This is a genomic window from Pseudomonas salicis (assembly GCF_057128705.1).
In genome coordinates this window covers 632,230-862,915 of record NZ_JBSKHU010000004.1, presented here as the reverse complement: position 1 = coordinate 862,915, position 230,686 = coordinate 632,230, and the positions used below count along the sequence as shown (strand labels likewise).

Annotated in this window: 177 protein-coding genes, 7 tRNA genes and 4 pseudogenes; 86 read left to right on the top strand and 102 right to left on the bottom strand. The window is 60.3% G+C overall.

Annotated elements, in window-relative coordinates; all coding sequences use genetic code 11:
* The first annotated feature begins 149 nt into the window (after window positions 1–149).
* The 6 genes from ACWKWE_RS18520 (at window position 150) to ssuE (ending at window position 7,311) form a co-directional block, all read left to right on the top strand.
* The gene (locus tag ACWKWE_RS18520) at window positions 150–1,271 is read left to right on the top strand and encodes a glycosyltransferase family 4 protein (RefSeq protein ID WP_483851315.1); all 1,122 of its coding nucleotides are present in this window, start codon (window positions 150–152) and stop codon (window positions 1,269–1,271) included.
* 9 nt (window positions 1,272–1,280) lie between these two features.
* Window positions 1,281–2,321: an acyltransferase family protein gene (locus ACWKWE_RS18515; protein ID WP_483851314.1), complete on the top strand. Its 1,041-nt coding sequence runs from the start codon at window positions 1,281–1,283 to the stop codon at window positions 2,319–2,321.
* 97 nt (window positions 2,322–2,418) lie between these two features.
* Complete coding sequence (locus ACWKWE_RS18510; protein WP_166597973.1) at window positions 2,419–3,672, top strand: glycosyltransferase family 4 protein; 1,254 nt, start codon at window positions 2,419–2,421, stop codon at window positions 3,670–3,672.
* 13 nt (window positions 3,673–3,685) lie between these two features.
* On the top strand, window positions 3,686–5,098 hold the full coding sequence (locus ACWKWE_RS18505; RefSeq protein WP_166597972.1) for an undecaprenyl-phosphate glucose phosphotransferase: 1,413 nt from the start codon (window positions 3,686–3,688) through the stop codon (window positions 5,096–5,098).
* A 160-nt stretch (window positions 5,099–5,258) separates the two neighbouring features.
* The gene (locus tag ACWKWE_RS18500; protein WP_166597971.1) at window positions 5,259–6,341 is read left to right on the top strand and encodes a polysaccharide biosynthesis/export family protein; all 1,083 of its coding nucleotides are present in this window, start codon (window positions 5,259–5,261) and stop codon (window positions 6,339–6,341) included.
* A gap of 388 nt (window positions 6,342–6,729) precedes the next feature.
* Complete coding sequence (gene ssuE, locus ACWKWE_RS18495) at window positions 6,730–7,311, top strand: NADPH-dependent FMN reductase (protein ID WP_483851313.1); 582 nt, start codon at window positions 6,730–6,732, stop codon at window positions 7,309–7,311.
* A gap of 156 nt (window positions 7,312–7,467) precedes the next feature.
* Here ssuE and ACWKWE_RS18490 read toward each other — a convergent pair whose 3' ends face one another.
* The 4 genes from ACWKWE_RS18490 to ACWKWE_RS18475 all read right to left on the bottom strand — a co-directional run bounded on the left by ACWKWE_RS18490 (window position 7,468) and on the right by ACWKWE_RS18475 (window position 11,210).
* Entirely contained in the window at window positions 7,468–8,070 is a 603-nt protein-coding gene (locus ACWKWE_RS18490; protein ID WP_341959021.1) for a LysE family translocator, read from the bottom strand.
* Between the two features lie 140 nt (window positions 8,071–8,210).
* Window positions 8,211–8,486, bottom strand: a complete 276-nt coding sequence (locus tag ACWKWE_RS18485) for a hypothetical protein (protein WP_166597968.1) — start codon at window positions 8,484–8,486, stop codon at window positions 8,211–8,213.
* A 208-nt stretch (window positions 8,487–8,694) separates the two neighbouring features.
* On the bottom strand, window positions 8,695–10,065 hold the full coding sequence (locus ACWKWE_RS18480; protein ID WP_483851312.1) for a GntT/GntP/DsdX family permease: 1,371 nt from the start codon (window positions 10,063–10,065) through the stop codon (window positions 8,695–8,697).
* Between the two features lie 251 nt (window positions 10,066–10,316).
* Entirely contained in the window at window positions 10,317–11,210 is an 894-nt protein-coding gene (locus ACWKWE_RS18475; protein WP_166597966.1) for a LysR family transcriptional regulator, read from the bottom strand.
* Window positions 11,211–11,340: 130 nt separating this feature from the next.
* On the opposite strand from ACWKWE_RS18475, the gene ACWKWE_RS18470 reads away from it, so the two are divergent.
* From ACWKWE_RS18470 to ACWKWE_RS18460, 3 genes are all read left to right on the top strand, one after another.
* A complete protein-coding gene (locus ACWKWE_RS18470) occupies window positions 11,341–12,042 on the top strand; it encodes a CoA transferase subunit A (protein WP_483851311.1) in 702 nt (233 codons plus the stop codon).
* An 82-nt stretch (window positions 12,043–12,124) separates the two neighbouring features.
* Entirely contained in the window at window positions 12,125–12,781 is a 657-nt protein-coding gene (locus ACWKWE_RS18465) for a CoA transferase subunit B (RefSeq protein WP_166597964.1), read from the top strand.
* Between the two features lie 274 nt (window positions 12,782–13,055).
* Window positions 13,056–14,474, top strand: coding sequence for a short-chain fatty acid transporter (locus ACWKWE_RS18460; RefSeq protein ID WP_166597963.1), 1,419 nt, complete (start codon window positions 13,056–13,058; stop codon window positions 14,472–14,474).
* Window positions 14,475–14,480: 6 nt separating this feature from the next.
* Here the strand turns inward: ACWKWE_RS18460 and ACWKWE_RS18455 are convergent, their stop codons facing one another.
* Window positions 14,481–15,377: a LysR substrate-binding domain-containing protein gene (locus ACWKWE_RS18455; RefSeq protein ID WP_483851310.1), complete on the bottom strand. Its 897-nt coding sequence runs from the start codon at window positions 15,375–15,377 to the stop codon at window positions 14,481–14,483.
* 103 nt (window positions 15,378–15,480) lie between these two features.
* Here ACWKWE_RS18455 and ACWKWE_RS18450 point away from each other — a divergent pair, with 103 nt between their 5' ends.
* Window positions 15,481–16,389: a DMT family transporter gene (locus ACWKWE_RS18450; RefSeq protein WP_483851309.1), complete on the top strand. Its 909-nt coding sequence runs from the start codon at window positions 15,481–15,483 to the stop codon at window positions 16,387–16,389.
* 11 nt (window positions 16,390–16,400) lie between these two features.
* Here the strand turns inward: ACWKWE_RS18450 and ACWKWE_RS18445 are convergent, their stop codons facing one another.
* Window positions 16,401–17,105 carry a CTP synthase C-terminal region-related (seleno)protein gene (locus ACWKWE_RS18445; RefSeq protein WP_166597960.1) on the bottom strand — a complete coding sequence of 235 codons (705 nt, stop codon included), beginning with the start codon at window positions 17,103–17,105 and terminating at the stop codon, window positions 16,401–16,403.
* 104 nt (window positions 17,106–17,209) lie between these two features.
* Here ACWKWE_RS18445 and ACWKWE_RS18440 point away from each other — a divergent pair, with 104 nt between their 5' ends.
* Window positions 17,210–18,073, top strand: a complete 864-nt coding sequence (locus ACWKWE_RS18440) for a LysR family transcriptional regulator (protein WP_483851308.1) — start codon at window positions 17,210–17,212, stop codon at window positions 18,071–18,073.
* 15 nt (window positions 18,074–18,088) lie between these two features.
* Here ACWKWE_RS18440 and ACWKWE_RS18435 read toward each other — a convergent pair whose 3' ends face one another.
* Entirely contained in the window at window positions 18,089–19,153 is a 1,065-nt protein-coding gene (locus ACWKWE_RS18435) for a LacI family DNA-binding transcriptional regulator (protein WP_483851307.1), read from the bottom strand.
* A 184-nt stretch (window positions 19,154–19,337) separates the two neighbouring features.
* Between ACWKWE_RS18435 and hisD the strand changes: the two genes are divergently transcribed.
* The gene (gene hisD / locus ACWKWE_RS18430; RefSeq protein WP_166597957.1) at window positions 19,338–20,645 is read left to right on the top strand and encodes a histidinol dehydrogenase; all 1,308 of its coding nucleotides are present in this window, start codon (window positions 19,338–19,340) and stop codon (window positions 20,643–20,645) included.
* Window positions 20,646–20,792: 147 nt separating this feature from the next.
* On the top strand, window positions 20,793–22,184 hold the full coding sequence (locus ACWKWE_RS18425) for a GntP family permease (RefSeq protein WP_166597956.1): 1,392 nt from the start codon (window positions 20,793–20,795) through the stop codon (window positions 22,182–22,184).
* 139 nt (window positions 22,185–22,323) lie between these two features.
* Here ACWKWE_RS18425 and ACWKWE_RS18420 read toward each other — a convergent pair whose 3' ends face one another.
* From ACWKWE_RS18420 to ACWKWE_RS18400, 5 genes are all read right to left on the bottom strand, one after another.
* On the bottom strand, window positions 22,324–23,235 hold the full coding sequence (locus tag ACWKWE_RS18420) for a helix-turn-helix transcriptional regulator (RefSeq protein ID WP_483851306.1): 912 nt from the start codon (window positions 23,233–23,235) through the stop codon (window positions 22,324–22,326).
* 163 nt (window positions 23,236–23,398) lie between these two features.
* The gene (locus ACWKWE_RS18415) at window positions 23,399–24,088 is read right to left on the bottom strand and encodes a fumarylacetoacetate hydrolase family protein (RefSeq protein WP_483851305.1); all 690 of its coding nucleotides are present in this window, start codon (window positions 24,086–24,088) and stop codon (window positions 23,399–23,401) included.
* 111 nt (window positions 24,089–24,199) lie between these two features.
* Window positions 24,200–24,964 carry an SDR family oxidoreductase gene (locus ACWKWE_RS18410; protein WP_166597953.1) on the bottom strand — a complete coding sequence of 255 codons (765 nt, stop codon included), beginning with the start codon at window positions 24,962–24,964 and terminating at the stop codon, window positions 24,200–24,202.
* A gap of 51 nt (window positions 24,965–25,015) precedes the next feature.
* Entirely contained in the window at window positions 25,016–25,948 is a 933-nt protein-coding gene (locus tag ACWKWE_RS18405) for a 2-hydroxyacid dehydrogenase (protein WP_483851304.1), read from the bottom strand.
* A 58-nt stretch (window positions 25,949–26,006) separates the two neighbouring features.
* A complete protein-coding gene (locus ACWKWE_RS18400) occupies window positions 26,007–27,365 on the bottom strand; it encodes a sensor domain-containing protein (protein ID WP_483851303.1) in 1,359 nt (452 codons plus the stop codon).
* Window positions 27,366–27,657: 292 nt separating this feature from the next.
* Between ACWKWE_RS18400 and ACWKWE_RS18395 the strand changes: the two genes are divergently transcribed.
* Complete coding sequence (locus ACWKWE_RS18395; RefSeq protein ID WP_166597950.1) at window positions 27,658–28,800, top strand: glycerophosphodiester phosphodiesterase; 1,143 nt, start codon at window positions 27,658–27,660, stop codon at window positions 28,798–28,800.
* 170 nt (window positions 28,801–28,970) lie between these two features.
* Here ACWKWE_RS18395 and pyrF read toward each other — a convergent pair whose 3' ends face one another.
* A complete protein-coding gene (gene pyrF / locus ACWKWE_RS18390) occupies window positions 28,971–29,669 on the bottom strand; it encodes an orotidine-5'-phosphate decarboxylase (RefSeq protein ID WP_483851302.1) in 699 nt (232 codons plus the stop codon).
* 223 nt (window positions 29,670–29,892) lie between these two features.
* On the opposite strand from pyrF, the gene ACWKWE_RS18385 reads away from it, so the two are divergent.
* On the top strand, window positions 29,893–30,060 hold the full coding sequence (locus tag ACWKWE_RS18385) for a DUF2897 family protein (RefSeq protein WP_166597948.1): 168 nt from the start codon (window positions 29,893–29,895) through the stop codon (window positions 30,058–30,060).
* 50 nt (window positions 30,061–30,110) lie between these two features.
* Here the strand turns inward: ACWKWE_RS18385 and ACWKWE_RS18380 are convergent, their stop codons facing one another.
* Window positions 30,111–30,941, bottom strand: a complete 831-nt coding sequence (locus tag ACWKWE_RS18380; RefSeq protein WP_483851301.1) for a substrate-binding periplasmic protein — start codon at window positions 30,939–30,941, stop codon at window positions 30,111–30,113.
* 90 nt (window positions 30,942–31,031) lie between these two features.
* Window positions 31,032–31,636: pseudogene (locus tag ACWKWE_RS18375) on the bottom strand (TetR/AcrR family transcriptional regulator).
* Between the two features lie 293 nt (window positions 31,637–31,929).
* Between ACWKWE_RS18375 and ACWKWE_RS18370 the strand changes: the two are divergent.
* Together ACWKWE_RS18370 and ppnP are read left to right on the top strand one after the other, a co-directional pair.
* On the top strand, window positions 31,930–32,472 hold the full coding sequence (locus ACWKWE_RS18370; RefSeq protein ID WP_483851300.1) for a 3'-5' exonuclease: 543 nt from the start codon (window positions 31,930–31,932) through the stop codon (window positions 32,470–32,472).
* A gap of 89 nt (window positions 32,473–32,561) precedes the next feature.
* Window positions 32,562–32,849 (top strand): pyrimidine/purine nucleoside phosphorylase, encoded by a 288-nt coding sequence (gene ppnP, locus ACWKWE_RS18365; protein WP_483851299.1) that lies wholly within the window; start codon window positions 32,562–32,564, stop codon window positions 32,847–32,849.
* 111 nt (window positions 32,850–32,960) lie between these two features.
* Here ppnP and ACWKWE_RS18360 read toward each other — a convergent pair whose 3' ends face one another.
* Entirely contained in the window at window positions 32,961–34,757 is a 1,797-nt protein-coding gene (locus ACWKWE_RS18360) for an ABC transporter transmembrane domain-containing protein (RefSeq protein WP_483851298.1), read from the bottom strand.
* 312 nt (window positions 34,758–35,069) lie between these two features.
* Here ACWKWE_RS18360 and ACWKWE_RS18355 point away from each other — a divergent pair, with 312 nt between their 5' ends.
* Window positions 35,070–35,246: a PA1571 family protein gene (locus ACWKWE_RS18355; RefSeq protein ID WP_166597943.1), complete on the top strand. Its 177-nt coding sequence runs from the start codon at window positions 35,070–35,072 to the stop codon at window positions 35,244–35,246.
* A 99-nt stretch (window positions 35,247–35,345) separates the two neighbouring features.
* Here ACWKWE_RS18355 and pdxB read toward each other — a convergent pair whose 3' ends face one another.
* Window positions 35,346–36,494, bottom strand: a complete 1,149-nt coding sequence (gene pdxB, locus ACWKWE_RS18350) for a 4-phosphoerythronate dehydrogenase PdxB (protein ID WP_483851297.1) — start codon at window positions 36,492–36,494, stop codon at window positions 35,346–35,348.
* 78 nt (window positions 36,495–36,572) lie between these two features.
* A complete protein-coding gene (tusA, locus tag ACWKWE_RS18345) occupies window positions 36,573–36,827 on the bottom strand; it encodes a sulfurtransferase TusA (protein ID WP_166597941.1) in 255 nt (84 codons plus the stop codon).
* Between the two features lie 509 nt (window positions 36,828–37,336).
* On the opposite strand from tusA, the gene ACWKWE_RS18340 reads away from it, so the two are divergent.
* The 8 genes from ACWKWE_RS18340 to ACWKWE_RS18305 all read left to right on the top strand — a co-directional run bounded on the left by ACWKWE_RS18340 (window position 37,337) and on the right by ACWKWE_RS18305 (window position 46,275).
* A complete protein-coding gene (locus tag ACWKWE_RS18340; RefSeq protein ID WP_483851296.1) occupies window positions 37,337–40,285 on the top strand; it encodes a monovalent cation/H+ antiporter subunit A in 2,949 nt (982 codons plus the stop codon).
* A complete protein-coding gene (locus tag ACWKWE_RS18335; protein WP_108237088.1) occupies window positions 40,285–40,629 on the top strand; it encodes a Na+/H+ antiporter subunit C in 345 nt (114 codons plus the stop codon). The genes ACWKWE_RS18340 and ACWKWE_RS18335 overlap by 1 nt, the downstream gene beginning before the upstream one ends.
* On the top strand, window positions 40,626–42,305 hold the full coding sequence (locus ACWKWE_RS18330) for a monovalent cation/H+ antiporter subunit D (RefSeq protein ID WP_483851295.1): 1,680 nt from the start codon (window positions 40,626–40,628) through the stop codon (window positions 42,303–42,305). Before ACWKWE_RS18335 ends, ACWKWE_RS18330 begins: the two co-directional genes overlap by 4 nt.
* Window positions 42,302–42,790: a Na+/H+ antiporter subunit E gene (locus ACWKWE_RS18325; RefSeq protein ID WP_483851294.1), complete on the top strand. Its 489-nt coding sequence runs from the start codon at window positions 42,302–42,304 to the stop codon at window positions 42,788–42,790. Before ACWKWE_RS18330 ends, ACWKWE_RS18325 begins: the two co-directional genes overlap by 4 nt.
* Window positions 42,787–43,065, top strand: a complete 279-nt coding sequence (locus ACWKWE_RS18320; protein WP_166597937.1) for a K+/H+ antiporter subunit F — start codon at window positions 42,787–42,789, stop codon at window positions 43,063–43,065. The genes ACWKWE_RS18325 and ACWKWE_RS18320 overlap by 4 nt, the downstream gene beginning before the upstream one ends.
* Window positions 43,062–43,430, top strand: coding sequence for a Na+/H+ antiporter subunit G (locus tag ACWKWE_RS18315; RefSeq protein WP_483851293.1), 369 nt, complete (start codon window positions 43,062–43,064; stop codon window positions 43,428–43,430). The genes ACWKWE_RS18320 and ACWKWE_RS18315 overlap by 4 nt, the downstream gene beginning before the upstream one ends.
* Before the next feature lie 199 nt (window positions 43,431–43,629).
* Complete coding sequence (locus ACWKWE_RS18310; protein ID WP_483851292.1) at window positions 43,630–44,019, top strand: DUF2946 domain-containing protein; 390 nt, start codon at window positions 43,630–43,632, stop codon at window positions 44,017–44,019.
* A 120-nt stretch (window positions 44,020–44,139) separates the two neighbouring features.
* Window positions 44,140–46,275 (top strand): TonB-dependent receptor, encoded by a 2,136-nt coding sequence (locus ACWKWE_RS18305; protein WP_483851291.1) that lies wholly within the window; start codon window positions 44,140–44,142, stop codon window positions 46,273–46,275.
* A 26-nt stretch (window positions 46,276–46,301) separates the two neighbouring features.
* On the opposite strand, the gene ACWKWE_RS18300 is transcribed toward ACWKWE_RS18305, so the two are convergent.
* Window positions 46,302–46,769, bottom strand: a complete 468-nt coding sequence (locus ACWKWE_RS18300; protein WP_341959049.1) for a hypothetical protein — start codon at window positions 46,767–46,769, stop codon at window positions 46,302–46,304.
* Between the two features lie 338 nt (window positions 46,770–47,107).
* Here ACWKWE_RS18300 and ACWKWE_RS18295 point away from each other — a divergent pair, with 338 nt between their 5' ends.
* Complete coding sequence (locus tag ACWKWE_RS18295; protein WP_166597932.1) at window positions 47,108–47,344, top strand: DUF2789 domain-containing protein; 237 nt, start codon at window positions 47,108–47,110, stop codon at window positions 47,342–47,344.
* A 58-nt stretch (window positions 47,345–47,402) separates the two neighbouring features.
* Here ACWKWE_RS18295 and ACWKWE_RS18290 read toward each other — a convergent pair whose 3' ends face one another.
* The 13 genes from ACWKWE_RS18290 to ACWKWE_RS18230 all read right to left on the bottom strand — a co-directional run bounded on the left by ACWKWE_RS18290 (window position 47,403) and on the right by ACWKWE_RS18230 (window position 64,670).
* Window positions 47,403–48,869, bottom strand: a complete 1,467-nt coding sequence (locus tag ACWKWE_RS18290) for a T6SS phospholipase effector Tle1-like catalytic domain-containing protein (protein ID WP_483851290.1) — start codon at window positions 48,867–48,869, stop codon at window positions 47,403–47,405.
* Window positions 48,870–49,193: 324 nt separating this feature from the next.
* Window positions 49,194–50,813: a methyl-accepting chemotaxis protein gene (locus tag ACWKWE_RS18285; protein ID WP_483851344.1), complete on the bottom strand. Its 1,620-nt coding sequence runs from the start codon at window positions 50,811–50,813 to the stop codon at window positions 49,194–49,196.
* A gap of 209 nt (window positions 50,814–51,022) precedes the next feature.
* Window positions 51,023–51,427, bottom strand: coding sequence for a TraR/DksA family transcriptional regulator (locus tag ACWKWE_RS18280; RefSeq protein ID WP_166597929.1), 405 nt, complete (start codon window positions 51,425–51,427; stop codon window positions 51,023–51,025).
* 466 nt (window positions 51,428–51,893) lie between these two features.
* On the bottom strand, window positions 51,894–52,916 hold the full coding sequence (locus tag ACWKWE_RS18275) for an ABC transporter permease (RefSeq protein ID WP_483851343.1): 1,023 nt from the start codon (window positions 52,914–52,916) through the stop codon (window positions 51,894–51,896).
* A gap of 55 nt (window positions 52,917–52,971) precedes the next feature.
* The gene (locus ACWKWE_RS18270; RefSeq protein WP_483851289.1) at window positions 52,972–54,540 is read right to left on the bottom strand and encodes a sugar ABC transporter ATP-binding protein; all 1,569 of its coding nucleotides are present in this window, start codon (window positions 54,538–54,540) and stop codon (window positions 52,972–52,974) included.
* Window positions 54,541–54,620: 80 nt separating this feature from the next.
* Window positions 54,621–55,550, bottom strand: a complete 930-nt coding sequence (locus ACWKWE_RS18265) for a sugar ABC transporter substrate-binding protein (RefSeq protein ID WP_166597927.1) — start codon at window positions 55,548–55,550, stop codon at window positions 54,621–54,623.
* Between the two features lie 57 nt (window positions 55,551–55,607).
* Entirely contained in the window at window positions 55,608–55,841 is a 234-nt protein-coding gene (locus ACWKWE_RS18260) for a hypothetical protein (RefSeq protein ID WP_166597926.1), read from the bottom strand.
* A gap of 309 nt (window positions 55,842–56,150) precedes the next feature.
* Complete coding sequence (locus ACWKWE_RS18255; protein ID WP_166597925.1) at window positions 56,151–57,170, bottom strand: Gfo/Idh/MocA family protein; 1,020 nt, start codon at window positions 57,168–57,170, stop codon at window positions 56,151–56,153.
* A gap of 133 nt (window positions 57,171–57,303) precedes the next feature.
* A complete protein-coding gene (gene iolD / locus ACWKWE_RS18250; RefSeq protein WP_483851288.1) occupies window positions 57,304–59,235 on the bottom strand; it encodes a 3D-(3,5/4)-trihydroxycyclohexane-1,2-dione acylhydrolase (decyclizing) in 1,932 nt (643 codons plus the stop codon).
* A 167-nt stretch (window positions 59,236–59,402) separates the two neighbouring features.
* Entirely contained in the window at window positions 59,403–60,902 is a 1,500-nt protein-coding gene (locus tag ACWKWE_RS18245) for a CoA-acylating methylmalonate-semialdehyde dehydrogenase (protein ID WP_166597923.1), read from the bottom strand.
* A 27-nt stretch (window positions 60,903–60,929) separates the two neighbouring features.
* Window positions 60,930–61,739 (bottom strand): 5-deoxy-glucuronate isomerase, encoded by an 810-nt coding sequence (gene iolB, locus ACWKWE_RS18240; protein ID WP_341959058.1) that lies wholly within the window; start codon window positions 61,737–61,739, stop codon window positions 60,930–60,932.
* Window positions 61,740–61,741: 2 nt separating this feature from the next.
* Window positions 61,742–62,677 carry a myo-inosose-2 dehydratase gene (gene iolE / locus ACWKWE_RS18235; protein ID WP_483851287.1) on the bottom strand — a complete coding sequence of 312 codons (936 nt, stop codon included), beginning with the start codon at window positions 62,675–62,677 and terminating at the stop codon, window positions 61,742–61,744.
* Between the two features lie 55 nt (window positions 62,678–62,732).
* On the bottom strand, window positions 62,733–64,670 hold the full coding sequence (locus ACWKWE_RS18230) for a bifunctional 5-dehydro-2-deoxygluconokinase/5-dehydro-2-deoxyphosphogluconate aldolase (protein WP_483851286.1): 1,938 nt from the start codon (window positions 64,668–64,670) through the stop codon (window positions 62,733–62,735).
* A gap of 368 nt (window positions 64,671–65,038) precedes the next feature.
* Between ACWKWE_RS18230 and ACWKWE_RS18225 the strand changes: the two genes are divergently transcribed.
* From ACWKWE_RS18225 to ACWKWE_RS18215, 3 genes and pseudogenes are all read left to right on the top strand, one after another.
* Window positions 65,039–65,962, top strand: coding sequence for a MurR/RpiR family transcriptional regulator (locus ACWKWE_RS18225; protein ID WP_166597919.1), 924 nt, complete (start codon window positions 65,039–65,041; stop codon window positions 65,960–65,962).
* A gap of 337 nt (window positions 65,963–66,299) precedes the next feature.
* A pseudogene (locus ACWKWE_RS18220) lies at window positions 66,300–67,076 on the top strand (PAS domain-containing protein); the annotation flags it as partial.
* Between the two features lie 87 nt (window positions 67,077–67,163).
* A complete protein-coding gene (locus ACWKWE_RS18215; RefSeq protein WP_401142412.1) occupies window positions 67,164–67,613 on the top strand; it encodes a methyl-accepting chemotaxis protein in 450 nt (149 codons plus the stop codon).
* A 151-nt stretch (window positions 67,614–67,764) separates the two neighbouring features.
* Here the strand turns inward: ACWKWE_RS18215 and ACWKWE_RS18210 are convergent, their stop codons facing one another.
* The 11 genes from ACWKWE_RS18210 to ACWKWE_RS18160 form a co-directional block, all read right to left on the bottom strand.
* Entirely contained in the window at window positions 67,765–68,769 is a 1,005-nt protein-coding gene (locus ACWKWE_RS18210; RefSeq protein WP_483851285.1) for a lysylphosphatidylglycerol synthase domain-containing protein, read from the bottom strand.
* Complete coding sequence (clsB, locus tag ACWKWE_RS18205) at window positions 68,766–70,016, bottom strand: cardiolipin synthase ClsB (RefSeq protein WP_371928462.1); 1,251 nt, start codon at window positions 70,014–70,016, stop codon at window positions 68,766–68,768. Before clsB ends, ACWKWE_RS18210 begins: the two co-directional genes overlap by 4 nt.
* Window positions 70,013–70,714 carry an endonuclease/exonuclease/phosphatase family protein gene (locus tag ACWKWE_RS18200; protein ID WP_166593790.1) on the bottom strand — a complete coding sequence of 234 codons (702 nt, stop codon included), beginning with the start codon at window positions 70,712–70,714 and terminating at the stop codon, window positions 70,013–70,015. The genes clsB and ACWKWE_RS18200 overlap by 4 nt, the downstream gene beginning before the upstream one ends.
* Before the next feature lie 89 nt (window positions 70,715–70,803).
* Window positions 70,804–71,721: a DUF72 domain-containing protein gene (locus ACWKWE_RS18195; RefSeq protein ID WP_483851284.1), complete on the bottom strand. Its 918-nt coding sequence runs from the start codon at window positions 71,719–71,721 to the stop codon at window positions 70,804–70,806.
* 230 nt (window positions 71,722–71,951) lie between these two features.
* Window positions 71,952–72,587 carry a CGNR zinc finger domain-containing protein gene (locus tag ACWKWE_RS18190; protein ID WP_483851283.1) on the bottom strand — a complete coding sequence of 212 codons (636 nt, stop codon included), beginning with the start codon at window positions 72,585–72,587 and terminating at the stop codon, window positions 71,952–71,954.
* A gap of 126 nt (window positions 72,588–72,713) precedes the next feature.
* Window positions 72,714–73,340, bottom strand: a complete 627-nt coding sequence (gene cysC / locus ACWKWE_RS18185; protein WP_483851282.1) for an adenylyl-sulfate kinase — start codon at window positions 73,338–73,340, stop codon at window positions 72,714–72,716.
* Between the two features lie 20 nt (window positions 73,341–73,360).
* Window positions 73,361–74,155 (bottom strand): class I SAM-dependent methyltransferase, encoded by a 795-nt coding sequence (locus ACWKWE_RS18180; protein ID WP_483851281.1) that lies wholly within the window; start codon window positions 74,153–74,155, stop codon window positions 73,361–73,363.
* Entirely contained in the window at window positions 74,115–75,302 is a 1,188-nt protein-coding gene (locus ACWKWE_RS18175; RefSeq protein WP_483851280.1) for a hypothetical protein, read from the bottom strand. The genes ACWKWE_RS18180 and ACWKWE_RS18175 overlap by 41 nt, the downstream gene beginning before the upstream one ends.
* A gap of 35 nt (window positions 75,303–75,337) precedes the next feature.
* Complete coding sequence (locus tag ACWKWE_RS18170) at window positions 75,338–76,063, bottom strand: SDR family NAD(P)-dependent oxidoreductase (RefSeq protein ID WP_483851279.1); 726 nt, start codon at window positions 76,061–76,063, stop codon at window positions 75,338–75,340.
* On the bottom strand, window positions 76,060–76,797 hold the full coding sequence (locus tag ACWKWE_RS18165; protein ID WP_483851278.1) for a sulfotransferase-like domain-containing protein: 738 nt from the start codon (window positions 76,795–76,797) through the stop codon (window positions 76,060–76,062). The genes ACWKWE_RS18170 and ACWKWE_RS18165 overlap by 4 nt, the downstream gene beginning before the upstream one ends.
* Window positions 76,794–77,903 carry a transaldolase family protein gene (locus ACWKWE_RS18160; RefSeq protein WP_483851277.1) on the bottom strand — a complete coding sequence of 370 codons (1,110 nt, stop codon included), beginning with the start codon at window positions 77,901–77,903 and terminating at the stop codon, window positions 76,794–76,796. The genes ACWKWE_RS18165 and ACWKWE_RS18160 overlap by 4 nt, the downstream gene beginning before the upstream one ends.
* Window positions 77,904–78,636: 733 nt before the next feature.
* Between ACWKWE_RS18160 and ACWKWE_RS18155 the strand changes: the two genes are divergently transcribed.
* Entirely contained in the window at window positions 78,637–79,179 is a 543-nt protein-coding gene (locus ACWKWE_RS18155; protein WP_166593197.1) for a cytochrome b, read from the top strand.
* Window positions 79,180–79,422: 243 nt separating this feature from the next.
* Here ACWKWE_RS18155 and ACWKWE_RS18150 read toward each other — a convergent pair whose 3' ends face one another.
* Complete coding sequence (locus ACWKWE_RS18150; RefSeq protein ID WP_166593198.1) at window positions 79,423–80,607, bottom strand: HlyD family secretion protein; 1,185 nt, start codon at window positions 80,605–80,607, stop codon at window positions 79,423–79,425.
* A complete protein-coding gene (locus ACWKWE_RS18145; RefSeq protein WP_483851276.1) occupies window positions 80,604–82,274 on the bottom strand; it encodes an MFS transporter in 1,671 nt (556 codons plus the stop codon). The genes ACWKWE_RS18150 and ACWKWE_RS18145 overlap by 4 nt, the downstream gene beginning before the upstream one ends.
* A gap of 314 nt (window positions 82,275–82,588) precedes the next feature.
* Here ACWKWE_RS18145 and ACWKWE_RS18140 point away from each other — a divergent pair, with 314 nt between their 5' ends.
* The 4 genes from ACWKWE_RS18140 (at window position 82,589) to ACWKWE_RS18125 (ending at window position 87,766) form a co-directional block, all read left to right on the top strand.
* Window positions 82,589–82,945, top strand: a complete 357-nt coding sequence (locus ACWKWE_RS18140) for a DUF427 domain-containing protein (RefSeq protein WP_166593200.1) — start codon at window positions 82,589–82,591, stop codon at window positions 82,943–82,945.
* A gap of 56 nt (window positions 82,946–83,001) precedes the next feature.
* Complete coding sequence (gene egtB, locus ACWKWE_RS18135) at window positions 83,002–85,146, top strand: ergothioneine biosynthesis protein EgtB (protein ID WP_483851275.1); 2,145 nt, start codon at window positions 83,002–83,004, stop codon at window positions 85,144–85,146.
* A gap of 367 nt (window positions 85,147–85,513) precedes the next feature.
* On the top strand, window positions 85,514–86,611 hold the full coding sequence (locus ACWKWE_RS18130) for an enoyl-CoA hydratase/isomerase family protein (protein ID WP_166593202.1): 1,098 nt from the start codon (window positions 85,514–85,516) through the stop codon (window positions 86,609–86,611).
* A 3-nt stretch (window positions 86,612–86,614) separates the two neighbouring features.
* The gene (locus tag ACWKWE_RS18125; protein WP_483851274.1) at window positions 86,615–87,766 is read left to right on the top strand and encodes an acyl-CoA dehydrogenase family protein; all 1,152 of its coding nucleotides are present in this window, start codon (window positions 86,615–86,617) and stop codon (window positions 87,764–87,766) included.
* Between the two features lie 24 nt (window positions 87,767–87,790).
* Here ACWKWE_RS18125 and ACWKWE_RS18120 read toward each other — a convergent pair whose 3' ends face one another.
* The 3 genes from ACWKWE_RS18120 to ACWKWE_RS18110 all read right to left on the bottom strand — a co-directional run bounded on the left by ACWKWE_RS18120 (window position 87,791) and on the right by ACWKWE_RS18110 (window position 99,385).
* Entirely contained in the window at window positions 87,791–92,824 is a 5,034-nt protein-coding gene (locus ACWKWE_RS18120; protein WP_483851273.1) for a hypothetical protein, read from the bottom strand.
* A gap of 180 nt (window positions 92,825–93,004) precedes the next feature.
* Window positions 93,005–98,371 carry a dermonecrotic toxin domain-containing protein gene (locus tag ACWKWE_RS18115; RefSeq protein ID WP_483851272.1) on the bottom strand — a complete coding sequence of 1,789 codons (5,367 nt, stop codon included), beginning with the start codon at window positions 98,369–98,371 and terminating at the stop codon, window positions 93,005–93,007.
* Between the two features lie 159 nt (window positions 98,372–98,530).
* Window positions 98,531–99,385, bottom strand: coding sequence for a LysR family transcriptional regulator (locus ACWKWE_RS18110; RefSeq protein WP_166593206.1), 855 nt, complete (start codon window positions 99,383–99,385; stop codon window positions 98,531–98,533).
* A gap of 103 nt (window positions 99,386–99,488) precedes the next feature.
* Between ACWKWE_RS18110 and ACWKWE_RS18105 the strand changes: the two genes are divergently transcribed.
* Window positions 99,489–100,598, top strand: coding sequence for a 2-aminoethylphosphonate--pyruvate transaminase (locus ACWKWE_RS18105; protein WP_483851271.1), 1,110 nt, complete (start codon window positions 99,489–99,491; stop codon window positions 100,596–100,598).
* A gap of 54 nt (window positions 100,599–100,652) precedes the next feature.
* On the top strand, window positions 100,653–101,498 hold the full coding sequence (gene phnX / locus ACWKWE_RS18100; protein ID WP_483851270.1) for a phosphonoacetaldehyde hydrolase: 846 nt from the start codon (window positions 100,653–100,655) through the stop codon (window positions 101,496–101,498).
* A 38-nt stretch (window positions 101,499–101,536) separates the two neighbouring features.
* On the opposite strand, the gene ACWKWE_RS18095 is transcribed toward phnX, so the two are convergent.
* Window positions 101,537–102,100: an NADPH-dependent FMN reductase gene (locus ACWKWE_RS18095; RefSeq protein WP_166593209.1), complete on the bottom strand. Its 564-nt coding sequence runs from the start codon at window positions 102,098–102,100 to the stop codon at window positions 101,537–101,539.
* Window positions 102,101–102,140: 40 nt separating this feature from the next.
* Between ACWKWE_RS18095 and ACWKWE_RS18090 the strand changes: the two genes are divergently transcribed.
* The gene (locus ACWKWE_RS18090; RefSeq protein WP_483851269.1) at window positions 102,141–102,290 is read left to right on the top strand and encodes a hypothetical protein; all 150 of its coding nucleotides are present in this window, start codon (window positions 102,141–102,143) and stop codon (window positions 102,288–102,290) included.
* A gap of 126 nt (window positions 102,291–102,416) precedes the next feature.
* Window positions 102,417–102,626: a hypothetical protein gene (locus ACWKWE_RS18085; protein WP_166593210.1), complete on the top strand. Its 210-nt coding sequence runs from the start codon at window positions 102,417–102,419 to the stop codon at window positions 102,624–102,626.
* Between the two features lie 87 nt (window positions 102,627–102,713).
* Here ACWKWE_RS18085 and ACWKWE_RS18080 read toward each other — a convergent pair whose 3' ends face one another.
* The 4 genes from ACWKWE_RS18080 to ACWKWE_RS18065 all read right to left on the bottom strand — a co-directional run bounded on the left by ACWKWE_RS18080 (window position 102,714) and on the right by ACWKWE_RS18065 (window position 105,820).
* On the bottom strand, window positions 102,714–103,286 hold the full coding sequence (locus tag ACWKWE_RS18080; protein WP_483851268.1) for a GNAT family N-acetyltransferase: 573 nt from the start codon (window positions 103,284–103,286) through the stop codon (window positions 102,714–102,716).
* Between the two features lie 49 nt (window positions 103,287–103,335).
* Window positions 103,336–104,079, bottom strand: coding sequence for a DNA polymerase III subunit epsilon (gene dnaQ / locus ACWKWE_RS18075; protein ID WP_166593791.1), 744 nt, complete (start codon window positions 104,077–104,079; stop codon window positions 103,336–103,338).
* Between the two features lie 476 nt (window positions 104,080–104,555).
* On the bottom strand, window positions 104,556–105,014 hold the full coding sequence (gene rnhA, locus ACWKWE_RS18070) for a ribonuclease HI (RefSeq protein WP_341959097.1): 459 nt from the start codon (window positions 105,012–105,014) through the stop codon (window positions 104,556–104,558).
* A 47-nt stretch (window positions 105,015–105,061) separates the two neighbouring features.
* Window positions 105,062–105,820: a class I SAM-dependent methyltransferase gene (locus ACWKWE_RS18065; RefSeq protein ID WP_483851267.1), complete on the bottom strand. Its 759-nt coding sequence runs from the start codon at window positions 105,818–105,820 to the stop codon at window positions 105,062–105,064.
* 97 nt (window positions 105,821–105,917) lie between these two features.
* Between ACWKWE_RS18065 and gloB the strand changes: the two genes are divergently transcribed.
* The 8 genes from gloB (at window position 105,918) to fabI (ending at window position 116,925) form a co-directional block, all read left to right on the top strand.
* Complete coding sequence (gene gloB / locus ACWKWE_RS18060; RefSeq protein ID WP_483851266.1) at window positions 105,918–106,697, top strand: hydroxyacylglutathione hydrolase; 780 nt, start codon at window positions 105,918–105,920, stop codon at window positions 106,695–106,697.
* A gap of 99 nt (window positions 106,698–106,796) precedes the next feature.
* Window positions 106,797–108,437: a LysM peptidoglycan-binding domain-containing protein gene (locus tag ACWKWE_RS18055; RefSeq protein ID WP_483851265.1), complete on the top strand. Its 1,641-nt coding sequence runs from the start codon at window positions 106,797–106,799 to the stop codon at window positions 108,435–108,437.
* Window positions 108,438–108,685: 248 nt separating this feature from the next.
* Window positions 108,686–110,515, top strand: coding sequence for an extracellular solute-binding protein (locus tag ACWKWE_RS18050; protein ID WP_483851264.1), 1,830 nt, complete (start codon window positions 108,686–108,688; stop codon window positions 110,513–110,515).
* Complete coding sequence (locus ACWKWE_RS18045) at window positions 110,512–112,404, top strand: extracellular solute-binding protein (RefSeq protein ID WP_483851263.1); 1,893 nt, start codon at window positions 110,512–110,514, stop codon at window positions 112,402–112,404. The genes ACWKWE_RS18050 and ACWKWE_RS18045 overlap by 4 nt, the downstream gene beginning before the upstream one ends.
* Before the next feature lies 1 nt (window position 112,405).
* Complete coding sequence (locus ACWKWE_RS18040) at window positions 112,406–113,479, top strand: microcin C ABC transporter permease YejB (RefSeq protein ID WP_483851262.1); 1,074 nt, start codon at window positions 112,406–112,408, stop codon at window positions 113,477–113,479.
* A 1-nt stretch (window position 113,480) separates the two neighbouring features.
* Complete coding sequence (locus tag ACWKWE_RS18035; protein WP_166593219.1) at window positions 113,481–114,500, top strand: ABC transporter permease; 1,020 nt, start codon at window positions 113,481–113,483, stop codon at window positions 114,498–114,500.
* Between the two features lies 1 nt (window position 114,501).
* Window positions 114,502–116,112, top strand: coding sequence for an ABC transporter ATP-binding protein (locus ACWKWE_RS18030; protein WP_166593220.1), 1,611 nt, complete (start codon window positions 114,502–114,504; stop codon window positions 116,110–116,112).
* 18 nt (window positions 116,113–116,130) lie between these two features.
* On the top strand, window positions 116,131–116,925 hold the full coding sequence (gene fabI, locus ACWKWE_RS18025; protein ID WP_166593221.1) for an enoyl-ACP reductase FabI: 795 nt from the start codon (window positions 116,131–116,133) through the stop codon (window positions 116,923–116,925).
* 597 nt (window positions 116,926–117,522) lie between these two features.
* Here fabI and ACWKWE_RS18020 read toward each other — a convergent pair.
* The 9 genes from ACWKWE_RS18020 to ACWKWE_RS17980 all read right to left on the bottom strand — a co-directional run bounded on the left by ACWKWE_RS18020 (window position 117,523) and on the right by ACWKWE_RS17980 (window position 126,815).
* Window positions 117,523–119,397, bottom strand: coding sequence for a SurA N-terminal domain-containing protein (locus tag ACWKWE_RS18020; protein ID WP_483851261.1), 1,875 nt, complete (start codon window positions 119,395–119,397; stop codon window positions 117,523–117,525).
* Between the two features lie 259 nt (window positions 119,398–119,656).
* On the bottom strand, window positions 119,657–119,929 hold the full coding sequence (locus tag ACWKWE_RS18015) for an HU family DNA-binding protein (protein ID WP_003174819.1): 273 nt from the start codon (window positions 119,927–119,929) through the stop codon (window positions 119,657–119,659).
* A gap of 157 nt (window positions 119,930–120,086) precedes the next feature.
* Window positions 120,087–122,483: an endopeptidase La gene (lon, locus tag ACWKWE_RS18010; protein ID WP_483851260.1), complete on the bottom strand. Its 2,397-nt coding sequence runs from the start codon at window positions 122,481–122,483 to the stop codon at window positions 120,087–120,089.
* Window positions 122,484–122,666: 183 nt separating this feature from the next.
* Window positions 122,667–123,950 (bottom strand): ATP-dependent Clp protease ATP-binding subunit ClpX, encoded by a 1,284-nt coding sequence (gene clpX / locus ACWKWE_RS18005; protein WP_166593224.1) that lies wholly within the window; start codon window positions 123,948–123,950, stop codon window positions 122,667–122,669.
* Window positions 123,951–124,065: 115 nt separating this feature from the next.
* A complete protein-coding gene (gene clpP, locus ACWKWE_RS18000) occupies window positions 124,066–124,707 on the bottom strand; it encodes an ATP-dependent Clp endopeptidase proteolytic subunit ClpP (protein WP_133751554.1) in 642 nt (213 codons plus the stop codon).
* 91 nt (window positions 124,708–124,798) lie between these two features.
* The gene (tig, locus tag ACWKWE_RS17995; RefSeq protein ID WP_166593226.1) at window positions 124,799–126,109 is read right to left on the bottom strand and encodes a trigger factor; all 1,311 of its coding nucleotides are present in this window, start codon (window positions 126,107–126,109) and stop codon (window positions 124,799–124,801) included.
* Between the two features lie 371 nt (window positions 126,110–126,480).
* A tRNA-Leu gene (locus ACWKWE_RS17990) sits at window positions 126,481–126,565 on the bottom strand.
* Window positions 126,566–126,622: 57 nt separating this feature from the next.
* A tRNA-His gene (locus ACWKWE_RS17985) sits at window positions 126,623–126,698 on the bottom strand.
* A gap of 40 nt (window positions 126,699–126,738) precedes the next feature.
* Window positions 126,739–126,815 (bottom strand) — tRNA-Arg (locus ACWKWE_RS17980).
* Between the two features lie 309 nt (window positions 126,816–127,124).
* Here ACWKWE_RS17980 and folD point away from each other — a divergent pair.
* Window positions 127,125–127,979 carry a bifunctional methylenetetrahydrofolate dehydrogenase/methenyltetrahydrofolate cyclohydrolase FolD gene (folD, locus tag ACWKWE_RS17975; RefSeq protein ID WP_166593227.1) on the top strand — a complete coding sequence of 285 codons (855 nt, stop codon included), beginning with the start codon at window positions 127,125–127,127 and terminating at the stop codon, window positions 127,977–127,979.
* A 214-nt stretch (window positions 127,980–128,193) separates the two neighbouring features.
* Here the strand turns inward: folD and ACWKWE_RS17970 are convergent, their stop codons facing one another.
* The 6 genes from ACWKWE_RS17970 to ACWKWE_RS17945 all read right to left on the bottom strand — a co-directional run bounded on the left by ACWKWE_RS17970 (window position 128,194) and on the right by ACWKWE_RS17945 (window position 134,380).
* The gene (locus ACWKWE_RS17970) at window positions 128,194–129,999 is read right to left on the bottom strand and encodes an ABC transporter substrate-binding protein (RefSeq protein WP_166593228.1); all 1,806 of its coding nucleotides are present in this window, start codon (window positions 129,997–129,999) and stop codon (window positions 128,194–128,196) included.
* Window positions 130,000–130,200: 201 nt separating this feature from the next.
* Window positions 130,201–130,473 carry a DUF2160 domain-containing protein gene (locus tag ACWKWE_RS17965; RefSeq protein WP_166593229.1) on the bottom strand — a complete coding sequence of 91 codons (273 nt, stop codon included), beginning with the start codon at window positions 130,471–130,473 and terminating at the stop codon, window positions 130,201–130,203.
* A gap of 12 nt (window positions 130,474–130,485) precedes the next feature.
* Window positions 130,486–131,286 (bottom strand): carbohydrate ABC transporter permease, encoded by an 801-nt coding sequence (locus ACWKWE_RS17960; protein WP_296181211.1) that lies wholly within the window; start codon window positions 131,284–131,286, stop codon window positions 130,486–130,488.
* A 10-nt stretch (window positions 131,287–131,296) separates the two neighbouring features.
* Complete coding sequence (locus tag ACWKWE_RS17955) at window positions 131,297–132,163, bottom strand: carbohydrate ABC transporter permease (RefSeq protein WP_166593231.1); 867 nt, start codon at window positions 132,161–132,163, stop codon at window positions 131,297–131,299.
* The gene (locus ACWKWE_RS17950; RefSeq protein ID WP_483851259.1) at window positions 132,156–133,286 is read right to left on the bottom strand and encodes an ABC transporter ATP-binding protein; all 1,131 of its coding nucleotides are present in this window, start codon (window positions 133,284–133,286) and stop codon (window positions 132,156–132,158) included. Before ACWKWE_RS17950 ends, ACWKWE_RS17955 begins: the two co-directional genes overlap by 8 nt.
* Window positions 133,286–134,380: an ABC transporter ATP-binding protein gene (locus tag ACWKWE_RS17945; protein WP_166593233.1), complete on the bottom strand. Its 1,095-nt coding sequence runs from the start codon at window positions 134,378–134,380 to the stop codon at window positions 133,286–133,288. Before ACWKWE_RS17945 ends, ACWKWE_RS17950 begins: the two co-directional genes overlap by 1 nt.
* A 326-nt stretch (window positions 134,381–134,706) precedes the next feature.
* Between ACWKWE_RS17945 and ACWKWE_RS17940 the strand changes: the two are divergent.
* Both ACWKWE_RS17940 and ACWKWE_RS17935 read left to right on the top strand, forming a co-directional pair.
* A pseudogene (locus ACWKWE_RS17940) lies at window positions 134,707–136,347 on the top strand (sigma-54-dependent Fis family transcriptional regulator); the annotation flags it as partial.
* Window positions 136,348–136,428: 81 nt separating this feature from the next.
* Window positions 136,429–136,554: pseudogene (locus ACWKWE_RS17935) on the top strand (helix-turn-helix domain-containing protein); the annotation flags it as partial.
* Window positions 136,555–136,791: 237 nt separating this feature from the next.
* Here ACWKWE_RS17935 and cysS read toward each other — a convergent pair.
* Window positions 136,792–138,174 (bottom strand): cysteine--tRNA ligase, encoded by a 1,383-nt coding sequence (cysS, locus tag ACWKWE_RS17930; protein WP_166593235.1) that lies wholly within the window; start codon window positions 138,172–138,174, stop codon window positions 136,792–136,794.
* Between the two features lie 24 nt (window positions 138,175–138,198).
* Entirely contained in the window at window positions 138,199–139,896 is a 1,698-nt protein-coding gene (locus ACWKWE_RS17925; RefSeq protein WP_166593236.1) for a glutamine--tRNA ligase/YqeY domain fusion protein, read from the bottom strand.
* A gap of 280 nt (window positions 139,897–140,176) precedes the next feature.
* Here ACWKWE_RS17925 and ACWKWE_RS17920 point away from each other — a divergent pair, with 280 nt between their 5' ends.
* Window positions 140,177–140,680, top strand: a complete 504-nt coding sequence (locus ACWKWE_RS17920; RefSeq protein ID WP_166593237.1) for a peptidylprolyl isomerase — start codon at window positions 140,177–140,179, stop codon at window positions 140,678–140,680.
* On the top strand, window positions 140,677–141,450 hold the full coding sequence (gene lpxH, locus ACWKWE_RS17915) for a UDP-2,3-diacylglucosamine diphosphatase (RefSeq protein WP_483851258.1): 774 nt from the start codon (window positions 140,677–140,679) through the stop codon (window positions 141,448–141,450). The genes ACWKWE_RS17920 and lpxH overlap by 4 nt, the downstream gene beginning before the upstream one ends.
* Window positions 141,451–141,677: 227 nt before the next feature.
* On the opposite strand, the gene ACWKWE_RS17910 is transcribed toward lpxH, so the two are convergent.
* The 5 genes from ACWKWE_RS17910 to ACWKWE_RS17890 all read right to left on the bottom strand — a co-directional run bounded on the left by ACWKWE_RS17910 (window position 141,678) and on the right by ACWKWE_RS17890 (window position 147,298).
* A complete protein-coding gene (locus tag ACWKWE_RS17910) occupies window positions 141,678–143,210 on the bottom strand; it encodes a DHA2 family efflux MFS transporter permease subunit (RefSeq protein WP_166593239.1) in 1,533 nt (510 codons plus the stop codon).
* Between the two features lie 63 nt (window positions 143,211–143,273).
* Complete coding sequence (locus tag ACWKWE_RS17905) at window positions 143,274–144,404, bottom strand: TolC family protein (RefSeq protein ID WP_483851342.1); 1,131 nt, start codon at window positions 144,402–144,404, stop codon at window positions 143,274–143,276.
* Between the two features lie 169 nt (window positions 144,405–144,573).
* The gene (locus ACWKWE_RS17900; protein WP_341959289.1) at window positions 144,574–146,070 is read right to left on the bottom strand and encodes an efflux transporter outer membrane subunit; all 1,497 of its coding nucleotides are present in this window, start codon (window positions 146,068–146,070) and stop codon (window positions 144,574–144,576) included.
* Window positions 146,067–146,540, bottom strand: a complete 474-nt coding sequence (locus tag ACWKWE_RS17895) for a MarR family winged helix-turn-helix transcriptional regulator (RefSeq protein ID WP_166593242.1) — start codon at window positions 146,538–146,540, stop codon at window positions 146,067–146,069. Before ACWKWE_RS17895 ends, ACWKWE_RS17900 begins: the two co-directional genes overlap by 4 nt.
* A gap of 149 nt (window positions 146,541–146,689) precedes the next feature.
* Window positions 146,690–147,298 carry a MiaE family protein gene (locus tag ACWKWE_RS17890; RefSeq protein ID WP_483851341.1) on the bottom strand — a complete coding sequence of 203 codons (609 nt, stop codon included), beginning with the start codon at window positions 147,296–147,298 and terminating at the stop codon, window positions 146,690–146,692.
* Between the two features lie 194 nt (window positions 147,299–147,492).
* Between ACWKWE_RS17890 and ACWKWE_RS17885 the strand changes: the two genes are divergently transcribed.
* Entirely contained in the window at window positions 147,493–148,368 is an 876-nt protein-coding gene (locus ACWKWE_RS17885) for a universal stress protein (protein ID WP_483851257.1), read from the top strand.
* Between the two features lie 149 nt (window positions 148,369–148,517).
* On the opposite strand, the gene ACWKWE_RS17880 is transcribed toward ACWKWE_RS17885, so the two are convergent.
* On the bottom strand, window positions 148,518–148,985 hold the full coding sequence (locus ACWKWE_RS17880; protein ID WP_166593792.1) for a DUF1289 domain-containing protein: 468 nt from the start codon (window positions 148,983–148,985) through the stop codon (window positions 148,518–148,520).
* A gap of 438 nt (window positions 148,986–149,423) precedes the next feature.
* On the opposite strand from ACWKWE_RS17880, the gene acnB reads away from it, so the two are divergent.
* Window positions 149,424–152,024, top strand: coding sequence for a bifunctional aconitate hydratase 2/2-methylisocitrate dehydratase (gene acnB, locus ACWKWE_RS17875; RefSeq protein WP_166593245.1), 2,601 nt, complete (start codon window positions 149,424–149,426; stop codon window positions 152,022–152,024).
* Window positions 152,025–152,214: 190 nt separating this feature from the next.
* Here acnB and ACWKWE_RS17870 read toward each other — a convergent pair whose 3' ends face one another.
* Window positions 152,215–157,071, bottom strand: a complete 4,857-nt coding sequence (locus ACWKWE_RS17870) for an NAD-glutamate dehydrogenase (RefSeq protein ID WP_483851256.1) — start codon at window positions 157,069–157,071, stop codon at window positions 152,215–152,217.
* A 464-nt stretch (window positions 157,072–157,535) separates the two neighbouring features.
* On the opposite strand from ACWKWE_RS17870, the gene ACWKWE_RS17865 reads away from it, so the two are divergent.
* Complete coding sequence (locus ACWKWE_RS17865) at window positions 157,536–157,895, top strand: hypothetical protein (protein ID WP_166593247.1); 360 nt, start codon at window positions 157,536–157,538, stop codon at window positions 157,893–157,895.
* Here the strand turns inward: ACWKWE_RS17865 and ACWKWE_RS17860 are convergent.
* The 4 genes from ACWKWE_RS17860 to ACWKWE_RS17845 all read right to left on the bottom strand — a co-directional run bounded on the left by ACWKWE_RS17860 (window position 157,874) and on the right by ACWKWE_RS17845 (window position 174,607).
* Complete coding sequence (locus tag ACWKWE_RS17860) at window positions 157,874–162,421, bottom strand: Tc toxin subunit A-related protein (protein WP_483851255.1); 4,548 nt, start codon at window positions 162,419–162,421, stop codon at window positions 157,874–157,876. The two genes, ACWKWE_RS17865 and ACWKWE_RS17860, sit on opposite strands and share 22 nt — an antisense overlap.
* A gap of 39 nt (window positions 162,422–162,460) precedes the next feature.
* Window positions 162,461–166,666 (bottom strand): Tc toxin subunit A-related protein, encoded by a 4,206-nt coding sequence (locus ACWKWE_RS17855; RefSeq protein WP_483851254.1) that lies wholly within the window; start codon window positions 166,664–166,666, stop codon window positions 162,461–162,463.
* An 88-nt stretch (window positions 166,667–166,754) separates the two neighbouring features.
* Complete coding sequence (locus tag ACWKWE_RS17850; protein ID WP_483851253.1) at window positions 166,755–169,481, bottom strand: Ig-like domain-containing protein; 2,727 nt, start codon at window positions 169,479–169,481, stop codon at window positions 166,755–166,757.
* Window positions 169,482–169,585: 104 nt separating this feature from the next.
* Window positions 169,586–174,607, bottom strand: a complete 5,022-nt coding sequence (locus tag ACWKWE_RS17845; protein WP_483851252.1) for a Tc toxin subunit A — start codon at window positions 174,605–174,607, stop codon at window positions 169,586–169,588.
* A 333-nt stretch (window positions 174,608–174,940) separates the two neighbouring features.
* On the opposite strand from ACWKWE_RS17845, the gene ACWKWE_RS17840 reads away from it, so the two are divergent.
* The 9 genes from ACWKWE_RS17840 to ACWKWE_RS17800 all read left to right on the top strand — a co-directional run bounded on the left by ACWKWE_RS17840 (window position 174,941) and on the right by ACWKWE_RS17800 (window position 187,502).
* Complete coding sequence (locus ACWKWE_RS17840; protein WP_074757176.1) at window positions 174,941–175,900, top strand: AAA family ATPase; 960 nt, start codon at window positions 174,941–174,943, stop codon at window positions 175,898–175,900.
* Between the two features lie 4 nt (window positions 175,901–175,904).
* Window positions 175,905–176,849, top strand: a complete 945-nt coding sequence (locus ACWKWE_RS17835) for a DUF58 domain-containing protein (protein WP_166593251.1) — start codon at window positions 175,905–175,907, stop codon at window positions 176,847–176,849.
* Window positions 176,846–177,340, top strand: a complete 495-nt coding sequence (locus ACWKWE_RS17830) for a DUF4381 domain-containing protein (RefSeq protein ID WP_166593252.1) — start codon at window positions 176,846–176,848, stop codon at window positions 177,338–177,340. The genes ACWKWE_RS17835 and ACWKWE_RS17830 overlap by 4 nt, the downstream gene beginning before the upstream one ends.
* Window positions 177,333–178,400: a vWA domain-containing protein gene (locus ACWKWE_RS17825; RefSeq protein WP_483851251.1), complete on the top strand. Its 1,068-nt coding sequence runs from the start codon at window positions 177,333–177,335 to the stop codon at window positions 178,398–178,400. The genes ACWKWE_RS17830 and ACWKWE_RS17825 overlap by 8 nt, the downstream gene beginning before the upstream one ends.
* Before the next feature lie 8 nt (window positions 178,401–178,408).
* Window positions 178,409–180,127 carry a vWA domain-containing protein gene (locus tag ACWKWE_RS17820; protein WP_483851340.1) on the top strand — a complete coding sequence of 573 codons (1,719 nt, stop codon included), beginning with the start codon at window positions 178,409–178,411 and terminating at the stop codon, window positions 180,125–180,127.
* Complete coding sequence (locus tag ACWKWE_RS17815) at window positions 180,124–181,809, top strand: BatD family protein (protein WP_483851250.1); 1,686 nt, start codon at window positions 180,124–180,126, stop codon at window positions 181,807–181,809. The genes ACWKWE_RS17820 and ACWKWE_RS17815 overlap by 4 nt, the downstream gene beginning before the upstream one ends.
* 193 nt (window positions 181,810–182,002) lie before the next feature.
* Window positions 182,003–183,259 (top strand): exonuclease SbcCD subunit D C-terminal domain-containing protein, encoded by a 1,257-nt coding sequence (locus tag ACWKWE_RS17810; protein ID WP_483851249.1) that lies wholly within the window; start codon window positions 182,003–182,005, stop codon window positions 183,257–183,259.
* On the top strand, window positions 183,256–186,897 hold the full coding sequence (locus ACWKWE_RS17805; RefSeq protein ID WP_483851248.1) for an AAA family ATPase: 3,642 nt from the start codon (window positions 183,256–183,258) through the stop codon (window positions 186,895–186,897). The genes ACWKWE_RS17810 and ACWKWE_RS17805 overlap by 4 nt, the downstream gene beginning before the upstream one ends.
* Window positions 186,897–187,502, top strand: a complete 606-nt coding sequence (locus tag ACWKWE_RS17800; protein WP_483851247.1) for a glutathione S-transferase — start codon at window positions 186,897–186,899, stop codon at window positions 187,500–187,502. The genes ACWKWE_RS17805 and ACWKWE_RS17800 overlap by 1 nt, the downstream gene beginning before the upstream one ends.
* 50 nt (window positions 187,503–187,552) lie before the next feature.
* On the opposite strand, the gene ACWKWE_RS17795 is transcribed toward ACWKWE_RS17800, so the two are convergent.
* From ACWKWE_RS17795 to ACWKWE_RS17780, 4 genes are all read right to left on the bottom strand, one after another.
* A complete protein-coding gene (locus tag ACWKWE_RS17795) occupies window positions 187,553–187,927 on the bottom strand; it encodes a hypothetical protein (RefSeq protein WP_166593257.1) in 375 nt (124 codons plus the stop codon).
* Window positions 187,917–188,891, bottom strand: a complete 975-nt coding sequence (locus ACWKWE_RS17790; RefSeq protein WP_483851246.1) for a hypothetical protein — start codon at window positions 188,889–188,891, stop codon at window positions 187,917–187,919. Before ACWKWE_RS17790 ends, ACWKWE_RS17795 begins: the two co-directional genes overlap by 11 nt.
* A gap of 250 nt (window positions 188,892–189,141) precedes the next feature.
* Entirely contained in the window at window positions 189,142–189,372 is a 231-nt protein-coding gene (locus ACWKWE_RS17785; RefSeq protein ID WP_341959326.1) for a hypothetical protein, read from the bottom strand.
* Window positions 189,369–189,560, bottom strand: coding sequence for a hypothetical protein (locus ACWKWE_RS17780; protein ID WP_341959328.1), 192 nt, complete (start codon window positions 189,558–189,560; stop codon window positions 189,369–189,371). The genes ACWKWE_RS17785 and ACWKWE_RS17780 overlap by 4 nt, the downstream gene beginning before the upstream one ends.
* Before the next feature lie 342 nt (window positions 189,561–189,902).
* On the opposite strand from ACWKWE_RS17780, the gene ACWKWE_RS17775 reads away from it, so the two are divergent.
* The 4 genes from ACWKWE_RS17775 (at window position 189,903) to ACWKWE_RS17760 (ending at window position 195,125) form a co-directional block, all read left to right on the top strand.
* Window positions 189,903–191,156, top strand: a complete 1,254-nt coding sequence (locus ACWKWE_RS17775) for an IucA/IucC family protein (protein ID WP_483851245.1) — start codon at window positions 189,903–189,905, stop codon at window positions 191,154–191,156.
* A complete protein-coding gene (locus tag ACWKWE_RS17770) occupies window positions 191,123–191,650 on the top strand; it encodes an IucA/IucC family C-terminal-domain containing protein (protein ID WP_483851244.1) in 528 nt (175 codons plus the stop codon). The genes ACWKWE_RS17775 and ACWKWE_RS17770 overlap by 34 nt, the downstream gene beginning before the upstream one ends.
* 146 nt (window positions 191,651–191,796) lie before the next feature.
* The gene (locus ACWKWE_RS17765) at window positions 191,797–193,005 is read left to right on the top strand and encodes an MFS transporter (protein ID WP_483851243.1); all 1,209 of its coding nucleotides are present in this window, start codon (window positions 191,797–191,799) and stop codon (window positions 193,003–193,005) included.
* A 2-nt stretch (window positions 193,006–193,007) separates the two neighbouring features.
* Window positions 193,008–195,125 (top strand): TonB-dependent receptor, encoded by a 2,118-nt coding sequence (locus ACWKWE_RS17760; protein WP_483851242.1) that lies wholly within the window; start codon window positions 193,008–193,010, stop codon window positions 195,123–195,125.
* Window positions 195,126–195,408: 283 nt separating this feature from the next.
* Here ACWKWE_RS17760 and ACWKWE_RS17755 read toward each other — a convergent pair whose 3' ends face one another.
* Window positions 195,409–195,591 carry a hypothetical protein gene (locus ACWKWE_RS17755; RefSeq protein WP_166593263.1) on the bottom strand — a complete coding sequence of 61 codons (183 nt, stop codon included), beginning with the start codon at window positions 195,589–195,591 and terminating at the stop codon, window positions 195,409–195,411.
* A 189-nt stretch (window positions 195,592–195,780) separates the two neighbouring features.
* Window positions 195,781–196,947, bottom strand: coding sequence for a lactonase family protein (locus ACWKWE_RS17750; protein ID WP_483851241.1), 1,167 nt, complete (start codon window positions 196,945–196,947; stop codon window positions 195,781–195,783).
* On the opposite strand from ACWKWE_RS17750, the gene ACWKWE_RS17745 reads away from it, so the two are divergent.
* Entirely contained in the window at window positions 196,946–197,083 is a 138-nt protein-coding gene (locus tag ACWKWE_RS17745; RefSeq protein WP_483851240.1) for a hypothetical protein, read from the top strand. The two genes, ACWKWE_RS17750 and ACWKWE_RS17745, sit on opposite strands and share 2 nt — an antisense overlap.
* Window positions 197,084–197,231: 148 nt before the next feature.
* On the opposite strand, the gene ACWKWE_RS17740 is transcribed toward ACWKWE_RS17745, so the two are convergent.
* From ACWKWE_RS17740 to ACWKWE_RS17720, 5 genes are all read right to left on the bottom strand, one after another.
* Complete coding sequence (locus ACWKWE_RS17740; protein WP_166593266.1) at window positions 197,232–197,522, bottom strand: DUF5629 family protein; 291 nt, start codon at window positions 197,520–197,522, stop codon at window positions 197,232–197,234.
* 230 nt (window positions 197,523–197,752) lie between these two features.
* On the bottom strand, window positions 197,753–199,078 hold the full coding sequence (locus ACWKWE_RS17735; RefSeq protein ID WP_483851239.1) for an MFS transporter: 1,326 nt from the start codon (window positions 199,076–199,078) through the stop codon (window positions 197,753–197,755).
* A 175-nt stretch (window positions 199,079–199,253) separates the two neighbouring features.
* The gene (locus tag ACWKWE_RS17730; RefSeq protein WP_483851238.1) at window positions 199,254–200,834 is read right to left on the bottom strand and encodes an aldehyde dehydrogenase (NADP(+)); all 1,581 of its coding nucleotides are present in this window, start codon (window positions 200,832–200,834) and stop codon (window positions 199,254–199,256) included.
* 73 nt (window positions 200,835–200,907) lie between these two features.
* On the bottom strand, window positions 200,908–201,900 hold the full coding sequence (araD1, locus tag ACWKWE_RS17725) for an AraD1 family protein (protein ID WP_483851237.1): 993 nt from the start codon (window positions 201,898–201,900) through the stop codon (window positions 200,908–200,910).
* A 12-nt stretch (window positions 201,901–201,912) separates the two neighbouring features.
* Window positions 201,913–203,226, bottom strand: coding sequence for an MFS transporter (locus tag ACWKWE_RS17720; RefSeq protein ID WP_166593270.1), 1,314 nt, complete (start codon window positions 203,224–203,226; stop codon window positions 201,913–201,915).
* 220 nt (window positions 203,227–203,446) lie between these two features.
* Between ACWKWE_RS17720 and ACWKWE_RS17715 the strand changes: the two genes are divergently transcribed.
* The 6 genes from ACWKWE_RS17715 to ACWKWE_RS17690 all read left to right on the top strand — a co-directional run bounded on the left by ACWKWE_RS17715 (window position 203,447) and on the right by ACWKWE_RS17690 (window position 213,136).
* On the top strand, window positions 203,447–205,201 hold the full coding sequence (locus tag ACWKWE_RS17715) for an IlvD/Edd family dehydratase (protein ID WP_341959350.1): 1,755 nt from the start codon (window positions 203,447–203,449) through the stop codon (window positions 205,199–205,201).
* Window positions 205,202–205,434: 233 nt separating this feature from the next.
* A complete protein-coding gene (locus tag ACWKWE_RS17710) occupies window positions 205,435–206,157 on the top strand; it encodes a FadR/GntR family transcriptional regulator (protein WP_166593272.1) in 723 nt (240 codons plus the stop codon).
* A 588-nt stretch (window positions 206,158–206,745) separates the two neighbouring features.
* Entirely contained in the window at window positions 206,746–207,993 is a 1,248-nt protein-coding gene (locus ACWKWE_RS17705; RefSeq protein WP_483851236.1) for an HlyD family secretion protein, read from the top strand.
* Window positions 207,990–209,240, top strand: coding sequence for a hypothetical protein (locus tag ACWKWE_RS17700; protein ID WP_483851235.1), 1,251 nt, complete (start codon window positions 207,990–207,992; stop codon window positions 209,238–209,240). The genes ACWKWE_RS17705 and ACWKWE_RS17700 overlap by 4 nt, the downstream gene beginning before the upstream one ends.
* 1 nt (window position 209,241) lies before the next feature.
* On the top strand, window positions 209,242–211,407 hold the full coding sequence (locus ACWKWE_RS17695; protein WP_483851234.1) for a glycosyltransferase family 2 protein: 2,166 nt from the start codon (window positions 209,242–209,244) through the stop codon (window positions 211,405–211,407).
* Between the two features lie 283 nt (window positions 211,408–211,690).
* Window positions 211,691–213,136 (top strand): efflux transporter outer membrane subunit, encoded by a 1,446-nt coding sequence (locus ACWKWE_RS17690; RefSeq protein ID WP_166593274.1) that lies wholly within the window; start codon window positions 211,691–211,693, stop codon window positions 213,134–213,136.
* Between the two features lie 60 nt (window positions 213,137–213,196).
* Here ACWKWE_RS17690 and ACWKWE_RS17685 read toward each other — a convergent pair whose 3' ends face one another.
* Entirely contained in the window at window positions 213,197–213,889 is a 693-nt protein-coding gene (locus ACWKWE_RS17685) for a sensor histidine kinase (RefSeq protein ID WP_483851233.1), read from the bottom strand.
* Window positions 213,886–215,490 carry a response regulator gene (locus tag ACWKWE_RS17680; protein WP_166593276.1) on the bottom strand — a complete coding sequence of 535 codons (1,605 nt, stop codon included), beginning with the start codon at window positions 215,488–215,490 and terminating at the stop codon, window positions 213,886–213,888. The genes ACWKWE_RS17685 and ACWKWE_RS17680 overlap by 4 nt, the downstream gene beginning before the upstream one ends.
* A gap of 455 nt (window positions 215,491–215,945) precedes the next feature.
* Here ACWKWE_RS17680 and ACWKWE_RS17675 point away from each other — a divergent pair, with 455 nt between their 5' ends.
* The 3 genes from ACWKWE_RS17675 (at window position 215,946) to ACWKWE_RS17665 (ending at window position 220,693) form a co-directional block, all read left to right on the top strand.
* On the top strand, window positions 215,946–217,586 hold the full coding sequence (locus ACWKWE_RS17675) for a methyl-accepting chemotaxis protein (protein ID WP_166593277.1): 1,641 nt from the start codon (window positions 215,946–215,948) through the stop codon (window positions 217,584–217,586).
* 520 nt (window positions 217,587–218,106) lie between these two features.
* Window positions 218,107–219,744 (top strand): malate dehydrogenase (quinone), encoded by a 1,638-nt coding sequence (gene mqo / locus ACWKWE_RS17670; protein WP_341959366.1) that lies wholly within the window; start codon window positions 218,107–218,109, stop codon window positions 219,742–219,744.
* Between the two features lie 202 nt (window positions 219,745–219,946).
* Window positions 219,947–220,693, top strand: coding sequence for a YkgJ family cysteine cluster protein (locus tag ACWKWE_RS17665; protein WP_483851232.1), 747 nt, complete (start codon window positions 219,947–219,949; stop codon window positions 220,691–220,693).
* A gap of 71 nt (window positions 220,694–220,764) precedes the next feature.
* Here the strand turns inward: ACWKWE_RS17665 and ACWKWE_RS17660 are convergent, their stop codons facing one another.
* Window positions 220,765–221,559 (bottom strand): SDR family NAD(P)-dependent oxidoreductase, encoded by a 795-nt coding sequence (locus ACWKWE_RS17660; RefSeq protein WP_483851231.1) that lies wholly within the window; start codon window positions 221,557–221,559, stop codon window positions 220,765–220,767.
* A 227-nt stretch (window positions 221,560–221,786) separates the two neighbouring features.
* Here ACWKWE_RS17660 and ACWKWE_RS17655 point away from each other — a divergent pair, with 227 nt between their 5' ends.
* Entirely contained in the window at window positions 221,787–222,737 is a 951-nt protein-coding gene (locus ACWKWE_RS17655; protein WP_483851230.1) for a GlxA family transcriptional regulator, read from the top strand.
* A gap of 127 nt (window positions 222,738–222,864) precedes the next feature.
* Here ACWKWE_RS17655 and ACWKWE_RS17650 read toward each other — a convergent pair whose 3' ends face one another.
* A complete protein-coding gene (locus tag ACWKWE_RS17650; protein ID WP_483851229.1) occupies window positions 222,865–223,257 on the bottom strand; it encodes a tautomerase family protein in 393 nt (130 codons plus the stop codon).
* A gap of 200 nt (window positions 223,258–223,457) precedes the next feature.
* Here ACWKWE_RS17650 and ACWKWE_RS17645 point away from each other — a divergent pair, with 200 nt between their 5' ends.
* From ACWKWE_RS17645 to ACWKWE_RS17635, 3 genes are all read left to right on the top strand, one after another.
* Window positions 223,458–224,342: a fumarylacetoacetate hydrolase family protein gene (locus tag ACWKWE_RS17645; RefSeq protein ID WP_483851228.1), complete on the top strand. Its 885-nt coding sequence runs from the start codon at window positions 223,458–223,460 to the stop codon at window positions 224,340–224,342.
* Between the two features lie 145 nt (window positions 224,343–224,487).
* Window positions 224,488–225,117, top strand: a complete 630-nt coding sequence (locus tag ACWKWE_RS17640) for a TetR/AcrR family transcriptional regulator (protein ID WP_166593283.1) — start codon at window positions 224,488–224,490, stop codon at window positions 225,115–225,117.
* A 215-nt stretch (window positions 225,118–225,332) separates the two neighbouring features.
* Window positions 225,333–225,497 (top strand): DUF2256 domain-containing protein, encoded by a 165-nt coding sequence (locus ACWKWE_RS17635; protein WP_166593284.1) that lies wholly within the window; start codon window positions 225,333–225,335, stop codon window positions 225,495–225,497.
* Between the two features lie 275 nt (window positions 225,498–225,772).
* On the opposite strand, the gene ACWKWE_RS17630 is transcribed toward ACWKWE_RS17635, so the two are convergent.
* A tRNA-Arg gene (locus ACWKWE_RS17630) sits at window positions 225,773–225,849 on the bottom strand.
* Window positions 225,850–226,164: 315 nt separating this feature from the next.
* On the opposite strand from ACWKWE_RS17630, the gene ACWKWE_RS17625 reads away from it, so the two are divergent.
* From ACWKWE_RS17625 to ACWKWE_RS17615, 3 genes are all read left to right on the top strand, one after another.
* Window positions 226,165–226,392: a hypothetical protein gene (locus ACWKWE_RS17625; protein ID WP_256665030.1), complete on the top strand. Its 228-nt coding sequence runs from the start codon at window positions 226,165–226,167 to the stop codon at window positions 226,390–226,392.
* 54 nt (window positions 226,393–226,446) lie between these two features.
* Window positions 226,447–226,650, top strand: coding sequence for a PA3371 family protein (locus tag ACWKWE_RS17620; RefSeq protein WP_166593286.1), 204 nt, complete (start codon window positions 226,447–226,449; stop codon window positions 226,648–226,650).
* 397 nt (window positions 226,651–227,047) lie between these two features.
* Window positions 227,048–227,374, top strand: a complete 327-nt coding sequence (locus tag ACWKWE_RS17615) for an Arc family DNA-binding protein (protein WP_166593287.1) — start codon at window positions 227,048–227,050, stop codon at window positions 227,372–227,374.
* A 125-nt stretch (window positions 227,375–227,499) separates the two neighbouring features.
* Here ACWKWE_RS17615 and mgtE read toward each other — a convergent pair whose 3' ends face one another.
* Window positions 227,500–228,942 (bottom strand): magnesium transporter, encoded by a 1,443-nt coding sequence (gene mgtE, locus ACWKWE_RS17610; protein WP_166593288.1) that lies wholly within the window; start codon window positions 228,940–228,942, stop codon window positions 227,500–227,502.
* A gap of 321 nt (window positions 228,943–229,263) precedes the next feature.
* On the opposite strand from mgtE, the gene ACWKWE_RS17605 reads away from it, so the two are divergent.
* Window positions 229,264–229,767, top strand: a complete 504-nt coding sequence (locus ACWKWE_RS17605; protein ID WP_483851227.1) for a DUF4124 domain-containing protein — start codon at window positions 229,264–229,266, stop codon at window positions 229,765–229,767.
* Between the two features lie 48 nt (window positions 229,768–229,815).
* Here ACWKWE_RS17605 and ACWKWE_RS17600 read toward each other — a convergent pair.
* The 4 genes from ACWKWE_RS17600 to csrA form a co-directional block, all read right to left on the bottom strand.
* Window positions 229,816–229,892 (bottom strand) — tRNA-Arg (locus tag ACWKWE_RS17600).
* A 135-nt stretch (window positions 229,893–230,027) separates the two neighbouring features.
* Window positions 230,028–230,104, bottom strand: a tRNA-Arg gene (locus ACWKWE_RS17595).
* A gap of 107 nt (window positions 230,105–230,211) precedes the next feature.
* Window positions 230,212–230,302, bottom strand: a tRNA-Ser gene (locus tag ACWKWE_RS17590).
* 62 nt (window positions 230,303–230,364) lie between these two features.
* Complete coding sequence (csrA, locus tag ACWKWE_RS17585) at window positions 230,365–230,553, bottom strand: carbon storage regulator CsrA (protein WP_020290522.1); 189 nt, start codon at window positions 230,551–230,553, stop codon at window positions 230,365–230,367.
* Window positions 230,554–230,686: the final 133 nt, after the last annotated feature.

Genomic DNA, 230,686 nt, shown 5'->3' with positions numbered 1-230,686 from the left:
GAGACGGGTTGTACATCCGACAGAAATGTTTCGGATGTCCCGTCCTCTCGCGAATAAATTCGCTCCCACAGTCTGCAACCGCTCAGCCCGTCCATTCCGGATTGAGCTCAGGACTTACGACCCCTTCATCTTCTATCAGGTCGCCCACAATGATTGTGATCAATGCACGTTTTCTGACTCAGGAGTTGCGCGGCGTCCAACGCTTCGCGGAACAGACCTGTCTGGCCCTCAAACAGCTGCGTGACGACGTGGTTTTCGTCGCCCCTCACGGCATCAAAATGCACGACACGGCCCGCGCCCTCGACGTGCAGTGCATCGGCAGCCACAGCGGCCACGTCTGGGAACAGCTCGACCTGCCGCTGTACCTGCGCCGCAACGGCAACCCGCTGCTGATTTCCCTGTGCAGCACGGCGCCGCTGTTCTATGGCAACCAGATCGCGACTCACCACGACGTCACGTACGTGCGTCACCCTGAAAGCTACACCCGTGCCTTTCGCCTGCTGTACCGGACGATGACGCCGATCATGCTGTCGCGCATCAAGGCGCTGCTGACCGTCAGCAACTTTTCCAAGGGCGAGATTTCGCAGTTTTACAACTACCCGGAAAAGAAGATTTTCGTGGTGCCCAACGCGGTGAGCGAAGCGTTCCAGCCGGGGCCGCCGCTCAAGGATCACCCCGACTATCTGCTCGCTGTGTCCTCGCCCAGCGCGCACAAGAACTTCAGCCGGATGATTCAGGCGTTCCTGATGCTGCGCGACCACGACGACCTGCAACTGCACATCGTCGGTGGGGCGAGTGACGTGTTTGCCGATGACAACCTGCAACGCCTGGCCAGCCGCGACAAACGCATCCGTTTCCTCGGGCGGCTGAGCGACGACGAACTGATCGCGCAATACCAGGGCGCCACGGCGTTCGTGTTCCCTTCACTGTATGAAGGCTTCGGCATCCCGCCTTTGGAAGCGCAAGCCTGCGGCTGCCCGGTGCTGGCCGCCAACGCGGCATCGATTCCGGAAGTGTTGCAGGCGAGCGCCTTGTACTTCGACCCGATGGACGTCACGCACATGGCCTCGGCGATGGAACGCATTCTGGTGGACTTGCCGCTGCGCCAGTCGCTGCGACGACGCGGCCTGAACAACGTGGCGCGGTTTTCCTGGGACGAGTCGGCGCGGCGGGTGTCGCAGCGCATCGACACCCTGCTCAACCAGCCCAAGGACCGACGCACCAGCACCGGCAATGACGCCCTGCGTCGTGAATCGTCCAGCAAGCTCTGAGGCACGCCCATGAAACGTTTGGCCTATCTTGACGCGCTGCGCGGCATCGCGGCCCTGATGGTGGTGTTCACGCACCTCTATGCGCCGATCATCGGTCATGTCTGGGTCTTCGATTACCTGATCGACCCCGGCAAGCTGGGCGTGCTGTGGTTCTTCATGATCAGCGGCGTGGTCATCCCCTACAGCCTCAAGCCCGGTCCCGACGGCGCGCAGCGGTTTCTGATTTCACGCTTCATGCGGCTGTACCCGGCGTACTGGCTGTCGCTGCTGTTGTTCGTGGTGATGCTGAGACTGACCGACGCTCCGCTGCCCTCCCTCGCCCAGATCATCGCCAACGTGACGATGGTGCAAGCGGCCCTGGGCTTCGATGACGTGGTGGGGTTGTACTGGACGCTGTTCATCGAGTTGGTGTTCTACGCCTTGTGCCTGGCGCTGTTCATCGGTGGCAAGCTGTATGACCAGACCTTCCGCACCCGTTGTTCGTTGCTGTTCTTGCTGATGGCCCTGGCCATGGCCGTGGTTCGCGCGGTGAGCGAGCGCAAGTTGCCGGTCGCCCTGCCGTTGGCGTTGTCGCTGATGTTCTTCGGTTCGGTGTGGCGCCAGTGGCTGCTGGCCGAACACAGCAAAGAACTGACCCGCAACCTGAAAACGCTGTTGATTGCCTTCGCCGTGCTGCTGATGCCGACGCTGATCATGGCGTACAGCAAGGACATGGGCACCGGGGAAACATGGGGCCGTTACTGCTTCACCTACGCGCTGGCCATCAGCAGTTTTCTGTTGCTGACCCGCAGCGTGCGTCTGGACCACCCCGCGCTGGTGTGGTTGGGCGCGGTGAGTTACTCGCTGTACCTGCTTCACCCTTCAATGTTGATGCTGGCCGAGTTTCTTCTAAAGAGCAGCGGGGCTTCGGCGTTGACCCTTGCGGTCGTCGCCACCCTCCTGACCCTCGGGGCGTCTCATCTGTCTTTCCGCTACATCGAGACACCTTTTATCCAACTTGGAAAACGTCTCAATAATCGCAAGGCGAAGGCGCAAACCATCAGCGTCTGAAGCCGTGCATGCGCCAATGACAACCGCTCTGGGAAAACCTGCGCGAGCTTCGCTCGACGTAGCGGGTTTTCGTGAGCCGTTAATGCAGAGAATTCCAATGAAAATTGCAATCGTCCACGACTGGCTGGTGACGTACGCGGGTGCCGAAAGGGTTTTGGCCGCGCTCATCAATATCTGGCCCGAGGCGGATCTGTTTTCCGTCATCGATTTCCTCAGCGATCAGGACCGCGCCCATTTGGGCGGCAAGGTCGCCAAGACCACGTTCATTCAGCGTCTGCCCAAGGCGCGCACCAAATATCAGCGTTATTTGCCGCTGATGCCAATGGCGATCGAGCAACTGGACCTGTCCGGTTACGACCTGATCATCAGCAGCAGCCACGCAGTAGCTAAAGGCGTGCTGTGCGGCCCGGACCAATTGCACATCAGCTACGTGCACTCGCCCATCCGCTACGCCTGGGACTTGCAGCACCAGTACCTGAAAGAAGCCAACATGAACAGCGGCCTCAAAGGCAAGGTCGCACGGATGATCCTGCACTACATGCGGATGTGGGATCAGCGCACCTCCGCAGGGGTCGATGACTTCATCGCCAACTCGCACTTCATCGGCGCCCGAATCACCAAGTCCTACCGTCGCGAATCCACGGTGATCTACCCGCCTGTGGACACCAACGGTTTCACCCTGCAAGAGACCAAACAGGATTACTACTTCACGGCGTCGCGCATGGTGCCCTACAAGCGCATGCCGATGATCATCGAAGCCTTCGCTGCCATGCCGGACAAGCGTCTGGTGGTGGTCGGCGACGGCCCGGAGATGGAAAAAGCCAAAGCTGTGGCGGCCCACGCGCCTAACGTCACGCTGCTCGGTTATCAACCGTTCGCGGTGTTGCAGGAACACATGCGCAACGCCAAGGCCTTCGTATTCGCTGCCGAGGAAGACTTCGGCATCAGCCCGGTGGAGGCGCAGGCCTGCGGCACGCCGGTCATCGCCTTCGGCAAGGGCGGCGTGCTGGAAACCGTCTGCGGGCTGGATCATCCGCAGCCAACTGGGGTGTTTTATCCGGAGCAGAGCGCCGCATCGTTGATGGAGGCGGTCGAGACCTTCGAAGCGTCCGGCGGGCGCATCACTGCACAGGCCTGTCGCATCAACGCCGAGCGGTTCAGCGAAGCCCGCTTCGAGCAGGAAATGCGTCAGTTCGTCGAGATGCGCTTGAGCGCCTCGCGCCAGGCCCGCCAGCCCGCGCAATACCGGGCCACGCAGCCAGCGCCGAGCCTTGTTACACCCAGTTTGTCTGCCTCAAGCCTGGTCCCTGGCGACCTCGCCGCCCGCGTTGTTCCGATTAAATCTGTCTGAGCGAGCACCGAACATGAGCACACCTCTTCGCGGCATCTTGCATGCTCATCAATCGTCCTTGTCTGTCGCCCACCGCCTGCTGGATCTGGCGGTGATCGCCATCGGCGGCTATTGCGTCAACCTCATCGCAGGCTCGGAGATGGACGCCGAAGCCTGGATGCAAATCCTCCTGGCGGCCGTGGCGTTCCACTGGCTCGCTGAGTACCACCAGCTCTACGGCTCGTGGCGCGGCGAACGCATCCTGCGCGAACTGCTGAAAGTCGCCAATTACTGGGGGCTGGCGTTCATCCTGTTGTTGACCGTGGATTACCTGCTGCTGCACCCGGCGAACCTGGCGAATAACAGCCAGATGGCGTGGTTCGCCACCGTCATGATGGCGCTGTGCGGTTATAGGCTGGCGATTCGCAGCGTGCTGCACACCTTGCGCGCTCGCGGCTTCAACGCCCGTCGCGTCGCCATCGTCGGCACCGGCCATTGCGGCGAACGTCTGGCGATGTCCATCGAAAGCGCGCCGTGGATGGGCCTGGACCTGCTGGGTTTCTACGACGAGACCCCGGAGCAAATGGACCTCGCGCGGATCGGTCGGCGCATTCCGGTGCTGGGCGACCTGGATCAACTGATCGCCGATGCCCGCGACGGCAAGATCGACAAGGTCTACATCACCCTGACCCTTGGCGCCCAGGCGCGGCTTCAGGAATTGATCAAGGGCCTGAGCGACACCACCGCGTCGGTCTACGTGATCCCGGACGTGTTCATGTTCGAGCTGCTGCACGCCCGCACCGAAAGCATCAACGGCCTGCCGAGCATCAGCATTTTCGACTCGCCCATGGACGGCGCGTGGAGCGTGGTCAAGCGCATCGAGGACATTGTGCTGTCGAGCGTGATCCTCGGCATGATCGCCCTGCCGCTGATGCTGATCGCATTGGCCATCAAGTTCACCTCACCAGGTCCTGTGCTGTTTCGCCAACGTCGCTACGGGCTGGACGGCCGACCGATCATGGTCTGGAAATTCCGCAGCATGAGCGTTCAGGAGAACGGCGACGTGGTCACCCAGGCCACGCGCAACGACAGCCGGATCACGCCGCTGGGCGCCTTCCTGCGTCGCACTTCGCTGGACGAGCTGCCGCAATTCTTCAACGTGCTGCGCGGCGACATGTCCATCGTCGGCCCGCGCCCCCACGCGGTGGCGCACAACGAGCAATACCGCACGCAGGTCTCGGGCTACATGCTGCGGCACAAGGTCAAGCCGGGCATTACCGGCTGGGCGCAAATCAACGGCTGGCGTGGCGAGACCGACACGCTGGACAAGATGCAAAAACGCGTGGAATTCGACCTGCAGTACATCGAGCACTGGTCGGTCTGGCTGGACATGAAAATCATCCTGCTGACGCTCTTCAAAGGCTTCGTCAACAAGAACGCATTTTAAAAAATCTGCCAATAAAAACGACGTGGCCGTCGCTGACGAGCGCGGCAGGAGGTGCATGGGTGCATGAAATAACGTGATCCGCTGTTCGGTGTGAGTAAGGGATGCAATGAAATCACTGCGGTGCCAGTACGCACCTATTAGGATTAGAAGGAACATTCATATGAAAGTAACGTTAGCGGTAGTGCTGCTTTCCAGTCTGGTTTTGCAAGGCTGCGCATTCGCCCCCGGTCAATACATGTCACTGAGCGATGTCACTGAAAAGGACCCTGACGGTCCGGCGGTCACGCTCGTCCAGATCACTCCGACAACCCTGGCCCAGCAGCAGAAAACGGCTGCTTCCCAGGCCAAGCCATTGCCACCTGAGTTGATGACCTACAAAACCCCTGAATACGTGGTCGGGCCGGGCGATGCCCTGCTGGTCACCGTGTTCGAACACCCTGAACTGACCGCCCCCGGCTCTCAGGAACAACTGGACGCCAACAGCCGCGAAGTGTTGAACGACGGCACGGTGTTCTTCCCGTATGTCGGTCGTATTCAAGCGGCGGGCAAGACCGTTTCGCAGATTCGCGAACAACTGCGCATGGGCTTGTTGCCGCAATACACCGAGGTCAAGGTGGACGTGAAAGTGCTGCGTTACAACAGCCAGCGCATCCTCCTGTCCGGTGCGTTCAAAGCGCCGGGGCCACAACCGATCACCAACATCCCGTTGAGCCTGGTGCAAGCGATCAGCACCGCTGGCCTGGACCTGACCGACGCTAACCTCGCTGGCCTGACCTTGCGTCGCGACGGCAAGGACTACGTGATCGACGTCGATTCGCTGAACCGCAAGGACTCGCAGCTGAGCAAGATCTACCTCAAGGACGGCGACTACCTGCACCTGAACAGCAACTCGAAAAACAAGATCTACGTGTTGGGCGAGGTTCAGCGTCCACAGGTGATTTCGTTCAGCACCACCAGCGTGACCCTGCTTGAAGCCCTCGGCACGTCCGGCGGCCTGAGCCCGGACGCGGCGGACGGAGAGGCCGTTTACGTGATTCGGGCGCAGGACGCGACCCACTCGGCGACGGTGTATCACTTGAACGCGAAGAAACCGACCAGTTACGCGCTGGCCAAGGGTTTCGAGCTGGCGGCGCAAGACGTCGTGTTTGTCGGCCCGGCCAACATCACCCGTTGGAGCCGTTACGTGAGCCAGCTCTTGGGTTCGAACAACATCATCCAGACGGGTGCGATGTTCCGGAACTAAAGGAGCAGCTTCGAGCTTGAAGCTTCAAGTGGCAAGTTAGAAGCAAAAGCAAAAGCAAAAATCCTCGCAGTCGTTGGCTGCGGGGATTTTTTTTGGCTGGCGTTTTGTTCATCCAGCTAAAGGCAATGGCGCCGAGATACCCGCAACTGTTGCCCCAACAACACCTATTCAACACTTGCCTCCGCCTGCATCAGTTCGCATCATCAGGCGTTTACGCACAACTGTCGTGGAGCCCGCGCAATCATTGGGCAACACGTTCGTCGGCTACGCTGGCACGCATGCTGCTTTAAAACTGTCACAGGGTCTATCCGCCCACTCACTTTCGCGTTGCACGCGGCCTGTACGGTGCACGTTGCACCTCGGGTGACTGACCCCAAGGAATCTGAACATGTTGGTCGTTTCAATTTCAGGCAGCCCATCGACCCGGTCACGCTCGGGCGTGGTGCTGAAACACGCGGCACAGTGGCTGACCGATCACGGCGTCGGCGTGAAGCCTGTCCGCATCCAGGACTTCAATGCCGAAGACCTGCTTTACGCACGCTTCGACAGCCCCGAAGTCATCGCCTTTATCGACGCTGTGGCCAAGGCCGACGGCCTGCTGATCGGCACGCCGGTGTATAAGGCCTCGTTTTCCGGCGCGTTGAAAACCCTGCTCGATTTGCTGCCGGAGCGTTCGCTGCACGGCAAAGTCGTCCTGCCCATCGCCACCGGTGGCAGCATCGCGCACATGCTGGCCGTGGATTACGCGCTGAAGCCGGTGCTCTCTGCGCTCAAATGTCAGGAAGTGCTGCACGGCGTGTTCGCCATCGACACCCAGATCAGCTACGGCGACAACGCTCTCGGTGGGGACCTCGACGAACTGCTGACCCAGCGACTGCACGACGGGCTGGATCATTTCCTGCTGGGGCTGCAACACCGTACGAACGCGCGGCATAAAGAGGCGGGTGGGCATTTGAAGCTGGCGTTGTAAGCAGCTAAACGCATTTCCCTGTGGGAGCGAATTCATTCGCGATACGTCGGCACGCCCGATAAATCTCTGTCGGATGTACCACCCTTTCGCGAATGAATTCGCTCCCTCAGTTCAATCACCGTTTCATGTTCCGGACGTGGCGTCCGACAGACCGAATCAGTGCTCCAACAGCGGGTACAGCGACAACACCAACAACGCCGCCATCACCCCATTGAACACCCGCAACCACAGCGGATCTCGCAGCACGTTGCGCAACAGGCTGCCAAACCCCGCCCACATCCCCACCGCTGGCAGGTTGACGATGCCGAACACCAGCGCGATCACCGCAACGTTCGTGAAATAGCCATTCATGGGCGTGTACGTGCTGATCGCGCCGACCGCCATCACCCACGCCTTGGGATTGACCCACTGGAATGCTGCCGCGCCGAGGAAGCTCATCGGTTTGCCTTTGCCTGCATCGCTTTCGTTGGCGGGGCCTGAGGTCGCGATCTTGTACGCCAGGTACAACAGATACGCCGCGCCCGCGTAACGCAGCACGGTGTAGAGCACGGGATAAGCCTTGAACACCGCCCCCAGCCCGAAGCCGACCGCCAGCACCATCAACGCGAAACCGCAACTGATGCCGAGCATGTGGGGGATGGTGCGGTTGAAACCGAAGTTCACGCCCGAGGACAGCAGCATGGTGTTGTTGGGACCCGGTGTGATGGATGAAACAAGGGCGAACAGGATAAAGGCGAGCAGCAGGTCGGGAGTCAGCATGAGACGGGTCCAGTGTGTTGTTTTCTGCCTGCCACGCTAGCGAAAGCGAGGCGGGAAACACATGGACAGTAAGGCTGACTTTCGTCCGTACAGTTAGCTGGCAAAACTCAGGTCACAGCAACTGTATTGGCGTACAGCGTTCAGCCCTGGCGAGCCTTGGAAGCCGTGCTGACCTCGGCGTTGAACTCGCCGCGGTTGTCGAATTCGTGGGCTTGCTGCAATTGAGGCTGGGCCATCAACTGGGCTTTGCGGGCCTGGTAATCGTCGTAGGACAGGCCGCGACGGTTGAGGTCTTCAAGGGCCAACTGGTGGGTTTCTTCAGCGGTGTAAGGACGCAGTTCGGGATGATTGCCAGCGGCACAGCCAGAAACGACGGCGACGGAAAACAACAGGGCAAGGGCAAGAAGACGGTTCATCGGAGCCTCCATTCGGCTCGTTTCTGGAATGAAGCCAAGGCTACGCGCCGGGGCATTCCAGCTGAAATCAGTCGTCTTGATAGTCGCTATCGGGTTTTCAGAGCCTGAACGCTGAACACCGCGATGCTGATGAAACGCAGCATTCCCTGTGGGAGCTGTCGTAACCTCCAGCAGCTCCCACAGGGGTTGAGTGGAATTCAGGCAGGCATCACACCAACCAATGCCATAACAGCGATGTGCCGATCAGGCCCACGACCGAGACGATGGTCTGTAACACCGACCACACCCAGATCGTCTGCTTGAGCTGCAAGCCGAAATACTCGCGGACCATCCAGAAGCCCGCGTCGTTGACGTGGCAAAAGAACACCGAACCCGCGCCGATCACCAACGCCACCAACGACGCTTCGATCGGCGCCAGGCCCGCCATCATCGGCGCGAGAATACCTGCGGTCGTAGTGGTCGCCACGGTGGCAGAACCCGTCGCCTGACGCAGTGCCACGGCGATCAGCCAGGCCAGCAGCAGGTACGGCATGTGCGCGCCCTCGGCCACTTTACTGATGGTCTGGCTGACACCGGCGTCCAGCAGGGTCTGCTTCAAACCACCACCGGCGCCGATGGTCAGCAACAGCACGGCAATCGGCGCGAGGCTTTTACGCAACGTGCCGCCCACCTGTTCGCGGGAAATGCCGTTGGCCCAGCCGAGGCAAACCGTGGCCGCCAGCACGGCGATCCCCAAGGCCACCAGCGGTTCGCCGAGGAATTTCAGGGTCAGCGCGACGTTGCTTTCCGGCTCCATCGCCACTTTGGCCAGCGTGCTGCCGAGCATCAGAATCACCGGCAACAGAATGATCAGCAGGGAAATACCAAACCCCGGCTGACGGTTCACGTTGGATTTGGCAGAAAACAGCTCGCCCAGTTCGGCGGGCGCCTCAATGTGCAGGCGGTTGGACAGCCAGTTGCCGTACAGCGGACCGGCCAGAATCACCGCCGGAATCGCAATGCAGATGCCCAGCAACATGGTCAGGCCCAGATCGGCGTGCAACGCGCTGACCGCAATCAGCGGCCCCGGATGGGGAGGCATCAGTGCATGCAGCGTGGTCATGCCCGCCAACGCCGGAATCGCGATTTTCAGGAGCGGCAGGTTCGACTGACGCGCCATCACGAAGATGATCGGCACCATCATCACCAACCCCACCTCGAAGAACAGCGGCAGGCCGATGACCATCGCCACCAGCGCCATCACCCATGGCAGCGTCTTGCCCTTGCCCAACCCTAGCAGCGTCGAGGCGATGCGATCCGCCGCCCCCGATTCCGCCATCAGCGCGCCAAGCATGGCACCGAGCGCAATGATGATCCCCGCTTCCCCGAGAATCCCGCCCGCGCCTTTGCTGAACGCTTTTGCAACCGCCTCCGCTGGCAGCCCCGCACCTATCCCTGCGATGAAAGTACCCACCAGAATCGACAGAAACGGCGGGAGTTTGGTGGCGCTGATCAACACGATGATCGTGGCAATGGCGATCAGGCAGCAGATGATCAGGCGGGTGTCATGAAACACCCACGCAGCAGACGACAAGTCCAAGAGTGACCCCTTAATCGTTCGATTCTTATTCAAGGTTTTCTGAAACACTTTGTTTCAGATGGCCAAACGATACCGGATGCGGCAACTCGTCGCAGTGGTTTTTTCTTGGAAAGTGGCCGAAAAGCCCTGCCATTCATCCATTCATCTAAATGAATACGGTCTATGACTGTAGGAGTGAGCTTGCTCGCGATAGCGGAGGGTCAGGTCTCGAATCTGGGGCAGGCATATCGCTATCGCGAGCAAGCTCACTCCTACAGTAATGGGGTTTGGGCGCACTCAATCAACACATCCCTTAACGCCTGCGCCGCGGCTGACAGTTTGTGATCGGCGAGGGTCATCAACCCGATCCGCCGTTCGATGCGCGGCCCTTCGAGCGCAATGCAGCGGGCGCCCAACTCCTGCATTTGCTGAATGCACAACGAGGGCACGGCGCTGACCCCCAACCCGTTCGCCACCATGCGGCCGACCGTGGACAGCTGATGGCTTTCAAACGCCACCGAGAGCTTGCCGTGCTGGGTTTGCAGATCCTGCTCAAGCAACAACCGCACGGCGGAGGGCCGTTGCAGGGTGATGAAGTCGTGGCGCAGCAGCTCGTCCCACGTCACCTCCCCTTTCGCCGCCAAGGGCGAATCCATCGGCACCACCGCGACGAAACGGTCGGTGTAGAACGGCGTGAAGGTCAGGTTGTTGGCGGACTCGGGTTCGAAGCCGATGCCCAATTCAACGCGGCGGTGATCCACCATTTCCAACACTTGCTCGTTGATCACGTCGTGCACCGCGACGTTGACCCTGGGGTAGCGCCCGCGAAACACCTTGAGCGCGATCGGCAGCAAATTCCCCGCGAACGACGGCATCGCGGCAATCGACACTTTGCCCATCTGCAAGGTGAAGCGCTGGCGCAGCAGTTCTTCGGCGTTGTCCCAATCCGCCAACAGCTGCCGGGCCAGTGGCAGCAGCGTTTCGCCTTCAGGGGTCAGGCTGACATTGCGCGTGGTGCGGGTCAGCAATTGACCGCCCAAGTCCTCTTCCAGCGCCTTGATCGTCAGGCTCAGCGCCGGTTGCGACAAGTGCAGGCGCTCCCCTGCTTGCGCAAAACTCAAGGACTGCGCGACGGCCAGAAAAGCTCGGAGCTGTTTCACGTTCATATATTTGAATTACTTATCAATCTATGAAAAAAACAAAATTAACAAATCACTGAGACAGAGAGAAGATGCAAACAACGCTCTCTGGCAGCATGATTGTCAGACACAACTACAAATCAGGCGGGATATCACCATGGCTGGACTCGACAAACGGGTTGCAACTTACGAAGAGGCCCTCGCTGGCCTGACCGACAACATGACGGTACTGGCGGGCGGTTTTGGCCTGTGCGGTATCCCTGAAAACCTGATCGCCCACATCAAGCGCATGGGCGTGAAAGGCCTGACGGTGGTCTCGAACAACTGCGGCGTCGACGGCTTCGGCCTCGGCATCCTGCTGGAAGACCGGCAGATCCGCAAAATGGTCGCGTCCTACGTCGGTGAGAACAAACTGTTCGAGGAGCAGTTGCTCAACGGCGAGCTGGAAGTCGAACTCACCCCGCAAGGCACCCTCGCTGAAAAAATGCGCGCAGGCGGTGCTGGCATCCCCGCGTTCTACACCGCCACCGGTTACGGCACCCCGGTCGCCGAAGGCAAGGAAACCCGCCAGTTCAACGGCCGTAACGTGATTCTCGAAGAGGCCATCACCGGCGACTTTGCGATCGTCAAAGGCTGGAAAGCCGACCACTTCGGCAACGTCGTCTATCGTCACACCGCACAGAATTTCAACCCGATCGCCGCCACCGCCGGGAAAATCACCGTGGTCGAGGTCGAGGAAATCGTCGAGCCGGGCGTGCTGCTGCCGACCGAAATCCACACGCCTGGCATCTATGTAGACCGCGTGATCCTGGGCACCTTCGAGAAACGCATCGAACAGCGCACGATCAGGAAAGCCTGATCTCCCGCTTCGCACTCGAACGCTTATCCCTTTGGAAACGTCGGCTTTCACACGCCGGACAGAATAAAAGAGACCCACGATCATGGCACTCTCCCGCGAACAAATGGCACAGCGCGTTGCGCGCGAACTGCAAGACGGCTTTTACGTGAACCTGGGCATCGGTATCCCGACCCTGGTCGCCAACTACGTCCCTGACGGCATCGACGTGATGCTGCAATCGGAAAACGGCCTGCTGGGCATGGGCGCGTTCCCGACCGAAGAAACGATCGATGCCGACATGATCAACGCCGGTAAACAGACGGTGACCGCCCGCCTTGGCGCGTCGATTTTCAACTCCGCCGAATCCTTCGCCATGATCCGTGGCGGCCATGTCGACCTGACCGTGCTGGGCGCGTTCGAAGTCGACGTCGACGGCAACATCGCGTCGTGGATGATCCCCGGCAAGCTGGTAAAAGGCATGGGCGGCGCGATGGACCTGGTGGCCGGTGCCGACAACATCATCGTGACCATGACCCACGCGTCCAAGGACGGTGAGTCCAAACTCCTGTCCCGTTGCAGCCTGCCGCTGACGGGCGCGGGTTGCATCAAGAAAGTCCTGACCGATCTGGCCTATCTGGAGATCGAAAACGGCGCGTTCATCCTGCGCGAAACCGCCCCGGGCGTGACGGTCGAAGAGATCATCGCCAAGACCGCCGGCAAGCTGATAGTGCCGGATGACGTGAAGGAAATGACGTTCTGATGAGTTCAGGCTTCAGCCCGACTCGTCCCCTGTAGGAGTGAGCTTGCTCGCGATAGATTGTTCAGCCACCCACGCAGTGTCTGATCGGTCCAATCGCGAGCAAGCTCACTCCTACAGGAACGAGTCAGTAGTCGTCATATCGTTATGCCACTCTGCCCCTTCCGCAACGAAGGGGCTTTGCTGTATCTAGAGCTTCATCTTTTTCGTACCACTGCCAACCCTAAAAACAGCTATTTCAATAGCCCTTAATAACAACTCCAAGAGGTATCCCTACGTGGCCGCTGATATTGAAGAAAGCCGCTCCGCCCGATTTGCCCTGCGCTGCGCCAAGTGGGCCGAACGCTGGTTCCCCGACTCCTGGGTGTTCGCCGCCCTCGCCGTGGTCATCGTCACCTTGGCCACGCTGGTCATCGGCGCTAAACCTGCTGACACCGCCAAAGCGTTCGGCGACGGTTTCTGGAGCCTGATCCCCTTCACCATGCAAATGGCCTTCGTGGTCATCGGCGGTTACGTGGTCGCCAGCTCGCCACCGGCGGTGAAGCTGATCGACCGTCTGGCCCGTATCCCGAAAAACGGTCGTTCGGCCGTGGCCTGGGTCGCGCTGATATCCATGGTCGCGTCCCTGCTGAACTGGGGCCTGTCGCTGGTGTTCGGGGGTCTGCTGGTGCGTGCGCTGGCCCGTCGTACCGACCTGAAAATGGACTACCGCGCCGCCGGTGCCGCCGCGTACCTGGGTCTCGGCGCCGTGTGGGCGTTGGGCCTGTCGTCGTCCGCCGCGCAACTGCAAGCCAACCCGGCGAGCCTGCCGCCGTCGATTCTGGCGATTACCGGGATGATCCCGTTCACCCAGACCATCTTCCTCTGGCAGTCGGGCGTCATGTTGCTGGCCTTGGTGGTGATCTCGATCATCGTCGCCTACGCCACCGCGCCCGGCCCGAACAGTGCCCGCGAAGCCAAGGATTGCGGTGTCGACCCGGCGTTCAGCATGCCGCCACTGCCACCGCGCACCCGTCCGGGCGAGTGGCTGGAATACAGCCCGCTGCTGATCATTCTGATGGTCGTGCTGGCGTCCGGCTGGTTGTATAACGAATTCAGCACCAAACCCGCGATCACCGCGATTTCCGGCCTGAACACCTACAACTTCCTGTTCATCATGGTCGGTGCCCTGCTGCACTGGCGTCCGCGCAGTTTCCTGGACGCCGTGGCCCGCGCCGTGCCGACCACGACCGGCGTGCTGATTCAGTTCCCGCTATACGGTTCGATTGCCGCGCTGCTGACCACGGTCAAGGGCGGTGACGCTCAGACCGTCGCGCACCACATCTCGACGTTCTTCACCAGCATCGCCTCCCACGACACCTACGCGCTGCTGATGGGCGTGTACTCGGCCATCCTCGGTTTCTTCATTCCGTCCGGTGGCGGCAAGTGGATCATCGAAGCGCCGTACGTGATGCAAGTCGCCAACGACCTGAAATACCACCTGGGCTGGGCGGTGCAGATCTACAACGCCGCCGAAGCGTTGCCGAACCTGATCAACCCGTTCTACATGCTGCCGCTGCTGGGTGTACTGGGCCTCAAAGCCCGCGACCTGATCGGCTTCTCGTTCGTGCAATTGCTCGTTCACACGCCGCTGGTGCTGTTCCTGCTGTGGGCGCTGGGCACGACGCTGGCGTACATTCCGCCGTTGATGCCGTAAGACGCTTCACCCGTTCGATGGCTGATTGGCGAGTACGATCAGCCACGCCTTAAGCGCCTGCACCGTCGGGCGCAGGATCGAATGCTTGGGCTGCACCAGGTAATACCCCTTCGTCAGCGGCAAGCGCTGTGCGAAGGGTTCCACCAACACCCCGCTCGCCACCTCCTCCTGGGTCAGCCATTCGCTGGTGATGACCACCCCCTGATTCCGCCGCGCCGCTTCGATGGCCATCAATGACTGATCGAAATGTATGCCGGGAATGTCCCTGCCCTCCTCGTCGCCGATTCCCGCAAAGCGCTGTAACCAGTCCGACCAATGCGGGTGCAAGGTGTTGTGCAGCAGCGTCGCCCGTCGCAAATCTTCCGGCTGACGCAACCCGACCTGCTCGATGTATGCCGGGCTGCAATACACCCTCGCGTCGTCCTGATGCAGCAGCTCGATGTCCAGCTCCGGCGCATGCCCGTCGAAATGCCGGATCGCCAGATCGACCCGCTCGCTGCTGAAATCGGTGAGGCTGATCGACGAACTCAAGTGCAACGCCACGCCGGGATGGCTTTCAAGAAAGCCGGCCATGCGCCGGGCGAACCATTTGGCGGCCAGGCTCGGCGGCATGTTCAGCCAGACGTTGTTGTTGTGGCGATCACGCAAGGCGTGGCTGGCGTCGATGATCTGCGCCAACGCAGGCTGAATGCGCGCCCAGTACGCCTGGCCGTCCGGCGTGGGCTGCACGTGCCGGATCTGCCGGGTGAACAGCGACACGCCCAGCCACTGCTCAAGGTTGCGAATCTGCTGGCCAACCGCGCCGGGCGTGACGCTCAGCTCGTCGGCCGCAAGAGAAAAACTGTTCAATCGCATGGCTGCATCGAAACACAGCAACGCTTTCAGAGGTGGAGAAGGCTTCATGGCGTAGATTTTCTATTCCATTCCATAGAGATGATGATTTGTAACGGATCACGCCACCGCGCACAATCGCCACCTCATCGATCAAGCGGCAGACCGACTTCCCATGAAAAACATCGCCTACTTCGCCTTCGCCCTCTTGGGGCTGATCTGGGGCACCAACTTCATGTTCATGAAGTGGGCGTTGGAGTGGATTTCTCCCGCGCAGATCGTGCTGGTCCGCTCCTTCTTCGGTTTCCTGCCAATCCTCGTTTACGCCTTGGCCACCCGTGCCCTGAGCTGGAGCCACGTGCGCCATCTGCATCACTTTCTGGTGATGGCGCTGCTGGCGACAGCGGTCTACTACTACCTCTACGCGGAAGGCACGACCCTGTTGCTGTCGAGCGTCGCGGGCCTGCTCAGCGGGGTGATTCCGCTGTTCACCTTCGGCTGTGCCTTTCTGTTTCTGCGGGAAGAAAAACTCAACGGGCGCATGACCCTGGGCGTGCTGCTGGGGTTCGTCGGCGTGCTGTTGATCGCCCGGCCATGGGCCACCGGCGACGCGGCAATCTCGGTGAAAGGCGTGATGTACATGATGCTCGGCTCGTTGAGCATCGGTTGCTCGTTCGTCTACGCCAAACGTTTCCTGACCGGGCTGAACATTTCGGCGGTCGCGCTGTGCACCTATCAGATCGGCCTGGCGCTGCTGATCCTGCTGGCCGTCACCGACCGGACCGGCATGGAACACATCACCGACAGCCCCAAAGCCATGATCGGCGTGTCCCTCGGACTGGGCCTGTCTGGCACCGGCGTGGCGTATATCCTGTATTACTTCATCGTCGAACGGCTGGGCGCGGTGATCGCCGCCTCGGCCACGTACATCCCGCCCGTCATCGCGTTGTTGATCGGCATATTTGTCGCCGGCGAGCCGGTGCACGGGCTGGACGTCGTGGCCATCGCGGCGATTCTGGGCGGGGTGTTCGTGTTGCAGAGCGGCCGTCGACTGGCCGCTCAGCGTGTGCAGTCAGAAGCGTAAACGCTGCCCCCTCAGCTCAACGCGCACGCCCGCACGAAAGCCTTCACCAGCGGCGGCGTTTTGCCTTCCAGTGCCGCGCGCTCGGGCTGGAACAGGGTGGCGACGAAAAACGGATGCCCATCAAGTTCCATGGCGCGAATTTCCTCGTCGAGGTCATAGCCGCTGACCTTCAACGGCCCGGCGAAGATCTGCGCTTCCAGCTCCTTGCGCAGCCCGTAACGGCAGCGATAACGCTCTTGGGTCTGCTCGGCGGCATAGGCTGTGGCGATACGCGAGCCAGCCAGCAGACGAATCGGCGCAAAGGCCTCGACCAGCGAACAGCTCAACGGGGTGATGATGGCCTGATCAGAGTCCGGCGCGGTTTCCGCGTGTTCGGCGTTGGTCCAGCCCAGGTGATTGCGCGCATATTCCAGCAGAGCGTGCTGGAAACCGCCGCAGGTTCCGAGAAACGGCACCTGCTGTTCACGGGCAAAGCGGATCGCGGTCAGCGCGCCGTCCATGTCGCGATAAGGGCTGGCCGGGACGCACCAGACGCCATCGAATGCCTTCAAACCTCCGCCGTTTCCCACGTCCGGCGTGGGCACCCATTGGCCTTCGACGACAATGCCGGTCTCCCCCGCCACCCGGTCCAGTGCCACGGGAATCGCCTGATGCGCGGGCACGCTCACGTCGTAATCCCCCACCAATGCGATGCGAATGCTGTGCTTCTGTTTCATGCGTGCTCCCTGATATCGAAACGCTTTGCGGTCAGTCCGGCGCTGACTATAAGCTTGCCGTCGTGCAATCAATATTGGCGTCTCGACAAGTGATCAATGCAGCAATGCAATACCGAATCAACCACGGGGACCTGGTGCTGATCCTCGCCCTGGTGCGCGGCAAGACCCTGCCCAGAGCGGCCGAATTGCTGAAAGTGGACGTCTCGACCGTGTTCCGTTCCGTGCGCAGGCTGGAGGCCTCGGTGGGTACGTCGCTGTTCGAAAAAAGCCGCTCGGGGTATCGGCCCACCGACGCCGCGATGCACTTGGCGCAACAGGCCGAAAGTGCTGAGCAAGCGTTGGCACTGGCGCAAATCAGCCTTGAACAGGGCCAGCAGATTGTCAGCGGCACCGTGCGCCTGACCTGCACCGAGGCCGTGTTGCAAGACCTGCTGCTCCCGGCGCTTCGGCAGTTCATGCCCGATTACCCCGGCTTGAAGCTGGAGCTCAACACCTCCAGCGCCTTCGCCAACCTCAGCCGTCGAGACGCCGATATCGCCTTGCGCCTGACCAATGCGCCACCGGAACATCTGGTGGGCACGCGGCTGGGCACGGTGTCGTATCAGGTGTGCGCCAGCGAGGCGTATGTGCAACGGTGCGGCGAGGTCGAGTGGGAGAGGATGGACTGGGTTGCCCCCGATGACTTCCTGCCCGACCACCCCACCGTTGCGTGGAGGCGTCAGCAGTTTCCGGGGGTGAATGTGGCCTATCGATGCAGCTCGATGCTCGCCGTCGCGCAGTTGGTACGGGCGGGAATGGGCGTCGCCGCGTTGCCGGATTTCATGTTGCGCGAAGGGGAATGGCGACGGTTGGGCGAACCGTTGGAAGGCCACGACACCGGGCTCTGGCTGCTGACCCGGCCGGATTGCCGGGCACTGCGTTCGGTGTCCGCGCTGTTCAGCGAACTGACGCGGGCTTTGAGAACCTGATGGCGCGGGATGGCGTCAGGGCTCCCAGATCCGCTCGCCATTGATCTCCAGCATGCCCGTTGCGGGAATTCGCGCCGTGTCGCGTACGATCATTCGCCCCGGCAGAATCTCCTGAATCGCCGAGGTGTTCGGATCGGCCAGTTGCGCGCAGATGATGTTCACCGCGCGGCCGATCATTTCGGTCATGGGCTGTTCGAACGTGGTCAGACCGAAGATGGGCCACTGCCCTTGCGGCAAATCGTCGAACCCGACGATGGAGACGTCGCTGCCCGGTTTCACCCCGCGCTCATGGCACACGTTGATCGCGGCCAGCGCCATCAGGTCGTTGGCGCAGAAAATCGCATCGGGCGGCGCATCGAGGCTCAGCAACCGGCGGGTCGCGGCCATGGCGCCTTCGAAGGTGTATTCCCCCACTTCACGCAACGGCGGCGGCAGCCCTTGCGACGTCAGATAGCCGCTGAAACCCGCCTCACGGTCACGGTTAGTCGAAGAGCTTTCCTTGCCCGCGATGAACGCCAATCGCTCATGCCCGGCCGCCACCAGAAACTGCGCGATGGTGCGACTGCCGGTGAGGTTGTCGCTGGTCACGCTGGAGACAGAGGTGCTGCCATTGGTGCGGTTGAACAGCACCACGGGCAGTCCGATGGTGCGGCACTCCTCGGCAAAATGCGACGACAGGCTCGCGGACACCAGCACCAGACCGTCGACCTGATAGCGCAGGATTTCTTCCAGCACCGGGTCGGAATCTTCGTTGTTGGCCATGGAAAACAACAGAATGCGATAGCCCAAGCCTTCGAAAGCCGCTGAAAGGGATTCGAGCACCCGCGCATAAAACGGGTTGGCCATGCCCGGAATGGCCACGCCGATCAGGTTGGAGCGTCGGGTGATCAGCGAGCGCGCCACCAGATTGGGGCGATAGCCCAGCAGCGCTGCGGCCTCTTCGACCTTGCGCCGGGTGTCGGGCGACACACTGGCGCCTTTGGTGAACGTGCGCGACACCGCCGACTGGGAAACCCCCGCCTGCCTGGCCACGTCATGGGCCGTCACCGGACGCCGTCCCCGCTCCGTGTTGTCTGACATATCGTTTCGACCGCCGAAAAAAAAATGATGATACCTGCCAATCGCTTATGTCACATCCCGCGCTGAAATTCGCGCCCATTCGGCGTGAGGGGTTTGCAACCTGAAAAATCCTGGATTAAGATCAAGCCATTGCATACGTATGCAAATCTTCACACCCATAAGAACAAGCTCGAAGGAGAACACCGTGGCTAAGTGGCTTAAACAAGGCGCCGAAGCAGAAGTCATCAAATCCGCTGCCCGTGAAGTCCGCGATACCGTTGAAAATCTGCTGGCCGACATCGAAGCACGTGGCGACGCCGCCGTGCGTGAATTGGCAATCCGTTTCGACAAGATGGACCGCGAGGACTACCGCCTCACGGATGCTGAAATCCAGGCCTGTCTCGATCAGCTCAGCGACCGTGACCTCAAGGACATCGAATTCGCCCAGACCCAGGTGCGCAACTTCGCCCAGCACCAGCGCAATTCCATGGTCGACGTTGAAGTCGAAACCCTGCCGGGGGTCATCCTCGGCCACAAACACATTCCAGTGAACGCCGCAGGCTGCTACGTGCCCGGAGGCAAATACCCGCTGCTGGCATCGGCGCACATGTCGGTGATCACCGCGAAAGTCGCCGGTGTGCCGCGCATCATCACCTGCGCCCCGCCCTTCCACGGCAAACCCGCGCCTGCCATCGTCGCCGCGCAGCACATGGCCGGTGCCAACGAGATTTACTGCCTGGGCGGTATTCAGGCCATCGGCGCCATGGCGCTGGGCACCAAGTCTATCGCGCAAGTGGACATGCTGGTCGGTCCGGGCAACGCATTCGTTGCCGAAGCCAAGCGCCAGCTGTTCGGTCGCGTGGGCATCGACCTGTTCGCAGGCCCGACCGAAACCCTGGTAATCGCGGACGAAACCGTCGACGGCGAACTGTGCGCCACCGACTTGCTGGGCCAGGCCGAGCACGGTCCGGACTCCCCGGCCATCCTGCTGACCACCTCGGAAAAACTCGCCCGCGAGACCATGGCCGAAGTCGAGCGCCTGCTGAAAATTCTGCCGACCGCCGACATCGCCCGTCGCGCCTGGGAAAGCTTCGGCGAAGTGATCGTCGCCGAGGACGAAGCGGAAATGCTGGCCATCGCTAACGACCTGGCCTTCGAACACGTGCAAGTGATGACCAAGGACCCGGATTACTTCCTCAAGAACATGCGCAACTTCGGCGCACTGTTCCTCGGTCCGCGCACCAACGTGTCGTTCGGCGACAAGGTCATCGGCACCAACCACACCCTGCCCACCAAGAAAGCCGCGCGTTACACCGGTGGTCTGTGGGTCGGAAAGTTCATCAAAACCTGCACCTATCAGAAAGTCCTCACCGACGAGGCTTCAGCGATGGTCGGCGAATACTGCTCGCGCCTGTGTGCGCTGGAAGGCTTCGCCGGTCACGGGGAACAGGCCAACATCCGCGTGCGCCGTTATGGCCACAAGGACGTGCCCTACGCCGGTGCCGCCCAATAAGCGTCACGCTCCAGTTGGCTTTTTGCGGAAAAAGGCGAGCGCACGACCGCTCGCCTGAACAATAAAAACAATCACATCCACTGCGGACCACACCTCGCCTGTCCAGGCCGGGTGGCGGTTCGCTGTGCCGCTTTTAAGGATTGACTCATGAGTGTTGTCATCGCCGTTCTGGCGTTGTGCGTTCTGATGCTGGCTGCGTATCGGGGTTACAGCGTCATTATCTTCGCCCCACTGGCCGCCCTTGGCGCTGTGCTGCTGACCGATCCGACCGCCGTGGCGCCGGTGTTCAGTGACCTGTTCATGGACAAGATGGTCGGCTTTATCAAGCTGTACTTTCCGGTCTTTCTCCTCGGCGCGGTGTTCGGCAAGCTGATCGAACTGTCGGGTTTTTCCCGCGCTATTGTCCAGGCAGTCATCGGGTTGCTGGGGAGCAGCCAGGTGATTCTGGTGATCGTGCTGGTCTGCGCCTTGCTCACCTACGGCGGTGTGTCGCTGTTTGTGGTGGTCTTCGCGGTCTACCCGTTCGCGGCCGAGATGTTCCGCCAAGGCAATATCCCGAAGCGCCTGATGCCCGCGACCATCGCGCTGGGTGCGTTCACCTTCACCATGGACGCCATGCCCGGCACCCCGCAAATCCAGAACATCATTCCGACGACCTTCTTTGGCACCAACTCCTGGGCCGCACCGTGGCTGGGCGTGTTGGGTTCGCTGTTCGTGTTGGTCTGCGGCATCGTCTATCTGGAATACCAGCGTCGTAAGGCCGCCCGGGCCGGTGAAGGTTACGGGACTAACCTGCGCAATGAGCCGGAAACCCCGGAGCAGATCAAACTGCCCCACCCGCTGATCGCCCTGCTGCCGCTGATCCTCGTGGGCGTCATGAACCTGCTGTTCACGAAATGGATTCCGGGCTGGTACGGCGGTTCGTACGGCATTCACCTGCCGGGCCTCAAGGCGCCGATCCAGACCGACGTCGCCAAGCTGACCGCGATCTGGGCGGTGCAGGCGGCGTTGCTCGTGGGCATCATTACCGTGCTGGTGTTCTCCTTTCGCACTGTCGCCAGCAAACTGGCCGATGGCAGCAAGACGGCCGTGGGCGGCGCAATGCTGGCGACGTTGAACACGGCATCGGAATACGGCTTTGGCGCGGTGATCGCGGCGTTGCCGGGGTTTCTGGTGGTGGTCGACGGGCTGAAGGCAATCCCCAACCCGCTGTTGAATCAGGCGATCACTATCAACATTCTGGCGGGGATCACCGGCTCGTCCTCCGGCGGGATGAGCATTGCGCTGGCCGCCATGTCCGACACCTTCATTGCCGCCGCCAATGCCGCGCACATCCCGATGGAAGTGATGCACCGCGTCGCCTCGATGGCCGCCGGGGGCATGGACACCCTGCCGCACAACGGCGCGGTCATCACCCTGCTCGCGGTCACCGGCCTGACCCACCGCGAGGCCTACAAGGACATCTTCGGCATGACCATCTTCAAGGTGCTGGCGGCGTTCTTCGTGATTGGCGTGTATTACGCGACCGGGTTGGTGTGATCCAAGGGATCGCCCCGGTTCCAGCGGCGATCCCCGATCTCTGTGGGAGCGAATTCATTCGCGAAAAATGGCACAGCCGATAAAGGTGCATGGGCTGCACGGCCGCTTCGCGAATGAATTCGCTCCTACAGAATCCGCGCTACGCCGACAATCCATTGTGCTCCCGCCGGAACTGCCCAGGCGGCACCCCATGGGCCTTGCGAAACCGCCGCGAGAAATACGCCTCATCGGCAAACCCGCAAATCTCGGCAATGTGGCTCAGGGGTTTGTTGCTGTTCATCAAATGCGTACGGGCCAGACGCATGCGCCGCTCCAGCACCAGCTCGGAAAACGTGCTGCCGGTTTCCTTGCGCAGCAGGTGGGTCAGGTAGTTGGGCGAAAGAAACGCCGCAGCCGCTGCGTCGGTCAGGGTCATCGCCGGATCGGCAATGTGATCGCGAATGTAATCCATCACCCGCCCCATCGCATCACGCCGCCCTCTTCGCTCGGCCTTGTTCGCCGACAGCGCCATCAACTCGGCCTCGAACAGGTTGCAGACCTCGCCAATCAACTGCAGCAGATACCCCCGCAACACCGACCCCGATCCCATTTTCCTCGTCTGATCGGCTTCGCGCATCTGCATGAGCAACGTCGTCACCTCGGCGAACTGTGCGTCGTCGAGGATGAAATCCAGGTGCTCCTGAAACCGGAATGGCGCCAGTTCAGGTGCCTCGGTCAGCGGCACGTCTTCAAGGTCCATCGGGTCGCAGTGCAGACGTTGCAGCAGGAATTCCTGAGAGAAATTGATCAGCACGAAGTTGCCGTCTTCGGGATGCGGAATCACGTGCAGACGATGGGGCAGGATGAACGCCAGGGTGTTGCGCGGGAACGGCCGGATCGCGCCACCGATATGTTGCACGGTGTCGCCGCCGAGGTTGATCTGGATCTGAAAATATTCGTGCCGATGGGGCGAGGTCAGCGCCGGTCGAGCAGACTTGTCACGAATGTAAAAATCCATGCGGTCGCTGCGCTGTTGCATGCCGTAGGTCTGGATGCGGGGGGTGTTCGCCATCGAAATGAAGCCCGGAAAAAAGGCTCAAGCTACAAGTTTTGAGCGGCGAGCTGCAAGCTAAAAGCTGCGAGCGTGAAGCCAACGCGCACAGGCTTTTCTCTTGCAGCTTGCAGCTTGCAGCTTGCAGCTTGCAGCTTGCAGCTTGCCGCTCGACGCTCGCGGCTTATCCGATGGTGACGGTGAGTTCGGCCAAACCTTCGATGCCTGCGGTGACCACGTCACCCCGTTGCAGCGCGCCGACGCCCGCTGGCGTGCCGGTGTAGATCAAATCGCCCGCTTTGACGCCGACCGATTGCGACAGGTAGGCGATCACGTCTTTGACGGCCCAGATCTGGTCCGCCAGGTCGCCACGCTGGCGAGGTTCGCCGTTCACGTCCAGCCAGATGGAACCGTTGTCGGGATGACCGACCTTGCTCACCGGTAACAGCGCAGTGGCCGGGGCGGACGCGTCGAACGCCTTGGCCCATTCCCATGGACGGCCCATTTTCTTGGCCTGCGCCTGCAAGTCACGGCGAGTCAGGTCCAGGCCGACGCCATAGCCCCAAACGTGGCTCAGGGCGTCTTCAGCGTCGATGTTCACGCCATCCTTGCCAATCGCGACCACCAATTCGATTTCGTGGTGCAGGTCCTGGGTCAGCGGTGGGTACGGGATCGTGCCTTCGGCCGGGACCACGGCATCAGCAGGCTTGGCGAAGAAGAACGGTGGCTCGCGATCAGGGTCGTGGCCCATTTCACGGGCGTGCTCGGAATAATTCCGACCGACGCAGAACACGCGACGGATCGGGAAACGGGCAGAAGTCCCGGCCACGGCCAGCGACGGCGTGGCGACGGGTGCAATGACGAATTCGCTCATGGTCATGTCCTCGATTGAAAGTTAGCTCGACAGGGACACAGTGTGCGGATTCGGTGGCAGGCCGGGTTGGACAGATCCCCGGAGGTTTTGGACGGAGCAATGCAATCTAATTCACCCACGCCCCACAAACGGCATGCTGTTCGCCATCACCGTCATGTTCAGCACGTTCGCAGACAGCGGCAGCGCGGCCATGTAGCTCACGGCATCGGCCACGTGCTGCACGTTCATCGTCGGCTCCACCTGCAACTCACCGTTGGGCTGCAACACGCCTTTGGTCATGCGGTCGGTCATCTCCGTCAACGCGTTACCAATGTCGATCTGGCCGCAGGCGATGTTGTACTGCCGACCGTCCAGCGAGGTGCTTTTGGTCAGGCCCAGCACCGCATGCTTGCTGGAGGTGTACGGCGAGCTGAACAGCCGTGGCGTATGCGCTGAGATCGAGCCGTTGTTGATGATCCGCCCACCTTGCGGCACCTGACGACGCATCAGACCGAACGCGCCGCGCACGCACAAGAACATCCCGGTGACGTTGGTGTCGATCACGTTCTTCCATTGCTCCACCGACAACTCATCCATCGGCACCGCCGGTGCGCCGATGCCTGCGTTGTTGAACGACACATCCAGACGCCCGTACGTTTTTTCAATCGTGGCAAAAAGCGCCTCGACACTCGCCGCATCCCGCACATCGGTAGACACCGCCAGCGCCTGCTGACCCGCCGCTTTCGCCTGTTCGGCCAGCTCAGTCAGCGGTTCCAGGCGACGCCCGGCCAGCACCACGGCGTAGCCGTCTTTGAGCCATTGCAGCGCCACGGCACGGCCAATGCCGCTTCCTGCACCGGTGACCAGTGCGACTTTCAAAGCAGAAGATGAAGACATGAGGGGTTCCCTATTTGTTGTTGGAAGAATGAAATCGATGCGTTCGGGGATTCAACTGTGTACAGGCGTCAGCACCGGCTTGCCCGCATAAAACGCCAGCAGGTTGTCCGCGACCATCTGTACCGTGCCCCGCGAGGCTTCCGGCGACAAACCGCCGACGTGGGGCGTCAACACGACATTGTTCAAGCTTTTCAAGACATCCGGTACCTGCGGCTCGTCGTCGAACACGTCCAGACCTGCACCTGCCAGACGCCCGTGCTGCAACGCGTCGACCAGCGCTGCAGTGTCCACGACACTGGCCCGGGCAATATTGATGAGGAAACCTTCCGCCCCCAGCGCCTCGATAGCGGCGCGGTCGATCAGATGACGCGTGCCGCTGCCGCCCGGCGTCGCCACGATCAGAAAATCGGATTCAGCCGCCAGTGCCAGCGGCGTGGCGCAATAGGTGAAACCCACACCGGCCCGAGGCGAACGGCTGTGGTAACTCACCTGCATGTCGAAACCCAGCGCACGCTTGGCGATCGCCATGCCCACCGAACCCAGCCCCAGAATACCGAGGCGCTTGTTGGCGAACGAAGGCCGCGTGACCTTGCGCCACTCGCTGCGCCGCACCGACGCATCGGCCTGGGGAATGTCACGCACCAGCGACAACAGCAACGCCATCGTATGGTCTGCAACGGTCGGCGCATTCACTCCCGCCCCATTGGTCACCACGATGCCTCGCGCTTCTGCAGCAGGCAGGTCCACCTGCTCGTAACCGGCGCCGATCACACAGATGATCCCCAACTTCGGCAACGCCGCCATCTCGGCCGCCGTGAATCCCAATGGCCCACGGGTCAGCACTGCGTCGATCTCGCTGCCCCGCGTCGCCACCGCCTCCGCCCGCATGGCCAGGGTCGGCGCCAGGATCAGCCGAAACCCCTGCTCTTCCAAGATCGGTAAGTACTCGTTCACGCTCTCGACCAACACCAGCACCGTCTTCATCATCACTCCGTCGCGGAAAATTCGATGGGACAGACAGTAGCGCGAGTTAGAGCGGTTTTCACCCCTGAAATCGATTCCCCCCACCCTTCTTCGCGCAATACATCGCTTCATCCGCATGGCGGAAGAGTTGCGTCAGGTCGGTGGCGTTTTCCGGGTAGTTGGCGATGCCGATGCTGGGCAGGATTTGCCAGTCGTTGCCTTTGAGGACCATGGGCACGTTGAGGGTCCTGCAGATTTTTTCCGCGACTTTCGCGGAGTCGTCCGGATGGTTGACGCGGTCGAGCAGGATGACGAACTCGTCGCCGCCGATTCGCGCGACGGTGTCGGTTTCGCGCACGCACAGCTTGAGGCGATGGGCGACTTCCTGAAGCAGAAGGTCTCCCGCCGCGTGGCCCAGGGTGTCGTTGACCTGCTTGAACTTGTCGAGGTCGAGGTAGAGCAGCGCCAGTCGTCCAGCGCTGCGTTTTGCCCGTTCCAGGGATTGTTGCAGACGCTCTTGCAAGAGCATGCGGTTGGGCAATTGGGTCAGTTGGTCGTACTGGGCCATGCTTTTCAGGCGGTCATACAGCTGTTTGCGCTCGATGGCCGCCGCCACTTGGGTGCAGACGAACTGCAACAGTTCCTGATCCCGCTCGCCGTAATGCGGGCAGTCCGGATGGCTCTTGACCAACAGCGCACCGATGATGCCGTGCTGGGTTTCCAATGGGGTGGCGAGCCACGACAGGCCGTCGCCACCGAGCAGTTTCCGGAGATGCTCAGGCGTCGGAATGACCGGATCAGCATCGACGAGTACAGGCGCCAGCAGCAGCGGCCGCCCGGTGCCGACCACTTCGGAGGCCAGGGCGTCAGCCACCGGCTGCTGAAGCGTCGGATCAAGCTCGTCAACGTAGTAGGGAAAATTCACCAGGCCGCTGTATTTGTCCCGCAAGGCGACATAGAAATTGCGTGCGGGCAGCAGGTCTGCGATCACGCCGTGAATGTCCTTGAACAATGCGGGCAAGTCGCTGGCGACGTGAGCGGCTTCGGAAATGCTCAGCAGCGCCGAGCGCACGGAATCGGAACGTTTGCGCTCGGTGATGTCGCGGGCCACTGCGATGCGCAGGTTATCGACTTCGGACCAACGCGCTGACCACATGATGTGCACGATGCGCCCATCCTTGCGCACGTAGCGGTTCTCGAAACCGACGTTGGGCTGCCCTCCCATGATGTCCCGCGCTGCTGCCAACGTGCGTTCGCGATCATCGGGGTGCACCAGCTCAATCATTTTGCGGCCGATCAGTTCGTCGGGCCGGTAACCGAAGATACGCTCTGCCGCCGCACTCGCGAAAACGTAGCGACCTTCGACGTCCACCACACAGATGGCGTCCATCAGCATGTCGACAAAGCCCACCAGTGCCGCGTAAGTGTTTGTTTCCATACGAAAAGAGCCGCCCGCTCACTGAAACGTTCATGCACCCGACGATTTAGCGTCATGAAAGCGCATGAAACTGTGAGCCATATTGCCGAAACGTGCGGGTTTCAGCCATTCGCCAATCCGCCATAACGACAGTTTTTTTCCAGCAGCGACAGTCTGGTTGCCCGCAACTTATCGGCTGTTTATGGTCTGACCCCATGCGCCCGGACACGCAGCCGCTTAACAGGCAGGCTGGCACGCGCAGCGGTTTGCCGCCGCTTCATGAATGAATCATGCACATAAGGAATGTCATCACATGCTCAACAGGCTCTCCACCCACTTGCTTTCCAAGACCGTGCTGGCCACCGCAATGACCGCTGTGATGTGGTCGTCGGGCTCGGCCATGGCAGCCAACGAACCGGGCAAGGCGCTGGCCGCGAAAATCGGCGTGCCGTGGCCTGCGGTCATCGCCCACCGAGGCGCGTCGTTCAATGCACCGGAAGAGACGGTGCCCTCGTACACCCTGGCCCGCGAGCTGGGCGCGGATTATCTGGAGATGGACATTCAGCGCACCAAGGACGGCGTGCTGATTGCCTTGCACGACGACACGCTGGAGCGCACCACCAACGTTGCCGAGGTCTATCCGGACCGGGTGAAAGACCCGCTGAGCAGCTTCACCCTCGAAGAAATCAAGCGACTGGACGCGGGCTCCTGGTTCAACAAGGCCCATCCGGATCGCGCCCGCGCCAGCTATGTGGGGTTGAAGATTCTGACGCTGGATGAAGTGATCGACATCGCCGAAGGCGGCAAGAACAAACCGGGGCTGTACATCGAGACCAAGGTGCCGGCGCAATTTCCCGGCGTCGAAGAGGATTTGAAGAAAAAACTGGAGCAACGCGGCTGGCTGAGCCAACGCCCTGCGGCGGAGAAAGGCCATGTGAACGTGGCCCATACGCCGGGCCGTGTGGTCTTGCAGACGTTCGAGAAGCCGAGTCTGGAACTGCTGCAGAAAGCCATGCCTGACACGCCAAAAGTGCTGTTGTTGTGGACGGGCGACGGGTATATCCCGGCGGCGTCGGACAAGGCGTTCAAGGATTCCGGGGCCAAGGACAAGGCGGCGTTCTACGCAACGCAGCAGGTGAAATCCAAGGAAGAGTTCGCGGCGTGGATGGACTGGGCTAAGGCCCATGGCGCCATTGGCACAGGCCCTGCGGCGGCGCTGAAAAACGGCGGCGATCAGAGCTACATGGATTTGGTGCAGCCCTGGATGAACAAGATGGCCCATGACCGTGGGCTGATCATCCATCCCTACACCGTGGACGACGCGGTGGACTTCAAGGCCATCAGCGCTCGGGGAGTCGACGGGTTCTTTACCAACCGGGCTTCGGAACTGCTGAAGTTCTATGGTCGTCCGTCGAAAGAAAGCATGGAATCGATCCTGAAGCGGATCGGGTATTGAAACCCACCGTGATTCTAGCTGGCTGACGTCATAAATCGCGGCGTCGCTTACCCCCTGTAGGAGCGAATTCATTCGCAAGACGTTGGTACAGGCGATGGAGATGCATCGTCTGTACGGCCGAATCGCGAATAAATTCGCTCCTACAGAGCGCTTGCCGCAAAGGGAGAGGCTTACGCCAACTCCGCCACTACCGCAGCCAACGCTTTTGCCGGGTCGGCGGCCTGGCTGATCGGGCGGCCGATGACGAGGTAGTCGGAACCGGCGTCCAGGGCCTGGCGCGGGGTCAGGATGCGGCGTTGGTCATCCTGCGCGCTGCCAGCGGGACGAATACCCGGTGTCACCAATTGCAACGACGGGTGCGCCGTTTTCAGGGCCTGAGCTTCCAGCGCCGAGCACACCAGACCGTCCATCCCTGCCTTTTCGGCCAATGCCGCCAGACGAAGCACCTGTTCTTGCGGTTCGATGTCCAGGCCGATGCCTGCCAGGTCCTCACGTTCCATGCTGGTCAGCACGGTCACGCCGATCAGCAGCGGTTTCGGGCCGCTGCGCTGATCCAGCACATCACGGCAGGCCGCCATCATGCGCAGGCCGCCGGAGCAGTGCACGTTGACCATCCACACGCCCATTTCCGCCGCAGCCCTGACCGCCATCGCCGTGGTATTGGGGATGTCGTGAAACTTGAGGTCCAGAAACACTTCGAAGCCCTTGTCGTTCAGGGTCTCGACAATGCCCGACGCGCTGCTGGTAAAGAGCTCTTTGCCCACTTTGACCCGGCACAACGTGGGGTCCAGTTGGTCCGCCAGTTTCAACGCGGCTTCGCGGGTCGGGAAATCCAGGGCGACGATGATGGGGGTCTGGCAGACGGACATGAGCGGGTTCTCTGGCAAGTCGAAATCGGCGCGCATTGTAGCTGAACCCATCGCAGGGCGGGACCCGGTGATCGGTAAAAGACAAAGATGCCGCCAAGCCTAGGGCTAACCGTCACACCGTTTCGAAGCCGACTCGCATCCCCGCACGACCGGGCATCCCCTACAATGGAACCACTGGGCAGCGCCGTTGCTCAAAGCGATATCACAATAAGGAGAGAGCCTCATGCCCTGGTATGCCTGGTTGATTCTGGTAATTGCAATTGGCTCGATCGTCGGCGGTTTGGTGATGCTGAAGGACTCAGCGAAAAAACTGCCCCTGACCGATGAACAGCTCAAGCGCGTCCACGAGCGCAACGCCGAAATGGACGCCAAGGAAGCACGCGACCGCTAGACCGCGTCGGGCGGTGAACCCTCGCCGCCCCCGCCTGCCCTTCTGTTCTATCAATCCGTACCGTCACTCTCATCCAGCGCCACGGCGTGATGCGTGGCCTGTGGCGTCACGGCGATCCGGAACGGCTGGAATATCTTGAACATCTGCCCGTTCTCCCGAAGCTGTCTGAGCAACTCCCCAAACTTTTCCCCGGTGATCGGCGCATTCGGTCGCAGCAGCGCGTAGTGCCGGTATATCTGATCGACCCGGTCTGAAATCAGGAATTGATCAGCGTCTTCAGGATTACTGGCCATGAACGTGCTCAGGTACGAGCGGGTGACCAAGGCGATGTCGGCCCGATCCCGGAGCACCATCAACAGGTTGCTGTCATGGGAATAGGTCAGCGTGGCGTTGTATTGATCGGCCAGGAGCTTGGGGTCAGCGTTGAACCGCGCGAAAGCGTAGTGATAACCGCTGAACAACGCGAGGCGCTTGCCCGTCAGGTCATCGAAATAGTTCTGCCCGCGCCCTTGCATACGATGGGCGACGAAAATCTCGGCGTCTTCAAGCCCCATGTCGACATCCTCGTGGGGAATGTCCTTCCAGCCCCAGGCGGGGTTTTCGAAAATGGCCATGTCGAAGCGTTCCTGCTGAAAATCGCGGAAACGACGAGGAATCGAGGTCGGCACCATCTCGAAATGGTAGTCGCTCTGCATGGCGTTCAACGCACTGACCATCTGTGGCAGCAACCCGGTGTCTTCGCCCCGTTCAGGGCGAATCGTGTACGGCGGAAAATGCGCCGCACCAATGCGCACGATCTGCGCCGCGCCCGCTTGCCAGGCCCACAGGGTCGTCGTGGCCAACAGCAGCGTTTTCAAAGCCATCCGCACGGGCGTAGACATCAAGACAAAGCACCTCTGGCGAATCGGAGTACGCGTAAGCTATGCGTTCGCGAACAATTAGACAACGGTCAAACGACATCAAAGCTGGCTTTAGGCCAGATCTGGCTGTTTCAACAGTAAAAGCAACGCCTGCTCCGCCAATTGTTCCAGGGTCAGAGTGCCCTCGGCGCGATACCAGGTGGTGGTCCAGGACAGCGCGCCCGTCAGGAAACGTCGGGTGACGGCCACATCCCCTTGCACCAGACCACAGGCCTTGGCTTCCCCCAGCACGTGCAGCCACAACTGCTCGTAAGCGTTGCGCAAGACCCGGACCCTCGCCTGCCCGTCGGCCGACAGCGAGCGCCACTCATAGATCATGACGGCCAGCGCTTCGCCGGTGCCGCCCATGATCGACTGCAATTCGCAGCGGATCAGCGCCAATACGCGCTCACGCACATCCCGGGTTTGCGCCAATGCGACACGCATCACCTCGGTGTTGTAGACCATGGTCTGCTCCATCACCGCGCACAGGATTTCATCCTTGCTGCGAAAGTGATGAAAAATGCTCCCCGACTGAATCCCCACGGCCGCCGCCAGGTCCCGCACGGTGGTGCGCTCATACCCCTTGTGACGAAACAGGTGCGCGCCACTTGCAGCAGCTTGCCCCGTGGGCTGTCCGGATCGGTCATCAGTCCGCCCGCGATCAGCCCGTGCATCACCGTCGACGTGTCGCGTTCATCCACCGCCATGCCCTTTCACTCGATCGCGAAAAAATCGCCTACAAAACCTACTGGTCGCGCGGCAATTTATGCCGAGCGCTTCAACCAAGCAAGCGCTTGGCCAGCATTTGGCCTTTCTGTCCGACGAAAAAAATCCTGGCCCGGATTAAACAATCGTCCGTCAGATGAGTCCCACGCAGTGATCACCCGTGATCGTCACGTTGGACGCAACGGCTCTAATATGGCTACGCTGCATCACGGTGCCACGGATTAGGAAACTGGAGCGAGCAATGCCCCATTGGTTGGTGATAGATCTGGAGGCCACCACCGAAGAGGGCGGATGGCCAGTGGCAGAGATGGAAATCATTGAGATCGGCGCCTGCGTGGTCAATTCGGACGGCCGCGAAATCGACCATTTCGAACGCTTCGTGCGCCCGGCGCGCAGGCCGCAATTGACCCCGTTTTGCCGCGAACTGACCCATATCCAACAAAGCCAGGTGGACACGGCGTCGCCCATGACGACGATCTGGCCGCAATTTGAACGCTGGATGAGCCATCACCGCACACGGCTGGTGGGCTGGGTCAGTTGGGGTGATTACGACCGCGAGCAATTGACGCTGCAATGGCAAGAGCATCAATTGACCAGCGAGCTGAGCGGCCTGCCGCACATCAACCTCAAACAGCGGTTTGCGCAGGCCCGTCAACTGCAAAAACCCTGCGGCCTGAATACCGCGCTGCAACTGGCGGGCATGCATTTCAATGGCCAGCAACACCGGGCTCTGACCGACGCGCGCAACACGGCGAGGTTGATCCCGTTGGTCATTCCTTCCTGAACGATGACGCATTTATCAAAGCGGATGACGGCCTTTTGTACGTTCGGCATACTGTCCGCCCTTTTTCAGCCCTTTCGAGGAGATCAGCCATGTTCAAGGTCAACGAGTATTTCGACGGCACCGTCAAGTCCATCGCCTTCCAGCAAGCCGAGGGCGCAGCCACCATCGGCGTCATGGCGCCCGGTACGTACAACTTCGGAACGGCCGATCGCGAAATCATGCACGTGATCTCGGGCTCGTTAAAAGTGCGACTCCCGGGCGAAACCCAGTGGCAAACCTATGAGGCTGGCAAAGCATTCCACCTGCCAGCCAACATCAAATTCGACCTGGAGGTCGCGGTCGAAACCGCCTACCTGTGCGAATACCGCAAGGGCTGATCGAGAATCTGTAGGAGTGAGCTTGCTCGCGATAGCAAAGCGTCAGACGCAGAGAATGCGTCGGATGTACCGGCCTCTTCGCGAGCACGGTGACCGCCACCCCGGTCACGCCTACAATGAACCTGCGCTCAATCCATCTGCCTGCATCCCCGCATTGAACTGCAACGCCGCCAACCGCGCATACAGCGGGTTGCTGGCGATCAATTCCCGGTGCGTGCCCACGGCTACCAGCCTCCCCTGATCCATCACCGCAATTCGGTCAGCGTTCTGCACCGTGGCCAGACGGTGAGCGATGACCAAGGTGGTGCGACCTTTCATCAACGTGGGTAATGCTTGCTGGATCAGATGCTCGCTCTGGGCATCCAGCGCGCTGGTGGCCTCATCGAGCAACAGGATTGGCGCGTCGGCCAGCAACGCACGGGCAATGGCGAGACGTTGACGCTGCCCGCCCGACAACCCCATTCCGCCATCGCCCAGATGCGTCTGATACCCCTGCGGCAGCAGTTGAATGAATTCGTGGGCATGAGCGATTCGCGCCGCTGCTTCGACCTGTTCGTCGCTGGCCTCGGGATTGCCGTAACGAATGTTGTCCTCGACGCTGCCAAAAAACAGCGCAGGGGTCTGCGAAACCCAGGCAAAACAGCGACGCAGGTCCAACGGATCGAGACGCTCACCCGGCACACCCTCTATCAACACACGTCCCTGCTGCGGGTCATAAAAACGCAGCAACAGGTCGAACAGCGTCGATTTACCCGCCCCCGACGGCCCCACCAACGCCAGCGTCTCACCCGCTTCAATGGTCAGGCTCAAACCCTCGACCGCGTTACGCTCAGGCCGGGAGGGGTAGGCAAAGCTGACATTTTCCAAGGCCAAGTGACCGCTCACGCGCTCCGGCAAGGTCAGCAGATCGCTGCTCGGGGGTGTGATTTCGCTGCGGGCCTGCAACAGTTCAGTGATGCGCTCCGCTGCGCCGGCTGCCCGTTGCAACTCGCCGATCACTTCGCTGAGGGTGCCGAACGCGCTGCCGACGATCAGACTGTAGAACACGAACGCCGCCAGCTCGCCCCCGGTGATTCGCCCGGCGATGACGTCCATGCCGCCGACCCACAGCATCACCGCCACGGCACCGAGCACCAGCACGATGACCAGAGTGATCAGCCACGAGCGCTGAAGAATCCGCTTACGCGCCGTCTCGAAAGCGCCTTCCGCTGTCTGGGAAAAACGCTGTCGGTCCTGTTCCTGATGGTTGTAGGCCTGAACCGTCTTGATCTGTCCCAGCGCTTCCGACACGTAACTGCCAACGTCCGCCACCCGGTCCTGGCTTTCCCTCGACAGGCTGCGCACCCGTCGCCCGAAAATCAGGATCGGCGCGACCACCAGCGGCAACGCCACGACCACGATGCTGGTCAGCTTGGGATTGGTGAAAAACAGCAGGATCACGCCACCAATCACCATCAGGGCATTGCGCAGGAACATCGACAGCGACGAGCCGATCACCGATTGCAGCAACGTCGTGTCAGCAGTGAGGCGTGACTGGATTTCCGAGCTTCGGTTGTTCTCATAAAAGCCGGGGTGCAGACTGACCAGGTGATCGAACACTTGCTTGCGCAGATCGGCCACCACCCGCTCGCCAATCCACGACACCAGATAAAAGCGGGTAAACGTGCCGATGGCCAACGCCACCACCAGCACCATAAACAGCGCGATGCTTTCGTTGAGCAATTCCGGCGAGCGGGTCAGAAAACCCTTGTCGACCATCATTTTGATGCCCTGTCCCATGGACAACGTGATGGCGGCGGTGACGATCAGCGCCACCAAAGCGCCAAAGGCCTGCTTGCGATACGGCGCGATCATCCGCAGCGCCAGACGAAGGGCATGCCGCTGACGACCGGAAAACACAGAAGCCATGAAAGTCACCTGTAGGAAAATTCAGGGCAGAGCCTACACCTGCCCCTCTGTGTACGCTCGTCGTGTTTTGCTGAACTCAGTCGCTGTCTGCCAGTCAGGATAAGGGAGTCCACGCTGTTAAAGCGCCGCGTTATGACGCTAATCAGGGACGGTTAGAGTGGATCGGTCTAACGGTCGGCTGGCGATTGACGCCGTCATCTGTTGCACTGAAGGGACGCTTGGAGCGTGCGCGCTTGAAGCGTTCAGGGATGTCATGGCGCGGTCATCGAGCGTGGATAACCTGAAGCGCACCACCTGATGAGGAGACAGGCCATGAGCTTGCAAAACAGCAGCAATCAAGAACCCGTGGTACGGCCCCAGCCCGAATCTCAACTGGGCGGCGCTGTTCTGGACGAGTACGGGAATCAGGTCCTGATTACTGAAGAAATGGTTCAGGCCGCGTGTCAGGAATGCGAAAAGTATTGGGTCAAACCTGAAAAACAAGACTGATGAACAGACGCCTTTGAAACCCGGCCCTCCCGCCGGGTTTTTTCTGCGTGCGGCTTGGCAGATTGCCCAACCCGAGCGTCGTATCTGCAGTCACGCCTATCACTCGCCGGCCGACACCGCACCCAGCGCCTGAATGATCTGCTGCAAGGCTGCGGACTGGCCGCTCAGGCTCACCCGCAAGCCTTCGATTTCCCGGCGCGGCGGATAGTGTTTGCGCAGGGCGTCGAAGGCCAGTCGCTGGCTGGATGAATCGCCCACCAGGCTGCGACGGAAATCCGCATCGTCGCGGCGCGGGTCGTAGACGCCCCGGCACAGCATGTTCAGCGCCCAGGTGGGGTCAGTGTTGGCGTCTAGGGTGACCTGCGCCAGCCAGGGTTTGGGCAGCAAGTCTTGCAGCTCGATAGTCGCTGGCTGGCCCAGATACGCGCACAGTGCCTGGTAAATCTGCGCCGTGCCGCGTTGACGCCCGTCGAGGCTGTAACCGGCAATGTGCGGAGTGCCGATGACGCACAGGTCCGCCAGCGCCACATCGACGAGCGGCTCTTCTTCCCAGACGTCCAGCACGGCTTGCAGGTCTTCCCGCTCAAGCAGCACTTCACGCAACGTGGCGTTGTCCACGATCGGGCCGCGGGCGGCATTGATCAGCCAGGCGCCCGGCTTGAGGGACTCCAGACGAGTGCGGTCAAACAGGTGCCAGGTTGGCAGCTCGCCACTTTTATTCAGAGGCGTGTGCAGGCTGATGACGTCGCAACGGGCGATGATCTCGTCGAGGCTGACATAATCGCCGCCTTCGGCTGCCTGTCGGGGAGGGTCGCAGACCAGCACATTCCAGCCCAGCCCACGCAAAACTTTGATCAGCCGACCACCGACCTGCCCCGCGCCCACCACGCCATAGGTGCGCTGGGCAAGGTCAGCGCCTTCGATTTCAGCGAGGGTCAGCAGGCTGCCGAGCACGTAATCCACCACGCCCCGGGCGTTACACCCTGGCGCGCTGGACCACTGAATGCCCGCTTCGTTGAAGTAATCGAGGTCGAGGTGATCGGTGCCGATGGTGCAGGTGCCGACGAAACGAACCGGCGTGCCTTCCAGCAGCTCTCGGGTGACTTTGGTGACTGAGCGCACCAGCAGAATGTCGGCATCGGCCACCGCTGCGCGGTCGAGGGTGCGTCCGGGGTGGCGGCGGATCTCGCCAAAACCAGAGAAGAAGGCGTCAAGCAGTGGAATGTTTTCGTCGGCAACGATGCGCATGGTGGGCTCCCTGAAGTGGCGGCAGTGTAGGCGCTGGTGTCCGAGGGGGCCAGCGCTGCGCTCACTTCAAGGGTGGACTTACGCGGATTTCTTGCGGATCCAGTACAAGTAAACGCCGTCGGCGGCCTGCTTTTCGACGAGTTCGTGGTCGAGGAAGACACAGAATTTCGGGATGTCGCGCTGGGTCGACGGGTCGGTCGCGATGACCTTGAGCAAACCACCCGCCGGCAGGTCGCGCACCTTCTGGTGCAACATCATCACAGGCTCAGGGCAATTGAGGCCGGACGCGTCGAGGACCGCGTCAACGGCAAGGCTTTCGATGGAATCAGACATGGGGCGCTCCGGAAACTGGCGAGCATTGTCGCTTAAATGGGCAAAGGCGCCAATCGTCGCGGGTGTTTCCTCCGGTTTTGAGGGCCCTGCCGCCGGCAAGCCGGACTGGTACGGAGGTTAGTGTCGCTCACACGAAGGCCTGTACGCGGCAACACCCTGTGGGAGCGAATTCATTCGCGAAAGACCGTTCAGGCGTTAGAGATGCGTCGGATGTACCGGCTCTTCGCGAATGAATTCGCTCCCACAGTGAAGACCGTGCACGGCTTTAAGACTTGCGCGGACTCCCTGGCAGCACGGCTTGCCGGCGGTGCCGATCAAGGTCCGTCCGTCGGCAAGCCGGACTGCTACAGGGGCTCGGTGCATTACAGAGTGCCATCAACCTTCGCCACTATCTGCGGTCAACTACGCTGCTGCCTACAGTCTTTGTAGGATTCTGCGACATCTTGGCGGTTGGTGATGCACGATGCAGACCGTATGATCCTTGACATTTTTCCGCAGATTAGAAGCCTATGTCCCTGATAGTTCTACTGCTTCTGCCTTTCATCGGCAGCTGTCTGGCGGCGCTTTTGCCGCACAACGCTCGCAACAGTGAATCCATCCTGGCTGGCCTGATCGCCCTGATCGGCGCGGTGCAGGTCGCGTTGTGGTATCCGCAGATCGCTCACGGCGGTGTGATACGCGAAGAGTTTTTCTGGCTGCCAAGCCTCGGGCTCAACTTCGTCCTGCGTCTGGACGGATTCGCCTGGCTGTTCTCGATGCTGGTGCTGGGGATCGGCACCCTCGTCTCGCTTTACGCCCGCTATTACATGTCGCCGGACGACCCGGTGCCGCGCTTTTTCTCGTTTTTCCTCGCGTTCATGGGCGCCATGCTCGGGCTGGTGATGTCCGGCAACCTGATTCAGATCGTGTTTTTCTGGGAGCTGACCAGTGTTTTCTCGTTCCTGTTGATCGGCTATTGGCACCATCGCGCCGACGCCCGACGCGGCGCGTACATGGCGTTGATGGTCACCGGCGCGGGCGGGCTGGCGCTGCTGGTGGGGGTCATGCTGTTGGGCCACGTGGTCGGCAGTTACGACTTGGACCGGGTGCTCGCGTCGGGCGACGCCATCCGTGCTCACGCCCTCTACCCCGTTCTGCTGACCCTGATCCTCATCGGCGCCCTCAGCAAAAGCGCGCAATTCCCCTTCCATTTCTGGCTGCCACACGCCATGGCCGCGCCGACGCCCGTGTCGGCGTACCTGCACTCGGCGACGATGGTGAAAGCCGGGGTGTTCCTGCTGGCGCGGCTGTGGCCTGCGTTGTCCGGCAGTGAACAATGGTTCTGGATCGTCAGCGGCGCGGGGGCCTGCACGCTGGTGATCGGCGCGTATTCGGCGATCTTCCAGACCGACCTCAAGGGCCTGCTGGCCTATTCCACCATCAGCCACCTCGGCCTGATCACCCTGCTGCTGGGCCTCAACAGCCCGCTGGCGGCGGTGGCGGCGGTCTTTCACATTCTCAACCACGCGACCTTCAAGGCCTCGCTGTTCATGGCCGCCGGGATCATCGACCACGAAAGCGGCACACGTGACATTCGCAAACTCAGCGGCCTGATCAAACTCATGCCCTACACCGCGACCCTGGCCATGGTCGCCAGCGCCGCCATGGCCGGGGTGCCGCTGCTCAACGGCTTCCTCTCGAAAGAAATGTTCTTCGCCGAAACCGTGTTCATCACCTCCACCGCCTGGGTCGAAACCGCGCTGCCGGTGATCGCGACCATCGCCGGGACCTTCAGCGTCGCCTACTCCCTGCGCTTCACGGTGGACGTGTTCTTCGGCCCGAAAGCCACCGACCTGCCCCACACGCCCCACGAGCCGCCGCGCTGGATGCGGGTGCCGGTGGAATTGCTGGTGCTGGCCTGCCTGATCGTCGGCATTTTTCCCGCCTTGTCGGTCGGCCCCCTGCTGGCGGCCGCTGCGCAACCCGTGGTCGGCGGCACGTTGCCCGAATACAGCCTCGCCATCTGGCACGGCTGGAACGCCCCGATGATCATGAGCCTGATCGCCATGGCGGCGGGCATCATCCTGTATCTATTCCTGCGTCCGCACTTCAAACGTGACCGTTTCAAAAAGACCCCGTTGATCGGGCGCCTGAACGGCAAGCGCCTGTTCGAAGCGGTGCTGATCACCAAACTGCGCATCGCCCGAGCGCTGGAAGAGGTGCTCACCACCCGTCGCCTGCAAGCCCAGCTGTTCTTGATGGTGTTCGTGGCATTGGTGGCGGGCTTCGTGCCGATGTACGACAGCGGCCTGACCTGGGGCGACCGGCCTAAAATTCCGGGGTCCGGGGTGTTCGTCATGCTCTGGTTGATCGCCATCGCCTGCGCCCTCGGGGCTGCGTGGCAAGCCAAGTACCACCGGCTCGCGGCCGTGACCATGGTCGGTGTCTGCGGTTTGATGACGTGTGTGACCTTCGTCTGGTTCTCGGCACCCGACCTGGCCCTGACCCAATTGGCCGTGGAAGTGGTCACCACGGTACTGATCCTGCTCGGCCTGCGCTGGCTGCCGCGCCGTAACGAAAACGTCGCCCCGCCCACGCGCTCACGCAATCGCGCGCGGGTTCGTCGGGTGCGCGACTTTATCCTCGCCGTGGCGGTGGGCGGCGGCATGGCGTTGCTGTCCTACGCGATGCTGACCCGCCCCACGCCGAACGCGATCTCCGAGTTCTACTTGAGCCGGGCACTGAGCCAAGGCGGCGGCACCAACGCCGTCAACGTGATGCTGGTGGATTTCCGTGGCTTCGACACCTTTGGCGAAATCACCGTTCTCGCGGTGGTTGCATTGACGGTCTTTGCGCTGCTGCGCCGCTTCCGTCCGCCAAAAGAGAGCATCGCCCTGCCCGCGCAGCAACGCCTGTTGGCGCGCGACGTGGTCACGGATCTGGTCAACCCGCGTCATGCCAAGGACACCGCGCTCGGCTTCATGATGGTGCCCGCCGTGCTGGTGCGCCTGCTGTTGCCGGTGGCGTTCGTGGTCTCGATGTACTTGTTCATGCGCGGCCACAACCAGCCCGGTGGCGGGTTCGTCGCCGGGCTGGTGATGTCGGTGGCCTTCATTCTCCAGTACATGGTGGCGGGCACGCAGTGGGTCGAAGCGCACATGAGCCTGCGCCCGCTGCGCTGGATGGGCACAGGATTGATCTTCGCCCTGGCCACCGGGCTGGGGTCGATGGCCCTGGGTTACCCGTTCATGACCACCCACACCGCGCATCTGCACGTGCCGCTCCTCGGTGACCTGCATGTGGCGAGCGCGCTGTTCTTCGACATCGGCGTGTACGCCGTGGTCGTCGGTTCGACGCTGCTGATCCTCACAGCGCTGGCCCACCAATCGGTGCGCAGCCATCGCCCGACGTCGCTGCCGCAGCCCATTGAACCGGTGCCCGTAACCCCTGCGCCAGCCACCTCCCAAGGAGCCATGTGATGGAAGAAGTCATCGCGATTGCCATCGGCGTGCTCGCCGCGTCGGGCGTGTGGCTGATCCTGCGCCCACGGACCTTTCAGGTGGTCATGGGCCTGTGCCTGCTGTCCTACGGCGTCAACCTGTTCATCTTCAGCATGGGCAGCCTGTTCATCGGCAAGGAGCCGATCATCAAGGACGGCGTGCCTCAAGACTTGCTCAACTACACCGACCCGCTGCCTCAGGCGCTGGTGCTCACCGCCATCGTCATCAGCTTCGCCATGACCGCGCTGTTTCTGGTGGTGTTGCTTGCCTCTCGCGGCCTGACCGGCAACGACCACGTCGACGGTCGGGAGGGCAGCGAATGAGCGTGATGAACCAACTGATCATTGTGCCGATCCTGCTGCCGGTGCTGACCGCCGCGTTGATGTTGTGGATCGGCGAGAAGCGTCGCCCGATCAAGGCCGCGATCAATGTGCTGTCCACGGCGCTGGGGCTGGGCATCTCGATCACGCTGATGATGTGGGTGCAGAAGACCGGGACCACCGGTTCGATTGGCGTGTATTTGCCGGGCAACTGGGAGTCCCCCTTCGGCATCGTGCTGGTGGTCGATCACTTGTCGGCGCTGATGCTGGTGCTGACCGGCATCGTCGCCTTCTGTGCGCTGCTGTTCGCGTTGGCCCGTTGGGACCGCGCGGGAGCGAGTTTTCATGCGCTGTTTCAGATTCAACTGATGGGCCTCTATGGCGCGTTCCTCACGGCCGATCTGTTCAACCTGTTCGTGTTTTTCGAGGTGCTGCTGGCCGCGTCGTATGGCCTGATGCTCCACGGGTCGGGACGTGCGCGGGTGTCGGCGGGGCTGCATTACATCACCATCAACCTGCTGGCCTCGTCGCTGTTTCTGATCGGCGCGGCGCTGATTTACGGCGTGACCGGCACCCTGAATCTGGCCGACCTCGCGGTCAAAATCCCACAAGTCTCCGAGGCTGATCTGGGCCTGCTGCACGCCGGGGCCGCGATTCTGGCGGTCGCGTTTCTGGCCAAGGCCGGCATGTGGCCGCTGAACTTCTGGCTGGTCCCGGCCTATTCCGCCGCCAGTGCGCCGGTGGCGGCGCTGTTCGCGCTGATGACCAAGGTCGGCGCCTACACCTTGTTGCGTTTGTGGACGCTGCTGTTCTCGGGCCAGGCCGGTGCGTCGGCGTTCTTCGGCGGCGACTGGCTGATCTGGGGCGGCATGGCGACCCTGGCCGTGGCGGCGGTTTCCATCGTCGCGGCCCAGCGGCTGGAACGCATGGCCAGCCTGAGCATTCTGGTGTCAGCGGGGATTCTGCTGTCGGCCATCGGCTTCGGGCAGCCGAGCCTGACGGCGGGTGCGCTGTTTTATCTGGTCAGCTCGACCCTGGCGCTGAGCGCGCTGTTCCTGCTCGCCGAACTGGTGGAGCGTTCGCGTTCGGCCAATGAGATCCCGCTGGAAGACGACGCCGATCAGCTGCCCAAAGCCATGGAATCGCTGCACCCGCTGCCGGGCACCAACCTTGATGACGAACAGAAGGCCGTGGTCGGTCAGGTGATTCCCTGGACCATGGCGTTTCTGGGCCTGAGTTTCATCGCCTGCGCCTTGTTGATCATCGGCATGCCGCCGCTGTCGGGGTTCCTCGGCAAACTGACGCTGATCAGCGCCCTGCTCAACCCGCTGGGGCTGGATGTCGCAAAAGACGAAGCCATTCGCGGCGCCAGTTGGGCGTTGGTTTCGCTGCTGATTGTCTCGGGGCTGGCTTCGCTGTTCGCGTTCGTGCGCGTGGGCATGAAGCGGTTCTGGACCGCGCAGGACCGCCCTTCTCCCGCGCTGCGCCGCAATGAGTGCATGCCCATCGCGCTGCTGCTCGGCGCCTGCATCGTCCTGACGTTCAAGGCCCAGGCGCTGCTGCATTACACCCAGGACACCGCGCAGGCGCTGCATGATCCGCAGCAGTACGTGCTGTCGGTGATGGCCGCAAAACCGGTGCCCTCCCCGAGCACCGCCAGCGCGGAGGTGCAGCCATGAGCCGCGTGTTTCCTGCCCCGCTGTTGTCGCTTGCATTGTGGGCGCTGTGGTTGCTGCTCAACCTGTCGCTGAGCGCGGGCAATCTGTTGCTCGGCGCGTTGTTGGGGTTCTTTGCGCCGATCCTGTTCGCGCCGTTGCGCCCGCAGCCTGCGCGGATTCGACGACCGGGCGTGGCGCTGAAGCTGTTCTTTCTGGTGGGACGTGACGTGCTGGTGTCGAATCTGGTGGTCGCCTGGGGCGTATTGCGCGCTCGCCACAATCCGCCGCGTTCGGCGTTCGTCAAAGTGCCGCTCGACCTGCACGACGCCCACGGGCTGGCCGCGCTGTCGATGATCTGCACCGTGGTGCCGGGGACGGTCTGGTCAGAGTTGGCACTGGATCGCAGCGCGTTGCTGATGCACGTCTTTGACCTGGACGACGAGGCGCGTTTCATCGAGCACTTCAAGAGCACCTACGAACGCCCGCTGATGGAGATTTTTCAATGAGCCCGCTGCTGACCAATGCGATCTTGTTCAGCCTGTCGCTGTTCACGGTGGCGATGATCCTCACCCTCATCCGCCTGTTCAAAGGCCCTTCGGCGCAGGACCGGGTATTGGCGCTGGATTACCTTTACCTGCTGGCGATGCTGATGATGTTGGTGCTGGGGATTCGGTATGCCAGCGACACCTATTTCGAGGCCGCACTGCTGATTGCGCTGTTCGGTTTTGTCGGGTCGTTCGCGCTGGCAAAATTCCTCCTGCGCGGTGAGGTGATCGAATGAATTCGTTGCAGGTGTTGCCGTTTTGGGTCGAGGTGCTGACGGCGCTGTTGCTGGTTGCCAGCAGCGTGTTTGCATTGATCGGCGCCTTGGGGTTGTTGCGGATGAAAGACTTCTTCCAGCGCATGCACCCCCCAGCGCTGGCCTCGACGATCGGGGCGTGGTGCGTGGCGTTGGCGTCGATCGTCTATTTCTCGGCGTTGAAAGAAAGCCCTGTGCTACACGCCTGGCTGATCCCGATCCTGCTGGCGATCACCGTGCCCGTGACAACGCTGCTGTTGGCGCGCACCGGGCTGTTCCGCAAACGCATGGCCGGAGACGCCGACGTGCCTCCCGAAGTGTCCGAAGGGCAACACGAAGGGCGCTAACCGGTCCTTGTAGGAGCGAATTCATTCGCGAAAGAGGGTCCAGCCGATAGGGATGTGTGGGATGTACCGGCTCTTCGCGAATGAATTCGCTCCCACAGTAGAGACGCCGGAGGTTACCACGGCAGCGAAGTGGGCCTGCGCTCATCGCGCCAATTTGCCGCACCCCGTTCATCGCCTCACTTCTGTTAAATTTCTCGCCATGAAACTGGCCCGCTCTGACCGACACCTGATCGCATGGATGCTTTACTGCTGCGTCCTGTTCAACGTGTTCGCCTGCAGCATCGGTCATGGCCAGATGGTCGGCATGCAACTCAACGGTATCGGCGGTGAATTCTGCTCCACCGATGGCCGGGCGCTGAAAACCGTCGAGGCATTCAAACCGGGTGATCAAAAGCTCCCGACGCTGTCTGCGGCGTTCGGTTGCCCCTTATGTTCCACCGGAGGCATGGGCCCGGCGCTGAACTCCAGCCTGACCCTCAACCTCCTCCCCGAGCAACACAGCCCACCACCTGCGGTTGTCGCGTCCTGTGAAATCCCCTCCGCTTTCCATTGGCCCACCGCCAATCCCCGCGCGCCGCCCTTCGCCTGATCTGATTTCAGCCCCTTGATTTTCCCGTGTTTCGGATCGCCGTTTCCGTGCCGGTGCACGTCCGCCGCGAACACGCGCCGAAGACTCGGGATTCGCTCGCCCTCATTTCAGGTTTTAACCATGAAACGCATTCCCCTGCTCGCCGGTTTGATCGGCAGCCTGTCTCCACTCGCCTATGCGCAATCGGCCATTGATCTGGCCCCCGTCACGATCAACGACGACCACCTCACCGACCCCAACGGACTGAACCTCGAACAACAGGCCGCCAGCGCCACCCATCTGGGCCTGACGTTGCGCGACACTCCCGCCTCTATCGCCGTCGCCAACCGCTCGGACATCGAACGCCGAGGCGCGCAGAACTTTCAGGACGCTGCCAACGCCTTGCCCGGCGTCAACGCTAGCGCGCCGCCCGGCTTCGGGGGGTTCATTTCCTATCGTGGTTTCACCAGCAGCCAGGTGACGCAGATGTTCAACGGCATCAACGTCGCCACCGGCCTGGCGCGCCCGGTCAACAGCTGGATCTACGACCGCGTCGAACTGCTTGGCGGACCGTCCTCCGTGATGAACGGCGCGGGCTCGGTGGGCGGCTCGCTGAACTACGTCACCAAACTGGCCAATCGCGAGGAACAGGCCGCCGAGGGGCGCATCAGCTACGGCAGTTTCGACACCACGCAAACCGCCTTTGGCGTAAACCACGCGCTCAGCGATCCCACTTCGGACATTCAGCACTACGCCCGTCTGGACGTCAGCCACACCACCAGCAACGGCTACATCGACCGCCAGGAAAACGATGCCTGGAACGTGGCCTTTTCCCTGCTCAGCGACATCACGCCGAACCTGTCCCACACCCTGGCGCTGGAATATCAGGACGAACACGAAGACAGCCCCTATTGGGGCACGCCGGTGCTCAACCCCAAGGCGGGGGAATTGAAGATCGACAAACACGACCGCTTTCGCAATTACAACGTCGACGACGGGCTGTACGAACAGCGCACGAAGTGGATTCGCTCGATCATCGATTACCGCATTGATGACGCCACGACCTTGCGCAACACCCTCTATCACCTCGACAGCCAGCGCGATTACCGGAATCTGGAGACCTACCAGTACAACGCCGACAACAGCGCGATCAATCGCTCGACCGCCTACCTGGTGCGCCACGAAGGCACGCAAGGCGGCGATCAGTTCGAGCTGCGTCATGAAAGCAGCCTGCTGGGCATGGCCACGACCTGGGCGGGGGGCTTCGAGTACAAGGTCAACAGCACCACCAGCAACCCGTGGAATGTCCCGGCGAACAACACCGTAAATCCGGACGCGTTCGATCCCGGTCACTTTTACGACTTGCCCGGCACGCGACAGGGGTTCGTCAAGGACAAGACCAACGAGGTGACGACCCAAGCAGTCTTCGTAGAGAACCATTTGGCGCTGAATGAACAATGGTCATTGGTGACCGGCCTGCGCTACGACGACATCGACCTGGACGTGACCAACCATCGCATGGTGACCGCCAGCAACCCCCGCCACTTGCGACGAGACTGGCAACCGGTGACGGGCCGCGCGGGTCTGACCTGGCAGTTCGTGCCCAGCGCCAACGTGTACGTGCAATACAGCACCGCCGCCGAGCAGCCCGGCGGGACGCAGAATTTCGATGTGTCCACGGGCAAGCAGTGGGAAATCGGCAGCAAGTTCGACTACCTGCAAGGCCGGGGTTCGGCCACAGTCGCGGCCTACACGATCGAGCGCAAGGACTTCGCCGTGACCGACCCGCAGGACCCGACCAACACCATCCCGGTGGGCCAGCAATCCTCGCGGGGGGTCGAACTGGCCAGCGCGCTGCGGATCACGCCGGCGCTACTCCTCGAAGGCAACATTGCCTGGGTCGACGCGCAGTACGACGAGTTCAGCGAAAAGAACGCCGCCGGGGTGGTGGTCTCACGCAAGGGCAACACACCGACCAACGTGCCGGAACGGGTCGGCAATCTGTGGCTGACCTACGACTTCACCCCGCGCTGGCAAGGCGGCGTCGATGCGCGCTACGTGGCGTCGGTGTATGCCGACAATGCCAATACGCAGACGGTGCCGTCCTACACGCTTTATGGCAGCTTTCTGACCTTCAAGGTGGACTCACACACATCGGTCACCGGCCGCGTCCGCAACCTCACCGATGAGGTGTATGCGCGCTTCGCCCATGTGTCACCGGCGTATTACCTGGGAGAACCACGAACGTTCGAACTGGCGGTGCAGACCCGCTTCTGACGCGAAAACGGTTCAGGGTCAGCGAATCACTCGCTGGCCTTGAACACCAGTTCGCCCTTGCGCCACTTGGCCGCTTTAGCCGTGGCGGCTTTCAAGACTTTGCTCAGGCCCTGTTGGATCTGTTCATGGGCCGCGAACACCATGAACACCGTGTGGGATTCCTTGAACACAATGCCGTGACCTTCGGGCACTTCGACGAAGGCATACTCGCCCAGACCGTAGACGGTCATCTTGATTTCACGAAAACGGAGTTCGAATTTGCCACCCTCACGGCTCGGCAATACGGCAGCACGAAAGTGATCGCCCACCTTGAGCTCCAGACGCGGTTTGTCATCGACGACCAGCGCAGCCTCGGTGTCGATTTCGGACATGTAAATGCCCTCGGGAGACTGCTCGATGACATAAACGAAACGTGCCTGGAACAGCTTCACCAACTTCGCGCGCAAATCGCCAAGCACGAATAACGCATGGGTATCCAGATTACTTACTGCCAATGTACAAACTCCCAACCTGATATGAACTTGCCCGGCAATTGGCCAGGCAAGGGTAACGACAAGGAAAACGATGCGTCCCGGGTGCCGGACGCTGGCACGCGCCAGGATTCTACCGGCTGAGAGTCTATACGGGATATATGCCTTCCGTCCGTAATGTAGCCGTTTTTGTACATGAATGTGCGCGTGCGCCTGTGTCCAATCGCCGAGACATCACGCAGGGCGCGGGCTGAATCGTTCAGGCAGATACGTCGAACTCTTGCTCACCTCCCACACTCACATGCAACACAGGTGACGAACTGATCACGCTCATCACGACCGCAGCCTTCAAGGGAGACATCATGGAACTCACGACACCGACACTGGCGACACTGTTCGAACAATTGGGACTCGATGCCGATGAAGCCAGCATTGACGCTTTTATCAGCCAACACGCCCTGCCGGATGACGTGAAGCTGATCGACGCCGACTTCTGGACCCCGCAACAGGCGCGTTTTTTAAAAGAAGAACTGCGAGTGGATGCCGAGTGGGCGCCCGTCGTGGATGAGTTGAACGAACGGCTGCACCCGAAAAAATGACACTGCCGGACGGTACGAGGCGGCCGAATTCAGGCCGCCTTCGCCCCGGCTGGTCGTGTCACAACGGATAACCCCGCTGCGACACATTGAGAAAGCGCTGCCGCCCGTCCAGCTCCGGTGCATGCACGAAGAGCGTATCCACCAGCGCGCCTCGTCGACCCAGCGTCCCGTTCCAGTGCGCGGAACAATGGATATAGCGCCGATAGAGCATTTTCATTTCATCCGGGGACAATGCATCGCCCTGTCCCCGCGCATACGCCATCAATTTTTCTGCCACATTCCGTAACTCTGGCGGCAGGCTCAGGTCGGCAGTGTCCGGTATTGGCCGGAACGGCACACCCTCGTCACACGCCAACCCATGCATCACCCGCAGGTACACCCGCGAGAGATGGCCGAACACGCGACGTTGCAGCTTCACGCTGGCCACGACAGTCTTCATTCCATGCCCCCTCTGCCCCATCCGCTCGTGGCATTCGACGCAGATAGAAGAAGTCTCGTCAGTCGGGTCGATCCAGCGCTCGGCGTTCAACTGGTCCATTTCGGCGTGGGTCTGCAGCCACGCCTCGGTGGCGTCGAACGGCGTATTGGCGCTGACCAGACTGCGCCGGGGTCTGGTCAGTGAGACCGTTTCCATGCTTTGCGGTTGATAACCGCCGCCGATGTCCGAGTGGCTTCCGGGGAGCATGATCTCCTTCGGCCACCCCGGCATGACGCTGTTCAACGCGAAATTGCGCCGATGCTCATCAGCCGCAACCAGATGCAGCACCTGCTGCGCACAGCCTGGCGGCAGGAACAGATTCACCCGCGCATTGGATGCATCGCGCACGCTGCCCAGATCAGAGAGACCGCCCACCGCCGCCACGGTATCGAACAGCCCTATAATCTTCAGCCGCACACTGCCCGCTGCCCAGGAGAAATCCGAGGACAGCGGCAGCTTGCGGGGATCGAGAACGGGCCCGAGGGCGCCCCGGGACTGCTTGAGCACTTCATTGGCCAGATGACGGGCCGCCGCCGCGCCCCGGCTGAACCCGAAAAGGTCTAACTCCAGGCCCGCGATCACGCAGCCGGGGTTATGCAGGTCGAATGTCTTGAGAAAATCGCTGATCTTTTTGACCGCGACCAATGCCTTGGCGACAACGCCCGTGTAACCCCGCCCAAATCCCTGGCCGGACAATCGCGAATCCCTCCCGCCGGAGGTGGTGCCAATACCGCTGATATAAAAAACTTCATAAAGTCTCAACCCGGCCCCGTCATTGGTCGCCTTGGGTTGGTGCCGATATAAGTCAGCCAGCCTCGCAATGTTAGTGAAATCATTGCTGTAACTGCTGGAAGGGTCAGAGTGGCGTCCTCCGCACTCCTTGATGTGCTCACCCTTGTAGATTTCCGCCATGGCCTGACAGTCGGCCCCGATCTGGCTGTTGACGCGGTTGTTGCCCGTCCCGTCAAAGAAAACGCCGATGCGGACGATGACCCCGAGTTTACCCGCCGCGCTGCTCGAACCTGTACCCCAGTGTAGTGCTGTCATGTGTAATTACCTGTGAGGGTTTGTTAAAGTCCGAATAAACTTTTTACATATCCAGACATATAACTCACAGAATGATTGCACCTCCGAAAACGTCAATACAGCAAGTAGTTATTCAGAAACTTCCCACTTAAATATCAGACCATTAAAAAATTGCGCCCCTTCTTTCCCACAACGGAAGACGTAATCACTGACAAACAACAAACACACCTAAACATTTAATATCGGCACAAACAATATATAAATATTACTTCTTGGTTTTTCATTTGTGCCAAGGGACATCAGGCCGGAGCATTACCCGGGCCGATGATCGGGAAGCTTACGGTGTCACCCGTGGAGCGCGCCGCTACCGGGTTTATACCCAAGCCGCAACCCGCCCCAATGCCTTCCCTTGACGATGATCGGCACAGAGAGATCGTGCATCAGCTCGCCGGTGTCGCGGGTGTAGGTTTGCAAGAGCATGGGCTGTTGATGGCTGCCGCAGCGAATGCCAGTGCGATCGTCGAATTTACGCTTGGTGCGGTTGTGCACCGTGTCGGCGGCAGGATCGCCGGTGAGGGGTTGGCTGAACGCCAGATTGTGGGTCGGGACGTAACCCTGCTGGGTGCAGGCGATGGCGAACACCAGGCCTTCATGCCGGGTCAGCAACGGCTCCTGGATGGAAGGCAAGACCTGGTCGGTGTAGCGGTCAAACCGGGTCTGGAATTTGGGCGGCGATGTGTTGGCAATGGGCTGGTAATGACGATCAAACAGGTCATCCAGGCTGACACGGTGCTGGTCGATGTCCTGCTCGAAGCGACGGGCAATCTCACTCGCCCCTTCACGAGCGAGGTCGTAGATGCGCTGGTGATAGTCTTCCAGACCCACCTCCGCCAGCCGCTCGCTGATGGTCTCGGCCTGGCCCTCCATCTGCACGGCAGATTTAGCCAATTGACGGGTCTGGTCGTCGCTGATCGCCAGGTCGCTGCGCATTTGTTCAATGGCCACGAACAGGCTGCTCAATTGCCCTTGATTGTTCTCCGCGCCCGAGGCGATCTCGCTGACCTGCCCTTCCACCCCGGCGGCCAACTGCGCAATGCTCGCCAATTGACGGCCCGTGGTTTCCACCTGCCCGACGCCGCTGTCCAGGTCCCCCGCCAACTGGCGAATCTGCTCGACCACTTGCGCAGTGCGCTGCTGGATGTCGGCGACCATCTCCCCGACTTCGCCGGTGGCGGTGGCCGTTCGGCCCGCCAGCCCACGCACCTCGTCGGCCACGACAGCGAAACCGCGCCCGTGCTCACCGGCCCGAGCGGCTTCGATGGCAGCATTGAGCGCCAGCAGATTGGTCTGGCTGGCAATTGACTGAATGACCGACGTCACCCGTTGAATGTCTTCGCTGCGTTGACTCAGGGCTTCGATCAGTTGACGGCTGCTGTCGGCGCGCTCGCTGAGTTGATGCATCAAAGCGATGGAGGCATTAAGTACGATCAGCCCGGCGTCGCTGCTTTGCCGCACTTCACTGGCCGCGCCCAACGCTTGCTGGCTGAGGGACGACGTGGCGCGCTCAGTGGCGATCATCACGTCAGCGCTGCTGACGATCTGCTCGGCGGCATCGACCTGGGATTGCAGCTTGCTTGCCAGTTGCTTGACCGAAAACGCCACCGCCGCCGCTGACAGGGCGTTGTGACTGGTGCTGCGGGACAGGTCGCGGGTCAGGCGCTCCAGGGCATCGTCGGGCTGGCCAGCAGGCTCAACGATTGTTCGGGCAGGGATAAAGCGCGGCAACCAGAGGGTCAGCAAGCCGAGGGGCAGGCACACATAGACTGACAGTTCGCCCCACGCCATGGCAGCAAACAGCAGACATAACGCGAGACTTTGCAGGCAAAGCCCCAGCCAGCGGGGGTTTGCAGCGGGCAATACGCTCGCCGCCGATTGTGCGGGTAACGAACGCGACCCGGTGCCCATGCCATTAGCCGTCATATCCTTGACCCACCCTGCTTATCATTATTTTGAAAGCATTAAACGTCAGATGGCGGCCATGCGCCATGAGTCATTAGTGGTAGTCGGTCGGATTTTTGTCCGCTTCATCCGGAGCGATCAGAATCACAAATCGCAGGCGACAAAAAGCCCGACGGCCTCGCAAGGCAATCGGGCTTTGAACCACAGCGGGCGGATCAGGCCTGGCGCTGGTGGCGGTCGATCTGCTCGTGGCGTTCCTGAGCTTCGATGCAGTATTTGGTGGTCGGGCTGATCAGCAGGCGCTTCAGACCGATAGGCTCACCACTGTCATCGCACCAGCCGAACGTGTCTTCGGCGATACGGGTCAACGCCATTTCCAGCTGTGGAAGCATGCGCTGATCGCGGTCGATCACGTTGACCAGCCAGTGACGCTCTTCTTCGACGGAAGCGGCATCAGCGGGATCAGCCGGGGTGTCCAGGCTTTCGATAGCGATACGGCTCTGCTCGATGCGCTCGTGGATTTCCACTTTCATGGCTTGCAGCAGCTCGATGAAGAATGCGTGTTGCTCCGCGTTCATGTAGTCATCGGCCGGCATCGCCAGCAACTTTTCCTTGGTCATTGATTTCTCTATAAAAAAACGTGCATTAGGGCGAATCAAGGGAGCGCCTTGGCCCGATCGTAAAGGTCGCGAGTCACCAGCGCCGTCGTCTCCAAGCGCACCCGGCACTCAATTTACGAGGGGCGGCAGTCTAAGGCCGGGTTTCGTACTCGGCAACATAATTGAACAAGATTCGCTCAACAACCCCCTAAATCCCCGGTGGCGTTGAGCCAAACCGGTGTTTCAACCTGTGTCTGCCATGACAAGCTCATCGGATTCGGCACCGTTATCGCGAGCAAGCTCACTCCTACAGGCACGCGTAACCCTGTAGGAGTGAGCTTGCTCGCGATGGCGTCCGGCCTGCCAACACCGGCTTTCTGGACGCTGTCTGACAGGCCATCGGCCGTTCGGTTCAAACCGGCAGAAAAACGAAAAGGGCCCCTCTGCGGGCCCTTTTCACGTTCATCAAACGACTGGCATCACGACATCAGCGTTTGAGCTTGCGTTTGTTGCGGTACTGGTCGATGACCACCGCGACGACGATGATCAGGCCTTTGATGATGTCTTGCACATAGGCATCGACGCCGACGAAGGTGAAGCCGCTGGCCATCACCCCGAGAATCAGCGCGCCGATCACGGTGCCGGTGATCCGACCGACGCCGCCCGCCAGGCTGGTGCCGCCGATCACAGCGGCCGCAATCGCATCCAGTTCGTACGAAACGCCCATCCCTGCCTGCCCCGTCGCAGCCCTTGCCGAGGCCACTACACCGGCAAGCCCGGCCAAGAGGCCCGCGATGCTGTAGACAATCACCAAGTGACGCTTGACGTTGATCCCGGAGGTGCGCGCCGCCTGCATGTTGCCGCCGATGGCGTAGGTGTATTTGCCGTATTTGGTGTAGCGCAGGGCGATGTGGAAGATCACCGCCACCACCAGAAAGATGATCACGGGCATCGCGCCCTGACCGATGGCGGTGTAGGAATCGTTGAGCATGCTCACGGGCTGGCCGCCGGTGTAGAAACGCGCCAGGCCACGGGCCGACACCATCATGCCGAGGGTGGCGATGAACGGCGGAATCCCGGTGATGGCGATGATGCTGCCGTTGATCGCCCCGGCCAACAGCCCCACCCCCAATCCGGCCATGACCGGTATCCACACCGGCAGGTCGGTCAGTGAAGGAAATACAGCGCGGGTGTAATCGGAGGATTGCGCGAGACTGGCCGCGATCATCGCCGTCAACGCCAGCACCGAGCCGGACGACAGGTCGATGCCCGTGGTGATGATCACCTGTGTCACGCCAATGGCGATCATTCCGATGATCGACACTTGCAGGATCATCAGCACCAGCCGCTGGGAGTTCATCAGAAAGCTCTGATCCCGCACGACCCAGCCGAAGATTTCGAAGATCAGGCCGATGCCGATCAGCACCAGAAAGATGCTCAGCTCGGTAGGCATCCGACGTTTGTGCTTGGTCGGCGCCACGGCGGGTTTGTTTTCCAGGATCGCGTTCATCTTCATGTGTGCCTCTTATTCTTGTTACGACCCACGAGGGGCCAGTGACAGGCCTTTAGTGGATCGAATTGCCGGACGCCAGGTGCATGACCCGCTCCTGAGTTGCCTCGGCACGGTCCAGCGTGCCCATCATTTCACCTTCGTGCATGACCAGGACCCGATCACTCATGCCCAGCACTTCCGGCAATTCCGAGGAGATCATGATCACCGCCATGCCTTCGCTGGCCAGCAGGGAAATCAGCCGGTAAATCTCGGCCTTGGCGCCGACGTCGATGCCTCGGGTCGGTTCGTCGAGAATCAGCACCCGGGGATTGGTCATCAGCCAGCGCGCAATCAAGGCCTTTTGCTGATTGCCGCCAGACAGCGTGTCGATGCATTGCTCCAGAGACGGCGTCTTCACGCGTAATTTTTTGCACATGTCTTCGCACAGGGCGCGCAGCGCTTTCTGGTGCACGAAGCCGTTGCCGACGTAATGCGGCAGCACCGCCATCTCCATGTTTTCCAGCACTGACAGGCACGGAAACAGGCCGCTGAGTTTGCGATCTTCGGTCAACAGCGCGAAGCCTTTCTCGATGGCGAAGTGCGGGTCGGTGACTTTGATCGGCGCGCCGTCCAGCTGAATCTCGCCGCCGGTGCACGGGGTGATGCCAAAGATCGTTTCGGCGACGTTGGTACGCCCCGATCCCATCAAACCGGCGATGCCCAGCACTTCACCGGCGTGCAAATCGAAGGACACATCCTTGAACACCCCCTCCAGCGACAGGTTGCGAACGGAGAGCAGTAGCTTGCCCATCGGCGTGTCACGCTCGGGGAACAGCTGGGTCAGTTCGCGCCCTACCATCATCGAAATCAGGCTGTCGCCGTCCATGCTGTCGGCGCGCTGCAGGCCGATGTAGGCGCCGTCGCGGAACACGGCCACTTCGTCGGCGATGGCGAACACCTCGTTCATTTTGTGGGTGATGTAAATGATGCCCTTACCTTGCGCCCGCAGGTCGGCAATGATCGAAAACAGGTGGGCGACTTCCTTCTCGGTGATGGCAGAAGTCGGTTCGTCCATGATCAGCACGTCTGAGTCGTAGGACACGGCCTTGGCGATCTCGACCATCTGCCGCTCGGCGATGCTCAGATTGCCGACGTGCTCTTCCGGGTCGAGGTCGATGCGCAGGCGGTCCAGCAATTCTTGAGTGCAGCGGTGCATGGCGCGGTGATCGACCATGTGAAAACCGTTGAGCTGCTCGCGGCCGATCCAGATGTTCTCGGCAATGGTCATGTGCGGCATCAGGTTGAGTTCCTGATGGATCATCGCGATGCCCGACTGCAAGGCTGACAGCGGGGTTTCGAACACCACCGGTTTGCCCCGCAGGCGGATTTCGCCGGTGTCCGGCTGGTAGATCCCGGCGATGATTTTCATCAGGGTGGACTTGCCCGCACCGTTCTCGCCCATCAACGCCAGCACGCTGCCTGGGCGGACGCGCAGTTCCACGTCGTCCAGCGCCACCACGCCCGGAAAGCCTTTGCTGATGTGGGTGATTTCCAGCAGGTAGGGATGCTCGGCAGCGGTGGCCGCGCGGTCGGCGGTGGCGCTGGCCGGGGCAGCGGTCGAAGCAGTAGCGGATGCGAACATGGTCACAGGCTCCTCAGGCGACATCGGCGCAGAGGGGGAAGACCCGCCTCTGCGTCCTGTCCGTCGTCGTGGTGTGGACGTTATTTGAACGTGCTGACGTTTTCAGGCGTGATCAGCTTGAACGGGATCACGATGGCCTGTTGCGGCAGCGTTTCCTTCTTCGCCAGTTTCACAGCGGCGTCGATGGAGCCTTCGCCCTGCCCTTTGGCGTCCTGGAACACCGACACGGTCAGGTCGCCCTTCTTGACAGCAGCCAGGCCGTCCGGGGTGCCGTCGACACCGGCCACGAGCACGTCGCCTTGCTTCTTGCCCGCTTGCTTGAGGGCCATGGAGGCGCCGATGGCCATTTCGTCGTTGTTGGAAAGCACGGCACTGAAATCACGGCCTTGGGTCAGCCAGTTGTTGGTGATGTCCATGCCTTTCTGCCGACCCCAGGCGCCTTCCTGTTCTTCGGCAATTTTGATGTCCGGGTATTTTTTCAGGACCTCTTTGACGCCTTCGGTGCGGTCGCGGGTCGAGTTGTTCGACAGCTCGCCCAGCAAAATCACCACGGTGCCTTTGCCGCCCAGTTTGTCGGCGACGTATTGCATCTGCATACGGCCCGCTTCCTTGTCATCAGAGGTCACGGAGGCCACGCCTGCGGGCAGCTTCGGATCATCCGGACGGCGGTTGACGTAGACCAGCGGAATCCCGGCAGCGGTGGCGGCCTTGGTGATGCGCGCGGTGGCGGCGGTGTCCACCGGATTGACGATCAGTGCATCGACTTTTTTGCCGATCAGCTCCTGCACCTGGTCGAGCTGTTTGTTGACGTCGTTGCGGCCATCGACGAACTGCAGGTCGACGCCGCCCATGTCCTTGGCCTTTTTGCCCATGTCTTCGCGCATATAGGTCAGGTAGGTGTCATCGAACTGCGACATGGCCACGCCAATTTTCAGGTCGGCCGCCAGAGTGGCGCCACTGCTGAGCATCAGGGCCAGTGCCAGGGAGGTAAAACGGGCTTTGGTGTTCATGTACGGTCTTTCTCCAAATTCTTGTTGTTGTATGAATTGGCTAACGACTGCGGGTGTTCAGAGGGTGTTTTTTGGGCTGGCAAAATCCGGGCTTGGAAAATGGGCCACCGACGCACTCGCCGAACCACAGACCATCACGCCGCTGCTTTGAACGCAGAGGACGCGGGCGAGGATTTCAAGGGTTTTGTCGAACGTGATAGCGGGGGTCAGGCGGGACAGCGCCCGGGAATGGGCAAGCAGCGAACGTGATGCGGAACGGCAGACCTTGACGGCTGATTTGAGCATGTTCATCGACGGTACCTGTCTTCTTGGCTTTCTTGTTTTTGTTTCGTTCGATCAGACGGTGGAAACGGTCTGAACGTCGAGATTCGGCAACCTGGAAATGACTCTATTGGAAAATAATTTCTACTTCAACAGATTTTAGAATTTATTTCTATTTTCGTTTTCTACGTGCGCGACGGCTCCTCTGGGTGGGCTGGACAAGACTTCTGTGGGAGCGAATTCATTCGCGATAGGCATTTTCAACCGACGCATTTTTGTCGTCTGGAATATTTTTCGCGAATGAATTCGCTCCCACAGTCTTGAACCGAGGTATACCCATTAAAGGGTGATAACTCGCCCTTCCAGCGCGCTGATTCTGGCGGCATCCAGCACCTTGGCCGACGCCACCGCATCCCGCGCATCCACCGGGTTTCGTCCCTGGTTCATCACCGCATCCTGCAATTGTCGGTAGAACTCGGGCCAACTGCCCCGCTCCGACGGCACCCGCTCGCGGTGTTCGCCCTGTTCGAACCAGCCCCATCGACGATGTTCTTCAACGCCCCAGCGTTCGCCCTCGGATTTGGGCGACAACCCGGCCAGCGCCGCTGCTTCCTGGCCGTCGAGGCCTTCAACGGTATAGCAGCCCTGAGAGCCGTTGACCCGAAAGCGTGGGCCTTGAGCGTTTTGCAGGCAGTTGCCCCACAGGTGCGAGGTCACGCCGCTCTCATGAATCAGCGACACGAAAAAGCCGTGATCCACCTTCTGCTCGGGCGTGGCGAATTCCAGTTCGGCGTACACCCGCTTCACCGGGCCGAACAACAGCAGCGCCTGATCGACCAGATGGCTGCCTAAATCGCGCAGAATCCCGCCGCCACTTTCCTTGCCCACTGACGACGGCGAATAACGTTCGACGCGGGATTCGAACCGGGTGATCTCGCCGAGCACGCCCTGATCGATCAATTTGCGCACGGTGAGAAAGTCCGAATCCCAACGACGGTTCTGGTACACGCCCAGCAACACGCCACGGCGCTCGGCGGCGTCCACCAGTTCCTGGGCGTCTTTGGCACTGGGGGCGAAGGGTTTGTCGCTGACCACCGGAATGCCGAGTTCGATGGCTTCCAGAATCAGCGCCCGGCGGGAGGCCAGTGGGGTGGAGATCACCACGGCATCGACACCGGCGGCGACCAGGTCGGCCAGGCTGTCGAAGGCCGGGACCTTGGGGTAATCCTGGGTCAGCTCCTGGCGACGCTCGGGGGAACGCGTCACCACCCCCGCAAAGCTCGCGCCGGGCAGGCTGGCCAGAAGCGGCGCGTGAAAGAAACGCCCGCCTTTGCCGTAGCCGATGAGTCCGATTTTCATACGCAGTCCTCTGTCCGTATACGCTCTACTGTAGGAGTGAGCTTGCTCGCGATGGCCTGAGACCAGCCACCTCAGCGGTGCCTGAAAGAGCGCAATCGCGAGCAAGCTCACTCCTACAGGTCATGCGGCAGCTTCAGTATTTCCGGGCTTTGGCGAGCATCGCTTTCTGCCGTTCATACGCCTCGGCGGTGCCACCTGTGGTCGACACTTCCGCCACGCCCACGCGCCACCACGACAGGTAGCCGTGGATCATGGTTTTCGGCAGGACCTTGATGTCGATCAGCGTCGAAACGGTTTGCTGGCGCGCATCCGCCAGCGCCGCTTCCAGTTCTTCGATCGTCTTCACCTTGTACGTCTTGCAGCCATAGGCCGCCGCGCTCATGGCAAAATCCACCGGGACGAAATCGCCATCCAGCAAGCCGGTTTCAGGGTCGCGGTAGCGGAATTCGGTGCCGAAGCTGCCCATGCCGTTGCCCATTTGCAGGTTGTTGATGCAACCAAAGGCCATGTTGTCGAGCAGGACCACGTTGATCTTGCGCCGCTCCTGAATCGAGGTCGCCAGCTCCGAGTGCAGCATCATGTACGAGCCGTCGCCGACCAGCGCATACACCTCACGCTCAGGCGCCGCCATCTTCGCGCCCAAGGCAGCGTTCACTTCGTAGCCCATGCACGAATAGCCGTATTCCACGTGATAGCTGTCCACGCTGGTGCTGCGCCAGGCCCGCTGCAGATCACCCGGCAGACTGCCCGCCGCCGCGACAATGACCGCGTCTTGCGGCAACTGCTGATTGAGCACGCCGAGCACCCGGCTTTGGGTCAGGCACGAGCCAGTCATTTCGATGAAATCCCGCAGCACTTGCGGGTCCAGATGCCCGGCGACTTCCGGTTCGAAATCCGCGGTCTGGTAGTCGACGGCGTACAGCCGATCCACTTCGGTATCCAGCGCCGCGCGGGCCTGACGCGGTGCGTCGCCCCACTGGGAACGGTAGTCCCCCAACCCTGCGGTCAGTGCCTGCAACGCCAGTTGCGCGTCGGCCAGCACCTGCACGCCGTCGAGCTTCTGCACGTCGAAGGCGCCGACGTTGAGGTTGAGGAATTGCACGTTCGGGTTCTGGAACAGCGATTTGGAGCTGGTGGTGAAGTCGCTGTAGCGGGTGCCGACGCCGATGATCAGGTCTGCTTCGTTGGCCAGGGTGTTGGCCGCCAGCGAACCGGTCTCGCCGATGCCGCCCATGTTCAGCGGGTGCGCGGAGACGATGGCGCTCTTGCCCGCCTGGGTTTCGCTGAAGGGAATGTCGAAACGTTCGGCGAAGGCTTGCAATTCTGCCGCCGCGCCGGAATAACGCACGCCGCCACCACAGATCAGCAGCGGTTTGCGTTTGCCCTTGAGCAGCGTCACCGCGTCGTTGAGCATGGCCTGAGTCGGCGGGCGACGGTCGATGCGGTGCACGCGTTTTTGCAGGAAGGAATCGGGATAATCGTAGGCCTCGCCTTGCACGTCTTGCGGCAAGGCCAGGGTGACCGCGCCGGTTTCTGCGGGATCAGTGAGCACGCGCATGGCGTTGAGCGCGGCACTCATCAGCTGTTCGGGGCGGTTGATGCGGTCCCAGTATTTGCTCACGGCCTTGAAGGCGTCGTTGGTGCTGATGCTGAGGTCGTGGAATTGCTCGATCTGTTGCAGCACCGGGTCGGGTTGGCGGCTGGCGTACACGTCGCCCGGCAGCAGCAGCAATGGGATGCGGTTGGCCGACGCAGTGGCGGCGGCGGTGATCATGTTCGCGGCGCCCGGACCGACTGAGGAGGTGCAGGCGTAGACCTTGCGGCGAAGGTGTTGTTTGGCGAAGCCCATGGCGGCGTGGCACATGCCCTGTTCGTTGCGGCCCTGGTGCACGATCAAATCGCCGCTGTCCTGTTCCAGCGCCTGGCCCAGGCCCAGGACGTTGCCGTGGCCGAAAATGGTGAACACCCCGGCGACGAATTTGCTCTGCACGCCGTCGACTTCGACGTACTGGTTATCGAGAAACTTCACCAGGGCCTGGGCCATGGTCAAACGTGTCGTGGTCATGCTTGCACCTTGTTTTTATTGGAGGTGTCTCGGATCAAGGGGGGGTCTGTGGGAGCGAATTCATTCGCGATGCGACAGGTCAGCCGACGTAGGTGTCTCGGATGTACCGGCCTCTCGCGAATGAGTTCGCTCCCACAGTTGATCGCATTCCAGCAGGCGAAAAGCGCTTACTTCGCCGTCGGCATGCTGAATTCCGCCCCTTTGGCGATGCTGTCCGGCCAGCGTTGCATCACGCTTTTGTAGCGGCTGTAGAAACGCAGCCCTTCTTCGCCGTACGCGTGGTGATCGCCGAACAGCGAGCGTTTCCAGCCGCCGAACGAATGCCAGGCCATCGGCACCGGAATCGGCACGTTGATGCCGACCATGCCGACCTTGATGTTGCGCGCAAACGCACGGGCGATGCCGCCGTCGCTGGTGAAGCACGACACGCCGTTGCCGAATTCGTGGGCGTTGATCAGCTCGACCGCCGACGCGAAATCCGGCACGTGCACGATGCCCAGCACCGGGCCGAAAATCTCTTCCTTATAGATAGTCATCTCGGGGGTGACGTGATCGAACAGCGTGGCGCCGACGAAGAAGCCATTCTCGGCCCCCGGCACTTTGAAGCCGCGACCATCGACGATCAGTTTCGCGCCTTCTTTCACGCCCTGATCAATGAAGCCTTCGACCTTGGCCTTGTGCACTGCCGTCACCAACGGACCCATGTCGGAATCGCCGTTGATGCCGTTGCCGACTTTCAGCGAATCGATGCGCGGCAACAGTTTGTCGATGAGTTTCTGACCCACGTCGCCCACCACCACGGCCACGGAAATCGCCATGCAGCGCTCGCCGGCCGAGCCGTACGCGGCGCCGATCAAAGCGTCCGCGGCCTGGTCCAGATCGGCATCAGGCATGACGATCATGTGGTTCTTCGCCCCGCCCAATGCCTGAACGCGCTTGCCATGGGCAGTGCCTTGCTGATGGATGTATTCGGCAATCGGGGTCGAGCCGACGAAGGAAATCGCTTCGATGCCCTTGTGTTGCAGCAGCGCGTCGACCGCCACTTTGTCACCCTGCACGACGTTGAACACACCATCCGGCAGGCCGGCTTCTTTCAGCAGCCGGGCCATCAACAGCGATGCAGACGGGTCGCGCTCGGACGGTTTGAGGATGAAGCAATTGCCGGTAACCAGCGCCATGGGAATCATCCACAGCGGCACCATGACCGGAAAGTTGAACGGCGTGACGCCTGCGCACACGCCCAGCGGCTGGCGCAGGTTCCAGTTGTCGATGCCGCCGCCGATGTTGTCGCTGTAATCGCTTTTCAGCAGGGTCGGCGCGCCACAGGCGAATTCAACGATCTCGATGCCGCGCACGACCTCACCCTTGGCGTCGGAAAACACTTTGCCGTGTTCGCGGGTGATGATTGCCGCCAGCTCGTCGTGGTGCTGATCGAGTAATTCCTTGAACTTGAACATCACCCGCGCGCGGCGTAGCGACGACTGATCGGCCCATGCCGGGAAAGCGGCCTGAGCGGCAGCCACGGCCTGGTCGACGGTTTTCAGTTCCGCCAGCGCAACGCGCGCCTGCACGTCGCCGGTGGCCGGGTTGAACACGTCGCTGAAACGCTCGCTGGCGTCCTGCACCTGGCCATTGATGTAGTGGCCGATAATCGGGGCGTTGCTCATTGCCTGTTCCTCAAAAAATGGGGTGACTTACAAATCGATCAGCCACTGATGCTGCGGATCGTTGTGGAATTGCCAGGCGCGTTTCGGCCCGGCCATCACGTTCAAATAATAAGACTCATAACCATACGGCACACTCACCGGGTGGTAACCCTTGGGCACGGTCACCAGGTCGTTGTTCTCCACCGCCATGGCCTGATCGATGCTGCGGTCGTCGGTATAGACCCGCTGAAACACAAACCCCTGAGGCGGGTTGATCTGGTGGTAATAGGTCTCTTCGAGAAAACTCTCGTGGGGCAGATCGTCCTTGTCGTGCTTGTGCGGCGGGTAGCTGGACGAGTGACCGGACGGCGTGCGCACCTCCACCACCAGCAGCGAATGGGCCGGTTCGGTGTCCGGGAGGATGTCGCAGATGTACCGCGTGTTGGCCGCCTTGCCGCGCACGCTGCGTTTCATGCTGTCGGGCTTGATCAGCCGCGCTGGCAGGCCTTTCGACGCGTCGCCGGGCGCCGCACAGACCGCAATTTGCACTGCGCTCAGGGCGGTGACCTGCGCCTGACTGTAGGGCGGCAGATAGACGGCGAACGGCGATTTGTCTTCGAAGACCGACTGCCGGTCGCCCAGGTTTTCCCAGTGAAAGGCCCCCTGCGCTGGTGCTTCGCCGCAGACACTGACCCGACCGCTGAGCAGCACCAGGCACAGCTCCTTGTCGCTGGAGATGACCGGCAGGCGTTCGCCGACCGTCAGCCGATAGGCCGCGAAACCGACGTATTCGAGCACGCCCTCGCCCAACGCCACGACGTCGCGGCCTTCGGCTTTGCTTTTAACCAGAAGATTCATGTTCACAGGCTCCTGTGTGAAGGCTGATGTAAACCGACGTGGCTTTCCTGGGCTGCGGCCAGCAGATTGCGCAGCGTGTCATAGCCTTTCTTCGCGTACACATAACTCGGCGCCACGGCCGGGTCCTGCTCGGCTTCGACTACCAGCCAGCCTTCGTAGTGGGCGTCGATCAGTACGTCGAGCAGTGCGGCAAAATCGATGTCGCCATCCCCGGGCACGGTGAAGGTGCCATTGACGATGCAATCCGGGAAGCTCCACAGGTTGTTGCGCGCCAGTTGCACCACCGGTTTGCGCACGTCCTTGAAGTGCACATGACAGACCCGGTCGATGTGCTTGCGCAGCACCTGCAACGGCTCGCCCCCGCCCATGTAGCAATGCCCCGAATCGAACAGCAGGCCGACTTCGCTGCCGGTCAACGCCATCAACTTATCGATGTCGTCGGGGGATTCGACGTACGCGCCCATGTGGTGGTGATAGGCCAGACGCACACCCTGAGACAGGGTAAAACGCGCCAGCTCGGTGAGTTTGTCAGCGTATTCCTGCCAGGCGCTGTCGCTGTGAAAACGCGGACGTTCCACCAGACGAATGCGCGAACCCTGAATCGAGTCGGCGACTTCGCCGTACACCAGCACCTTGGCGCCGTTGTGTTTCAGCAGCTCGACGTGATCGGCAATGGCTTCGATCTCTTCGGCCACCGAACGGTTGGCCAGACGGCTGGAATACCAGCCCGAAACCAGCGCCAAGTCATAGGGTTTGAGCACGTCGGCGACGCCTTTGGCATCCTTGGGAAACTTGCCGTTGAGTTCGAAGCCTTCGTAGCCGATCTCCTTGCCTTCGCTGAGGGCCGTGGTCAGCGGGGTTTCGCCGCCCAGCGCGGGCAGGTCATCGTTGCTCCAGGAAATCGGGTTGATGCCAATTCGGATTGCGGAAGCGGGCATGGCTGCACCTTTATTGTTTTTGTCGCCTTGAAAAGTGTTCACAGCGTTGATCGACTCAGGCTCGCGCTTCGCGCCAGGATTCGATCAGGAAGCCGAAGGTGCTCTGCACGCGGCTGATCAGCCCGGCGTCGTCGATCTCCCCTTCCAGCCACGCGCGGCTCGGTTCGTGGAAAATCGTCCGGCCCACGGCAAAGCCCCGGCACGTTGTGCTTCGGCTGGCTTCGCGAAAGCCTGCCGCCAGGGTTTCTGCCGGGGCATTCAGGCCCAGCAGCACCACGCCACGGCAGTACGGGTCGCGCTCCTGAATCAGCGCATCGAGTTTTTCCCACGTCTCGGCGGACTGGGTTTCGATCTTCCACCACGCCGGGTAGATGCCGAGGTTGTACAGGCGCTTCAGCGAACGGTAGATCACCTCCGGGTGCGCGCCGGGCAAATCCTTCGGCGGGATGATTTCCAGCAATAGCTCGTGACCGCTGGCCTGGGACGCCTGATACAGCCCCATCAACTGCGCTTCCTGCTCCAGACGCAGCATCGGCTCGTCGTCGGGGTGGTACTGCACCAGGCACTTGATGATCTGCTCTTTCGGCCACGCCACCAGGTTGCTCCCCACTGAACGGCCATGCTCGAAGGCCAGCGGGCGCGAGCCTTGAACCTCGACGGGACGGGCGATCCACCAGTCGCGACCGCTGGCCGCGTTCAACGAATCCTGGCCGAAACGTTGGTCCGCCAGCAGACCGACGTCCGCCTCGATGCCGCGTTTCTTCAAGTCGGCTTCGACCCGCTCCACTGCCTGAATAAAGAGCTGTTTGAGCTGGCCGATGCAGGCCAGATCGCGCCCTGCCTTCTGCGCGAGCTCCACCAACTGGCCTCGATGATCGAAAGCGAAGATGAACAGCTGCTTCCATTCCTTGCGCGGCACGCTGACCTGATGCAGGCGTTGCAGCACTTGATCCTGATCGGGCCGGGTGATCGGCACCGGGCTGTTGAACAGGTATTCCAGCTCCACCAGCGTCGGCATCGCCGGGGCGCAGGCGTGACGGGAAACGACCAACCCACCGCAGGCATTCGCCAACTGGCAGCAACGTTCGTCGCTCTCGTCATTGAGCCAACCCTTGAGGAAGCCCGACATGAACGCATCGCCCGCGCCCAGCACGTTCAGCACCTCGACGCGCACGCCAGGGTAGATCGCGCCGTCTTCGAGGCGGGAAGGAATGGCGCCGTGAATCACCGTGCAGCCTTGCGGGCCGAGCTTGACCACCAACGTGGCGGCGGTCAGTTCGCGGACGTTGCGCAAGGCGTCGAGCAGGTCGGTCGAGCCGCCCGCGATAAGGAATTCTTCTTCAGTGCCGACGATCAGGTCGAAGCGCGGCAGGATGCGTTGCACGTGCTGGCTGACGCTTTGGTTAGCCACAAAACGGGTCTCGCCGTCGGCCTTGCCGGTCAGGCCCCAGAGGACCGGGCGGTAATCGATATCGAGGACGCGCTTGACGTTGTGCTTCTCGGCGTAATCAAGCGCCTGGCTGCTGGCCTTGTAAACCTGATCAGTGGAGAAATGCGTGCCGGTGATCAGCAGCGCCTTGCTGGAGGCAATCTGCGCTTCGTCGATGTCTTCGGCATTCAGCGCCATGTCGGCGCAGTTCTCGCGGTAGAACACCAGCGGGAAGGTTTCGCGGTCCTTGATGCCCAGAAGCACCATAGCGGTCAGGCGTTCGGCATCGACCTTGATGCCGCTGACGTCGCAGCCTTCGCGGGCCAAAGATTCGGTGAGAAAACGGCCCATGTGGTCGTTGCCGACGCGGGTCAACATGGCCGACTTCACGCCCAGTCGCGCCGTGCCAAAGGCGATGTTGGCGGACGAACCACCGAGGTATTTGGCGAAAGTGCTGACGTCTTCGAGACGCGCACCAATCTGCTGCGCGTAAAGGTCGACCCCCAGACGTCCAAGGCATACCACGTCCAACGAACGTCCACTGGCAAAACGAGTCTGGCCCATGCTGGCTCCTTTTATTTTTATAAGCCCGGCTTCAACGAAGCGTTGTATGTGGAATGCAGACTAGAACGCTCTCCCGTCAGGATCAATGATTTTTTCTAAATTATTTTCATGTGGAATATTTTTTCCAATTTACGCAAAGGGTGGCAGATCGTGCTAAACAGGAGCGACCGGAACATGAGCCACGGTAAACTCCGCCGTCGGTGTGCCATGCACCCACACGGTGGGAGCGAATTTATTCGCGATGCGATTTTCCGGCCGACACATAATTAGCGCCTGAGCAGGCCCTTCGCGAATGAATTCGCTCCCACAGAAAACCTGCTAAACCGGCCATTCGCGTTTCACATGAACGAGTCAGAGGATTCATCCGTATGCCCAGTCCCGACCAGCCGACCTTGCCCGAGACCGACGACGCCACGACGTCGCAGATCAGCGCACCGGAGACCGCCGACGCCCTGCTCAAGCTGATCACTGCGGAATACGAAAGCCTGCCCCGCCAGCTCAAGCGCATCGCCAGTTACATGAGCCAGCAGAGCGACCGGATCATGGTTGATCGCATCAGCGACATCGCGCGGGAATGCGAAGTGCATCCGTCGGCCATCGTTCGTTTCTCCCAGCGTTTCGGCTTCAGCGGCTTCAGCGAGATGCAGGCGCTGTTCCGCGAGGCGTACACCCACAAAGCCACGCCGGTGCAGAATTACCAGCAACGCATTCGCAGCATGATCGCCAACAAATCTCAGAAAGCCAGCGGCGGCGACCTGGCGCGAGAATGCGTAAACGCGACGCTTTCGGGGCTGGAACGGCTGGCGCTGGAACTGGACGACGAAGCCTTCGAAAAGGCGGTGGACCTGGTGGTCAACGCCGACAACATCTACGTGGTCGGCGTACGACGGTCCTTCGCGGTGGCGGATTATCTGGTCTACAACCTGCAACACACCAACAAGCGCATTCACCTGATCTCGGGCCTTGGCGGCAGCTATCGCGAGCAGATGCGCAGCGTGCGGGCAAACGATCTGGTGATCGCGATCAGTTTCACGCCTTATGGCAAGGAGACGCAGCATTGCCTGCGGATTGCGCAGCATCATCAGGCCAAGACGTTGATCATTACCGACAGCAACCTGTCGCCGCTGGCCAAGCGGGCGAATTCGGTGTTGTTGGTGAATGAGGGGAGTTCGTTTGCGTTCCGGTCGTTGAGTGCGACGTTGTGTTTGTGTCAGGCGCTTTTTATCGCGGTGGCGTACCGGTTGGAGTTGAAGGTGGATGAGATGTCGGAGCAGGTGGGGTTTGAGGATTAGCAATCCTGCTTAACGCGTTATCGACTTGGGTTTTCGGTGAATATCCAATGCTGCGGTAACGGCGACTTAGGGTTCCGCCCTTACGGCGGGTTCTGCCTAAGGGCAGAACCCGCCGTAAGGGCGGAACCGTAATCAGCCGTTACCGAAGCATCGGATCTACACACCACTCAAAAATCCTGTACAAAACCGACGAGCTGTACAACATAAACTGTAGCTTTTTGATATCACGTTTGTGATGATCTATGCACTGCAAAAGGAAACCGCAGCTGAGCATTGACCCATGCTCCATGGCCAAGGAACGGAACCCACCGTTGTTCCATTTGCCTGAGCCGCCATCATGTTTTTCGACTCGTCCAAGAACAAGACCATCCAGGACCTGCAACTGACCGTCGCTCACCAGGCCAGTCTGCTGGAAGCCATCAGCCGCTCCATGGCGAGCATCGAATTCGACCTCAATGGCGTCGTGCTCAGTGCCAACGACAATTTCTACAAAGCGATGCGCTATCGCCCCGAGCAGGTGATCGGCAAAGAACACCGCATGTTCTGCACCCCTGACTACGCCCGCAGCGCCGAATACACCCAGCTGTGGTCACGCCTGCGCAGTGGTGAATTCGTCTCGGCGACGTTCCAGCGTGTGGCGGGAGACGGCAGCACGGTTTGGCTGGAAGCCAGCTACAACCCGGTGCGTGACGCCAGTGGCAAGGTGGTCAAGGTCGTCAAATATGCGATGGACGTGACCGCGCGCATACAGGCCGAAAACGAATCGCGCAACAAACTGCAAGCCATTGACCGCGCCATGGCGGTGATCGAATTCGATCTGGACGGGCGCATTCTGTCGGCCAACGACAACCTGCTGCGCCTGATGGGCTACAGCCGTCAGGAGTTGATCGGCAAGAACCACAAGCAGCTCTGCCCTCCGGACCTGGTCAACAGTTCCGAGTATCAGGACTTCTGGCGCCGGCTGAATAAGGGCGAGTTTTTCAGCGACCAGTTCAAGCGCGTCGGCAAGCACGGCCAGACCCTGTGGCTCGAAGCCTCGTACAACCCGCTCTACGACGCCAGCGGCAAGCTGTGCAAGATCGTCAAGTTCGCCTCGGACGTCACGGCGCGCATCGAGAAGCACGAACAGGACGCCCACAGTGCCGCGCAGGCCTATCACATTTCGGTACAGACCCAGAAAGTCGCCGAGCAAGGCACGCAGGTGATCCAGCAGGCCGCCGGGGAAATGCGCCAGATCTCACAAAACATCGAGGACTCGTCGCGGATCATCGGCCAGTTGGGCGAACGCTCCGAACAGATCACGGCCATCGTCAACACCATCCACAGCATCGCCGATCAGACCAACCTCCTCGCGTTGAACGCCGCCATTGAAGCGGCGCGGGCGGGTGATCAGGGCCGAGGGTTTGCGGTGGTGGCCGATGAAGTGCGGCAACTGGCGGGGCGCACCAGTCGTTCGACGCAGGAAATTTCGGAGATGATCCAGTTAATTCAGACCGAAACACGACAGGCCATCGTCAGCATGGACAACACCCGCAGCAATGCGGCCAAGGGCGTGGACCTGGCGGATCAGGCCGGGTCGGCCATCGTGCAGATCAGCAATGGGACGAATGAAGCGGTGGATGCGGTGAGGATGTTTGCGGGTCGGGATTGATCGCAGAACATGGGGCTGCACTCAGCCCCTGTGGGAGCGAATTCATTCGCGAAGGGCGTCCAGGCGATGGAGATGTGTCGGCTGCTGCTCCTTAGCGAATGAATTCGCTCCCACAGGGCGCATCGCCGTTCCGACCAAACCGTCGCGCTCATTAAACCTTGCGCGCCTCGTTCTTGCTGCGCATCGCCTTGGCGCGTTTCTCCAGCACCAGATACACGATCAATGCCAGCATCAACGGAATCAGGAAATAGATCACCCTATACCCGATCAGCGCCGCCAGCAGTTGCCCCTTGCTGAACTGGTGCTGCATCAGGGTGATGAACACCGTCTCCAGCACTCCGAGCCCCGCAGGAATATGGGCGATGACCCCGGCGATGCTGCTGATCAGCAGAATCCCCAGCACGGCCGGGTAGAAGGCTTTTTCCGGCAGCAAAATGTAAATCAGCAGCGCCATCAGACCCCAGTTCAACGCGCCTAACAGCGCCTGTCGCAAGGCTTGATTCAGCGACGGCAGCACCAGTTGTTGCTTGCGAATGGTGAAGGTGCGCTTCCTGGAAAACCGGCACGCGGTGAAATAACCGAAGCACACCACCAGCAATACACAGCCGATCAGTTGCAGCGTGGTGTCGCCGATTTTCCAGCCGTCGGGCAGGTCGATGAAGCCGCCTGCGAAGACGACCCCCGCCAGCAGCATGTAGCCCAGCCAGTTGGTGATCAGGCTCAGGCTGAGAATCCGGGTGATGGTCGGCACGTCGAGCCCCAGCCGTGAATACAGGCGATAGCGCAGGGCGATCCCGCCGACCCACGAGCTCAGGTTGAGGTTGAACGCGTAGCAGACGAAAGTTACCGGCACGATCTGCGCAACCGACAGTTTGTGCTCGGTGTAGCGCCGGGCGAGTACGTCGAAGCCGCAATAGGTCAGGTAACTCCCCGTCGCCACCAGAAACCCCAACGCCAGGGTGCTGAGTTTGTACGACTCCAGCGCGTGGGCGACTTCGTTCCAGTCCAGGTTCTTCATCAACAGGAACAGCATCACCGGCACGGCGATGAAGAAGAACAGCGTGAGCCCGCGCTTGGCCCACGTCAGCCACGCCTTGTGTTTGCCTGCTGCCGCTGGTTTCTCGGCATGGGTCGATGCTTGCGTTACCCCGCTCATGACAATTTCTCCTGATCAGGCGACAGCTCGCCTTTGAGCACTTCGGCTTCGGGCAAGGCATCCGGCGCACGTACCGGTTTCAGGCGCGGCCCGTGTACCGGGAACAACCCGGCGATGGCCGGAAAATGCCGCAGAAAGTGAAAACTGAAGAAGATCATCGGCGCCCGCCACCACTGCCCTTTCGCCAAGCCCTTGAGGTTGGCCTGCTTGCTGTGAGTCGCTGCCAGTTCCTGCAAGTGTTCGTGCAGTTGCTGATTGAGCGCGGGATCGCGGATGAACAGGTTGGCTTCCAGATTCAGCGCCAGGCTCAGCGGGTCGAGGTTGCTGGAGCCCACGGTAGACCACTCCTGATCGATCAGAGCGACCTTGCCGTGCAGCGCCCGCTGTTTGTATTCGTGAATCACCACGCCTTCGCGCAGCAGCCAGGTATAGGTCAGGCGCGAACACATGCGCACGAACGGCATGTCCGGTTGACCTTGAAGCAGCAGCGTGACCTTGACCCCGCGCCGGGCGGCGTTGCGCAGTTCGCGCAGAAACCGATAGCTGGGGAAGAAATACGCGTTGGCGATGGTGATGCGCTGGGTCGCACTGCGCATGGCGAGCAGGTATTGCTCTTCGATGTCGGTGGTGTGGCGGCGGTTGTCCCGTTCGGCCATCAGCATGCGTGCGCTGCCTGCCCGCCGGGTGACAACCTTGAGCGGTGTGAACGTCTTGCGCACAGCCGGGCCGAGCATGTTCAGGGTCGAGCGGTAGATGTCCGCCACAATAGGCCCACGCACCAACACGGCGTAATCCTGCTTGGCGGTGATGCCGGTGTCGGCCATGTGATCGACGCTGTAATTGATACCGCCCATGAACGCCAGCTCGGCGTCGATCACCACCACCTTGCGGTGCAGGCGACGGAACAGGTTGGTGCGCATGCCCATGAGTTTCGGGCGCGGGTCAAACAGCTGAATTTGCACACCCGCCGAGATCATCGCCTGGACGAACGCCGTGCTCAGGTCGCTGGTGCCATAGTCGTCGACGGTGATCACCACCCGCACGCCCCGACTGGCCGCTTCGATCACCGCTTGCTGCAAGCCCTCGCCCACCCGGTCTTCGAAGATGATGAAGGTCTCGATCAGCACCTCTTTCTGCGCGGCACGAATGCACTCGAACACCCGGCCGAAGAAGTCTTCGCCGTTGATCAACAGCTCGGCAGAGTTACCGTCCTGCCACACGCCACATCGGTCACTGAATGGCTTCACAACGTCACCTCCACCGCCAGCGGCGCGTGATCGGAAAGGTGCGACCAAGGCCGATTCGACAGCACCCTGGGCGCGCGGATCTGCGCATTGCGCACGTAAATGCGGTCCAGCCGCAGCAGCGGGAAACGCGCTGGAAAACTTTTCGCCGGGGCGCCGAACGATTCGACGAAGACTTCGCGTAGTCCGGTCGGGACCAGCGCGGCATCGGCCTTTTGTCGCCAGTCGTTGAAGTCGCCGGCGATGATCACAGGGTCGTCCGGCGGCAGCCGTGTCACCAGATCGGCCAGCAGTTTGAGTTGCTGCTGGCGGTGCCCTTCCTTGAGGCCCAAGTGCACGCAAATTGCGTGGACCTCGCCGAAACGTGGCACGTCCAGCACGCAATGCAGCAGGCCGCGTTCTTCGGTGCCGAGGATCGAGATATCGAGGTTTTCGTGGCGGATAATCGGGTATTTCGACAGCAGCGCATTGCCGTGATGGCCGTGGGGATAGACCGCGTTACGCCCGTAGGCGAAGTCGTTCCACATGCTGTCGGCGAGGAATTCGTACTGCGACGTGGTCGGCCAGTTCTTGACCTTCTGCGCGTGGTTTTGCTGCTCGCCGTGGACTTCCTGGAGGAACACCACGTCCGCTGACACGCTGCGCACCGCGTCGCGCAACTCCGGCAGGATGAAACGGCGATTGAGAAAGCCAAAGCCCATGTGCATGTTCATGGTCAGCACGTTCAACGTGATCTCGGTTGACGCGGCCTGGCGTCGGCTGGCGATGTCTTCAGGGTTCAAGGCACGGGTCAAAACGTCACTCCTTGCAGATCGCCGGGGGCGACTTCCAGATCGGCGGTCAGCTCGAAACGTTCCAGCAAACTGTGGGCGTCATAGGGCGCGCGCACTTTGATGTCGTTGTCGAAGTAGCAATAGATGTCCCGGGATTTACGTGCCCGAGGGGCCTTGGGTTCGGCGAGGTGCGCGTCCTCGGGTTGCGAGCCGTGCTGCCACAGGTCGATCCGGTCGCCCCAGCGTTTCAGTGCCTTGGGCGTGTAGCCGCTGGCGTACAGCTGTTTGTCCCCGTGCAGCCTCAGGTAGACGAAATCGCAGGTCAGGTCTTCCAGATAGGGCCACTTGCCTGCGGTATCGGCGACCACCAGCGCCACTTTGTAGGTGCGCAGGAGCTTGATGAGTTCTGGGACAGCGAAGCTTTCATGGCGAATTTCAACGGCGTGGCGCAGGCGGGCTTTGGCGGGGATGTCGAGGTAACCGGGCTTCTCCATCCGCGCGGCACAGCCTTTGGCACAGGCCTTGGCGGCCTTGCCGTCGTGGGGCAATTGCTTGAGGAAGGCTTCGAATTTCTCTGCGTCGAATTTGAAACTGGGAGGAAATTGCCAGAGGATCGGGCCGAGTTTTTCCTTGAGCTGGAAAATGCCCGAGGCGAAAAAATTGGCGAGCGCTTCGTCGATGTCGTTCAGGCGTTTGACGTGGGTGATGTAGCGCGGCGCCTTGAGGCTGAACACGAAGCCCTTGGGGGTGTCGGCGTACCAGCGGGCATAAAGGTCCGGCGACTGCAGAGAATAGAACGAGCCATTGATTTCAATGCTGTTCACCGCTCTGGAGGCGAATTTGAGTTCGTTTTTCTGGGCCAGACCTACCGGGTAGAAATCCCCGCGCCACGGCACATAGCGCCAGCCCGATATGCCGATGCGGATATCGCTCATGCAAGTGCTCTCTGTGCTCGACCTCACGGCGGGTGCCGCGACGGCTCTGAACAAGAGATATGAAGCTTGAGAACCGGGCAGGTTCCGTGGTTTTTGTATGAGGCAGGCCGGTGCGCGCATAACGGTTGTCCTGGCACCGCCTCCGCCCGATGAGCGGAGGAACGGGCATGCCTTCTCCTACGGCCTTCGGGCAGAAGCAGAATGCGTCGGCCTCCAAGACTGTCAGCGCTTCAAACTGCCCCCACCGCCCGCTTCGCCTTTTCCTTGGCCCCGCAGACGTTCATCTGGCACCACCGCCGACGCCCGTTTTTGGAGGTATCCAGAAACAGCCAGTCACAATCCGGGGTCGCGCACACTTTCAATCGCGCCAGATCCGGCGACGTCAATAATCCCGCCGCCTGCACCGCCAGACGCCCGGTAAAGCCCGCGACCATGTCATCCAGGGTTTCGAGCGCCCGCCAGCGCCAGAGCACGCCCATCGGCGTTGACACCAGCGTCCGTTGCGCCGCTGTCTCGATCAGCATGACGTTCAGGGTTTCAAGCGCCGAGGCATCCGCCGCACGTCCCAGCGCCAGACCGAGGAACAAGCGATACAGCGACTCGCGCACGGCGATCAGGCCCTTGAAGGCGGTGACCGTATGCCAGGACGACGCCCCCACCACCTCCAGCAATCGCTGATGCTCATCCGGCTCGATCAGACCCGCGTGCCTGAACCAGTGCACGATGTCTTCGAGGTTCGACAGTTTGTCTACCACCTCCGTCAATGAGCTGCCAGGGCGCCGACCGTCGCAACTGTTCAGGTAGTCGAGCACACTCACGCCGCCGACCAACCGGATGGCGTTGATTTTCAACTGACCGATGGACATCGCCCGCCCCTGCCATTAATTGAGCAATCAATAATGGCAGAGATGGCCGCAGTCGCTGGCTTTTCTGACAGCCGTGACAGCAACGTCGCGCGTACGACCGTTTTTACGGCGTCGAGGCCCGGAGGGCTATAAACCGGAGGCTACAGCCCTTTCAGGCGCCCTTAACCACGCGTCAATCACGGCTGCCGCTTCGCACACCCCAAGCTGGTCGCTGCGAATGTGCACCTCTGGCCACACCGGCGCCTCGTACGCCGAATCGATCCCCGTAAAGCCTCGAATCTCACCCTGCCTCGCCCGTCGGTACAGGCCTTTTGGGTCACGTGCCTCTGCCACCGCCAACGGCACATCGACGAACACCTCGACGAAACGTTCGTTGCCGATGATCGAACGGGCGTGATGCCGAGACGCGCGGGAAGGCGAAATCAGCGCCACCAGCACCGTCAGCCCTGCATCTGCCATCAGCGCCGCGACTTCCGCGACCCGACGCACGTTTTCCTCCCGATCAAAGTCGGAAAAACCCAAGTCTCGACACAGCCCTGTGCGTACGCTATCGCCATCGAGAATGCAGGTGTTTAACCCGCGCGCCCGCAAGATCGGATTCAGATGGTCAGCCAGGGTGGATTTCCCCGCCGCCGACAGCCCGGTGAACCAGATCACACGCGGGCACGAGACGCCCGGGGAGATCGCGAACGAGCGAAACGGATAGGCGACCAAATGCGTGGCCGCAGGAAAAAAATGCTGGGGACTGTTCATGAGTTCGCCTCTCTGGCGTTTCAGGCGATGGCCTGGTGAATGATGAAGTCCGCGTACATCGGGTCGTAGACCCGCTTGAAATCACCGAAACTTTGCTGGATCGAGAAGCCTGCCGCCCTGAGTTCACTGCGCAACTGCGCTGGAAGAAGGGGAAACACCCGCAACTGATAGCGGGCGCCGTCGGCGAAGGTGTAGACGAACTCACACAGCGAGTCATGCAGCGCGCCAATGGTGACCTTCGCCGTCTTGCCGCAGTAGTAATACTGGCCGGATGACGTGAAGTGCCCGGCAAGGATGGCCTGAAAGTTTCGTTGATCGATCAGCAACATCCCCCCCGGCTTCAGCAGGCCGCGAAAGCGGCGCAGCGCCTCGATCCGTTGCTCACGGTCGAAGAGGTGGCAGAGCGAGCTGCCCAGGCACACCACGGCATCGAATGATCCAAGCCGATGCCTTCGTTGCAGACGATTCAGATCGGCCCAATCGCTCTGGTAGACCGGAATATGGATGTCGAGTCGTCCCAGGTTGGCCCGCGCCTGCTGAACCATGGTCGGGCTGCCGTCGCAGGCTGTGACTTCGAAACAGGCTTTGCGCAACTGGGCGGCGTGATAGCCGCTGCCCGTGGACGCGTCGAACACCCGGCAGGCCCCGGCGGCGAGCAACAGATCGGTGAAAAAATGCCCCTCACCTGCAGCGCGTTTGTCCCAATCGATCAATTCGTCCCAGCGGCTGACGAAATCGGCGTTGTATTGACGGGCGTAATCAGCGTCGGCCGTATCAGCCAACCTGACGGGTGAAGAGGCTTGGTTGAGTAACATGGCTGGCTCCCTGTTGGCGGATTTTATCGGCGAACGCCTGGTATTTACGGCCCAGTTCGCAGGCATGAGCCGCTGCGTCCTGCACCTTCATTTCGTGCGTGAAGTAGCCCAGCATCGTTTGCATGACGTGCATCTGCTCCCGGCCAAACTCGACGGAGCCATCCGCATGGATGATGTCGATGCCGTCCTGTTGCTGACCGATCTCGTTGAGTTTGATCGCGACCTCACGCTTGAGGCCGTACGGCAGGCCCAGCAAGACACGCCCCATGCCCACTTTCACCGGATACCCGCCCGGCAATCCGTCCGGACCTGGCGCATGAAGATGGGCCTCGTTGTCGGAAAACAGATTTTCGATCACCGAAACCGCCGACATGGCTGTCAGGTATTGCCCGTCGATCCCGCCGAGTCGCCGGAAGGTGTCGCACACGCAGCCGAAAATATCCCGGGTGCGGAAGTAACCGGTGTATTCCTTGTCGCCAATCCAGTACGTCAGGTCGAAACTGGCGTTCGGTGGCAGTCCACGACGTGGCACGTAGTGGCTGAAATAATGCTGACCCACGAGTTTGATCTTCACTTCCTGCGGTTCGCACCGGGCCAGTCGCGCAATGGCGCTACGGGTCGCCGGGACGAGGTTGGCGATGTTGCCAATCCCCACTGTTGGCGCCATGCCCACCTTGTACAGCACGGCGTTGACCGCATCGGGAAACGCCGCGTTGACGACCAGACTTTTCGGACACGCATGTTTCACGGCCCGCATCAAGGCGTAGGCCGGTGCAAGGTGCATGGGCAGCCAAGGCCCGAGTTGAGCCTGATCGAGGGCTTCGAACGTGGCCTTGGGCAATTGCGTGATGACCCGCCAGGACTGCAGCGACGCGCAGTTGAGGATGATGTCCGGCCTGATGCGCGCCAGGGTTTCTGCATTGCGCTCGATGTCCGATTCGATGAGGTCCATCTTCCAGCACTGAACGTGCGCCTGCACGTCCAGTTGCAGCGCGGCCAAACGGACCAGATTGCTCAGTCGTGTGACGTTTTCCGGGTCGCGACTGGCGACGTGAAATTCGAACTGATCGCGGGGCACGAGGATTTGCAGAATCTGCAGGCACAGATTCCCGCCACCGACAATAAGCAGCCTTTTTTTGCGTTGCATGATGGATCTCCAGAAGCGATTGCGTTGCGCCGGGACTAGCGCGGGTAGGCCCCGTTATCCACTGCGATGACTTTTCCCGTGAGATGGCGGCTTTGATCGGAAAGCAGAAACATGATCACGTCAGCGACGCCTTCGGGCTCGATGGGGTCCTTGAGAACTTCCTGACGCTCGTACTCTTTGCGGCGAGGCTCAGGAATGCGGTCGTGGATCGAGGTATTGCGGATCAGCGCGGGCGACACGGCGTTCACCCGAATCCGAGGGGCGAAATTCCAGGCATTGGCTTTCGTCAGCCCGATGACGCCTGCCTTGGTGGCGCCGTACAGCGCATCCATGCTGCCGACTTCACCAGCCACCGAGGTGATGTTGATGATGTTGCGGGTGTGTGGGGCGTGCACCTCTCGTTGTGCAAAGTCCTTGGACAGGTAGACCAACGACTTGAGGTTCACGGCCCAGATCTCATCGATTTCTTCATCGCTGTAGTCGTAGACACTTTTACCGTGATAGAGGCCAGCGTTGTTGATCAGCCCATAGAGCGCGCTGTGGTGCTGATACAGGTTGCCGATGAAGTGCTTGTAGACGTCAGGGAGCGAAAAATCGACGAGGTGGGTTTCCAGGTAATTCACTTGGATTTCATTCTGCAAACTGCGCAATCCCTCTCTGTCTTTGTCGGCGGCAATCACGTAATACCCCGCCTCCACGCAGGCCTTGGCGGTGGCTTTGCCGATGCCGTTCCCTGCGCCGGTGATGACGATCTTCTTCATGAAGGCTCCTGCTGCATGAACTGGTTCATGCGCTCATAAAACGGTCGGTGAATGCGGTAGTACGCCATCAGGTGCGGGTGGGTCTTGAGGGGGAGATCGTCGAACGTGTCAGGTGAAGCAACGATGCCACTGCTATGCTCAGCGGCCCGGTGCCAGCTACGCCACGCCATCCATTGCGGCGGGCAGGAGGGCTCCCAACTCAGGGCGTGCGGCAGAAATTCCAGCTGCAAGTGATCGCAGAGTTTGCGCACGGTGTGTTCCGGACGTTTCGCCAGATCATCGCCATTGACGACGTAGGGAATTTTTCCGGTGAGTTTGGTCACGCGGCAGAAGATGTCGTAGAGCGCACGATGACCGATGGCGTCCATGGGCATCTGCTCGAACATCGCGAAGTGCGACACGATGCTCCGGGCGGTCTCGCGGATGATGAACACGTGCTGCTGTTCCAACAGAAATTCGGCGTCGGCGCCCAACTCGTCCGGGCAGTGGTAGCACATGTCTTTGTGAAACACATGGCGCCGCTGGCGGGTCGAGCGCAGCAGTGCCTTGACGCCCTCATACGTGCGCGGTAATCCACAGTTCAGATCGTCATGGGGGATGGCGGACTGCTCATCGAAGGCGACGGAGGCGAAGGGTTCGTGAAACACCTCGAAATCACCCCGTTCGATAAACACCCGCTCCAACGCCGTTGAACGAGAGCGAGGGTGCGCCCAGAGCGCGATCATGCGATTCATGATGCACGCTCCATGGGCAATCGCATCGGCGCGCTGATTGACCGGGCACGAGGGGTGTACCCTGCAGCAATCCCTTTGACGAAAGCGAGCAACGTGTCCTCCCCTTCAGAGGCATATTGGCTCGCCGTGCGGAACGCCGGGTGCGCGGCGAACTGCCAGGGCGCCAGATCGCCTTCAAAGTACGCTTGATTGAAATAAGGAATCGCGATGAGTCGTTGCAACACGCGCTTTGGCATCTGCACCCATCCACCCGCTGGGGTAATCGGCTGCTTCTGCAGTTGACGGCGAATGAGGAACGCGATGATCTGCGGGGTCAGGGTGTAGAGGGTCGTATCGGCTCCCGTGCGTTGCAGGTGCCAGCAGTGTTCCCGGCCGCAGGCATCAATGTCGATTTTCAGGCTGCACAGCAGCAGGCGGGCGGGTGTCTGATGACGCCGCATCAATGCCTGTATGGCTTGATAAACCGCGATTTCCGCCCAGCGTCGGTCCGATGCAGTCAGCCGCAACCGTCGCCGCTCGGCCTGGTGCTCGAACTCGCTTTCAGCGCCGAGTCGACCGATCATGAAGCTGATCACGTACTGCGCGGAGTCGGTGTTGACGCCCCGAAGCCTGGCGCGCAGTTGACCCGCGTTAATGGCCTTGAGGCACGCCGCGACTTGAGAGACCGTGAAGCAGAACGTGTTGTTGATGGAACATCCCTGCGCCACCAAATCTTCAATGGCCTGATAGCCCTCCTCACTGCCAGGCACCTTGATCATGACGTTGGGTGCCAGAGCGGCCAATTGCAGCCCTCGTGCGACCATCGCATCAGCGATCATCCCCTGCGCACCGGGGATCTGCGCGGACAACCAGCCCTGCCGACGACGTGACGCGACCCAAAGCGGCTCCATTGTCGCGGCACCGAGGGTGATCACGTGGTCGTAGAGTTGGCGGGCCTTGTCGGCGTCGCTGAAACTGGCCGGTAATCCGGACAGAAAATCACGCCATCGCCGTGGCTCGCTCAAGACAGCCTGAGTAATTAAACAAGGGTTGGTAGTTGCGCCACTGATGCCGTTCAAGCCTGTAGCGAGTGCGTCCGGCATCCACTGTTCAATGACGGCGGACATGCTCGGGTATTTCATAAGCAGCGTGTGTTTAAACGCGATGTATACGGTTGGAGAAGCGTCCCACCACACTTCGGAATCCATATTTCTTAGTTTTAACAGGCGAACGAATTCAGGGACATCCATGATGTAGAGTCCTTTGTGCGATTTTTTGTGAGTCAACAAGAGGTCCCAAAGAATTCTGGGCAAAATGCCAGTCTATTCAGACTGATAGTCCGGGGCTTTGAACCGTCGGAGCTAAAGATGGATCCATGCGAATGCCCTGTCAAATCCGTTTTGATGGTTTTTTAATCACGAATGGTTATAAAAAACATCTGAAAACTCGTTAACAACTCAAAACTATTCAACCTCGATCTTTATATTCATTTGGATATCCCCGAACGAGGATGAAACTAAATAGCGTCAGGGTATTGATGGTACTTATCAGAACAGTCGCAACACGTCTTACTATTTATTGAACACTCTTAATGATGAGAAACCACTCAGTTAAAGATGACGCTCACTTAACGGAAGCGCAAAGTTTTACAAGGGGCTCTCGACGTATCGGTTTTAACGTTAATCCTGCCCGTCATGATGTTGCCTGAATCAACCCCGACTCGCGATATGCATCCGGCGCGGCGCGCAAATCGCACACAGGGCTTGAGGGTGAGCGAAACCTGCTGCCATCCTCACGTTCATAACGTCAAGCCCGGCAAAAAAAGCGGGGCAAAAAAGGCCTGGACCAAGGAGCCTGACCGTGAGCACACCTGCAAACACCGAGCGCTATAGCTACAAAGCCCGCTGGTTTCATTGGGCGATGGCCATTCTGATCGTGCTGGCTTACGCGCTGATCCTTAGCCGCAGTCAGTTTGCCCGAGGCACTGACCTGCGAACCTTTGTGGTGCAAACGCATTTCTGGGTGGGGATCGTGGTGCTGATCATGGCGTTCTTCAGGATCGCTGAACGTCATCGCCACACGCCACCGGGCATTACGCCGCCGCTCGAAGGTGCCCTTCGTCTGGCCGCCACGTTATCCCATTACGCGCTGTATGCGTTTCTGTTCATTCAACCGCTGCTGGGGCTCTTCACGGTGTTGCTGGAGCGCGGCGCCCTGCCCGTCCCGCTGACCTCGCTGGCCATCCCGGCACCGTTCGCCATTTCCAAGGAGACCGCCGAGACCCTCGAACACTTTCACGTCCTGCTGGGCACGATTTTCTACTACGTGATCGGCCTGCATGTCGTCGCCGCGATCTGGCACCACGTCGTGCGCAAGGACAACACCGTGCGGCGGATGGTGTAAGCCTGATTCACTCCCATCAACGAGGTGCTGCCGTCCCCTGTAGGCGCGAATTCATTCGCGAGACAGAGGTTCAGGCGATGCATGCATGTCGCCTGCTCGGGCCTCTCGCGAATGAATTCGCTCCTACAGTTCAGACCGCGTTCGACCCTAGCAGCGGGGCGCTGCCGAACCCTGTGGGCGCGAATTCATTCGCGAAGAGGGCGCTAGACTCGCACTCATCGTCAGCGCACATCGTCGCCAACGTCACTGGCCCTGATCCACCGTCCCGTCCACCGGGTCAGGCGGCACGGGGCCGTCCTGGCTGGTGTCGATGCTGACCACCACCGACATGCCCGGACGCAAGCGATCTACAGCGTCCTGATCGTTATCTACCGTGATGCGCACGGGTATCCGTTGGGCGATCTTCACGAAGTTGCCGGTGGCGTTGTCGGCCGGCAATAGGCTGAACTCAGACCCGGCAGCCGGCGAAATGCGCTGCACGCGGCCGCGCATTTTGCGGTTTTCCAATGCATCGACGGTGAAGCTCACCGGTTGTCCCAGGCGCACGTTGGCCATCTGTGTTTCTTTCATGTTGGCAATGATCCAGCGCGGCCGCGGCACCAGCGCCATCAGTTGCGCCCCGGCGTTCACATAAGCCCCCAGACGCGTACCAATCTGCCCCAATTGTCCGTCGCGGGGCGCCGTGATGCGCGTGTTGGTCAGGTCGATACGCGCCAGCTCGATGCTCGCTTCCGCGTTTTTCACCGAAGCCTCCAGCGAGCCTCGGTTGACGATCACCGTTTGCAAGTCCTGTCGCGAAATCTCCAGCGACGCCTTGGCCTCGGCCAGCGCGGCACGGGCCTGGGCGTCGGCGGCGCGGGTCACGTCCAGTTCGCTTTTCGACACCGAGCCGTCGCTGACCAGTGCCGAGTTGCGGCGCAGGTCGGCGGCCGCCTTGTCGCTCTGGGCCTGGGCACTCACCACACCGGCCTGACGCTGCAGGATCGTCGCTTCAGCACTGCGACGCTGTTGCAGGTTGTTGTCCAGCGCGGCCTTCTGAATCCCCAACTGCGCCAGCCCTTGATCGAGATGCTGCTGATAAATGCGATCGTCGATGCGCACCAACAAGTCGCCCTGCTTCACCCACTGAAAGTCCTGCACCGGCACTTCGTAGACGTAGCCACTCAACTGCGGCCCGATGATCGTGGTCTGCCCGCGCACCTGTGCGTTTTCAGTGCTTTCAATAGGGCTGCTGAACGGCGGCAGTTGCCAGGCGTACAGCACGATCAGCACGCCTGCCAGAGCGATGCCACCAAACAGAATGGACGACACCAGCCTGATCCTCGCTGACCGGGGCTGGCTGGTCGCGGGCATGACTGCCGGCGCCGGAGCAGGCCCGGGGGTTTGAGAGGAAGAGGCAGGGCCGGAAGGCTTTTCAGATTCTGTCATGAAGGTTGAGCGCCGGAAGGTTGTGCTGAAGGTTGTGCAGGGGTGAACGGTGCGACCGGCTCGGTGGTGATCCACAGCCAGGTGGCCCGCGCCGTGATCCAGATCGCCGTGAGGATGGCGATCAGCGCGATCAGCATGAACACGTCGTTATAGGCCAGGGTATTCGCCTCGCGCGTGGCGGCCGTGGCCAGTGCACGAATGCCTTGATTGGTGCGCGCCGAGGGGTCGGCAATCGCTGAGAGATAGGCCCCGCTGGAGCTTTGCAGGCGCGATTGCACCTGTGGATTGAGCAGCGTGACGTGCTCGACGATGTGCGCCGAATGAAATTTCTCACGCCAGACCTGAAACGTTCCCAGGAGCGCCGAGCCGATCAGGCTGCCAACGTTCTGGCATATCCCGAACATCACCGAAAAACTGACCATGTTGCGCGGGTTGCTGATCACCCCGCTGATCCCCAGCACCAGCGTCGGGCCAAGAAAAAAGGTGCCGCCAAACGCCAGCAGGAACTGGCTGAAATACATCTGCGGGCCTCGGGTCAAGCTCGTGGAAAAGCTGTCCATGATCGAGCCGACCGCCATCAGCGCCAGGGAGATGATCAGTGGCTTGAACAGGTGCTGCGGGTTAATGGTGAGGGCGCTGACCAAGAGGCCGGCAATGCTGCCGAGCAACATGAACAGGTACAGCGTGTGCAATTGCTCAGTGCCCTGATTCATCCCTTGCAGGAAACCCACGGCGCCGGTGGCCTGTTCAGATAACACGATGCGGGTCAGTAACACACCCAGGGCGAATCGGATGATCCGCCCGCTCCCCAGCCAGCGGGTGATCAGCAAGGGTCGGGTGCGGTTATGTTCGATGCACAACCCCGCCATGATGCTGGCGATGGAAAACGCCAGGGCCAGGCCGATCCAGGGTTCTTCGAGCCACCACTCGATGCGCCCCAGCGACAGCGCCGCACACAGCGCGGCAAAACCGGACGCGAGCAAGGCGAAGGTCAGAAAGTCGAGTTTTTCGAAGGTCTTGAAGCGATCCCCCGGCGGCAATTTGAGGATCAAGACGCAGCCCAGCGCCAACAGGCACATCCCCAGTTCGAACAGGTACAGCCCGCGCCATTCGGCGATCTGCAACAGGTCTTCCGAAACGAGACGCGCCAGCGGCGTCGCCAGTTGTGCCGTGCCGAGGCCGAGTACTAACGCCTTCATCCGCCATTTCTGCGGGAAGGCCTGGATCATGTAATACAGCCCCAACGAACTGAGCGCCGCGCCCACCATACCGTGGGCCGCACGCACAGCGACAGCGGACTCGATGTCGTTGACGAACAAATGGGCGAAAGTGACCAGCGCGTACAGCACCAGAAACACTTCGGTGAACGCCCGCAGACCGAACTGTTGACGAAACTTCACCAGCAGCAGATTCATCGAGACATTGGTCATGACGTACGCCGCAGGCAGCCAGGCAATTTCCGCTTGCGTCGCCCCCAGCGAACCCTGGAGGTATTGCAGGTTGGCGACCACCAATGCGTTCCCCAGCCCCCCGGTCAGCGCCACAATCACACCGACGATGGCGTACGCCCATCGCTTGGGATTCGAATGCAAAGGCGTGGACGGCGAGCCCGGTATTGTCGGCCGCTCATGGGGCGCCCAGTCGTGGGGGGTGTACTTGTCGTTCATCGAGCAGACCTGGTGAATGCAGTCCTGTGACCGTGGGCAGAACGATATTACTCACTCATGGACCGGATGCTGTGACGACTAGGTTGTTTTGCAGGTTTTTCGCGGCCGGGGGTGAGTGGGAGGAGAGTCTAGCTCCGAGGCGTCTCCTGCGCGCGGCAGAACCAAGACCGCACGCCCTTGGTATCAACACCACAAAAATCCGACCAACATACGGTTTGCCCCTGGTTTTATGCTATTACACTCCCCATCTTCCTCGGCACCCGAGCGTCCGACATTCGGGCTGCCGTTTAATCGGTCCAACAGGAGTCATTGCCATGAAAATCCCGGGTCCCGATCACCCCATCACTATCGCCCCGCTGCAAGGCCGCGTTACGGTTCAATTCAAAGGCGTGCGCGTGGCGCAAAGCGACAAGGCGCTGGAGCTGAAAGAAGCCAAATATCCGCCGGTGATTTATATCCCCCGTTCGGATATTTCGATTGAACATTACGTTAGAACCGAACATCGAACGCATTGCCCCTACAAGGGCGACGCCAACTATTTCAGCCTCAGCGCCAACGGCGAAACAGCGGAAAACGCCGTCTGGACCTATGAAGAGGCCTACCCATCGGTCAAGGAAATCGAGGGCCATGTCGCGTTCTACCCCGACAAGGTGACCCTGGAAATTCACTGAAACCGACGCCACTCTGCTCGAAGCGCTTGCGCTACACGACACCCGGAGAGAAACCGATGCGTCACTCACGCCAGCTACGCGAAACCCCCACCACGGACCCGCTGTGCAAGCGCTATCAGAGCGTTCGTGGTCGCACCGAACAGTTGGTCGCGCCGCTCAGTCCCGAAGACATGGTGGTGCAGTCGATGCCCGACGCCAGCCCGGCAAAATGGCACATGGCGCACACCACGTGGTTCTTCGAGACGTTTTTGCTCATTCCCAACGTGCCCGACTACACGCCGTTCGATCCGACGTTTGGTTACCTCTTCAACTCGTATTACGAAGCCGTGGGGCCGCGCCATCCGCGTCCGCAACGAGGTCTGATGACCCGGCCGGGCGTCGATCAGGTCAAGGCCTACCGCAAATACGTCGATGAGCACATGTCCACGCTGTTAATGGGCGGCCTGTCCGATGAGCTGTCGAGCCTGATCGAATTGGGCCTGGCCCACGAAGAGCAGCACCAGGAACTGTTGCTGATCGACATCCTGCACCTGTTCAGCCTGTCCTCGCTCAAACCCGCTTACGACCCGACCTGGCCGAAAGATGCCACGGGCCGTCGCGGCCAGTTCAAGCCGCTGAGCGCGGGGCTGACGCAGATTGGCCACAGCGGCGAAGGCTTTGCGTTCGACCACGAAGGTCCCCGCCACACCACCTATTTACAGTCTTTTGAAATCAGCGATCGGCTGGTCACCAACGGCGAATGGATGAGTTTCATCGCCGACGGCGGCTATCAAACCGCTGCGCTGTGGCTGTCCGAGGGCTGGACGCTGATTCAGGAACACGGCTGGACCGCGCCCTTCTATTGGCAACACGACGAAAACGGCTGGAAGCGCATGAGCCTGCGCGGCCTGGAAGACATCGACCCGGCCGCCCCGGTCACGCACATCAGCTATTACGAAGCCGCTGCGTTCGCGACCTGGGCCGACGCTCGCCTGCCCACCGAAGCGGAGTGGGAAGCCGCCGCGCGCGCCGGTCTGCTGGAGCAAGTGGATGACGTGGCCTGGCAGTGGACCCAGAGCGCCTACAGCGCCTACCCCGGCTTCAAGCCGTCGGCCGGTGCGGTGGGCGAGTACAACGGCAAATTCATGGTCAATCAGACGGTGTTGCGCGGCGGTGCCAGCGTCACCTCCCCCGATCATTGCCGCCTGACTTATCGCAACTTTTTCCCGACCGACAAACGCTGGGTCATCACAGGGTTGCGCCTGGCCCGCGACAGTCGCCAGCCGGGGGTGGTCAATCCGCAAGACAGCGAATTCGCCCATGACGTGATCGCCGGGTTGTCAGCGCCGAGCAAGACGCTTTCCCCCAAATACTTCTACGACGCGAAAGGCTCCGACCTGTTCGAGGCCATTTGCGAGACCGATGAGTATTACCCCACCAACGCCGAAACCGGCTTGTTGAAAGGGATTGCGGGCGAGATTGCAGCGTCGATTCCCGAAGGCGCTGCGTTGGTGGAGTTTGGCAGTGGCGCCAGCGAGAAAACCCGGCTGGTGCTGGATGCCGCGCCGCAGTTGGCGGTCTACGTGCCCATTGACATCAGCGCGACGGCGTTGAAAAAAGCCGCCAAGGCGCTACGCCAAACCTACCCGAATCTGGTGGTCGCGCCGCAGGTGGATGACTTCACCCGCGTCGTTAAACTGCCGCAGGAAGTCGAAGGCCTGACCCGCGTCGGTTTCTTTCCCGGCTCCACCATCGGGAATTTCACGCACGATGAAGCGGTAACGTTTTTGCGCGGTGCCCATCAGGTACTGGGCGAACACGCGCAGTTCATCGTCGGCGTGGACATGGTCAAGGACATCGACACGCTGGTGGCGGCTTACGACGATGCCAAGGGGGTGACGGCGCGTTTCAACCTGAATCTGCTGACCCGCATCAACCGCGAGCTGGGGGCTGATTTCGACGTCACTGCCTTCAAACACCTCGCGCTGTGGAACGCCGAGCGTTCGCGGATGGAAATGCATTTGGTGAGTCAGGTCGAGCAAGACGTGACCGTGGCGGGCCATCGCTTTCACTTCGCGGCGGGTGAGCGGCTGCACACCGAGAATTCACACAAATTCACGGTGGAGTCGTTTACCGGGCTGGCGGCGCGGGCGGGATGGGCGGTGAGTCAATACTGGATCAGCAACGCGCCGGAAATGGCGCTGTTCCGTTTGCACGCGTGATGCGGCACGGCTTGCCCGCGGTGGCGGTGGTGGTGTCGCTGCCGCTGGCACGCCGGACTGCTACAGAACCTGCGCAAGTCTTGAAGCCGTGCAAGGTCTCAACTGTGGGAGCGAATTCATTCGCGAAGGCGGCTGCACATCCGACACATTTCTATCGCATGCCCTTCCGTTCGTGAATGAACTCGCTCCCGTCCCGCACCTGGCTCTTCGTCGGACGCGGGATTGTCTGTTATGCCCTCCCCCGTCTTCGATTCTTCATTTCAATTGCAAAATGTGGCTGTTAGCATCCCGGTTGATTTTCACGGAGTGCGGCCTTCATCGGGTCGCTTGAACGAGCAAGAAGAACAAGAGCCACAGGGAGTCAGCGATGACGGCACAGGTAGTATCGGCCACGTCTTCAGGGCAGGAACCCGCCTGCTACACCGTTCTGTCCGAAGTACGCAATCACATCGGCCACATCACCCTCAACCGCCCGCAAGGGTTGAATGCCATCGATCTGGACATGGTCCGGCAACTGCAACACCAGCTCGACGCCTGGGCCAAGGACGATAAGGTGTACGCCGTCGTCCTGCGAGGCGCCGGAGAAAAAGCCTTCTGTGCGGGGGGCGATATCCGCTCGCTGTACGACAGCTACAAAAACAACCAGACCCACCACCAGACCTTCTTCGTCGAAGAGTACGCGCTCGACCTCACCCTCCATCACTACCGCAAACCCGTCATCGCCTTGATGGATGGCTTTGTGCTGGGCGGCGGCATGGGGCTGGCTCAGGGCGTTGATTTACGCGTGGTTACCGAACGCAGTCGTCTGGCGATGCCGGAAGTGGCGATCGGTTATTTTCCCGACGTCGGCGGCAGTTATTTCCTGCCTCGGGTGCCGGGTGAGCTCGGCGTCTACCTTGGCGTGACCGGCGTGCAGATTCAGGCCGCCGACGCGTTGTACTGCGGCCTCGCCGACTGGTACCTGCAAAGCGCCCGGCTGGCGGACCTCGACCGTCACCTCGACACGCTGAAGTGGACCCTCACCCCGCTCAAGGACCTGCAAGGCGCGCTGGCGAAAATCGCCGTCCAGCAATTACCCGAACCGCCGCTGGAAAAGCTGCGCCCAGCCATCGATCATTTCTTCGCCCTGCCAGACATTCCGAGCATTATCGAACAGTTGTTGGAAGTGACGGTGATCGACACCCACAGTTGGGCCGTGGACACCGCCAACCTGATGAAAACCCGTTCGCCACTCGCCATGGCCGTGACGCTGGAGCTGTTGCGCCGGGGCCGTCATCTGCCGCTGGACGCCTGCTTCGACCTGGAGCTGCATCTGGATCGTCAGTGGTTCGAACGGGGGGACCTGATCGAAGGCGTGCGCGCCTTGATCGTAGACAAAGACAAGAAACCGCACTGGAACCCGTCGAACGTCGAGGCGCTGGATGCCGAACACGTGGCGAGTTTTTTCAGCGGTCATGAGGCGTGACCCATGCAAGACCTTGAACTGACCGAAGAACAAATCATGATCCGCGACATGGCGCGCGAATTCGCCCGCAACGAAATCGCGCCCCACGCCCAAGCCTGGGAAAAAGCCGGCTGGATCGACGACGCGCTGGTGAGCAAGCTCGGCGAACTGGGCCTGTTGGGCATGATCGTCCCCGAGGAATGGGGCGGTACCTACATCGATTACGTCGCCTATGCGCTGGCAGTCGAAGAGATCTCCGCAGGTGACGCCGCCACCGGCACGTTGATGAGTGTGCACAGCTCGGTGGGTTGTGGCCCGGTGCTCAATTACGGCACCGAGGCGCAGAAGGAACAGTGGCTGGAGAAACTCGCCAGCGGCCAGGCCATCGGCTGTTTCTGCCTGACCGAACCGCACGCCGGTTCCGAAGCCCACAACCTGCGCACCCGCGCCGAACTGAAAGACGGCGAATGGGTGCTCAACGGCGCCAAGCAATTCGTCAGCAACGGCAAGCGCGCGCAGCTGGCGATTGTCTTCGCCGTGACCGACCCGGAGTTGGGCAAAAAAGGCCTGTCGGCGTTTCTGGTGCCCACCGACAACCCCGGTTACACCGTCGACCGCATGGAACACAAGATGGGCATCAAGGCCTCGGACACCTGCGCGGTGACCCTGAGCGACTGCCGCATTCCCGAAGCCAATCTGCTGGGCGAGCGCGGCAAGGGCCTCTCCATCGCTCTCGCCAACCTCGAAGGCGGGCGCATCGGCATCGCGGCTCAAGCATTGGGCGTCGCCCGTGCGGCCTTCGAAGCCGCATTGGCCTATGCCCGTGAGCGGGTGCAGTTCGACAAGCCGATCATTGAGCATCAGAGCATCGCCAATCTGCTCGCCGACATGCACACCCGCATCAACGCCGCACGCCTGATGGTCCTGCACGCCGCACGCTTGCGCACGGCAGGCAAGCCGTGTCTGTCAGAGGCGTCGCAAGCCAAACTGTTCGCCTCGGAGATGGCGGAGTGGGTCTGCTCCAAGGCGGTCCAGATTCACGGCGGCTACGGCTATCTCGAAGACTACCCGGTGGAGAAATACTACCGGGACGCCCGCATCACTCAGATCTACGAAGGCTCCAGCGAAATCCAGCGCTTGCTGATCGCGCGCGAACTTCGCCATTACGACCTGTAGCGCACCCTGCGGACGCCGGGCCTGTCAGGGGCTCGGCATCACAAAACTGCGACGCCCCAGCAATAGCACCAACAACGTCACCGAGTCGGCATTGCGCAAGATCAGCCGGCGGCGTACCGCTGCGTCGGACAGAAATACATCCCTGGCATCATCGAGGTCCGGGGCCCCCGTGATCCTCAGGATCGTTTCAAAACCCCGCCCGTCTTCCGGCTCGATGTCACGTTGCGTGCCTGCGTCGATCAGCGTGAACAACGCATCCCGATCGCTCAGGTGGGAAAGCCGCTTCGTATGTAGCCGCTCGACGCTGTCGCGAACCCGCGTGTTGTACGGTGTGTCATCGAGCAACAGGTCCGGGTACGGCGCCATGGATTCCAGGTACGCGATGTCGTGGGTATCGAGTGTCAAGTGAGACAGTTCGTGAATCAGGTTCGCGGCCCTGTGGTGCACGTCCACGGAGAACCCTTGCGCCAGCGCGGCGGGCGTGATGGCGAACGAAGGGGAAACGAAAAACTGCTCGGTGAGGTAGAGCCGCTGTTTCGGGTCTGTCTTGATGACGAACGCCGTGACCATTTCATGCCCGGGACGGGTGGAACCGATGACAAAGCGCTGCGACGAATACGGTGAGAGAGAGGCATCCATGATCGCGCTGTACAGCGTCTTGGCCGTATTCAACGTCTCGTCCAACAACGCCTTGTCCGGGACGGTGACGCCGAAATGATCGGCGATGATGCGCGTCACCTGCGGGTCCAGCGGTTGCCCGCTCTGATGCGGACTCAGGTTGTCGAGGCAGGTTTCAAGATACCACTTGGTCTTGAGATGAGCCTGCCCGATGCGTCGTGCGCGGTCCCGGTACAGCTGCCGGATCTCGGGCATCCCTCGGGCCTCAATCACCAGGATGTCCTGGGCGCTCTTATCGATCTTGCCCTCTTTCATCTTGGTGACCACCGCCCCGCCACCCCGCAGACGCAAGGTCAGGTCCAACTGCCAGCGCTGGTTGATGTCCATGATCAGCTTCGGCCCTGTCGTGCCGTCAGCACCGACGATGACCCAGTTGTTCTCCGCCTCGATGCGCCGGACCTGGTACACCCGGCCTTTCACCACGGCATAGGTTGCGCCATTCACGGTGTCGGTGAAGAGGTTGAGCAAGTGGTCGTGACGCAGATCGGCGAGGGCTATACCCCGCGCCTCCAGCCCTTTAAGGCGCAGCTTCTGCCCGGCATCCAGTGCGGTGTTGCGCCAGGAAAACGCCGACGGCAGGGCCTCTTGATCCTCGGTGAGACCGTCGCCGCCGAGCCGATCATCGGGAACCTGTTCCTGAAAGGATTGCTCTCGGGCCGTCACCATCACACCGAGTGCCGCGGAAAACTCCGAAAACGCTTCGCCCCAATGCCGACCGGACGCCGAAGCGGCCGACGCGCGCAGCAACGTCTGGCCTTGCCACAACGTGACCATGGCGGACAGTTTGCTGGGCAGCAGGCTTACCAGTTGCTCGAACCCGAGCGTCGCCAGAAAGGTTCGGCCTGCCTGATCCTCCTGCTCATTGGTCACGGTGTTCGCGACGCTCAGCTCCAGCAACAGCTTGACCGCGCCGTTGAACAGGTACTGCACCGCATTGCCCTTGACCTCGCTGACGTCCACGGTCACCGGCCCTGGTGCGCGGAAGGGCAAATCGCCCAGCCCTTCCACCGAAAACGGCAAGTGCGGCTCGATGAAGCCTCCATGGTCATAACGACGATGTACGCCGGGCTCCACCCGCGCCAGCAACAACTGCTGGAGCGAGGCGTCGGTGCGAATGGCCTCGTGTAATGCGGACAGGCTGGCGTACTCGCGAAACGTGAACGTTGAATCATGCATGGCGTACAGCACGTGCACGCCCGACTCATCGCCCCCTGCGCCGATCAGATACACCCCGCTCACAGGGTCAGGGGTCATGCCCGCGTCGGCCACCAATCGCAACGGACTGATCATCGCCCGCACGCCATGGATGGGTTCTCGCGCCAGGCCATCGGGCATGTCCAGCACGCCCACCACCAGGTCAAACGCGGCCGGACTGAGTTCTCCCTTGAGTTTCTGCGCCAACGCCACCGCCATCAGCATCGGCGGCAATTGATTGACGAACAGTTGGTTACGCGCCTCGTACAAGGCATCGGTGGGGGTAAGGGCCTCACGTAGCAGGGCCACGTAACCCGCGCCGATGTTCAAACGCCGGACCAACTGACGCACATAGTTCACGGTCATCGTCTCAGCAGCCTGCGGGTACACCTCCGACGTCACGCTCAAAATGGCGCTCTGATGATTGGCGAAGCGATTGATCGCGTACTCGGTCAGGGATTCGGTGTGCGTGATCGTCGCGGCGGGCACGCCTGACGGGAGCTCGCCCGTGGGCGGAAAAGCACTCACGAAATCACGGGAGGTGATCGTGATGTCGTCCGGTTTAAAGCCCAGGCCGGGAAAATCGGCTTCCAGCCTCGCACGCAATTGGCCGCGTGCGTAGCCGTGCAGCGAGGACACGCCAATCAGGAAATCCTTGCCGCCGTCGGTGGCCTCGTAATAGCGCTTGAGCAAATCGCAATACAACCCCAGGTCGGCAATGGACGCCTCGCTCAACCAAGGGGGCAGCAGCGCTTCGAAGAGGCTGGTTTCGATCCTTACGGACAACCCGTCGATGAGGCTGCACAGGGATGCGTCGGTGTCACAGTGACCGGCGAGCTGGCTGAACAGTTGCGCGTCGAATCGGCAACGTCGGGCGCGCAGACACAGCTGACGCACGTCTTGCAATTGGCGTTGCAACACCCCCTCTTGCAAGGCGTCAAGGGCGTTCCCGTCGATCCGATCCAGCCGAACCCGTACTGGGCTGTCTGGCCCTTGCGCCAGATGACGCTCCAGGCGCACGCGGTCGCGTTCGCTCAACAGCTGCAACCAATCATCGCGCTCCGCGCCGGCCAGCTTGCTCTGGAGCATGCGTTGCAAACGTGCGCCCGACCTGAACGAGCGCCAGCCAGTCAGGCTCGACCAGAACACCAGCGAGCGGGCCTGCGGCTGCGGCGACTGAAGCACCATCGCGTCGCATAACCTGACGCTGGAGGCGTCGCCATACGTCAGCCAGACCTCGAACGCTTCCGCAGCTTCAGGATGGGACGCCGAACGCACCGTGTGGGCGGGTTGATCCAGCATCTGGCGGATCAGGTCTCCGGACGGGGCATCGATCCATTTCTGCCGCGTAGCCAAGGCTGCATACAGTCGCATGGCGTCCTCGCGCAACTTCAGCGCTTCGCGTTCGGGCTGCAAAGGACGATCACCGTGCCGCTGCCCTTCTCGTCGCGACGCCTCGAATTGACGAATGTACCCCTCGACGAAGTCAGGCGTGAGGGTGCGCAACAGGTGTTCGACCAACGCCACCGGGAACTGCCCGGGAGCTGTCGGGTTGTCCACCCTCACGCGCGCGTCCGCCGGAAGCTCTGGGCCGCAACGCCCCGTCACCCGCTCCAGCAACAATGACATCAGGTCCAGCGTCTCAATGTCCTGTGTCGCGACGGTGGGCGCTGTTGACACACTCGCCAGATCAGTACGCTGCCACTGGATGTGGACATTCGACGCATTCAGACGCCCCTGGCTCCACACGCACAGGTAACGCTGCAGCGCCTGTTCCGCATAGGCCTGCAACGTGTTGTCGAGCTGCCGCAGTTCGGTGGTACGCCGGTCAAAGTCACGGGTGAGGTCTCGCCATGAGGGCACGGACACGATAGCGGTCGCCTCGGCAAGCGGCGCCAACGCCGGACTGTTCTCTTCGTGCGTAGGGGAGACGGAAGCGGACGGCAGTGTGGAGGAAGCGGGCCGCTGCCAGACGGACATGAAGGCGAACGGCGCCTGCCGACGCCAGCGCCCCGCACTGAAACACAATTGGCGTGGGTCCAGCAGTTGGCGAATATCCAGTGCGTCGTCGATCATCGCAGCCTGTTTTTCCGACCGCTGAGGCAGGGTCAAGGCGTACATCAGGTTGCGCGCCTGCAGGGCGAGAATCGAATCGATCAGTAGCTCACAGGGCCGGGTCTGGAGTTCGGCGAAACCGATCCGCACCTCGCCCTCGCGCTGCAACATGACATGTTCGGAGAGGGCCAGTGCGTAAGCGGCCTGGGCCCTCCCTTCCGGGGTCGCAAAATACGCGGTCAGCGCGACGGTGTCGGCGAAGCTGTGCCATTGGTGATCGGGGGAATACCAGAACAGCGCCCCCTCGGCACCGGCCGTTGGCTTGAGCACAAAGGTGCCCGCCAATGAACAGGCCGCACTGTCCCCGACCCTGAGCGCCAGCCGATAGCAGCGTAAATGGCTGTCGAACGTCCCCTGCCCCGGCAACAGGTGCAGCACGGCACACAGCGCCTTCCGGACTTCCGGGGTCAACAGGCCAGCCCCCTCTCGGCGATATACCCGGTCACGCAGGCTGTTTTCGAACGCCTCAATGGCCAAATCCCTGTGTGTAGATGCACCCTCCACCGTGCGCCAGAACGACGCGAGCCGCGTGCTGCACCGGCGGGATACCTCAGCAAGCGTCTCGGCGGTTGAACCTGTCGAGTCATCCAGCCATCCGGGCGTCTGTTTCAACCGCGCCGTCAGCGTTCCGACGCGCTCGGCCTGATGATCGACGAGGGCGAGCATTTGCGCTTCGAACGGATTACCGTAGATTTTTTCGTATTCGAAGATCGCGGCCTCATCGCCTGCGGCATAACGGTTGCGCAACGCGGTCAGCAGGCTGCTGCGGTCGGCGAACACTTCGAGGCCCAGGCCCAGGGTATACAGATAAACTTCAGAAACGTCGGTCAGCTCATGGCTGAGCAACAGCGCGCCCGACAGCTCGGCATGTCGGTGCAACGGGTTGGCGGCGATCAGGCGATCGATCCGCACAGGGTCGAGATCGTCGGCACGCTGCGGGCGGATCAACGCCTGGAGCCAGTGGCACTCGACGGCACTCAAGCGAGCGTCGTGCAGCGCATCTTCCAGTTCGTCAACGTAACGCTGTCGCAGGTTGGCCGTATGGAAATAAGGGAAGGACGGGGTAGACATGAAAGCTCCTTTTTGGCGTGGCCACCCCGGCCCGGCGTACATCCGGGTCAGGGCAGCAATGTCAGGAGCGTAGGGAGAAATCCTCGGTGCGCTGCGTTACATAACGCTGTACACCGAGGCGGTTTTTCCGGATTGACTGAGGGCCGGGCCAAGCGCCGGTTCAGCCCGGTCTTGCCCTTCTCAAGGGTTCAATGCCGTGTAGTTGCGTCGCCCCAGGCGCAGGATCATCAAGCCAACGGAATCCGCATTCTTGAGCATGACCTGACTGCGTTTGTCGACATCGGCCAGAAAGACCGTCCGGGCCTCGTCAAGGGTCTTCGCGCCTGTGATCCGCAAGATGCTCGAATACCCCAGCGCATCGTCGCGACGTACATCCCGCCAGTGACCGTCCTCTTCCTGCGTGAACAAATCCTTTTGGGGAGTGCGATGCGAAAGCCGATAGTCCTGCATGCGTTCGATCTGCGCCCGCATGCGCACATTGGCTGCCGTGTCCTCCCTGAGCAAGTCAGGGTAAGGCGCGTTGGACTCCAGGTACGCGATGTCCTTGGTATCGAGCACCCAGTGCGACAACTCATGGATCAAGGTCGATGCCTGGAAATGCGGGGTTGTCTCGAAGCCCTCAAGCGCGGCGGCGGGTTTGAGCCGGAAACGCGGCGGGCGGAAGAAACGGTCCGTGAGAAACACCCGGTGCTGAGGGTCCATCGGAATGATGAACGCGGTCACATGGCCGCGCCCTGGCCGGTTGGTCCCGATCACAAAGCGGGTTGACGAGAATGGCGACAACGAGGGGTCCATCACCCCGTCCAGCAGCGCCTTGACGGCCACCTGCACCCGCGTCAACAGGGCCTGATCGGGGCTGGCCGTTCCGAAGAACTCGCCGACGATGCCTGCAACGCGCGGGTCGAGCGTACCGTCCGCCTGACGGGCATTGAGGTTGTCGAGACAATTTTCCAGGTATTGCCTGGCGAGCGAATGGGCCTCGGCGATGCGCCTGGCACGGTAACGGTAGGCTTGACGGATCTCGGCCATGCCGCTGGCCTCGATCACCATGCCGCTCTCGGCGCTGGCGGTGGAGGCGGTGTCAAGAAAGCGGGTGACGGCGCCCCCGCCGCCTCTGAGGCGCAGGTCCAGATCCAACTGCCAGCGCTGGTTGCTGTCCAGTACGATTTTCGGTCCCGGCGCGTTGTCTGAACCGACGATCATCCACTCGCCCCGTTCAGCCAACCGTTTGACTTGATAAACACGGCCGGCCACGACGGAATAAGGCGTTTCATCCTCCCTATCGAAATACAGGTTGAGCAATTCGTCGTGACGCATTTCATTCAGCGCGACGTTTTGCGCCTCCAGCCCTTGAAGCCTGACGCGTTGTTCCGGGGTCAGGGTCGTCCGGCCCCAGGAAAAAGACGAAGTGGCCGCCTCTTCCTCCGCGACTTCTGCCAACGGAGCCGCTGCGCCACCTTGAGGAGGTTCCTCCAGTGACTGTTGCCGAGCCGTCACCATCAGTCCCAGTGCCGAGGTAAACTCCGACAACGCCTTCCCCCACCGATGCCGAGAAGCTGACACCGCAGAATTCCGGAACAGCGTGTGGCTCTGCCAGAGGGTGACCAGTGAAGCCAACTTGCTGGGGAGCAGCGTGAGGGCCTGACTGAGCGCCAGTGTGGCCAAAAACCTGCGACCTGCATCATCGGCCTGGGCGTTGGTCACCGAATTGGACGTGCCCATCGCCACCAGCAGGTCCAGCGTGCCAGCGAACAACGTTTGCAACGCGTTACCTTTGATTTCGGCAATGTTCAGCGTGACAGGCCCAGGCGCGCGCACCGGCAGTTCATTGAAGGCTTCAGTCGAAAACGGCAGATGCGGCTCGATGAAACCGCCGTGGGCGTAGCGGCGATGCACGTCCGGCGCCAAGCGCTCCAGCAGCAATCGCTGGAGGGATGCGTCCGTACGAATGGCGTTCAGCAGCGCCTCGCGATTGGCGTATTCACGGAACACGAACGCTTCGTGATAAACCGCATATAGCACCACAGGCCCGGCATCGGGTGCCGTCGGGCAGATTAGATAGACCCCGGTAACCGGATCGGGGGTCATGCCTTCGTCTGCCACCAACTGCAACTGGCTCAAGATGACCCACGTGCCGTCGATCGGTTCGCGGGCGATGCCGTCGGGCATGTCCAGCACGCGGGCGATGAATTCATAGGCAGTGGCGCTGAGCTTATCCTGGACCTTGTCCGGCAGCGCGACCGACATCAATGCCGAAGGCAACTGGCCAATGAACAGGCGCTGGCGCGCGGCATAGTGAGGCTCGGTGGGATTGAACGCATTGCGCAGCAAGGTGGTGTAGGCCGCGCCTACGTCCACGGACCTGACCAGCGAACGCAGGTAATCGGGCGTCAGCGCTGCGCCACGGTGAGACGGTCCGGTGTAATGCACACTGAGCGCCGCGTCCTGAGCATCGACGAAGCGGTTGATCGCATAGTCGATCAGGGACTCAGTGCGCACCTCAGTGGCGGCAGGCACCCCCGAAGGCAATTCACCGGTGGCGGGTAACGCCGTGACGTAGCGTCGCGACGTGACCGTGATCTTATCCGGGTCGAATGCCTCGGCGGGAAAATCCCGCTTCAAGGTTTCGGTCAGTCGTTGTCGCGCCAGATCCTGCAAGCTCGGGATGCCAAACAGGAAATCCCTGCCGTCGTCGCTGTTCTGGTAATAGCGTTTGAAGATGTTGTAGTAATCCACCAGTTCGGCGATCGACGCCTCGCTCACCCATGACGGCAGCATCGCTTCGAAAATGCTGTTGTCGATTCTCACCGACAGGCCGTCTAGCGACCCGATCAGCAGATCATCCAGTTCCGTCGCGCTCGCCAGACGCGTGAACAGGCCGGCCTCGAAACGGCAACGTCGTGCTCGCCTGCACAACAGCTGCAGGTTTTGGTGCTGGCGGGTCATCATGCGGTCTTGCAACGCTCGCGACGAGTGACCGTCCAGACGCGTCAGCTCAATTCGGAAATCGCTGTCCGTCGCGTTCGATAGCTTCGCCTGTAACGCACGACGATCCTCTTCACTCAGAAGCTGCAACCAGCGCTCACGATCGTTTTGGACGTTGTACCGCACGGTGGCTTCCATGCGTTCGATCGACGCGAACTGACGCCAGCCGATCTCGCACGACCACAACAGCACCGGACTGTCGGGGTTCAGAGGCTGCCGGAGCACCAGCGTATCGCACAAAGAAGCCGCCGGTTGATCACCATGAGCGAACGACACCGAGTACGCTTCCGTCACAGGAACGCCCAACGCAAGACGCAGACCACGAATCGGGCGATCCAGCACCTGCCGAACCAGGGTCACCGCGGTGCTGTCGATCCTGGCTTGACGCTTGGCCAGAGACAAGTCCAGGCGAATCGCATCATCGCGAGTGCTTAGCGCAACCTGGTACGGCGTCGAGTGTTGATCATCTTTGCGCTGCACACCGAGCCTGGACTGTTCGAAGGCCTCGACGTATCGCTGATCGAACGCCCTAAGCCCTTCGGTGAGCAAGTGATTGATCAGGTCGGTTTCCAGCGCCCCCATCGAGACCATCGCATCGACCTTGAGACGGGTACTGCGGTGCATCGCCGCGGAGCGGTGGCCACTCACGCATTCAAGCAGCAACGAAACCAGGTCCAGCGTGACCACATGCAGTGATTCACTGACCGATACGCTGTGCCCTTCCACATCGGAGATGTCCGCCGGTCCCGATTCCAGCCACTGAGCCTTGAACGATTGCGCAGGCAGGTAGCCGTCGAACAGCACGCACAGATACCGCTGCAGCGTATGACTGGCCGACTGGATCAGCACATTGTCCAGCTGTTGCAGGCGCCCGGCCCGCGCGTCGAAAGCCTGGGCATACTCGACCCAAGAGGCCCTCAGGGAGCGCACGGGGACGGGCGTTTCGTCTTCTTTATCAGCAGGCTCTGGCGCGGGCTCGGTCAGTTCGCCGGCCGGGACAGGTTCGGATGAGTTGACCGCTTCGCTCACCCGAGCGACAGGCTCCGGGGCCGCTTCGATGACCGGCACGATCATCGGTTCGGCCGGCACCGTTGCCGCTTCGCGCTTAAGCCACGTTTGAGTGAAATCGGTCGAACTGCCCTCACGCCAGCGCCCCGACCCGAACGCTAATTGCCGAGGGTCGAGCAAGCCCCGCACGTCCAGCGCATCATCGAGCATCGCCGTCAGTTGCTCCGAGGCGCAAGGCAGGCTCATGGCGAACGCTAGGTTGCGTGCCTGCAAGGCGATGATCGAGTCGACACGTTCAGCGCACAACGGCGTCAGGATTTCTTCCAGCTCGATCTCCAACGCCCCTGCCCTGTCGAGGACCGCTTGATCGGCCAACGCCAGGGCTGGTCGCAGCCGATCCCGCCCGGCCGCCGTGGACAGGAACCCGGTCAATGTTGCCAGGTCGGCAAAATGCAGCAGCCGATGATCGGGAGAGAACCAGAGAATTTGCCCCTCGGCTCCGTTTGCGGGCTTGACCAGAAAGGTTGCGGCCAACGGTGAGGCGGGGCCGTCTCCTGCCTTGAGCGACAATCGATGGCAGCGAAGATCACCGCCTACCGTTCCTGACGGCAGTTGCAACACCGGCAGCAGCGCATTGAGTGTGTCCACGTGCAAGGTGCCATCGTTACGGTGGTCATACAGTTCGCGGCGCAAGCTAGCGACGAACCCCTCGATGGCCAGGGCGCGTCGAGTGGTCGGGCCGGACACCGTCGCACGCCAGTAGGCCGTCAGCAATTCACGATGGCACGCCTCCAGCCCGGCGTGGGCCGCCGTGAAAGCCTGATGGAACAGCGCGCTGTCCGCCGTCGTCGCCAGCAGTCCCCGCGTGTCGAGGAACCGACGCTCATAGCCGACGTCCAGCGTGACCTTGCAGCTGTCGTCGAATGCCGCTTGCGCCAAGGTCTGAACCACCAGGTCTGGCTCGGCATCGCCGTCGTCGATGGGCGTGATCTGCAACACATGCGTCACCGGGTCGAGGGGCATGTGCGGCAGCAAGCGTTGCAGCTCCCGGCTCAGCGATGCAGTGGAGGCCTCCAGCAGCGAGGGGATCTGACTCAATTGCGTCGTCAGTTGCCCGACCGCCTCCACCTGCTGATCGACGATAGCCAGCATTTGCGCCCTGAACGGGTCGCCTTCGATCTTTTCGTACTCGAACAGGGTGTCGGCGCCGCCGGCGAAACGTTCACGCAGGAGGGCCAGCAGCGCACGGCGATCCTCGAAGGCTTCGACGCCGTTCGCCAGGCTGAACAGATACACATGGGGATCGTCGGTCTGGCCATGGCTGAGCATCAACGTCGCGGTCAGCTCGAAGGGCCGTTGGGTGCCATCGCTGAACACCAGCCGATCCACCCTCAGCGGATCAAGGTCGCCCTCGTCGGGATCGTGGGCCAGGCATTGCAGCCATACGCGCTCGTCGGCCGTCAGGCGACGTGCTTGCGCAGCGTCATCCAGGCCATCGAGAAAGCGCTGCCTGAGCGAAGCCCGGTGGAAATAGTTGACGGTATTAATAGACATGAAAGCTCCTTTTCACGAAATGCCCAGGCCGGTGTTCACCGGCCATGGGCCACATGCCAAGGAGCGTAGGGAGAAACCTCGCACGCCCTGCGCTACATAATGTTGTGCACGCAGGCGGATATCTCAGATTCACTGACGCCAGCGCGGGCGAGCCGATCGCTACAGGGCCAGCGCAAAAAACGCCTGGATCAATCGCAGTTCCCGTCGCCGGGCCAGGCAACTGATGAAATGCTGATTCACCAATCCCTCCCCCACCAGCGGCACCGCCACCACGCGCGGGTCGTGGCTGACTTCGACCGACGACACGATGCCGATGCCAAGGTCCGCCGCCACCGCTTCCGTCACCGCCTCACGACTGTCCAGCTCCAGTAACACCCGTGGATTGACCTCGACCAAAGCGCACGCCGCATCGAAGGTCTTGCGGGTCACCGAGGTCGATTCGCGCAGCACCATGATCCGCCGATCCAGACGCCCAACCGCGATCTCGATCTCATTCGCCCATTCATGCCCGACCGGCAATAACGCGCAGATCCGCGACTGGGTCAGGTTCTCCACATGCAAGCCCTTGCGCGATTCCACCTCGGTCAACACCGCCACATCGGCATGTTCCGAAACCAGCGCGGCCAAGGTGTCCTGAGCATTGCCCAAGCGCAGATTGACCGTGATCCCCGGAAATTTCGCCCGCAGCCGAGCCAACATGGGCATCACCAAGTGCGGCCCATCCGCCACAACTTCCAGACGCCCCGTCAACAATTCACGATGGGCCTCCAACAGCGCTTCGGCTTCCTCGGCCATGCCGAACATCGCACGGGTGATCGCCGCGAGTTTCACCCCCTCTTCCGTCAATTCGACCCGCCGCGCCGTGCGCCGCAGCAGGGTGATCTGGTAGCGATCTTCCAGCGCCTTCACGTGCCCGGTCACAGCAGGCTGGCTGATGAACAGGCGCGCGGCTGCGCGGGTGAAGCTGCCTTCGCGGGCCACGGCGTCGAAGGCGCGCAGTTGAAAGAGGTTCATGAATCGGCCTGACTTATAGTTCGGATAACAACAAGCAATTTGATTGATAGCCGTCCGATCGTCAACGTAGCCCCATCACGTCCTGACACTGCGAGGCCCCATCATGAGCAACACCGCACCCATTTTGCTGACACCCGGCCCGTTGACCACGTCCGCCCGCACCCGGCAAGCAATGATGGTCGATTTGGGTTCGTGGGACGAACGCTTTAATGCCCTGACCGCCAACGTCTGTTCGCAATTGCTGGACATCCTCAACGGCCACGGCACCCATCGCTGCGTACCGCTTCAGGGCAGTGGCACCTTCGCCGTCGAAGCCGCCATCGGTACGCTCGTGCCTCGCGATGGCAAGGTGCTGGTGCTGATCAACGGCGCGTACGGCAAACGACTGGCAAAGATTTGCGACGTGCTGGGCCGAGCGTTTTGCACCTTCGAAACCCCGGAAGACCAGCCCACCACGGCCGCCGATGTCGAAGCGATGTTGCGAGCTGATTCACGTATCACCCATGTCGCGCTGATTCATTGCGAAACCAGCACCGGCATCCTCAACCCGCTGCCGGCGATTGCGGAGGTCGTCGCTCACCACGGCAAACGGCTGATCATCGATGCCATGAGTTCATTCGGCGCGCTGCCAGTGGACGCCGCTGCAATCCCGTTCGACGCGTTGATAGCCGCTTCGGGCAAATGCCTGGAGGGCGTGCCGGGGATGGGCTTCGTCTTTGTCCGCGACGAAACGCTGGATGCCGCAGCGGGCCATTCGCCCTCGCTGGCGCTGGACTTGCACGACCAGTACGCCTACATGGCCAAGACCGGGCAATGGCGTTTCACCCCGCCAACCCACGTGGTCGCGGCGCTGCACGAAGCCCTGCTGCAATACCGGGAAGAAGGCGGCCTGCCCGCGCGCAATGCTCGCTACACCGCCAACTGCAAAACGCTGCTGGACGGCATGGCCAGACTGGGCCTGCGCAGTTTTCTCGCGGCCGACATCCAGGCACCGATCATCGCCACGTTCCACGCCCCACGCGATGCCCGTTATCAATTCAAGGATTTCTACGAGCGGGTCAAGGCCAAGGGTTTCATCCTTTATCCGGGCAAGCTGACCCAGGTCGAGACCTTTCGCGTCGGCTGCATCGGCGACGTGGACGCCCGAGGTATGCAGGCTGCCGTCGATGCCATCGGCGACGTGCTGCGGGAAATGGAGGTGCTGGACATCTGAGCCTCACTCCTTTGTTTTTAACCCTGAATTCGCCACGACGTTAAGGATTGACCGATGAACTATAAGCACCCTACTCACCTGCAAGCGGCGATTCTGGACTGGGCAGGCACCGTCGTCGATTTCGGTTCATTCGCCCCGACGCAGATTTTCGTCGAGGCCTTTGCCGAGTTCGAGGTGCAAGTCTCCATCGAAGAAGCCCGCGGCCCCATGGGCATGGGCAAGTGGGACCACATTCGGACGCTGTGCGATCAATCACCGATTGCCGAGCGTTACCGCAAGGTGTTCGGCCGCGTGCCCACAGACGAGGACGTGACGGCGATCTATGAACGCTTCATGCCGTTGCAAATCGAAAAAATCGCCGAGCACTCGGCACTGATCCCCGGCGCGTTGGACACCCTCACCCGTCTGCGCCAGCAAGGACTGAAAATCGGTTCCTGCTCGGGCTATCCGGCGGTGGTGATGAAAAAAGTCGTCGAACTGGCCGCGCAAAACGGTTACGTGGCCGACCACGTGGTCGCCACTGATGAAGTGCCAAACGGGCGCCCCTGGCCTGCTCAGGCGCTCGCTAACGTGATTGCATTGGGAATCGATGACGTGGCCGCGTGTGTCAAGGTCGACGACACCGTACCGGGGATTCTCGAAGGCCGACGTGCAGGAATGTGGACGGTGGCACTGCTCTGCTCGGGCAATGCGCTGGGCATGACGCACGAACAGTATCAAGCGCTGACACCCGAGAGGCTGGACGCCGAGCGCACACGTATTCACGCATTGTTCGAAGGCTCACGCCCGCACTATCTCGTCGATACGATTAATGAGTTGCCCGAGGTGATCGCCGACATCAACCGGCGTCTGGAGAAAGGGGAAGTGCCGCAGAATCTCCGAGAACCCGGCACCCTGTAGCAGTCCGGCAAGCCGGACTGCTACAGAGGCTTCAGCTATCAGGCCTTGAGCGTGCGCTCAACGTGCGCCGCAAATGCATCGATGATGGCCTGCAGGAACGGGCGGGTCTTCTCGCTCAGCTTGCCTTGCTCATCGAAGAACGTCCCGGCGTTGCCCAGATACGCCTCAGGTTGCTGCATGCACAGCACGTCGAGGAACACGAAGCTCTGGCGCAAATGCTGGTTCGCACCGAAACCACCGATGGCACCCGGCGATACGCTCACCACGGCCGCAGGTTTGGCCTTGCCCCACGAGCTCTTGCCGTACGGACGCGAGCCCACGTCGATGGCGTTTTTCAGTGCACCGGGCACCGAGCGGTTGTACTCAGGGGTGACGAACAGGAAACCGTCGGCGCCCTGGAGCGACTGGCGGAATGCGGTGTAGGCGGCCGGGGGGGAATCGAGGTCGATGTCTTCGTTGTACAGCGGCAGGTCGCCGATTTCGACGATGCTCAGTTTCAGGCTGGGCGGTGCCAACTCTGCCAGTGCGCGGGCGACTTTGCGGTTAATGGAGTCTTTTCGCAAGCTGCCGACGATCACTGCAATGGTATGGGGCTGGCTCATGAAGCTGACCTTCTTCTGATGGAGGAGTGGACAGTTATAGATGAAAGATGCCGTTCAGTCCGCCCTGTTTTTTGGTTGCCACTCATCGAATCCGCCGATCTTCGTGGCGGATCTCGTCGCGTCCACACCTACCGTTGGTCGCGACTATTTTTTCCCTCAACGAAAACTCCCCCTCAAAACGGCGGTCTGAAAGGCTTGAGCGAGGAAGGTGCCTACAGATCCTACGGATTTGCCTTACGAGCGGACACGGATTCACGGCGCGCAGTGGTACGATGCGAGCGAAAACGAGCAGTTATTTCCAGAGGTTACAAAGCAAATGGCTTCAGTTCTAGTTGGGCAATTTCATGCCAGAGATGCGGAAGGTCGCATCTACCCGGTGCATGAATTCCGCGAATCACAGCCCGACGAGGCTGACGGCAAGGAGCCCGTGTCCACCTATCGCCTGGCCATTGGCGACCGCGTGAACCACTTGGGTGGCGATGAATTCGAATTGGTGCAGTCAGGGATCAAACTCACCCGCACGTGAAGCAGCCACGAGCTTCGAGTGGTGAGCGGCAGGTTAAAAGCAGTGCGCGGTGTCTGGAAGTGCGTTGTTCAGCTTGAGGCTTGTAGCTTACAGCTCGGAGCTGTCGACGGAGTCGAAAAGCAGGTACCAGAAGATCGCTGATTCTTGCGTCGTCGGGTCGATGGCGCGGTAGCGCAGGTGGTCGATTCCGCCGACCACGAACCCGTAGCTTTCATACAACCGGCACGCCGCCAAGTTGTTGTTCTGGGTTTCCAGCACGATGCCCGGCAGGTAGTGTTTGCGGGCCCAGAACTGTGCCACATCCAGCAGCTTCCGGGCCACGCCGTTGCGCCGGGCCACGGTGTCCACCGCCAGCTCATCGATGTGGGCAAAACCATTCCAGTGTTTGCTGATGACGATATGCCCGACCGGGTCCTCGTCCAGCCATGCCACCAACACGGTGCCGTCGCCACCGTCGCGGTAGTTGCAGAACTCTTCCGAATCAATCCCGTAATTCTTCAGATAAGGTTCGACCGGCGTCACGGGCCATTGCGCCACGGGCTGACCGATCTGCACCTGCGCGTAGCCGGTGACCTCAAAGGTGAATTCGCAATTGAGGATGTAATCCTCGAAGCACTCGTCCGCGACACGAATGCTCAGGGTCGGGCTGGCCATTGTCACCGGGAGCCTCCTGCGCCTTGGATGAACGGAGTCAAGCCTGCCTGGCGGCTCAGGCTTGCTGGGCCTGCGCTTCCAGCAACTGAGTCCAGAGTGCCGGAGCGCCAGCCGACTTGGCGATGACCGCCAGACGCGCTTCGTGCTCGGCCCTTTCGGCCTCACTCGCCATGACGATCCGGCCCGGCGTGCGGTTGACGATCTTCCGCACTTCGGAAGGACGGTCCGCACCTCCCTCGCCATCGTTGTTACCCGCCAGGGACAGGGCCGTCTGGCCACCGGTCATCGCCAGGTAGACGTCGGCCAGAATCTCGGAGTCGAGCAACGCGCCGTGCAGCTCACGACCGGAGTTGTCGACGTCGTAGCGTTTGCACAGGGCGTCGAGGCTGTTGCGTTGACCCGGATGACGCTCACGGGCCATGGCCAGGGTGTCGAGGATCGAGCAGTAGCTGGAAAGATTGGCGCGGTCGTGCTGGCCAATCAGATTGAATTCGTTATTGAGGAAGCCAACGTCGAAGGGCGCGTTGTGGATGATCAGCTGCGCGCCCTTGATGAACTCGTAGAACTCATCGGCGACTTCGGCAAAACGCGGCTTGCCGATCAGGAACTGGTCCGTGATGCCGTGAACGCCGATGGCGCCCTCGTCGCTGTCACGGTCCGGTTGCAGGTACACGTGGAAATGACGCCCGGTCAACCGCCGACCGATCACCTCGACACACCCGATCTCGATGACCCGGTGGCCATCAGTGACGGGCATACCGGTGGTTTCGGTGTCGAGTACGACTCGACGTTCAGTGATGATGTTCTGTGCAGTCATTGCCTGGCGCCTCGGTTGCAGGCGCGGATATTAACACGGGAGTTTTCGGGATGTGTGCACGACCGATTGGATGAAGCTCACGCTCACAGAATTGCCTGTTCGCCGCGAGTTCGGGCCAGACGCGGCCCCCACTGTAGGAGCGAATTCATTCGCGAAGGTGGGTCAGGCGATGGAGATGCTCGGCTGCACCGGCCAATCGCGAATAAATTCGCTCCTACAGGGTTCATCTGCGCCGCGAAGTCCGGGCCTAGCAAGGACTCAACTGTGGGAGCGAATTCATTCGCGAAAATGGGTCAGGCGATGGAGATGCTCGGCTGCACCGGCCAATCGCGAACAAATTCGCTCCTACAGGGTCCATCTGCGCCGCGAAGTCCGGGCCTAGCAAGGACTCAACTGTGGGAGCGAATTCATTCGCGAAGATGGGTCAGGCGGTGGAAATGTATCGGCCGCACAGGCCATCAACCGTGCTTGATCCCCCGCACTTCATCCACGCCGCGATTCGCCAATTGATCGGCACGCTCGTTGCCGGGGTGGCCGATGTGCCCGCGCACCCACTTCCAGGTGACGTTGTGGCGGTTGACCTGCTCGTCCAGTTGCTTCCACAGGTCGGCGTTCTTCACCGGTTCTTTCGCCGCCGTCTTCCAGCCGCGCTTCTTCCAGTTGACCATCCACTCGGTGATGCCCTTCATCACGTACTGCGAGTCGGTCACCAGAATCACGTCACAGGAACGCTTGAGCTCTTCCAGCCCGCGTATTGCCCCCAGCAGCTCCATGCGATTGTTGGTGGTGTTGGCCTCACCGCCCCAGAGTTCCTTTTCAACGCCTTTGCAGACCAGCAATGCGCCCCAGCCGCCAGGACCGGGATTGCCCTTGCAGGCGCCATCGGAGAAGAGTTCGACGGTATCGGTATCGCTCATTACATTCGTTCCAGAATTGATGAAGCCCGGCTATCCACCCCAAGGCATCAAAGCTCGGGGGTGCGCCGATTGACCTTGGCCATCGGCAACGGCAGGAGTTTGCCCATGGGTTCCCGGCGAGGCATGCGCACCGGTCGCAGACCGACCACCATCTTGCGTGCCACTAATAAATAGAAGCCGCCACCGGGGCTCTGCCAGCCACCGCCCAGACGCTCAAGGCCTGACAGGCGGTTTTGCCACTTAGGCGAAGCAAGCGGCGGACGATAGCACCCGAACCGGCGTTTCTCCAGCGCGAAGCCCAGCAGATTGAGCCAGTCCCCCACCCGCGATGGCGAAATGCAACGCGCCCGACGCAAGGCATCGTTGGCGAAGAAATGACGGATGCCCCACGTGCTCCAAGGGTTGATGCCGACGATCACCAAATGGCCACCAGGTCGCACACTGCTGGCGGCTTCGCGCAACAGGCCATGGGGTGAAAGACAGAAATCCAGCCCGTGCTGCATCACCACGACGTCAGCCGCGTGCTCGCTCAACGGCCAGGCCTGCTCTTCGCACACGATCTCAACCCCCGGCAAGGGCGCGCCAAGCCGTATGTTGCGCTGCACCTGCTTGGCTTCGGGCGGGTTTTGCGCCGACGGTCCGTAATGCACCAGGTAGCCGCCGAAGAACCGTTCGAGCTCTTCTTCGAGCACCTTTCGTTCTTCTTCCAGCAACAACTGCCCCAAAGGGGCGGACAGCCACTCACGGGCAGCGCTGATCAACTCAAGCCACTCGGGGTCGGCCTGGGCGAACGCTTCATCGGTCATTTCCGGTCTCCATGAGATGGCCCGCGCGAGGAAGGCTCGCGTGGACGCTATTCAGACTCTAAGATTGCGCTTTGTTTCCAGCCAAGTGAATCGCGCCATGATACAGATCGATGCCCTGCCCGCTTTCACCGATAACTACATCTGGTTGTTACAAGACAATGCCAGCAAGCGTTGCGCCGTGGTCGATCCCGGCAACGCCGCGCCCGTGCTGGCCTGGCTGGGCAACCACCCTGGCTGGAAACTGAGCGACATCCTGATCACCCATCACCACGCGGACCACACCGGTGGCGTAGCCGAGCTCAAGGACCTTACCGGCGCTAAAGTCTACGGCCCGGCCAACGAAAAAATTCCGGCCCGGGACGTTGCGCTTTCCGATCACGATGAAGTCACCGTACTCGGCCTGACCTTCGCCGTCCATGCGGTCCCCGGCCACACCCTGGGGCACATCGCCTTTTATCACGCCGATCCGCAGACGCCCCTGCTGTTCAGCGGTGACACGCTGTTCGCGGCGGGCTGCGGTCGACTGTTCGAAGGCACCCCGGAACAGATGCATCACTCGTTGAGCCGTCTGGCCGAGTTGCCCGACAGCACTGAGGTGTACTGCGCTCATGAATACACCCTGAGCAACCTGCGTTTTGCCGTGGCCGTGGAGCCGGAGAACCCGGACGTCACTGGCCGTTTCGAGCAAGTGACCCGCTGGCGCGAGGAAAACCGTATCAGCCTGCCCTCGACATTGGGGCTGGAGCGCAAGACCAATCCGTTTTTGCGCGCTTCGCAACCTTCAGTAAAACAAAAAGCGGACGAACGGACGGGTATAGACAACGCGTCGCCTGTAGCCGTTTTTGCCGCCTTGCGCGCCTGGAAAGATAAGTTCTAAACGGGTCGCGGATCGGCACAAAAATTCTGAAAGGTTGACCGTTCTTAAGACGCTTTCTAGAATCGCCCGACATTTTCGACTGGAACTATCCCCCAGCCAATGTCGTCATCCATACGCAGAACCTTTAATTCCGACGCATTGACTCGGTTAGCTCAGGCAATCGCGGTGGTCGCGAGCGCAACGTTGGCAGGCTGCCAGACCACCAGCAGCCTGGAGCCTAGCGGCTCGACCAACGTCTCTCACACCCCCGCCGTTGCCAAACCCCAGCCTGTTTTCGTGGCACGCAAACCCGCTCCGCTGGCCCCGCCCCACGATGTGTGGGAACGCATGCGTCAGGGCTTCCAGTTGCAAGACGGCAACGGCCTCAACCCGCGCATCGACCAACAGCGCCTCTGGTTCGCCAACAACCCGTCGTTTCTCGAAACGGCCGGTGAGCGTGGCAGCCTTTATATGCACTACATCGTCGAACGCCTCGAAGAACGCAACATGCCCTTAGAACTGGCGCTGCTGCCGGTCATCGAAAGCGCCTACAACCCGAACGCGCTGTCCCGCAGCGATGCAGCGGGCATCTGGCAGTTTATCCCGTCCACGGGGCGTTACTTCAACCTGCGCCAGACCAGTTTCTACGACGGTCGCCGGGATATCACGGCGTCCACCGCCGCCGCCCTCGACTACCTGACCAAGCTGCACGACATGTTCAACGGCGACTGGCTGCTGGCTCTCGCGGCCTATAACGCCGGTGAAGGCACCGTCAGCCGCGCCATTGAACGCAACGAAAAGCTCAATCTGCCGACCGACTACTGGAACCTGCCCCTGCCGCAGGAGACCCGCGACTACGTGCCGAAACTGCTGGCCCTGTCGCAAGTGGTCATGTCGCCGGAAGCCTACGGCGTCAACCTCAACCCGATCGACAACAAGCCTTACTTCGAAGTCGTCGAGCTGAACCAGCGCATGGACCTGTCCAAAGTCGCGCAGATGGCCAACATCGATGAAGACGAGCTGATGCAGCTCAACCCGGCGTTCAAGAAGCGCCTGACCATCGACGGCCCTCAGCACCTGTTGGTGCCGACCTCCAAATCACAATTGCTGACCGCCAACCTCTCGAACATGAAGCCCGAAGAGCTGGTGGACTGGCAGCAATACCGTGTGCGTCCGGGCGACAGCCTGGCCAGCATCGCCAGCCGCTACAAGGTGTCAACCAGCACGCTCAAGGACTTGAACAAGCTCTCGGGCAATCACCTCAAGCGCGGCCAGGCCCTGACCATTCCCGTGCAACCGGGCATGAAAACCGCGATGCCGGTGTTCGAAGAAGTGGCCGAGGTGGATGAAAAGCCTGTCCGCATGCGCACCTATAAAGTGAAGAAGGGCGACACCCTCGCGCAGATCGCCCGCGCTAATAAGGTGGATGCCAAGGACCTGCAGCACTGGAACAAGCTGACCGGCCATAACATGAAGGTGGGTCAAACGCTGGTGATGCAGGACAACAGCAAGCCTGCCCCTGCGCCAACCACCAAAGCCAGCGCCCGCGCCGTGGCCAAGGCCGACACCGGCAGCAAGGCCAAAGGCAAGGCTCAGGACGCCGAACCGAAGGCGATGCAGTACAAAATCCAGAAAGGCGATTCGATGTACGCCGTGGCCAAGCGTTTCAACGTCGAGATGCAACACCTCAAGCGCTGGAACCCGCGCAGCGGCCAAGCGTTGAGGCCAGGGCAGACGTTGACGGTTTATTTGCCGCATTGATCTACCGACACCGCCCCCTCCGCAGAGCGCGATTGCGTTGAATCCTTCAACGCATCATTCGCTGACACGCTTCTGAACCTGTAGGAGTGAGCTCGCTCGCGATAGCGGTGTGTCTCTGACACATCGGTCGCCTGAAACACCGCTATCGCGAGCGAGCTCACTCCTACAGGTTCGATGCTGGCCACCACCCTTTTTCCAGCCCATACAAGCTGTTACTGTGACCGACCGCTGCCTGGATCGAACGCCATTTGATACGCCTCCTGCTGCTGACTTTCAGCCTGGTCTTGAGCACGACAGCCGCCGCGACCATCAGCGAAAGCCATGGTTACGCACAGTTCGGTGTCCTCAAGTACCCGGCCAGCTTCACCCATTTCGACTGGGTCAATCCCGAGGCGCCGAAGGCTGGCACCCTGCGAATCATGGCCAACGGCACGTTCGACACGCTCAACCCCTACACTTTCAAGGGCAGCAGCCCGATCTCGACCCCCAATTTCGGCCAGTACGGCGTCAGTGAGCTGAACGAACCGCTCATGGTCGGCACCGGGCAATACGACCCGTCCGGGGACGAACCGACGTCAAGCTACGGCCTGATCGCCAAGACCGTCGAATACAGCGAGGACCGCAGCTGGGTGGTGTTCAACCTGCGCCCCGAAGCGCGCTTTCACGACGGCAAGCCGATCACTGCCTACGACGTGGCGTTTTCCTACAGAACTCTGTTGAAAGACGGACACCCGCAATACCGCACGGCATTGCAGGAAGTGCAGCGGGTGGACATCCTCAACCGCCATCGCATCCGTTTCGTGTTCAAGCGATCCGGCAATCCATTATTGATTCTGCGCCTCGGCGAACTGCCCGTACTGCCGCAGCATTACTGGAAGAACCGCGACTTCAAGGCCACCACCTTCGAGGCGCCGCTGGGCAGCGGGCCGTACCGCATCACTCAGGTCCGTCCGGGGCGCAGCCTGGTGTTCGAGCGGGTCAAGGATTACTGGGGCAAGGACCTGCCGGTCAATCGCGGCAAGTACAACTTCAACCGTGTGGAAGTGGAGTTCTACCGCGATGCCGACGTCGCTTTCGAAGCCTTCAAGGCGGGCGAATTCGACATCTACATCGAGCATCAGGCCAAGAACTGGTTCACCGGCTACGACTACCCCGCCGTCAACGAAGGCCGTGTGATCAAGGCGCAGATTCCGCACCAGATCCCGACCCAGACCCAGGGCCTGTTCATGAACACCCGGCGCGGCACCTTCGCTGACATTCGCGTCCGGGAAGCCCTGGGTCTGATGTTCAACTTTGAGTGGACCAACCGCACGCTGTTCAACAACGCCTACCAGCGCTCGACCAGCTACTACCCCAACAGCGAATTTTCCGCGACCGACCTGCCCTCCGGCCGCGAATTCCTGATGCTGTCGCCCTATCGCAATCAACTGCCCGCGCCGCTGTTCACCCAACCGTTTGCGGTGTCGAAAACCGATGGCGGCGGCGTGCCCCGCGACACCATTCGCCGCGCCCTCGGCCTGCTCGCCGACGCCGGTTGGAGATTCACCGACCGTGGCCTGACCAACGCGGCCGGTCAGCCGTTGCGTTTTGAAATACTCCTGGTCAACCCAAGCCTCGAACGAATCCTGCAGCCCTACATCGAAGACCTCACGCGAATCGGCATCGAGGCTCGGCTGCGCACGGTCGATCGCGCTCAATACAAGCAGCGGCTGGACCAGTTCGATTTCGACATGATTCTGATGACCCTCAGCCAGACCCTGAGTCCGGGCCTGGAACAATGGCAGTATTTCCATTCCAGCCAGGCCAGCATCAAAGGCAGCAAGAACTACGCGGGCGTCGCCAATCCGGTGGTGGATAGCCTCCTCAGCCAGCTACTGTCGGCGAAAACCCGTGAAGATCAGGTCGCCGCGACCAAGGCACTGGACCGCGTCCTGCTCTGGCAGCATTACATGATCCCCAACTGGTACCTCAGCACCCATCGTCTGGCGTACCGCAACAGATTCGCCTTCGTCACCACCCCGCCCTATACCCTGGGCCTGCGTGCGTGGTGGCTCAAGCCTTCGGAGAAAAACCCATGACTGCCCTCCGCTCCCTGACGCGGGTTGGCGGCTTGTTGCTGAGCCCGTTCCTGCTGACTCCACTGCTGCTGGGGATGGCCACCTCATCCCAGGCCGCGCCGCAACATGCCATCACGCTCTACAACGAAGCGCCCAAATACCCGGCGGACTACAAGCACTTCGATTACGTGAACCCCGACGCGCCGAAGGGTGGCATCCTGCGCAGCGCCGGGTTTGGCGGCTTCGACAGCCTCAATCCGTTCATCAGCAAGGGCGTGCCCGCCGACGACATCGGCCTGATTTACGACACCCTGATGCGTCAGGGTCTGGACGAGCCGTTCACCGAATACGGCCTCATCGCCGAGAAAGTCGAACGCGCCCCGGACAACAGCTGGGTGCGTTTCTACCTGCGACCTGAAGCCAGGTTCAACGACGGCCACCCGGTGCGTGCCGACGACGTGGTGTTCAGCTTCGAGACGCTGATCAAGGACGGCTCGCCGCTGTACCGCAGCTATTACGCTGATGTCGATCAGGCGGTCGCGGAAAACCCCACCACGGTGCTGTTCAAGTTCAAGCACAACGACAACCGCGAGCTGCCGCTGATCATTGGCCAACTGCCGGTGCTGCCGAAACATTGGTGGGCCACCCGCGATTTCAGCAAGGGCAATCTGGAGATTCCGTTGGGCAGCGGGCCGTACAAGGTGGTCGACGTCAAACCCGGACGCTCGGTGCGTTACGAGCGGGTCAAGGATTACTGGGGCAAGGACCTGCCGGTCAATAAGGGCTTCTACAACTTCGACAAGCTGTCCACCGACTACTACCGCGACAACACCGTCGCCCTCGAAGCCTTGAAAGCCGGGGCCTTCGACTTCTGGCAGGAAATGACCGCGAAAAACTGGGCCACCGCCTATGACGTTCCCGCCGTGCGTGAGGGCCGTTTGATCAAGGAAGAAATCCCCAACGGCAACCCGCAAGGCATGCAGGGTTTCATCTTCAACCTGCGCAAGCCGATGTTCCAGGACGTCCGTGTGCGTCAGGCCCTGAGCCTGCTGCTGGATTTCGAGTGGACCAACAAGCAACTATTTTTTGGCACCTATACACGTACAAAAAGTTATTTCGACAACTCGGACATGGGCTCCCGTGGACTGCCGTCCGAGGCCGAGCTGAAAATCCTCGAACCGCTGCGTGACAAACTGCCGCCCGCGCTGTTCACCGAGGAGTTCAAACTGCCGGTCACCGATGGCAGCGGCATCATTCGCGAGCAACAGCGCAAGGCGTTCGCGTTGCTGAAAGACGCGGGCTGGAAGATCGTCGGCGACAAGATGGTCGACACCGAAGGCAAGCCGGTCAGCATCGAATTCCTGCTGGCTCAGACCGAATTCGAGCGCGTGCTGTTGCCGTTCAAGCGCAACCTGGCGGACATCGGCATCAACCTGGAGATTCGCCGGGTGGACGTCTCGCAATACATCACCCGCCGCCGCTCGCGGGACTACGACATGATCGTCGGCAGCTTCCCGCAATCCAGCTCGCCGGGTAACGAACAGCGCGAATACTGGGATTCGTCCGCTGCCGACAAACCGGGCAGCTACAACCTGATCGGGCTGAAGGACCCGGCCGTCGACACGCTGGTCAGTGGCCTGATCAACGCGGACTCGCGCCAGAGCCTGATCGACCACACCCGCGCCCTCGATCGCGCCCTGCTCTGGGGCTACTACGTGATCCCCAACTGGCACATCAAAACCTGGCGGTTGGCGTACTGGGATCACCTTGGTCATCCGAAAAAATCCCCGCTCTACGACATCGGCACCATGACCTGGTGGGTCAAACCCGACGCGACCCCTGCGATTCCGGTGCAAACCACGCAGGACGCCTCCGAGCCTGAAGCACCTTCCAAGGACACGGAGCAATAACATGCTGGCGTACATTCTGCGGCGTTTGCTGCTGATCGTGCCGACCCTGTTCGGCATCCTGTTGATCAACTTCGTGATCATCCAGGCCGCTCCCGGTGGCCCGGTGGAACAGATGATCGCCAAGCTCGAAGGCTTCGAAGGCGCCACCAGTCGCATCGCCGGGGGCGGCGCGGAAGTCTCGGTGGCGGGCTCGACCTACCGCGGCGCACAGGGCCTGGACCCGGCGCTGATCAAGGAAATCGAGCACATGTACGGCTTCGACAAGTCGGCGCCGGAACGCCTGTGGACCATGGTCAAGAATTACGCCCGCCTCGATTTCGGCGACAGCTTCTTCCGCGACGCCAAGGTCATTGACCTGATCGTCGAGAAGATGCCGGTTTCGATCTCGCTCGGGTTGTGGAGCACCCTGATCATGTACCTGGTGTCGATCCCGCTGGGGATCGCCAAAGCCACGCGACACGGCAGCCAGTTCGACGTCTGGACCAGCTCGGCGATCATCGTCGGTTATGCGATCCCTGCGTTTTTGTTCGCCATCCTGCTGATCGTGGTCTTCGCAGGCGGCAGTTATTTCGACTGGTTCCCGCTGCGGGGCCTGACCTCCAGCAACTTCGACGAGCTGAGCTGGCTGGGGAAGGTTGGCGATTACTTCTGGCACCTTGTACTGCCAATCACCGCGTTGGTGATCGGCAACTTTGCCACCATGACCCTGCTGACCAAAAACAGCTTCCTCGATGAAATCGGCAAGCAGTACGTGATCACCGCCAAGGCCAAGGGCCTGACTCAGCATCGCGTGCTCTACGGCCATGTGTTTCGCAACGCGATGCTGCTGGTGATCGCAGGTTTCCCGTCGGCGTTCATTGGCATTTTCTTCACCGGCTCGCTGCTGGTGGAAGTGATCTTTTCCCTCGACGGCCTCGGCCTGATGAGTTTCGAAGCCGCGATCAACCGCGACTACCCGGTGGTGTTTGGCACCCTCTTCATCTTCACCCTGCTGGGGCTGGTGGTGAAACTGATCGGCGACCTGACCTACACGCTGGTTGACCCACGTATCGACTTCGACCGCAGGGATCATTGATATGACGTTGTCCCCTCTCAATCGACGCCGTTTCGAACGCTTCAAGGCCAACAAACGCGGCTGGTGGTCGCTGTGGCTGTTTCTCATCCTGTTCGGCCTGAGCCTCGGTGCCGAGCTGATCGCCAACGACAAACCGCTGATCGTGAAATACGACGGCCAGTGGTTTTTCCCGGTGTTCGAGCGCTACCCCGAAACGACCTTCGGCGGCGAATTCCCGCTGGAAGCCAACTACAAGAGCCCGTACATCAAGGAGCTGATCGCGGCCAAAGACGGCTGGACGTTATGGGCGCCGATCCCGTTCAGCTACCAAAGCATCAACTACGACCTGAAAGTCCCGGCCCCTGCCCCGCCGTCCCGCGAGAATCTCTTCGGTACCGACGACCAGGGCCGTGATGTGCTGGCCCGGGTAATCTACGGTTTCCGCGTCTCGGTGCTGTTCGCCCTGACGCTGACGGTCCTTAGCTCGATCATCGGCGTCATCGCCGGAGCCTTGCAGGGCTTTTATGGCGGCTGGGTCGATCTGGTCGGCCAACGTTTTCTGGAAATCTGGTCGGGCCTGCCGGTGCTGTACCTGCTGATCATCCTCGCCAGCTTCGTGCAGCCCAACTTCTGGTGGCTGCTGGGCATCATGCTGCTGTTCTCGTGGATGAGCCTGGTGGATGTGGTGCGCGCCGAGTTCCTGCGCGGACGCAACCTCGAATACGTGCGCGCCGCCCGCGCCCTGGGCATGCAGAACGGCGCGATCATGTTCCGCCACATCCTGCCCAACGCCATGGTCTCGACCATGACCTTCATGCCGTTCATTCTCACCGGCGCGATCGGCACCCTGACCGCGCTGGACTTCCTGGGCTTCGGCCTGCCCGCCGGCTCGCCCTCGCTGGGCGAACTGGTCGCGCAGGGCAAATCCAACCTGCAAGCGCCGTGGCTGGGCATCAGTGCCTTTGCCGTGCTGGCGATCATGTTGAGTCTGCTGGTGTTCATCGGCGAATCCGCCCGTGACGCGTTCGACCCGAGGAAATGAGATGAATCAGGACAATCTGATCGAAATCCGCAACCTGTCCGTCGAGTTCGTCACCGGCCAGAAAACCCAGCGTGTGGTCGAAGGCATCAGCTTTGACATCCGCAAGGGAGAAACCCTGGCGTTGGTCGGCGAAAGCGGATCGGGCAAGTCAGTCACCGCCCATTCGATCCTGCGACTGCTGCCCTACCCCTTGGCACGGCATCCGACCGGGACGATCCAGTACGCGGGCAATGAGCTGTTGACGGTGAGCGAGAAACGCATGCGCGCCATCCGTGGCAACCGCATCGCGATGATCTTCCAAGAGCCGATGACCTCGCTGAACCCGCTGCAATCCATCGAAAAGCAGATCAACGAGGTATTGGGCCTGCACAAGGGCCTGACCGGCAAAGCGGCCACACGCCGCACGCTGGAGCTGCTGGAACTGGTGGGCATCCCTGAGCCGCTCAAACGCCTCAAAGCCCTGCCCCACGAGCTGTCAGGCGGCCAGCGGCAGCGGGTGATGATCGCAATGGCACTGGCGAATGAGCCGGAATTGCTGATCGCCGACGAACCGACCACCGCGCTGGACGTCACGGTGCAGCTGAAAATCCTCAAGCTACTGAAAGAATTGCAGGCCCGACTGGGCATGGCATTACTGCTGATCAGCCACGATTTGAACGTCGTTCGACAAATTGCCAACCGAGTATGTGTCATGCAGCGCGGTTGCATCGTCGAACAGGCATCGTGCGAAGAGCTGTTCCGCGCACCGCAGCATCCGTACACCAAAGAACTGCTCAGCGCCGAGCCCAAAGGCGGCCCGGCGAACAACGTGCCGGGCGCGCCGATGCTGGAAGTCGAAGACCTGAAAGTCTGGTTTCCGATCAAGAAAGGCGTGTTCAAGCGCACCGTCGATCACGTCAAGGCCGTGGACGGCATCCACTTCAGTCTGCCCAAGGGCCAGACGCTGGGGATCGTCGGCGAAAGCGGCTCGGGCAAATCGACGTTGGGGCTGGCGATTCTCAGGTTGATTCGCAGCGAAGGCGAGATACGCTTTCAGGGCGATTCACTGGCCTGCCTCAAGCAGGATCAGGTGCGGCCGTTGCGGCGGCAGATGCAGGTGGTGTTTCAGGACCCGTTCGGCAGCCTGAGCCCGCGCATGTCGGTGTGTGACATCGTGGGCGAAGGCCTGCGGATTCACAAGATCGGCACGCCGGTCGAGCAAGAGGCCGCGGTGATCGCGGCGCTCAAGGAAGTAGGCCTGGACCCGGAAACCCGGCACCGCTACCCCCATGAGTTTTCGGGCGGACAGCGGCAAAGGATCGCCATCGCACGGGCATTAGTGTTAAAACCGGCGCTGATTTTACTGGACGAGCCCACATCGGCCCTCGACCGGACTGTTCAGCGTCAAGTGGTGGAGCTTTTGCGCTCCCTGCAAACCAAGTACAACCTGACGTATTTGTTTATCAGCCATGACCTGGCGGTAGTCAAAGCGCTGAGCCACCAACTGATGGTGGTCAAGCAAGGCCAAGTGGTCGAACAGGGTGTGGCAGAAGATATTTTCGCCGCACCGCAACATCCTTATACACAGCAGCTGCTGGAGGCCGCGTTTCTGGCCCCAGCAACTGTCGATTAACCTGAAGAGGAAAAAACCATGGGTTTTCTCGCCGGTAAGCGCGTCCTGATCGTCGGTGTCGCCAGCAAATTGTCCATCGCATCCGGTATCGCTGCCGCCATGCATCGCGAGGGTGCAGAGCTTGCCTTCACCTACCAGAACGAAAAACTCAAAGGCCGCGTCGAAGAATTCGCAGCGGGCTGGGGTTCGAACGCTGATCTGTGCTTCCCTTGCGACGTCGCCAGCGACGAAGAAATCGCCAAGGTTTTCGAAGAACTGAGCAAGAAGTGGGACGGCCTGGACTGCATCGTGCACTCCGTCGGCTTCGCCCCGGGCGACCAACTGGACGGCGACTTCACCCAAGCCACCACCCGTGACGGTTTCCGCATCGCCCACGACATCAGCGCCTACAGCTTCGTGGCCCTGGCCAAAGCCGGTCGTGAACTGATGAAAGGCCGCAACGGCAGCCTGCTGACCCTGTCGTACCTGGGCGCCGAGCGCACCATGCCGAACTACAACGTGATGGGCATGGCCAAGGCCAGCCTGGAAGCCGGTGTTCGTTATCTGGCCCGCAGCCTCGGCCCGGACGGCACTCGTGTTAACGCGGTATCGGCCGGTCCGATCCGCACCCTCGCCGCTTCCGGCATCAAAAACTTCCGCAAAATGCTGGACGCCAACGAAGCGCAAACCCCGCTGCGCCGCAACGTCACCATTGACGAAGTGGGCAACGCAGGCGCGTTCCTGTGCTCGGACCTGGCGTCCGGCGTGAGCGGCGAGATCATGTACGTCGACGGTGGTTTCAACACCACGGCGATGGGTGATCTGGAAGGCTGATCTTTTAAGCTTTGCGCGATAACTGAAAAGCCCCGGTTCTTTTTGAGCCGGGGCTTTTTTGTTTTAGGGGCTGACGTTGTACCTGTGGGAGCGAATTCATTCGCAATGGGCCGCTACAGCCAATACATTTCCTTGCCTGTACCCTCTTTCGCGAATGAATTCGCTCCGACAGGATCATTCACCGATCTTCCTCGCGCCAGCCTCAGCTCTTGAGCTTGATCTTGGGACGCGCCCTCACAGACACCGCATAACGCGACTTGGGTGCAGGCCGAACGCAGGCGGCGCGGAGTGGGTCGAGCGGCAGGGATGCCGCGAGAGCGCCGCAAGGACATGGATGTCCGTTCGGCGCGGGCCCACGGAGCGTCGCCGGAGTGAGGGAACTTCGACGAAGTCGAAGCCAAACCAGAAGCAGGGCCTTTTGGTTACTTTTTGGCTCTTGAAAAAGTGACCCGCTGTAAGAGCGGAACCGACACCGGCGCCACCCATGGCAACGGATATGCCCCCATCCCAACGCCACTACAACATCTAAAACCCAAAAACAAAAAGCCCGGATCTCTCGAACCGGGGCTTTTCGTTTTCAGCAGGTATTGCGTCGGATCAGTACTTCTCGATCTTCGCAGCCGATTGCAGCTGTGCCTGATACGACTCGAAGTCCTGACGGCCCTCACGGGACGCGAGGAAGCGACGGTACTGGGTCTTCTCGGCATCAGTCGCCGGAGCGGCCTGATTCACGCCATTGAGGCGCACCACCACGAAGCTGCCATCGGCAGCGGTCAGGCTGGCGTAAGCCGGCTTATCCTTGCCCTCAGGCTTAGGCATGCGGAACAGCGCCTGCAGCACCTGAGGGTCTACACCCTCTTGGCCACGAGAAGCGGCTTCGACAACTTTCCAGCTCTGGCCTTCCTGTTTGGTCGCGGTGTACGGCACCTTGCCATCGCGCAGCCCGGCCAGCAGCGCTTCGCCCTTGCCCTTGACGGCATCGCTGGCGTGGTTCTTGACCAGTTGCGCGCGAATGGCGTCAGAAACGGCTTCCAGCGGCAACTGTTCAGGTTGACGGTGCTCTTTCACGTGCACCACCACTACCGTTTCAGGATCGAGTTCCAGCGCCGAGCTGTTGGAACCCTCTTCCATCACTTCAGGGCTAAACGCGGCCTGGATCACAGCGCGGTTTGCTGCGACGCCTTCGCCACCTTCACGGCCGAACGGCGCCGTGGTCTGAACCTTCAGGCCCAGGTCCTGTGCAGGTTGCGACAGATCGGACGCTTCGTACGCCGCATCCTGCAATTTCTTGCTGGCGTCGACATATTGCTGCTCGACCTGCAGCGATTTCAGCTCGTGGGTCAGTTTATCTTTCAGGCTGGCGAAGGTCGGCACCGACGGCGCTTCAACACCTAGCAATTTGATCAGGTGCCAGCCGAACTGGCTCTTGACCGGGGCGGACACCTGGTCCTTGTTCAACGCATACAGCGCGTCTTCGAAGCTCGGGTCGTATACGCCCTTGCCTGCATAACCCAGATCACCGCCTTTGCCTGACGAACCCGGGTCTTGCGAGAACTCTTTGGCCAGTGCCGCGAAGTCTTCACCCTTGGCCAGACGCTGCTGGATCTCTTCGATCTTAGCCTTCGCCTGTGCGTCGGTGGTCTTGTCGTTGACCTCGATCAGGATGTGCGCCGCACGACGCTGCTCGGCCAAGTTGGCGATCTCTTTCTGGTAGGCGGCCTGAAGGTCTTCGTCCTTCACCGACACCTTGTCGAAGAACGACGACTTTTTCAGCTCGATGTAATCCAGGACCACTTGCTCAGGGCTCAAGAATTCCTTGGCGTGCTGGTCGTAGTGCGCCTTGATCTCGTCGTCAGTGACTTTCACGTTGGACGGATCGGCGGGCAGAGTCAGCGTCGCGAAATCGCGAGTCTGTTTTTCCAGACGGGCGAACGCATCGACCTGAGCGTCGGTGACAAAAGCACTGCCGCCGATGCCTGCGCGAATCTGCCCGATCAGCATTTCCTGACCCAGAATCTGGCGGAATTGCAGACGGCTGTAACCCAACTGACGGACGACCTGATCGAAACGGTCAGCATTGAATTTGCCGTCGACCTGAAATTCGGGCGTCATCAGGATCTGCTGATCCAGCGCCGCTTCCGAGAAGCCAAACTTGGCATCCGCTGCGCCCTGCAGCAGCAGCTTGCGATCGATCAGGCCCTTGAGCGCCGACTCCCGCAGCATCTGTTCATTGAGCATCGCCGGATCGAAATCCTTGCCCAACTGTTGCACGAGCTGGCGGCGTTGCATCTCAACGGCCTGACCCAGGTCGGTCTGAGTGATTTCGTCACCGTTGACCTTCGCCGCGTCCTGGCTGTGGCTGGTGGCCCTGAAAATGGCATCGAAACCCGTCAGCGCCATCAGCGCCATGACAACGCCGATGATGGTCTTGGCAATCCAGCCTTGTGAATTGTCCCTGATATTCTGCAGCATGCGTCCCCCAGAGGGTTGTACTCAACTCACCAAGCTGCGACACACGGAGCGGAGCGTGGGTGTATTCCGGATAGAAGAAAGGCGCATCCGAGGATGCGCCTTCTCGTAACTTTCAAAAACGGGCATAACAGGCGAAGCGGACAGGGTTCGATGTTGCGTTCCCTGGGGTGACAGGCCAGCGCTTGACCAACCGCACTTGCCGCTTCACGCCCGGAACAGAGGTAACGCTGTCCCGGACGGGCAAAGGTAACGAAGAAACTTAGTTGACCGCTTCTTTCAGCGCTTTGCCGGCTTTGAAGCCTGGCTTCTTGGCGGCAGCGATTTGCAGTGCCTTGCCAGTCTGAGGGTTGCGGCCGGTACGGGCAGGACGATCAGTTACGGAGAAAGTGCCGAAGCCAACCAGTACAACGGAGTCGCCAGCCTTAAGAGCGCCAGTGACGGATTCGATTACTGCGTCCAGCGCACGGCCAGCAGCAGCTTTCGGGATGTCAGCGGATGCGGCGATAGCATCAATCAGTTCCGACTTGTTCACTCTAAGTCCCCTTATATCTATCTATATTGAGTATATTTTCTAAGTTTTTTGGTGTTGCCAAACGAACGCTATGTGGCCTGCCTATAAGGACAGTTTGGGCTTGAAGAGCCGCTTTATAACAAGGGCTCTAAAAAGCTGTCAAGGAAGGCCCCACGGACTAATGCGTGCTAATTCTTTCCTTAGACTCAGACTCGCGTTTTTCATCCTTTGCAACCATCTCCGGAGCCACATCCGGCAAGGGCTCCGGCGCGTATTGCAGCGCAATTTGCAGGACTTCGTCAATCCATTTAACAGGTTCGATTTGCAGGTCTGCCTTGATGTTGTCAGGAATTTCCTTCAAATCGCGTACGTTTTCTTCCGGAATGATCACCGTTTTAATTCCGCCACGGTGTGCGGCCAGCAGTTTTTCCTTCAGACCGCCAATCGCCAGCACTTGACCACGCAAGGTGATTTCACCGGTCATGGCCACATCGGCACGCACAGGGATCTGTGTCAGCGCTGAAACCAGTGCCGTGCACATGCCTACACCCGCGCTAGGGCCGTCTTTGGGCGTCGCCCCTTCCGGCATGTGGATATGCGTGTCGCGCTTCTCGTGGAAGTCCAGGGGGATGCCCAGGCTCTTCGCCCGACTGCGCACCACCGTGAGCGCCGCAGTGATCGATTCGACCATGACGTCGCCCAGCGAACCGGTCTTGATCAACTGCCCCTTACCCGGCACCACGGCCGCTTCGATGGTCAGCAATTCGCCGCCCACTTGCGTCCACGCCAAGCCAGTCACTTGACCGATCTGATCCTGCTGCTCGGCCAGGCCGTAGCGGAATTTACGCACACCAAGGAAGTTTTCCAGCATCGCAGCGGTGACCACGACAGTGAAACGCTTCTCGCCAGCGTGCTCTTTGACCGCCTTGCGGCAGACTTTGGCGATCTGACGCTCCAGACTCCGCACACCCGCTTCACGCGTGTAGTACCGGATAATGTCGCGTATGGCCTCTTCTTCGAACTCGATTTCACCTTTTTTCAGGCCGTTGGCAGCGATCTGCTTGGGCGAGAGGTACTTGGTGGCGATGTTGATTTTCTCGTCTTCGGTGTAACCCGGCAGACGAATCACTTCCATACGGTCGAGCAAGGCCGCTGGAATGTTCATCGAGTTGGCGGTGCAGAGGAACATCACGTCCGACAGGTCGTAATCGACCTCCAGGTAGTGATCGTTGAAGTTGTGGTTCTGCTCGGGGTCAAGCACTTCAAGCAGCGCCGACGCCGGGTCACCGCGCATGTCGCTGCCCATCTTGTCGATTTCGTCGAGCAGGAACAGTGGGTTGCGCACGCCGACCTTGGTCATCTTCTGGATCAGACGACCCGGCATCGAGCCGATGTACGTCCGACGGTGACCACGAATTTCAGCTTCGTCACGCACACCACCCAAGGCCATGCGCACGAACTTGCGGTTGGTGGCGTGTGCGATCGACTCGGCCAGCGAGGTCTTGCCCACGCCAGGCGGACCGACCAGACACAGCACCGGACCACGAATCTTCTTCACACGCTTTTGCACGGCGAGGTATTCGAGAATCCGCTCTTTGACTTCTTCCAGACCGTAATGGTCAGCGTCGAGGATGTCCTCGGCCCGTGCGAGGTCCAGACGCACCTTGCTCTGAGCCTTCCACGGCACCTGCACCAGCCAGTCGATGTACGAACGCACGACGGTGGCTTCAGCCGACATGGGCGACATCTGTTTCAGCTTGTTCAGCTCGGCAGTGGCCTTGGTCATGGCGTCTTTCGGCAGGCCAGCCGCATCGATGCGCTTTTTCAGCTCTTCGATTTCGTTGTGGCCTTCGTCGCTGTCGCCAAGCTCTTTCTGAATGGCCTTCATCTGCTCATTCAGGTAGTACTCGCGCTGGCTACGCTCCATTTGTTTCTTCACACGACCGCGAATGCGTTTCTCGACCTGCAACAGATCGATTTCGGCATCCAACAGGGCGAGCACGTGTTCGACACGGGCGCCCAGGTCGATGATTTCGAGGATTTCCTGCTTCTGCTCGATCTTCAGCGCCATGTGCGCGGCCATGGTGTCGACCAGACGGCCAGGCTCATCGATGCTGTTGAGCGACGACAGGACTTCAGCCGGGACTTTTTTGCCCAGCTGCACATATTGCTCGAACTGCGACAGCAGGCTGCGCACGAACACTTCGGATTCACGGTCTGGCGCTTCGACTTCGTCGATCAACGCCACTTCGGCGCGGCAATGGCCGTCCACTTCGATGAAACGCTCAACGGAGCCGCGCTGCTCGCCTTCGACCAACACTTTGACGGTGCCGTCCGGGAGCTTGAGCAGCTGCAATACGGTTGCAATGGTCCCTACGCTATAAAGGGCGTCTTCACCGGGATCATCGTCTGCAGGATTTCTTTGCGCGAGCAGCAGGATCTGCTTGTCACCGGTCATCGCAGCCTCAAGGGCCTCGATCGACTTCTCGCGCCCCACGAACAGTGGGATCACCATGTGCGGATACACCACGACATCACGCAATGGCAAAAGAGGCAGTTCAATGGTCGTCTTCATGATTTCGCCTCTACGGCGGCCTTAAGGCCATGGACAGATAGAAATGAGCTGAAAACCAAGATGGGGGTACCGATTCAAAAAAACAAGCGCCGGTTCGAGTTAATGCGAAAGGAGCCCTTGAAACGCAAAAAGGGCCCGAGGGCCCTTTTCGTTTTCCAGTTGCCCGGTGCGAAGCCGCAAGGCTTACGCGTCGGGTGCCGCCTTCGCAGGTGGCTCACTGTTTTCGTAGATCAACAGCGGCTTGGACGTACCTTCAATCACGCTTTCGTCGATCACCACCTTGCTCACGTCGGATTGCGACGGGATTTCGTACATGGTGTCGAGCAGCACGCCTTCGAGAATGGAGCGCAAACCACGGGCACCGGTCTTGCGCTCCAGCGCGCGACGGGCAACCGACTTGAGTGCGTCAGTGCGGAACTCAAGGTCCACACCTTCCATTTCGAACAGCTTGCCGTACTGCTTGGTCAGCGCGTTTTTCGGCTCGGTCAGAATCTGCATCAACGCAGCTTCGTCCAGCTCGTCCAGGGTCGCGAGCACCGGCAGACGGCCCACGAACTCAGGGATCAGACCGAACTTGACCAGATCGTCAGGCTCGACTTCACGCAGGGATTCGCCAACCTTCTTGCCCTCTTCCTTGCTGCGAACCTCGGCGCCAAAGCCGATGCCGCCTTTGGTGGAGCGATTCTGAATGACCTTTTCCAGGCCAGAGAACGCACCGCCGCAGATGAACAGGATGTTGCGCGTGTCCACTTGCAGGAATTCCTGCTGTGGATGCTTGCGACCGCCTTGGGGCGGAACGGAAGCCACGGTACCCTCGATCAGTTTCAGCAAGGCCTGTTGCACGCCCTCGCCCGAGACGTCACGGGTGATCGAAGGGTTGTCGGACTTGCGCGAAATCTTGTCGATTTCGTCGATGTAGACAATGCCCATCTGGGCCTTCTCGACATCGTAATCGCACTTCTGCAACAACTTCTGGATGATGTTTTCCACGTCCTCACCCACATAACCGGCTTCGGTCAGGGTGGTGGCGTCAGCGATGGTGAACGGTACATTGAGCAAACGTGCCAGCGTTTCAGCCAGCAGGGTCTTGCCGGAGCCTGTAGGGCCGATCAGCAGGATGTTGCTCTTGCCCAGTTCAACGTCGTCGTTTTTCTTGTCGCGCTGGTTCAGACGCTTGTAGTGGTTATACACCGCTACTGCGAGAACCTTCTTGGCACGCTCCTGACCGATGACGTACTGGTCAAGGATGCCGCTGATTTCTTTCGGCGATGGTAATTTATGCGCGCTGCTCTCTGCCTGTGCTTCCTGCACCTCCTCGCGGATGATGTCATTGCACAGGTCGACGCACTCGTCACAGATAAATACCGAGGGGCCGGCAATCAATTTGCGCACTTCATGCTGGCTTTTGCCGCAGAAGGAGCAATAAAGCAGTTTGCCGTTGTCCTCGCCGTTGCGGGTGTCAGTCATTCGATCGATCCAATCCGGTAGGCTTGCAACACAAGATGAAGGCAATTGCGGGCTTTTTCAAGTCCGCAGGTGGCACGGGGGTCCCGACCACCTGGGATTACTGCCAATCAAGCAATCATTTGATCATTTGACGTTTGTCGAGCACCGCGTCCACCAGACCGTATTCAGCAGCGCGTTCGGCGCTCATGAAGTTGTCGCGGTTGGTGTCACGCTCGATAGCTTCCAGCGACTGACCGGTATGGTGCGCCAGCAGCTCGTTCAGACGCTGGCGAATGTACAGGATTTCCTTGGCGTGAATGTCGATGTCCGACGCCTGCCCCTGGAAACCGCCCAGTGGCTGGTGAATCATCACGCGGGAATTCGGCAGGGCAAAACGCTTGCCCTTGGCACCACCTGCCAGCAGGAACGCGCCCATGCTGCAAGCCTGACCCATGACTGTCGTCGAAACGTCCGGTTTGATGAACTGCATGGTGTCGTAGATCGCCATGCCCGCAGTCACCGAACCGCCTGGGGAGTTGATGTAAAGATGGATGTCCTTGTCCGGGTTTTCCGCTTCAAGGAACAGGAGCTGCGCCGAGATCAGGTTGGCCATGTAATCTTCAACCGGGCCGACCAGGAAGATGACGCGTTCCTTGAGCAAACGGGAGTAGATGTCATAGGCGCGTTCGCCACGGGCGGACTGCTCGATAACCATCGGGACCAGGCCGCCAGCGGCCTGGATGTCAGAGTTCTGCTGAATATAAGAATTGCGGGACATGTCTCGCATTCACTCCCAAATAGTCATGTCTTGAATACGCATAAGCCAGCGCGAAGGCTGGCTTATGGTGTTTTCGAACGAGAGAAAGAAATCAGTCGGCTTGTGGAGCTTCTACCGGCTTGACGGCTTCTTCGTACGAGACCGCTTTATCGGTCACGCTCGCTTTCTGCAAAACAGTATCCACAACTTGCTCTTCCAGCACAACCGAACGCACTTCGTTCATTTGCTGTTCGTTCTTGTAGTACCAGGCCACGACCTGCTCTGGCTCCTGGTAAGCGGAAGCCATTTCCTGGATCAGCTCGCGAACGCGGGCTTCGTCAGGCTTGAGGTCGAACTGCTTGACCACTTCAGCGACGATCAGGCCCAGCTCGACGCGGCGCTTGGCCTGCTCTTCGAACAGCTCGGCTGGCAGTTGGTCAGGCTTGATGTTGCCGCCGAACTGTTGAACGGCTTGAACGCGCAGGCGGTTCACTTCGTTTTCCAGCAGGGCTTTAGGGACTTCGATCGGGTTGGCAGCCAGCAGACCGTCCATGACCTGGTTCTTGACCTTGGACTTGATGGCCTGACGCAGCTCGCGCTCCATGTTCTTGCGAACTTCGGTGCGGAAACCTTCCAGGGTCGCTTCCTTGATACCGAACTGGTTGAAGAACGCTTCGTTCAGTTCAGGCAGGGTCGGAGCCGAGACGGTGTTGACAGTGACGGTGAACTCGGCGGTTTTACCCGCCAGTTCCAGGTTCTGGTAGTCCTCAGGGAAGGTCAGGTTCAGAACCCGCTCTTCACCGGCTTTAGCGCCAACCAGCCCGTCTTCGAAGCCAGGGATCATGCGACCCGAGCCCAGCACTAGCTGAGTGCCGGTGGCCGAACCGCCAGCGAATGCTTCACCGTCGATCTTCCCGACGAAGTCGATGTTCAACTGGTCTTCGTTGGCAGCAGCACGGTCGGCGGCTTCGTAACGAACGTTCTGCTTGCGCAGGATTTCCAGCATGTTGTCCAGATCGGAGTCAGCGACGTCAGCGGACAGACGCTCGACGCTCACGGATTCAAAACCGGCAACGGAAAATTCGGGGAACACTTCGAAGGTGGCAACGTATTCGAGGTCTTTGCCTTTTTCGAAGGTTTTTGGCTCGACGGACGGCGCGCCAGCCGGGTTCAGCTTTTGCTCTACGACAGCTTCGTAGAAGGTGGCCTGGATCAGGTCGCCCAGTGCTTCTTGACGAGCACCGTCTTCGTAACGCTGGCGGATCACGCTCATAGGCACTTTGCCAGGGCGGAAGCCCGGGATCTTGGCTTTACGTGCGGTCTGCTGCAGACGCTTGTTGACTTCGGTCTCGATGCGCTCAGCTGGCACGCCAATGGTCATGCGGCGCTCAAGAGCGGAAGTGTTTTCAACAGAAACTTGCATGGATATTCCTCGTTGCACAGACGTTAGCCGGCCGTTTCCGACCCCAGAATCAAGGGCAAGCATTCTAGTGGGTCAATCTCAAGAAGTCACCCTACTGACGAAGGGTAAATACAGTGGAACGCAACCAGGGGGAAAAGGACGAAGACTCAAAGCTTCGCAAGCGGTCTGGAACGCACTTTCCGCGCCCCTATATAAAGGAAGCGAAGCACGACCGAATGTCGATCCAATCCCTGGAAACACTCCGGAAAAGCCCATCATCAACAGCATGGCGGACTCGTACCGGCATGAAACCAATACGTTGAAACAAAAAAAGCCGCACTAGGCGGCTTTTCACTCCCCGGAGTGCTTGACGCACTTCCCAGGGTTGTAGCTGGTGCGGACGGAGAGACTCGAACTCTCACACCTTGCGGCGCTGGAACCTAAATCCAGTGTGTCTACCAATTCCACCACATCCGCGTTTGAAGCGCTTAAAGCAAAGGCGCCAGATTATGCATCTGGCGCCTTCTTCGAATATGGGGTGGACGAAGGGGATCGAACCCTCGACAACGGGAGTCACAATCCCGTGCTCTACCAACTGAGCTACGCCCACCATCTAGCGTTGTAACTTACTTGTGCCAAAGCTGCCTTTATGGCGCACCCGGCAGGACTCGAACCTGCGACCATCCGCTTAGAAGGCGGATGCTCTATCCAGCTGAGCTACGGGCGCTTGGTTAATCTGCATTCTTGCGACTGCAAATTAAGAGCTTTCAATCACGCTGAGCCGATTTGAACTCTACCTGACTTATTCAACCTTTCGACCTGACTCACCGCTTCCGGCTTATCCTGTGTGGGGTTGTGCCCGACAAGTGCGACGAATCTTATAGACGGCCTCAAAGGTCGTCAACACTTTTTTCTAAAAAATTCAGTTAATTAAAGGGGTTAGCTTATTAAGCGGACCAACCGCCTTTGCCCTTGCGTCAGGTCATGCGAGAATGCGCGCTCTTTTTCCCTCCCTTCCGATGGTTAATCACGCGTAATGACTGCAAAACTAATAGACGGCAAAGCGATCGCAGCCAGCCTGCGCCAGCAGATCGCCCAACGAGTTGCCGAACGTCGCGAGCAAGGGCTGCGTACGCCGGGCCTCGCGGTGATTCTGGTCGGCAGCGACCCCGCCTCTCAGGTTTACGTCTCGCACAAACGCAAAGACTGTGAAGAGGTCGGCTTCATCTCCCGGGCCTACGACCTGCCCAGCGAAACCACCCAGACCGAGCTGACCGATTTGATCGACAGCCTCAACGAAGACCCGGCCATCGACGGCATCCTGCTGCAACTGCCGCTGCCGGAGCATCTGGATTCGTCGCCACTGCTGGAACGCATCCGTCCTGATAAGGACGTCGATGGTTTCCACCCTTATAACGTCGGGCGTCTGGCCCAGCGTATTCCGCTGCTGCGCCCTTGCACGCCGAAAGGCATCATGACCCTGCTGGAAAGCACCGGCGTTGACCTGTACGGGAAAGATGCCGTGGTGGTGGGCGCGTCCAACATCGTCGGTCGTCCGATGGCCATGGAGTTGCTGCTGGCCGGCTGCACCGTGACCGTGACCCATCGCTTCACCCAGGACCTGGCGGGCCATGTTGGCCGTGCGGATCTGGTGGTGGTGGCAGCGGGCAAGCCGGGGCTGGTCAAGGGCGAGTGGGTCAAGGAAGGCGCGATCGTGATCGACGTCGGCATCAACCGTCAGGATGACGGCAAGTTGGTGGGCGACGTGGTGTACGAGACCGCCCTGCCCCGCGCAGGCTGGATCACCCCGGTGCCAGGGGGCGTTGGCCCGATGACCCGCGCATGCCTGCTGGAGAACACCCTTTACGCAGCGGAAACGCTGCACGGTTGATCGAGGCGGTCTGCACATGAAAAACGGCACCCGAGGGTGCCGTTTTTTATGCGTGTCTCACAGGTTCCTCTCTGGAAGCGAACTCATCCGCGAAAATGTGTCAACCGACGCGGATGCATTGACCGGACGCCCCATTCGCGAATGAATTCGCTCCCACAGTTCAAGCTGGCGTCCTCCCGCGCTATACGGGAGGACCCCAAGGCAGCTTCACGCCTTACTTCTTGGCCGCTTCCCAGCTTTTCAGCAGGTCCGAGTAGGCAATCGTTTCACCCTTAGGTTTCTCGTTGGCCAGTTTGCGTTGCGGGGCGAGGAACGCGCCATTGCTCTTCTCGGCTTTGGTGTACCACTCTTCCGCCGAAGTTTCCGGGTTCATCTTCGGTGCGCAACCACTCGCGTCCTGAACCTTCGAGCGCTCGATACGGGTCATGATGGCGTCCTGATCCTTGGCCAGGCCATCGAGCGCCGCTTGTGCGGTTTTCTCGCCGGTCACGGCCTCAGCCACATGGCTCCACCACAGTTGCGCCAGTTTCGGATAATCCGGAACGTTGGTGCCGGTCGGCGACCATTGGACGCGGGCCGGGCTGCGGTAGAACTCCACCAGACCACCGAGTTTCGGTGCCAGCGCGGTCATCTCTTTCGAGTTGATGTCCGACTCACGAATCGGCGTCAGGCCCACGATGGTTTTCTTCAGCGAGACTGATTTCGACGTCACGAACTGCGCGTACAGCCAGGCCGCCAGACGTTTTTTCTCGTCAGCCGATTTCAGGAAGGTCCACGAACCCACGTCCTGATAGCCGAGCTTCATGCCGTCTTTCCAGTACGGACCTTTCGGCGATGGCGCCATCCGCCATTTCGGCGTGCCATCGGCGTTCATCACCGGCAGACCTGGCTTGGTCATGTCAGCGGTAAACGCGGTGTACCAGAAGATTTGTTGCGCAACGTTACCCTGCGACGGCACAGGACCGGACTCGGAGAACGTCATGCCCGCGGCTTCAGGCGGTGCATAAGCCTTCAGCCAGTCGATGTATTTCTGAGTGGCGTAAACGGCAGCCGGACCGTTGGTGTCGCCGCCGCGGGTGATGCTGGAACCGACCGGATGGCAGCTCTCTACACGAATACCCCACTCGTCCACCGGCAGACCATTCGGCAAGCCTTTGTCGCCGCTGCCCGCCATGGAGAACCAGGCGTCGGTGAAGCGCCAGCCCAAAGACGGATCCTTCTTGCCGTAGTCCATGTGGCCGTAGACTTTCTTGCCGTCGATTTCCTTCACGTCTTCGCTGAAGAATTTGGCGATGTCTTCATAAGCCGACCAGTTCACCGGAACGCCCAGCTCGTAGCCGTATTTGGCCTTGAACTTCGCTTTGAGGTCAGCACGCTCGAACCAGTCGGCGCGGAACCAGTACAGGTTGGCGAACTGCTGGTCAGGCAGCTGATACAGCTTGGCCGGGGTGATGACCTTGCCCGACTCATCCTTGACCTCAGGCGAGGTGGTGAAGGAGGTGCCGATGAAGTCTTTGATGTCGAGTGTAGGCGAGGTGACTTTCGCGCCTTCCGGGCTGGCCATCAGGTCTGTCAGAGACAGCGCCTTGCCGTAGCGGAAATGGGTACCGATCAGGTCAGAGTCGTTGACCCAGCCGTCGTAAATGCTCTTGTCCGACTGCATCGCGGTTTGCAGCTTCTCGATGACGTCGCCCTCTTGCAGGAGGTCGTGAGTCACTTTGATGCCGGTGATTTCGGTGAAGGCCTTGGCCAGGGTTTTCGATTCATATTCATGGGTGGTCAAGGTTTCGGAAACCACCTTGATGTCCATGCCACGGAACGGCTCGGCGGCCTTGATGAACCACTCCAGTTCCTTGAGCTGGTCAGCGTCGGACAGGGTGGTCGGCTTGAACTCGCTGGCTGCCCATTTCTTCGCGGCATCCTCGTATTGATCCGCCCACGCCGAAACGCTCAAGCCGCTGAGCATCACCATCGTCGCAACCGTCACACTATGTCGCAGCTTGTTTTTCTTATTGAACATAGACACCTCCAGTGTTGATTCTTATGTAGTCCCGCTTTGCAAAACCGTTTGCACCACTTTCTGTAGGAGTGACCGGGCTGGCGCTCCACTTTGATCGCGATAGCGGTCTGCCAGAAATCACATCAGTGGCTGACGGATCGCTATCGCGAGCAAGGTGGAGCGCCACCCCGGTCACTTCTACAAGTGTTCATTCACTTCCTTTCAACCCCAACGCATCACCACCAACAGCCAGACCAGGGACAGCCCCGAGGCGACCCAGATGCTCCAGTCGGTCGCGCCAATCACCAGCAAATGCAGGTAGGCGCTGCCGAGAAGACCGATGAACAGCCGGTCGCCACGAGTGGTGGCAATCGGCAGAAAACCGCGGCGCTCGATGCTCGCCGAGCGCAATTCCCAAACGGTCATCGCAGCCAGAATGGCAGCGATGGACGCAAAGAAAATGGCGGTCGGCAGTGTCCAGGACATCCACTCCATTTTTTCGACTCCTCAGACACGACCAAGGGCAAAACCCTTGACCACGTGATTGCGAACGAACCAGATCACCAGCATGCCCGGCAGGATGGTCAACACTCCCGCTGCCGCCAACACGCCCCAGTCGATCCCCGATGCCGACACCGTGCGGGTCATCACCGCCGCGATCGGCTTGGCGTTGACCGATGTCAGTGTCCGCGCCAGCAGCAGCTCGACCCACGAGAACATGAAGCAGAAAAACGCCGTGACACCGATCCCCGAACCAATCAACGGGATGAAAATTTTCCCGAAGAATTTGGGGAAGCTGTACCCGTCGATGTAGGCCGTTTCGTCGATCTCCTTCGGCACGCCAGACATGAAGCCTTCGAGAATCCATACCGCCAAAGGCACGTTGAACAGGCAGTGCGCCAACGCGACGGCGATGTGGGTGTCGAACAGACCAATCGACGAATACAGCTGGAAAAAGGGCAACAGGAACACCGCCGGTGGCGCCATGCGGTTGGTCAGCAGCCAGAAGAACAAGTGCTTGTCGCCGAGGAAACGATAGCGGGAAAACGCGTAAGCAGCAGGCAATGCCACGCTCAGCGATATCACGGTATTCAGGCAAACGTAGTACAGCGAGTTGATATAGCCGCTGTACCAGCTCTCGTCGGTGAAGATCACCTTGTAGTTCGCCAGGGTGAAATCCTGGGGAAACAGCGTCAGACCGCCGAGGATTTCGGTGTTGGTCTTGAAGGACATGTTCACCAGCCAGTAGATCGGGACCAGCAGAAACAGCAGGTAGATCCACAGCGGCACGACTTTACGAAGATTCATGGGCCGCTCCTCAGTTCTTTTCGCCGTGGGTCATGGCGGTGTAGAACACCCACGACACCAGCAGGATGATCAGGAAATACACCAGCGAGAACGCCGCCGCCGGGCCAAGGTCGAACTGGCCGAGCGCCATGGTGGTCAGGGTCTGGCTGAGGAAAGTCGTCGAGTTACCCGGTCCGCCCCCAGTGAGCACGAACGGCTCGGTGTAGATCATGAAGCTGTCCATGAAGCGCAGCATCACCGCGATCAGCAGCACGCTCTTCATCTTCGGCAACTGGATGTGTCGGAAAACCGCCCAGTTCGATGCCCGATCAATCCGCGCAGCCTGGTAGTACACGTCCGGAATCGCCCGCAAACCCGAGTAGCACAGCAGCGCTACCAGCGAGGTCCAGTGCCAGACGTCAATGATCAGTACCGTTACCCAGGCATCCGAGGCATTGGCCGCGTAGTTGTAGCTGACGTGCAGCACGTTGTTGAGAAACCAGCCCAGCAGGCCGATGTCGCCACGGCCGAAAATCTGCCAGATGGTGCCAACCACGTTGAAGGGGATCAGCAGCGGAATCGTCATCACGATCAGGCACACCGAAGACCAGCGACCCTTGGTCGGCATGGTCAGCGCAATGGCGATGCCCAGCGGGATTTCGATCAGCAACACGCAGGCCGAATAGATGAACTGGCGCAGCAACGAGTCGTGCAGACGCGGGTCCTGCAGCACCTGCCTGAACCAGTCGGTACCGACGAAATAGCGGCTGGACTGGTCGAAGATGTCCTGCACCGAATAGTTGACCACGGTCATCATCGGGATGATGGCGCTGAACGCCACCAGCAGGAACACCGGCAGCACCAGCCACCAGGCCTTGTTGTTCTGCACCTTACTCATGGGGCACCTCGCTGGCCGACGCTGCACTGGCGTCGGCTTCCAGCAGAAATTCATCGGCGTAGAGCATCAACCACTGGGCCGGAAAACTGATCCAGGCCTGGCCTTGCGGCACCGGCTTGTCTTCCTGCAGGCGGACCTTCAGCGATTGCCCGGCCAGGTTCAGGGTGAGGATTTTGTAGGTCCCCAAGTCCTCGACATAGGTCACGTCGGCGCACATGGCGTCGTCGAACGGTCCATCCCAAACATGGACGAACTCGGGTCGGATGCCGACCTTGAGGCTGCTCCACTTCGTTGCGGCCAGCCGCTGTTGCAGGGCTTCCGGCAAAGGCAGATGAATGCCGCCGAAGCCCACGCCGCCTGCCTCGGGCCTGACCTCAATGAGGTTCATGCCGGGGCTGCCGATGAAGTAACCGACAAAGGTGTGATGGGGTTTTTCGAACAGCTCACGCGGGGTGCCGAACTGCACGATCTGGCCGCCGTACATGACCGCGATCTTGTCGGCGAAAGTCGAAGCTTCCAGCTGATCGTGGGTGACGTAGACCATGGTGATGTTGAACTGCTCGTGGATCTGCTTGAGCTTGCGCCGCAGTTTCCACTTCAGGTGAGGGTCGATCACGGTCAGCGGTTCGTCGAACAGGATCGCCGACACGTCGTCGCGCACCAGACCGCGGCCCATGGAGACTTTCTGCTTTTCGTCAGCCGTGAGGCCCTTGGCTTTCTTTTTCAGCAGCGGTTGCAGGTCCAGGACGTCGGCGATTTCCTGCACCTTGATCTGAATTTTCGCCTCGGCCATGCCCTGATTGCGCAGAGGGAAGGCGAGGTTGTCGTACACCGTCATGGTGTCGTAGACCACCGGAAACTGGAAAACCTGAGCGATGTTGCGCTGCTCCGGCGACATGTCGTTGACCACGGTAGTGTCGAACATCACCTTGCCTTCCGACGGGCTGAGCAGGCCGGAAATGATGTTGAGCAAGGTCGATTTGCCACAGCCAGACGGGCCGAGCAAGGCATACGCCCCGCCCTGCTCCCAGATGTGAGTCATCTCGCGGATCGCGTAATCTTCAGGGCCAGTGGGGTTTGCGCTGTAGCTGTGCGCGAGTTGTTGCAAGCGGATCTCGGCCATCAGGCAACCCTCGCCATGCGCAAACCGGGCGCTTGGATAAGCCCGCCCTGCTGATCGAACACGAATAATTTGTGAGTCGGGATGTACACGCGAATCGGCGTATCGACGTCGTACTCGTGCACGCCCGGCAGGTGCAGGACCAACGAGAAATGCTCGTTGCGCACGTGAAGGAAGGTCTCCGAGCCGCTGATTTCTGCCAGTTCCACGGTGACCGCCAGTTCCAGATCGTCGTCGTTGGACGGTACGAGACTCAGGTGGCTAGGGCGCACACCAAAACCGTATTCGCCATCGCCGATCTTGCGCAGGTCAACGTTGAGCGGGAAATGCACGAAGTTGGCGAAGCTCACTTCGTTGCCATCGATACGGCCCGGCATCAGGTTAATCGGCGGCTCGGAGAACAGCTCGGCGGCCAGCACGGTTTTCGGCTGGTGGTAGACCTCAGGGGTCTTGCCGCTCTGGATCAGCCGACCTTCGTGCAGGATTGTCGTGGTGCCGCCCAGCGCCAGCGCTTCGTTGGGCTCGGTGGTCGCGTAGACCGCGATGGTGTTGCGGGTCTCGAACAGCTGGCGCATTTCCTGACGCAGCTCTTCGCGCAATTTGTAGTCGAGGTTGACCAGCGGCTCGTCGAACAGAATCAGCTCGGCGTCTTTCACCAGCGCCCGCGCCATGGCCGTACGCTGCTGCTGGCCGCCGGAGAGTTCGAGGGGATAGCGACTGAGGAACTTCTCGATTCGCAGCATTTTGGCGGTTTCCCGCACGCGGCTGTCGATTTCGTCTTTCGACATTTTTGCCTGGCGCAGCGGCGAGGCAATGTTGTCGTAAACGGTCATGCTCGGGTAGTTGATGAATTGCTGATAAACCATCGACACATTGCGATGACGCACGGCCACTTGGGTGACATCTTTGCCATTCATCAGTACGCGGCCGCTGTCTGGCTTGTCCAGACCGGCCATCAAGCGCATCAGGCTGGTTTTGCCTGATAAGGTGCGCCCCAGCAATACGTTGAATGAGCCGGGTTCGAAGCTCAGCGACGCATCGTCGATCCAGATTTGACCGTCGACGGCTCGGCTGACGTGCTCAAGCGTGAGAGACATGGCGTGCCCTTTTTATTTGTCTTGTTCGGGGTGAAGCTGTTGGTCTGTTTTTTTAACGACCACGTGTTGGATAGCGACAATCGTGCCAATCGACCTTCGCTAACGAACACTGCGCCAAAACCCGCGATCTAGAGCGCCGGAGGCAAATCGAGCGTTCTGTCGATATTCGTTGGTGAACATAAGTGAACAGAAAAGGCTGAACACCTGAACAAAATGAACATTGACTTTGAACAATCCTGAACAACAATGGGTGAACGTTTCGAGCACGGATGCTTGGCCCACGCCGTACCCCAAAAACAATAAAAGCTACCGGACGGAGCCAGACCATGGCCGCTACAGGCGCATCCACCGCTCACGACACCATCATTCGGGACTCATGGGCCCGCTGCCGCGAATTCGGCCTGGACCATCAGTCCCGTCCCGCGTTCGATCGGCTGCCTGAACAACAGGTTTCGCAACTGTTGGAACGCCATCAGTCGCTGGTGCAGACCACCCATCAACAGGTGCTGCCCTTCTACGAGAACATTCTCAGCAACTCCAACTGCCTGATCCTGCTGGCTGACCAACAAGGCCAGGTGCTCAATTCGTGGGGCACCAAGCGCTTCGTCGAACCAGATCAGCAGCGGGGTTTCATCGCCGGCGCCAGTTGGCTAGAACGTGGGGTCGGCACCAACGCCATCGGCACGGCGCTGGCCTGTGAACAGGCTGTTCACATTGAACACGATGAACACTTTTTGAAGGCCAACCGTTTCATGACGGGCTCTGCGGCGCCGATTTTCGATGCCTCGCGGCGTATGGTCGCGGTGCTCGATGTGTCCAGCGACAGCTTCCTGCCACCCTCCCACACGCTGGGGATGGTGAAGATGATGAGCCAGACCATTGAGAACCGGCTGATCCTGGACCAGTTCCAGCACGGCTATTTTCAGATGACGTTCAACACCGGGCTGAACAACCTGGACAGCCAATGGGCCGGTTTGCTGGTATTCGATGAAAGCGGCCGAATCGTGTGCGCCAATCGCCGGGCCGACAACCTCTTGGGTGTGCGTCTGTTGCAGGCCAACATCGAACAGCTGTTCAAGGCCCCGATTGCGCATTTGCTCGATCAGCAGGAAGGCCAGCCCTTCGCGCTGCAAGCCTCGGGGCATAACCGGTTTCATGGGGTGATCAAACGGCCCAAGGCCCCGGTGCTGAAATTCAGGGCCGCGACTGAGCTGAAGAAACCCGACACCGCCCCGCCGGGCTTTGGCGATGAAAAAGTGGCGAAAGCCACGCGGCAAGCGCAGCGTTTGTTAGAGAAAAACGTGCCGCTGTTGATTCTCGGCGAGACTGGCGCGGGCAAAGAGGTGTTCGTCAAACACCTGCATCAAGGCAGCTCCCGGGCTGATCAGCCGTTCATTGCGGTGAACTGCGCCGCCATTCCCTCGGAGCTGGTGGAGGCCGAGCTGTTCGGTTACGAAAAAGGCGCGTTCACGGGCGCTCACCATAAAGGCAGCGTCGGCCTGATTCGCAAGGCGGACAAGGGCACGCTGTTTCTCGATGAAATCGGCGACATGCCCCTGCCCGTCCAGGCCCGTTTGCTGCGGGTGCTGCAGGAGCGTTGCGTGCAGCCGCTGGGCAGCAGCGAGTTGTTTCCGGTGGACATTCGGGTGATTTCCGCCACCCACTGTTCGTTGCGCGAACAGGTGCAGAGCGGGCGTTTCCGGCAGGATTTGTACTACCGCATCAGCGGCTTGAACCTTGAATTGCCGCCCCTGCGCGACCGTACCGACAAGGCGGAACTGGTGCAGATGATCTGGGAGCAGCATCGCGAACCCCAGCAGACGGCGGGCTTCGAGTCGTCGGTGTTGGCGTTGTTCGAGCGGCATCCGTGGCCGGGGAATTTGCGTCAGTTGAGCAATGTGATTCAGGTGGCGTTGGCGCTGGCGGATGACGAGCCGATTTCTGCCGAGCATCTGCCGGAGGATTTCTTTGCTGATCTGGAGCTTGCCGATCTGGAGATGGAGAGCGAGAACAGCGAGCGGGTGACGGCGTTCAATCGTAAGGCCGCGCTGGATACGCCGGAGGAGTTAAACGAGCTGTTGCAGGCGGCCGGGGGGAATATTTCGCAGCTGGCCAAGCGGCTGGGGGTGAGTCGGAATACCTTGTACAAACGGCTGCGCGAACAGGGTTTCTGATTGTGGATTTGTGTTGCCGGAGCTGACGCTGTCGTCCGACTGCGGCCCAGAGCAAGCGAGCTCCTACAGTTGGAACGCGATCACTTGTAGGAGCGCGCTTGCCCGCGATGGCGTCAGACCTGCGATAAAGGTGCATCTGATGTACCGTCATCGCGAGCAAGCTCACTCCTACAGGGGATCGCATTGAACCTGTAGGAGTGAGCTTGCTCGCGATAGCGATAGATCAGGCGCTAGCGATCAATCCGCCAAGCGCCAGGTCGTTGCGCCTTTGCCGTCTTCCAGCACCACGCCCATGGCGGTGAGCTGGTCGCGGATGCGGTCGGATTCGGCCCAGTTCTTGTCAACGCGAGCTTGCAGGCGTGCTGCAATCAGCGCTTCCACTTCGGCCGCATCGACCCGCCCTTCAGCCCCTGCGCGCAGGAAGTCGTCGGCTTCAAGCTGCAACACGCCGAGCACGCTGGCCAGCTGTTTCAGGCGCGCCGCCAGACCGGCCGCAGCCGTGACATCGCTGTCGCGCAGGCGGTTGATCTCACGGACCATCTCGAACAGCACCGCACAGGCTTCCGGCGTGCCGAAGTCGTCGTTCATTGCCGCCGAGAAACGCTCGACGAACGCCTCACCACCGGCAGGCTCGGCGACCGGCAGGCCTTTGAGCGCGTGATAGAAACGCTCCAGCGCGCCCTTCGACTCTTTCAGGCTGTCTTCGGAATAGTTGATCGCGCTGCGGTAGTGGCTCGACACCAGCAGGTAACGCACCACTTCCGGGTGATATTTATCCAGCACGTCGCGGATGGTGAAGAAGTTGTTCAAGGACTTGGACATCTTCTCGCCATTGATGCGGATCATGCCGCAATGCATCCAGGCGTTGGCGTAGGTCTTGCCAGTGGCCGCTTCGCTCTGGGCAATTTCGTTTTCGTGGTGCGGGAATTCCAGGTCGGAGCCGCCGCCATGAATGTCGAAGGTCTCGCCCAGGCAGCAGGTGGACATCACCGAGCATTCGATGTGCCAGCCCGGACGGCCCGCGCCCCACGGCGACTCCCAGCTCGGCTCGCCCGGCTTGACGCCTTTCCACAGCACGAAGTCCAGCGGGTCGTCCTTCGCTTCGTCGACTTCGATCCGCGCACCGATGCGCAGGTCTTCGATCTTCTTGCGCGACAGCTTGCCGTAGCCCAGGAACTTGCCGACGCGGTAGTACACGTCGCCATTGCCCGGCGCGTAGGCGTAGCCCTTGTCGATCAGGCTCTGGATCATGTCGTGCATGCCGCCGATGTAGTCGGTGGCGCGCGGCTCCATGTCCGGTTTGAGGATGTTCAGGCGCGCTTCGTCCTCGTGCATCGCGTCGATCATGCGCGCGGTCAGGGCATCGAACGCTTCGCCGTTTTCACGGGCGCGGTTGATGATCTTGTCGTCGATGTCGGTGATGTTGCGCACGTAGGTCAGGTCGTAGCCGCTGAAACGCAGCCAGCGAGTGACGAGGTCGAACGCGACCATGCTGCGGCCGTGGCCCAAGTGGCAGTAGTCGTACACGGTCATCCCGCAGACGTACATGCGCACCTTGTTGCCATCCAGCGGCTTGAAGACTTCTTTGCTCTTGGTGAGCGTGTTGTAAATGGAAAGCACGTTCTGCCTCTTATCTGTACTGCATCAAGTCCACGCGTCACGCAGCGTGACGGTCCGGTTGAATACCGGCTGACCAGGTTTCGAGTCTTTGATGTCCGCGCAGAAATAGCCTTCGCGTTCAAACTGGAAACGGTCTTCCGGCTGAGCTTCACCCAACGAGGGTTCAGCCCGACAACCGGTCAGGACCTGCAAGGAGCCCGGGTTGATGTTGTCCAGGAAGGTCTTGCCCTCCTCGGCCTTCTCCGGGTTCGCGGAGAGGAACAGACGGTCGTACAGACGCACTTCACATTCAATGCTTTCAGCGGCCGGGACCCAGTGGATCACGCCCTTGACCTTGCGGCCTTCCGGGTTCTTGCCCAGGGTGTCCGGGTCGTACGAGCAACGCAGCTCGACGATATTGCCGTCGGCGTCCTTGATAGCTTCATCGGCGCGGATCACGTAGCTGCCACGCAGGCGCACTTCGCCGTTCGGCTCCAGGCGTTTGTAGCCCTTCGGCGGCTCTTCCATGTAGTCGTCGCGGTCGATGTAGATCTCGCGGGAGAACGGCAGCTTGCGCACGCCCAGTTCTTCTTTCTGTGGATGACGCGGCAGTTCGAGGTGATCGACCTTGTCTTCCGGATAGTTAGTGATCACGACCTTCAATGGACGCAGCACGCACATCGCACGCGGGGCGTTGTGGTCCAGGTCCTGACGGATGCTGAATTCGAGCATGCCGAAATCGACCACGCCGTCGGAACGGTTGGTGCCGATCATTTCGCAGAAATTGCGGATCGATGCCGGGGTGTAACCGCGACGGCGGAAGCCCGACAGGGTCGACATGCGCGGGTCGTCCCAACCGTTGACGTGCTTTTCATCGACCAGTTGCTTGAGCTTGCGCTTGCTGGTGATGGTGTAGTTCAGGTTCAGGCGCGAGAACTCGTACTGGCGCGGCTTGCACGGCACCGGCAGATTGTCGAGGAACCAGTCGTACAGCGGACGGTGGCTTTCGAATTCCAGGGTGCAGATCGAGTGAGTGATGCCTTCGATGGCGTCCGACTGACCGTGGGTGAAGTCGTAGATCGGGTAGATGCACCACTTATCGCCGGTCTGGTGGTGATGGGCGTGGCGAATGCGGTACAGGATCGGGTCGCGCAGGTTCATGTTCGGCGAGGCCATGTCGATCTTGGCGCGCAGCACACGGGCGCCGTCTTCGAACTCACCAGCCTTCATGCGGGCGAACAGGTCCAGGTTTTCCTCGACGCCGCGCTCACGGAACGGGCTGTTCTTGCCCGGTTCTGTCAGGGTGCCGCGGTATTCGCGCGCTTGTTCAGGGGTCAGGTCGTCAACATAGGCTTTGCCCGCCTTGATCAGCTCGACGGCCCAGTCGTGCAGTTGATCGAAATACTGCGAGGCGTAGCGCACTTCACCGGACCACTGAAAGCCCAGCCATTTGACGTCGTTTTCAATGGCGTCGATGTATTCCTGGTCTTCCTTGGCCGGGTTGGTGTCGTCGAAACGCAGGTGCGTAACGCCACCGAATTCCTGAGCCAGACCGAAGTTGACGCAGATCGACTTGGCATGACCGATGTGCAGGTAGCCGTTGGGCTCCGGCGGGAAACGGGTCACGATCTGGGTGTGCTTACCCGAATCCAGGTCTGCCTGCACGATGGGGCGCAGGAAGTTGGTTGGAATTGCAGGGCCTGCCTTGGTGTTGGCAGCAGCGTCTTGAGTGGGCTTGCTCATAGGATCCTTGAAAACCTGACAGTCTTGGCCAGGGTAGGCCGAATAAATCAAAGCGCCTATCATAGCCGAACCTGTCAAGCCCCTGACAGCGCGCAGTGACAAAACTGCCGAGATACCTGGCAGGTGATTTCAGGCCGCGGGTTTAATTGCAACTACCCGTAGGGCAACCTGCCTCTGTAAACTGCGCGCCAGGGTGAATCAGCGGCCCTTGCAGCCAGCTTCTATGCTGTAAACCGCGATCGACACGTCCAACCACGAATTCCAAAAGAGCGATTCGAACATGTCCAAAGTAAAACTGACCACCAACCACGGTGACATCGTCCTGCAACTGAACGCTGAGAAAGCGCCGATCACCGTTGCCAACTTCATCGAATACGTCAACGCTGGCCACTACAGCAACACCGTGTTCCACCGCGTCATCGGCAACTTCATGGTCCAGGGCGGCGGTTTCGAGCCAGGCATGAAAGAAAAGAAAGACAAGCGCCCAAGCATCCAGAACGAAGCCGACAACGGCCTGCCGAACAAGAAGTACAGCGTGGCCATGGCCCGTACCATGGAGCCGCATTCGGCCTCGGCTCAGTTCTTCATCAACGTTGCTGACAACAGCTTCCTGAACCACAGCGCCAAGACCGTTCAAGGCTGGGGCTACGCGGTGTTCGGCGAGGTGGTGGAAGGTTCGGACGTGGTCGACAAGATCAAAGGCGTCGCCACCACTTCCAAAGCAGGCCACCAGGACGTACCGGCTGACGACGTGATCATCGAGAAAGCCGAGATCGTTGAGTGATATTGCTGATCTCCGATCTGCATCTGGAAGAAGGACGCCCGGACATTACCCGGGCGTTTCTGGATCTGCTCAGCGACCGCGCCCGTGGGGCCGAGTCGCTGTATATCCTCGGGGATTTTTTCGAGGTCTGGATTGGCGATGACGCGATGTCGCCTTTCCAGCGCTCGATCTGCGAAGCCCTGCGCGCCTTGAGCGACAGCGGCACGCAGGTGTTCCTGATGCACGGCAATCGCGATTTTCTGATCGGCAAGGCTTTTTGCAAAGCTGCAGGCGTCACCCTGTTGAAAGACCCGAGTGTCGTGCCATTCAACGGTGAGCCGGTGTTGTTGATGCACGGCGACAGCCTGTGCACCCGCGACGAAGCCTATATGCGTTTGCGCCGCTACCTGCGCAATCCACTGACTTTATGGGTCCTGCGCCATCTGCCCTTGAGCACCCGGCATAAACTCGCGCGCAAGTTGCGCAGTGAAAGCCGCGCGCAGATCCGCATGAAAGCCAATGACATCGTTGACGTGACCCCGGAAGAAGTCCCGCGGATCATGTCCGAATATGGGGTAAAAACCCTGATCCACGGCCACACCCACCGCCCCGCCATCCACAAATTGCAGATCGGCAACGACACCGCGCAACGGATCGTGCTGGGGGATTGGGATCGGGAAGGATGGGCGTTGCAGGTCGATGAACAGGGCTTTCAACTGACCTCGTTCGGGTTTGTGCAGGAGCAGCCGTTGGGGTTGCCACAGGACTTGCAGACACCACACACCCTGTAGGCCTTCGCTTGCTCGCGATAGCGTCATCTCACTCGCCTCTTCGTTGACTGATTCCACGCCATCGCGGGCAAGCGCGCTCCTACAGAAGATGGGTGCCAGACGAATCCTCAGCGGTGTATGCAAACCTTGTAGGAGCGCGCATACCCGCGATGCCGTCAGACCTGCGACAAAGATGTGTCTGACACACCGCCATCGCGAGCAAGCTCACTCCTACAATGGCTGGCGCCTCAATGCCCTGCCCCCGGCCCGGCCTTGGCGGCGAACGGCGGTTTGGCCATCCAGATGATGAAGATCAGCGCCATGAATCCCCAGCCCATCATGTAGAAATAATCCACCGTGGACATCATGTACGCCTGGCTGGTGACCATGCTGTCGAGCTGCGCGTAGGCCTGATTGCTCGGGCCGCCCAGCATGTCCAGCGCGTGTCGCGTGGTCGGTTCGTAGGTGTTCACGTTTTCGCTGAGGTACGCGTGGTGCATGTTCGCCCGGCGAATCCAGATCCAGGTCGTCAACGAAGCCGCGAAGCTGCCGCCGAGGTTACGCAAAAACGTCGCCAGCCCCGAACCGTCGGCAATCTGCGACGGCGGCAGGTCCGACAGCAGGATGCTCAAGGTCGGCATGAAGAACACCGCGATCCCCGCCCCCATGAACAGCTGCACCATCGCGATGTGGTAGAAATCCACCTGACTGGTGAAATTCGAGCGCATGAAACAGCTCATGCCGATGACCAGAAACGCCAGGCCTGCCAATAGCCGCAGGTCGAACTTCGGGGCGTACTTGCCCACGAACGGCGACAGCAGCACTGGCAGAATCCCCAACGGCGCCACGGCCAGCCCCGCATACGTTGGCGTGTAGCCCATCTGCGTTTGCAGCCACTGCGGCAAAATCAAGTTGATCCCGAAAAAGCCCGCATACCCCAGCACCAGACAAATGGTCCCGACCCTGAAGTTGCGGAACGAAAACAGCCGCAAATTCACCACCGGGTGCTCATCGGTCAATTCCCAGATGATGAAGGCGGCTATGCCGATGGCCGAAATCACCGAACCGATGATGATGAAGTTCGACGAAAACCAGTCCAGGTCATTGCCCTTGTCGAGCACCACCTGCAAGGCGCCTACGCCGATGATCAGGGTGATCAGCCCAATGTAGTCCATGGGTTGGCGGACGATGTTCACCGGACGCGCCGCCAGTTGCGTTCGCACCACGGCAGCGGCAAACAGGCCAATCGGCACGTTGATGAAGAAGATCCAGGGCCAGGCATAACTGTCGGTGATCCAGCCCCCAAGAATCGGCCCGGCAATCGGCGCCGCCACCGTGACCATCGCCAGCAGTGCCAGCGCCATCCCCCGTTTCGCCGGGGGGTAGACGGCAATCAGGAGCGTCTGCGCCATCGGGTACAGCGGGCCTGCGACCAAGCCTTGCACCACGCGGAAGCCCACGAGTTCAGGCATGGACGTCGAAATGCCACACAGGAACGAGGCGATCACGAACAGCAGCGTCGCCCATATAAAGAGCTTCACCTCGCCAAAACGACGGCTCAGCCAGCCCGTCAACGGCAGCGCGATGGCGTTACTGACCGCAAACGAGGTGATCACCCAAGTGCCCTGGTCCGAACTCACCCCCAGGTTGCCGGAAATCGTCGGCAGCGCGACGTTGGCAATGGTGGTGTCCAGCACCTGCATGAACGTCGCCAGCGACAGGCCGATGGTGCTTAAGACCAGACTGGGCGGCGTGAAAGAAGCGGGAGCGTTGTTACTCATCGCGAATCCTTTGACTCTTGCAGATGGTCCCGACAGGAGAGTCGGAACCAAGGGATTGGCGGGTCAGCGCTGGGCAGCCTTGTCCGGGCCGGAGGCGCTGTTCTCGTGAATCAGGCGCCCGATCAGGGTGTCGGCTTCGGCCAGTTGCTTGACGTACACGTCCGTGGTGAACGACGCCTGCTTCGGCGGCTGTTGCGCCAGCACCGGGCCATTCTGGTCGTGCAGGTTCACGTCAACGACGGTGGACAGGCCGATACGCAGCGGGTTTTGCTTCAGTTCGTCAGGGTTGATGTGAATCCGCACCGGCACCCGTTGCACGATCTTGATCCAGTTACCCGTGGCGTTCTGCGCGGGCAGCAGGGCAAACGCGCTGCCGGTCCCGGCGCCGACGCTGTCCACGGTGCCGCTGTATTTCACGTCGCTGCCGTACAGGTCGGCTTCGATGTCCACCGGCTGGCCGATGCGCATCTTGCCCAGCTGGGTTTCCTTGAAGTTCGCATCGATCCACACCTGATCCAGCGGGATCACCGCCATCAGCGCCGTGCCCGGCTGAACGCGCTGACCCAGCTGCACCGTACGCTTGGCGACATAGCCCGTGACCGGCGCGATCAGCGTGCTGCGGGCGCTGTTCAGGTAAGCCTGACGGAACTGCGACGCGGCCGCTTTCACGTCCGGATGCGACGCCACGTTGGTGTCGTCCACCAGCGCGGTGCTGGTCACCAGTTGCTGCTGGATGTTGTTCAGGGCGTTTTGCGCACTGGTCAGGTCATCCTGCGCGTGGGACAGCTCTTCCTGGGAAATCGCCCCGCCCGCTGCCAGGTTGCGACGACGGTTGTAGTTGTCCTGAGCCCGTTTGACCTCGGCACGCTGGGCGGCCAATTGCGCCTTGATGCCGTCGACGTTGCTGTAGAGACCGCGCACCTGACGCACGACCTTGCCCAGATTCGCTTCGGCGCTTTGCAGCGCGACTTCGGCGTCGTTCGGGTCGAACTGCACCAGCACCTGCCCTTCGCGCACCAGATCGCCATCGTCGGCACCGATACTGACCACCGTGCCCGTGGTTTGCGGAGTGATCTCCACCACGTTGCCGTTGACGTAGGCGTCGTCGGTACTTTCGTACCACTGGCCGTAAATCTCATACCAGGCCCAGACGCCGATACCGGCGAGGATCACGATGATCAACAGGCCAAACATCAGCAGTTTGCGCTTGCGCGGGTTTTTCTGCGGCTGACCCGGCGCGGCCTTCTGGTCTTTCTGATCCTTCTGACCATTCTGGTTCTGCTGTTCGCCCGGCTTCTGGGCGTCGTTCTTTTGTTCGTTTGCTGGGTTGTTTTCGCTATCGGCGTTGGCCATGACGATTACCTTAATGGGTCAGCGATGCAGTTGACGGGACGGCCGGGGCGGCGTTTTCGCCGGGCTTGCTCTCTTCGAAGCCTCCCCCCAGGGCCTGCATCAACTGGATCGAAAGATCGATTCGTTCCGCGTTGAGATCAGCCAGTTGGCGTTGCGATTGCAGCAGTTGCTGCTCGACGCTCAGTACATCGAGGTAGTTGCCGATCCCCGAGGAGTAACGCTGAACGACGGTGTTGTAGGACTTTTGAATGACATCGGTGGCCTGCTGACGAGCGTCGATCTGCCCGCTGATCGAACGCAGTTGGCCGATGTTGTCGCTGACGTCGCCCAACGCACGCACCAGGCTTTTGTTGTACTGCGCGACGGCCAGGTCGTAGTCGGCGTCCCGGGCGTCGAGATCGGCGCGACGGCGACCGCCATCGAAGATCGGCAACGAAACGGTCGGCGCGACGTTAAAGAAGCGGCTCGCCGAACCGAACATCGCGTCACCCAGCAGCGACTCCACCCCCGCCGACGCACTGAGGTTCAGGTTCGGGTAGAAGTTGGTCTTGCTGACCGCGATGTCCTTGTTCGCGGCTTCGACCCGCCAGCGGGCAGCCACCAGATCAGGGCGACGGCCGAGCAATTCAGCCGGCACCACCGACGGCAGAGCGACGACCGCAGGCTTCAGCACGGTCGGACGCGCCAGCTCTTCGCCGCGATCCGGGCCTTTGCCCATCAACACGGCCAGGGTGATCTTGGCGGTGCGCAGGCGTTTGTCGGCGTCGACCAAGGCCTCGCGAGAGCTGGCTTCCAGGCTTTCGGTCTGCTGGTATTGGTACTCGCTGTCGATGCCGGACTTGAAGCGACGGGCGCCCAGCTCCAGCAATTGCCGCGTGCGTTTCAGGTCGTCGGCCGCCAGATCGCGAACGATGTAGGCCTGACCCAGATCGCTGTAGGCGCGGGCGACGTCGGCCGCAAGGGTCAACTGCGCGGCGCGCTGGTCGATTTCAGACGCGCGGGCCTGGCCCAACGCCGCTTCCCAGGCAGCACGCTGCCCGCCCCACAGGTCGAAGTTGTAATTGAAGCTGGCACCCAGGCTGCGCAGCGTGCTGTAACGGTCGCCCGTGCCAGTCGGGTCCTGATCCTTGGCCAGACGAGAACGGCTGACGCTGGCGTTGGCATCGACGGTCGGCATGCGCTCGGCGTCGGCGGCATAGGCGGCAGCACTGGCCTGGTGAGTCCGTGCGGCGGCAATCTGCATGTCAGGGCTGTCGCGCAGGGCTTCCGTGATCAGGCCGTTGAGTTGAGGGTCGCCCAGGCTGGTCCACCAGTCGCGCTTCGGCCAGGCGGCTGGCGACAGGTTGATGCCATTGAGGCTGTTTCCGGCCTGCAAGCTGTTGGCGTCGATGCCGACGGCCTCGGTGTGCAAGCCTTTGGAGTTCGCGCAACCGGCCATGACCAGTGCAGCGAACACAAGACTGAGAGAGGTGCGCAAGGCCGAGCCCTGCGGGGATCGAATGTTCATTTGGCTGCAATCCGGGCGAGTGTGATCGGGTCCGCCGCCGCGACCAGCACCTTGGTGAGCAATTTTTCCAGCATGGCCAGTTCGTCCTTGTCCAACACCCCGACCATTTCGTTCAGGGCCTCTGCGCCGATCTGCGGCAACAGGTCCGACAGCGTTTTGCCGGCGTCGGTCAACACGAGGCGCACCTGACGCCGATCCGATTCGGAGCGGGTACGGGCCAGCAGGTCTTTCTGCTCCAGACGGTCGAGCATGCGCGTCATGGAACCGCTGTCCAGGCACAGCGAACGGCAGAGATCAGCCGGTGTTTCGGCGCCATACAACGCGACGATGATCAGCACTTTGAATTGCTGAGCCGTCAGCTCGTAGGGTTCAAGCAGCTTGTCGAGGATACGGTTTTTCAGTTGCTCGGCTCGGCCGATCAGCATGCCCAGCAGGCTGCATTGAAAACTCTCGGGAGTGAAATGTGCCATTGATAGCCACCCATTATCTGCCTAGGCAGTGATTTTGGGCTGATATTACTGCCTAAGCAGTAAACACACAATGAAACAATTTTCAGGATGCAGAGTTCCAGACGAATGTGCTCGTCGGATGAGAGGAAGTGTGCTGGGGCGGTTGAGAATTACAGCGCAGGCACGCCGCTGTGAAACCGGAAATCTTCATCCGGGCTTTCGATCAGGTCGCGCTCGGCCAGGCGAATCTCTTCGATTTTGGCGTTAACGTCCGCCTCGTCCCCATAGGTGTACGCCAGCTTCAGGTAATCCTGAAAATGCCGGGCCTCGGACTTGAGCAAGCTGGCGTAGAACTTCGACAGGTCGGCATCCAGATGCGGGACCAGTGCGGCGAAACGTTCGCAGGAGCGCGCTTCGACAATGGCGCCGACGATCAGCGCGTCGGTCAATCGGTAGGGGTTGTGGGTGCGAACGAGCTTGCGCAATGACCCGGCATAACGCGCCGAGCTGATGTTGGCCATGGGGATGCCGCGCTTCTTGATGATGCCGATCACTTGCTCGAAGTGACGCAACTCTTCCCGGGCCAGACGCGACATTTTCGCCAGGAGGTCGAATTTGTCGTTGTACTGGAACATGAACTGGAACGCCGCACCGGCGGCTTTCTTTTCATTGTTGGCGTGGTCGATCAGCAGGATATCCAGGTTCTGCAAGGCGGCCTGAACCCAGGCGTCCGGGGTCGGGCAAAGCAGGAAGGCATCGATGTCTGGATAAAGCGGCATGAGTTCACGACTGGCAGAGTGGGAAAGGCGCAGCATTATACGGGCCTCGACGCGCAGAACCAGCCTCTTGGGCCGGAAATCCGATGACGCCGATCAACGCGTCGCCTCGTCTGGGCCAGCTATAGTCAACGGGCGAACCCCGACAGCTCAAGCAGGGTCGAAGGTTTCATGACGTCTTCATAGGAGATCCGCTCATGCACGCGATTCGCAGGATTCTGGTGGTCATTGAACCCAACGCTGACACCGATCAGGTCGCCAACCTCGCCATGCCCCGCGCTTGCCTGATCGCCCGCACCACCGAGGCCAGCCTGCATCTGTTGGTGTGCGACAAAAGTGCGGATCACGGCGAACTGCTGTCGGACCTTCGCCATGTGCTGGAAGCCAAGGGGATCGAGGTCACCACCCAGCAGGACTGGCACGAAAGCACGCACCAGACCATCGTCAAGGTACAACAGGCGCAGGGCGCGGACCTGGTCATCAAACAGCACTTTCCGGACAGCATACTGAGAAGAGCCCTGCTCACCCCGGCGGACTGGAAATTGCTGCGCCACTGCCCGTGCCCGGTGCTGATGGTGAAGTCCGACAGGCCGTGGAAAGGCGGGGCGATTCTGGCGGCCGTCGATGTCGGCAATCCGGACGGCGAGCACACGGCCTTGCACTACAGCATCGTCCAGCACGGTTTTAGCCTGGCAGAGATGGCGGGCGGTGAACTCCACGTGATCGCGGCGCACCCCTCCCCCACGCTGTCGGCGGCAGAGCCGGTGTATCAACTGCCGACCCACGTTGAAGGAGAATATCGCGAACAGTGCAAGGCGTTTCAGACCGAGTTCGGCATCGACGATACTCACCTGCACATTGCCGAGGGACCGGCGGATGTGCTGATCCCGTTCACAGCACATCATTTACAGGCGGCGGTCACCGTCATTGGAACCGTGGCGCGGACGGGATTTTCGGGCGCGCTGATCGGGAACACGGCCGAAGTGGTGCTGGACTCGCTGGAAAGTGATGTGCTGGTGCTGAAAAGCGAGGAGATCGTGGCGCAGTTGAAGAAGCATCTGGCGCAGGCTTGAAAAGGCTTCTCTTCTGAAACGACGACTTAGCGATAAGCACGTACCTTGTGGGAGCGAATTCATTCGCGAAAGGCCAGTACATTCAGCACATCATGTCGTCTGTAAATATTTTTGCGAATGAATTCGCTCCCACAGACGATCCGAGGCGCTTACCCCATCGCATCCTTCAAGAAACCCGGCGCGATGTAACGTTCGTAGTGCGCTTCGGACAGCAGGAAGAATTCCCGATCAATGGCATCGCGCAGTTCCGGCAGCGGCCAGTCGCGAAATTCGGGCATCAGCACCATGCCGTACGCTTCCACGTTGTTGATCACCCTCGCCCCGCGCGCGATCAATTGGTATGCCCAGCAATACTCCGACTGCTGCGGCACGAAGCGGATTTTGCGCTGTTCGAGCTGCTGACGGAGCAAACCGGGGTCGAACACTTCGACTTTCGCGGCCATTACCTGCACCAGCAATTGTTCGAGCCGCAGCCACACCGCGCGCTTTTCTTCCTCGTTGTAGCCATTCCAGTGAATGACTTCGTGGTGAAAACGCTTGCATCCCCGGCACACGAGGTCCCCGTAAACGGTGGAACACAGGCCGACACAGGGCGTTTTGATGATGTGGTTGGGCATGGCGGAAAAACACGGCAGCGGACGAAACAAGCCCGCATGTTAGCCCTTTGTCTAAATCGGTACACCCCCGAAGATGTAGGGGCTAACTTACCTTTCCCTTTTTTTTGCCGTAGAATCACCGGGCCTTTTAAGGCGCCAATGTCCGTTGGAAGCTGTTTTCAAAGCGTCACGAGCACAGTCCAGGATCTGTACGGAAAGTCGGCAAGCCCCACTTTCCCTATGGAGCCTTACCCCGCAGTACGGTTCGACGCAGGCGTAATCCTGCGTCCCCTCCCTCCCAGAGCCGTTCATGCAGGCGTAAAACTTTGAAAACAGCTTCTGTTGGAGATCGTCAGCTTCCTGCCTGAAAACTCAAAAAGTTTTGACATGCACGGTCGCGGACTTTTTCCGGATGAGCGTCCCGGACACCCATTTGGGACCACTGATGAGGGTAATACTGTGCTTGAAGCCTACCGTAAACACATCGAAGAGCGTGCCGCCCAGGGTATTGTGCCCCAGCCGCTTAACGCCGAACAAACCGCAGGCCTGGTCGAGCTGCTGAAGAACCCACCGGCTGGCGAAGAAGCTGTCCTCCTTGATCTGATCACCAACCGCGTTCCACCAGGCGTTGACGAAGCTGCCTACGTCAAAGCCGGTTTCCTCTCCGCTCTGGCCAAGGGCGAAGTCTCTTCCCCTCTGCTGGACAAGAAGCGCGCTGTAGAACTGCTCGGCACCATGCAGGGCGGCTACAACATCGTGACCATGGTTGACCTGCTGGACGATGCCGATCTGGCACCTGTCGCAGCCGAGCAACTGAAGCACACCCTGCTGATGTTCGACGCCTTCCACGACGTCGCTGAAAAAGCCAAGAACGGCAACGCACACGCTCAAGGCGTGCTGCAGTCCTGGGCTGACGGCGAGTGGTTCCAGAAGCGTCCGACCCTGGCTGAAAAGATCAGCCTGCGCGTCTTCAAGGTCACCGGCGAAACCAACACCGACGACCTGTCGCCTGCACCGGATGCCTGGTCCCGTCCTGACATCCCGCTGCACGCCCTGGCCATGCTGAAAATGGCACGCGACGGCATCGTGCCTGATGTGCAAGGCGCCATCGGCCCGATGAAGCAGATCGAAGAAATGCGCGGTCAAGGCTTCCCTATCGCCTACGTCGGTGACGTGGTCGGTACCGGTTCTTCGCGTAAATCCGCCACCAACTCGGTGCTGTGGTTCTTCGGTGACGACGTTCCTTACGTGCCGAACAAGCGCGCTGGCGGCTTCTGCTTTGGCAGCAAGATCGCTCCAATCTTCTACAACACCATGGAAGATGCCGGCGCACTGCCAATCGAATTCGATGTGACCAACATCAACATGGGCGACGTGATCGACGTTTACCCGTACGAAGGCAAGGTCACCAAGCACGACAGCGACGAAGTGATCACCACGTTCGAACTGAAAACCCCTGTGCTGCTGGACGAAGTCCGCGCCGGTGGCCGTATTCCGTTGATCATCGGTCGTGGTCTGACCGGCAAGGCACGCACCGAGCTGGGTCTGCCACCGTCGACCCTGTTCAAGCTGCCTGACGTTCCAGCGGCCAGCACCAAGGGTTTCACCCTGGCGCAGAAAATGGTCGGCAAGGCCTGCGGCACCGACGGCATCCGTCCAGGTACTTACTGCGAGCCGAAGATGACCACCGTCGGTTCCCAGGACACCACCGGTCCAATGACCCGTGACGAGCTGAAAGACCTGGCATGCCTGGGCTTCTCGACCGACCTGGTGATGCAGTCCTTCTGCCACACCGCGGCCTATCCAAAGCCGATCGACGTCAAGACCCACCACACCCTGCCTGACTTCATCATGACCCGTGGCGGCGTTTCGCTGCGTCCGGGCGACGGCATCATCCACAGCTGGCTGAACCGCATGCTGCTGCCGGATACCGTCGGCACCGGTGGTGACTCGCACACCCGTTTCCCGATCGGTATCTCGTTCCCGGCCGGTTCCGGTCTGGTCGCGTTCGCCGCTGCCACCGGCGTCATGCCGCTGGACATGCCGGAATCGATCCTGGTCCGTTTCAAAGGCAAGCTGCAACCGGGCGTCACCCTGCGTGACCTGGTTCACGCGATTCCTTACTACGCGATTCAGAAAGGCCTGCTGACCGTCGAGAAGAAAGGCAAGAAAAACGCCTTCTCGGGTCGCATCCTGGAAATTGAAGGTCTGGACAACCTGAGCATCGAACAGGCTTTCGAGCTGTCCGACGCCTCGGCCGAACGTTCGGCTGCCGGTTGCACCATCAAGCTCTCCAAAGAGCCGATCATCGAATACCTCAGCTCCAACATCACCCTGCTGCGCTGGATGATCGCGGAAGGCTACGGTGATCCACGTACGCTGGAGCGTCGTGCTCAGGCGATGGAAGCCTGGATTGCCAACCCTGAACTGCTGGAAGCCGATGCCGACGCGGAATACGCTGAAATCATCGAGATCGACCTGGCCGACGTCAAAGAGCCTGTGCTCTGCGCGCCGAACGACCCGGACGACGCCCGTCTGCTGTCCAGCGTTGCTGGCGAGAAGATCGACGAAGTGTTCATCGGTTCGTGCATGACCAACATCGGTCACTTCCGCGCTGCCGGTAAGTTGCTGGACCAGGTCAAAGGTCAGCTGCCAACCCGTCTGTGGCTGTCGCCACCGACCAAAATGGACGCTCACCAACTGACCGAAGAAGGCTACTACGGCATCTACGGCAAGGCTGGCGCACGCATGGAAATGCCGGGCTGCTCGCTGTGCATGGGCAACCAGGCACGTGTGAACCCGAACGCCACCGTGGTTTCGACCTCGACCCGTAACTTCCCGAACCGTCTGGGCGACGGCGCGAACGTCTACCTGGCTTCGGCCGAGTTGGCGTCCGTTGCATCGATCCTGGGTCGCCTGCCGACCGTCGAGGAGTACATGGTGTACGCGGGCAAGATCGACAGCATGTCTGCCGATGTCTACCGCTACCTGAGCTTCGACCAGATCGCCGAGTTCCGTGAATCCGCTGCGAACGCCAACATCCCGGTTGTTCAAGCGTAAGAACGAAACAGAGCGTTGAAAGAACCCCACTTCGGTGGGGTTTTTTTATGGGGATTGGTTTTGTTGATCGTTCCCACGCTCCGCGTGGGAATGCCTCACGGACGCTCCGCGTGAAGCAAAAAAAAACCCCACATCTCGCGACGCAGGGCTTTTTCTTGCAGCTTGACGCTTACAACTTGAAGCTAGCGCCTCAAACCACAGCCGTCTGCCCACTCATGGCCAAGTCCAGCAGCTCGCGGTTGGCGACCGCGTACATCGCGTAGTCGTTGCCACTCGCTGCACGCAGTTCGACCAGCATGGCGCGCCAGCGCTCGACCATTGGCAGGCGTTGCTCCAGCCACAGGTTCAGGCGCTCTTCCACGTCTGCAGGGCCGTTGGCCATTTGCAGGACGGAGACGGTGATCGCCCGTTGCTGCCAGTCGATGTCGTCGCGGAAGGCTTCGCGGGCCAGGGCCTGCCAGTTGTTTTCCACCGGCAATGCACTGATCTGCTGCAAGTACCAGGTCACGTCCAGCGAGCTGCCCACGGCGAAGTACACCTTGGCCACATCGGCGGCGTTCTGACCGGTGACGTCGGAGGCTTCGATGATTGGCAGCAGCGTGTAGAGGTGCGTAGTGCCTGCCACCATCCGTGCCAGCAACTCAGGTACGCCCGCTTCGACGTATTCCTGATACCGCGCCTGCCAGACTTCACGGGGCGGGCCTTCCAGCAGTTCATCCAGTTTCAGGCCCAACGCCGCCAAGTGCGGCCCGAAGTGCGCAACGTCACGTGCCGCGTCAAGTTCGTTGCGACGGCTGCGCAGGAACCAGCGCGTGGCGCGACGGCCGAGGCGCATCAGTTCGTCCATCAGCGCCAGTTGGATTTCAGCGGGAACCTTGTAGTCCAGCGCCTCGATCTGACGGAACCAGTGCGGGAGGTGGAAGATGTCACGCACGATCACGTAGGCACCGGCCACGTTGGCCGCGCTCATGCCGGTCGACTCTTTGAGCCGCTGCACGAAGGTGATGCCCATGTGGTTGACCAGGTCGTTGGCGATCTGGGTGCTGACGATTTCGCGTTTCAGACGGTGGTGACGCATGGAGTCCGAGAACTTCGCACCGAGTGACGGCGGGAAGGCGGTTTCCATGTCGCGGGCCAGGTAATCGTCGTCCGGGACGCGGGATTCCAGCAGCGCTTCCTTGAGGTCGATCTTGCTGTAGGAGATCAGCACCGACAGCTCGGCGCGGGTCAGGCCTTGCTTCTCGGCCACGCGCTCGGCGATCTGATCTTCGGCGGGCAGGAACTCGATGGCGCGGTCCAGCTTGCCACGGGATTCCAGGTCGCTCATCAGGCGCTTGTATTCGGCAATGCGCTCGTAAGCACGACGGGCCGCCAGGGACAGGGCTTGCGTCTGCTTGTAGTTGTTGCCGAGCACCAGATTGCCCACTTCGTCGGTCATGCTTTCGAGCAGCAGGTTGCGCTGCTTCTCGGTCATGTCACCGGCCTGCACCACTTCGTTGAGCAGGATCTTGATGTTCACTTCGTGGTCGGAGCAGTCCACACCACCGGCGTTGTCGATGAAGTCGGTGTTGGTCGCACCGCCCAGCAGGCCGAATTCGACGCGACCCAGTTGGGTCATGCCGAGGTTGCCGCCCTCGCCCACCACCTTGCAGCGCAGCTGGTTGCCGTTGACGCGCAGCGCGTCGTTGGCCTTGTCGCCCACGTCGGCGTGGCTCTCGGAGCTGGCCTTGACGTAGGTGCCGATGCCGCCGTTCCACAGCAGGTCCACCGGCGCCTTGAGCAGCGCGTGCATCAGCTCGGTCGGGGTCAGTTTGTCGGCACTGATGTCGAAGCGTGCTTTCATCTGCGGGGTGATGGTGATGCTCTTCAGGCTGCGAGGGAAGATACCGCCGCCTTCGGACATGATGCTGGTGTCGTAGTCGGTCCAGGCTGAACGCGGCAGGTCGAACAGACGCTGACGCTCGGCGAAGCTGGTGGCCGGGTCCGGATTCGGGTCAATGAAGATGTGCAGGTGATTGAACGCGGCCACCAGTTGCAGCTTGTCGGACATCAACAGGCCGTTGCCGAACACGTCACCGGCCATGTCGCCGACGCCGATCACGCTGACGCTGTCTTGCTGGACGTTGATGCCGCGCTCGCGGAAGTGACGCTGCACGCCGACCCACGCGCCCTTGGCGGTGATGCCCATTTTCTTGTGGTCGTAACCGGCCGAACCACCGGAAGCGAACGCGTCGCCCAACCAGAAGCCGTAGTCGATAGCGATGCCGTTGGCGATGTCGGAGAAGGTTGCGGTGCCCTTGTCCGCCGCGACCACCAGGTACGGGTCATCGTCGTCATGACGCACGACGTTGACAGGCGGCACGAGTGCGCCTTCTTTCAGGTTGTCGGTGATGTCCAACAGACCGGAAATGAAGATCCGGTAGCAGGCGATGGCTTCGGCCTGAATCTCGTCGCGGGTGCCGGTGGTCGGCAGACGACGGGGCAGGAAGCCACCCTTCGCGCCCACCGGCACGATGACCGAGTTCTTCACTTGTTGGGCTTTGACCAGGCCCAGCACTTCGGTGCGGAAGTCTTCTTCACGGTCCGACCAACGCAGGCCGCCACGGGCGACGTTGCCGAAGCGCAGGTGAACCCCCTCGACGCGTGGCGAGTAGACGAAGATTTCGAACTTCGGCACTGGCTTCGGCAGCTCGGGGATCAGGCGCGGGTTGAACTTGAAGCTGAAGTAGCTCTTGTTCTGGCCGTTGGCGTCGGTCTGGTAGAAGTTGGTGCGCATGGTTGCCTTGATCAGGTCAAGGTAGCGACGCAGGATGCGGTCTTCGTTGAGCACCTGAACATCGTCCAGCGCCGACAGGATCGCGGTTTCCAGACGCTGTTGCATGTCGTCCAGATCGCCACCGGACAGCTTGCGCGCCAGGTAGAAGCGGGTCTTGAACAGACGCGTCAGCTCGCGGGCGATGTCGGCGTGGTTGTTCAGGGTGCTGGCGATGTAGCCCAGGTCGAAGCCCAGACGGATCTGTTTCAGGTAACGGGCGTAAGCGCGCAGCAGCGCCACGTCGCGCCATGGCAAACCGGCGGTCAGCACCAGACGGTTGAACGCGTCGTTCTCCGCTTCGCCACGGACGATGTGGACGAACGCGTCCTGCAACGTGTCGTTGAGCTGTTGCAGGTCCAGGTTCAGGCCTTCGCCGTAAGTGAAGGCAAAGTCGTGAATCCAGAATTCGCGGCCGTTGGTGTGACGCAGGCGATACGGGAATTCACCCAGCACACGCAGGCCAAGGTTTTCCAGAATCGGCAGCACGTCGGACAGCGCCAGCGGGGTGTCGGCGTGGTACAGCTTGCAGTGCAGCTGCGCTTTATCGCCCGACAGTGGCTGGTAGAAGCTCATCACCAGTGGATTGGCGTCGGACAGGTTCAGCAGGTGCTGCATATCCACGACTGCCGAATGCGCAGCGAACCGCTCGCGGTAACCGGCCGGGAAGCCTTTCGGGAAGTCGGCCAGAACGTTGGTGCCCTGGGCTTCGCCGAAGCTTTCGACCACCAGACTGGCGTAGTCGTCCTTCCACGAACGGCACGCCTGGATGACTTCGTTTTCCAGCTGCTGTGGGTCGATGTCGAGGGTGACTTTCGGGTCCACGCGCAGGATGAGCTGCACACGGGCCAGCACGGACTCGGAGAAGAAGGTCCAGAACTCGCAGTCGCTGGCCTTCAGGCGCTCCATCAGCACCTGCTGGATTTTCTGGCGCACTTCGGTGGAGTAGACGTCGCGCGGCACGTAGGCCAGGCAGTAGCAGAAGCGGCCGTACGGGTCTTTGCGCAGGAACACGCGAATCTTGTTGCGCTCCTGGATCTGCACGATGGACATGACGGTGGTGAACAGCTCGTCCACCGGGGTCTGGAACAGATCGTCACGGGGCAGCACTTCGACGACTTGGGTCAGCTCTTTGCCCAAGTGGGCCTTGGCGTCGAAACCGGAACGGCGCTCGACTTCGGCCACCTTGCGGCGGATGTACGGAATGGCGCGCACGCTTTCGCCGTACACCGACGAGGTGTAGAGGCCCATGAAGCGGCATTCCTTGATGACCTTGCCGTTGGCGTCGATCTGGCGGATCGATACATAGTCCGGGTACGCCGGACGGTGCACGCGGCTCGGCGCGGCGGCCTTGGCGAAGGACAGCAGGGTCGGCTCTTGCAGGTAATTCACTGCGTAGCCTTCAATGTGCAGCTCTTCGGCGGTCAGGCCCGCACGCAACAGTTTGGTCAGGCCGAGGAAGGAGGACTGATCGTAGGTCAGTTGGCCACCTTCGGCGCCGCCCTCGACCGTGAACTCTTCGTAGCCCAAGAAAGTGAAATGGTTGTTCACCAGCCATTCGAGGAAAACCTTGACCTCGGCTTTCTCGTCGGGATCGACGTTGTACTCGATGGCATCGACGCCCGCCAGCAGTTCGTGCAGCTTGGCTTTCATCGGTTCGAAGTCTTCGACCGCGACCCGCACTTCGCCCAGCACCTGCTCCAGCTCGCGGGCCAGCACCGCCAGTTCGGCAGCGTTGGCGCAACGGTCGATTTCCAGGTACATCAGCGATTCTTGCAGAACGTCGTCACCGGTCGTGCCTTTTGGCAGCAGTTCGACCAGTTGGCCCTTCTCGTCGCGGCGCACGCTCAATACGGTGGTTTGCAGCGTGTGGATGCTGTAACCGCGACGGTTCAGCTCGGTGCGGACAGAATCGACCAGGAACGGCAGGTCGTGGTGCAACACTTCAACGGCGGTGTGGGTGGATTGCCAGCCATGACGCTCGTAATCAGGGTTGTAGACGCGCACTTGCGGGGTGCTGTGTTCGAAACGTTCGAGCAGACGCCATGCCGACAGGGTGCAGCCGGCAAGGTCGGACAGCCTGCGTTGGGTCAACTCGTCGAGGGAAATGATGCCGAAGAACTGGTCGGCGAACAGCGCCACTTGTGGCAGTGCCTGTTCACTGATGTGCTGAGCCAGTGCCGCTCGCAGTTGATGCTGAAAGTCGGACTTGCTGGCTGCGGTGAAGAACGCCATCTGTGGTACTCCGCTTGGCTTGGCTTTTATATAGGAGAGATGCGTGTTTCGGGGTCGTACTGCATGTGTGCCACGTTTGCGCCTGTTCGATGATAGTCGGCAGATCGTGACAAGGCGCCGTTCGCGACCACATGCCCTAGTAGTAACGCTCGTCGTGTGTGCGTCGTCACATTCAATTGACCCGAATGACGGTCGATGGGCGTCTGCCCAGGCAGGCTCGGCCCATGTCCGTTCATCTGCTGCGCAGCTTAACGAGAGCGGGCCCCGCCCTGCTTGCGACGCTGCGACATATTCGGACATCGGGTTGTACGGGAATGTTTCAGAATGAGGCTCGGTGCGCGTGCTTCTGCCCGAAGGCCGTACGCGCTGGCTTGCGTGGGGTTTGAAAATCAGGTGCAGGCAAATTTTCCGCAGGACTGGCAAAATCCCTCCCCTGCCCCGCGCCAAACCAGAGGAACACCGCCATGCAATTGACCACCGACAGCTTCATCTACAACCCCTGCGACGAGGAAGAAGATGACATGGCGCTGGCGTGCTGCCATGCCAGCAACGGCGATCTGTTCCTGCTGGCGCGCTTTCCGGATGAGGATGAAGTCGATATCACCTTCCGCGACGACACCATTCACGTCGAGTCGAATCTGTCCGTTACTCTCACAGCCACGCAGCTCAAGGTGGAAATCGACGCCGCTGATGCCAAGCCGTTTGGCGGCGACACTACTTATGAAATTGCTCACACCACCCCGGCCAGCGAACTGGCCGAGCTGGATGCCACGCTGAAGATCATCCTCAAGGAAGTGGGCACTTACGTCAGTGATGTCGGCTGACGCTTGACCTCGCCTTCTTCGACCGCCGCCACCAGTGCCTCCACCTCGGCCGCGAAGGCCTTGCCGCCGTCCACCGCCAGGTAGCGGATGTGCAGGATCACATCGGTCAGCGTGTCGAGCATGGCCTGCTGATCGTCGCTGTCGTGGTGGGGGAAACTCAGGGTCCAGCGTGAGATCGCGCCGGTGCCCTCGAACGGGAAGTAGCGTTCGTCACCAAAATCGAGCTGGAACATGCCGTGATCGTCCACCCCGGTGGAAAGCCCGATCTGCTGATTGGCCCGGGGATTGGTCACCAGTTGATCCTGACGAATATCGTCATCGCCCCCGTCTGGCAGTTCACCGGCCTGCTGATACAAGGCCTTCACATTGCCGAGCTGCGGCTTGAGCAGGTAGGTGCTGGTCTGCTGGCTCAGGGTCGCGTGAACGTCCTGATAGGGCTTGAGCACCACCGGCAGCGAAACCGACATCCGCACCAATTGACGCAGGTAGTGGCCCGGATAATCCGCATCGAAGGTCGAGGACTTGAGCTGAAAGTCGATCTCGCCCTTGTCGCGCAGGGTTTCCAGCACCGCGTCCCAACCGGTGGCCGCGTCCGGCGCCAACCCTGCGTTGGGGTCGTAATGCTTCAGCAGTTCCTTGAGCGACAGGGTCTTGGTGATTTCCAGTCGGCGCTCATGCCGGACCAGAAACGCCGACTCCATCTGCAGCAGCCCCAGTTTCAAGGCGTCCCCGGCCGTCAGCCCGTAGCGATTATCTACCCAGGCAGAGGCGGAGATGAAGCGCGTGTCACGATCACCAATCTCGTACTGCCAGCAGGCTTCGGTGCTCAGGCACAGTGACAACACCGCATCGTAGGCCTGGAAGTACAGGGTCGACATCTGGCTCAACAGCCATTGGTACAAGCCCACGTGGGTCGCCCGGGTTTTGATGAACGCATACAGGGCGTCGGCCTGCTCGCGGCTTCGGGTGGCCTGCGCGAGGCTGGTCTGGGCAGAACTCAAGGCCATCTGCTGGGCAGCGATCTGCTCATCGAGCACGTCCATTTCAAGCTCGGCCTGGTGTGCCTGATGTTTCCACTCTTCGCGACGACGCTGCTGTGAGTCGCTGATCAGGTGCTCCTGCGCCAGTGCCGACATGATCCCCGCTGCGCCTTCCATCACCTCGGCCTCGGCGAATGCGGGCGAGCCCCAGCTCATGCCCCCTGTCGCCCCGCCAAAAAGATTCGGCGCAAGATTGGCAAGGTGCCCCGTCCCGCCCAAGACCCGAGCCGCGACGTTGTCGCTCAGCGCGGTCTGCCGTGCCCGGTAGGCACTATGCTCCAGAGCGCTGACGTCACGGCTGATCTGTTCGTCGTAATAGCGTTTGCGCCCTTGGGCAACATTCCGGTTGGCCTTGAGCACATCCAGCCCCTTGGCCACTTCGTCAATAGCGCTTCGCTGGAGTTTTTCAGCGAAGGTCGCCAGATCCTCCAGCACATGCCCTTGCTGAAGTTCTTCCTGCTCGGCGCGGCCCCTGGATTCCATGTGGCTGAGCACTTGCTGGGAAAAGCGGATCAGGGTTTCGACGGCATTCTGTGCGCGAGGCAGCATGGCGCGGAAGCGGTACGGCGGGATGATGGCCAGCGACCCCAACCGGCGTTGGCTCAGACTGCTGCCGTTGAGTTGCGCACGCAGCAGGTCCAACGGGTTGGCCGGCGCCTCGTACAACACCAGCTGCATGGGCTTGCCATCCAGGGTCAGGTTATGACGCAGGTTGTGCAAGCGCTGGTCGAGCGTGTCCCAGAGGTCCAGCAGCTGGGTGTTGACCGGCAGGCGGAAGATCGATTGGTCCAGCAGGCGCAACCAGGGCGCCTCGTTGCGCGGGATCGGGACAGGGCTGAACGCGCGCTCGCCCACTGATGATTCCAGCGCCACGAACGTATCTGCTTGCTCAGCGGCCGCGTCTTCAAGCGACACCGGATCCCAGCGGCTGATGCTGCGCCCCTTCGACAACGGCCCAAGCAAAGACAAGGCCCGCACATACAGCAGCTTGGCCTCGTTCAGGGTGTCCCGGGTGACCTGGCGATAGAGCATGTCGCCCCAGGCAACCAAGTTGTTCAGGTACAGCATGAAAATCGCTTTGCGGTAATGCGAGGGCGCGCCGCGGGCAATGGCGTCGGGATTGGTCAGGCCTTCCAGCTCTAGCGCCGGATTGTCCGGCAGACCCAGCGGACGGCACGTCCAGTACGGCAACCAGTCGATCTCGGCCGGTGGCGGAAATAGCGGCGCGACGCGTACTTGCGGGTTGAACAGCAGTTCCAGCCATTGCTGCGCACCCGCGTAGTCGAACTCCTGTTGCAGGCGAGTGGCGATCAGGTGCGGGACGTGAAAAAAGATTTCCCAGAAGTACAGCCCGTTGGCCCCGGAAAAATCGAGGTAAGCCGGGGCCGTCTGATCAGGCAGAAGCGGCTCTTCGGTGTGCTGGATCTCCCAGGACAGCGCACTTTTCAGGGACAGACTGGCCTTACGGGTCAAATCCTTGGCGAACAGGGTGTTGAGGCGCACCCGCACCTTGCCGGCGCCAACGGCGGCATTGGTCAAGTCAAGGTACTGAGCGCCCAAATCACTGGTACGCAGATACGGCACCGAGTTGCCAGCCACTTCGCGAGTGACGGTGAAGCCGTTGAGTCCATATCGGGTGTGCAAACTCCCATCGGTCTCTGCCCCCCATTGGTAGGTCCGGACGTTCTCAGCACTGGCTGGCCATTCATGATGAATGACCGACGACATGGCCGATCCGTTCAACGTGATGGGGTCGGCACGTTTGAGCCACTTTTGATTGTAATGACCGAGGGCGGTATTCAGCGTGAGTGGCTCGCCACTCAGGTAGACAGCATCTTCTTGCAACCCAAGATGCCTGCCGTCAGCGATAGACACCTCAAAACCTCTGTGGGAATTCTGTTGGAAATACGCATCACCGGGAGCGATTGTTTTGTGCGCGACGAGGGTTTCCATGAAAAAATCGCTGCCTTGCGATATCAGGTCGTCGTGGGTGATCGTCGCAATCGCCTTACCGGAGTGCCGCAACTCTGCGGTCAATAACCTTGAGCTGCTGCCTTTGATCCTTTTTGCCGTGACCTCCCAGTACACCAAACCTGCGATACCAACCACCTTGTATTGCACGGAAGATCGGTCGTCGACGATGCTGTCGGAAACGGCGAAATACTCTGTTTTCCAGGCGATCACCACCTTTGCGCATCGCCCGATCAGCACCAGTCGCCCATTTGACCACTGCGCCTCCAGTTCAAAATAGTCATTCAATGCGTCACCGACTGTCCCCACTGTCGTAGGGGGCGAAGCCGCATCTCGGGTGACCGACTTGATAGTCCAGCGTAACGACGCGTCAGAGTTCAGATGAACAGCGCTGTATTGAACACGGTCGATTTTGGCGCCCGCCATGAAGACCAACATGCTGGCAATGCCCTCACTGTCCGCCTTCAGTGGCTGGAGGAACCGACTGTACGCCGCGTAATGCTTCACCTCCTTGTCTACGCCAAAACCTTGTGATGTGAACCCTATGAGCAGTCGCAAATTCCCGCTATCGCCCTGGTCCGCACTCGCGACCATCCGATAGCCTTTGATTAATGTGTAGTCGGTGACCTCATCTGCGAGCAACTCATCCGGTGCCTCGCCCTTGTGCAATTCAATAGGCGCACTCCAGCTGTCATCCAGCCGCCGATATGCCAGCTTGATCGAATACTCGAACGCTCCGGTTTTCGCCCCCTCCTCGCCCAGTACTGCTTTACCACTTTCAGCCCACACCACATACAGACGGCCGTCCATGACCACAGGTCGACAATGCTTGACCTGAGCGCCGCGAAGGGTGTCGATGGGTTTCCACTCGGTCCAGTCGGCCATCTGCGCCTCGCTGGCCGACGCATCTTTGTAGAGATGGGATTTACGCCAGTAGAACGCGAAGGGCTCGGTACTTTGCCGCCCGGTGTAGTAGTAGTCGGCGTTGAGGAACTGGGTGCTGTCTACGTAGCAGGCGGTGACGGTAAGATTGCTCACCGTCTCGAAGGCTTGCAGGTAATTGCCCAGCGCCTTTTGTACGGTGTCTTCGGTCAATCGCGCCTGAGACAATTCCGACTCGAAGGTCTTGAACATGGACGTTTTGTCCAGGCGCAGGGCCGGCTGCAGGTAGTTCTCGGGGTAGTCCTCCAGCATCTGGTAGCCCGCCCACAGGCTGTACTGAGACATCCCGTCACGCCACAGCGCCAGCGTGTCGTGGCTGACACTCCCGTACCCCGGCTCCATGCCGTTATAGATCGCATGAATATGCTGTTGCACGCTGGCGATGCCTTGGGCGACCCGGCTGGTGTCGACCTCAGCCGCGACCTGATTGTCGATCAGTAGGTATTCGTACAGATCGTTTTCCGTCAGCACGCGAGTCTGCCGTTCGCCCTCCGGGACCAGCTGGCCGAGGTACCAGGCCACCAGTGCATCCCGCCGTTGTTGTTCCAGACCCCCAATGATGGACTGGTCCATGGTGCGCTCCTCATCATCCATTGATGTTCGTGAACCGGGTCAGCGGACCGACGACGCCTTGCGCCGTGCCTGTGAACCTGGTGTCTTGACCTTGCCGGGAATCAGCCCCTTGATCTGCTCGGCGAATGGCTTGCCGCCGTCCGTCGCGTAGTAGCGCACGTGCAGGATGATGTCCTGCAGGCCGTCGAACACGGCCTGTTGGTGGGCGCTGGTGTGGCGAGGGAAAGCAAGCGTCCAACTGGACACCGCGCCCGTGCCTTCAAAAGGCTGGTAGCGCTCGTCCCCGGCAACGGCTGTGAGCTGACCCGAGTCCTCGCGATCCCCGGAAATCGCCACTTGCTGATTGACCCGAGCGTTGGCGATCACGTAACGCGGGTTGATGTCGTCGTGTTCACCGTCCAGCTCACCCGCCTGCTGATACAGGTACTTGCTGCCGCCCAGATCAGGCTTGAGCAGGTAGCTGCTGCTTAATTGGGACAGGGTCAGCCGCGCATTCTCGTACGGTCCCAGCACGCCCGGCAGCGACACCGACACCTGCGCCAATTGCCGCAGATAATGGCCGGGGTAGTCGCGGTCGAACAGCGAAGGCGCCAAGGCGAAGTGGATCGTTCCGCCACTGCGCAGACGGGCAATGACCTCTGCCCAGGCGGTGTCTTCATACGACTGCATGAGGTTGCGCAGGGAAATCGTCTTGACCAGCGCCATGCGCCGTTCGTTGCGCGCCAGGAACGCCGATTCCATTTGCAATAGCCCCAGGCTCAGGCTCTCCCCGGCCGTCAGGCCATGGCGGTTATCGACCCAGGCGTTGACCGGAATGAAGGTGGTCTGTGGCTCACCCATTTCGTACTGCCAGCAGGCCTCTGCTGCCAGGCACAGCGACAGCACCGAGTCATACGCCTGGAAATACAGGGTCGCCATCTGCCCGGTCAGCCATTGATGCAACGCGGCGTTGGTGGCGCGGTTCTGCATGAATACGTACAGCGACTGTGCGTGTTCATGGGCCATCAACGAACGTTCGTGCTTGATCCGCGCCGACTCGATCTGCACACGTGCCTGCTCGATCTGAGCCTGCACCGATTCGAGCTGAAGCTGCGCCTGCTCTTTGAGAAGCGTCCACTCATTGCGTCGCCGCGCGTGCGTATCGGCGCGCACAAACGCATCGGCGCTGTCAGTGTTGTAAATGCTGGAGGCTTCGATCAGCGAAGCCGCACTCCAGAACGGGCTGCTCCAGTTCCAGCCCCCCGGGACCGGTACAGGTATTGGGCCAGGCGTGAAGGTAATGGTGTTGGGCGCGGCGCCCAGACCATGCCCCACCCCCCGAAACCCCGCCGCCAGCACGCGGGTCGCCATGGCCCCCGTGAACAACACCTCGGCGCTGCGCTCACTTTCACTGACGTCTTCAGCCAGCAAACCATCGTAATACGCGATCTGAGCCCTGAACTGCTCGGCGCTCGGCGACTTGACCTCCAGATTGCGCAAGGCGTGCTCGATAGCCAGCGTGTCGAGCTGTTCAACAAAGGTACTCAGTTCCAGTACGTGGCTTTGCTGCAACGTTTCCTGTTGCGCACGATCACGCGCCTCCATCGCCTGCCGCAACTGCTCCCCGAAGCGAATGAGCGACTCGGTGGTATCACGGGCGCGCAGTAACATCACCGCGAACCGGTACGGCGGGATGCTGCCTTGAGCGCCCAATCGGCGCAACGACACGTTGCTGCCCGACAGTTGCGCGCGCAAAAGGTCCAGCGGGTTGGCGGGTGCTTCATACAGCGCCAGGGTCATGGGACGGCCATCGAGCGTCAAGTTGTTGCGCAGGTTGTACAGGCGCTGATCCAGCTGCTCCCAGAGATCGAGCAAACGGGTGTTGACCGGCAAGCGGAACCACGGCGCGTCGATCAAACGCACCCAGGGGGCTTCGCCAGCGCTCCGGGGCGTGTCCTGCTGCAGCCATTCGAAGGCCGAGGTCTCGAAAGACGCGAAGGTGCCGGTCTCATGGCGGGCGGCGTCTTGCAGCGGCATCGGCGTCCACTGGCTGATGCTGCGCCCTTTGGACAATGGCCCCAGCAGCGACACTGCGCGCACGTAAAGCAGCTTGGCTTCGTTGAGGGCATCGCGGGTGACCTGACGGTACAGCGAGTCGCCCCAGGCGATGAGGTTATCCAGGTACAGGGTGAAAATCGCCTTGCGGTAATGCGAAGGCGCGCCATAGCCGATGGCGTCCGGATCTCTCGGTGCGGCGACGTCACGCAGCGGATCGTCGGCGAACCCCAGCGGACGGCATGTCCAGTAAGGCTGCCATTGCACCTCGTCAGGCGGCGGAAACAACGGCGCCACGCGCATCTGCGGGTTGAACAGGTAATTGAGCCACTGTTCGGCACCGGCGTAGTCGAACGAATGGTGCAGGCGCCAGGCTGCCAAGTGCGGCACGTGGAAAAACATCTCCCAGAAGTAGCGGCCATTGGCGCCGTTGAAATCAACCGGTGGCCGGGTGCCCGCGCTGTCTTCAGGGAGCGGGGTTTCCAGCGTGTGCTGAGTTTCCCATCCCAGGGCCCCATCGAGAGAGCGCTCGGCCTTGCGCACCAGCTCGCTGGCGAAGGTAGTGTTCAGGCGCACGTAGCGCAGGTGGGGGAGGTTGAGTCCCGCCAGGTCCAGAAACAGCCCGCCTGCATCGGTTTTGACGAAGGTGGGAATCACGCTGGAATGCTGTTTGCGATCAAAGTTGAACTCGTTATAACCAATGCCGGTGGAAGCGGTGGGGTTCCCTACACACAACCAATCAGTATCGGGCAGACCAGGCTTGCCCTGCCACGCCATGCCCTCCGCTGGCGAACGCGCCGCGCCGTTGAACGTCATGTCGTAATTGGCTCGTTTGGTACCTCTCCACAAGCCGAGCTTGGCGGACGCCGGAGGTGCACCTCTCGGTTGGGAGGCGTACCAAAGCGTGTCGCACACAATGGTCGCTTCGGCAGTGAGGGTATTTTTCGGAACGAGAATCCTGACCTTTAAATCGAGATAGCGGTTCAACGCACCGTCCAGATTTTCCCCGCCCTGGTTCCACCGCACATTTTCCACGCTCCACACATTGCCGTGGACATCCGCGCCCGTGATCGTGAATTGCGCAGCGCCCGGGCCACTGTTGAACTGGACAGCCAAGGAGCGATCGAGCGACGGCAGGCTATCGGTGAGGTAGACAGGCTTCCAGAGCGTGGTACGGACCTCAAGCAAGATCCTGACGGGTGGGCAGTCGCTCTTTTCGCCTCGCTTGAAGATCGCAATCACCAACCTGGGCTCTGGGAAATAACGCCTATCATGCGCGGCAATGAGTACGTGTCCCCCGCTTTCCAGCGTGGCGAAGGATGGCAGCGTCGTCTCACGCAAACGGATCGTCGCACTCCAGCGCCCATCGCTCTGCAGATGACTGACATTCAGGTGATAGATGAAACGGTCCGCCACCGGTTTGTCATCGGCGTCCATCACCTGGCGCACCTGCTCCAGCCACACCAGGTGCAAACGTCCCTCTACCACCGCAGTCCGCACATGGGTGACCTGACCAGACGTCTCCACATCGATGGTTTTCCACTCGGTCCAGGCAGACGGTGGCACGTGGGTGCTGCTGTCATCCACATCAATGGCCGCCTTGCGCCAGTAATACGTTGAAAGATCGCGGGGCGAACGGCCAATGAAGTAATAATCGGCCTTGCGAAAATCCACCCCGTCGATGTAACAGCAGACTGTGTCAAGATTCGCGATGTCTTCGAATCGCGCCAGGTAATTGCCCAGCGCTTTCTGGACATTGTCCGGGGTCAACCGCGCTTGGGCCAACTCGCCTTCGAACGCCTCGAACGCCTCGGTCTTGCCTAACCGCAAGGTCGGATCGAGGTAGTTCTCAGGGTAATCTACCACCGCCTGATACCCCGCCCAGGTGCTGTACTGACTCATCGCCTCCTGCCACTGCTGCATCGATTGCTGATGCTGTACCGTGTCGCCAATCTGCCCGAAACCCGGCTCCATGCCGTTGTAGATGGCGTGGACGTGCTGTTGCACGCTGGCAATGCCCTGAGCGACGCGACTGGTGTCGACCTCGGCGCTGACCTGGTTGTCGATCAGCAGGTATTCGTAGAGATCGTCGGGGGTGATGATGTTATCGGGGGCGGGTGAGTTTTTGTCGGGTACGAGTTGGCCGAGGTAATACGCAACCAAAGCGTCGCGATGGGGTTGGGCAAGCGGTGCAGTGATCTTCGTATCCATGATGATGTGCTCGCACAGGGTATTATAGAGCTCGCAAATAAAAAAGAATTCGCTTGTGAATAAGCTACACGGCGCTTTCACATGAAACCTAAGACACTTTCATATTTGCCAAAGGCAACAAAATCCGTCCATTACCAAGTAATGCCTCGTGGCTGACGAAAATATCGCCCTTCACCGTCGCCCCCAAAGACCCGGACCACTTTAATAAGCTCTTACTAGGGCTAGTCTCAAACTTAAGACCTGATACCGTAGTGGACCATTTCCCTACCACTTCGATCCTGACTCCGCCAGCTGGTGCCACTGCTGCTGCACCAAGCTGATCTGTTCCTACTTTTGCCCAATGGATCAAAAGATTCTCTGCAGGATGCGACTGAACGGCGTAGAGATAATAAAGCCATTTCAATCCATAATTGCATCTATGTGACTCTATAGAACTTCCCGTAAGATCAATATCTATAGATTCCATATCCGCGTTCGTAGGCGCAGTCCATTCAATCTCCTGCCCCTTCGCACTCGAAGTATAATGTTTACCCCCGCCACCAATATTGCAAAAAAAAGGCTTTCCTGACAATGGCACATCATCTTTACCTATAACTTTGACAGTCATTAAATATTTCGCACTGTAAAACCTACTCTCAGGATGTGACTCGAGTACTCGCCCCACCCTCAGATCATCAACGCTTTGCCATTCAACCTGGAATTTGTACTTGATTGCTGAAATCTGAAATTCGACCGTTTGCCCAGACTTGGAATCTCTTGCCACTAATTTTTTAATGCCTGGAGAATCAAATCCTGTCTCAAGCGCAACCCTGCCGTCGGCGTCAGATTTATGCTTGACTAACGTCCTCCCGTCCAGCAGCCATTCAATTTCAATATTCTGTCGAGGCCTTCCGCCTGCGCTGACCACCAACGAAAAAATTATATTTGGAGATTCATCTATAACATATTCAATCGGTGATACCGGAAGTGGATCGATCAACTCTAAAACAACTGCTTTCACGGAGAAACCGCGCGCTCTACCAGACTTCGGATCTTTCGCCGTAATCGTAAATTCGCCTGCGGTATCAAACGCCTTTTTGAAGATCGCCTTGCCCGTTGAATCTGTCTTACTGCTCTCTGTATTACCGGCCACCGTCCACTCGAGTGTTTTGCCTGACAGGGGGTTACCACCAGCCTGAAGCACAACTGAAAATTCTATATCCGAAGAATGTTTAATCACATATTCCGTTGCACTGGCCTTGGGATCCGTGATTTCCACGGCGACTACTTCGAGTTGAAAGTTGTGCGTTTTTCCGGAGTTAGGATCTTTCGCCGAAACCGTAATGGCCCCCGCTGCATCGAACGCATTCTTGAAGGTCGCCTTGCCTGCTGAATCGGTTGTACTGTTGCTTTTATTACCGCCCACTGTCCATTCAATCGTTTTGCCCGACAGCGGCTCGCCCCCCGCTTTCAACACCACCGAAAACTCAACATCCGCAGAATGCTTGATCACATATTCAGTTGCACTCGCCCGGGGATCTGTGATCTCCACAGCATACACATTGACGTCAAACATCGTCTGCACCTGGGTATCCAACACCCGCGCTTTTACAACTTGCTTCGCCGCCTGACCCGCCGTGAAGGTAAGGTCCTGCGTCGCTTTTCCTGCACTGTCGGACGTACTGGTGGCTTTCACGCTGTCGCCCACCAACCATTCAACCTTCAAGCCGGATACAGGTTGCCCGCCTGCCTGGAGCACGACTGAAAACTTGATTGCGCCAGAATGCCCCACGATGAATTGAGTGGCGCTGGCCGTAGGGTCAACGATCACCAGAGGCCCCACCGGCACAGCCGCACTGGTGCCCTTGATCATGCGTTGCGCCTTCGACAAGACCGTTACCGACGCCGTGCCGGAATCATTAGCGGTGCACGCCGTTTTTGCCAAGCCCTGTGCGTCAGTCTTGCTCGCAACAGGGTTGGGTGTGCCAAAGGTCGTCGACCACTCAACATCCACGTTGGTTCTGGGCTTTTTGTCCAGGCCCATCAACTTGCACGACACCTCCGCAGGAACGCCGACAATGACCGAAGGTTTGGTAAACGCGACCGATTGAAAGTAATACAGCTCGACGTTGTCTTGACTGGAAGCAAGTACCGCCGTAAACCCGTCACTTGATAAACCGCCTTCGAACTGTATCTTGGCCTTGCTGACGCTCGAAAATTTGGACAGGTCAATTTCTGGCGCGGCCTGAAAACTGGCGTCGTTATTTCCGGTGAGTGATGTCGCTCCAGCCCCGATAATGGAATCCCCGATTTTGATGTTGCAGGTGTCGATCTTCTGTCCCCAGTTCCACTTGGCGCCAGGTATCGACTCTTTCCCCACCCGCTCCGTTTTAGTGGTAAACACCGCTTTGTCCGGGCCGGTTTTAACGGAAATACCAGGACGTCCCCATTTCAACAGGCGGCCCATTCTCAAGACTTGCTTTCCCGTCACTTTATCCGCGCCTTCACCGGTCACACAGTCTACGGAAAACTCGTACTGCATCAGTCCTACATGGGCATCTTCTGTCGCAACCAAACCCTCCAGAAAGAAATTATTACCGTCCCCCAACGACGTGTAGGTTTTATCCATGCCATCAAGATTCACACGATACTTACCATCATTAGTGGACGAAATGGTGTACTCAACACCCGCTACAGGCTTGCCGTCTTTATCCACCAACTTGACATTCAGCATGTAGGGATTGTCACGACCGAGCAACATCGGCGCCGTCCCGTACACATCATCGCCGCTGATCGAAAATTTAAATGTACGCCCGTTTTCGTTATGAGTGCTCATGATGTTCCTCTAGCGCGTTAGCGTAAACGATTGACTCAACAGACTCACAGACACTGCGTTAATGCCGCCGAGTCACGAATGGTTATTCTTCAGAAGACCGGGAGTTACCTGCGCGCGGTCGAGCGTTTATTTTTTGTTTTCCTGGTTCGTTGATCGACCAGAGGCACGTTGCCTGCCAACATGACCAGATACCCGTTTAACGCGGCGACCCGCTCAACCTCTGTTATATCGCCATTGACCAACTCGACAATGTTTTCAGACGGTGTTCCAGACCAGGTCGGCGTGCCGCCTTTCAACCTGACAGGGAATTGCGAATTGACACCTTTATCGGGGACCGAAAACGGAACATTTCCCATCGCTTGTTCCGCCCCGTTATACGGTGGCGCTTTGCCCTGCACGCAGACCCAGTTTACGGTAAGTTCATCACCGGCTTTAAGCGTTGCGGACTGGTAGTTATACAACCAACCCAGTCTGTAAGTTTCTTCGGAATACTCCAGCGGATAATCGGTGGCCGCGTGCACGGTGAAGTCCACTGCCGTACTGCCTGGCGAAGCGCTCACGTTGAACGCGACGCCATCCTTGGTCGACCTGTACGTGTCACCCAGGCCTTCTATATCCAGACCGTAAAGAGCCGGATTGCCGTCAGTGACGTCGAGGGTGAACGATACGTCCTCGAGGGCTGCGCCGGGGTTGACGGCACTCACCGCTTTGACGAGCAGGGTGTAGGGGGCAACGCGGGAAATCAGCCGTGGGGATTGTGCATCTTCAAGCTCGCCGCTGATTTCCAGGGTGAACTGCACGCGGTCGCGGGCCAGTACATCAAAGGTCTGTGTCACCGTGGTACCGCTCACCGTCGCGGTCACGACGTGCCTGCCAAGGGTGAAGGTGGAATTGAAGGTCGCCTTGCCTTCCTTGTCGGTCCGAGTGGTGCGAGTCGTTTCTGCCTTTTTGCTGCGCGAGCCCTGCCGGGTGACCACCCAGGTAACCTGCGAACCCACCGCGGCCTGGCCCCCGGCTTCAACCCACACCGAAAATACGATTGGCTCGCCATAGCCCATCACGAAATCCCGACGGCTTTGATCGGACTTGATGATTTCTGGCAGAGGATTGACCGTGGTCAGCTCCGTCGTTTTGTTCGTTGTGCCCTCGGTGGCTTTGGCCGTGGCGGTTACGCTGACCTTGCCCAGCGCGCTTGAGGTGAAGGTGACAACGGCCTGGCCGTTGGCATCGGTTTTCGAGGTCATCGCCGAGAGCTCGCCAAACGGTTTGTCGGCTTCATCCTTGGCTGCCCACGTGATCGTCTCATCAGGACGCGGTGTCCCATCCAGATTAACCAGAGAACAGAGCACGTCGACCGCAATACCCTCAATGACGACGTCATTGAATCTCACGTACTGGAAGTAAGGACGGTTGAGGAATATGACGGGATTCAACACGATTTGCTTGCCATTGCTGTAAGCCGCATAAAGCTGCGCCTCTCCAGCTTCCCGACTGCGCAGCTCCGCGACGGCGACACCCTCATTGTCGGTATAGGTTTCAGGCCGTTGAAACTCGCCAAGGGTTGAATACCAGGAGACCGCGCGATCGGCTGCCTTGTTGCCCAGTCCGTCGACCAGCGCGACTTGGCAACGGATGGGCTCCAGCTTGTTCGAAAGCGCCTCGGAGGGATCGACCAGGGGCGATTCGAAGTCAATGGAGTCTTCGTCACAGTCAATCCTCACGGGTGGCGCCTTGAGTTGCTCATCCAGGCCAAACCTGGCAATCACGATCGCAACCCCCATCTCACTGCCGCTCTGGAGCATTGTTTGAGCGACGCCTTCGCCGTTGGTGACACTCTGGATATCGACCAGCTCGCCGAGATCGGTAGACCAACGGATGGTCACGCCTTCATAGGGGTTGTCCATCACATCACGCAAGGTAATGGTGTAAGTGGCTTGATCCGTTTCACGCTGCGCAACCAGATAATCCGGCGTCACCGTGATGCTGCTGGACACACTCTGGCCGGCTTCATCCCCTGCGGCGGGCAAGGTATCGGTGAGGCAGCTCAAGGCCAGTTCGGCCGCTTGGCGATAGTTTTCAACGGGGCGCGTGGGCGTCAGGCCATGCAGAGCAAGCAAAGCTTTTGCGTCAAGGCCGGTGTGACCGCTGAGCGCGCCCACTCTGGCCACGGTATCCAGATGCTGCAGGGTAAAAATGACGCCTTCGGCATGGACGCTGTAGGCCAGCGCCAGCACCTCACGAATGCCCAGGTGCAGGAAACCGGCCAGTTTGCTCGCGCCACTTTCCCGGAGCAGCTGCTGGTCGCCCGGCTGCGAACCCTCCCATAGCGTGTTGATCAGACGGAAATAGTCCAGCAGCGTGTCTTCGTTCTGCTCACTCAGACGCAGCAGGGCGGCGTACTGCGTGCTCCAGTAGGCCAGTTGCATCGACAGCTCGCTGTTCTGCAATCCGAACCAGACCGGTTGTTCCCTCAACTGCGTAATGAAAGCCGCGCTGAGTTGCAGGTGGTTGGCCAGCGTGGCGCGTTTGGAAAGCGCATCGAGGACGAGCAATACGCCATCACCGATAGGCACTTTGGCCGCGTCGTTGCTGCCGTAGACCCGGAGCACTTCGGCCAGCAGTTGGTAGCGATCGCCGTCGCTCCAGAAAAGTAGGGCCTTGGCAACGTCCGCGGAGGTGCTCAAGTACCCCGCCAGCCCTTCCATCAGCAGTGCTTCCTGGCCCCCGCGCGCGCGCATGATCATGTTGGTGATCTTGGGGTGAAGTTCCTCCACCTGCAGATCAGCATCCTCAAGCACCTTTTTCACCTCGGTGCTCAAACTTTCCTCGAACGATTCCTCGTTGTCCTCGCCGATAAAAAGCACCAGCCCTCGGGCGCCGGGGTCTTTATCACCGGCGTCGATGAATTTTTTCAGTGCCTGCAGCCAGTCAATGGGCGCAGAGACATACACCTCTTGCTCGTCTTCATCGAGCTCCAGGGTCACGGATACCTCCGGCGCACCTACCTGAGCAAAGCTGCTATCGGTGATCAGCGCTGAGCGCAGACGCGTGTGCATTTGCTGCAACAGCCCCTGTTCGGCGTCGGTCGCCACGGGTTGGGTCGCAGACGGCAGCACCAGCCGGCACAGTTGCGCGACTGACCAGCGGTGGTCTTTCAGCCAGTTGGCGGCGTCCATCAGGGCATGGATCACACTTAATGTGTCCGTGTTGCTGGAGGCGTGATACGAGGCGATCTGGGTGGTACCACCGAGTCTGGAAACCAACTGGCTGCCGCCGTCGTCGAGCAACTCCAGCAGCGCCAGCGCTTCAATGGTGCTTAGGCCCAGGTAACGGGGCAGACGTACCAGTCGGTAGAACGCCGACACCACCTCGCGCGACCAGGCCAGGGGCTCACCTGCACAGGTTTGCTCGATGACCCTGGCGACATAGCGATAGGTTTCGAACGTGATGCCAAGGGCGGCGCACAAATGGTCGATCTTCTGCCGGGCAGCCTCGTCACCGGGCTTGGGGGTTAGGGTGAACGGCTGGTCATCGAGTGTCAGCGGCACGGAAAACAGCGCCTGGCTGTTGAACACGCGATCGAATTGCGATGCGGTCTTGCCGCGCCCGTACAGGTTCAATCCGTACAACAGCGCCGCGAAGTCTTCGGCGGCGACGTGATGCCGCCGACGCAGGCTCTGAAACAGGCCCAGCGCCCGCAGGGTGTCTTGGGTGATGTGCCAGGAGGTCGGCGCTTCGTCCTCCGCTCGCCGGGTGGCTTGCGCTGCACGCTGCTCGCCCTGCATCGACGCTTCCAGCAACAGATCGACCTCATCGAACGGCAGCTCAAGCCAGCGGGCGAGGCGAATCATACGATTCATCCGGTCGACGCGATCAGGCGTCATGTTGGTGATGCGGTGCAGCGGACCCGAGGCTTTGTCGGTATCGGCAGTCAGGGTTTCGATGCCCATCGCGGGTGACTGGCCTGCGTTGATATAGACCGAGCCTGACTGGCTGGCGTCGACCTCGCCCTCGCCAGTCACGTTCGCGGACCGGCTGGTGGCAAACGCGCCCACGCTCAAGAGCGCTTCAAGCTCTTCAGTGCTCAAGCCCATACGCAGGCAGAAGGTCTGGGTGTCCTCCAGCTCGATGAAGCCGCCGACCCCGAAATTGTCGAGATAGAAGGTCGTAGGGGCGTCAGCATCGGCTTTGGTCAGCAGGTGGGTACGCGGGTCGATGCGCCAGTCCGTACTTCCCAGCGGATGCCCAGCGCCGTCGGCTTCAGGAAAATACGGCGCCTCCAGCAGCAACCCTTGCTGCACCGGACCGAAACCGGTGTCCTGAATCAGCGCGGTGTCCGAGAGCAACGAGTGAACACCCGGCTCTTTGAAATAGGGGTATGCAGGGTCGGCCGCGCGAATGGTATCGCCCAGCGTACGATCCTTGCGGCCCAGCGCGTGATTGATCTGGCTGGTGTAACGCTCGAATGGCAGCGCGTTGGGGTAGCGGGCTTCGAGCAAGGCGTCATCGACGGATTTTTCTTCGAGCCCGATGCCATCCAGGTGGCTGCGAATCGACTTTTCCAGGATCTCGTTGACCAGCACGAGGGTCGGCTCGACCCGGTTCAGCGCGGTGTGGTCCAGCATCAGATCCTTCAGGTCCGGGCGACGCTGGTCGAGGGTGATGACCTCGTCCTGTATGCCCGTGGCTTCAAGGTCTTTGGCGTAGCGATAAAGATCGGCGAGGTACGCCACCGGCGACGCGGTGGCTTCGATGGCATCCGGCGGGCAGTGATTCGCCCAGTCCGGGTTGAACATGTCGGTGTAGGTCGGGCCGTCCACCAGCCCCTTGATGCCGGTCGGTGGCCGGTTGGCCTGACGCACCGATGCAGTCAGGCGCTGCTCACGGAACTGCCGGGCAATGACCACGGACATGGCCTGGGCCCGGGCGTGCAGATCGCGCGCCTCGCTGATGTGCATCTGCGGGTTCTGTTCCATCAGCCTGGGGATGCCGGCGTTGGCCAGGCTCATGACCGAGCTGAACTGTTCGGATAACGCAGAGGTACTGACGGTCTGCTGAGAACCCTTGAGCAGGATATCCAGCGCGGAGACGGACTTGGACGCAGGTTTACCGGTTTTTTTGGCCATGGCAGTGACTCATCCTGAGGTGATGCTTCCTTGAACGGGTCACAAGGCCCTGTGAAAAGCTAAGCACGGCTTAGGGAAACCTGTGGGGCACATCGGACCAGCGGCCCACTCGAACGAGGCCCCTCGATTCAAGTCATTACAGGTCAGCCACGCTGGGGCAGGCGGAAAACCCGCAACATGTCAGACACTTCCGGTTTTTACCCGGTAAACGTCTCGAAACGCTGAAAAAACCCCTTGGCCGGTTAGTCGGCACCCCCTCCGATGCTTTAAAGTAACGCCCCCAGCTTCAGTGCCGTCTTGGCGCTGCGCCTACCCTGCCAGGAACCGTCATCGATGGAACATCGTGAAGCGTTGATCGCGCTGCGAACCTTTCTCTCCACCCAGATTCTCGGGCAGGAGAAACTGGTCGAGCGCCTGCTGATCGCTCTGCTTGCCGATGGCCACATGCTGGTCGAAGGCGCACCGGGTCTGGCCAAGACCAAGGCGATCAAGGAACTGGCCGAAGGCATCGAAGCCGAATTTCATCGCATTCAGTTCACCCCCGACCTGCTGCCTGCCGACATCACCGGCACCGAGATCTATCGCCCGGAAACCGGCAGCTTCGTCTTCCAACAGGGTCCGATCTTCCACAACCTGGTGCTGGCGGACGAAATCAACCGCGCCCCGGCCAAGGTCCAATCGGCGCTGCTGGAGGCCATGGCTGAACGTCAGGTCAGCGTCGGACGCAGCACGTACGACCTCTCCCCGCTGTTTCTGGTGATGGCCACGCAAAACCCCATCGAGCAGGAAGGCACCTATCCCCTGCCGGAGGCCCAGCTCGACCGCTTCCTGATGCACGTCAAGATCGGCTTCCCAGACGCCAACGTCGAACGCAAGATTCTCCAGCAAGCACGGGGCGAAGCGTTGAATGGCGAGACCAAACCGGAACGGCGCGTCACCCAGCAAGCGATTTTCGCCGCCCGCAAGGAAATCCTCGGGCTGTACATGGCCGACGCTGTGGAGGAATACCTCGTTCAACTGGTCATGGCGACCCGCACCCCGGCCAAGTTCGACGCCGAGCTGGCCGAGTGGATCGGTTACGGCGCCAGCCCCCGTGGCTCGATCTCCCTGGACCGCTGCGCCCGTGCCCATGCATGGCTGGCCGGTCGGGATTTCGTCAGCCCCGAAGACATTCAGGCGATGGTCTTCGACGTGCTGCGCCATCGCATCATTCTGTCGTTCGAAGCCGAGGCTGCGGGCATCGATCAGGACCGCGTGATTCAGCGCATTCTTGACGTCGTCGCCGTCGCCTGACCCCATGCAGCCCTATCTGATTTCCCAACCGGGCATCCGTATCAGCCTTGCCGAGCTGATCGAGATGCGTCATCGCGTGCGGGAAGTGCAGCTGTTTTCCTCCCCCGGTCGGCGCAGCCCGCTGATCGGCCTGCACCACTCCAAGTTGCGCGGGCGCGGCGTGGACTTTGATCAGGTGCGGGTCTATCAGGCCGGCGACGACGTACGCACCATCGATTGGCGGGTCACGGCGCGGACCCAGGAACCTCACACCAAGCTGTTTCATGAAGAACGCGAGCGGCCGATCTTCATCATGGTCGAGCAGAGCCGTCGGCTGTTTTTCGGCTCGGGCCTGATGTTCAAATCAGTGCTAGCGGCCCAGGCGGCGGCGTTGATCGGCTGGGCCGCGCTGGGGCACAACGACCGGGTGGGCGGGCTGGTGTTCGGCGACAACGAGCACTACGAAATCAAGCCGCGACGCAGCAAACAGAGCCTGCTGCAGTTGCTCAACCGGCTGGTGCGGGTCAATCAGTCCTTGCACGCGGAAGCCGTCGCCGACCGCGACACCTTCGGCGTGGCGCTGCGTCGAGCCCGTGAAGTGCTTCGGCCTGGCAGTCTGGTGTTCATCCTGTGTGACGAACGAGCCCTTTCCGAGTCCGCCGAACAACAACTGTCGCTGCTGTCACGTCATTGCGACCTGTTGCTGCTGCCCCTCTCCGACCCGCTGGATCACGCGCTACCGGCGGCAGGACTGCTGCGGTTCGCCGATCGCGGTGCGCAATTGGAGCTCGACACGCTCAACCCCGACCTGCGCCAGACCTACCGTGCCCAAGGCGAAGCCCGTCAGGCACGCTGGGAGCTGCTGGCGCAAAAGCTGCGGGTGCTGATGATTCCGCTGAGCACACAGCAGGGGATGGTCGACCAACTGCGCGACTACCTGAACGCCAACCAGCCGGTGAAACAGAAATGAGCCTGCTGGACCAGCTGCAACCGATGATCCTGCCCGCGCCGGTCAGCGCCTGGCCGCCCGCCCCCGGTTGGTGGATCGTACTGGCCCTGTTGCCTGCGCTGGGTTACGGGCTGTGGCGGGCGCGGGTCTTCCTGCCCAAACGAGCCCCCGGCGAAGCCGCCGAACAGCCGCTGGACCCGCGCCGTCAGGCTGCGCTCATCGAACTGGCGCAGATGCCCAAACCCTATGACGGCGCGCCCGCTGGCGCCTGGCTGCAACAGATCAACGGCCTGCTCAAACGCCTCTGCCGCAACGATTACCCCTACAGCCAGAGCCACACCCTTAACGGCCGCAAATGGCTGGCGTTTCTCGACAACCGCTGCCCGGCCGCCGGTCTCACCCGCTGGATGATTCTGGTGGAAGGCGCCTACAAGCCCGAATGCAAGCTCGACGACAAGGCGATCAACGGCCTGACCCAGTCGGTCGACACCTGGATTCGCAAGCATGTTTGAACTCGCCTGGCCCTGGGTCTTCGCCCTGCTGCCGCTGCCGTGGGTGCTCCGTTTCGTGCTGCCGGTGGCGGACAGCGGCGAAGCAGCGCTCAAGGTGAGTTTTCTCAGCGAACTGGAAGGCCTCGCGGGTCGTCGTGCACGTGCCCACCTCCCCGGCTGGCGGCGGCAATTGCCGTTCGTGCTGCTCTGGCTGTTGCTCTTGTTGGCCGCGGCGCGCCCGCAGTGGTTGGGCGAACCGTTGCCGGTGGCTGCCAGTGGCCGCGACCTGCTGGTGGCGGTGGACGTCTCCGGCTCGATGGATTACCCGGACATGGTCTGGCAGAACGATGAAGTGAGCCGTCTGACGCTGGTCAAACAGCTGCTGGGTGACTTCCTCGAACACCGCAAGGGGGACCGGGTCGGCCTGATTCTGTTCGGCAGCCAGGCCTACATGCAGGCGCCGCTGACCTTCGACCGCAAGACCGTGCGCGTCTGGCTGGACGAAGCGCGCATCGGCATCGCGGGCAAAAACACCGCCATCGGCGATGCCATCGGCCTGGCGCTGAAACGCTTGCGATTGCGTCCGGCCCAGAGTCGGGTGCTGATCCTCGTCACTGACGGCGCCAACAACGCCGGCCAAATCGACCCGGCCACGGCTGCGCGACTGGCCGCAGGCGAAGGCGTGAAGATCTACCCCATCGGCATCGGCGCTGACCCGGACAAGGGCGCCACCAGCATTCTCGGCCTGAACCCGAGCCTGGACCTCGACGAGCCTGCTCTCAGAGAAATCGCTGACCTCACCGGCGGCCAATATTTCCGCGCCAGTGACGGCGCCCAACTGGAAAAGATCGGCAAGGCCCTCGACACCCTTGAACCCGTGACGCAACAACCGACCCAGGCTCGTCCTGCCCATGCGCTGTATCATTGGCCGCTGGCGTTCGCGCTGGTGTTGAGCGTGCTGCTGGTGATTCACGAACGCTGGCCGCAAAACCCGCTGTATCGCTTTCTGGCCCGCCAGCCTGTTTTGAGCCAAGGCCCGCAATGGCGCCAGCGCTTCAAGCGTTTGCGGAGGCGCCGATGATCACGTCGTTGCTCGCCCTCTGGCCCCATTGGTTGCGCCCGTGGTGGCTGTTGCTGCTGCCGTTGCTCGGCTGGCTGATCTGGCGCCTGTGGAATCGGCAGAAACGCGTCGGCCGCTGGCAAATGATCTTGCCGAGCGCCTTCCACGCCACGCTGCTTCGCGGCGGCAGTGGTCGAGAAAGCAAGCTGCCGTGGATCGCGTTGAGCGTCGGTTGGCTGCTGGCCTTGCTCGCCCTGCTCGGGCCCAGTTGGCAGCGGGTCGAACAGACCAGCCAGAAACCGGTGGACCCGCTGGTGGTGTTGCTGGAGCTGAGCCCGGAAATGCTCGCTGCCGACAGCCCGCCCACGCGCCTCGAACAGGCCCGGCGCAAGCTGCTCGACTTGCTGCAAGCCCGTGGCGATTCGCAAACCGCGATCATCGTCTACGCCGGAAGCGCCCACACCTTGGTGCCGCTGTCCGACGACCTCGGCACCAGCAAAAACCTGCTGGACACCCTTAAGCCGTCGATCATGCCGGAAAGCGGGCAGCGCGCCGATCTGGCGGTGAACAAAGCGCTGGACCTGCTGAAGCAGGGCGATCTGGGCGTCGGGCGTCTGCTGTGGATCGGCGCGTCGCTGAACGACGGCGAACGAATGGGGATTCGTCAGGCCATGACCGGGCACGCGCCGCAACTCCTGCTGCTCGGCGTCGGCACCGCTGAAGGCGCGCCGGTCGCTCAGGAAAAAGGCGGTTTCCTCAAGGACGCCCAAGGCGGCATTCTGGTGCCCCGACTGGACAGCGCCAGCCTCAAGGATTTCGCCGATGAACTGGGCGGCCATTTCACCTCACTGCGCCTGACCGATGAAGATTTGCACGAACTGGGCCTGCTGGACGCGCCCCACGACCTGCGCAGCCAGGGCCAGACCGTGCAGCTCGACAGCTGGGCCGATCAGGGTTACTGGCTGTTGCTGCCATTGTTGCTGCTCGCGGCCTGCGCCGGGCGTCGCGGCTGGGTCCTGTGTCTGCCGGTGCTGATGCTCATGCCGCAACACAGCTACGCGTTCGACTTCAAAGACATGTTCCAGCGCCCCGACCAGCAGGGCCAACACCTGCTTCAGCGCCATCGCCCCGCCGAAGCCGCGCAGCGTTTCGAAGACATTCAGTGGCAGGGCATCGCGCTCTATGAAGCCGGAGATTACGCCGGTGCCGCTCAGCGTTTCGCCCAGGGCAACACGGCCGCCGACCACTACAATCGCGGTAATGCGCTGGCCAAGAGCGGGGAGCTGGATGCGGCCCTCGACGCCTACGAACAGGCGCTGGAGCGCCAGCCCGACTTCCCCGCCGCCGCCACGAACAAGGCGCTGATCGAAGAGATGCAGGAGCAGAACAAGCAAGCGGCCGCTGAAGACGCCAGCGAAGGCAAGACCGAGGGCGAAGACAACGCCGACAAGCCCCAGACCGGCAGCCCTGAACAGCAACCGTCGAACCCGCAATCCTCCACATCGGGGGACGAGGACAGCCAGAACAGCAATGCGCAATCGATGTCCGGCGCCAGCGACAACAACGCGCCGTCCCCGGACGAGGATGAACCCGCCCACATGCCGAGCCGTCCCGCCGATGGCCCGATCAACGGCGAACAGCGTCAGGCACTCGAACAGTGGCTGCGGCAGATCCCGGACGAACCCGGTGAACTGCTGCGTCGTAAATTCTGGTACGAACAACAGCAGCATCAGGAAAAAGCTCGATGAGTCGTGTGCACACTGTGGTAATCGCCTGGCTGCTGTGCCTGTTCGCCCTCGTGGCGCAGGCCGACACGCCCGCTGCGACGTTGCAGGCCAGCGTTGATCGCACGCGTGTGAACACCGGGGAAACCGTCGAGCTGACGCTGGAGTCCGACGACGCCACGCTCTTCGGCAAACCTGACATGACCGCATTGCAAACCGACTTCGACGTGCGCGACACCCGCCAGCTCAACAGCCTGACGACCCTCGAAGGCAACGTCCACGCCACCACCCGCTGGCTGATCACGTTGATGCCGCGCCACAGCGGTTCGATCGAAATTCCGCCGCTGCAACTGGGCGAACTGATCAGTCAGCCGATTGCCCTGCAGGTGGTCGAGGTCGAGCCGTCCGCGCAGGCTCAGGAGCAGAAGCTTGCGCCGGTGTTCATGGAAGCGAGCCTCGATCAAGACACTGTCTATGTGCAGGCCCAGGCCGTGCTGACGGTCCGCATCTATCATTCGGTCTCGCTGTTTGACGACAGCAGCCTTTCTCCGCTGCAAGTGCCGGATGCACGGATCGAAAAACTGGGCGACACCCGCACCTATGAAAAGCAGATCAACGGCATTCGCCATGGCGTGATCGAAATGCGCTATGCGTTGTACCCCCAGCAAAGCGGCGACCTGACCATCCCCGCGCAGGAGTTCAGCGCAACCATGGTGCAGGACATTCCGGAAGTCAGCACCGCCGCCGCGACCAGCCAGCCTGCCGTTGCAACCAGCCCGAAGCCGGGCAAGCTGATGCGGGTGACGTCTGCACCGCTGCCCCTGAAGGTAAAACCGCAACCTGCGAATTACCCCGCCAACACGCCGTGGCTGCCCGCTCGCAGCATTAATCTGAGCGAGAACTGGAGCCCTGATCCGGCGCACACGCAGATTGGCGATTCGCTGACCCGCACGCTGGTCATCAAGGCTGAGGGGCTGTCGAGCGCGCAATTGCCGCCGCTGCCCGCCACCGATGTGAGCGCGTTGCGGCGCTATCCTGACCAACCGCAGCTGAACAATCAGGTCAACGAGCGCGGGTTGGTGGGCAGCCGTGAAGAACGTGAAGCACTGGTGCCGAACCGTCCGGGGGCCATCGAGATTCCGGCGGTGGACGTGGTGTGGTGGAACACGCTGGAAGATCATCTTGAGCACAGCGCCCTGCCCGCCCGCACCTTGCAGGTCAGCACCAACCCTGCGCTGTCAGTGGACACGCCGGTGAGCGATACCACGGGGGTGACCGTGATCGGCCCGCCCGTGTGGCCGTGGCAGCTGAGTACCGTAATCCTCAGTTTCACCACGCTGTTGGGTTTTGGCCTCTGGTGGCGCGGTCGGTGGCAACCGGCGCTGACCCGCGCCGCGCAGACCGGGCCAAGCCCGCGCACCGTGCTCGATGACCTGAAACGCGCCAGCCTGGCCAACGACCCTCATGCCACCCGTCAGGCGCTGGATGCCTGGGCGCGTCAGCAACCGGAAACCCTCGCTGACATGGCGGCGCGCTTCGTACCTTTGTCCGATGCACTGGACGGTCTGAACGGCGCGCTGTACAGCGAAACCGGCAAACTGTGGCTGGGCGAAGATTTATGGAAGGCCGTGAAAGCACTGCCCGCCATTGAAAAACCGATTGACCCGAACGGCGCAGACAGCCTGCCGCCGTTGTATCCGAAATGAACCTAGCGCTTCGTGCTCTTTGATGAACATACCCTATTCATCTAGCGGTGAATAAACCTGTAGGAGTGAGCTTGCTCGCGATTGCGGTACATCCTTCCCTGATGGGTTGTCTGATGGAGCCCGATCGCGAGCAAGCTCACTCCTACAGGGGGATTGCATTTCTGCTGAAGACCTATTCAACCAAGGTAACCCCATGCGTCTGTTCCACACCTCCGACTGGCACCTGGGCCAGAACCTCCACGGCCAGGAGCGGGACTTCGAACACCAGTGTTTTCTGACCTGGCTGCTGGCCCGTCTGGCCGAGCGCAAACCTGATGCGCTGCTGATCGCGGGCGACATCTTCGACACCGTCAACCCGTCGGTCAAAGCCCAGGAACAGCTCTACGATTTCATCGTCAGCGCCCACGACCAGAACCCGCAACTGACCATCGTGATGATCGCGGGCAATCACGACTCCGGCTCGCGCATCGAACTGCCCGGCCCGCTGATGCGGCGTCTGCGCACCCATGCGCTGGGGCGTGTGCTGTGGCTGGACGACGGCGTGCTCGACGTCGACCGCCTGTTGTTGCCGCTGACCAACGCCAAGGGCAAAGTCCTCGGCTGGTGCCTGGCGTTGCCGTTCCTGCGACCCGCCGAAGTCACCGGCCCCGCGTTGGGCGACAACTACTTGCGCGGCATCGGTCAGGTGCACGAAATGCTCATCGCCGCCGCCAACCAGAAACGCAAGAAAGGCCAGGCCCTGATTGCCATCAGCCACGCGCACATGGCCGGCGGCTCGGTCTCGGAAGACTCCGAACGCAGCCTGATCATCGGCAACGCCGAAGCCCTGCCCGCCAGCCTGTTCGGCGAGAGCATCACCTATGTTGCCCTCGGCCATCTGCACAAGCCGCAAAAGGTCAACGGCGAAACGCGCATTCGCTACAGCGGCTCGCCGATTCCTCTGTCGTTTTCGGAAATCGGTTATCAGCATCAGATCCTCGAAGTCGATTGCGAAGCGGGAAAACTGGCCAGCGTCACGCCGATGCTGATCCCCCGCGCCGTCAACCTGCAACGGGTCGGTCCGGCGCCACTGGCCGAACTGCTGCTGCAACTCAAGGACCTGCCGGACATCGACCTGCTGGCCGACGTCGATCGTCAACCGTGGCTCGAAGTGCGGGTGAAGCTGGACGAACCTCAACCGGACCTGCGCAACCAGATCGAATCGGCGCTGGAAAACAAGGCCGTGCGCCTGGTGCGCATCGCCGCCGAATACGCAGGCAAAGGTGCGCGGGACGACGAAGACGACCGCGACCTGATCGAACTGGACCAGCTCAGCCCGCAAGAACTGTTCAGCCGCGCATGGCGCGACAGCTATGGCAGCGAGGTCGATGAACAAACGTTGCAGGACTTCGCCACCCTGCTTCAGGACGTGCAACTGGCAGACGGACAACCGGAGGGCGAACAGCCATGAAAATCCTCGCCATTCGCCTGAAAAACCTCGCCTCGTTGGCCGGCCCATTTGAACTGGACTTCACCGCTGAACCGCTGGCCAGCGCCGGTCTGTTCGCGATCACCGGCCCCACGGGCGCGGGCAAAAGCACGCTGCTGGATGCGCTGTGCCTGGCACTGTTCGGCGCCATTCCCCGGCTCAACAACATCGGCCAGTCACGGGTGCCCGAGATCGACGGCGACATCAGTACCGCCGACCCGCGCAACCTGCTGCGTCGCGGCACCGGCAGTGGCTATGCCGAGGTGGATTTCGTCGGCATCGACAAACGCCGCTACCGCGCCCGCTGGGAGACCAACCGCGCTCGCGACAACGCCACGAAAAAGCTGCAAAACAGCCGCCAGACCCTGACCGATCTGGACAGCGAACAGATTCTCAGCACCCAGAACAAGACCGAATACAAAACCCTGCTCGAAGCGCGGCTCGGCCTGAATTTCGAACAGTTCACCCGCGCCGTGATGCTGGCGCAAAGCGAGTTCAGCGCCTTCCTCAAAGCCGACGACAAAGAGCGCAGCGAGCTGCTGGAAAAACTCACCGACACGGCGATCTACAGCCAGTTGGGCCGTCGCGCCTACGTCAAAAGCAAAGAGGCCGAAGAGGCGCTGAAAACCCTCAACGCACAGGCCGGGAGCCTGACGCCCCTCGAACCCGAGCCGCGTGCCGAGTTGGAACAGCGTTTCACCGACGCGCAGGAACAGCTGAAATGGAGTCAGGCGCAACTGCGTCAGCTGGAACTCAAGCAGCAGTGGTTCGCCGAATTGAATCGCCTGCGCGACAGTCATCTGGCCGCCAATGAACAACTGGCCAGCGCGCAGCAGATCTGGGATCAACAAGCCAGCGAGCGGCTGCAATCGGGCCAACTGGAGCGACTAACACCTCAGCGGCACCTGTTCGCTCAGCGTAAAAAGCTCGACGATCAACTGGCTCCGCTGGCGGCGCGGATTCAGGCGCAGACCGAACAGCTCAATCAGACCCAAGCGACGCTGACGGACCTCGACGCGCAACTGACCACCGCACACACGGCCCTGCAACAGGCACAGGACGCCCAACAAAACGCCAGGCCTTCACTGAACGAAGCCTTCCAGCAACAGGTGCAGCTCAATCACCTGAACACCGAGCTGCAACAGATCAGTGAACAGGCGCGTATAGCCCAAGTGGCCAGCAACGAGGGCCAGGCGGCGCTGGATCAATGGATCCAGCAGCAGCGTCAGGTCGAAGCCCGTTTGCAGGCCATCGCCGAACAGCTGCAAAACAGCGCAGTGCTGGATGCGCTGGGCCAGTCGTGGGCGGCCTATCGTCCGAGGCTGCAACAGCTCGTGCTGGTCAGTTCCCGCCTGAACAAAGGCCGCGAAGAGTTGCCCGCGCTGGAACAGGCTTCGACCCGCGCCGAGCAAGCATTGAGTGAGCGTCGAAGCGCGTTGCAAGCGCTGTATGACGACGCCGAGGTCAAGGCCGATGCGGTGAGCCAAGAGATCGAACGCCTTGGGCAACTGTTGCAAGACAATCGCCAGCAGCACAGCGCCAGCGATTCATTGGAACGCCTGTGGCAGCGGCATCAGGACATCGCCAGCCGTCTGCAAGACGTGCAGGCCCAACAGCAACATGCCACCGAACGCCGCGCGCAAGGCATCGCCAAAGGCCTACAACTCAAGGGCGAGCACGAAGCCGCGCAACAGGCCTTGAACGTCACGGTCGAGTTGCTGCAACGGCAGCGCCTGGCCCGCAGCGCCAGCGTCGAGCAACTGCGCGATCAGTTGATCGATCAGCAGCCCTGCCCGGTGTGCGGCAGCGAAGATCACCCGTATCACCAGTCCGATGCCTTGCTGCAAGCGCTGTCCGGCCATGACGACGGCGAAGAAGCGGCGGCGCGCCTGAAGGTCAGTCAGCTCAGCGAAACCTTGGCCGAACTGCGCGCCGAGGTGCTGGAGCTGAACAACCAGCTCAAGCAGTCCAAGCCCCAGCTGGATCAGCTCGGCGAGCAACTTCAGAAACTGGCACCCGAGCTGGAAGCCCACCCGCTGCATCCGCGTCTGCTGGAGCAACCCGAGGCCCAGCGCAGCGACTGGCTGAGCGAGCGGTTGCATCAGCTGGCGCAGGACATCCTCGCCGCCGAGCAACGCCAGACCCGTTTGCTGAAAGTGCAGCGCGACGCCGAATCCCTGCAACATCAGGTGCAGGAAGCGCGGGAGGCCAGCCAGCAGGCGATGAAACAGCTGGACGATCAACAACGGAATATCTCGCTCGACAACCAGACCTTTGAAACAGCGTTGCAGGAGTTCGAACCGCTGCTGCCTGCCGAGAGCCTGCCGCTGTGGCGTGAATCTGCGACCGAATCGTTTATCCAGCTGGACAACGACATCGCCTCGCGCGTCCAGCAACTCGACCAGCAAAAGGAAGAGCAGCAGGAACACAGTGAGCGCACGCAGAAAATCGAGCGTGAACAGTTCGCGCAACAGGGTCGCCTTCAACAGCATCAACAACTGCAACAACGGCTCGACGCCAGCCAGCAGCAACAGCAGGCCGTCCAGCAACGTTTGCAGGAAATCCTTGGCGAACAGGCCAGCGCTGAAGCGTGGCAACAGCATCTGGAACAGGCCGTCGATCAGGCGCGCCAGACACAGGCGACCACCACAGACGCCTTGCAGCAGGCCCGTGCCGAGTCGATCAAATTGACCGCCGAACGGGACAGCGAGCAGCAACGCTTGCAGACGCTGGAGCAGGAAGTGACGGATCTGGCGCGTCAGATCGGCGAGTGGCGCAATCAGCACACGGAACTGGACGATGCGGCGCTCGACACCCTGCTGGGCCTGAGCGACGAGGCGGTCAGCCAGTTGCGCCAACGCTTGCAACAGAGCGAGAAAGCGCTGGAACTGAGCAAGGTGCTGGTGCAGGAACGCGAGGCGCAGTGGCAGCAACATCAGGCGCAGCACAGCGACATCAGTGATGCCAAACAACTGGCGACGGTACTGGCCGAAGCGCAGGCCCAAACGGCCACCCATGACCAACTGTGCGCCGACCTTCGTGCGCAGATCAGCGAAGACGAACGTCGCCGCACTGCCAACAGCGAGTTGCAAGCACATATTAAGTCAGCCCACGACGAATACCTGCGCTGGGGCCGTCTGGCGACGCTGATCGGCTCGGCGGAGGGCGACAAATTCCGCAAGATCGCCCAGGCCTACAACCTCGATTTGCTGGTCCATCACGCCAACGCCCAGCTCAAGCAACTGGTGCGCCGCTACCGCCTCAAGCGCGGCGGCAGCATGCTCGGCCTGCTGGTGATGGACACGGAAATGGGCGACGAACTGCGCTCGGTGCATTCGTTGTCAGGGGGCGAGACGTTCCTCGTCTCTCTGGCGTTGGCCCTTGGATTGGCGTCCATGGCGTCGAGCACGTTGAAGATCGAGTCGCTGTTCATCGACGAAGGCTTCGGCAGTCTCGACCCTGAATCGCTGCAACTGGCGATGGATGCGCTGGATGGCTTGCAGGCCCAAGGCCGTAAGGTCGGGGTGATTTCCCATGTGCAGGAAATGCACGAGCGGATTCCGGTGCAGATTCAAGTGCGCCGTCAGGGCAACGGCCTCAGCACAATTGAGGTCACCTGATGGCCGCCCTGCTCTACTCCTTCCGCCGCTGCCCCTACGCCATGCGAGCGCGCATGGCCGTGGCGTATGCCGGCGTATCGGTCGAAACCGTGGAAGTCAGCCTCAAGGCCAAACCGCCGGAAATGCTCGAACGCTCGCCAAAAGGCACCGTGCCGGTTCTGGTGCTGGACGATCAGGTGCTGGAACAAAGCCTGGACATCATGCGCTGGGCGCTGGCGCAGAACGACCCGGACGATTGGTCGATGGCGTCCGATCCCGAGGCGCAGCGACAGATCGCTGAGTTGATCGCGGAAAACGACGGCTCGTTCAAGACTGATCTGGATCGCTACAAGTACGCCGTGCGTTATCCGGAGTTCACTCAGGCCGAATACCGCGCTCGGGGGGAAGTGTTTCTGGGGAGGCTGGAGGGATTGCTGAGCGGACGGGACTTTCTGATCACCGGCCGTTTGACTTTGGCCGATACCGCCCTGGCGCCGTTCGTGCGGCAGTTCTGCTACGTCGATCCAGAGTGGTTCTGGCAGAGTCAGTATCCGAAGTTGCAGGGGTGGTTGAAGCGGTTTCTGGAATCGGCGTTGTTTGTGAAGGCGATTGCCAAATCGGTGTAGCCCCCGCAGCAGCGAGGCTTGCCAGCGGAGGGGCCTTGAGATCGGCCTCGCTAAATTTTTCCAGTCATGAGTGCCAGAAAAAACAACAGCAGGAGCAACACCGCAGCTGCCACATGCGGGATTACCGCCCAGCGTTTCAAGTGGATGGGCATATTCTTCACATCGTCGGGATCAACCAGGCCCTTTCGGATATACATGTTGCTGAAAAGCATCACGCTCGTTGCAAGTCCCAGTCGGTACTGACGGCCTAATAAACCGGTGTTACTCCCTAGTCGTTTAGCCTCGACATTGATTTTGCTGTTTCCGAGTGCGTCTTCAATTTGCTCAACTCTGAAAAGTACGACCCACAAAAGCAAGGCCGCATCGACAATCAAGAGAAGCATGCCAAACGCCATGCTCCAATTCAGAATGAAATTAACGCCCATTGACTGCCTCGTAGAGCAAAAAAGTTAAGTCCTCTGCAATCACCGACCCCACTGTTCCCCCTCCCCACGCCATACCTGCACCCGCCACTAGTACGCAACCCGCTAAAGCGGCTCCACCGGTCACGACTCCAAGCCCAACGCAGATGGCCGGACCGGCTGCTGTTGCAACTGCTCCTCCGGCCCACGCCCCAAATATTCCACCCGCAGCTTTACCGGTTTCCACATACTTCGCCCGAGTACATTCCTCCTCCCGCCCCGTAGAACAGGCCTCTTTAATCTCCAGTGCGCCTACGCCAACGTCCAGGGCAACACCCACGTACGCGCCCTTACTCATCGCACTCGCCATTTTGGTCACGCCCCTGACTTTGCTGGCATAGCCTCTGATGTCACCGGTATGCAGGTAGCTTTTGGTGGAAATACCCAAAATCTGCTTCATCTTGCCTTGGTTGTTCAGGCCCGACCCAAAGCGGCCAATGCCTTTCAGACTCTCCTGCATCCGGGAGAACAGCGCGCGGCGCTGGGCAAAGAACTGATCGTTGGTCACCCCTCCAGCCCGCCACTTCTGATGCAGGGCCTCGGTCTGTTTGAGCAAGTCTTCCAGTGCCTTGAGATGCTTGCTCCACGCCGCTGTGGTGGCTCCGATGCCGATCGAGCCAAACGACATGAAGCTTTGCAGCAGGTCGAAGTTGAGCGTCATGACGTAACTTTCATGGTTTGTCATGCCAATCATCGCCCCGCGAACCTGCGAGGCCAGCTCCATCAACTGCGTTTCTTCGGGGGTGCACAGGTGCGTCGAGCCGTCACTGACGACCACAATCTCCCCTGGCATCACCATGCCATTTCGTAAAAAGGGATTAAGTTGATCGAGCTTCGAACGAGCGCTCATGGAGAGGGCGAGATGATGATCTCTAAGGTGAATATAGTGCCGGGTTTGATCGTTAACGAATGCATAGGGTTGTGACACGTCGAGCTCCTTGCTTTGAAAGGATTGCCGCTGCGCGGTGTCCTTTCCGGGCCAGTAGAAGCCGGACAGTAATTTCAACGTTGGGTGATGTCATCAAACAGGTTGTTGAAAAAGGCCTGATCACAAAGTTTTCGGAAAGCCCCTACACCGACGTTGTCGATGGCCTACACGGCGGAAAACAACGCGCTCGACGGGGCGATCATTCAGGCGCCACCGCCGGCAATCCGGGCTGCTACAGGGGGCTGCGCCGTCATACAGTCCGCCACTCAAAAATCGTCGAAAACAGCTCGCCATGCTTCGGCGGCGGGTTGCCTGCGTTGAGCTTTTGCGAGCGCAGCAATTCGATGTCCTGCGCGACTTCGGTCTTGAACTCGATGCTCCGCGCCACGCCGCCCACCGAACCGTCGCCGAACCCCAGCAACGAGCAGCCGTTGTTGATCACGGCAAAAAACACGATCACCCAGAAATTCGCGCCTCTCACGACGCACGCCCCTTCGCCTGATCTGTCGCACGCTCAAGTGCAACGACAGATGTTTGCGCGGACGCCGATGACGGCGTGTTCAATTGAGGGTTCAGGCTGACGATTGTGACCACTGCGATGAAAACAACATACAACGCGATGGCGGTATAAGCGCCTTGTTTAAGTGAATGAAGAATGGCAGTGGCCATGACAGTAAGCTCCGGGATGTCTCTTTTCTGGCGGCCAGAATGCCCGGAGTTGTTATTAATGAAAAACGATGTGCAGCGATTCAAAAGATCGATTGGGTTGATTATTGAGTTCTTCAATAAAGCCGATAGCGCGGCACTAATAGCACTGTTAATACCGAGCAAGCATGGCTTTGATCACGTCCCACAGCCTTGTCAGAAATGCCCTTCAACCCAGACTGGACGGGGATGACAGAAAATCACTACGCATCAGAATAAATTGCGCCCCCTCAGAGCCAACAATAATCATTATCATCCCCTGACGATCATGGGAGGTATTGATTGTGATCATCGAAGGATTCGGATGTGAGCACGGTACGCGCTTTAATACCTGAAAACGTAACGTCCCATTTAAGGCATGGGATCAACTCTTCCATTTTTATGCATCACTGCATCACCGAAGAAAACGTCACTATCGCGCTTCAAAAATCATCACAACGAGCCTTGCAACGTTTGACACAAGCAATGTTAAGAGAAGGGATAATTCAGTCGAATACACTTACACTGCTACCAGATGGCAATCGCTCATTACCGTTAACTTCTACTACCGAACTTGTATTCGAGGATCTGATTGATCACCGAATGAGTGCCTGGTCATTAGGTGGCAGGGTACTCATTCATCACAAGGGGCAGCCTGCATCCCCCATCACACTGCCTTCAGAACTTCTGGAGTATGTGCTAGCTGTCTCAGATGACATCGCAGATGCAGACGTTTTGACGCGCCTGTCTGCCGAAATCGATAACAGCTTCATGAACGACATCCTCTGCGTGGCGTTTCACGACGCTTGGAGCAGACGTTTGGCCGCGTCCTCGCGTGAGCACGGTTCAAACTCATTCCTTGCCGACTTGCGCGATACACCTGCCGTCAATACCAGCCTCGTTCTGGAGCAATGGGGTACAACCGGACACCCTTGGCATCCCAATTACAAAACGAAACTGGGACTGTCACCCCGCCAAGTGATCGATTACTCCCCAGAGTTCGACGCCCGTTTTGAAGTCATTCTGTGCGCCGTGCACAGAGACTTTATCCATATCGAATCCTTGCCCGGATCACCTGAGTATAGAGACTGGTTAGCCCAATGGTTTCCTGAGCCGCTGCACAAACTTGATAGCCTGCTTCACGCACAAGGCCTTAATGCCAGCGATTACTTCCCGCTCCCTGTCCATCCTTGGCAGGCGAGCGAAACACTCCCATCACTCTTCGCTGATGAACTCCGTGACCGCCTGCTCGTGATGTCCCGGATAAAGGCATTCACAGCACATCCCACCATGTCATTCAGGACTGTTTTACCTGAGGCGAGCCGAACCGCTCCCATGGTCAAACTGCCTGTGGGCCTGCGCCTGACCAGCGTTCAGCGCACCCTGTCCCCGAGGTCTGCGTGCATGGGGCCCAGAGTGTCGGCGCTGCTGATGCGCATCCTCAATGCTGAACCTCAAGTTCAGAAAACGCTCATCTTTGTCCCTGAATGTCTCGGGCTGCACTTCAAATCCCATCGACCTCGGATGATCGTGAACGTCACCTGTCGGTGCTTTACCGAACCAATCCGAATGACCTGCTGAACCCCGGCGAAATAGCTGTCCCTGTCGGAAGTCTGTTCGCACCCGACCACCGCGATGAACCTTTGCTGCGTCAGTGGATTTTGCTCTCAGAGGGCAATGACAGCCCTCAGGCGGCGAGCGACTTTCTAGACCGTTACCTCTATGCCGCCCTTCCGGGGCTCATGGCGATGTACCTGTTGTATGGGATTGCCTTTGAAGCCCATCAACAAAACAGCTTCATGGTGATGGACGTAAACGGACAGCCCTCCCGCTTATTGCTGCGGGATTTCGGTGACATCCGGATCGACCGAAAAACCCTGCATCAACGAGGCTTTGACCTGCTGCTCAAAGATCCGGCAATGACACTGTATGAAGACACCGGTTTTGTCAGGGATAAATTGCTGCACACCGCTTTCATGTGCCATTTCGGTGAGCTGATTCTGTTGATCTCTCGACACTGGGAACTGACGGAGTCCGATCTCTGGGAAGCCCTCAGCGCCCACGTTAACTGTTGAACGCACCGAACCTGGACGTTGGCATGCAGAGCGTGAGGCATTGCTGGTCAATGACTGGCCCGCAAAATCCTTTCTTCGAATGCGATTGAGGGACAGCCCCATCGATATCGTCAGGCGCCTCAAGAATCCTCTGAACCACGAACGCCATGCGCGCTGACCAACGCGTGATGCGAGCACTGTTGCTGATTCAGTTGATCTCGATGGGAGCCATGGAAATGAGTGGCCCATTCTGGCCACTGCATATGCAGACACTCCTCAGCCCCCACGATCAGGACTACAGCGGGCTACTGGCCGGTCTTGTCTATGCTGGACCGATGCTGACCGCCATGATTTTCACGCCTTACTGGGGGCGGCTGGGCGATCGGGTAGGCCACAAGCTGATGCTCATCAGAGCATTGATTGCATTAGCGATCTGCCAGAGCCTTGCGGGCCTGGTCACAGACCCGTGGCTGCTCATCGTCATGCGAATGGCACAAGGCGGACTCGCCGGATTTCTGGCCGCCGCACAGGCTTATGCACTAAGCCTGAACCTCCAAAATGGGCAGGGACGTACGATTACGAAGCTGCAATCGGCCACGGCCGTGGGATCGCTGGCAGGTCCCGTGGTCGGGGGCTGGCTGATGGAGTCCTACAGCTTTGCAGTGCTGTGCCATCTCGGGGCGGTACTCTGCGCCTGTTGCGCACTCGTCAGTTTCAGGCTTCCTGATACAAGCGACCGATCCAAATCATCGCATAGACCCAATACACCGCTTCCCCGGGGATGGATTGGCGCCCTGCTTCTGATCATCGTGCTCATTCAAGCCGCGAAGGTCATGCCTCAGCCTTTCTACGCGCTCTACGTCACGCAGGTTCTGCATGCGACACCTAGTCTGATCGGCATCACCTACGCCGTGAGCGCGGCATCCCTCGCCTTATCGGCCCCCCTTTGGGGTCGGCTTTTTGATCAATGGCAACCGCCCAAAGTCCTTCAGGTCATCGAGTGGGTGATCTGGCTAAGCGCGTTGACGGTCGCTATTGGAGCATTGGCCAATGAGTGGCTGACGTTCGTGGTGAGTCGACTGCTCTGGGGCGTATGGCAAGGCGCACTACTCCCCGTCGCCTACGCATTGATTGCGAGCACCCTGCCGCAACCCCGCCATGGCTTCGCCTTGGGCCTGGGCAACAGCGCAGCCAAAGCTGGCGCCCTTGCAGGTGTGCTCGTCGGCGGCATCGGCATGAGCTTCATGGGCCTGCTCAACAGCTTCTGGCTTGTTGCATCGACCTACGTCATCGCGGCCTTGGCGGTTCGAGCCATTCGCGCCACGCACACAGCTGCTATCTGCCCTCGTTATTCTTCAACAACTGGAAAAACCTGACAATGACAAAACCCCGACTCACTTTTTTGCTGCCTTTGTTCGGCTCTGTAACCCTGCCTGTGGCTGCCGAGCAAAACGAAAACACCGATCCATCGGGCACCTTGAATCTTTCCGAGGTCGTGGTTTCCGCGACACGGACCCGGGAAAGCATCGCGTCGATTCCGGGGTCGGTGCAGGTCATCGATGCTGAGCAGGTTCGTCAGCAGAGCACTGCGGGGCGTCGGGTGTCGGACATCGTCGGGCAATTGGTGCCAGGACTTGCGCCGGGCACAGGTGGCATGAGCAATTTCGGCCAGACATTGCGAGGTCGCAGCCTGCTGGTGTTGATCGATGGGGTATCGCAGAACTCGACGCGAGACAACTTCCGGCAACTGAACAGTATTTCTCCCGAGAGCATCGAACGAATCGAGGTGATCTCTGGCGCCAGTAGCATCTACGGTGCAGGGGCGTCGGGCGGAATCATCAACATCATTACCAAACGCAATCAGGGCGAGACGCTCGGATTGCGCAGCAAGGTGGGCATCAGCGCAGCCAATAACCTGCAGTCGCAGGGTTTTGCCTACGAAGCCTTTCAAAGCGTGACGGGCCGTGCAGGCCCTTGGGACGGGTATCTCTCGGCTGCACTGACACAACGCAACGATCAGTTCGACGGCAACGGCAAGCGCATTGCGCAGGACACTTCTCAGGGCAGCAATCTAGACACCGAGACCTATGACCTGCAGGCCAGATTCGGCTATCAACTGGATGCTGAACGCGCATTGAGGCTGTCGCTGCAGGACTACAAGGACCAGCAAAAAACCCGTTACAGCAAAGACCCGAAAAATCGGGATGAGGCCGTGGCGGTTAAAGGCCTGATCCTCGGAGATCAACCTCATACGCGCAATCAAGCCATCAATCTGGACTACAGCGACAGCAATTTTTTCGAACAGAGTCTGCAGCTGGAAAGCTACTGGCGGCGCGCCGATGCGCTCTTCTTCCCCGACCTTCGCCGTGGCAAAGCTGGCGTTTCCGATAACAACAGCGTGCAGGATGTGTACGGCTTGCGAGCCGCCATTCAAACCGCCCTGCCCACCCTCGGTAACGTTACCGGGCATCTGGTGTGGGGCGCCGACTACGATCACGAAAGGTCCCGACAGCGCGGTGATCAGTACACCGTCGATGGCCTGACCTACCGCAAGACCGGCACCACTTTTGAACTGGGGCCTGATCTCGAAACCACCACCAAGGCACTGTTCGGCCAGGTCTCCTTTGATCTGGGCGACTGGACCGTGCGAGGAGGCGTGCGCCGTGCGTGGATCGAGAGCCAGGTCAGAGACAGCATCGCTTATGGCGAAATCGTTCGGACCGGACGCTGGTCGACCTTGCCGGGCGAAACGCTCAAGTACGATGCCACGCTCTACAACTTGGGTGCTGTTTACCGCTTGGGCGAGACCCAGGAAATTTTCGCCAACTTCAGCCAAGGCTTTTCATTGCCTGATATTCAGCGCTATTTGCGTGACGTCAGCAGCACCTACGACATCAGCCAACTCAATGCCCAAGCGTTGAAGGTCGACAGCCATGAACTGGGCTGGCGCGCGAATGGGGACAAATGGCGCACCCAGATAACGTTTTATGAAAACACCTCCGACGTGACCCAGTTCTACGACGCGCGGGACCGCGTGCTGAGGTTGATCAACCAGAACGAACGCGTGAGAGGAATCGAAACCGATGTGGCCTATCGTCTGAGTGACGTCTGGAATACGGGCGGGACCTATTCGTGGGTAAAAGGGGAAACACGCCAGGCGGGCAAATGGATCGACCTGCCGGCGACGCGCGTGTCACCGGCCAAAACAACGGTCTATGCCGAATATGCGCCCGACCGTTACTCCATCCGTCTGCAAGCGTTGCATCTCGCCAACTACGACGCCGCCGCCAAAGACAATAATGGTCGTTCCATTGATAGTTACACCCTGTTTGATCTTCTGGGTTCGACCCGACTGCCGGTGGGACGTATGGAAGGCGGTATCTATAACGTGAACAATCGTCAGTACCAGACGCTATTCAGCCAAGCCACCGTTCGTGCGCCTTTTACGCACGCTCAGGGCCGAACGGTAGGAATCAGTTATGCACTGGATTTCTGATAATGCTCACGCATAAAAAAATCCCCATCGCTTATTCAGCAGACGGGGACCAAAGGGAGGGAATTCAACGCTTTCGCGAGCAAGCTCGCCGGCATTTGATGCATGGTCTGACACTCAGTGGTCAGTGGGTCGCATCAACCTGTTAACGGCGAAGTTGCTCGCGAAAGCGTTCTTTCAATGTCGAGCAATGTGAAGCGGTACTGCGGTGTTTCTTACAAATCCATTCCCCGGCATTGAATGTTTTCTTCATTAACGGGGAATGGATTTACGTCGAGAGTTCTATTCATTGCTGGGTCTTATGATCCAGAGCTGCGTAGAAGTTGGCGCTTTGTTGCAGGTATTTCGGGGTGTAGCTCTGGGTCGAACTGATTTTTTTCTCTGTCACTTCGGCACTGGCGCTGGCTGGCAATGCAACGGTGGCGGAGATGGCAGACGCGGCGATGATGGAGAAGAGATTGAAGTTCATGATGTGTACCTCGGTGTTGATGTTTCGTTTCAAGTCTTGACCGTCTTGGCCGTGGAATGAAAGTTACGCCCGAGGAGCTTTCAGAAAAAATCTTTTCTGCCACTAGCCCTTATCAATTCAATTAATAGATGGCTCCAGCCCTTGATTTCAAAGGGCTGGAGGGTGCGTCAAGGTGTCACTTGCGCAAGGTCAATGCGTGAGAAAGCGGAAATCAGAGGGGGAATCGAAGTCGACTTTCTGCACGGTATCGCCCAGAACGCCGGTTTTCGGGTCGACGCGGACGGTGACGATCTGGTTGCTTTTCTGGTTGGCGATCAGCAGGAAGCGGCCGCTGGGGTCGAAGGCGAACTCACGGGGTTCCTTGCCTTCCACGGAACGGCGCTGGATTTCCTTGAGCTGACCATTACCGGCGTTAATGCTGAAGACCAGCAGTTCGTTGATGTCGCCGCGGTTGGCGACGTAGAGGAATTTGCCGTCCGGCGAGGTGTGCAGGCCACCGGCGGCGCGGTATTGCTGGCCGTCCTGCTTGGCAAGGTCGACCAATTGCGTACGTTTAAAGGCGCCGTCGTGGTAGTCGAATACCGAGACCTGACCGCTCATTTCCATGGTCAGCCACGCGTGTTTGCCGTCCTTGCTGAACAGCAGATGGCGCGGGCCGCTGCCCGGTGGCAGGTCAACAGACGGGGTTTTCGCGGGCTTGAGGGGCTGGGACTGTTTGCCGTCGTAGTTGAAGACGAACATCTTGTCGGCGCCCAAGTCCATGGCGATCAGGTATTTGCCATCAGGCGTGGGCACGGCCGAGTGGACGTGGGACGAGGCCTGGCGCTCAGGGTTGACCTTGCTGGCTTCGTGGGTGGCGGTCTGCACCACGGGGGACAACTTGCCATCCTTGCCGACCGGAACCACGGCCAGCGAGCCGCCGGGATCGGGGTGCACGGCGTAGTTGGCGACGAACAGGAAGCGGCCATCGGCGCTGAGGTTCGAGTGGGTCGGCTCATCACTTTTGCTGTCGATCTGGTTGATGAACGAGACGGCATGGGTTGTGGGATCAATGGCGAAACTGCTGACCTTGCCGACCACGTCGGTCTGGCCGGGGCCGTTTTCGTTGACGGCGAACAGGTGGCGCTGGCCTTTGGACAGGGTCAGCCAGGAGGGGTTTTCGCTTTTGATGACCTGCCGAGGCTTGGCGTCGAGTTGGCCAGTCTGAGTGTTGAAGCCATAACGGTAGATGCCTTCACTAGCACCGGCGGTGTAAGCCCCCACCAGCACGTCGTAATCGGTCATGGGTTTGGCCTGAACGGTGAAAACGGTGAGGCTACTGGCGAGGGCCAGCCAGGGCAGGATTCTGGGTGTCATGTGGGCTGATCTCTTGTTGGCATTATTGGCGCGTGGTTTACGCGAGAATCAGGTCTATGACAGCGGTTGGGTGGCAGTAGTTGCCGGTGCAGGCCTGTACCTGCACCTGTACCTGTACCTGCCTCGGTACCTGTAGGAGCTGGCTTGTCCTGCGACCGGCTGCGAAGCAGTCGTAGATCCGGCAAACGCGGTGGATCAGGCAGACCGCATATTCCAGTTTTACGACGACTCCGTCGCCGGTCGCAGGACAAGCCAGCTCCTACAGGGGGCTGCGGCGTCAGGCGTTACTCGTCTTCTTCATCATCGCCGGCCGCGAACGCTTCGAGCACCAGAATGCGATGGTCGGCGTTGCCGTCGTTGATGACCCAGCTTTGCAGGGCGCTGTCGAATTCGGCAGCGTCGACCTGAGCGAGGGAAAAGCGCCAGACCTTGCGCTCGCGGCCGTCCATGCTTTCGATCTGCAGCATTTCATCCAGAGTGAATTCGAAGGCGTGCAGGCCGTCGACTTCCAGCATGGCTTGGGACGTCAGGGCGGTTTGCAGGGCAGCGCGCAGGGTTTGGGGTGTGGTGGTCATGGCAAGGGTTCGCTTCGGATGAAAGCGCGAATGATAGGTCAAAAGGCCTCAGGGTGGGCGAATCAGGGATCTGGGGTTGCGCCACTTCCTTGTAGGAGCGAATTCATTCGCGATGAGGCCGGTACAGGCGATGCATCTCTGTTGCCTGATCCACCTTCGCGAATGAATTCGCTCCCACAGGTTCAGCATGCAGCCAGCACAATCGAGGCGACTGCTCGCTTGCAGCTCAATCACTCCTGCTGCGCATCCTTGGCGTAATACCGCGCCGGAATGCCCCAGACGATCAGCGCAATCGCCAATACGCTCACGGCAAACAACGCGAACAGCGCCGGGGTGGCGGTGCCGGTGAGGTCTTTGATCCGACCGACCATGAACGGCGCGATGACACCGCCCAACTGACCGAGCGAGTTGATCAGGGCGATCCCCGCCGCAGCGGCGATGCCACTCAGGAAGCGCGGCGGGATGGTCCAGAAGATCGGCATCCAGGCGATGATGCCGGTCATGATCAGGGTCATGCCAATCATCAGCGGCGTGAGTTGACCGGGGAACAGCGCGCAGACCAGATAGCCCAGTGCCGTCAGCGTGGCGCACCCCGCCATGTGCCAGCGGCGCTCGCGATGACGGTCGGAACTGGCGCCGATCAGCAGGTTGCCGATGACCGCGCCTACGTACGGGATGACCGTCAGCAGACCGATGTCCATCGTGTCCAGCACCCCGGCGCTTTTGATCAGTTGCGGCATCCAGAACAGCAGGCCGGTCAGGGCCATGACCAGGCACAGGTAGATCCCCGACATCACGTACGTGGTCGGGTGTTTCCAGATGTCTTTGACCTTCTGCGCCCCGACGGGCTTGGGCTCGTTGGCCATGCGCGACAGGACGATTTGCTTCTCCTGAGCGCTGAGCCAAGGGGCGTCTTCGATACGGTCCTTGACCAGCCAGAACACCACACCGCCAAGGATCACCGACGGAATGCCTTCCAGCAGAAACAGCCAGCGCCAGCCGGCCAGGCCCATGACGCCGTCGAAGTGGCCGAGGATCAGCCCGGCTATAGGACCGCCGACGATGCCGCACAGGCAAATGGAGCTTTTGAAGTAAGAATTGACCCGCGCCCGTCGTGTGCCGGGGTACCACTGAGTGAAGAAATACAGCACGCCGGGGACGAAGCCGGCCTCCATCACGCCAATCAGAAACCGCAGCGTGTAGAACCAGAATTCGGTCTGCACGAACATCATGCAGGCCGAGGCGATGCCCCAGGACACCATGATCCGGGCGATCCAGATGCGCGCGCCGATCTTGTGCAAAAGCACGTTGCTGGGCACTTCGAACAGGAAATAACCGACGAAGAACAGGCTCGCGCCGAGGCCGTAGACGGTCTCGCTGAAGCCCAGATCGCTGGCCATCTGAAGCTTGGCGAAGCTGATGTTGACCCGGTCCAGGTAGGCGAACAGGAAACAGCAGATGAACAGCGGCACGATGCGCCAGCTGACCTTGCGGTAAATGCTGTCTTCCAGCGCGTCGGTGTCGAGCTGTTCCAGCGGTATGGCGTTGGCGGTCATGGGGCGCACCTCGTTTGTTTTTATGGGGTGTCGGGATCGTCGAGCCGAACGGTTTATCGGGTTGGGCACGATCCTGTGGGAGCGAATTCATTCGCGAAAAGCGGGTACAGGCGATACATCTCTGTTGCCTGACCCACCTTCGCGAATGAATTCGCTCCCACAGTTTCAAGCCACGCTAAAGACCAGCGGTGGTATTCACTCCATCCACCAACCGCTGAATCCCCAGCGGGTTGGCGTTTTTCAAGGCGTCGGGCAAGGCGCTGTCGGGGTAGTTCTGGAAACACACCGGGCGCAGATAACGGTCGATGGCGAGGGTGCCGACCGAGGTGCCGCGGGCATCCGAGGTGGCGGGGTACGGGCCGCCGTGCACCATCGAATCCACCACTTCCACGCCGGTCGGGTAGCCGTTGATGAGAATCCGGCCGACCTTCTGCTCCAGCAACGCAGTGAGTTCGCTGAAGCGCTGCATGTCGTCACCATCGACCAGCAGCGTCGCGGTGAGTTGGCCGTGAAGCCCGCGCAAGGCGCCGTTGAGCTGCGCCTGATCGGCCACTTCCACCACAATCGACGTCGGCCCGAAGACTTCTTCTTGCAGCAGCGCGTCGCCTTCGAGCAACAGGCGGAAGTCGGCCTTGAACAGCTGCGGATGGGCCTGATCGCCCTTTTGCTCGCTGCCTGCCAGACGCGTGATGCCCGCGTGAGCGTGCAAGGCTTTCAGGCCCCGGCTGTAGCTGCCCAGCGTGCCGGTGTTGAGCATGGTCTGCGGCGGCTGATCGTTGATCTGTGCGGCCAGGCGTTTCTGAAATTCAGTAAAAGCCGGAGAGCGCAGGCCGATGATCAGGCCGGGGTTGGTGCAGAACTGCCCGCAGCCCTGAACGATGGACGCCGCCAGTTCCGACGCGATGCGTTCGCTGCGAAGGCCCAGCGCTTGAGGGAGGATGATCACCGGGTTGATGCTCGACATCTCGGCGAACACCGGAATCGGTTGCGGACGCGCAGCCGCCATGTCGCACAGCGCACGACCGCCCTTGAGCGAGCCGGTGAAGCCGACGGCCTGAATCGCCGGGTGCTTGACCAGCCACTCGCCCACGCCCCCGCCGTAGATCATGTTGAACACGCCTTTGGGCATGGCGGTTTTGTCGGCGGCGCGCAGGATGGCCTCGGCGACGAGTTCAGCGGTGGCCATGTGGCCGCTGTGGGCCTTGAACACCACCGGGCAACCGGCGGCCAGTGCCGACGCGGTGTCGCCGCCTGCGGTAGAGAACGCCAGGGGGAAGTTGCTGGCGCCGAATACGGCGACCGGGCCAAGGCCGATGCGGTATTGACGAAGGTCCGGACGAGGCGCCGGTTTGCGGTCTGGCAGCGGCAAGTCGATCCGTGCGCCGTAGAAATCGCCGCGACGCAGGACCTTGGCGAACAGGCGCATCTGGCCCGTTACGCGTCCGCGTTCGCCTTGAATGCGGGCGGGCGGCAACGCGGTTTCGCGGCAAACGGTGGCGATGAAGTCGTCGTCCAGCGCGTCGATTTCATCGGCGATGGCGTCGAGGAAGTGCGCGCGTTTTTCGGCGCTCAGCGAACGATACGCCGGGTAGGCAGAGGCGGCGGCGTTGGCAGCGGCATCGACTTCTTCAACCGTGGCCTGATAGAAATCGTGAGGCAGCGTTTCGCCGGAGCTGGCGTCGACGCTGTAGACGATGACCGTGCCAGCAGCGCTGCGAGTGCCGTTGATGAAATTGTGGCCGAGGACGTGAGGCATGTTGAGACTCCTTCAGGGATGCGGAGCGTCCGGAGAGGCATTCCCACGCGGAGCGTGGGAACGATCCGTGTGATCAGAGCTGAGTGATGCCACCCGGCTGAAACACCGCCTCGGTCGCGGCGATTCCGTTGACCAACGGCGCGCCGAACTCCCGTTGGCTGATCTCGAAATGATCGCCCGGCTGGGTCTTGATGCCGTCGGCAAACGACAGGGTCGCGGTGCCGAAAAAGTGCACGTGCACGTCGCCAGGCCGCAGGAACTGGCGGTATTTGAAGTGGTGGTATTCGAGGTTTTCCAGGCTGTGACACATGTTGGCCTCGCCGCTCAGGAATTCCTTCTCCCACAGCACCTTGCCGTCGCGCAGGATGCGGCTGGTGCCCGCCAGGTTTTGCGGTAAATCACCGACGCGCAACTCAGGGCCGAACGAGCAGGCACGCAGTTTCGAGTGGGCCAGGTACAGGTAATTCTTGCGTTCCATGACGTGGTCGGAGAACTCGTTGCCGATGGCAAAACCCAGTCGGTACGGCTTGCCATCGTTGCCGATCACGTACAGGCCGCTCAGCTCAGGCTCTTCGCCCGCGTCTTCGGAAAACGGTGGCTGCGGGAAGGCTTCGCCAGGACGGATGACGATGCTGCCGTCGCCCTTGTAGAACCACTCCGGTTGTACGCCCGCTTCACCGGCTGCGGGTTTGCCGCCTTCGATGCCCCATTTAAAGATGCGCATGGTGTCGGTCATCGCAGATTCGTCGTTGCCGTGCTGGTGCATCTTGTCGCGAGCCGAAGCGCTACCCAGATGCGTCAGGCCGGTGCCGCTGACCAGCAGATGGGCAGGGTCCGGGTGATCGAGTGGCGGCAGGATGCGAAGGTCGGCGCGCAGCTGCGAATAATCGTGGCTGTCGCCCAGGCCGTGGCTGTCGACCTGTTCGGCGAGAGAGATTTTCTTGTCGATGGCCGCCAGCGCCAGGTCGCGGGTACTGGTCGCGCCTTGCACTTCCCGCACCAGCGCGCCGTCCACCAGACCGACGCGACGCTGGCCGTTACCCAGCTCGAATTGAACCAAATGCATGAGTTTCTCCTTTTAGCGTGAACGGGCGCTGGCCGCGAATTTGGATTCCGGCAGCACGTGTTTGCGTTCCAGCACGCGGTACACGATGCCGGTCAGAATCAATCCGAAGACCATCACGCCCGAGAGGAAGTACAGGCCGCTGGCCAGATTGCCGGTCAGTTCTTTCAGCCAGCCAATGACGAACGGCCCGATGTAGCCGCCGAGGTTGCCCACCGAGTTGATCAACGCGATACCGGCTGCCGCGCTGGCACCGGCGAAGAAGCGCCCCGGCAAGGTCCAGAAAATCGCGGTGCAGGAAAACAGCGAGAACGCCACCAGGCACAGCGCCGCCAGTTGCAGCACCGGCACGCTGAGGAAGGCGCTGAAGAACAGCCCGATCGCACCGATCACATAAAGGAAGGCCAGATGGCCGTAGCGGTCGTTCAAACGGTCGGAGCTGCGCGGGATGATCAGCAAGCCGATGATGCCGAAGATGTAGGGCACGGCCGACACGAATCCGGTGACCAGGTCGCTGCCACCGAACTGTTTGATCAGCGTCGGCAGCCACAGGCCCAGGCCATAGATGCTCAGGGTCACCGGCAAGTAGAACAGCGCCAGCAGCAGGACGCGTTTGTCCTTGAGGGCGTGCAAAGGGTTGCCGTGACGGGTCTGGCCGTATTCCTCCAGGTCCTTTTTCAGCTCGCCGGTCAGCCATTCCTTCTCGACCGGGTCCATCCATTTCACGTCTTTCGGGCCGTCCGGCAGCCAGCGCAGTACCGGCCAGGTCAGCAGGATCGCAGGCGCGCCAATGCACAGGAACAGCCATTGCCAGCCGTGCAGACCGCCGACGCCTTCCATGCCCAGCAGGCCGCCGGAAATCGGGCCGGTGATCATCATGGCGATGGGTTGCGAAAGGATAAACAGGCCGAGGATTTTGCCGCGATGGCGCACCGGGAACCACTGGGTGATGTAGTACAGCACGCCAGGAAAGAAGCCCGCTTCCGCCGCACCGAGCAGGAAGCGCATCACGTAGAAACTGGTCGGGCCCTGAATGAAGGCCATGCCCATGGTGATCGCGCCCCAGGTGATCATGATCCGCGCGAACCAGCGCCGTGCGCCGAAGCGTTCGAGCATCAGGTTGCTGGGGATTTCCAGGAGGAAGTAGCCGATGAAGAACAAGCCCGCACCGAGGCCATAAGCCGCATCGCCGATGCCGACGTCCGCGCCCATGTGCAGCTTGGCGAAGCCCACGGCGGAACGGTCTACATACGCGATCAGGTACAGGAGGATCAGAAACGGGATGAGTTTCAGGGTGATGCGACGAATAAGCCTGAGTTCCTGGCTCATGTAAGCAGTCTCCACGTTGTTTTTGTTATGGAAGCGTCGGAGATCGCCTCTGCCTTCGTGTGTGCCAGGTGGTTGAGTACGCGGCGGGCAGGGTCGTCTCTCGATGGGAAACGACTATATAGTAATACTATTTGAAGTGACAAGACTTCCACTCTGGGCTTTTTAGGCCTATTTTAATCAGCACGTGACGTTTTAAGTCTTACAATAAGAGTGCTGATTTATGTCTGATTCCCCTTCCAATACCCACAAGAAACCTGTCCTGCGTTCGGCCCAATGGTTCGGGACCGCTGACAAGAACGGCTTCATGTACCGCAGCTGGATGAAGAACCAGGGCATCGCCGACCACCAGTTTCAGGGCAAGCCGATCATTGGCATCTGCAACACCTGGTCCGAACTCACCCCCTGCAACGCGCACTTCCGCACCATCGCCGAACACGTCAAACGTGGCGTGATCGAGGCCGGTGGTTTCCCCGTTGAATTCCCGGTCTTCTCCAACGGCGAATCGAACCTGCGCCCCACCGCCATGCTCACCCGCAACCTGGCGAGCATGGACGTGGAAGAGGCGATTCGCGGCAACCCCATCGACGGCGTGGTGCTGTTGACCGGTTGCGACAAGACCACCCCTGCGTTGCTGATGGGCGCGGCCAGTTGCGACGTTCCGGCCATCGTCGTCACGGGCGGGCCGATGCTGAACGGCAAGCACAAGGGCAAGGACATCGGCGCCGGGACCATCGTCTGGCAGATGCACGAGTCCTATAAAGCGGGGCAGATCAGCCTCGATGAATTCCTCTCCGCCGAAGCCGGGATGTCGCGCTCGGCGGGCACCTGCAACACCATGGGCACGGCCTCGACCATGGCCTGTATGGCCGAAGCACTGGGCACGTCCTTGCCGCACAACGCAGCGATTCCGGCAGTGGATTCGCGGCGTTACGTGTTGGCCCACATGTCCGGCATGCGTGCGGTGCAGATGGTCAATGAAGACCTGCGCCTGTCGAAAATCCTCACCCGCGAGGCGTTCGAAAACGCCATTCGCGTCAACGCGGCGATTGGCGGTTCGACCAACGCGGTGATTCACCTCAAGGCCATCGCCGGGCGCATCGGCGTCGATCTGGAGCTGGACGACTGGACCCGCATCGGTCGCGGCACCCCGACGCTGGTGGACTTGCAGCCTTCAGGGCGCTTCCTGATGGAAGAGTTTTATTACGCGGGCGGTCTGCCTGCGGTACTGCGCCGCCTGGGCGAGAACAACCTGATTCCCAACCCTGAAGCCTTGACCGTGAACGGCAAGTCGCTGTGGGAAAACGTGAAGAACTCGCCGATCTACGGCGACGACGAAGTCATCCGCGCCATCGACAACCCGTTGGTGGCCGATGGCGGCATCTGTGTGTTGCGCGGCAACCTCGCGCCGCTGGGCGCAGTCCTCAAGCCTTCTGCTGCGACCCCGGCATTGATGAAGCATCGCGGTCGTGCGGTGGTGTTCGAGAACTTCGACATGTACAAGGCGCGGATCAACGACCCGGAGCTGGACGTCGATGCCAGCAGCATTCTGGTGATGAAGAACTGCGGGCCGAAGGGTTATCCGGGCATGGCGGAGGTCGGCAACATGGGCCTGCCGGCCAAGCTGTTGGCCCAGGGTGTGACCGACATGGTGCGGATTTCCGATGCGCGCATGAGCGGCACAGCCTACGGCACAGTGGTCTTGCACGTGGCGCCGGAAGCAGCGGCGGGCGGGCCGTTGGCGGTGGTGCAGGAAGGCGATTACATCGAGCTGGACTGCGCGACCGGGCGTCTGCATCTGGACATTCCACAACAGGAACTGGATGCCCGCCTCGCCGACTGGCAAGCGCCGCAAAACAAGCTGATCGGTGGCTATCGCCAGTTGTACATCGACCATGTGATGCAGGCTGACCAGGGGTGTGATTTTGATTTCCTGGTCGGGATGCGTGGGTCGGAAGTGCCTCGGCACTCCCACTGATGGACTACCGGTGAAGCCTCCTGTGGGAGCGAATTCATTCGCGAAAAGGTTGGCAGACGACGCATCTGTATGGGATGTACCTTTTTTCGCGAATGAATTCGCTCCCACAGGTTTGTGCATGGGCGCTCAGCAGCGACATGCATGAAACTGCCCGACATTCCCACCCGCGCCCTCCTCATCCCCGCCAATGCTATGATGCGCGGCATTCATCGTTCAGGATTGCCCCGCGCCCCATGGATTACCGTAAGCCCTCCGACCGCAAGAGCATGCATTCGCGCATTGTCCAGGACATCGGCATGCAGATTGTTTCAGGCCGCTTCAAACCTGACGACAAGCTCCCCGCCGAAGCCCTGCTCTGTGAGGAATACGCGGTCAGTCGGCCGGTGTTGCGGGAGGCAACGCGGGTATTGGTGGCGAAGGGCTTGGTGTATTCACGGCCTCGCGTGGGCACGGTGGTCAAGCCTCGTCGCGAGTGGCACATCCTCGACCCGGACGTGCTCCATTGGCTGATGCAAAGCTCGCCGCAGAATGAATTCTTCGCGCTGTTGACCAGCGTGCGCAGCATCATCGAACCGGCCGCCGCCGCCCTTGCCGCACAACATGCCACACCGGATGAAGTCGCCGGAATCAGCGAGGCCTACGAACGCATGGCGGCCGCGCCGACCGTCGAAGAGGTGTTGCAGCCCGACCTGGATTTCCACAGCCGCATCGCCGACGCCACCCACAACGACCTGCTCGCGCACCTGTGCAACATGCTGTCGCTGGCGTTGCGTGAAGCGTTGAAGCATTCCAACAAGCGCCCGAACCTGCACGAACTGGCGTTGCCGCGACACAAGGCCATTCTCACCGCCATCGAAAACCGCGACGCCCTCGGCGCCCACCACGCGACACTGGTGCAACTGGACGATGCGCGCAACGCGCTGAATGTGGTGTTGGGGCAAGGGGTGAAGTTATAGGGCCGACGGCTTGTACCGAAGACGTAGGCGCGCCGCGGTCAAGGCTTTTGATTCTGGGCGGAGCCCGTAGGAGTTGGCTTGCCTACGATCTGGCGCGAAGCGGCAGCAAAACCTGCGCATGCAGCCTCGAAATGTTTATATCTTTTTGATCTTACGCAGGGCATTAGTCACGCTTTTCGGCAAACGATAGTGCAAATGACTCGGCGTTCTTGATGAAGATTTCTCTATAAATAAACCACTTACCGCCCCTTACTCCACCACGATTTTCCGTATCCCTCCGCCAAAATACGGCAACAATCCGACGCCAAACAATGAGCGCGCGCGGGTCATTGACACTCAAAAACTTCCCGCCTAGCGTAAGGCCAGTGATCGTTTTCTCCTGCCTGGATCACTGCCGCTGCACTTCAACAAGACGGGACGTATCCAGCCTTTTCAGTCCTGCGCTTTCAGCGAACAGATCCTGTACATCGCCACGTTCGGCGACGCTTTCGTATGCCTGGGTTCAGCTGTCGTCTACCTGACGCGTTCACGCGGCCTGCGCCCGTGGCCGCGAAATGATTTCTGCATGCTTGGCCTTGAGGTACTGGAATGACCAATTTATCGATCGAGCCGATCTCGATGACGTCCGGGGTGCCTGCCAGGCCGCGTTTTTTCACGCTGTCGCTGTTGCCCCGGCTGGTGGGGTTCAGCGTGTTGTTCTTCATCGTCTGGCTGCTGTTTTCCACCCTGTTCCTGCCGCTGCTGTCCTCGTCCGCCACCCGGGCGATTCTGAATGCGCCGGTGATTCTGCTGACCACGCCCATCGACGGCGTTGTCAGTGCGCTGTCGATCAAGCCCGGCGAAGCGTTCGCCAAGGGGCAGACCATCGCCACCATCGAAAACCCACGGGCCAATCAGGAAACCCTGCTCACCTTGCAGACCCGTCGCCTGACGCTGGAGCAGCAATTGGCCTCGCTGAAAAGCCAGGCCGAACACGATCAGCAGTTCTACGACGCACTCGATAAAACCAGCCAGCAATACCAGACCGCCTACCACACGCGGCAGCTGTACGCGCAACGTGCGCTGCGGGCGGAAAGCGTGGCCGCCGACGCCCGTTTGCAGGATGCCCAAGCCACGTTGATGCGCAATCAAGAGCTGTTTCGCCAAGGCGCGGTGAGTGAAGCGGCGGTGACCTCTTCCAAGGCGCAACTGGCGTCGCTGCAAGGAGCGGCCGAATCGATTCGCTCGCAGTTGCGCATCAACAGTGGCGACGTGTCGGCGGCCAGCGAACAGGTGTACCTCGACCCCGATCAGTTGCGCATGTTTGACCTCCAAGCGCAGATGACCACGCTGCAGCTGAGCCTGGCGAATCAGGCAAAGAACCGTGCGACGCAACAGGAAGAGCTGGACAACCTCAATCAACTGATTGAGACCGAACAGAACCGGGTCAGGCTGATGGCGGCGTACAACGTGGTCGCCTACGCCCCCGGCACCGTTCAGGAACTGGTCGCCCCGGAAGGCACGTTGGTGCGCGCCGGTGCCACGCTGGTGCGGGCCACCCACTGCAATCAGAGCAACGTGATCGCGGTGTTCCCGGAGCGCATGGCCAGCAAAATCACGCGGGACACGGTGCTGATCGTGGACGTCGCGGGCCTGAATCAGCCGCTCAGGGCACACGTCGTGCAGCTGCTGTCTAAACCCAGCGACACCCTCTCCGCCAATTACAGCGTGCCCTTCCCGTTCGCCGAGCAAAACGCCGTGTACGTGGTCGGCGCCTTCGATGACGACCTCTCGGAAAACGAACGCGCGCGGACCTGTAATCCGGGCAATTGGGTGACGGCCAAGGTGTCAGGATGAAACGCCTCGGGCTGGCCGGTTGCAGCGTGTGGCTGCTGACGCTGTTCAGCGTTCCGGTGATGGCCGATCAAAGCCGTCCGCAACTGGAACGGTTAACGTGCGCGGCGCTCGACCGTGCCGTGTTGTCCCTCGCCGACGGCCCCGTTTTGCTGGCGAGCTACCCCGCCTTCGAAGGCCATCCGCCCGCGATCATTGCACTGCGCGGCGTGGCGTTCACCTACGACAACGCGCTGGCGAGCATCGCGCTGTTCGGCTGTGGCAAACCGCAATCGGCGGAGCGTATCGCTGACGCGCTGACGTACGCGGTGGACAACGACCCCGACTATCACGACGGCCGTCTGCGCAACGCCTACGCCGCCGGTTCAGTAAAAACCAGCGGGCCGATTCTGCTGCCCGGTTATTGGAGCCAGGAGCGCAACGCCTGGAATCAGGACGCGTATCAGGTCGGCAGTGCGACCGGCAATCAGGCGTGGGCCGTGCTGGCGCTGCTCGAAGCCTTTCGTCAGACCCAGACACCGCGTTACCTACAGGCCGCCGAAAAAATCCTGCTCTGGACCCAGCGCAACACCTACGACAGCCAGGCCCCGGCAGGCTTCATCGGCGGCTTTTACGGCTACCCGCCGAACCCGGTCCGTCAGGGCTGGAAATCCACCGAACACAACGTCGACCTGGCCGCCGCATGGGACGCGCTGAACCGCATCAAGGCCAGTGCCGACAGCGCCACCCAAGCCGGGATCGCCCGTGATTTCGTCGACCGCCAATGGCTCGCCCAGGAAGGACGGTTTCTGATCGGCACCCTCCCCGACGGCCGCACCGCCGAGCATCAGCGCTCGGGGCTGGACGCGCAGATCTGGCCATTGATTGCCGTTCGCCAGCCGCCCGCCGACTGGTCGCGGGTGTTCGGGTTCGTCGATCAGGCCCACCGGTTTGGCGAAGGTTACGGCTTCAGTCGCGATCCGGATGGCCTGTGGACCGAGGGCACCGCGCAGGCCGCAGCGGTCGCGCACCTCACCGGCGCGGCCGACAAGGCCCGCGCATTGTGGCCGGTGCTGATCGCGCAGCAGTCGACGGATGGCTGGCTGTTCGCAACCCCGCAGGCACAGATCAGCACCGGGCTGGCCATCGGCCCGGACTCCACGAGCAACGACTTTTTCTACTACCACCTGCCCCATCTGGGCGCCACGGCCTGGGCGGCGATTGCGGCCAGCGGCGTCAACCCGTTCACCGGCGCACAGGAGGCCAACTGACATGCACGCACTCGATGCCTTGCAACTCTGGCAGTTGAACCTCGGAACGCTGGCGATGGTGGTGCTGTTCGCGGCGCTGACCCACCGCAACCAGTGGTGGGCGCGGGCCGCGTTCGGGCTGGTGACCGGACTGCTGTTGATCAACTACGTGATCTGGCGATTCCGCGCCACCCTGCCCGACGTTCACTCAGGGTTCGCGGCCTTGTGGTCCTACACCTTCCTGTTCTTCGAAATGCTGGCGATCACCTACACGCTGGTGTCCATTGTCGTGATGCTGGTGCGCACCGATCACACGACCAAAGCGGACGCTGGAGAAGGTCGCCTGCGAAGTGCCGGCCCCCATGTGCCAGGAGTGGACGTGTTCATTTGCACGTACAACGAAGGGCTGGACGTGCTGGAAAAAACCATCATCGCGGCGCAGGCGATGGACTACCCCAATTTCAATGTCTGGGTGCTGGACGACACCCGCCGCGACTGGCTGCGCGACTACTGCGCAGAGAGGGGCGTGTATTACGCTCGCCGCGACAACAACGACCACGCCAAGGCGGGCAACCTGAACAACGGTCTGCGCCAGTCCGAAGCCTCGACCAACGCGCCGTACATCCTGGTGCTGGACGCGGACTTCGCGCCGCAACAGCCGATCCTGATGCGCACGCTCGGATTGTTCGAGGACCCGAAAGTCGCGCTGGTGCAGACCCCGCAGTTTTATTACAACCCCGACCCGATCCAGCACAACCTGGGCTCGTCGACCTGTTGGGTGGACGAGCAACGGGTGTTCTTCGACGTGTTCCAACCGGCGAAGGATGGGTGGGACGCGGCGTTTTGTGTCGGCACGTCCTTCGTGGTGCGGCGCGATCGGATCAATGAAATCGGCGGCTTTCCTACAGGCTCTGTCTGCGAAGACATCTACACCACGTATCGCCTGTTGCAGCGCGGCTACATCACCCGCTGGCTGAACGAGCGGCTGTCCATCGGCCTGTCGGCGGAAGGGCTGACCGAGTACATCAACCAGCGGGGTCGCTGGTGCCTGGGCACGATTCAGGTCGCGTTGCTGCCGGACGGCCCGTTGCGCGGACGCGGCTACACGCTCAACGACCGGCTGCATTACGTCCATGGTCTGCTGCACTGGTTCTCCAAGCCGTTCATTTTGATGATGCTGGTTTCACCGCTGCTCTACTGGTATTTCGGCATTGCCGGGTTCTACGCGAAACCGATGGATTTCCTGGCATTCGGCATGCCTGCGCTGATCGCCTTCTGGGGCTACGGGACGTGGGTCACCGACCGGCGCACGCTGCCGATTTTCACCGAGGTGACGCAGATCGTGGCCTCGCTGGCAGTGACGGCCACGTTGCTCAGCGCGTTGATTCGCCCGTTCGGACGGCCCTTTAAAGTCACGGCCAAGGGGCTGGACCGCTCGCAGACGATGGTCCACTGGAAACTCTTCGGGTTCTTTTTCTTCCTCACGCTGTTCGCGCAGATCGGCGCGTTCACGGCGATTGCGACAGCGGACACCTTCGATGGCAACGTGCAGTTCAACCTGTGCTGGACGGTGGTGGCCCTGGTGTACAACGTCGCGACGCTGGTGGCCTGCGTTGATCGCCCGAGGCTACACGGCGAAGAGCGTTTCCCGTTTCTCAAGCCCGCCGGGCTGCACTTGAGCGGTCGGATGTTTGCCGGACGCTTGACCGACATTTCCCTGAGCGGCGCGTCGTTCGCCTGTGAATTTTCGGCGCTGATCAGGCCGGGGCTGCGGGGCACGGTGTGGGTGAACAAGGTGGGCCGGGTGCCAGTGGAGGTCAAACGCCAGACCGGAGATGGGCGGCTGGGTTTGCAGTTCGTCGATCTGGACGAACCCTTGCGGCAGCGTTTGATTGGCCGGTTGTTCAGTGACGCCAACACCAACGTCGCGGGCCGGGCGAAACCGGGGATCGCGTTCAGCAGCTTGCTGCGGCGTTCGTTGATTGGTGAGAAGCGCCCGCCCTTGCTCTCGTATGCCCGTCGCGCACGGCAGCAGCGGGCCGAGCGTCGGCGGCGCCCGATGCCCGGTTTCAAGACCGTCAACCTGCGCCTGCCGGAAGGGCCAGCGCCCAGGGTGTCGGCGACGCGTGGGGAGTTCTGGACGCTGTTGCTCGCGCCGTTGCGGGCGTTGTTCGGGATGCGGTTGTAAGGAGCGCCCGGCTATCGCTCTCTACCCGATCTTCCGTTCGGGCGACTGGCCTGCTGCAAACGTGATCCCCACTGTAGGAGCGAATTCATTCGCGATGCGTCGGTACAAGCGGTGGGGATGTGTCGAATGTACGGCCCATTCGCGAATAAATTCGCTCCTACAGTTGAGGCCTCGTCAGGTTTGATGTTTCGCAGTGAACCGGACTTCTGAGGGATCTGCGCATCACCAAAATCCCATTGCCTTTTGAAATTGCAGGTCAAGCCATGTTAACGAGAGCACGCCGATGAACAGCCCACTACGCCTCTCTTTGCTCACCCTTGTGCTTCTGACCGGCTGCTCGCTGGAGCCGACTTACCAGCGCCCCGACCCACCTATCGATCAGCAATGGCCGAGCAACACGCAAGCGCCGGGCATGAATGATTCGAAGCTGGCCTTTCAGCAGGACTGGCGAACGTTCATCACCGACCCGCGCTTGCGTCAGGTGATCGATCTGGCCTTGTCGAACAACCGTGGCCTGCGTCAGTACGCGGCATCGGTGGCGGAATCCCGCGCCGAATCCGACGGTGCCCACGCTGCGCTGTTCCCCTCAATCGGTCTCAACACCTACGCAGGACGCAGCAAAATCCCACCCTTGGTGCGGACGCAAGGCGGCGGCGTGAGCTCGGGCAGCACAGACAACACCTTTCAGGCCACAGCCGGTTTCACGTCCTATGAGCTGGACCTGTTCGGCCGCCTGCGCAGCCAACGCAACGCCGCTGACGCGCGCTTCGAAGCCACCGAGGCGGATTACCAGACCGCCCGTTTGGGGCTCATCGGCGAAGTCGCCAGCACGTGGTTGAGCCTGAAAGCCAATCAGACGCTGCTCAATCTGGCCCAGTCCACCTTCGATTCCCAGCAGCATTACGGCGAGCTGTTGCGCAGCAGTTTCAACGCGGGTTCCACGGCACGCATCGACGTGCATCAGGGTGACGCGATGACGAACACCGCTGCCGTGCAGGTCAACACGTATCGAATGAAGGTCGCGCAAAACCTCAACGCCTTGCGTGTGCTGGTCGGTCAGCCCGTGCCCGATCAACTGCTGCCGGAGGGCGATCTGGGCGAGACGCTGGCCACCGCCGATGTGCCTGCGGGCTTGCCGTCGAGTCTGATCCAGCGCCGCCCTGATATTCTGTCTGCGGAGGCCTTGTTACGGGCGTCCAACGCGGACATTGGCGCGGCGCGCAGTGCGTATTTTCCGACCCTCTCGTTGACCGGCGCGTTGGGCAGCCTGAGTGGTGACTTCTCGAAGCTGCTCACTGGGCCTGCCGAGTTCTGGCAACTGGCGGCGGCCGGGTCGATGACGTTAATCGATGGGGGTCAGCGGCGGGCGCTGGTCGATGCCAGCCATGCGCGGTATGACGCCAACACCGCGGCCTATGAAGGTACGGTGCAGAACGCGTTTCGGGAAGCAGCGGATGCCCTGAATGCGCGCCAGGAAATGCTCGCGCAAGTCGCGGCGCAGCAGCGGTTGGTCAAGGATTATCAGGAAGCGTGGCGTCAGTCGCGGTTGCGTTTCGAGGCGGGGCTGGACAGCTATTTTTCGACCATGGACGCGCAACGCTCACTGTTCGCCGCCCAACAGGAATACCTGACGCTGGAACTGGCGCGGGAGGTCAATCAGGTGAATCTGTACAAGGCGCTGGGCGGCGGGTGGACGCCGCCGAAGCTCAATGTGGCGGATGCCAAATAACGCCCCATGTTGGGTGTGAAACTGCACACTCACCCGCAACGCACGCGGCGACCGCAGGGCTCAGGGCAGAAAAATCCTGAACACCCCCCCGCCCAACTCGCCGCCATTGGCAATCTCGATATGCCCCGGCACGCCTTGCCGTTGGTGCTGACGGGCAATGTTCGCGGCGAAGTACAGGCCCAAACCGGTGCTGCCGCTGCTCTGGTTGATGCCGAGCACGTAGTCGGTCTGTTTCTCGATCATGTGTTCGGGGAAGCCCGGGCCATCGTCGTTGACGCTGATGACCAATTGCTCGCCCACCTGCCCCGCCGTGATCAGCACTGCCTTGCGGGCATAGCGAATCGCATTGATCACCACGTTCGACACCACCGAGCCGATCAGCTCTCGGTCGAAAAAACCCGGCAGGCCAAAGTCATCGACTTCATACCGTGCGACGATGCCACGGCTGGCGAGGACTTCCTGGTGAAACGCCAGTTGCGCTTCGATGAAGTCGTCCAGCTCGTGATAATCCGGGCGCAACGGCAGCTGATTCACGCCCAGTTTGTACAGGCCCAGCAGTTGCACGAGCATGCCGTTGAGGTGCGCGAATTCGTAGTCGATCACGCCCTGTTCCGGCGTGCCGCGATGGACGTCAGGCAGTTGCTTGACCCACTGCCCGTGGGCCTGGATCAACGACGCCAGGGAGTTCTTCATGTCGTGCACGGTGGAGGCGATCACCATGGAAAAATCCAGCCCCGAATCCTCGTCCGTCATTCGCCAAACGCCTTGAGTCGCAGTTTCTGATACCGCTCGTATCGCGGGTCGGTCTCGGGCATCTTGCCCACCATTTTCAGACTGTTCTGGCACTCCTTGAGGCTGGCGGCGTCGAGGTTCTGCACGCCCATGTGCAACAGCGACTGGGCCATGTTCAACGCGATACTGATGTTCTTGGGTTGCAGCGCCAGCCCCTGACGGAACAAGTCCTGAGCCTCGCCCAGCTTGCCCGCGCGATAACTGCGAATGCCTTGCATGTTCAGATCGATCGCCGCCTTGCCCGCACCGAGGATTTCCGGGTCGTCGGTCTGCCTGGCGATGTTCTGCATGACAGCCGGATCGTCGCCGTAGATTTCCGCGCAGCTTTTCAAGATCCCGGCACCGGCCGCTTCCTGTCCCAGTTGCTTGAGCTGTGACGCAACGGCCAACGCCGCATCGGCGCTGAGAAACTGCTCCATGCCGTCGAGACGTTCCATGGCCTGCGCGGTCAATTTGGCCGCCATTTCCGGATCGGAACTCGCGACACTGGTGGCCTTCATCAAACGCGCCCGCACTTGCAGACCGGCGTCGTTGGTGTGCTCCTTGGCGACGTCGCCCAGGGTCTGGTTGATTTCCACGCGGGTCCGCGCGTCGAAGCCCCGCTCGGCGCCCTTGCTGATCAGCGCCTGCGCAAGACCGAGGTTGGTTTCGGGGTCCTTGAAGCGAGAAAACTGACCTTGCGACACCGCCTGGCGGAACGCACGGGAGGCGCCGTCAAAGTCCTGATTCTCCAACGACAGCTTGCCCAGCAAACGCTGACGGCGCACGGCATAGGGCGACAGGCGCACGGCTTCTTCGAGCATCTTCTGCGCACGACGATTATCGCCGCTGGCAATCAGCACATCCGCCAGACCGTCGAACAGCACCGGCATCGCATTAAAGGTACGAATCGCTTCTTCATAGACCGTTTGCGCTTCGGCATTGCGATTGCGCTTGAACAGCAGCTTGCCCAACGCCGAATACGCCCAGGGTTGCGGGCGGTCAGCGAGGATGGACTTGAGGAACGCTTCCAGCGGCTCGTGCTGGTTCAGGTCGCGCAGTGCGTCGGCCTTGTAGCGCAGGCACAACGGCGCGAAACGCGGGTCCTGTTTGGTCAGGTTGACGCAGGCCGCCAGCACTTCAGCGGGCTTGCCACGGTCTAGGGCCTGGAGGATTGGCTTGAGCAGGGTCTTGCGCTGAACGATTTTTTCCAGACGCTGCGCCAGGCTGGCGCGGTTGAACGGCTTGGTCAGATACGCGTCAGGCTCCCATTCCAGCGCGCTCATGACCATCGCTTGACTGTTTTCAGCGGTGACCATCACGAACACGCTTTCATGGCTGATCAGCCGGTCGGTCATCAGGTCTTCCAGCACCTGCTGGCCGTTTTTCTTGCCGTCACCCAAGTTGAAGTCGTGCAGGATAAAGTCATAGCGCTTCTGCGAGCAGGCCTTGATCGCCTGTTCGCCGTTGTCTGCGGTGTCCACTTCCTTGACGCCCAACTCGCGCAGCATTGACCTGACCGAGCTGCGAAAATCGGAGAAATCATCGACGATCAGAAAGGTTTTTTGGTTCCAGGCCAGCATCGAGATTCCTGTAGCGGGAGATAAATCAGCTCAGAGGCAGCCTCACAAGCATCAACGTCGAAGCACCCTTCGCGTGGCGCAGATGATAGCCAACATCAAATTGCCATCAAGCTATTTCACAGGGGCGTCGGCAACTTGCCGTAGGGCAAGAGAGCCCTCGCTTCGGTTATCGGCGGCGCCCAAGTAAAGCTTAGGTGACGCCCGCGATAAAAAGCGACCCTTCCATGACAATGATGCTGGGTGAAACGAATGCATTTGTGACGCAGGTCGTGTGCTTTAAAGCACGCGGGCGTGAAGAAAAGAGTCGGGATAATGGATCCAAACTCGGCCAATTTCGGGGAACGTAAAGTTTCGGCTAGATGTTACCGGATATGTAAAGTCCCTTCCCTCTCCGCCGATACGCTTGGAAGACGGTGACCCAACCGCGTCTCTTCCTCTCGCCTGAGTATTCCTTCATGTCCTGGCTGACCAACCTGAAACTCAAGTCCAAGCTGTTGCTCGCGTTTAGCCTGTGTGCCCTGATCACTGTGGTGGTGGGTGTGCTAGGCCAGAACGGCATTTCTCGTCTGTACGATTTGTTCAAAGGCACTGTTGAAAACAGCATGCTGTCAGTCACCAAGGTCGATTCGGTGAAGGCCAACGTGATTGCCACCAACCGCGACTTCTTCAAGATCATCGCCCTCAGCGCGCTGAAGGCCAGCCCCGAGGAAGTCAACGCGGTCATTCAGTCGCTCAAGGAAAACCAGGCGCAGGCAGACACCGACTTCGCGATCTATCGCAAGACCCCGATGGAAGATGACGAAAAGGCAGCGGGCGATGACTTCACTCGCGACTGGCCCGCCTACATGTCGGCGGTTCAAAGCACGCTGAGCGTCATTCAGAGCGGAGACGTCGAACAGGGCGCGAAACTGGCGGCCAGTAACGTCACCCCGACCTACCGCAAAACCATGGGCGAGCTGAAAATCATCATCGAATCCAACGCTCGCCAGGCTCAAGAGTCGGCCCAGGCAGGCGTGGAAACCGACAGTCAGGTGACGTGGCTGTTGACCATCGGTTCGCTGATTGCGGTCATTTGCGCCATTTCACTGGGGTTGATCGTGACGCGCATGATCACTCGCCCTATTTATCAATCGGTGGAAAGCGCCTCCCATGTGGCCAACGGCAACCTGACCCACGTCATCGCCTCCGGCGGCCAGGACGAGACCGGGCAACTGCTCAGGGCGCTGTCGACGATGCAGGGCAGCCTCAAAGGCACCGTGCAACAGATCGCCAGTGCTTCGGATCAACTGGCCTCGGCTGCGGAAGAACTGACCGCTGTGACCGACGACAGCACCCGCGGGCTGCAACGTCAGAACGACGAAATCCAGCAGGCTGCGACGGCCGTGAACCAGATGACCGCTGCCGTCGAAGAAGTCGCCCGCAACGCCGCCAGCGCTTCGCAAGTCTCGACCCAGACGGCAGACGACGCGGTCAAAGGCCAGCAGCAAGTGCAGCAAGCGGTGACTGCGATGAACACCATGACCGTGGAAATCAACGATTCGACCCAACGCGTCGAGGCACTGGCCGGGCAGATTCGTGACATCACCAAAGTGCTGGACGTGATTCGTGGCATTGCCGAACAGACCAACCTGCTGGCCCTCAACGCGGCCATCGAAGCCGCTCGCGCCGGTGAGCAAGGCCGTGGTTTTGCCGTGGTCGCCGACGAAGTCCGCGCCCTCGCCGCCCGCACACAAGCCTCGACTGGCGAGATCGAATCGATGATCACCCTGGTGCGCAACGGTGCCGATGAAGCGGTGCGCGCCATGGGCAAGAGCCAGGCCCTCGCCACCAACACCCAGACGCTCGCCACCGAAGCCGGTTTGGCGCTGGAGCGCATTAGCGAAGGCGTCAGCCAGATCAACGAACGCAATCTGGTGATCGCCAGCGCGGCCGAAGAACAGGCCCAAGTGGCGCGGGAAGTTGACCGCAATCTGGTGAACATTCAGGACCTGTCGGCGCAGACCGCCGCCGGCGCGAATCAGACCAACGCGTCGAGCCAGGAACTGTCGCGCCTGGCGGTGTCGTTCAACACCATGGTGGGCAAGTTCACCCTTTGACGCGTCAACGGTGATTCCCTGTGGGAGCGAATTCATTCGCGAAAAAGGGTGCAGATGACAGAGATGTAGTGACCTGGCCATCCCATCGCGAATGAATTCGCTCCTACAGATTCACACCGTGTTCAGCCAGCATTAGCGGCAGAATTCCATGGATCACACGTGGCGAAAGCCATTCTTTCGCCACCTGTGACACCTTGGCGTATTGACTAAATCGTCACACGTTTTGTCAGAAATCACATTTCAGGTACAATCGCCGCCCCCTCGCAGATCCCTTGGACCTGATGACCGAGTCCTGCGAGGTGTTTGTTGTTTACTCAAGCTGCTGCATCCCAATGATCTAACAAAAAGCCAGCGCAGAGGGACACAGAACTCAAGGTCTGCCTCATCGACCTTGAACCCTACCCCTCGCCCTCCGAGTGCGAACCGAGCCTTGCGCCTGTCAGTTCTGACACGCGCCGAACTGGTCTCGTCTCGACATAAGAGGCAGGCGGATAACGTTCTTTCAATTGGATTGCGTGCAATGATCAAAACGACAGGCAAGGCCCTGCTGGGTCTGGCGATTTCGGTGGGTATGCTTCAGGCACACGCCGCAGAAAGCAAAAAAGTGGACGTGCTGCTGATCGGCGGCGGCATCATGAGCTCGACTCTGGGCGTCTGGCTCAACGAGCTGGAGCCAGGCTGGACCATGGAAATGGTCGAGCGTCTGGACAAAGTCGCCGAAGAAAGCTCCAACGGCTGGAACAACGCCGGTACCGGCCACTCCGGTCTCGCCGAGCTGAACTACACGCCGGAAGACAAAGACGGCAAGGTCAACATCTCCAAGGCCATCGAGATCAACGAAGCCTTCCAGGTGACCCGTCAGTTCCTGGCCTGGCAGGTCCGCCAGAGCGTTTTGAAAAACCCGCATTCGTTCATCAACTCCACACCGCACATGAGCTTCGTGTGGGGCGATGACAACATCAAGTTCCTGAAAAAGCGTTACGAAGCCCTGCAGGCGAGCCCGCTGTTCCGCCCGATGCAGTTCTCCGAAGACCACGCGCAGATCGCCAAGTGGGTCCCGCTGATGATGGAAGGGCGTGACCCGAACCAGAAGCTGGCCACCACCTGGACGCCGATCGGCACCGACGTCAACTGGGGTGAAGTCACCCGTCAGTACGTCTCGGCACTCCAGACTCGCCCCAACTTCAACTTGAAGCTGTCGAGCGAAGTCAACGACATCACCCGCAATGCCGATGGCAGCTGGCACGTCGAGTACAAGAATCTGAAGGACGGCACCAGCAGCGCGACCGACGCCAAGTTCCTGTTTATCGGCGCAGGCGGCGGCGCACTGAAGCTGTTGCAGAAATCCGGCATTCCGGAAGGCCGTGACTACGCAGGCTTCCCGGTCGGCGGTTCGTTCCTGGTCACCGAGAATCAGGACGTTGCCCTGCAACACATGGCCAAGGCCTACGGCATCGCCTCCACCGGCGCGCCGCCCATGTCGGTTCCGCACCTGGACACCCGCGTGCTCGACGGCAAGCGCGTGATCCTGTTTGGCCCGTTCGCGACCTTCTCCACCAAGTTCCTGAAAGAAGGTTCGTACCTGGACCTGTTCAGCAGCATGACCACCCACAACTTCTGGCCGATGACCAAAGTGGGCATCGAGCAGTACCCACTGGTGGAGTACCTCGCCGGCCAACTGATGCTGTCCGACGACGATCGCTTCAAGGCCTTGCAGGAATACTTCCCGCACGCCAAGAAAGAAGACTGGCGTCTGTGGCAAGCCGGTCAGCGCGTGCAAATCATCAAGCGTGATGCCGAGAAAGGCGGCGTGCTGAAACTGGGTACCGAAGTCGTTTCGTCACAGGACGGCAGCATCGCAGCACTGTTGGGCGCATCGCCAGGTGCCTCGACCGCCGCGCCGATCATGCTCAACGTGATGGAAAAGGTCTTCAAGGACAAAGTCGCGACGCCTGAATGGCAAGCGAAGATCCGCCAGATCGTGCCGAGCTACGGCACCAAGCTGAACGATTCGCCGGCTGCCGTGCAGCAAGAGTGGAACTACACCGCCGAAGTCCTGCAACTGGACAAACCGCCGGTGATCGACCAGAGCGTCGGCACGAGCACCGAGCCGAGCAAACCGGCTGAAAGCAAGCCTGCGAACGACATGGCACTGTAATCTTCGCCACGTTGAAATGGTGGTAATAAAAAGCCACGGGCCTCAAAACCCGTGGCTTTTTTGTGCGTGACGGACAGGTCAAAGGCATCGCTCATTTGTCCGCGGACAGGCAAATTTCATCCTTTTAGACTTGCTGTTTCAAGGCGCTCTGCGCATTCTGTGCGGCCACAGCTAACCTTCCCCGTACATCGAGTGATCTCGCGTGTCGAACACTTCAATTCGCTTTGCGTGCAATGGCTGCGGTGCCTGCTGCAAAAGTCGCTTGATCCCACTGACGCTGAATGAAGCACGTCAATGGCTCGCCCGTGGTCACGACGTCGCCATCGTGCTGGAAGCCTTCAACGAAGCGACCTGGACTTCCAACCCTCAGCAGTTCGCTCACAGCGTTCGGCGAGCGGCGGAAGTTGGCAGCGGCGATGCGCGGATTCAGGTCATTGCCGTGTTCACGGCCAATGCCCTGGACCGCTGCCCCAACCTGGGGGCCGACGACCGTTGCGGCATCTACGACACGCGTCCGCTGGTCTGTCGGATATACCCGATGGAGATCAACCCGTTCATCCCCCTTCAGCCCGAAAACAAAGGGTGCCCGCCAGAGACCTGGCAGACCGGCGAGGTCATGTTCACTGATCGCATTATCGACCCGACACTGGCCCATCAAGTGGAGCAGTCACGGCAAGCGGACCGAGATGACGCGCGAGCCAAGATCAATATTTGCGAATACATGGGGCTCACGACGGTCGCCTGGAAAAATAACGCGATGGCGATTTATCAGCCTGATCGCCAGGCGTTGACAGCGGCCATCAATGCTTGCGACGCGGGCGCGCACAAACCCGCAGGCAAAGCATGGTCAGTGCGGGTGGATCAGCCGGACTTGCGTCAGCGTTTGCTCGCGTCGGACATCGGTTTGAGCGATGACAGCTCGGCGGACTACATCTTCCATAGGCTGTGACGGGCGGCACCTGCACCAGCGTGCCATCACCGTTGCTGCCTCCCTGATTCGCCAAGGCAGACGCGGTTGGATCAAACGCCGTAACGGGCCGCAGGTTTCGCGTTACTGAATTTCTTCGAGATCGTGCGACGCCCCGCTTCCCACTGCTCCCACGCTTCAGGCTCATGCAGCCCGGGAATGGTGACCCACTCGCCCTGATCCAGCCCCGCCAGCGCGGCGTCGACCAGATCGGCAGCGGTCATGGTGTTGACCCCGGTCTTCTGCGGGGCGTAACCGGCGACGTCCCAGAAATCGGTGGCAGTCGCACCCGGCAATACACTCTGGATGCGAACGCCCTTGTCGCCCAAGTCCCGTTGCAGCGTGTGACCGAAGCTCAGCACATAGGATTTCGACGCGCTGTACACGCCGTTGAGCATCTCGACGGCGATGCCGACCACTGAGGACAGGTTGACGATGGTGCCCGCTCCCCGAGCGACGAACGCCGGGGCGACTGCGTACGTCAGCCGGGTGAGCGCCGTGATGTTCAGCGCGATCATCGCCTCCATCTCGTCGGCGTCATCGTTGAGGATCGAAGCGATGGAGCCAACACCAGCATTGTTGACCAGCATCGTGATACGGGCGTCCTCGCGCAGCACGTTCTCCACCTGTTTGAGCGAACGTTTGTCGCCCAGATCTGCCACCAGCGTCTCGATGGAGCGGCCCGTTTCAGCGGCGAGCCGGGCCGCCAGGTCTTTCAGCCGGTCCCCGTTGCGCGCCACCAGAATCAGGTCATAGCCACGCTTGGCCAGACGATCCGCGTAGACAGCGCCGATACCCGCGGAAGCGCCTGTGATCAATGCGGTGCCTTTGGAAGATGCAGTGTTCATCGTGTTTCTCCAGAAAAGGTGAGGCCGAGACAGTCGGTCAGGAGAGACTACGGTGCCCCGCAAAATGCTCAAATGTCATATATCCAACTTTTTAGGACAAAGATATTGAGGCAAATCACGACGCTTGAACGGCAGATGACACGGGTCTGAAAACCGTGCAAGCATGTCCGCAAGTTGCACATACAACCTTTTATGACACTCAATATGTCTTTCCCAAGGAGCGCACGATGATCCGTGTCGGGCTGGTGATCTACCCTGGCTTTCAGGTATTGGGCCTCGCTGTCTCTGCGGTCTTCGAAGCGGCGAATGACATGAATGGCCCCTCTTACGAGCTGGCAGTGGTGTCTGAACACGGTGGCATCGTCCGGTCTTCGCTGGGTTTCGGGATGGAAACCTCGTCCTTCAAAGACGCCCGGTACGACACGCTGATCGTCATCGGCAATAACCACATCGACGCCGTTTCCGAAGGGTTGGTGGATTTTCTGCGAGCGTCGGTAGCGACCACCAGACGCATCACGGCGGTGTGCACCGGTGCGTTCGTCGTCGCGCAGGCGGGGCTGCTGGATGGACGTCGCGCCACGACCCATTGGGCTCACGCCCGGGCCTTTCGCTCCACCTTTCCAGACGTTCAACTCGAAGAAGACCGGATATTCGTGATCGATGGTGCCGTCTGGACATCGGCCGGCATGACGGCGGGCATCGATCTGGCGCTGGCCATCGTTGAGAAGGATCTGGGCACCACGCTGGCCAGGAACGTCGCCAGGAAAATGGTCGTTCACCATCGTCGGTCCGGGGGCCAGTCGCAGTTTTCAACGCTGCTGGAACTGGACCCGAAAACCGACCGCATTCAGGCCGCGCTGATCTACGCGAAAGAAAACCTCGCGGCCGAATTGTCGGTCGAAAAGCTCGCAGAAATCGCTCACCTGAGCCCGCGACAATTCAGCCGGCTTTTCCGGGAGGAAACCGGGCAATCTCCGGCCAAGGCCATCGAGCATCTGCGCGTCGAAGCCGCCCGCATCATGATGGAAGAGGGGCGTTATTCCCTCGACATCATTGCCCGGGACTGCGGCTTCGGCGACCGAGAGCGCATGAGGCGGTCGTTCTTGCGCGCGTTCAACCAATCCCCGCAAGCCATCAAACGCATCACTGAATCGCAGATGATCGACCTCTCCCACTGACGCATCTCGCATCGACAACCGCGCGTCGAAGCGCTCGCCCGTGGCGGTTTTCCAGCGGAGCGCCGCTTTTTCTTTCCAAAAAAAATGGCGCGGTACAAGGCCGCGCCATGGCTGACCACCAACGAAATCACGCTGTCGGGGCGTATTGCATCTCGCCGTTACCGAACGACCAGTCTTCACGCTGAACATCGATCAGGCTGATCCAGACGTCTTCCTTGCGAATGCGCGCACGTTCATGGATGCCTTCGGCGACCGCTTTGTAGAACGCCTTTTTTACCTCGATGGACCGGCCCGCGTTCCAGGTGACCTGGATGAAGACGATCTTCGGCGTGTAAGTCACGCCCAGATAACCGTCAGCCGGGTAAATCAACTCGTCCTTCCCATGGCGATTGACGACCTGAAAACGGTCGTTCGCCGGCACATTGGCGGTGGTGGTCATCGCTTCATAAATGACGTCCCCAATGATTTTGACGGTTTCGGCAGAGGTGTCTGCAGCAACATCTATTCTGGCAAGTGGCATGGCATTTCCTGTTATTGGCGTGAAAGGGCTGGACGTGTTGCACGCTGCCGAAACCGGCGTTTCGCGCAAAATAAATGTCTCTCAACATTTATTTAATAGATGTTTTACATCATGTATTTTCCGCTGACAAGCCTGAGAGACACTTGCGTGAACGCGGGCGCTTACGCCAGAAAAAAAACCAACCCCCCTGAGGATCGACGATGAAATTTGCCAACGTCTTAGCTGAAGACAACCGCCCGACACCCGCACTGATCGACGATGTAAACGGGGTGTTCTGGCCGTTGAACGAACTTCAGGGCCGCTTCGCCGGCAGCCTTGACGAGTTGATCGCGAATTGGGAACAAGCTGCTACCGGGCTTGGCGCTCAGGGTCCCGGCAGATCCCTCGTGGGTGTGAAAGTGCTGGCGCCCCTCGCGCCGACGCGCAACGTCTTTTGCGTGGGCAAGAACTATCACGAACACGCTGCAGAATTCAGCAAGTCCGGATTCGATCACAGCGCCAAGGACGGGGAAGTCGCCCCTGAATTTCCGGTAATCTTCACCAAGACGCCGGAGTCGATCATCGGGCACCTGGACTCCATTTCGCCGCACACCCGCGTCACCCGGCAACTGGATTATGAGGCAGAACTGGCCGTCATCATTGGCAAAGGGGGGCGTGGGATTTCGAAAGAAGACGCGTACGACCACGTCTGGGGCTACACCATCATCAACGACGTCACCGCCCGTGACCTGCAGAAAAACCACCGCCAATGGTTCCTCGGCAAATCCCTTGACGGGTTCTGCCCCATGGGCCCGTGGATCGTCACCGCCGACGCATTCAACCCGAAAAACGCCACGATCAAATGCTGGGTGAACGAAGAGTTGAGGCAGAACGCCAACGTCAGCGCGCTCATCTTCGACATTCCCGCCCTCATCGAATGCCTGTCGGCGGGCATCGAGCTCAAGCCTGGCGATGTGATCAGCACCGGAACGCCCGTCGGCGTCGGCATCGGCTTCACCCCGCCCCGCTTCCTGCAACCAGGCGATACGGTTCGCATCGAAATCGACGGCATCGGCACACTGGAAAACTCCATCGCTGACACCTGATTCATCACGCTCCCTGACGGCCCGGGCCCCAGTCGTTCGTCGATTGGGCTTCGAGGCACACGGCCCGTCCCGGGTTCACCATGACAGTGATCAGGCTTTTATATAGGATGCTGCACATCTATTTCAGCGTATGAAGAGGCGCCTTATGCCACGAGTGTCCAGACAGCAAACCGAGCTGAACCGTGTTTCGATCACGGAAACGGCAACCCGGCTCTATCGCGAACGTGGCTTGAACGGCGTGAGCGTGGCAGAAATCATGCATGAGGCGGGGCTGACCCATGGCGGGTTTTACGGGCATTTCGAGTCCAAGGAAGCCTTGGCGAACGAAGCCTGCGTACATGCGTTCGAGCAATCTGCCAACGCCTGGAAAGAGAAAATCGCCGCGCATCGCAAAAAACGAACAGCCCGCAAGGCGATCATTGATCACTACCTCGCGCCCTCCAAACGGGACAACGCCGCCGAGACCTGCCCGGTGGTGGCGTTTTCGGGTGACATTGCCCACGAAGGCAGACCTTCAGAGCTTCATCAGACTTACGTCAAGGGCCTTCAGACCTTGATGGAGGCGTACATGTCGACCCTCGAACCCGGTAAGTCACCCCGCGAGGACTCCGCAAACCGCCAGGCGGCTGTCGTCGAATACGCGCTGATGGTGGGCGCCATGACCCTCGCCCGCGCCACAGGTAAAACGGCCCTGTCGGACGAGATCCTGAAATCCGCGCGCACCTTTCTGAACTCGGATGCCTCCGCCATCGAGCGCTTGGCCCTGAACGGTTAACCGGTGCAGGCACCGCCCTCTGACAACCGTGGGTCAAGCGTGCCTGGGGCGTCGCTTGATCCCGATCAGTAATGAAAGCGAGTGATCGCCTTTGGAAGGCGGCGCACGGAACACGCCGAATTGAACGCCCATGTCAGCGTCTCGTACGCTCCAAAAAACAACAGCGGAGGCACAGGGTATCCTCGGCCAAAGCATCCTCTGCGGAAGGCCGCACCGTGAAGAAAAACGAACTACCGCAAAAAACCTGCGCCATCTGCGGCCTGCCATTCACCTGGCGAAAAAAATGGGCCCGCTGCTGGGACGACGTCAAGTACTGCTCGGAACGCTGTCGCCGTCACAAATCGGTTTCGCAGGAAACACGCCGGGGTGGGGAACGCTGATCACGTTGGAGGAAGGTTATGGCTGAAGCGCTCTGCCGCTTTCACCTAATGACCGAGAGTAGCCGTTGATGCACCGGGTATTCGGGACACACGGCTGGATGTGCGCCTTCTGCCGTAACGAAGCTCCGGGGTGGTGCAATCCATGGTGGGAATGTACAAGGACGCCAGCCATCCGACTGACGACCTTACAAGCATCACGGAGCGTCATTGGCGTTTTGCATGCGTCGTTCCGAACTTAGCTTGGCAACGCAGACAGCTAGAAGTGTCTTTTAGTGTGGTGTCCCAGGGCAGGTTCGAACTGCCAACCTTCCCCTTAGGAGGGGGATGCTCTATCCAATTGAGCTACTGAGACACTGGGCCGGCGCTCTGAATGGCGCCAGCGGGACGGCGTGCATGTTAACGGCAAGCCCCTGTTTTGTCATGTCGTCATTGTCGTTTTGGGCTGTAGTCCGCCGGGGATTTGGCTGATAGCAGCTGCCCGTCATGCAAATTGCAATGTCCCAAAATGACATCATTGCAAACTGCAATCTGCACCCTTTCAAAAAAATACATAACCAATTGATTTCATTGGTTTTATTTTTGCAATTCGCTTGGCATGCAGACTGCATTCTCACTCTCGTGCAATCCCCTTCATACACAACTCCAAACGAAGGTAAACGAGATGAACATGACTCTCTCCCTGTTGAATGCTGCGGCTCTGGTCGCATTGGTGGCTTTCCACTTCCAGGCTGACGGCAGCAAAACCGAGAGCGTCGCGGTTCAGGCTCAACCGCATTACCTCGTCAAGCAAACACCGCGCTTCGCCGTCATGCCAGCGCAAAGGTCTGACGCCATGCTGGCCAACGATACTGACGAAGCCATTCCGGTTGATCGGTCTCAACGCTGGGTCTTTTGAACGCACGAGGCGTGACTGGGGTTTGCCAATCCGTTTATTGAACAGAGAAAAGCCATGTCAAAAGCAGCACTGTCCTTTCTGATTCTCGCCATCATGGGCGTCGCGGCGGATCAACTGCTTCCTTCATCAATGGACGCGCTTGGAACGGTCGCCAAAGTGGCCGCCGGTACGTTTGCCACGCTGTTCCTCGCCGCGCTGGTGGTGGGACGCCGCATCAAGTTCGACCCGGTATTGCGTCAGGCCAACGGCGGACGTTAAGTCCACATCCTCGTCTCCTCGCGCCCGTTGGCGCACTGCCAAAAGACCCTTCGTCTCTTTCTCGGCATCATTCTCGAAATTTCTTACAGACACTTCTACGCTGAAGACAGATAGCCATCATTGCGGAAACCCGCGTAATCTGTGGCTGTCGGTCGGATGAGTGGTATCCGGGAACTTTGCTAACCAGAACGCATTTCGGATAATTGGTGCTGGCTAAACGCCTTTATCTAGTTCAATATTTGTCACAGATTTGACGCCAAGGTTCCGACGTATTGATGCATGATGACGGACCTTTATGCTGGCAGGTTGAACATTTCGCCGAAATGACAGTCAGACGATGACATCTCGCGGCCAAATGCATGAACCGCCTCCCCTTTGAACTAAATCGGTTAAATATATGAGCCCTATGAAACAGGCCAATTATTCCAGTCGCACAGCTGACAAGTTCGTTGTCCGTCTCCCGGAAGGTATGCGCGAGCGCATTGCGGAAGTATCCAAAGACAACCATCGCAGCATGAACTCTGAAATTATTGCGCGTCTCGAACAAAGCCTGATTCAAGAAGGCGCACTGGGCGACGAGCCTAAGCTGCGTCTCGACAGCCCAGAGTTGTCATTGCATGAACGTGAGCTGCTGCAGCGCTTCCGCCAACTTGCTCACCGCCAGCAAAACGCTCTGGTTTCGCTGATTGCTCACGACACCAGCCTGACCGCCGACGACGAATAAGTCCGAAGCGTCAGAGACTCAAAGGCCAGCATTCAGCTGGCTTTTTTGTGGGCGTCATCAATGGGAGCCCGCCGATTTCAGGATAAAAAAACCGCCCTTGAAGGCGGTTTTTTTACGAGGCTGGCTTAGAGCAAAAACACTGTCGCCAGCCCAAGAAAGATGAAGAAGCCGCCACTGTCAGTCATCGCGGTGATCATCACGCTGGAGCCCATCGCCGGGTCACGTCCCAGTTTGGCCAGCGTCATCGGGATCAGCACGCCCATGAACGCCGCGAGCAGCAAGTTCAACGTCATCGCTGCGGTCATGACCACGCCCAGCGACCAGCTGTGGTAAAGCAGGTAGGCCACGATACCGATAACCCCGCCCCACACCAGACCGTTGACCAGGGCCACGCCCAGTTCCTTGCGCATCAAACGCGAGGTGTTGCCCGTGCTGACCTGATCCAGCGCCATCGCGCGTACGATCATGGTGATGGTCTGGTTGCCAGAGTTACCGCCAATGCCTGCCACGATCGGCATCAAGGCCGCCAGCGCCACCAGCTTCTCGATGGAGCCTTCGAACAGGCCGATCACGCGGGAAGCGATGAAGGCGGTGATCAGGTTAACCGCCAGCCAGGACCAGCGGTTGCGCAGCGAGCGCCACACTGAGGCGAAGATGTCTTCTTCCTCGCGCAGACCTGCCATGTTCAATACTTCGGTTTCGCTCTCTTCACGAATCAGATCGACCATTTCATCAATGGTCAGACGTCCAATCAGCTTGCCGTTCTTGTCCACGACCGGCGAGGAAATCAAGTCGTAGCGCTCGAAGGCCTGAGCCGCCTCGTAAGCATCGCCGTCCGGGTGAAAACTCACCGGGTCACTGGCCATGACGTCCGACACTTGTTTTTCAGGGTCGTTGACCAACAGGCGCTTGATGGGGAGTACGCCTTTCAGCACGCCGTCGTAATCCACCACGAAGAGTTTGTCGGTATGACCCGGCAGCTCTTTCAGTCGACGCAGATAACGCAGCACGACTTCGAGGCTGACGTCTTCGCGAATGGTGACCATCTCGAAGTCCATCAGCGCGCCGACCTGTTCCTCATGGTAGGACAACGCCGAACGAACGCGCTCGCGTTGCTGGCTGTCGAGGGCTTCCATCAGCTCATGGACGACATCCCGGGGCAGCTCGGGCGCCAGGTCCGCGAGCTCGTCCGCGTCCATTTCCTTGGCGGCAGCGAGCAACTCGTGATCGTCCATGTCGGCGATCAGCGTCTCACGAACGGAGTCGGACACTTCAAGAAGAATGTCGCCGTCGCGCTCGGCCTTCACCAGTTGCCAGACCGTCAGACGGTCTTCAACCGGAAGAGCTTCGAGAATATAGGCGACGTCGGCAGAGTGCAGATCATCGAGCTTGCGTTGCAGCTCAACGAGGTTTTGGCGATGGACCAGGTTCTCAACGCGATCCTGGTGCTGGCCTTCCTGGCGATGAGTCAGGTCTTCGACGATGCGCTGACGTTGCAGCAGGTCGACGACTTGTGCGAGGCGATCCTGAAGGCTTTCCTGCGTTTTTTTTACTTCGATTTCGGTCATAGGCGAACTCCACTCCCAGCAGTGGACCGCGCCGGAAGATCAATCAGTCGATTCGTGATTGGTACAGCTTAATTCTGAGTTGCTACTGGGTAAGTCCATGGAGGTATTCCACAAGCCCCGGCGGGGCTGACGGGCGCAATCATACACCCCTTGCCGGGCCTTCATGTTAAAAATTCAACGCGGAACAAGCGCTTGCAACACAATGTTAAGCATTGTCCGAGTCGTTATTGCTACGACGTCACATCAAGAGAAGAAAACACGCTCGCCAGGCAAATTTCATCTGGCTAGGCTTTCTTGACACCCGTCAAGGAGGACGTCGACATGCCGTTGGACATCCGCAAAACCATTATTGCTGCCTTGCTGATCGCGCCCACCTGCACATGGGCAACGACAGTCAACCGTTGCGAAGACGATAACGGACGTATCACGTTTACAACCCTCGGCTGCCCCACCGGCCAAAATCCGACGACACATCAGTTTCACAGCCCGCTTCCTGGAACCGTTCAACCGGCCCCTTCCAGACACGCTGGCTCAGTAAAGAATCAGACTAACGCCGAACTGGTGATTGTCGGCCAACGAGACGACGGTTGCGGCAACGTGTTGAGCGCGGAGCAACGCCGCAAGGCCATCATCAATCAACAGACGCCGACAGGCATGACCAAACGGGATGTGGAAAGCCTTCTCGGCAAACCCGATAAAATCATAGGCCGCAACGCCGAGGTGCGTTATGTGTATGAAGAAAAGAAAGGTCGAAGCCGGCAGGTCACGTTCGATGAGCACGGCTGCGTGAAAGGTACGCGACAAAAAGGCAGGGCAGGAACATAAACCCTGGAAAGCAAAAAGCCCGCATTCTCATGCGGGCTTTTCGTTTTATGGTGCACTCGACAGGATTCGAACCTGTGACCGCTCGGTTCGTAGCCGAGTACTCTATCCAGCTGAGCTACGAGTGCAAATGGCGCTTGATAAACCAGATCACCTCTGGTCACTGCATTTTACTTCTGGAAGTGAGTGGTACTTCCGAAGGCCTGTTGAAGACAGGCTCTTTCTTAAAGTCGCCGCCTGTATCACTACAAACAACGCTTAAATGGTGCACTCGACAGGATTCGAACCTGTGACCGCTCGGTTCGTAGCCGAGTACTCTATCCAGCTGAGCTACGAGTGCATTTGTTGCCGCGCATTATAGGCCGTCAAATCTTTTGGTCAAGAACTTTTTCCAGTAAATTCAACAACTTACCGATCAAGCCAGATTACAACGTACTACGCAAATAATGGCGGAGAACGGGGGATTCGAACCCCCGACACCCTTTTGAGGTGTACTCCCTTAGCAGGGGAGCGCCTTCGGCCACTCGGCCAGCTCTCCGCAACACGGGGCGTATAATAACCACCCTTTTCCCCGTTTGCAAACCAAAAATTCAATAAAAATTAATGGCTTGGTTCCTGGTCCTTCTCTTTCTTGATGCGCAGGTAAATCTCTTCCCGGTGAACAGCCACTTCCTTGGGCGCGTTGACCCCAATTCGTACTTGGTTACCTTTAACGCCGAGCACAGTCACGGTGATTTCACCGTCACCGATTATCAGGCTCTCCGCGCACCGACGGGTCAAAATCAGCATACCTATCTCCTCAACCTGAATTCAGGGACAACAGTCTGCACAACCATAAAGGCATTGGCCCGCACCAGAAGAGGCAACGGGCCAGTGTCGTGAGTATTGACTAGCGTCGGAAAAAAAACAGCTTTCTCGCGCA

What these genes read in the sequence shown, in the direction of transcription:
- ACWKWE_RS18520 (WP_483851315.1), top strand. Translation starts at nt 150, where the DNA reads ATGATTGTGATCAATGCACGTTTTCTGACTCAGGAGTTGCGCGGCGTC.
- ACWKWE_RS18515 (WP_483851314.1), top strand. Translation starts at nt 1,281, where the DNA reads ATGAAACGTTTGGCCTATCTTGACGCGCTGCGCGGCATCGCGGCCCTG.
- ACWKWE_RS18510 (WP_166597973.1), top strand. Translation starts at nt 2,419, where the DNA reads ATGAAAATTGCAATCGTCCACGACTGGCTGGTGACGTACGCGGGTGCC.
- ACWKWE_RS18505 (WP_166597972.1), top strand. Translation starts at nt 3,686, where the DNA reads ATGAGCACACCTCTTCGCGGCATCTTGCATGCTCATCAATCGTCCTTG.
- ACWKWE_RS18500 (WP_166597971.1), top strand. Translation starts at nt 5,259, where the DNA reads ATGAAAGTAACGTTAGCGGTAGTGCTGCTTTCCAGTCTGGTTTTGCAA.
- ssuE (WP_483851313.1), top strand. Translation starts at nt 6,730, where the DNA reads ATGTTGGTCGTTTCAATTTCAGGCAGCCCATCGACCCGGTCACGCTCG.
- ACWKWE_RS18490 (WP_341959021.1), bottom strand. Translation starts at nt 8,070, where the DNA reads ATGCTGACTCCCGACCTGCTGCTCGCCTTTATCCTGTTCGCCCTTGTT.
- ACWKWE_RS18485 (WP_166597968.1), bottom strand. Translation starts at nt 8,486, where the DNA reads ATGAACCGTCTTCTTGCCCTTGCCCTGTTGTTTTCCGTCGCCGTCGTT.
- ACWKWE_RS18475 (WP_166597966.1), bottom strand. Translation starts at nt 11,210, where the DNA reads ATGAACGTGAAACAGCTCCGAGCTTTTCTGGCCGTCGCGCAGTCCTTG.
- ACWKWE_RS18470 (WP_483851311.1), top strand. Translation starts at nt 11,341, where the DNA reads ATGGCTGGACTCGACAAACGGGTTGCAACTTACGAAGAGGCCCTCGCT.
- ACWKWE_RS18465 (WP_166597964.1), top strand. Translation starts at nt 12,125, where the DNA reads ATGGCACTCTCCCGCGAACAAATGGCACAGCGCGTTGCGCGCGAACTG.
- ACWKWE_RS18455 (WP_483851310.1), bottom strand. Translation starts at nt 15,377, where the DNA reads ATGAAGCCTTCTCCACCTCTGAAAGCGTTGCTGTGTTTCGATGCAGCC.
- ACWKWE_RS18450 (WP_483851309.1), top strand. Translation starts at nt 15,481, where the DNA reads ATGAAAAACATCGCCTACTTCGCCTTCGCCCTCTTGGGGCTGATCTGG.
- ACWKWE_RS18445 (WP_166597960.1), bottom strand. Translation starts at nt 17,105, where the DNA reads ATGAAACAGAAGCACAGCATTCGCATCGCATTGGTGGGGGATTACGAC.
- ACWKWE_RS18440 (WP_483851308.1), top strand. Translation starts at nt 17,210, where the DNA reads ATGCAATACCGAATCAACCACGGGGACCTGGTGCTGATCCTCGCCCTG.
- ACWKWE_RS18435 (WP_483851307.1), bottom strand. Translation starts at nt 19,153, where the DNA reads ATGTCAGACAACACGGAGCGGGGACGGCGTCCGGTGACGGCCCATGAC.
- ACWKWE_RS18425 (WP_166597956.1), top strand. Translation starts at nt 20,793, where the DNA reads ATGAGTGTTGTCATCGCCGTTCTGGCGTTGTGCGTTCTGATGCTGGCT.
- ACWKWE_RS18420 (WP_483851306.1), bottom strand. Translation starts at nt 23,235, where the DNA reads ATGGCGAACACCCCCCGCATCCAGACCTACGGCATGCAACAGCGCAGC.
- ACWKWE_RS18415 (WP_483851305.1), bottom strand. Translation starts at nt 24,088, where the DNA reads ATGAGCGAATTCGTCATTGCACCCGTCGCCACGCCGTCGCTGGCCGTG.
- ACWKWE_RS18410 (WP_166597953.1), bottom strand. Translation starts at nt 24,964, where the DNA reads ATGTCTTCATCTTCTGCTTTGAAAGTCGCACTGGTCACCGGTGCAGGA.
- ACWKWE_RS18405 (WP_483851304.1), bottom strand. Translation starts at nt 25,948, where the DNA reads ATGAAGACGGTGCTGGTGTTGGTCGAGAGCGTGAACGAGTACTTACCG.
- ACWKWE_RS18400 (WP_483851303.1), bottom strand. Translation starts at nt 27,365, where the DNA reads ATGGAAACAAACACTTACGCGGCACTGGTGGGCTTTGTCGACATGCTG.
- ACWKWE_RS18395 (WP_166597950.1), top strand. Translation starts at nt 27,658, where the DNA reads ATGCTCAACAGGCTCTCCACCCACTTGCTTTCCAAGACCGTGCTGGCC.
- pyrF (WP_483851302.1), bottom strand. Translation starts at nt 29,669, where the DNA reads ATGTCCGTCTGCCAGACCCCCATCATCGTCGCCCTGGATTTCCCGACC.
- ACWKWE_RS18385 (WP_166597948.1), top strand. Translation starts at nt 29,893, where the DNA reads ATGCCCTGGTATGCCTGGTTGATTCTGGTAATTGCAATTGGCTCGATC.
- ACWKWE_RS18380 (WP_483851301.1), bottom strand. Translation starts at nt 30,941, where the DNA reads ATGTCTACGCCCGTGCGGATGGCTTTGAAAACGCTGCTGTTGGCCACG.
- ACWKWE_RS18370 (WP_483851300.1), top strand. Translation starts at nt 31,930, where the DNA reads ATGCCCCATTGGTTGGTGATAGATCTGGAGGCCACCACCGAAGAGGGC.
- ppnP (WP_483851299.1), top strand. Translation starts at nt 32,562, where the DNA reads ATGTTCAAGGTCAACGAGTATTTCGACGGCACCGTCAAGTCCATCGCC.
- ACWKWE_RS18360 (WP_483851298.1), bottom strand. Translation starts at nt 34,757, where the DNA reads ATGGCTTCTGTGTTTTCCGGTCGTCAGCGGCATGCCCTTCGTCTGGCG.
- ACWKWE_RS18355 (WP_166597943.1), top strand. Translation starts at nt 35,070, where the DNA reads ATGAGCTTGCAAAACAGCAGCAATCAAGAACCCGTGGTACGGCCCCAG.
- pdxB (WP_483851297.1), bottom strand. Translation starts at nt 36,494, where the DNA reads ATGCGCATCGTTGCCGACGAAAACATTCCACTGCTTGACGCCTTCTTC.
- tusA (WP_166597941.1), bottom strand. Translation starts at nt 36,827, where the DNA reads ATGTCTGATTCCATCGAAAGCCTTGCCGTTGACGCGGTCCTCGACGCG.
- ACWKWE_RS18340 (WP_483851296.1), top strand. Translation starts at nt 37,337, where the DNA reads ATGTCCCTGATAGTTCTACTGCTTCTGCCTTTCATCGGCAGCTGTCTG.
- ACWKWE_RS18335 (WP_108237088.1), top strand. Translation starts at nt 40,285, where the DNA reads ATGGAAGAAGTCATCGCGATTGCCATCGGCGTGCTCGCCGCGTCGGGC.
- ACWKWE_RS18330 (WP_483851295.1), top strand. Translation starts at nt 40,626, where the DNA reads ATGAGCGTGATGAACCAACTGATCATTGTGCCGATCCTGCTGCCGGTG.
- ACWKWE_RS18325 (WP_483851294.1), top strand. Translation starts at nt 42,302, where the DNA reads ATGAGCCGCGTGTTTCCTGCCCCGCTGTTGTCGCTTGCATTGTGGGCG.
- ACWKWE_RS18320 (WP_166597937.1), top strand. Translation starts at nt 42,787, where the DNA reads ATGAGCCCGCTGCTGACCAATGCGATCTTGTTCAGCCTGTCGCTGTTC.
- ACWKWE_RS18315 (WP_483851293.1), top strand. Translation starts at nt 43,062, where the DNA reads ATGAATTCGTTGCAGGTGTTGCCGTTTTGGGTCGAGGTGCTGACGGCG.
- ACWKWE_RS18310 (WP_483851292.1), top strand. Translation starts at nt 43,630, where the DNA reads ATGAAACTGGCCCGCTCTGACCGACACCTGATCGCATGGATGCTTTAC.
- ACWKWE_RS18305 (WP_483851291.1), top strand. Translation starts at nt 44,140, where the DNA reads ATGAAACGCATTCCCCTGCTCGCCGGTTTGATCGGCAGCCTGTCTCCA.
- ACWKWE_RS18295 (WP_166597932.1), top strand. Translation starts at nt 47,108, where the DNA reads ATGGAACTCACGACACCGACACTGGCGACACTGTTCGAACAATTGGGA.
- ACWKWE_RS18290 (WP_483851290.1), bottom strand. Translation starts at nt 48,869, where the DNA reads ATGACAGCACTACACTGGGGTACAGGTTCGAGCAGCGCGGCGGGTAAA.
- ACWKWE_RS18285 (WP_483851344.1), bottom strand. Translation starts at nt 50,813, where the DNA reads ATGGGCACCGGGTCGCGTTCGTTACCCGCACAATCGGCGGCGAGCGTA.
- ACWKWE_RS18280 (WP_166597929.1), bottom strand. Translation starts at nt 51,427, where the DNA reads ATGACCAAGGAAAAGTTGCTGGCGATGCCGGCCGATGACTACATGAAC.
- ACWKWE_RS18275 (WP_483851343.1), bottom strand. Translation starts at nt 52,916, where the DNA reads ATGAACGCGATCCTGGAAAACAAACCCGCCGTGGCGCCGACCAAGCAC.
- ACWKWE_RS18270 (WP_483851289.1), bottom strand. Translation starts at nt 54,540, where the DNA reads ATGTTCGCATCCGCTACTGCTTCGACCGCTGCCCCGGCCAGCGCCACC.
- ACWKWE_RS18265 (WP_166597927.1), bottom strand. Translation starts at nt 55,550, where the DNA reads ATGAACACCAAAGCCCGTTTTACCTCCCTGGCACTGGCCCTGATGCTC.
- ACWKWE_RS18260 (WP_166597926.1), bottom strand. Translation starts at nt 55,841, where the DNA reads ATGAACATGCTCAAATCAGCCGTCAAGGTCTGCCGTTCCGCATCACGT.
- ACWKWE_RS18255 (WP_166597925.1), bottom strand. Translation starts at nt 57,170, where the DNA reads ATGAAAATCGGACTCATCGGCTACGGCAAAGGCGGGCGTTTCTTTCAC.
- iolD (WP_483851288.1), bottom strand. Translation starts at nt 59,235, where the DNA reads ATGACCACGACACGTTTGACCATGGCCCAGGCCCTGGTGAAGTTTCTC.
- ACWKWE_RS18245 (WP_166597923.1), bottom strand. Translation starts at nt 60,902, where the DNA reads ATGAGCAACGCCCCGATTATCGGCCACTACATCAATGGCCAGGTGCAG.
- iolB (WP_341959058.1), bottom strand. Translation starts at nt 61,739, where the DNA reads ATGAATCTTCTGGTTAAAAGCAAAGCCGAAGGCCGCGACGTCGTGGCG.
- iolE (WP_483851287.1), bottom strand. Translation starts at nt 62,677, where the DNA reads ATGCCCGCTTCCGCAATCCGAATTGGCATCAACCCGATTTCCTGGAGC.
- ACWKWE_RS18230 (WP_483851286.1), bottom strand. Translation starts at nt 64,670, where the DNA reads ATGGGCCAGACTCGTTTTGCCAGTGGACGTTCGTTGGACGTGGTATGC.
- ACWKWE_RS18225 (WP_166597919.1), top strand. Translation starts at nt 65,039, where the DNA reads ATGCCCAGTCCCGACCAGCCGACCTTGCCCGAGACCGACGACGCCACG.
- ACWKWE_RS18210 (WP_483851285.1), bottom strand. Translation starts at nt 68,769, where the DNA reads ATGAGCGGGGTAACGCAAGCATCGACCCATGCCGAGAAACCAGCGGCA.
- ACWKWE_RS18200 (WP_166593790.1), bottom strand. Translation starts at nt 70,714, where the DNA reads ATGGGCTTTGGCTTTCTCAATCGCCGTTTCATCCTGCCGGAGTTGCGC.
- ACWKWE_RS18195 (WP_483851284.1), bottom strand. Translation starts at nt 71,721, where the DNA reads ATGAGCGATATCCGCATCGGCATATCGGGCTGGCGCTATGTGCCGTGG.
- ACWKWE_RS18190 (WP_483851283.1), bottom strand. Translation starts at nt 72,587, where the DNA reads ATGTCCATCGGTCAGTTGAAAATCAACGCCATCCGGTTGGTCGGCGGC.
- cysC (WP_483851282.1), bottom strand. Translation starts at nt 73,340, where the DNA reads ATGAACAGTCCCCAGCATTTTTTTCCTGCGGCCACGCATTTGGTCGCC.
- ACWKWE_RS18180 (WP_483851281.1), bottom strand. Translation starts at nt 74,155, where the DNA reads ATGTTACTCAACCAAGCCTCTTCACCCGTCAGGTTGGCTGATACGGCC.
- ACWKWE_RS18175 (WP_483851280.1), bottom strand. Translation starts at nt 75,302, where the DNA reads ATGCAACGCAAAAAAAGGCTGCTTATTGTCGGTGGCGGGAATCTGTGC.
- ACWKWE_RS18170 (WP_483851279.1), bottom strand. Translation starts at nt 76,063, where the DNA reads ATGAAGAAGATCGTCATCACCGGCGCAGGGAACGGCATCGGCAAAGCC.
- ACWKWE_RS18165 (WP_483851278.1), bottom strand. Translation starts at nt 76,797, where the DNA reads ATGAATCGCATGATCGCGCTCTGGGCGCACCCTCGCTCTCGTTCAACG.
- ACWKWE_RS18160 (WP_483851277.1), bottom strand. Translation starts at nt 77,903, where the DNA reads ATGTCCGCCGTCATTGAACAGTGGATGCCGGACGCACTCGCTACAGGC.
- ACWKWE_RS18150 (WP_166593198.1), bottom strand. Translation starts at nt 80,607, where the DNA reads ATGACAGAATCTGAAAAGCCTTCCGGCCCTGCCTCTTCCTCTCAAACC.
- ACWKWE_RS18145 (WP_483851276.1), bottom strand. Translation starts at nt 82,274, where the DNA reads ATGAACGACAAGTACACCCCCCACGACTGGGCGCCCCATGAGCGGCCG.
- ACWKWE_RS18140 (WP_166593200.1), top strand. Translation starts at nt 82,589, where the DNA reads ATGAAAATCCCGGGTCCCGATCACCCCATCACTATCGCCCCGCTGCAA.
- egtB (WP_483851275.1), top strand. Translation starts at nt 83,002, where the DNA reads ATGCGTCACTCACGCCAGCTACGCGAAACCCCCACCACGGACCCGCTG.
- ACWKWE_RS18130 (WP_166593202.1), top strand. Translation starts at nt 85,514, where the DNA reads ATGACGGCACAGGTAGTATCGGCCACGTCTTCAGGGCAGGAACCCGCC.
- ACWKWE_RS18125 (WP_483851274.1), top strand. Translation starts at nt 86,615, where the DNA reads ATGCAAGACCTTGAACTGACCGAAGAACAAATCATGATCCGCGACATG.
- ACWKWE_RS18120 (WP_483851273.1), bottom strand. Translation starts at nt 92,824, where the DNA reads ATGTCTACCCCGTCCTTCCCTTATTTCCATACGGCCAACCTGCGACAG.
- ACWKWE_RS18115 (WP_483851272.1), bottom strand. Translation starts at nt 98,371, where the DNA reads ATGTCTATTAATACCGTCAACTATTTCCACCGGGCTTCGCTCAGGCAG.
- ACWKWE_RS18110 (WP_166593206.1), bottom strand. Translation starts at nt 99,385, where the DNA reads ATGAACCTCTTTCAACTGCGCGCCTTCGACGCCGTGGCCCGCGAAGGC.
- ACWKWE_RS18105 (WP_483851271.1), top strand. Translation starts at nt 99,489, where the DNA reads ATGAGCAACACCGCACCCATTTTGCTGACACCCGGCCCGTTGACCACG.
- phnX (WP_483851270.1), top strand. Translation starts at nt 100,653, where the DNA reads ATGAACTATAAGCACCCTACTCACCTGCAAGCGGCGATTCTGGACTGG.
- ACWKWE_RS18095 (WP_166593209.1), bottom strand. Translation starts at nt 102,100, where the DNA reads ATGAGCCAGCCCCATACCATTGCAGTGATCGTCGGCAGCTTGCGAAAA.
- ACWKWE_RS18090 (WP_483851269.1), top strand. Translation starts at nt 102,141, where the DNA reads ATGAAAGATGCCGTTCAGTCCGCCCTGTTTTTTGGTTGCCACTCATCG.
- ACWKWE_RS18085 (WP_166593210.1), top strand. Translation starts at nt 102,417, where the DNA reads ATGGCTTCAGTTCTAGTTGGGCAATTTCATGCCAGAGATGCGGAAGGT.
- rnhA (WP_341959097.1), bottom strand. Translation starts at nt 105,014, where the DNA reads ATGAGCGATACCGATACCGTCGAACTCTTCTCCGATGGCGCCTGCAAG.
- ACWKWE_RS18065 (WP_483851267.1), bottom strand. Translation starts at nt 105,820, where the DNA reads ATGACCGATGAAGCGTTCGCCCAGGCCGACCCCGAGTGGCTTGAGTTG.
- gloB (WP_483851266.1), top strand. Translation starts at nt 105,918, where the DNA reads ATGATACAGATCGATGCCCTGCCCGCTTTCACCGATAACTACATCTGG.
- ACWKWE_RS18055 (WP_483851265.1), top strand. Translation starts at nt 106,797, where the DNA reads ATGTCGTCATCCATACGCAGAACCTTTAATTCCGACGCATTGACTCGG.
- ACWKWE_RS18045 (WP_483851263.1), top strand. Translation starts at nt 110,512, where the DNA reads ATGACTGCCCTCCGCTCCCTGACGCGGGTTGGCGGCTTGTTGCTGAGC.
- ACWKWE_RS18040 (WP_483851262.1), top strand. Translation starts at nt 112,406, where the DNA reads ATGCTGGCGTACATTCTGCGGCGTTTGCTGCTGATCGTGCCGACCCTG.
- ACWKWE_RS18035 (WP_166593219.1), top strand. Translation starts at nt 113,481, where the DNA reads ATGACGTTGTCCCCTCTCAATCGACGCCGTTTCGAACGCTTCAAGGCC.
- ACWKWE_RS18030 (WP_166593220.1), top strand. Translation starts at nt 114,502, where the DNA reads ATGAATCAGGACAATCTGATCGAAATCCGCAACCTGTCCGTCGAGTTC.
- fabI (WP_166593221.1), top strand. Translation starts at nt 116,131, where the DNA reads ATGGGTTTTCTCGCCGGTAAGCGCGTCCTGATCGTCGGTGTCGCCAGC.
- ACWKWE_RS18020 (WP_483851261.1), bottom strand. Translation starts at nt 119,397, where the DNA reads ATGCTGCAGAATATCAGGGACAATTCACAAGGCTGGATTGCCAAGACC.
- lon (WP_483851260.1), bottom strand. Translation starts at nt 122,483, where the DNA reads ATGAAGACGACCATTGAACTGCCTCTTTTGCCATTGCGTGATGTCGTG.
- clpX (WP_166593224.1), bottom strand. Translation starts at nt 123,950, where the DNA reads ATGACTGACACCCGCAACGGCGAGGACAACGGCAAACTGCTTTATTGC.
- clpP (WP_133751554.1), bottom strand. Translation starts at nt 124,707, where the DNA reads ATGTCCCGCAATTCTTATATTCAGCAGAACTCTGACATCCAGGCCGCT.
- tig (WP_166593226.1), bottom strand. Translation starts at nt 126,109, where the DNA reads ATGCAAGTTTCTGTTGAAAACACTTCCGCTCTTGAGCGCCGCATGACC.
- folD (WP_166593227.1), top strand. Translation starts at nt 127,125, where the DNA reads ATGACTGCAAAACTAATAGACGGCAAAGCGATCGCAGCCAGCCTGCGC.
- ACWKWE_RS17970 (WP_166593228.1), bottom strand. Translation starts at nt 129,999, where the DNA reads ATGTTCAATAAGAAAAACAAGCTGCGACATAGTGTGACGGTTGCGACG.
- ACWKWE_RS17965 (WP_166593229.1), bottom strand. Translation starts at nt 130,473, where the DNA reads ATGGAGTGGATGTCCTGGACACTGCCGACCGCCATTTTCTTTGCGTCC.
- ACWKWE_RS17960 (WP_296181211.1), bottom strand. Translation starts at nt 131,286, where the DNA reads ATGAATCTTCGTAAAGTCGTGCCGCTGTGGATCTACCTGCTGTTTCTG.
- ACWKWE_RS17955 (WP_166593231.1), bottom strand. Translation starts at nt 132,163, where the DNA reads ATGAGTAAGGTGCAGAACAACAAGGCCTGGTGGCTGGTGCTGCCGGTG.
- ACWKWE_RS17950 (WP_483851259.1), bottom strand. Translation starts at nt 133,286, where the DNA reads ATGGCCGAGATCCGCTTGCAACAACTCGCGCACAGCTACAGCGCAAAC.
- ACWKWE_RS17945 (WP_166593233.1), bottom strand. Translation starts at nt 134,380, where the DNA reads ATGTCTCTCACGCTTGAGCACGTCAGCCGAGCCGTCGACGGTCAAATC.
- ACWKWE_RS17925 (WP_166593236.1), bottom strand. Translation starts at nt 139,896, where the DNA reads ATGAGCAAGCCCACTCAAGACGCTGCTGCCAACACCAAGGCAGGCCCT.
- ACWKWE_RS17920 (WP_166593237.1), top strand. Translation starts at nt 140,177, where the DNA reads ATGTCCAAAGTAAAACTGACCACCAACCACGGTGACATCGTCCTGCAA.
- ACWKWE_RS17910 (WP_166593239.1), bottom strand. Translation starts at nt 143,210, where the DNA reads ATGAGTAACAACGCTCCCGCTTCTTTCACGCCGCCCAGTCTGGTCTTA.
- ACWKWE_RS17905 (WP_483851342.1), bottom strand. Translation starts at nt 144,404, where the DNA reads ATGTTTGGCCTGTTGATCATCGTGATCCTCGCCGGTATCGGCGTCTGG.
- ACWKWE_RS17900 (WP_341959289.1), bottom strand. Translation starts at nt 146,070, where the DNA reads ATGAACATTCGATCCCCGCAGGGCTCGGCCTTGCGCACCTCTCTCAGT.
- ACWKWE_RS17895 (WP_166593242.1), bottom strand. Translation starts at nt 146,540, where the DNA reads ATGGCACATTTCACTCCCGAGAGTTTTCAATGCAGCCTGCTGGGCATG.
- ACWKWE_RS17890 (WP_483851341.1), bottom strand. Translation starts at nt 147,298, where the DNA reads ATGCCGCTTTATCCAGACATCGATGCCTTCCTGCTTTGCCCGACCCCG.
- ACWKWE_RS17885 (WP_483851257.1), top strand. Translation starts at nt 147,493, where the DNA reads ATGCACGCGATTCGCAGGATTCTGGTGGTCATTGAACCCAACGCTGAC.
- ACWKWE_RS17880 (WP_166593792.1), bottom strand. Translation starts at nt 148,985, where the DNA reads ATGCCCAACCACATCATCAAAACGCCCTGTGTCGGCCTGTGTTCCACC.
- ACWKWE_RS17870 (WP_483851256.1), bottom strand. Translation starts at nt 157,071, where the DNA reads ATGGCGTTCTTCACCGCAGCCAGCAAGTCCGACTTTCAGCATCAACTG.
- ACWKWE_RS17865 (WP_166593247.1), top strand. Translation starts at nt 157,536, where the DNA reads ATGCAATTGACCACCGACAGCTTCATCTACAACCCCTGCGACGAGGAA.
- ACWKWE_RS17860 (WP_483851255.1), bottom strand. Translation starts at nt 162,421, where the DNA reads ATGGACCAGTCCATCATTGGGGGTCTGGAACAACAACGGCGGGATGCA.
- ACWKWE_RS17855 (WP_483851254.1), bottom strand. Translation starts at nt 166,666, where the DNA reads ATGGATACGAAGATCACTGCACCGCTTGCCCAACCCCATCGCGACGCT.
- ACWKWE_RS17850 (WP_483851253.1), bottom strand. Translation starts at nt 169,481, where the DNA reads ATGAGCACTCATAACGAAAACGGGCGTACATTTAAATTTTCGATCAGC.
- ACWKWE_RS17845 (WP_483851252.1), bottom strand. Translation starts at nt 174,607, where the DNA reads ATGGCCAAAAAAACCGGTAAACCTGCGTCCAAGTCCGTCTCCGCGCTG.
- ACWKWE_RS17840 (WP_074757176.1), top strand. Translation starts at nt 174,941, where the DNA reads ATGGAACATCGTGAAGCGTTGATCGCGCTGCGAACCTTTCTCTCCACC.
- ACWKWE_RS17835 (WP_166593251.1), top strand. Translation starts at nt 175,905, where the DNA reads ATGCAGCCCTATCTGATTTCCCAACCGGGCATCCGTATCAGCCTTGCC.
- ACWKWE_RS17830 (WP_166593252.1), top strand. Translation starts at nt 176,846, where the DNA reads ATGAGCCTGCTGGACCAGCTGCAACCGATGATCCTGCCCGCGCCGGTC.
- ACWKWE_RS17825 (WP_483851251.1), top strand. Translation starts at nt 177,333, where the DNA reads ATGTTTGAACTCGCCTGGCCCTGGGTCTTCGCCCTGCTGCCGCTGCCG.
- ACWKWE_RS17815 (WP_483851250.1), top strand. Translation starts at nt 180,124, where the DNA reads ATGAGTCGTGTGCACACTGTGGTAATCGCCTGGCTGCTGTGCCTGTTC.
- ACWKWE_RS17810 (WP_483851249.1), top strand. Translation starts at nt 182,003, where the DNA reads ATGCGTCTGTTCCACACCTCCGACTGGCACCTGGGCCAGAACCTCCAC.
- ACWKWE_RS17805 (WP_483851248.1), top strand. Translation starts at nt 183,256, where the DNA reads ATGAAAATCCTCGCCATTCGCCTGAAAAACCTCGCCTCGTTGGCCGGC.
- ACWKWE_RS17800 (WP_483851247.1), top strand. Translation starts at nt 186,897, where the DNA reads ATGGCCGCCCTGCTCTACTCCTTCCGCCGCTGCCCCTACGCCATGCGA.
- ACWKWE_RS17795 (WP_166593257.1), bottom strand. Translation starts at nt 187,927, where the DNA reads ATGGGCGTTAATTTCATTCTGAATTGGAGCATGGCGTTTGGCATGCTT.
- ACWKWE_RS17780 (WP_341959328.1), bottom strand. Translation starts at nt 189,560, where the DNA reads ATGGCCACTGCCATTCTTCATTCACTTAAACAAGGCGCTTATACCGCC.
- ACWKWE_RS17765 (WP_483851243.1), top strand. Translation starts at nt 191,797, where the DNA reads ATGCGCGCTGACCAACGCGTGATGCGAGCACTGTTGCTGATTCAGTTG.
- ACWKWE_RS17760 (WP_483851242.1), top strand. Translation starts at nt 193,008, where the DNA reads ATGACAAAACCCCGACTCACTTTTTTGCTGCCTTTGTTCGGCTCTGTA.
- ACWKWE_RS17755 (WP_166593263.1), bottom strand. Translation starts at nt 195,591, where the DNA reads ATGAACTTCAATCTCTTCTCCATCATCGCCGCGTCTGCCATCTCCGCC.
- ACWKWE_RS17745 (WP_483851240.1), top strand. Translation starts at nt 196,946, where the DNA reads ATGTGGGCTGATCTCTTGTTGGCATTATTGGCGCGTGGTTTACGCGAG.
- ACWKWE_RS17750 (WP_483851241.1), bottom strand. Translation starts at nt 196,947, where the DNA reads ATGACACCCAGAATCCTGCCCTGGCTGGCCCTCGCCAGTAGCCTCACC.
- ACWKWE_RS17740 (WP_166593266.1), bottom strand. Translation starts at nt 197,522, where the DNA reads ATGACCACCACACCCCAAACCCTGCGCGCTGCCCTGCAAACCGCCCTG.
- ACWKWE_RS17735 (WP_483851239.1), bottom strand. Translation starts at nt 199,078, where the DNA reads ATGACCGCCAACGCCATACCGCTGGAACAGCTCGACACCGACGCGCTG.
- ACWKWE_RS17730 (WP_483851238.1), bottom strand. Translation starts at nt 200,834, where the DNA reads ATGCCTCACGTCCTCGGCCACAATTTCATCAACGGCACTCGCAGCGCT.
- araD1 (WP_483851237.1), bottom strand. Translation starts at nt 201,900, where the DNA reads ATGCATTTGGTTCAATTCGAGCTGGGTAACGGCCAGCGTCGCGTCGGT.
- ACWKWE_RS17720 (WP_166593270.1), bottom strand. Translation starts at nt 203,226, where the DNA reads ATGAGCCAGGAACTCAGGCTTATTCGTCGCATCACCCTGAAACTCATC.
- ACWKWE_RS17715 (WP_341959350.1), top strand. Translation starts at nt 203,447, where the DNA reads ATGTCTGATTCCCCTTCCAATACCCACAAGAAACCTGTCCTGCGTTCG.
- ACWKWE_RS17710 (WP_166593272.1), top strand. Translation starts at nt 205,435, where the DNA reads ATGGATTACCGTAAGCCCTCCGACCGCAAGAGCATGCATTCGCGCATT.
- ACWKWE_RS17705 (WP_483851236.1), top strand. Translation starts at nt 206,746, where the DNA reads ATGACCAATTTATCGATCGAGCCGATCTCGATGACGTCCGGGGTGCCT.
- ACWKWE_RS17700 (WP_483851235.1), top strand. Translation starts at nt 207,990, where the DNA reads ATGAAACGCCTCGGGCTGGCCGGTTGCAGCGTGTGGCTGCTGACGCTG.
- ACWKWE_RS17695 (WP_483851234.1), top strand. Translation starts at nt 209,242, where the DNA reads ATGCACGCACTCGATGCCTTGCAACTCTGGCAGTTGAACCTCGGAACG.
- ACWKWE_RS17690 (WP_166593274.1), top strand. Translation starts at nt 211,691, where the DNA reads ATGAACAGCCCACTACGCCTCTCTTTGCTCACCCTTGTGCTTCTGACC.
- ACWKWE_RS17685 (WP_483851233.1), bottom strand. Translation starts at nt 213,889, where the DNA reads ATGACGGACGAGGATTCGGGGCTGGATTTTTCCATGGTGATCGCCTCC.
- ACWKWE_RS17680 (WP_166593276.1), bottom strand. Translation starts at nt 215,490, where the DNA reads ATGCTGGCCTGGAACCAAAAAACCTTTCTGATCGTCGATGATTTCTCC.
- ACWKWE_RS17675 (WP_166593277.1), top strand. Translation starts at nt 215,946, where the DNA reads ATGTCCTGGCTGACCAACCTGAAACTCAAGTCCAAGCTGTTGCTCGCG.
- mqo (WP_341959366.1), top strand. Translation starts at nt 218,107, where the DNA reads ATGATCAAAACGACAGGCAAGGCCCTGCTGGGTCTGGCGATTTCGGTG.
- ACWKWE_RS17660 (WP_483851231.1), bottom strand. Translation starts at nt 221,559, where the DNA reads ATGAACACTGCATCTTCCAAAGGCACCGCATTGATCACAGGCGCTTCC.
- ACWKWE_RS17655 (WP_483851230.1), top strand. Translation starts at nt 221,787, where the DNA reads ATGATCCGTGTCGGGCTGGTGATCTACCCTGGCTTTCAGGTATTGGGC.
- ACWKWE_RS17650 (WP_483851229.1), bottom strand. Translation starts at nt 223,257, where the DNA reads ATGCCACTTGCCAGAATAGATGTTGCTGCAGACACCTCTGCCGAAACC.
- ACWKWE_RS17645 (WP_483851228.1), top strand. Translation starts at nt 223,458, where the DNA reads ATGAAATTTGCCAACGTCTTAGCTGAAGACAACCGCCCGACACCCGCA.
- ACWKWE_RS17640 (WP_166593283.1), top strand. Translation starts at nt 224,488, where the DNA reads ATGCCACGAGTGTCCAGACAGCAAACCGAGCTGAACCGTGTTTCGATC.
- ACWKWE_RS17625 (WP_256665030.1), top strand. Translation starts at nt 226,165, where the DNA reads ATGACTCTCTCCCTGTTGAATGCTGCGGCTCTGGTCGCATTGGTGGCT.
- ACWKWE_RS17620 (WP_166593286.1), top strand. Translation starts at nt 226,447, where the DNA reads ATGTCAAAAGCAGCACTGTCCTTTCTGATTCTCGCCATCATGGGCGTC.
- ACWKWE_RS17615 (WP_166593287.1), top strand. Translation starts at nt 227,048, where the DNA reads ATGAGCCCTATGAAACAGGCCAATTATTCCAGTCGCACAGCTGACAAG.
- mgtE (WP_166593288.1), bottom strand. Translation starts at nt 228,942, where the DNA reads ATGACCGAAATCGAAGTAAAAAAAACGCAGGAAAGCCTTCAGGATCGC.
- ACWKWE_RS17605 (WP_483851227.1), top strand. Translation starts at nt 229,264, where the DNA reads ATGCCGTTGGACATCCGCAAAACCATTATTGCTGCCTTGCTGATCGCG.
- csrA (WP_020290522.1), bottom strand. Translation starts at nt 230,553, where the DNA reads ATGCTGATTTTGACCCGTCGGTGCGCGGAGAGCCTGATAATCGGTGAC.